Origin of the sequence: Clostridium tertium (assembly GCF_902652255.1) — a bacterium.
In the GTDB taxonomy this organism is placed as follows: domain Bacteria; phylum Bacillota; class Clostridia; order Clostridiales; family Clostridiaceae; genus Clostridium; species Clostridium tertium_A.
The window spans coordinates 1-174,684 of record NZ_CACRTO010000048.1 but is presented as its reverse complement, the minus strand read 5'-3'; the positions used below and the strand labels follow the sequence as shown (position 1 = coordinate 174,684).

Sequence of the window (174,684 nt, the reverse complement as noted above, 5' to 3'; positions counted from 1 at the left end):
TGAGCCAGGATCAAACTCTCAATAAAAAGTTTAATCTTTTGCTCAAATTACTTTGAGTCTTAATTTTAAGACTTAAAAGAATTGCTGGTTTATTTTACTTAACTTTATTCTGTTCAATTTTCAAAGACCATTCTCTTCGTCGCCCTCAAGCGACTTCATTATCTTATCATTTGTTGTTTTCTTTGTCAATAACTTTTTTCAAGTTATTTTCAAAGTTTTTTGCCGCGTATCTCAGCGACGAGATTTATCTTATCACTTAAAATAACTATAGTTTTTTCTTAGTATATTGATTAGTGAGATTTATTTTTATTTTTCTCTTATTTTCTATATTTATCTTCCTAATTCTAATATTGATACACCTGGATAAGATTACGTTATTTTATATAATTTCATGCGAATTCATATAAAAAAATCACAATTAATTTCATCATTTAAGATATAAATTAATTGTGATTTTAAAAACTATTATTATTCTTCTGTTATATCTGAATCATCTACAACAGCTATTTCATCTTCGATATCATTATCTATAGATTCAACTACATCAACATTTTCATTATCATCTAAAGTTAATTGTTCTTCTTTATCTTCATTACTTCCTGATATTTTTGCAATTGCAACAATTTTTTCTTCTTCAGATGTTCTCATTAAAGTAACACCCATAGCAGATCTGCTTGTAACTGATATACCTGAAACATTTATTCTGATAGCAACACCACTTGTATTTATAAGCATAAGTTCATCTTCTACTTTACATACAGTAGCTCCTACTACCTTTCCTGTTTTTTCAGATAATTTATAAGTTATTAATCCAGTTCCGCCTCTTCTTTGTACCTTGTATTCAGTAATTGGAGTTCTCTTACCGAATCCATTTTCACTTATAACTAGAAGATCTTCATCTTCAACTGCTATATCCATACAAACTGCTATATCATTCTCTCTTAGATTTATTGATCTAACACCTGAAGCAGTTCTTCCCATAGGTCTAACATCACCCTCGTTAAATCTAATAGCATTACCATCTTGAGTTACTATAATAATATTAGCATCTCCACGAGTAACTTTAACCTTTAAGAGTTCATCTCCATCTCTTAAGTTAATAGCTATTAATCCATTCTTTCTAAGGTTCTTAAATTCTGATAATGGAGTTTTCTTAACTATACCTTGTTTTGTTGCCATAAATAAGAATCCTTCATTTACATCATCTCTTATTGTTAGAACAGTCTCAATTCTCTCATCCTGTTCAATAGCTATTAAGTTTATTATATTTGTTCCCTTTGCTGTTCTTCCTGCATCAGGTATTTCATAAGCTCTTAATTTATATACTCTACCCTTATTAGTAAAGAACAGTACATCTGAGTGAGTAGAAGTAATATTTACATGTTCTACAAAGTCATCTTCCTTAGTAGACATTGCCTGTATTCCTCTTCCCCCTCTTCTTTGAGCTGAGTAAGTATCTGCTGATATTCTCTTAATATATCCTGAATGAGTTAATGTAACTACTACTTCCTCTTCTTGGATAAGATCCTCTATATCAATTTCATTCATTACTTTTTCTATAGAAGTTCTTCTATCATCACCATATTTTCTTTTTATTTCAAGAAGCTCATCTTTAATTACTGATAATAATTTTTCTTCACTTGCTAAAATTGAATTTAAGTATTCTATTTGTTTCATAAGTTCAGCGTACTCTTCCTCAATCTTATCTCTTTCAAGACCTGTTAATCTTCTAAGTCTCATTTCAAGTATAGCTTGAGCCTGCTTATCACTTAATCCGAATCTATCCATTAAAGTGTTTTTAGCTATTTCAGATGTCTTCGAAGATCTTATTATGCTTATAACCTCATCAATATTATCAAGAGCAATTCTTAATCCTTCTAGAATATGTGCTCTCGCTTCTGCCTTATTAAGTTCAAATATAGTTCTTCTAGTTACTACTTCCTTTTGGAATTCAATATAATGACCTAAAACTTGCTTTATATTTAAAATTTTAGGCTCATTATTAACTAGAGCTAGCATAATTACTCCGAAAGTATCTTGCATCTTTGTATGCTTATATAATAGATTTAGAATTACATTTGGATTGGCATCCTTCTTTAACTCTATTACAATTCTCATACCCTCTCTATCAGATTCATCCCTTAAGTCAGATATTCCAACTATTTTCTTATCCTTAACTAAATCTGCAATATTTTCAATAAGTTTAGCCTTATTTACTTGATATGGTATCTCTGTAACAACTATTCTATGTCTATTATTTTCTTCTTCTATTTCAGCCTTTGCTCTAACTATTACTCTACCTTTTCCAGTTTCATAAGCAGCTCTTATCCCTGCTTTGCCCATAATAGTAGCCCCTGTTGGGAAATCAGGTCCCTTAATCAATGTCATTAACTCTAAAATAGTTGCTTCTGGATTATCTATAAGCATTATAGTTCCATCTATTACTTCTCCTAAATTATGGGGAGGAATGTTAGTTGCCATACCAACTGCTATACCTGATGATCCATTAACTAAAAGATTAGGATATCTTGATGGTAACACAACTGGTTCCTTTTCTTCTCCATCAAAGTTTGGAATAAAGTCAACAGTATTTTTATTTATATCTCTTAACATTTCAACTGCAATTTTATTCATCTTCGCTTCTGTATATCTCATAGCAGCTGCACTATCTCCATCTACAGATCCAAAGTTACCATGACCATCTACAAGCATATATCTCATAGAAAAATCTTGTGCCATTCTTACAAGTGCATCATAAACTGATGAGTCACCATGTGGATGGTACTTACCTAAAACTTCCCCAACTATTCTCGCACATTTTCTATAACCTTTGTCTGGAGCTAATCCAAGATCATTCATAGAATGTAGTATTCTTCTATGTACTGGCTTTAGCCCATCTCTAACATCTGGAAGTGCACGACCAACTATAACACTCATAGCATAGTCGATATAGCACCTCTTCATTTCTTTATTAATATCTATTTCTACAACTTTTCCCTCATTTAAGCTCATGTACCTCACCTCGCTTTAGTACTAAATATCTAAGTTACTTACCTTCTTAGCATTTTTGTGTATAAACTCTCTTCTAGGTTCAACTTTATCACCCATTAAGATAGTGAATATTTCATCTGCCGCTATAGCATCTTCTATTGTAGCCTTAAGAAGTATTCTCTTTTCTGGATCCATAGTAGTATCCCATAATTGAGTTGCATTCATTTCCCCTAGCCCTTTATATCTTTGAATATTTGTAGTATTATCTTTTCCGCCTATTTCTTCTAATATAGAATCTAACTCTTTATCAGAATATGCATAATACTCCTTCTTATTCTTTTTAACTTGGTAAAGAGGAGGCTGAGCTATATAAACGTGTCCGCCATCTAAAAGTCCCCTCATATATCTAAAGAAGAATGTTAATAAAAGAGTTCTAATATGAGCTCCATCAACATCGGCATCTGTCATAATTATAATTCTATTATATCTTAACTTGCTTTCATCAAAATCATCACCTATTCCTGCTCCAAAGGCAGTAACCATAGATTTTATTGAATCTGCAGTTAATATTCTGTCTAATCTTTGTTTTTCAACATTTAATATTTTACCTCTTAAAGGTAATATAGCTTGGAATCTTCTATTTCTTCCTTGCTTAGCTGATCCACCCGCTGAATCTCCCTCAACTATATAAATTTCACACTCTAACGGATCTTTAGATGAACAATCTGCTAATTTACCAGGTAATGAAGATCTCTCTAATACAGATTTTCTAGTCAATTCCCTAGCTTTTCTAGCCGCATCTCTAGCTCTTGCAGCCATAAGTGCCTTTTCTATAATTATCTTAGCTACATTAGGATTCTCTTCTAAGAATATTGAAACTCCCTCACCAACAATTGAATCTACAATGCTTCTAACTTCCGAATTTCCTAATTTAGTTTTAGTTTGCCCTTCAAATTGTGGCTCTGAAACCTTAACTGAAACAACCGCAGTTAATCCTTCTCTAATATCATCACCAGATAAATTTTTATCACTTTCTTTTATGTGGTTAAATCTTTTACCATAATCATTAATAACTCTTGTAAGAGCAGTTTTAAATCCAGATAAGTGAGTACCACCTTCAATAGTATCTATATTATTAGCAAAAGAATATAGATTTTCAGTATATCCATCATTGTACTGAAGAGATATTTCAGCTATTACGCCTTCTCTTTCCCCTTCAACATAAATAGGTTCTTGATGAAGAACTTCTTTATTTCTATTTAAGTATGCTACAAACTCTTTAATACCACCTTCGTAGTGATATACTTCTTGTTTGCTCTCTTCTCTATTATCTGTTAAAACAATTCTAATTCCTTTATTTAAAAAGGCTAATTCTCTAAGTCTATTAGCTAGGATTTCAAAATCATACTCTATTTCTTCGAATATTTCTGTATCTGGCTTAAAAGATACTTTTGTACCATGCTCATCAGTAGTACCTATCTTTACTAAATCTGACTTAACTACACCTCTAGAATATTTTTGTTGCCAAACGTCCCCTTCTCTAGAAACTGTAACTTCACACCATTCTGATAAAGCATTTACAACTGAAGCACCTACACCATGTAATCCACCAGATACTTTGTATCCACCACCGCCGAATTTACCTCCAGCATGAAGAACTGTCATAATTACTTCAACAGCTGATTTACCCATTTTAGGGTGAATTCCAGTTGGCATACCTCTACCATTATCTACTACAGTTATAGAGTTATCTTCATTTATGTCAACTAATATTTCATCACAAAAACCAGCTAAAGCCTCATCTATACTATTATCAACTATTTCATATACAAGGTGGTGTAACCCCCTAGAACTCGTGCTACCAATATACATACCTGGTCTTTTTCTTACTGCTTCAAGACCTTCCAAAACCTGTATTTGACTTTCGTCATAATTTTGCTTATTGTTTTCCAATAAAATCTCCTCCTTTAACGAACTTTTATTATAATTAATTGAGATTAAAAATTGGAATTATGGATTATAATCAATATTTGTTCTTTTAGTTAACGTTGAAGATGATATAGGTGATAAGTAAATTTTACTCATTTTATTCACTTCAGCTATAACAAAAGATTTCGGTTTCTCTTTAGAGATCCTCTCTACAAACCCATCTTCCTCTGCCATTCTTAAAAAGGCACTAGTATCTGAACTATACATTGTAGTTTGCAAATCAAAAATTCCAATTACATCTTTAACTGGAACAACCACATTTTCTCCTAAATGCAAAAACATAAGAACTTCCTCCCTTAACTTAGGATATCTCCATTCTTAACCTTAAAAACTCTAGAACTTTCATCTAAATAATTGGTTAAGTCTTCTATTCCTGTACATGTTATTATTGTTTGAATTTCTCCAATTGTACTTAAAATATATCTTTTTCTATTAAAATCTAATTCAGATAAAACATCATCTAGTAGCAAAACTGGATATTCAGATGTTAATTCTTTTATTATCTTTAGTGACGAAAATTTAATTGTAAGTACAGCACTTCTTTGTTGTCCTTGTGACCCAAAGCTTTTAGTATCTATATCATTAATTAAGACTGTAAAGTCATCCCTATGTGGCCCAATACTCGTAGATCCTTTATCGATATCCTTACTTCTATTTTTTGATAATAAATCATAAAAATTATTCTCTATATTCTCAAAATCCTTAACTGTACTTATATACTTAAACTCTACATCTTCCTTTCCAGAAGATATATCTCTATGTATATTTTTCCCATAATAATTTAACTTATTTATATATTTTAATCTTTCTCTAATTATATCTGATCCGAATTTAGCTAACTGAATGTCATATATATCTAATATATCTTTATCCAGCTTCTTATTTTTTAAAAGTACATTCCGCTCATTTAATATTTTATTGTATTGGACAAGGTTATAATAATATTTAGAATTTAACTGACACAATTCCATATCTATAAACCTTCTCCTAACCCCAGGAGAATCTTTTATAATCCTTAAGTCTTCCGGCGAAAACATAACAACATTAAAGTTTCCAAATAATTCACCTATTTTAGATACTTTTATCTTATTAATCCTTATTGCTTTTCTTCCATCTTTTAAAATATTAATGTCTATATTTTTATCAAGCCTATCTTTTCCTACTAACACACTAATATATGCATTTTCAGAATCCCAATTAATTAACTCTTTATCCTTAGATGTTCTATGAGACTTAGCAAATGCACAGTAATAAATAGCTTCAAGTATATTTGTTTTACCTTGAGCATTATCCCCCATAAATACATTTACGTTCTTCCCCAGTGTTATATTTAAAGATTTATAGTTTCTATAATTTAACATTTGAATTTTTTTAATAAACATTCTTTACACCCATTTAATTATAACATATTAGAGGAATAAAAGTAATTATTAGGTTTTTATCATTAAATAACTTTATATTTTTCACCATTAAATTCTACTATGTCACCTTGTCTAATTTTTTTTCCTCTTTGAGTGCATATTTCTCCATTCACTTTAACCATCTCATCTAAAATATACATCTTAGCTTCTGATCCTAATGAAGCAGCACCACACCATTTTAAAAAAGAATCTAATTTTATAAATTCTGTACTAATTTCAACTTCATTCATTTCCAATTTTGTGTATAAAAATTCAAATTTTATACACCCCTCCTTTTATCTTAATAATCTTACAGGTAATACAAGATACTTAGAGTTATCTGTATTTTTACACTTTATTACACATGGACTTACCCCTGAAGTCATTTCTAGTTTAACTTCATCATCCTCTATATTCTTTAAAACATCTAGAAGATATTTAGAGTTAAATGCAATTTGTATTTCTCCACCTTGCAGATTTATATTAACTTCTTCTCTAACCTTTCCCAATTGAGAATTGGAAGTTATAATCATGTTCTCTTCTTGTATATCTAATTTTATTAAATTACTGTTGCTATCTTTAGCCATTAAAGATGCTCTTTCAATACAGTTTTGTAATTCTTGTTTCTTAACATCTAATAAAATTTTATATTCTTGAGGTAGCAGAGATGAGTAATTAACAAATTTTCCATCTAATAATCTAGAAATTATTTTTGTACTGCTTAAATTAAATAAAATATGATTATCAGTGAAAGTTATTTTAACTATATCTGATACATCTTCAAGTATTCTTGATACTTCATTTAATGTTTTTCCAGGAATAACAACTTCTATATCATTTTCATTATCTAGAAATTCTGTTCTTATTGCTAATCTATATCCATCTAAGGCAACTAAATTTAATTTTTTATCTTTTACTTCAAAAAGGATACCTTGAAGTATAGGTCTTGTTTCATCTTGCGCGATTGCAAAAGATGTTCCTCTTATCATGCTCTTTAATATATTTTGTGGTACTTCTACTGAAAGACTTTCATTTATCATAGGTAATTCTGGATAATCTTCACCATTCATATAAACTAGATTGAATACAGATTTTTGGCAAGTTATTTGAATAATATCATTTTCTAAAGTTTCTATTATAATTTCAGAATTAGGAAGTTTTCTAATTATTTCACCAAATATTCTTGAGTCTATAACGATTGATCCCTCTTCTTTAATATCTGCATCAACTATAGTTTCTATAGAAACATCCATATCAGAACCAATCAACTTCAATTGATTATTCTTTGCACTTATATAAATACCTTCTAAAATAGGCATAGTTGTTTTACCTGTTATTGCTTTACTAGATATAGAAATTCCTTCTTGTAGTTTTTGTTTTTCACATATAAATTTCATATAAAAACCTCCTTAACTTATAAACAAAACTATATTGATTTTAAGATTAAATATATATAGATAATATAATTATATTTAATAATAGTAGTAGTAGGGGCTGTTGAAATGTTGATAAGTGCCTCTACCCCTTGAAAATACTAATTTATTTACAAAAAAATATTGTGGATAAGTAAAGCAAAAAATCAGTGTCTTATCCACAGTATTAACAATTAATATTGTTTTTAGTAGTTATCAACAATTAATTTTATAAACTTATGTACAGCTGTTGATTAATTTTGAGTTAGCTTCTTTGTTATATCATTTACCGTGTGTTGTAGGCTTTCATCAGTATTTAGAGAATCAGATATCTTTTCATAAGCATGGATTACAGTAGTATGATCTCTTCCTCCAAACTCTTCTCCTATTTTAGGTAAAGACATATCTGTTAGTTTTCTACTTAAATACATAGCAATTTGTCTAGGATATGCTACATTCCTAGTTCTTCTTTGAGATTTCAAATCTTCAATTCTCAAATTGAAATATGCAGCAACAACATCCTGTATAACATCGATAGTTACATTTTTATTTTGCTTATTAGATATAATATCCTTAAGAGCTTCTCCAGCTAATTCAACTGTAATAGGTCTATTTGTAAGAGATGAATAAGCTACTATTCTTATTAAGGCACCTTCAAGTTCCCTTATATTAGATTTAATTTTTGTAGCTATGTAGACCATAACTTCATTCGCAACATTAAGCTTTTCTACATCAGCCTTCTTTTTAAGAATCGCCATTCTAGTTTCAAAGTCAGGTGCCTGAATATCAGCTATTAAACCCCATTCGAATCTAGATCTAAGTCTATCTTCTAATGTAGGAATTTCTTTTGGTGGTCTATCAGATGAAAGAATAATTTGCTTATTAGCATCATGTAGTTCATTAAAGGTATGGAAAAACTCTTCTTGAGTTCTTTCTTTACCAGCAATAAATTGAATATCATCTATTAGTAGAATGTCTACATTTCTATACTTCTTTCTAAATTCATCATTCTTATCATCCCTAATGGCATTAATTAACTCATTAGTAAACTTCTCAGAAGATACGTATACTACTTTAGCATTTGAATTGTTTTGAAGGGCATAATGCCCAATAGCATGCATTAAGTGAGTTTTTCCAAGACCTACGCCACCATAGATAAATAGAGGGTTATATGCTTTTGCAGGAGCCTCAGCAACAGCTAAAGAAGCTGCATGAGCAAATCTATTACTATTACCAATGACAAAAGAATCAAAAGTGTACTTAGGATTTAATGTGCTAGACATCTCATCATTTACTGTAACATTTGATTTATCATCTGTTTTTTGTTTTTTATCTTCCTTTTCATCAACTTCCTGAATATCAGATGCTACTATGAATTCTACATTATAATGCTTAGAACAAGCAGCCTCTATAGAATTTACAACTAAATCCTTATATCTCTTTTCTAAAATATCTTGAGTAAAGGAATTTGGAACACTGATTCTTATTATATTGGAAGATATAGAAATTGGTTCGCAACTTTTAATCCAAGTATTAAAACTAACTTCACTCATTTCACCTTTAATTATATTCAATGTTTTTTCCCATAATGATAGAAGATCACTACTCATTTTATATCCTCCATAAAAATTTTTTTTAATTTTAAAATTATAATTAATAACATAATATAAACATACTTATCAACATAGATTTTTATATGTTGATAAATATAATATAAATATTCACATGTTAATAAATATGTTAATAAAAAAAGAGATAAATAGTTATCCACAATATAAGTATGTACATATTTTCACATTATTAACATGGTATAATAGCATTATTTTAGCTAAAAATAGAATTAAAAGATAAGATTTTAAGAAAAATAGAACAAGTTATTCACAATTTAATCCACAGCTGTGGATAAGTATGATTGAAAATAAAATTATTCACATTCAATATTAATAATAACATATGTTAAATGAACTATTCAAGAAGTTATCCACAAATAATGTTATAATATTTTATATATTTATCAACAGATTTTGAAAATTATAGTGTATTGACATAGATTAGCGATATATATATAATAATAAGGTAAATCTTAAAATGGGATTATAGTTTTTACTATAGAAATTACAATATTAAAGGGGGTGTAGTGAAATGTTCATGACATACCAACCAAAAAAGAGACAAAGAAAAAAAGAACATGGATTCAGAAAAAGAATGAAAACTTCATCAGGAAGAACTGTTCTTAAGAGAAGAAGACAAAAAGGTAGAAAAAGATTAACAGCATAAGGGCCGCAAATAGTGGCCTTTTTTCTGCAATAGCAGGAAAAAAGGAGTATAAAGTTTCTAATGATGTACAGGTTGAAGAAAAACAATGAATTTAAACTAGTTTATAGAAGAGGGAAATCTTTAGCTAATAATCTTTTAGTTTTATATGTATTCAATAATAATAGAAATAAAACTAAAGATGGAGATACTTATAATAAGGTAGGAATTTCTGTTAGTAAAAAGGTTGGAAACAGCGTTGTTCGTAGTAGGAGTAAACGATTGATAACTGAAAGCTATAGACTAAATGAAGAACAGCTAAAAAAAGGTTATGACTTTGTTTTTGTAGCTCGAAGTGCTATTAAAGAAAAAAGCTTCTTTGAAGTTGAAGAAGCAATGAAAAAACTTTTTTCAAAGGCAGGCTTGTATAGGCAATGAAGAAAATTATGTTAAAATCTATACATTTATATAGAAAATATATTTCACCGATGAGACCACCTACATGTATATATGTTCCATCATGTTCACAGTATGCTATTGAAGCAATTACTAAATATGGTGCTATAAAAGGTGGTTTTTTATCAATAAAGAGAATTTTAAGATGTCATCCTTTTGCAAAGGGTGGATATGATCCAGTGAAATAAGGAGGTTGCGCGCTAAAATGATGAAGTTTTTACAACCGATAACAAATTTTTTAACGGTTATATTTGAAGGAATGCATAATATCATCATTAATGTATTCAATATGGAACCAAGTGGAGTTTCATATATATTAACTATCGCTTTATTTACTTTAATAATTAGATTATTAATATTACCTTTAAATATAAAAGCTAATAGATCTAATGTAAGAATGCAAGAAATTCAACCAGAATTAAATGCTATTCAGAAGAAGTATGCTAATGATCCTCAAAAGATGCAAGCGGAATATTCAAAATGCATGAAAGAAAACAATGTAAGTATGTTTGGTGGATGTTTACCAACGCTATTACCTTTACCAATATTATTTGCTTTGTATTATGTATTTTTAACTATTAATATTAACCAAGTTACAGATCCATCATTCTTATGGATACCAAATGTATTTGAAAAAGATCCATGGTTTATATTACCTGTTCTAGCATTCCTAAGCACATATATTCCAAGTTTACTTTTAAGTAAGTCAATGCCTAAGAATGAAAATGGTCAACAAATGAACATGGGTACTATGAATCTTATGATGGCAGGTATGATGGGGGTTATGGCTATTAACTTCAACGCTATCTTAGTAATCTATTGGATAATAGGTGGAGTTATACAATTAGCTCAAACATATTTCTTGAATTACTTACCAGCTAAGAAAAAATTAGCTGCAAAGGCAGAAGAAGATAGTTTAAAGGCTGTTCTAAACGCTAAGAAAGCAACACCAAAGACTAAGAGAAAGAATTAATTATTATTTAGTATTATACTAGGTGGTGAATAGGGTATGAAAACATTAGAAATGTCTGGGAAGAATGTAAGCGAAGCATTAGAGAACGCATTAAGACAATTAAAGCTTACTGAGGATAAGGTTGAGTACGAAGTTCTAGAGGAAGGTTCTAAAGGCTTCTTAAATCTAATAGGTACAAAACCTGCTAAAATTCTAGTAAAAGTAAAAAGAGATTATAAAGAAGATGTTAGATTATTTATAAGAAATATTCTTGATTGTATGAATGTACAGGCTGAAATTAGAATTAAAGAAGAAAATGATGTGGTTTATATTAATTTAACTGGACCAAAGATGGGAATTATAATTGGATATAGGGGGGAAACCTTAGATTCATTACAATACCTTGCATCTTTAGTAGTTAATAAGGAGCATGATATACCTTATAAGAAAGTAGTTTTAGATACTGAAAACTACAGAAAAAAGAGGGAAGAGACTTTAATTAGAGTTGCTGAAAAAACTGCATATAAAGTTAGAAAAACTAGAAGACCTTATAAGTTGGAACCGATGAACCCATATGAAAGAAGAATTATTCATTATGCTTTACAGGATAATGAATATGTATATACTTTTAGTGAGGGAGAAGAACCTCATAGAAGAATAGTTGTAGATATTAAAGAATAGGTGAGAAGGCCTCAAGGCTTTCTTACCTTTTATTTTTTATTTACTTAATATATAAATTATACTATATGTTAAATTAATTTTATTTGTAAATCCTGGTCTATTTAATGAGATTTATATATAGTATATTTATTTTGACTTAATATAAATAGTTTTGTAAAATGAATAATAGTTAAAAATGGATATACTATAACTATAGATTTATTTTTTAAAAGATAAGGAGGGCTGAATTTGAAAGAGTTTGATACAATTTGCGCTATATCTACTGCTATTGGCGAAGGCGGAATTGCAATTATAAGAGTATCTGGGGATAATGCTTTGAATATTGTATCTAAAATATTTAGAGCAAAGAGCGGAAAAGATATAAAAGATATGAAAACTTACACTATGAAATATGGCCATATAGTAGATATTAATAGTGATGATATTATAGATGAAGTTATTATTAGTTATATGAAGGGGCCTAAGAGTTTCACAGCAGAAGATGTTGTAGAAATTAATTGCCATGGAGGGGTTACTTCTACTAATAAAGTATTAGAAGCTACCATAAGAGCTGGTGCAAGATTAGCTGAACCAGGTGAGTTTACTAAGAGAGCCTTTTTAAATGGTAGAATAGATTTATCACAGGCAGAAGCTGTTATGGATTTAATAACAGCTAAAACTGAACTTGCTATGAAATCAGCTTTAATGCAAAGTGGTGGGTCATTATCTCAGAGAATTAATAAGCTTAGAGAGTATCTACTAAATGTTTTAGCATTAATAGAATACGCTGTAGACTTTACTGAAGATGATGAAGAGGTAGATCCTAGTATTCCAATAAGAGTTAGAGAAAGCTTAGAAAAGTCTGTTGAAGACATTAATAAGTTACTTAAAGGGGCCGATGAAGGAAAGATTATTAGAGATGGATTAAGTCTAGCTATAGTAGGTAAGCCTAATGTAGGAAAATCATCTTTACTAAATGTATTATTAAAAGAAAAAAGAGCTATAGTAACAGATATAGCTGGTACAACAAGAGATGTTATAGAGGAATATATTAATTTAGATGGAATACCTGTAAAAATTATTGATACAGCTGGAATTAGAGAAACGGAAGATGTTGTTGAAAAAATAGGTGTTGAAAGATCTAGAGAAAAAATTAATGAAGCAGATTTAGTTTTATTAGTATTAGATTCATCCAGAGATATAGATAAAGAAGATAAAGAGATTATTGAAGCAATCAAAGATAAAAGATCTATAGTACTACTTAATAAGATTGATTTAGATAATAAAATAGACAATTCAATTTTAGAAGATTTCAAAAATATAATAAAAATTTCTGCCAAAGAAGATATTGGTATAGATGGTTTGAAAAATGAGATTAAGAATATGTTCTTTAATGGTACAATAGATAGTGAAAGTTTAATTGTGTCTAATTCTAGGCATAAGCAAGCTTTAATAAGAGCTTTTGAAAATTGTAGTGAAGCTCTTGTTAGAGTTAAAAATAATGAATTTTTAGATTTGATTTCAATATATGTTACAGCAGCATTAAAGGCCTTAGGTGAAATTACTGGATCAGAATTAGAAGAAGATTTAGTTAATAAAATATTTAGGGAATTTTGCTGCGGAAAATAGGAGAAGGATAAATATGAAATATAATGCGGGAGAATACGATGTAGTAGTAGTTGGTGCTGGTCATGCTGGATGTGAAGCAGCATTAGCTACTGCAAGGATGGGATTAAAAACATTAATATGTACTACTAACCTAGATTCTGTTGCTATGATGCCATGTAATCCTAATATAGGAGGAACTGCAAAGGGACACTTAGTAAGAGAAGTAGATGCTCTAGGTGGAGAAATGGGAGTTAATATAGATAATACTTTCATTCAATCTAGAATGCTAAATACTTCTAAAGGACCAGCAGTACATTCTCTTAGAGCACAAGCTGACAAGAAAAGATATCAATATAGAATGAAGAGTGTTTTAGAGAATCAAGAGAACTTAAGTCTAAGACAATTGGAAGTTGTTGAATTGGATGTTGTTGATGGCGAAGTAAAAGGTGTACTTACTAAGAATGGTGGATACTTTAGCTGTAAGGCTGTTATATTAACGACAGGAACTTACTTAAGAGCTAGAATAATAATTGGGGATGTTACATATAATAGTGGCCCAAATGGTTTATCTGCAGCTAATGAGTTATCTCAATCATTAATAGACTTAGGAATAGATTTAAGAAGATTTAAGACTGGAACTCCAGCAAGAATTAATAGAAGAACAGTAGATTTCTCTAAGATGTCAGAGCAACCAGGAGATGAAAAAATAGTACCATTCTCATTTATGAGTGGAGATATTACTAGAGATCAAGTATCATGTTGGTTAACTTATACAAGTGAAGAAACTCATAATATTATTAGAGATAACATTGATAGATCACCAATGTATAATGGATTAATTGAGGGGGTAGGACCTAGATATTGTCCATCTATTGAAGATAAGGTTATGAGATTCCCTGATAGGGATAGGCATCAATTGTTTATAGAACCTGAAGGTGAAGATACTGAGGAAATGTACGTTGGAGGTATGTCATCATCACTACCAGAAGAGGTGCAAATTCAAATGTTAAGATCTGTACCAGGTCTAGAAAATGTTGAAATAATGAGAACTGCATATGCTATAGAATATGATTCAATTGACCCAACGCAACTTAAACCTACATTAGAATTCAAAAAATTTAATGGATTATATGGAGCTGGACAATTAAATGGTAGTTCAGGATATGAAGAAGCTGCGGGACAAGGTATAGTAGCTGGAATAAATGCAGCATTAAAAATTAAGAATCAAGAACCTATGGTATTGACAAGATCAGATGGATATATTGGAGTTTTAATAGATGACTTAGTAACTAAAGGTACTAATGAACCATATAGAATGATGACTTCAAGAGCAGAATATAGATTATTATTAAGACAAGATAATGCTGACTTTAGATTAACAGAGTTAGGATATAGAATAGGTCTTGTTACAGAAGAGAGATATAATAAATTTATAACAAGAAAAAATAATGTTGAAAATGAAACAAATAGATTAAAGGAATTACAAATTACAAATAAAAAGGAAGTAAATGATTTATTAATTTCAAAAGGATCTACCGAACTAAAAAAGCCAATTAGTTTTTATGAATTAATAAAAAGACCAGAATTAGATTATTTTAGCTTAAATGAATTAGATATAGAGAGACCGGACTATGATGAAGATATTGGAGAGCAAATAAACATAATTGCTAAGTATGAAGGATATATTAATAGTCAATTAGAGCAAGTTAATCAGTTTAGGAAGTTTGAAAAGAAGTTACTACCAGATGATATAAATTATTCGGATGTAAAAGGATTAAGAACTGAAGCTATACAAAAGCTAACAAGTATAAGACCAATAAGTATAGGTCAAGCTTCAAGAATTTCTGGAGTATCACCTGCTGATATATCAGTATTATTGATATATTTAGAACATCAATATAAGAAATAAAACTTATGGAGGAAATATGATATATTTTCAATTAATGAAAGAAGCTTGTGAAGAGGTTGGACTAGAATTAAAAGAAGAGCAATATAATAAATTTATTGATTATATGAAGCTTTTACAAGAGTGGAATGAAAAAATAAATTTAACAGCAATTACTGAGGATGAAGATATAATTAAGAAGCATTTTATTGACTGCATTAAGATATTTAAATCTGATGCAGTAAGAGATGCTAAAAAGATTATAGATGTTGGAACAGGAGCAGGATTTCCTGGGTTACCTATAGCTATTATGAATCCAGATGTAAAAGTTGTATTATTAGATTCATTAAATAAGAGAATAAATTTTTTAAATACTGTAGCTAGTAAGTTAGGGCTGAAAAATGTTGAAACAATTCATTCAAGAGCCGAAGATGGAGCAAGAAATGTTGAATTAAGAGAAAAATTTGATGTAGCTACTTCAAGAGCAGTTGCTAATATGGCTGTTTTATCAGAATTCTGTATGCCATATGTTAAACTTAATGGATATTTTGTTGCGCTTAAAGGACCTTCTATAGATGAAGAATTAAGAGAAGGCCAAAAGGCTATTACAACTCTAGGAGGAAATTTAGAAAGAGTACTTGAAGTTACAATAGAAGAAACTGATTTAAAACATAATATTGTCGAAGTTAAAAAAATTAGTAAGTGCCCTAAGACTTATCCTAGAAAAGCTGGTACTATTACAAAAAAACCTATTAGATAATTCTACAATATAAAACAAAATAGTAATTTATATACCATTAATATTAAAGATAATATATATAAATGTAAAAAAATAACAATTTATAATAGAAATTGTCTTACAAAAATAGGAAATAAAAGAAGGAAATAATAAAGAAAAATAGAATTTTTAATTATTGAGTTAATGGTAATTAATATTATAAGGGATGGTTGGGTGCATATGAATAGAGAAATCACTAGTATAAATGTAGATAGAATATTTCCAAATACTTATCAACCGAGAAGATTCTTTAATGAAGAAGCTTTAGAAGAATTATCTCAATCAATAAAGCAACATGGAATTATTCAACCTATAACAGTTAGAAAAAGAGGAGACAATTTTGAATTAGTTGCAGGAGAAAGAAGATGGAGAGCAGCTAGAATAGCTGAATTAGAGGCAGTACCTTGTAATATAATTGAAATTACAGATACTGAATCTGCTGAAATTGCATTGCTAGAAAATCTTCAAAGAGAAGATCTTAACTTTATTGAAGAAGCTGAAGCGTACTATAATTTAATAAATGATCATAGATTTACTCAAGATGAATTAGCAAAGAGGATGGGAAAAAAGCAATCCACAATTGCTAATAAACTTAGACTTTTAAAATTGTCTTCAAAAGTTAGAGAATTATGTTTAGAAAATAAATTAACAGAAAGACATGCTAGAGCATTATTATCACTTCCAAATGAAGAACTTCAATTAAAAGTGATAGAAAAAATTATAAAAAACTCACTTAATGTAAAATCAACTGAGGAACTAGTAAATAAAGAGTTATTAACAATAGCAGGAGAAGAGTTAAATAATAAAGATAAGAAAAGAGTAAAAAGTGTATTTCCAGCTAAATTATATGTAAATACAATTAAACAAGTTTTTGATAAATTTAATATTCCTGCTGAGTACAAGTTTAAAGATGAAGAAGAATTTATTCAGATAACAGTTTCTATTCCAAAAAAATAGGTAAATTTTGTAGTTATTAATATAGATATAAGTGAAGAATTTATTATATTATGCGCAAAAATATAATTAGCGTTTTAAATAGTATAATATTTCTTCACTTTTTTATTATGTTAATCTTTTAATATTATTTAAAAGTATATATAATATTATTATGGGAAGGGGGGTGAAGCTCTAAATAGAGCTTTTAGATGAAAAAAGTTTGTATATTCAATCAAAAGGGCGGAGTCGGAAAAACTACAACAAATATTAATTTAAGCGCATATTTAGCCATGGAGGGTTACAAAGTATTAACTATAGATATAGATCCTCAAGGTAATACTACTAGTGGATTAGGTTTGGATAAGAGGAACTTAGAAATGTCTATGTATGATGTAATAACTTCAGATGCATCTTTAAAAGATATTATTATAAAAAGTGAACTTATTCAAAATCTTTACATAGCGCCTTCTACTATGGAACTAGCGGGAGCGGAAGTAGAGATTATTGGTAAGGAAAATCGTGAAGTAATATTATCAAATAAATTAAAAGAAATTGAAAATGATTATGATTTTATTTTTATAGATTGTCCACCATCTTTAGGTGTACTTACAATTAATGCACTTACTTCTGTGCAATCAGTTTTAATTCCAATACAATGTGAATTCTATGCACTTGAAGGCGTGGGACAATTAATTAATACAGTAAAGTTAGTTAAGCAATCTTTAAATAAGGATCTTGAAATTGAAGGTATTGTTATGACAATGTATGATTATAGAACTAATCTTAGTAATGAAGTTTATGAAGAAGTGAAGAATTTCTTTGATGATAAGGTCTATAAAACTACTATTTCTAGAAATATTAGGTTAGCTGAAGCACCTAGCTTTGGATTACCAATAATGCTATACGATGAAAAATGTAAGGGAGCCGAAGCGTATAAAGCATTAACTAAAGAATTTTTGAAGAGGCAATAAGTAGGTGAGTGATATGAATAAAAAGTCAGCATTGGGAAAAGGGTTAGGAGCATTAATTCCTAACGAAGTAAAAGATAATAATAGTAATAAGCCTTCTCTTATTTCTTTAAATTTAATTAAAAGTAATGATGAACAACCAAGAAAGGCTTTTGATGATGAAAAAATAGCTGAACTAGCGCAGTCTATTAAAGAGCATGGGATAATTCAACCAATTATTTTAAACAAAAAAAATGAGTACTATGTAATAGTAGCTGGTGAAAGAAGATGGAGAGCTGCTAAATTATTAGGATTAAAAGAAGTACCAGCAGTAGTTATGGATTTAACGGATAAGGATATTTTAGAAATATCTTTAATCGAAAATATTCAAAGACAGGATCTGAATCCTATTGAAGAAGCACTTGCTTATAAAAAATTATTAACTGATTTTAATTTAACTCAAGAAGAGTTAAGTAAAAGAATAGGTAAATCAAGAGTAGCAATAAGTAATATTATTAGATTAATTGGATTAAGTGATACAGTTAAGCAATATCTGATAGATGAAGTAATTTCAGAAGGACATGGAAGAGTTCTTTTGGCTATAGACGATGATAATTTACAATGTGAAATTGCGCAAAAGGTTATTGATGAGAAGTTGTCTGTCAGAGAGTTGGAAAAATTAATTAAACATATTAATAATAATAAGGAATCTAAAAAGGTTCAAAGAGAAGTAAATCCTTACTATAAAGACGTAACCGACAGATTGCAAAATTATTTTGGAACAAAAGTTAATATAAGTAATAAAAACAATAAAGGTAAAATTGAGATAGAGTATTATTCAGAAGAAGATTTGCAAAGGATACTAGAAATAATTAATTTATAAATGTTTCACGTGAAACAATAATAGTAGAGTCTAATGATAATGTTTCACGTGAAACATTATAGTGTTATTTCTCATCTTATTAGGAAGGAGCACTTAAAATGGAAAATATAATTAAAATAATTAATGAAAACTCAGCATTTATTATAATTGGTTTGTTAGCAATATTATTATTACTATTAATAATGGTAATTTCATTAATGGGATCAACAAGAAAACTTGAAAAAAAATATAGAAGATTAATGAGAGGAGTTAACACCAAAAACCTAGAAGAGTTAATTACTTCAAAAATAGACGAGATAGATAAAGCAATGGCAAAGTCAGAAGAAGCTTTAAATAAATGTGAAGTTATAAAAGAAGAAATAAAAGGTTGTGTAAATAAGGTAGCAATTATGAGATACAAAGCATTTCCTGATGTGGGAAGTGATTTAAGCTTCTCAGTAGCTATATTAGATTCTTATAATGATGGAGTATTAATTACAGGTATATACTCTAGACAAGATAGCACAACATATGCAAAACCTGTTGATAAAGGAATTTCTAGATATGAATTATCAGAAGAAGAATCATATGTATTAAATGAAGCGATAAATAAAAAATAGCAAAAAGAGTTACTACAAATGAACTACTATTGTTCATCTTGCAGTAACTCTTTTTTCATCGCTGTAATCATATGGTTTTTAGTATATAATTCTAAAAAATGATTAATTCCTTTAAATATAGTATCAGATATAGTAAATACAGTATAAAGTCTAGTATTTTGTAGAGTTAGAAAATCATATTTACCAGAAATATTTACTATTCCAGTAATACTTAGATCACCAACTGAAGGTAAATTTTTATTAATAGCTGATCCTGGAAAGAGTGGTGAATTACTAATAAATATCTTACCAATATCTATAGTTTTACCCAAACAGGAGTCAATTGCCACAATATAAGGATTAATAAAATTAGAATTAATTTTATTAATAATATTCTCTAGATTCATAGAATGAACTGGACTTTCTAATGAACCGTAAAAAAATATATTTTTCTTCTTAAATAATGAAGAAATATGTTTTAACCTATATCCAACTAAGGGACCTAAAGAATCACCAGTGCATCTATCCGTTCCGATACATAGAAAAATAATAGTTCTATTATCAGCAATTATATTTAAAAGAGATTCATATAAATATTTTCCAATTTCAATATAAGAAGAATCAAATGATGAATCATATTCTTGTTTTTTAATTTCCATAAAACAACCTCCCTTATGTAATTATTGACAATAAGGGAGGTTAGTATTCATTTTAATATTTTATTTATAGAATCAACAGTATAATTTATTTCTTCAACTGTATTAAAATAACTGATACTTAATCTAACTGTTCCATCAGGAAAACTACCTATAGACTTATGAGTTAATGGGGCACAGTGCAAGCCAGATCTATTCTTAATTCCATATGTATAATCAAGTTCATAAGATAGTTCAGCAGTGTCTAATTTAGTAGAGTTAAAAGAGACACATGAAGTATAGTTACCATTTTTAAAATCTTCATATAATCGTATATTACTAATGTTGCGTAGTTTTGATATTAATAAATTTCTTAAGTAAGAGTTTTTTTCGTAAATTGTATTAATACCTTCATTATTTATAAATTTAATTCCTTCACTTAAACCTACTATGCCTGGCATATTTAATGTTCCAGACTCAAATTTATCTGGAAGAAAGTCAGGTTGGATAAGTGAATATGACATACTTCCAGTACCACCTAAAATATAAGGGTTACAGATACTATTAAGCTCGTCAGTAATTAAAAATCCGCCTATACCTTGAGGACCAAAAAGACTTTTATGGCCAGTAAATGCTAAAGCACTTAGGTTAAATTTATTAAAATCAATATCTAATACACCTGCGCTTTGAGCACTATCTAAAATGAAAAAGATATTATTTTCTAAACAAAGCTTTCCTATTTTTTCGATAGGTTGGATTGATCCTAATACATTTGAAGCATGAGACAAAATAATAAATTTAGTATTAGATTTAATTGATTTTTTTATATCTTCCACATTAACAAAACCAAATTCATTAGAGTTTACAATAGATAACTCAATCAAATTATTATTCTCTAAGTTAAATAGGGGCCTTAGAACTGAGTTATGTTCAATAGAGGATGTAATAACATGATCTCCTTTTTTTATACAGCCATTAATAAGTAAATTCAATGAAGAAGTTATATTATTAGTAAAAATAACATTACTTATGTTACTGAAATTAAAAAAGCTAGCTAGTATTTCTCTAGCCTCAAGTAAAAGTCTATTAGATGTCATACCATTATCATGATTTGATCTACCTGGATTACCACCTACATTAACTAAAAAATTATATATAGAATCAGAAACAACTTTAGGTTTTGGAAAAGTTGTACTAGCATTATCTAAATAAATATTCAAACTATCAACTCCTTAGAAAATATTATATATAATTTTATATAATAATAAAATTATAGAATAACTTATCTTCATTTACAAAGATAAATATAATATAATTAAATATAAATAAATTATAAAGGAGATATTATGAAATATTATATAGTTGTTTTTAAAAATACATTAGATGCAATGAATGCAGAAAAAAAATTAAAAGAATTAAATTTTATATTTAGGATGATGCCAACTCCAACATCAATAACTCATAGCTGTGGCATATGTGTTAGAATAGAAGAAAAAGAGTATGTTGATAATATTATTGCTAATAATATTATTAGTTATAAAAATATATATCAAAAAGAAAACAATAATTTTACAGAATTAAGCTAGGAGTGTTAATATGACAAGTATTTTGACATTTATTAGTACAGGATTTGATGAAAATGGGAAGATTGCAGTAAGCTTTAATTGGGAACAAGCATTAAGTAGTGCTGTTAATGTAGTTGAGATTGTATTGAGGAAAGGTATTAGCTTAATATTATTAATAATAGCGATGTTCCTAATAATAAAAATAGTCGATAAAGTAATTGATAAATTTGTGGAAAACCAAATTAATAGTAAAATAAGCTTTTCGATGGATACACAAAAAGCATTAACAATAGGGGCTATATTAAAAAGTTCATTAAAATACATAGTTTACTTTTCAGGAGCTGCTATTATAATAGGGAGTACCTTTAAAGTATCAGCGGCTGTATTAAGTGCAGTGGGATTTGTAGTAGGTATAGGAGCTCAAAGTTTAGTTAAGGATATAATAAATGGATTTTTTATAATATTTGAAGATCAATATGGAGTAGGTGATTATGTAACTATAGGAGCTTTCAGTGGTATTGTGGAAAATATTGGAATAAGATCAACTGTATTGAAAGATTTTAGTGGTGATATCCATAATATACCAAATGGTTCTGTGTTAGAAGTAACAAATCATTCTAGAAGTGATATGAGATTTATAGTAGATGTAGAAATAGCTTATGAAGAGGATATAGATAATACTATAAATATAATATCAGATACATGTAGAAGGTTTCAGAAAAAAAATGAAGATGATATAAGAGAGAATATAGAAGTATTGGGAGTAATGTCTTTAAATGCCTCTGGTGTAACTATTAGAGTAGTAGGTAAATCTAAACCGCTTTCACAATGGAAGATGGAGAGGGATTTAAGAAAAGAAATAAAGAAGTCATTAGATGAGGCTGGAATTGAAATTCCTTATCCAAAGACTCAGTTAGTAAATAATAATTAATACTTTAGGAGGATAGTTTGATGGTAGAAAACTTCGATTTAGGTACAATAGTAGAAATGAAGAAACAACATCCATGTGGGAGTAAAGATTTTGAAGTAATTAGACTAGGAGCAGATATTAAAATTAAATGTGTAGGTTGCGGTAGAATAATCATGCTTCCGAGAAGTAAATTCCAAAAAGAAGCTAAAAAAATAATTAAAGAATAATATAGTTAATTTTTTGTCTTGCAAAAAAAATTAAAAAATGATAAAATAATTAATTGTAATCCCTGCTGTGCAAAGCACAGCCAAAGGCCGAGGGGAGGAGGTGAAAATGATGAGAAAGTACGAAACTATATTTATACTACACCCATCATTAGACGAGGAAGCTTGTAAAGCTGCAATCGAAAAGTTTAAGGGTGTAATAGAAAACGGTGGAGGAACTGTAGAAAATGTTGACGTTTGGGGTAGAAGAAAGCTTGCTTACGAAATCGCAAAAGTTAACGAAGGATTCTATACATTAATCAACTTCAATGCTGATTCAGAATTACCTAAGGAATTAGACAGAATATTCAGAATTACTGATGGTGTTATAAGACATATCATAGTAAAACAAGAAGCGTAAGAGGTGATATTGTTATGAATAAGGTAATACTTATTGGAAGACTTACAAGGGATCCAGAGCTTAATTTTGCAGCTGGAAGTGGTACTGCTGTAACAAGATTTTCTTTAGCAGTAACAAGACCTTTTAAAAAGGATGAAACTGATTTTATCAACTGTGTAGCTTTTGGTAAAACAGGTGAAACGATAGCACAATATCTTACAAAGGGCAGACAGCTAGCTATTACTGGAAGCATTAGAACAGGTAGTTATGATGCTAAAGATGGAACAAAGAGATATACAACTGATGTAGTTGTTGAATCTTTTGAATTCATTGGTTCAGGTAATGGAAGTGGTGCTGGAAGAGACCAAGGTTTCAATGATAACTTTGGAGCTTCAAACAATTCTGATTATTCAAATCCATCAAATGGTTTTGGTGGAATGAATTTCGAGGAAGACATGACTCCTGTAGATGATGGAGATATGCCTTTCTAAAAGTCTAAAAGAAGGAGGGAATTAGCATGAAAGACATGAAGAGATCTGGAAAAATGAGAAGATCTAGAAAGAAAGTATGTGCTTTTTGTGTGGAAAAAGCTGAAGCTATAGATTATAAAGATATAACTAAGCTAAGAAAGTTCGTTACAGAAAGAGGTAAGATATTACCAAGAAGAATTTCTGGAACTTGCGCTAAGCACCAAAGAGAATTAACAACTGCTATTAAGAGATCAAGAAACATAGCATTATTACCATTTACAACTGAGTAATATGATTAACCCCTGTTTTATCAGGGGTTTTTTGTTATACTTATATATATAAAAATTTATTTACAAAATATGTAATACTAATTAGAAGTTGTTGCATTAAATCATAATTATAATTAAAATATATATACAAGGGTAATAATATAGGGGTGAGTATGGTGAAGAGAGATGATTTGAATATTATGGCTAATATTAAGATGATAGAAAAGCTAAAAGCAAATCTACTATGTATAATAGGGGAATTCTATCATTTATTAACAAAGGGAAGTAATGTAGCTCAAGATGCAATACTAAATTGTATATCAGGAGCTGTAATTATTTTATATGTATTGGCTCAAAAATTAGGGTATTCATGTAAAGATGTAGATGATGACATCAAGAATAAACTTCAAGTGGGAATAGCTGAAGGTCACGAATATGAAAATGATGGAAGGAGTTTAAGTAAACTTCAATTACATTTAAAGGAGCGCCATTAATCTTATGGAATGGAAGGATTTAATAGAAAAAAGGCTTAAAGTTATTAGACCTATAATTATACCAGTTTTATTTGCGGGAGCTTGTATAGGCTTTTATTATATAAAAAGTGCTATTTTAGGGAGTATACTATTATGTATTTTTCTTTTATTTAGTGTAAGTGAACACTTATTAAATAGAGAAGAAGAACAAGAAGAAAGTATAGAAGGAGAAATAAAACCAATAAAAGTAGATATTAATGAAAATATTAATAATAATATTTTCAATCTAATTTTTCCTGTAGCAATAATAAAGGAAACAGGAGAAATATTTTGGAGCAATAAGGAGTTTGGAAAATTTCTGCCTGATGAAGATCCTAATGGATTAAATATTGTAAGTATAGCAAGAGGTTTAAATATATCTAGATTACTAGCATGTGATAGAGATTTGCATCAAAAAATAAAAATAGTAGATTCACTATATAGAGTATATGCTAGTAAGATAGAAGGATATGAGTTAAATGAAGATTTATATATAGTCTATTTTAATGATATAAGTAATTTTAAAAATATAGATAATACTAAAGAAAGTATTATGTTAATAGAAGTAGATAACTTATCAGAGGTACTAGAAAATACATTGGAAATTGATAGACCTATGCTGGTTGCAGAAGTAGAAAAAAATATTAATTCATATGCTCAAAAACTTAAGGCTATGATAACTAAATATGATAGTAATAAGTATGTTTTATCTGTTCAGGATAAATATATAGACGAAGAAATAAATAATAAATTTTCAATATTAAAAGAGATATCAGAAATTGATAGAGGAAATAAATTTGAAGTAACTTTAAGTATAGGAATAGGAAGAGGAGGAACTTGCCCCTTAGAAAATAATATTTTTGCAACAACTGCAAAAGAATTAGCTTTAGGTAGAGGTGGGGATCAGGTTGCTATAAAGAATAATGATAAAATTAAGTTTTTTGGAGGAAATACTAGAGAAATTGAAAAGAGAACTAGAGTTAGAGCAAGAGTAATTTCTCATTCCTTAAAGGAACTAATTTATGAAAGTAGTAATGTGCTTATAATAGGACATAAGAACCCTGATATGGACTGTTTTGGATCATCAATAGGTATAGCATCAGTTGTTAAACAATTAGGAAAGCCTTGCAATATTATTCTTGGAAAAGATATATCTGCAATAGAGTATTTCTTAGGAAAACTTAAAGAGGATTCTGGGTATGATAATTTATTTATATCTGTTGAAGAAGCATATGAGCAAATAGCTGAAAAGACATTACTTATTATAGTAGATGTACACAACTCTAGTTATATACTAGATAGAGGTATAGTAGATAAGGTTCAAAGAAAAATTATAATAGATCACCATAGAAGAAGTCCTGATACGGTTGAAGGAGCAATACTAAGTTACATAGAGGTATATGCATCTTCTACTTCTGAAATGGTAACAGAGGTAATTCAATATATGGTTCAGAAGCCTAACTTAACAAGGCTTGAAGCAGAAGGATTATTAGCCGGTATCTTTATGGATACAAAAGGATTTTCATTTAAAGCAGGAGTAAGAACTTTTGATGCAGCATCATTTTTAAGGGCATCAGGAGCTGACACGATTGAAGTAAAGAAAATGTTTATGGATAATCTAGAAGATTATTTAATAATAGCAGAAACTATAAAAACTGCAGAGGTTGAAGATAAACTAGCTATAGCTGTAGCTCCTGATGGCTTAAAGAAGCCATTTATGGCAGCGAGGGCAGCTGACGAGTTACTAAATATCTCAGATATAAATGTATGCTTTGTTTTAGTTAACATAAATGGAGACATAGTGATTAGTGGAAGATCTATTGGAGAAATAAATGTTCAAGTAATTCTAGAAGAATTAGGTGGAGGAGGCCATATGAATATGGCTGGAGCACAGTTAAGTAATACTACAATAGATGAGGCGAAAAATAAACTAAAAGAATCAATAGAAAAACATTTAAAGGTTGGTGAATAACATGAAGGTAATATTATTACAAGATGTTAAAAAATTAGGTAAAAAAGGCGATGTTATAGAGGCATCAGATGGATATGCAAGAAATTATTTATTTCCTAGGAAATTAGCTGAAGAAGCAAATAATTCAAATATGCATATATTAAATGCTAAAAAGGAAAATGAAAGAAAGAAAAAGCTAGCAGAAATAGAAGCAGCTCAAAAATTAGCTTCTGAATTAAAAGGTAAAGAAGTTAAGATAGAAGCTAAAGGTAATAATGGAAGATTATTTGGAGCTATAACTAGTAAAGATGTAGCAGAATTAATTAATAAAGAATATAAGTTATCAATAGATAAAAAGAAAATTGTTATGGATACAATTAAGGTTGCAGGTAGTTATGATATAGAAATTAAAATATATCCAGAAGTATCTACTAAGATGAAGGTAACCATTGTAGAGCAATCATAAGGAGGACTAAGTTTGAAGGCTTACGATGAAACAAATATAGAGAGTTTATTAGATAGTGATCTATCTTTAGACGCACAAGCAAATGTAATAAATCAGATATTAAATAATGTATTAGATGAAGGTGCCGTTAGAGCTAGGATAGTAAGATTTAAACTACAAAAGTATATAAACTCTATTAACATATGCGAAAGATTATATGCATTAAATGTAATCGCATCAGACGGGAAGGGACTAAAGGCAGTACCTAAGGAAGATGAAATAAGGGATGTACTAGAAGATACAATTTATTATATATCAGAAAATATTGCTAGAAAATATGTTCAAAATAAAGTAGAAACTCAAGTGGAAAAGGCCCTTCAAGAAAGACAAGATAAGTTTATGGATGACATAAAGCTATCAATAATAAAGAAGCAAAAAGGACCAGAAAGCACTAAAACAACAGTGAAACTTGAGAGATTAGAAGCATTAGATGCTAAGAAGATTAATAAAAATGTTATGAGTCTTTTAAGACCAGAAAATTTTGAGGAGATAGTAGGTCAAGAAAGAGCTATTAAATCATTAATATCTAAGATGTCTTCACCATATCCGCAACATATAATTTTATATGGACCACCAGGGGTTGGTAAAACTTCTGCAGCTAGATTAGCTTTAGAAGAGGCAAGAAAGTTAAAATTTACACCTTTTGATGAGGATTCTAAATTTGTTGAAGTTGATGGAACTACATTAAGATGGGATCCAAGAGAAATAACAAATCCTCTTCTAGGTTCAGTTCACGATCCTATATATCAAGGAAGTAAGAAAGACTTAGCAGAAATAGGTGTTCCAGAGCCTAAAACGGGGCTAGTTACAGAAGCTCATGGAGGAGTATTATTTATAGATGAAATTGGAGAACTAGATGAAATACTTCAAAATAAGCTACTAAAGGTTTTAGAAGATAAGAGAGTAGAATACTCATCATCATATTACGATCCAGATGATGAAAATACTCCTAAATATATAAAATATCTTTTTGAAAAGGGAGCGCCTGCTGACTTTGTATTAATAGGAGCAACTACAAGAGAACCAGGTAAGATCAATCCAGCTCTTAGATCAAGATGCACAGAAGTATATTTTGAACCACTTTCTTCTCAAGATATTATAGGCATAATAGAAAATGCTGCGAAAAAACTTAAAGTTGAAATAGAAGATGGAGTTTCAGAACTTATAAGTAGATATACTTTCGAAGGTAGAAAAGCAGTGAATATATTAGCTGATGCCTATGGATATGCTTTATATAATTCAAAGGAAGATAAGGGTGCTAAGATTACTCTTAAAGATGTTGAAGAAGTTATATCAATAGGAAGATACGTACCATATGAAATAATTGAAGAAACAAATACCTTTGAAGTGGGTCATACTTATGGATTAGGTGTAAGTGGATTTATGGGATCTACATTAGAAATAGAAACTGTAGTATTTGAATCTAAAAAGCCTGGTATGGGTGTAGTTAAGTTTAATGAAACAGCTGGATCTATGGCTAAGGATTCTGTTTTCAATGCAGCATCAGTTATTAGAAGAATGACAGATAAGGATATTAAGGACTACGATATACATGTAAATATTGTTGGGGGTGGAAGAATAGATGGTCCATCAGCTGGGGCAGCTATTACTATTTCTATAATAAGTGCATTGTTAGAAAAGCCTATTAGACAGGATGTTGCTATAACTGGAGAAATATCATTAAGAGGAAGTGTTAAGCCAGTTGGAGGGATATTTGAAAAGATTTATGGTGCTAGAAGAAAAGGAATTAAACTTGTACTTGTACCAAAAGCAAATGAAAAAGAAATTCCTTCAGAACTTCAAGACATTGAAGTTAAGGCTATTAGTGATATAGAAGAATTAATGGATATAGTTTTTGAAAAATAATATTTTTTAATAAATGCTGATAATTAGCATATTTAGATTTATCTTAATAAGTTAGGTCAAATAATATGGTTCTTATCAGCCTTTTATTTTTAAGTAAATTAATTAAAGATTATGAGTTATATAAATTAATAATTAGTAGAAGAATTTAGATAAAGACTATACATAAATAATATATTTACTAATTTATTTTATATAATATAAAATTTTGATATAATAGTTATATTAATAAGGAGGAGGTTACATATGGATGCACCGATAATGAGAAGTTTACCTCAAAGTTTAGAAGCAGAGCAATCTGTAATTGGGGCTATGATAATAGATAAAAGTGCTATTTCTAAGGCTTTAGAAAAATTAAATGAAGAAGATTTTTATAGAGATGGTCATAAGGCCATTTTTAAAGCCATTAGGGAGATGTTTTCTAAGGATATGGCTGTTGACCTTGTAACCTTATTAGAGTATTTAAAATCAACAGATAACTTAGATAAAGCAGGTGGAGTTACTTACATATCAGAAGTGAGTTCTTCAGTTATAACTACTGCTAACTTAGAGGCATATATAAAGATAGTAGAGGATAAATCTACTTTAAGAAAGCTTATTAAGTCAGCAACACAAATTATTGAAGAGAGTTATAATAAGCAAGATAGAGTTGAAGATGTTATTGATATAGCACAAAAGAAAATATTCGATTTAGCTGAAAAACAAGGATCTAATGAATATGAATCGCTAGCAAATGTACTAGAAAGAGGATTTCTAGAAATAGAAAGATTATTTAATAATAAGGGATCTATCACAGGAGTTGGTTCTGGAATAAGAGATTTAGATGCTAAAACATCTGGATTTCAAAAAGGTGATATGGTACTTATAGCAGCGAGACCATCTATGGGAAAAACTACTTTCTCATTAAATATTGCAGAAAATGCTGCATTAAGAGAAGGAAAAAGTGTAGTTATATTTTCCCTGGAAATGTCTAAGGAGCAATTAGCATATAAGTTGCTTTGCTCAGAAGCTAATGTAGATATGTTAAAGCTTAGAACAGGTAACTTAGATGATGATGACTGGGAAAGAATTGCAAGAGCTACAGGACCTCTTTCTAAGGCTAAGATTTACATAGATGATACAGCTGGATTAAGCGTTATGGAAATGAGATCAAAGTGTAGAAAGATAAAGATGGAGCATGGTATAGATATGATTCTTATTGACTATCTTCAACTTATGAGTGGTAGCTCAGGAAGTGAAAGTAGACAACAAGAAGTTTCTGAAATATCAAGATCTATTAAGGCACTTGCTAAAGAGATGGAATGCCCTGTTATAGCATTATCACAGCTTTCACGTGCACCTGAACAGAGAGCAGACCATAGACCAATGTTATCAGACTTAAGAGAATCAGGATCTATTGAGCAGGATGCTGACGTTGTTATGTTCTTATATAGAGATGAATATTATAATAAGGAAACTGAAGAAAAAAATATAGGTGAATGTATTATTGCAAAGCAAAGAAATGGTCCTGTTGGAACAGTTAAGATGGCTTGGATAGGAGCACACAGTAAATTTGCAAATTTAGAACTTGTATATAAAGAGTAATAAATGAGCTGTCTTAATGACAGCTCATTTACTAATTAAGAATGAAGAATTAGTTTTTAGGAACTTTTATGTAGACTAGGTTAGCATGTACAGAATTTTGAGTCTTATCTAAGTCTACATTTTTTAAATAAAAAATCCTTTTAAACTTATATAATGAGTTTTCTTTGTTTTTTAAGGAGAGGTTTAGAATTAAGAAGTTATTTACATACTTTATCAATATTTCTTCTTTGGTAAGATCTTGAAGAAATATATAAATATCATAAAATTTATTTTTATCGATAATATTTATAATTGGATTTATGTTTTCATTAAGCTTATTAAAGTCTAATAAATTTTCTTTCATTATATATCCCTCCTTAATATATAGTGTGCAATTTAAAACTTAAGATATCCTATGAGTAAAGTGGGGAAATATTTAAATTATAAAAGAATAAGAAAAATATTTATAAAAAATCTTAATAAGGAAGTGTTAATAATGAATAAAAAGGTAGGATTTATAGGTTGTGGTAATATGGGAAAAGCTATACTTGGAGGTATTATTAATTCAAATGAAATTTCGATAGAAAATATATTTGTATCTACAAGAAGCAATGAATCTAAATTAAAATTAGAAGAGGAATTTAAAGTTAAAACATCATTAGATAATAATGAAGTTGCAGCTTTTTCGGATATATTATTTTTAGCTGTAAAGCCGAATATATTTAAAGATGTATTAGGTCAAATAAAAAATAGTATAAAAAAAGATACATTAGTTGTTTCTATAGCAGCGGGAATAACAGTAAAAGATATAGAAGATGTATTAGGAGAAGGTTATAAAGTAGTAAGAACTATGCCAAACACTCCAGCCTTAGTCGGAGAAGCAATGTCTGCAGTTTGTTTTAATAAAAATTTAAATGATGAAGATATAAAAGATATTTGTGATATATTTAATATGTTTGGAAAGTGTGAAATATTAGAGGAAAAATACTTCCATGGTTTTATAGCACTTTGTGGATCATCTCCAGCATATGTATTTATGTTTATCGAAGCTATGGCAGATGCGGCTGTAAAGCTAGGAATACCAAGAAATAAGGCATATAAGATGGCTGAACAAGCTGTTTTAGGTTCAGCTAAACTTGCTTTAGAGACAGGGAAGCATCCTGGAGAATTAAAGGATATGGTTTGCTCACCATCAGGAACTACAATAGAGGCTGTTATAGAATTAGAAAATAGTGGCTTTAGAAGTAGCGTAATAAAAGCATTAGAAAAATGCGCTGAAAAATCACAAAATATGTAAATAAAAATTTGGCTGCCTTAATGGCAGCCAAATTTAATATAAAAATATTTAATAAATTTTAGAAAGTCCGCTTTTTATTGCAGCATCTTTAACAGCATTAGCAACAGCTGTTTGAACATTTAAATCAAAGGCTTTAGGTATGATAAAATCATAGTCTAAGTCCGTAGCCTTTACTGAGTTAGCAATAGCATTTGCAGCAGCAATTTTCATTTCTTCATTTATATCTTTTGCTCTGACATCTAAAGCTCCTCTAAATATACCTGGGAAGGCTAAAACATTATTTACTTGATTAGGGAAGTCAGAACGTCCTGTTCCAATAACCTTAACACCTGCCTCTTTAGCAACATCAGGAAATATTTCAGGGGTTGGATTTGCCATTGCAAATATTATTGCATCCTTATTCATAGTTCCGGCCATTTCTTTTGAAACTAAGTTAGGAGCAGAAACACCTATAAAGATATCAGCATTTACTAATGCAGATTTCAAATCACCTTTAATATTATCTTTATTAGTTACTTCTGAAAGCTCTTTCATAGATGGATTTAAATTATCCATATCTCTATTTATAATTCCACTCTTATCGCACATAAGTATATTCTTTGCTCCGAAGGAAATTAATAGCTTACAGATTGCTGTTCCAGCTGAACCAGCACCGTTAATAACTATTTTCGTATTCTCAATTTTTTTATCTACAAGTTTTAATGCATTAATTAATCCAGCTAAAACTACTATAGCAGTTCCATGTTGATCATCATGAAAAACAGGAATATCTAATCTTTCTTTAAGTTTCTTTTCTATTTCAAAACATCTAGGTGCAGAAATATCTTCTAGGTTAATACCGCCTAATGATGGAGATATTCTAACAACAGTTTCAACTATTTCATCTACATTTTGAGTATTTAAAACTAATGGAAAAGCATCAACATCTGCAAATTCTTTAAATAATATGGATTTACCTTCCATAACTGGTAGTGAAGCTAATGGACCTATATCACCTAATCCTAAAACAGCTGTACCATCAGAAATTACAGCAACTGTATTCCATTTTCTTGTATAAGTATAAGCAGCATCAGGATTTTTATATATTTCCCTACATGGTTCAGCAACTCCAGGGGTATATGCTAAGGTTAAATCTTTTTCATTAGAGATTTTACAATTAGACTTAATTTGAAATTTACCTTTCAATTCTTTATGGTACTTTAAAGATTCTTCATAAATATTCATAGAACTACTCCTTTTAATAAATACTAGTATATTAATTATACGAATTATATATATATAATGCAAAAAAATATTCGCAAATTAGTTGAAACTTTTTTTTGGCTTTGTTAATATTAATTGTATTAATTTTTTTAAGAGAACTATACATGTTCTTTAACAAGGAGGCAAATTATGTCAGCATTTGTTGTTTTAGGAGCTCAGTGGGGCGATGAAGGGAAAGGGAAAATGACTGATTATCTTGCAGAAGAAGCACAGGTAATAGTTAGATTCCAAGGAGGTAATAACGCAGGTCATACTGTTGAAGTTGGAGAAAAGCAATATAAGCTTCATTTAATACCATCAGGGATATTATATGATAATAAGCTGAATATTATAGGTAATGGAGTTGTTGTTGATCCTAAAGCCTTATTTACAGAAATAGATTACTTAGAAGGTGAAGGCGTTAAGGTCACACCAGAAAAGCTTATTGTAAGTGATAGAGCACATGTTATTATGCCATACCATAAAGTATTAGATAATTTAAAGGAACAAGCAAGAGGAAAAAATGATATTGGAACAACTGGTAAGGGAATTGGACCATGTTATACTGATAAATTTGAGAGATCTGGAATTAGAATTTGTGATTTAATAGATGAGGAAACTTTTAAAGAAAAATTAAAAGAAAATATTGAAGCTAAAAATAAATATATAGTTAATGTTTTAAATGGAGAAGCATTAAGCTATGAAAATATTCTTACTGAATACTTAGAATTAGCTAATAGATTAAGACCATACGTACAAGATACATCAGTTAAGCTTTATGATGAAATTAAAGCAGATAAAACTGTTTTATTTGAAGGAGCTCAAGGTATGTTACTTGATATAGATTATGGAACTTATCCATATGTAACTTCTTCAAATACTACTGCATGCGGAGTGGCTAGTGGCTCAGGAATAGGACCAACTATGGTTACTAATGCTGTTGGAATAGCTAAGGCTTATACAACAAGAGTTGGTAAGGGGCCATTCCCAACTGAATTAGATAATGAAATTGGTGAGTGGATAAGAGAAAAAGGTCACGAGTATGGAGTAACTACAGGTAGATCTAGAAGATGTGGATGGCTTGATGCTGTTATTTTAAAAACAACAGTAAGAGTTTCAGGATTAACATCATTATGTGTTACTAAGATAGATACATTAGCTGGACTTGAGAAGTTAAAGATTTGCGTAGGATATAAATATGACGATAAGGTTATAGATTATTTCCCAGCAAGTTTAAAAGATTTAGCAAAATGTGAACCAATATATGAAGAGTTTGAAGGTTGGGGAGAAGAAGTAGCTGAAGCTAGAAGTTATGATGAACTACCTTTAAATGCTAAGAAATATTTAGAAAGAATTGAAGAGTTAACAGGAACTAAGATTTCTATAGTAGGTGTTGGTCCAAGAAGAGATCAAACTATTAGAGTTACAAAAGAACTATAAGGGTAATATATTAAGCCCCTTAGATTTAATTAATTATTAAGTCTAAGGTGGTTTTTTTTATTTTATTTCAATATATTTTACCAATTATTGATAAAAAAGAGCGATATGCATATATATTTTAATGATAATTAAAATCAAGTGATAACACTTATTGGACGTATTTCCATAAAAGTGGTAAAGTATACATAATAATTACTATATAGTAAATAAAAATATTTTACAAAATTTAATAAAATTTAGTGTGAAGGGGTGACAGTTATGACAATAGTAAGAAAATTTATCGATGATAAGAAGAGGGAGCAAAAGAAGCACAGAAATAAAGAGTTAACTTTAGCAATGGCTTTAGGAGCTACTGTTGGAGTCTTAACTGGAATTACTGTGAACTCTAAATCTGACAAAATAAATAAAACATTTAAGAAGATAAAAAGTAAGAATACTGAATATATAAACAAAGGAAAAAATAAATTACAAGATTTACTTAATGAAAAGAAAGTAGAAATAAAAAGCATTAAATCAGATTTAAAAAATGATTTTAATAATGCAAAGGATAAGGCAGAAGATATTAAAGAAATATTAGATGATAAAATAGATAAGAGTAAAGACGAGCTTAAGAGTATATCTAAAGAAACTGTAAAACAGGTAAAAAAAGAGATTAATAAAAACTAGGAGGTGCAATTAATGGGATTTTTAAGATGGTTAGGCGGAATAGTAGTTGTAGTTTGGCTATTAGGTTTATTATTTAAAATAGGTGGAGGCTTAATAAACATATTATTAATCGTCGCAGCAATAGTTTTTATAGCCGACTTTATAACTAGTAGGAAAAATAATATAAAATAAAATTTATTAAAATATAGCTGTGTTAGATTCATTATAATTCAATCTAACACAGCTTTTTATATTATAAATATAACTATTATATAGGATGTTTATATAAAAATAGGAAATATTTTTATATAAATTTATAAAAAAAGTAAATTATTATGATAATATTAATATATATATTATAGAAAAAAATTAGGGGTGATAAAGTGGAAACAAGAAATTATAATAGGTTATCAGTTTCAGAAATACTATCAAGATCTTTTAATATTTTAAAGGATAATATACTAGAAATATTAAAAGTAATAGGAATATTTATTGTTCCAGCAACAGTAGTTACAGTGGGTGTTATTTTTGGAATATTACTAACTAGCTTTTTTAGATTTGCATTAATGTCTTCATATATGGATATAGAAGATGTTTTTGCCATGATGAGTTTTGGCAGCTTCTTTTTAGTTATTATTATAGGAATAATATCTTCATTGGTAATAGCTTATGCTAATGCAGTGATTACTAAGATTATTGATGATGCTAATAAAGGAAATCAAGTAAGTTGGAGATCAGCAAATAGTTATGTTTGGGAAAGAAAATGGAAGGTTGTAGGCCTTAATGTTTTGGTTTGGCTAATATTTTTCTTCTCTATAGTATTATTTGTTATTTTGGGAGTTTTATTATCAGCATTAACTTTAGGAATAGGATTTATAATTTTTATTCCTGCAATAATAGCTATATCTGTTATGATTGCTCCATTATGGGGTGCATTTAATTCAATGCTCATAGTTAATGATATAAATATTACTGATTCTATAAGAGAAACATTTTCATTATTTAGAAAGGGATATTTCTGGTCTACAGTTGGTCATTTTGCTGCTATTTCAGGTATAACTATAGGAATTGGAATATTATTAAGTCTATTCTCAGCGGTACCATTCTTAGGAATATTTATTGTTGGTGTTGGTCAAATTCTTATACAAATATATATAATAGCATATATAACTATTTATATTTTAGATAGGACCAAGCCTATAGATAGCTATAATAATTATAGTAATTTCAACAGTAATTATAATTATGATGGAGCAAATAATAATTATGATGGATTAAATAATAATTATATTGATTTAGATAATAGAAAAGTAGATAGTAATAGCAACATTGAAGAAAATAATAACTCTATACAAGAGAGTAATGATGAGAATAATAAGGATGACGATAGTGGGTTCATTGATCCTATAAACTAGCCTTTTAGGAAGAATCAATGCAAGAGTTTAATATTTAACTAGAGATACTATATTAGAACTCTGTAGAGATACAGAGTTCTAATCTTTAATATAGGAGGAGATACTATGGGGAAGCGTTTTACTAAAGAATACGAATTACATTATTATGATGTTGATAAGAATTTAAGGGGAAACATGTCAACAATAATAAACATTCTATCTGATATAGGAACTAAACAATCAGAAGAATTGGGATCAGGTATGAAGGATCTTTTGGATCAAAATATGACTTGGGTATTCTATAATTATCATGTTAAAATTTTTAGAAGTCCTGTGTATGGAGAGAAACTATATGTAACAACAGAACCTGCAGGATTTAAAAAATATTATGCTTTAAGAAACTATGAAATAAAAGATAGTAATGGCAATATAATTGTTAGTGCTAATGCAATTTTTCTATTGATTAATTTAGAAAAAAGAAGAATGATTAGAATACCTGAAGAACAATATGAGATCTATGGAGTTAATGGTGACTTAAAGGGAGATTTTAAGATTCCGAAGTTAGAAAGATTAGAGGAATTTAAATATGAAGAAAGCTTCAAGGTTAGATATACAGATATTGATTCAAATAATCATGTGAATAATACTAAATATGTTGATTGGGCTATTGAAACTCTACCTGAAGATATAGTTAACAATTATGTATTAGAAGAAGTAAAGGTAACTTTTGAAAAGGAATGTAAATATGGACAAGAAGTGAGAGTATTAACAGATGTAAGACAAGAAGAGGGTGGAGCATTAGTTACTGTTCATAAGATAGAAACTAGTGATAATAAGGAACTTACGAGGTTAATTGGATGCTGGAGGAAGTGTTAACTTAACACAATTTTAATTAGATAAAGTAAAGGGGTCTACCTTAGGGTAGACCCTTTATTAATTACAAAAAAATAATAACAGTGCAGAAGATAATTTATTATAGATTATAAATAAATATATAAGTGAACTAATTATGATTTTGCTATATTATTAGCAGCAAAATATCCAGAACTCCAAGCCCATTGTAGGTTAAATCCACCGCAATCACCATCTACATCTAATATTTCTCCAGAGAAATATAGATCTTTAATTAATTTAGACTCAAGAGTATCTGGTTTTACTTCTTTGGTATTAATTCCTCCAATGGTTACTTGAGCTTGATTAAATCCATTAGTATCTACACAAGTAAACTTCCAAGCTTTTAATATATTAATTAGATTTTTCTTTTCTTCCCAAGTTAATTCATAACAAGGCATATGCAGGTTAGATATATTTGAAGCCTTTAAAATAGTTGGGATAAGCTTTTTATTAACGACTCCTATTAACGAATCAATAACAGGTCTATGAGATAAAATACCAAAGTGACATTCTATAAAGTTTTCGATTTCTTTAAAATCCTCATTAGGCATCATATCAACGATAATTTCTACTTTTTTATTTTTTAATAAAGCCTTAGAAGCATGGCCGGAAAGTTGTAAAATAGGAGGCCCTGAAATTCCGTATTCAGTAAATAGAATCTCTCCAAATTCTTTTCTTATAGGTTCATCATTTACTAATAAAGTAGCAAAACCATCGAATTTAACTCCAGATATAGACTTTAAATAAGGGCTATTTAATTTTAATTGTACTATGCCCGGTACAGTATTTATTATTGAATGACCTAAAGATTTTGCAAGGTTATATCCAGAACCATCTGAACCTGTTTTTACAGCAGATTTTCCACCACAAGATAAAAGTAATTTATTACATGTGAATAACTTTTTTTCTTCATTATTTGTGGATAATTTAAATTTTTTGTCCTTGTGGATAGTTTTCACTTTACATTCTGTGTATAAAGGAATACCTCTATCTTCTAGAGATAGTCTTAGGATATCAACTACTGAAGAAGATTGAAGTGACTTAGGATATAATTTCCCGTTTTTTAATTCAACAATAGGTAAACCTAATGATAGAAAAAAGTTTTTAGTATCTTCCACGGAAAGAGAAGATAAAGCTTTAGTAAAGAAACCAGAATTTTCACTGTGATAATTAAAGAAAGGAAATGAAATAGTGTTATTTGAAATATTACATCTACCATTACCAGTAGTAAGAATTTTTTTGCCTACTCTATCATTACCTTCAATAATTGCTACATCTAATCCAAGATCCTTTGCAGTAATTGCAGCAAATAATCCGGATGCACCACCACCAACTATAATTAAATCATGATGAATCATAAATAAATCTCCTTATAAAGATAAACTTGCGTTTATTATTGTGATATAATAGATTATAATATATTTCAACTAAATAATTAAGGATTTTAATTTAGTATAAATTGATTATTTTACTAGGTTTTCTAAGGATAATAGCAATGTAATTTAAAAATAAAAAAAAAGTTATTAAAAAGTGTTGACACTATATTAAAATTTATGTATTATAGTTAATGTGCTCGCGGGAACAAACCTGTGAGAAAATAAATATGGCTCCTTGGTCAAGCGGTTAAGACACCACCCTTTCACGGTGGTAACAGGGGTTCGATTCCCCTAGGAGTCACCAAGTACGGAAGCATAGCTCAGCTGGGAGAGCATCTGCCTTACAAGCAGAGGGTCACAGGTTCGATCCCTGTTGTTTCCACCATATTGGCTCAGTAGCTCAGTTGGTTAGAGTGCCGGCCTGTCACGCCGGAGGTCGAGGGTTCGAGCCCCTTCTGAGTCGCCACTTTAAATTTTAAAAAACAAATATGGCTCCTTGGTCAAGCGGTTAAGACACCACCCTTTCACGGTGGTAACAGGGGTTCGATTCCCCTAGGAGTCACCAAGTATGGAAGCATAGCTCAGCTGGGAGAGCATCTGCCTTACAAGCAGAGGGTCACAGGTTCGATCCCTGTTGTTTCCACCATATTGGCTCAGTAGCTCAGTTGGTTAGAGTGCCGGCCTGTCACGCCGGAGGTCGAGGGTTCGAGCCCCTTCTGAGTCGCCATTTTAAAATTTAAACTTTACATTGTGCTGGCATGGCTCAACGGTAGAGCAGCTGACTTGTAATCAGCAGGTTGTAGGTTCGATTCCTATTGCCAGCTCCAAAATTTCATGGCTCCTTGGTCAAGCGGTTAAGACACCACCCTTTCACGGTGGTAACAGGGGTTCGATTCCCCTAGGAGTCACCAAATATGGAAGCATAGCTCAGCTGGGAGAGCATCTGCCTTACAAGCAGAGGGTCACAGGTTCGATCCCTGTTGTTTCCACCAATATTGGCTCAGTAGCTCAGTTGGTTAGAGTGCCGGCCTGTCACGCCGGAGGTCGAGGGTTCGAGCCCCTTCTGAGTCGCCATTTAAATTTATTAATTTACTTTACGCTGGCATGGCTCAACGGTAGAGCAGCTGACTTGTAATCAGCAGGTTGTAGGTTCGATTCCTATTGCCAGCTCCAAAAAAGCTTTAGATTATTCTAAAGCTTTTTTTTATTATATATTTTAATATAAAAATATAAACTCAAGCTAAAAAACTTGAGTTTATATAAGTAACATATAAAATCCTACATTTTATCTTCTTCTTAAATTTGATTGTATTCTAATATCTTCATTATAGAATTTATATAATTTGAAATTTCCTATTAATCTAGAAGCTATTCTTTCTGTATAAGTAACACTTATTTCATTTAAGCTAAGATTTGTAGAAATAATCATTTTTCTTTTCTTAAGCAATTTTTTATTTAAGAAGTTAAAGAATTCAGTTGCAGTAAATTCAGTAATTTGCTCAGTACCTAAGTCATCAATAACTAGTAAATCGCAATTTAAGAGTAAATCTTCTAATACAGAGTTATTTTCTAATTTAATCTCTCTTAAATTTTTCATTAACTCATCAACAGTTCTGTAAACTACTAAATATCCTGAATCTAATAAGCTTTTAGAAACACAGCAACTTAAAAAAGTTTTACCTGTTCCAGAATTACCATAAAACAATAAATTATCATCTGAATTTTTGAAGTTAGGAAGATATTCTTGAGTTAAGTATTTAAGTATATTCTCCATATTCTTTCTTGGGGAGAATTTATCTTGCTCATTTAATTTGTGAGTAGAAAATAATGAAATATTAAAATTATCGAAGTTGTTATTTAGTAATGATGATTTTAAGTCAGAATCTTTATAATAAAGGTTAACTAATTTCTGTTTATAACATGAGCATCTATTTATTCCGATATAGCCCTCATCTTTACATTTAGAACATCTATAGTGAAGATTTAGATAATCTTGGTTATAACCATTTTCAACTAAGGCTTCACATTTTTTAAATCTTAATTCCGTAATTTCATCTCTGTACTTATTTAATGTAGACTCATCCATACCTCTTAAAATATCTAGGGATAATTTAAGAGATTTTTTCTGAATTGAATTATCTAGTTCTAATATTTCAGGATGAAGTCTTTCTATTTCTTTTCTTCTATTTTCTAAATTAGTTTTTTCATCGTTTCTTATTTTTTCATAAATTAATGATAGTTCTTTTTCATATCCTTTAATCATCATTATCCCATCCTAATAATTTCTTTTCTAAGGCATCATAATCATAGTCACGACCTTTAAAGTTATCGAACCTTAGTTTTGGTTTACTATTTGTCTTTTGGTTATTATAGTTTTTCTTTGCAGATGAATTTTTAAATGAAGCTTCTTTCTTTTCTATATCTTGCATAGTTCTTAAATTGTCTTTGTTCCAACTTGATAAAATTCCATCTATATACTTAAAGTCAGCTCTGTTTAGTCTTTGGAAGCAAATATCACAGGCTTTCTTTATTATGTCTAAGGAATAATTATAAGTTGAAGTCCATTTTTCAAGCATATCTTCTTGAGGCTTCATAATATCTGTATTTCGAATTCCTAGGAATTTTAATATTTCTCTATAAGTAACCCATTTGTCTTCATTTTTCCTTATATAACTTTGAGCTGCTTCAATAGTAGTAATATTCATCTCTTTCCAAGCTAATGCGACCTTTTCTATATATCTAAAATTATTTTTTCCTTTAGATAAGCAGAATTCAATTAATAATAGTATTAACTCAGGTGAGAATTTATAATCTTTTTTCCAACTAATATATATTTCAACTTCGCTAGGGGATAGTGGTCTTCCGAGAAGTTGGCTAATATCTTTAAGCATACCACTATTGGATGAATCAGTTAATTCTTCAACTAAGTCAAATTTTTCTATCTTTGTAGTATCATCATTAGTTAAGTCTACAAACTCTATATGAAAATTACCCATTTTATCTATTGGGACTAGTTTAACTATCCCTTCTTCTTGCCAGTAATTTATTGCATTAATAATATCTGATTCTAACAGGTCTAAAGAAGTAGCTAATACTTGAGCGTTAACTCCAAATTCACTTGCAAAATTATATTTAAGCATTAATAAATAGACCTTAATAAATTCGCCTCTAGCCTTTGGCATGTATTTTTCTAAGAAAATATTGCTAACAGGAGTAAAATCAAGAGGCTTAGATTTAAACATAAAAGTACTCATAAATACATTTACCTTTCTAAAAGTAATATTACAATAAGTTAATTATAGCAAAGTGGAAGGTGAGCCTCAACATAACTAGATAAATATAAAAAGGAATATTATTTGTATTTTTGGTAAAACTAATAAATGGATTGCTTAACTAAGAAAAAAAGGAGATATTATGAATATAAAGGAAGACTCGGAAAGGCATTTTAAATTTTTAAAATTTATAGCCTTAAGTTTAATAACAATAATCATTACTTTAAACTACAACTCTTTAAAAGTTAATGCTATGGTTAATGATAATACAGATGTAAAGTCTAATAATATAATCTTTTTAGAAAATAAAGCTGATGATAATATATTAGATAATTTAGTAGTTGCATTAACAGGGAAGGTTTTTGGATATGAAGTGATTTTAAATGATGATAGAATTGGATATACCTTTATTGAAAATAATTTAAATGATATAAAAGAATCAATTTTAAATGAGTATATAAACGAAAAGGGTATAAAAAGAGATAGTATTATATCTTATGAAGTAAATATGAATTTAGAGTTAAAGAGGAATAGATTTGATGTAGAATTACTTCAAACTAATGATGAAGTGGTAAAATTTTTATATGATATAGCTAAAAAAGACAAAGATATAATTAATATTACTGTAAAGTATATTAAAGAAGATGTTTTAGAGATTAAACCAAGTACTTTAATAATCCCAAGTGACAACTTATACTTAGGAGAGAGTAAGGTAGAAGAAGGTACTAATGGATTAAATAAAATAACAAAAGAAGTTACTGCAGATATAGATAAAGAGATACAAAGTAAAATAATAAAACAATCAGTATTAAAAGAAGAAGTTAGTAAGAGAATTTATAGAGGTACTAGAAACCCTTATGAATACGGGGTGGCCTTTTTATCTCATCCTACAAGAGGAGGATATATGACTTCAGGTTATGGAGAGAGATGGAACTCATTCCATAAGGGAATTGATATTGCAGGAGACATAGGAGATGATGTTATTGCTGCCATGGATGGTGAAGTAATATATTCACAATATAACGACGGAGGATATGGAAATTTAATAATAGTTAAGCATGAAGATGATATGGAAACATATTATGGTCATTTAAGCGAAAGCTATGTAGAAGTTGGAGACAAAATTAAAAAAGGTGATATTATTGCTGCTGTTGGAAACACTGGATTTAGTACTGGTCCCCATTTACACTTTGAACTTAGAGTAAGTGATGAACCTGTAGATCCAACAAGTTATATAGTTCAATAAAAAATTAGGTAAATATTATATTCATACTTAAGGTTACACTAAGTAAATAAAATATAATATTTACCTATTTATTTTATAATAGATTTAATATTAATGACTCCATCACCTTGATGATTTTTAGGAATATCTATAGGTTCGCAGGAAACTTTTAATAGTGATGATACATCTTTAGGTGTTAAACTTTCATTATCTGAATATATTAAAGCACATACTCCAGCTACAAAGGCTGCTGCTAAGGATGTACCTGTAAAAGAACTATAAGAAGTATCTAATTTTGAAGGATATAATTTATTTCCATCTTTCTCTGATATATAATTTGTATCACTATTCAAAGAAACTATATTTACACAAGCGGCACAAAAGTTAGGTTTTGTGCTTTTTTTTGTTGGTCCGACTGATGAATATAAATATGATTTTACATTTGCTGTTGAATCATAACCTGAAACTGTAATGCAGTTATTGTTAAGGGCTATGCCTGTTATGGATCCATCTAGATTAATATTACTTCCACTAGGTATAATGCAAGTAATATTTTTATTATTTATTAATGTAACCATATTATTGAATATATTTTGTATAAAAGAATTATACTTTAATAGCTCGAAGGGCATGCAAAGGACTTTTACATTGCCTTTTTCTCCTTCATTTAAAATTAGTTTCATAGCATACAATATGTCTGAAATATATCCTTTTCCACTTTGATCAAAGGCTTTATACGAATATATTTTACTTTCTGGTGCTATTCCTGTGTAAAGTCCATTAGATTTATTGCCATTAGCAGCTATTATTCCAGCTATTGAAGTACCATGTCCATTATCATCATAAGGATATTTATAATAATTAACTAAATCTATAAAAGAAGCTATTCTATTATAGGGACTTATTAAATCATGATGAGGGTAAACACCAGAATCTATTATAGCAACTCCTATTCCTCTTCCTTTATTCTTTATATTTTTGTTATTTAGTTTAGCTTTATTTGCAGTAGTGACACTTATACCGCATAAAAATAAGTACTCATCGAAACATATATACTCAATTTCTGGATATTCTAAGAGTCTATTAATGCCTTTTGAATTCAAGAGTGCTGATATTAATAGACAAGGTTCTATGTGATTAATTACTTTTCCTTTATAAGAAGATATTTTTTTTATTATACTATCTTGAAATCTTTTATATTTTATAAGAATCCTATAATTATTATAAGGATTCGCTTTAATACATTCTTTCAGATTTTGTTCAAGTTTTTTATTAAAAGAAAACATACTATACTCCTAAAATTGATTACAGTATATAGTATATTAATGGGTGTTCTTTTGTTAATATAATAAAATGTTATAAATAAAATAGTAAGAATACTTTATTTATAAAAATAAAAAAGCCTTCAACATTGAAGGCTTTTCTATTACATATTTATAAATCCATTACTAATTTTAGAATCTGAATATCCTAGTGTAATTCCTAAGCTAATAAAATCTTCAAGTAGAGTTATGTAATGATCTTCAGAAGGTGAAATTATTAAATCATTTAGATCTATAAATAAATTTAAAAATTGGTCACTTAAACAATAATCATTTGGTTTTATTGGAACTTCAATAACATTATCATAACCTTTATCAATACCAATAGAGATTATATTGGAAAAACAATCTATATATCTTAAAAAGGTACTATCCTTATCAAAATTAATATCTTCATCAATCCAATATTTGTAGCATTTTGTGTTAGCAGCTAGATGACTTAGTTTTGTGTGTAATTCCAGATGTTTTCTAGCTGAAATTTTGTACTCACTTAAACTTTCATCGATTATTATCTTACTGTTTCTTTCTCTTTGAGCTTCAAAAAAAGCTTTAATGTTCATAAATATCCCCCTGTTTTTAAGGATTTACTATATTATATTTTACAAAAATATTTTGAAATTGAAAAGTGAGGGAAAACGAATACAGAAAATAATTTTAAAAATATTTTAAAAAATAATCTTAGATACACTATAGTAACTAAGATTATACATAAATAAAGTTAATTTATTATATTTACAAGTATAAGTTCTTCTTTAAAGGATAGCTCTTAATTAGTGTTTCTCTTTTATTATTTGAGAATTTCCATAATTCAATTCTATCTACTTTTAAAGTTTCGCATTTTTCTTTTAAATTTATTTCTCCATCTAACTTTTTAGAATCCTTTGGGATAAAATTAAGGTTGGCAAGAGAAATATGCATTTGGTTTTCCTCAGTTTCTTCAGGTACATTAAAACCATATAGTTTTAATGTATCACTCATTAGTCTATTTAATCTTTTGATATATCCAACGTCTTCTATTTTCATGTTCAATGTTTTTTGAGCTTCAGATACTGAAAGATGAGGAGATAATTGAACCTTAAAATTCTTATAAGGCTTAACTATTTTATCCACTACAACATCTAGTTTATCTATATTAGGATTTTCTATGACTTCTAATGGTATATAAGGCGTTGGAGAATTTCTATTTGCTCTAAATTTTTTAGATAAATTCCTTTGAATAGGAGTTAAATGCTTATATGATTCATCATCAAATAATGCAACTAAGTAATACTTCATAGTTTTGGCCTCTCATATCAATATTAATATACGAAATTTACTCATATATAAACTTTTTATAAATTATAACATATTACAGAAAATTAAGAAAGATTATATAATGAAAACTTTTCTTACAAGATGCAGTAAAAAAGCCTTATTGGAAGAAAAAACTCTATTTAAATAAATATATTTTATGTTATAATGATTATTGTAAGTTTTTTAGAATGTTACACAACAATGGATAATAGTTGAAATAAAAGGAAATATTAATATATATAAATAGTGATAAGGGTGAAACGGATGGAAAAGTTAGTTATAAATGGAGGAAAAGCATTAAAAGGTTCTGTCGATATTAATGGTGCAAAGAACTCAGCGGTTGCTATATTGCCAGCGGCTATAATGGCTAGTGAAGGAAAGTGCATTATTGACAATGTGCCAGATATTGAAGATGTTCATTGTCTTGAAAGAATCTTGGCTAGTCTTGGATGTTCAGTTAATAAAATAGATAACAATACTTTAGAAATAGACGCAAGTGATGTTACAAGAGTTGAGGCTTGTACTGATGATGTTAGGAGAATGAGAGCTTCTTATTATTTTATAGGAGCTTTATTATCAAGATTTAAAAAAGCTAGAGTAGAACTTCCAGGGGGATGCCCTATAGGGGTTAGACCTATAGATCAACATATAAAAGGATTTGAAGCATTAGGTGCAAAAGTAACAATAGAGCATGGTGCTGTTACTGTTGAAGCAGAAAATCTTCATGGAGCAAATATATTCTTTGATGTAGTTACAGTTGGAGCTACTATAAATGTAATGATAGCAGCTACTTTAGCTGAAGGAACTACTATATTAGAAAATGTAGCAAAGGAACCTCATGTTGTAGATGTTGCTAACTTCTTAAACTCTATGGGTGCAGATATTAAAGGTGCAGGAACAGATGTTATAAGAGTAAGAGGTGTTGAAAAGCTTAAAGGTTGTAATTATAGTGTTATTCCAGATCAAATTGAAGCTGGAACTTTCATGATTGCAGCTGCAGCAACTAAAGGTGATGTTACTATAAAAAATGTAATACCTAAGCACTTAGAATCTATAGCAGCTAAACTAATTGAAATGGGAGCTATAGTGGAAGAGGGAGACGATAGCGTTAGAGTATATGTTGAGGGAGATTTAAAAGGAGTTAATGTTAAAACAGCTCCATATCCTGGATTCCCAACAGATGTTCAACAACCTATGTCAGCTCTACTAAGTACAGTACCAGGAAAGAGTTTAATAGCAGAAAGTATCTGGGAAAACAGACATAAACATATAGATGAGTTAAAGAAGATGGGCGCAACAATAAAGGTTCAAGGAAGAACAGCAATAATAGAAGGTAGTGAAAAACTAGTTGGAGCCAAAGTTATTGCAACTGATTTAAGAGCTGGAGCAGCAATGGTTATCGCAGGTCTAGTTGCAGATGGAGTTACTGAAATATCAGAAATTGAGCATATAGACAGAGGATATCCTCATATTGAAAATAAGTTCTCTAGCTTAGGAGCAGATATTACAAGAGTAGTAGAAGAGTAGTATCTGATGGGGGATAATAAGATGAAGTTTTGTCCATTATACAGTGGAAGTAGTGGAAATAGTATTTTTATTGCTTCTGATAATGCAAAAGTACTAATAGACGCAGGTCTACCAGGTAAAAAGATAGATGAAGCGCTGAAGAATATTGGGGAAGACCCAAGTAAAATAGATGGAATATTTGTTACTCATGAACATTCAGACCATATAAAAGGAATAGGAGTATTATCTCGTAAATATGATATTCCTATTTTTACTAATGCTGATACTTGGTCTGCAATGGAAGGTAGCATAGGTAAAATAAAGGAACATAATATTAAAATTATGGATAGAAGGTCTACTATTTCTATTAAAGATATAGATGTAATTTCTTTTAATATTCCTCATGATGCAGTAGCACCAGTTGGATATACTATTCATAGTAATGGCAAGAAGGCTAGTGTAACTACTGATTTTGGAATATATACTGAAGAGATAAGAGACAATATTAAGGATTCAGAAGTTATATTGCTTGAAAGCAATCATGATATTAATATGTTGAAATTTGGACCTTATCCATATGCTTTAAAAAGAAGAATATTAAGTGAAGTAGGTCATTTATCAAATGAAGATTGTGGTAAGGCTGTAGTAGACTTAATTAGATATAAGCAAAATAAAAAAATAATCCTGGGTCATTTAAGCGGTACTAATAATCATCCAGATTTAGCTTTAGAAACTGTTATCGGAGTTCTAAGGGAACATAACATACAGCAAAATGTAGATATTGATTTAACTATGGCAAATAGGCATAGCCCAAGTGAAGTTATAGTATTATAATCAATTATATAAATTTATATACCACGTAAAAAGGAGAATGAACATGAGCTTATATAAACAATGGACAGATATGGTAGTTGAATATGTAAAAGCAAGAGGAGAAGAGGCTTTTTGGGATGAATATATGAAGATAGAAACAGCTCTATATAAAGAGATCCTAGGAAAGCATACTGAAAAGTTAACTTGTACAATTAAGGATTTAGCTAGCAATCAAAATACTACTGAAGAGTTTATAATGGGATTTATTGATGGAATTAATGATAGTTTAAAAAATCCTTTAGATTTAGAAGCATTAACAGCTGATGAAGAAATTACATTAGAAGTTGATTTAGAAAAGCTTTATTTCAATATGTTAGATGCTAAGGCTGAATACTTATATACTTTATCTCAATGGGATGGAATTTTCTCACCAGAAAAGAGAAAAGAAATTCAAAAGAAATATAGAGAATCTATAATAGTAAGAAATGAAAATAAAATTGGTAGAAACGATCCTTGCACATGTGGAAGCGGTAAAAAGTACAAAAAGTGTTGTGGAAAGTAAATAGAAAATAATAAAGGTGGAATGTAAGACAGTATAATTTATATAAGATTACATTCCACTTATTTACTTTATATAGATAATTAATGAAATATAAGTTCAATATAGAATAATAATTAAAATAAGATATCATAAAATTGTTAGAAATATCAATATATATAAATCATAATAAATCTGGGGGAGATAAATTATGGATCAAAATTTAAAATGGGTTAATGAACAAAGAATTCTTAGAACTATTGAAGCATTAGAAAGTAATAATATGAATGGATATCTAGTAGAAACTAGGGAAGATATTATAAATAAGATTTGTGAGCTAGTCAATGAAGGTGATACAGTTGCTTGTGGAGGATCTATGTCTTTATTTGAATGTGGAGTAATAGATCATTTAAGAAGTGGTAGATATAACTTCTTAGATAGGTATAAAGAAGGGTTAAGTAAAGAGGAAATAAAAAATGTTTTTAGAGAAAGCTTTTTTGCAGATGCTTACTTTGCAAGTAGTAATGCAATAACAGAGGATGGACACCTATATAATGTTGATGGAAATGGGAATAGAGTAGCAGCTATGCTATACGGGCCTGATAAAGTAATTATAATAGCTGGAGTAAACAAAATAGTAAAAAATATTGATGAAGCTGTAAATAGAAATAGACAAGTATCTGGACCAGCAAATGCAAAGAGGCTAAATAAACTAACACCTTGTACAAAGGTGGGGTATTGTATGGATTGCAGAACAAGTGATAGGATTTGTAGAGAGTTTACTATTATATCAAGTCAAGGTGATAAGGATAGAATGCATGTTATCTTTGTTAATGAAGAATTAGGATATTAATAAAATGTTTTTGTATCAAAAATTATAATATCAAATAATTATATTATATAGGAATTAATATAATAGGAGAGTATAATGTTTGATATATTGCCATTTTTGATGAATAATTTGCTGGGGAATAATACTAATGTTAATGGATTAAATAATAATTTAAATAATGCTCCTAATAATGATTTATTTAATACATTAAACAAATTAAATAATCCTACTAATAGAAATATAAATCCAAATAATAATATGAATAATTATCAATATAATACTTATTCAGATGAAAATAATATTTATGGAGTTTTTAGTAGTAGCTTTAGTGGAAGCTTTAGTAGTAACTTTAATGGTAGCTTTCAAGGGACTCCAAATATAAATAGCAATAATGTTATTGGTGGTACAATTGGTGGCTTTGGAGAAGCTTTTGCTAGTATTTTCAATCAAGTTTTTAATACCTTAGCATCAAATGAAGACCTAGTTAATAATATAGTAGACACTGTTTTAAATAATGAAGTTATTAGTACTATTATTGAGGCAGAGGAAAGTCAAGAAAAGAGTGAAGTATTAAATCTAGAATTTAAAGATTATGGTGATAGATATTTAATTGAGGGAGCCATTGAAGGGGTAGAAAAAAAAGATATAGATATTGATTATGATAATGAGCATATAAGTATTAAGGTAAAAAGAGATGCCCTAGAAGATAGATGTAGGACTATAAATATATTAGAAGAAAAAAATTATGTAGAGAAGAATTTTTTTGTTCCAAATGTAGATCTAGCTAGAATACAAGCTGTTTATAATTCAGATGTATTAAGAATCTACTTGAAAAAGAAACCGGAAGTAGATAAGGGTACTACCATTATAGATGTAGATAGCTATATAAATTAATAATAAAAAATAGTGAAAGAAGTAATTTGTTCCAAATTACTTCTTGTGATATAGGGTTAAAATTTATATTAAGTATTCTTTTAGTAGTAGCTAGAAGATTAAATATAATACAAAAATATTAAACTGATGAGGAGAAATTATGAATATTACAATAATATCTGTTGGGAAGCTAAAAGAAAAATATTTAAAACAAGCAATAGATGAATATTCAAAAAGATTAAGTAGATATTGTAAATTAGAGATAATTGAACTTCAGGATGAAAAGACACCTGATAATGCTTCTGAAAAAGAAGAGCTGCAAATTAAAGATAAAGAAGGAGAAAGCATATTATCTAAAATAAAAGATAATATGTATGTAATTGCTATGGACTTGAAGGGTGAAAATCTAACTTCAGAAAAATTTGCAGCATACATAGAAAATTGTGGAGTTATGGGAAACTCCAATATAGCCTTTATTATAGGTGGAAGTTTAGGTCTTTCTGAAAAAGTATTAAAAAGGGCAAATTATAAGCTCTGCTTTTCAAAAATGACATTCCCACATCAATTATTTAGAGTTATGCTTTTAGAACAAATCTATAGAGGCTTTAGAATAATGAAAGGTGAACCGTATCATAAATAAATGAGGTTTTTACTGAAATTGTAAATAGGTAAATTTTATTATAAGAATTAAGACTCTTACTTATATTCATATATAGGTGGGAGTTTTTATTTAAGTAAAGTAATTATATATAAGTAGGGGTATATAGGAATATCTACTTATATGAGAAATTTAATTGACATATAGTCTAATTATACTATAATAATTAATTGTAAACAGTCTAATTAGACTATTATTAATTACGTTAGTTTTAGATAAATAAAAGAAAGGATGAAAAAAGTGATTAAATCAGTTTTAATGTTAGGTCAGTCCAATATGGCAGGAAGAGGTTTTATTAATGAAGTTCCTCCAATTTATAATGAAAGAATACAAATGTTACGTAATGGTAGATGGCAAATGATGACTGAACCTATTAATTATGATAGACCTGTTTCTGGAATAAGTTTAGCAGGTTCATTTGCAGAAACATGGTGCTGTAAGAATCAAAATGATGTTATTGGATTGATTCCTTGTGCTGAAGGTGGAAGTTCAATAGATGAATGGGCTACAGATAAGGTACTTTTTAGACATGCGATAAATGAAGCTAAATTCGCTATGGAAATCAGTGAATTAATAGGAGTATTATGGCATCAAGGAGAAAGTGATAGTCATAATGGAAATTACAAAGTATATTATGAAAAATTACTTTTAATAATTCAAGCTCTTAGAAAAGAATTAAATATCCCAAATATTCCAGTTATCATTGGAGGATTACCAGATTTTTTAGGAAAAGAAGGGTTTGGAAAAAGTTGTACTGAATATAATCTTATTAATAAAGAATTAGAAAGATTTGCTTTAGAACAGGATAATTGCTATTTTGTTACTGCATCTGGTTTAACATCTAATCCTGATGGTATTCATATTAATGCAATTTCTCAAAGAAAATTTGGATTAAGATATTTTGAAGCTTTTTCTAATAAAAAGCATGTATTAGAGCCATTAATGAATGAAAGTGATTTAGAAAATTCAATTTGTTCAAGAGTACCTACTAAGACAGAAAAAATATATATAAAAAGTATGGATTTTGCATTAGGGAAACTAACATATGATGAATTTTTAGCACAAGTTACACTAATTAATAATGACTAAATATAGATAAAAAAGTAGTATACTATAAAGTAAAAATATAAAGGAGATAATATTTTGATACCATTATTAATTTTAGGTTTAATAAAACAAAATCCAGGTTCTTATGGATATGAATTATTATCATTAATGGAAGAGAGACATTACAAATATATAGTTAATTTTACTAAGGGGTCTTTTTATTATAATCTTCAAAAATTAGAGGAAAAAAAATATATTAAAAGAGTTGATAGGTTAGATAATGTTAGAGAAACTCAAAATTATATTATAACCGAACTAGGGAATAAAGAATTTGAAAAGTTAATGTTTAAGTATGGTTCTAAAACTGAGTATATAAATTTACCTTTTTATGGGGCAATGTTATTTTTTGATGAATATAAAAAAGAGAACTTAGAAAAAATAATAGAAATTCAAATAGAGCAAACTAAGGAAAAAATTTTTTTACTAGAAGAGTCTATTAAAAATGATAATAGTGTTCAGATGTATTTTAAAAAGATGATGGAAAATTCACTTTCTCATCATTTAGTGAATCTTAAATGGTTTGAAGAGTTAATAAAAATTTTATAAAAGGTTTTTTGTTAAAAGGTGCTAAGAAAGTAAAACTGCTTAATATATAAATATATATTATAGTTAAGAAACTTCTACATGTAATTAGATTACATATAGAAGTTTTTATATTTTAAGGAGGGTTAATGATGAAGAAAATTTATAAGAAAAATCAATTACTAGAAGTTAATAATATACCATCGGAAGTAATTGAAAGTATTAGAGAAACAATTGGAGTACTAAATGAAAATTATGGAGAAAATAGAGATATAGAAGCTGACTTAGGTGGATATGTACTTATAGCAGAAAATATCGTAGATATCGAAATACTGAAACAAGATAAGTTACAAGGGTTAATACCAGAATATACTGATATAATTGAGTGTAGTGAAGGAGTTAATTGGACTTCTTCACTATTTTTACTTTCTAGTGATTTTTCAATTGTAGTAGTAACAACAGAAGAACTTTCTAAGTTTCTAATAGAATAAGACAGGGAGGTTCAATAACATGAGTAAGAAGAGTGAAGAAAAGATAATAAAGGAAACTAAATATTGCAAGATAAGAAACCAAGTAAAAGTTGGAGCAGGAGAGTATACATACTCAATAGAGAAAATCTACATCAAAGAACTAAAGCGAGATGAAGTAAGGTTCTGTGTATACAAAGCAACTAGAAGAGGTGATGAAACATACATTCCAAGAAGTCTTGATGTAACAGAGCTAGAGCTAATAGAACTGATAAAAGAGTCAATAAGAGAGAAAGTATTTTCAGAAGAATTCATTGAAATGTTAAAACAAGAAATAAGTAAAATCTAAAAGTCTTAATTGCTATAAGAATAGTGATTAAGACTTTTTGCATTTAAATAAAAGTATAGAAAGAGGGAGTATAAATGTTTAATAAAGATAATGTATTCATTGCAGTTAATGAAGAAGTTTCTTCAATAATTCAGCAATATATAATAAGAGAAATTAAGAAGGTATTAGATAAATACAAGAGTATAGTAACAGAAGAAATAAGTAGTGTAGAAAAATTAATAAACAGCATAAGCAATGAAGAATTAATGGAAGAATTCCTAAATGATTGGAGTATGTCATTAAAAATAGCAAAAGAAATTGGAGAAAATGAAGTTGATGACAGGATAATTTCTATGTATCAAAATCTAAAATGTAATGGATTAGAAGAATTATCAATAGGTCATGTTATTAATTGGTGTAATGAGTTAGATGAACAAGGTTATGTAATGATTGATGATTATAGCATAATTTATAAAAGTTCAGCTAATCTAAAAGATATTGCAATAGAATTATTAGATGATATGCTTGATGATGCAATTCATGTTGATGCCTTAATAGATAAGGACTCACTAGTTGAATATTGGATAGAGCAAACAAGTAAAGAAGAGGTAATAGATGACTTAATTAGAGGAAATAATATTGAAGAACTATTAGGGCTTGTTCCAGAAACCATATATGAAGATGAATATAATAAATATTTATATTCTGAAATAGATTTTTAAGAGGTTATATCTTAGTTAATAAGGTATAACCTTTTTACTTTTTAGATAAAGATGAAAAACTAATAATAAGGAGAGAACTAAAGATGTTCAAGAAAGACAATAGATATGTAACAAGAGAGGTAAATGAAGAAGTAGATATAAGGTTGCAACTAATGATATGGTCTATGCTTGATAAGCTAAAAGATGAAGGAAATGTTGAACTGGATTACTTACAAATTTTCAAGATAAGAAAAGATGGTAATAAGATTGTAATAAATCAAAGTCAAGAAGTTCCTGAATATTCATACACATATGAAATAGAGCTAGAAGATATTCAGATAGATGATGAGATTAAGTTATATGTAATAGATAACGGAGTTGAAGGAAGTATTATATTATTTCCTTGGGAATATTAATGATAATGAGGAGAAAGTCATGGATATAGTAACAGTAATAAAGGTGCTTGGAACAGTATTAACAGTTGTAGCAACTTCAATAGAAGCAACAACTAAGAAGTAGTATTAAATAAGGTATCATCACAATTAATAAGAATAATAAATTAATTGTGATGATATTATAACAATAAGCTAATTTTTTTTATAACAATAATAAACTACTAGAAAATATCGTTGTAATAGTAGTGTCGATGTAACGATAGTGACGATATTTTCAGTGAGAATAAGATTGAGGAGAAAGAATAGAAGAAGTCCAAGTAAAGATGTAATTTATCTTGAACGTAGGGTAAATAGAAAAACTGTAACTACAATCAATCTAAGTACATCTAAAAAGCAACGTTAACACATCAGAAAACAGATATTTTAGAAAATGTGAATAAATGTAGCCATAGGAATGAAAAACTGCGAAGAGAGGATAAATTGAATGTTTTCTAAATAAGATGGTAAGCAATAAAGATAAATCAGTAAATAATAGCTTCATAACTATACAAGCGAGGATAACAAGGCATGAAAGACTATGAGATGGTGAAGTCATAGGAAATCCTAGGCTCAATAATTCCACTTGAAATCAAGGATAAGTCATAACATATAATATGTACAGGAAAAATCTAAATTCACTCAAAAATAAAAAGAATTGAAATGATAAAACATAAAAATAATGGAACTTGGAACTAGGGAATAGGAACTAAGGACTTGGGACTTGGAAAGAGTAACGGGGGGATAGGGGGGCTAAAGCCTTATAAAAAAATAAGAATTGAAATAGATTAATAAAAGTCTATTTCAATAAAAAATAAAATAAATAATAAGAGGTAAATATAATAAGAATAAGTAAATACAATAATAAAATAATTAAGAATAATTATAAATAAAAATAAATGATTAATAAATTTCAATAATAATAAGTAATAAATAAAAGATTATAACAATTAAAGTTACTGAATAATAAAGAAGATATAATAACTATATCAATTAATACTAATAGAATTAAGAAAATCCAATAAATAATAGATAATAATAGAAGGCGTTATAAATGTAATATAAAAGAAAGCATATAGAATAACCAAGATGTTATAAGTAATAATAAACAATAAGAATAAAAATAAAAAAGAGTAGATAAGTTATTTTCAATAAGTTGATAAGAACTAAATATAATAAGAAGTTATAATAACTATAATAATTGACATCAATAGAATTAAGAAAATCTAATAAAGTTACAATAGATAATAAAATCATAACAATAGATAGAGATAAAAATCTAATCTACAAATAAAGAGAAATACATCAGAAAGCAACAATAACATACTAGAAAACAGAGATTTCAGAAAGTGAGAATAAATAATAGCACTCAAAATAAAAACAACAAAGAAAGACTAAATCAACTGTTTTAATTGATGTAGTGAAATATATATTATAAATCTGATTGAAGAGTTAATGTTTCTAATAAAAGAAGCATTAACTCTTTTTATATTTTAGGAGGAGTAGATATGAATAAGTCAGATTATAATGGAGTATACGAAGAGTTAGTCGAATTACTAGGATTAGAAAATACATTAAAAATACATAAATATTTCAGAGGTCAACAAGTAAACTTTCCAATGAGATTATATTCTAAAGAGTATATAGAAGAATATCTTATAAAAAATTATAATGGTAAGAACTTGAAAGAATTATCTAAGAAGCTAGATTACACAACTAATTGGTTGAGGAAGATGTTAAATAAGATTGAATTTAGTTAAAGTAGTATTGGATTGATAGAGGTTGTAAGTAGGTCTAATTTAGGTTGAATAGCAGTAAAGAAAATCAATAAGTTGGACGTAAGGACATATTAAATTTCTAAATAGAGGTAAAAAGAGTTACATAAAAAGAGAATGTAAGTAAGAAAAGAGTGAAAGCTCTATGCGACCATACGTCCAAGAGCAATGAAATCAATAATTGAAGAAAAAGGTAATAAGTCCTAAATAGAACCAGAATCAACACCAAGATGTATAATTCCCGTAAATCCCGCAAACCCATAAAAAAATAATAGGTCTATAATAAATAGAAAAGAGAACTAAAAATAAATAAGTTTTTATAACAATAATAAAATCTTACGGGATTACGGGAAAAACGGGGAAGCAAGATGAATCCAATAATAAGAGCGTAATAAATGATTGGGGGAAAGGGGGCAAAGTAGTAGGGCTAAATAAAATTAAAAAATAAAAATTTATTTTTTATAAATAAAACTTTTTATCTACTTATCTACCTTTACCCCTTACTATCAAAGAATAATTGTAATAGAAAATATCGTCATAACCGTAGTACCGATAGTGTCGATATTTTCAGTAGAAATAAGTTAATGATTATAGGAGAATAAAAATGAATATAGATAAAGTAAATAAGATAGAACAGGTTGCTATATACTGTAGAGTAAGTACAATAGAACAAGCAGAAGAAGGATATAGTATAGATGAACAAGAAAGACTTCTAAGAGATTGGTGTAATAGGATGAATTACTCAGTTTATAAGGTATATTCAGATAGAGGAATAAGTGGTAAAGAGGTAAAAAATAGACCAGCACTAAAGGAACTTCTAAAGGATGCAGAGGAAAGAAAGTTTCAGATGGTGATTTCTTGGAAGATTAATAGGATAAGTAGAAAGCTTTCAGATGTTCTAAGGATAGTAGATATACTGGAGCAGAATAATATAGCTTTCAATTCTTATTCAGAGCAATTCGACAATAGTACACCAGCAGGAAAAATGCAATTCCAGATGATGGCATTGATAGGAGAGTTTGAGAGAGGAACAATAGCTCAAAATGTAAAGATGGGGATGTGTGCAAAAGCAAAATCAGGAGAATGGTGTGGAGGTAGAGTTTTAGGGTATGACCTAGTTCCTGTTGAGAATCAAGAAGGAGCTAAAAGAAGAAAGAATAGACTAACAATAAATGAGAAAGAAGCAGAAGCAGTTAGGTTTATTTTCAATGAATATGTTAATGGGAAGGGATATAAAGCTATTACTAATCAACTGAATAAGCTATGTTATAAGACTAAGAAAGGGAATGATTTTTCAGTAGGTTCAATACGAGAAATTCTAACTAACCCAGTATACATAGGAAAAGTTAGATACAATGTAAGACAGAACTGGTCAGAAAAGAGAAGAAGAAATATAAATGCTAATCCAATAATAACAGATGGAATACATGAAGCAATAATTGATGAAAAGCTATGGGATAAGGTACAATCAATCATGGAAAGTAAGAAAGGTAAGCCTTCAAGAATATATGATGGTGAGTATCCACTAACAGGAATACTAAAGTGTCCTAAGTGTGGGGCTGGTATGGTGATTTCAAGAACTACTAATAAGTTAGCTGATGGAACTAAGAAGAGAATAGCTTACTACTGTTGTGGAGCATGGAAGAATAAAGGTACAAGCGTATGTAATTCTAATACAATAAGAGTTGATAAAGCTAATGAGTATGTATTCAATAGGATTTCAGAATTACTTTCTAATGAGAAAATGGTTAAATCTATAGTAAATAACATTAATAAAGAAAGACATAAAAAGATAAGTCCAGCTAAGAAAGAGCTAGAAAGAATAGATAAGGAGCTTGAAAGGATAGATAGGAAGAAAACTAAGCTTTTTGAAGCATATGAAGAAGAGATAATATCTAAGGAAGAGTTCAAGGAGAGAAAAGATGAGCTAAACAAGAGAGCTAAAAGTCTTCAAGAGGAAAAAGAACCATTGCTAGTTACACTTTCAGATGACATAAGTGAAGAAATACCGTATGAATTCATAAAGAGTATATTAGAGAATTTCAGTAAAGTTCTAACAGAAAGTGCAACAAGAGAACAACAGAAGAAGTTACTTCATATGATAATATCAGAAATAACTATAAATGAAACAAGAGAAATAGATTCAATAAAACTAAAAATAAATGATAGCTTGGTTGACTATATAAGTAAAGAAGAAGGAGTGTCTATAAAGGATACTCCTTCTTCTTTTATGCTAAGAAATGTTGGAATGAGTGTATTGAATTTGGATATTACTATATAATAAATAAAGAAAAGTATTTATATAGTATATCTGTGATTTTCACAAATGCTACGTCAAAGGGGGGATTTTAGTTAGATGAGTTAATTAGAACATTTAGAGTGTTAATATTATATTAGTTAGTAAAAATATAAATAAACTTAAGATTTCGTAAGGATTTTTTTAAATTGATGTAAATTATATCTTCTATAATGAAGTTGAGATAAACAAAAAGGAGTAGAGGATATGAAAAGAGTATTTAAATCAATTTTAGGTTTTATAATAATAGTGTTATTATTTTTGTATGCAGTGGATATTACAAGCTATAATCATGGACAAGAAATCAATAGTAATATAAATAATATTTTAGTTTTAGTAAATAGAAAAAATGGATTAGATAAAAATTATATACCAAAGGATTTAAGCATACCCGAAATACCATTTTCTTATGGGGTAACAGATGAAGAAATGCATGTAGCAGGTGTTATGAAAGAACCACTGGAAGAGTTAATAAATGCAGCTAAAAAAGAAGGAATAACTTTAATGGGTAATTCGGGATACAGGTCTTATAGTTCTCAGAAGATTTTATATAACAATAGAGTAAGAACAGAAGGTAAAAAAAGTGCAGATGCATATGTAGCTAAACCAGGATTTAGTGAGCATCAAACTGGGTTATGTATAGATATTACAAATGAAGGTAGGTACTTTGTAGAAGGAACAGTAGAGGCTGAATGGCTTGAAAAAAACTGTAGTAAATTTGGATTTATTATAAGATATCCTAAGTATAAAAAAGATATCACCGGAATAGAATATGAGCCATGGCATATTAGATATGTGGGAAAAGATGTGGCACAATATATTTATGAGAACAAAATTACATTGGAAGAATACTTAGAATGTAAAGTGAGGAGATAATATGAAGTATAATAATATTCTTGTAGTAGATGATGAAAAAGAAATAAGAGATTTATTAGAAATAAACCTTAGAAGTGAAGGATATATTGTATTTAAAGCTAGTTGTGGAAAAGAAGCTTTAGAAATATTAAATAGAGAAGAGATTGATTTAGTAGTATTAGATATTATGATGCCAGATATGGATGGATTGGAAGTTTGTAAGAAGTTAAGAGAAAATAGTAATATTCCTATTTTAATGTTAAGTGCAAAGAGTGAGGATATGGATAAGATACAAGGAATAATGACTGGAGCAGATGATTATATATGTAAGCCTTTTAAGAGTTTAGAATTAATAGTTAGAATAAGAGCATTAATTAGGAGGTCGTACTTTTTAAATTCTAAAATAGAAATTTCTGATGATATTATTAATATTAATAATATGATTATAGATAAGAGAAAGCATAAAGTTGCGGTCAATGAAAAAGAAGTAGTACTTACTGCTAAGGAATTTGAAATTTTATATTTATTAGCTACTAATAGAGGAAGGGTTTTTAGTGCAGAGGAAATTTTTGAAAAAGTTTGGAAAGAGAAGTATTATCAATCCAATAACACAGTTATGGTGCATATGAGCAGATTAAGAGAAAAATTAGAACAAAACTCATATGGAGATAAAATAATACATACGGTATGGGGAGTTGGATATAAAATTGAAAAATAATATAATTATTCATTGTTGGATAAGACCAATAGGTGATATGGGAATATCAGCATTAGTAACATATATAATAGCAAGTTTAATTAGAGAAATAATAATTTTATTATATAGATACACAAATATTAAACTTATCATCGCTATATACAATATATGGAATGCATTGCAATATGAGGATATTGGGAGATATTTGTATATAATTGTAGGATTACCTTTATTTTTATTAATAAATTATGGTATAACCTATAAAAGAAATAAAGATTTAGCTACAATTATAGAAGAAACACAAATAATGGCAAAGGGAAATTTAGATAGGTTAATAGATATTAAATCATATGGATATATTAAAAGTTTAGTAGATAATATAAATAATATGTCAATGCAACTAAAAAAAATGATGATAGAGGAAAGAAGAGCTCAGAAAACCAAAAATGATTTAATAACTAATGTTTCTCATGATTTAAGAACTCCATTAACATCAATAATAGGCTATCTAGAATTTATTGATTCGGATAAATATAAAGATGAATTAGAACTTAGATATTATGTTGATATAGCATATAAAAAATCTAAAGATTTAAGTTTCCTTATAAATGATTTATTTGAAATAACCAAAATGCAAAATAGCAATATTGTTTTAGAAAAATCACAAATAAATTTGGTAGACTTATTAGGAGAATTAGTAGTTTATTTTAAATATGAGTTTGAAAAAGCAAATATGAAGGAAAGAATTAATTTTTCAGAGGATAAGTTAATAATTTATGGGGATGCAAGAAAATTGGTTAGGGCATTTGAAAATCTATTATCTAATTCAATTAAATATGGAAAGGATGGATATTACATTGATATTATAACAAAAGTTGAAGATTCAATGGCTGTTGTACAAATTATAAATTATGGGGAAGCTATACCTGAAATAGATTTACCTTATATATTTGATAGATTTTATAGAGTTGAAAAATCTAGGAATAGGGAAATGGGAGGGACAGGATTAGGGTTAGCAATAACAAAAAGTATTATTGAGTTGCACTGTGGCTTTATTTCAGCAAGTAGTGATGAAAATAAAACTATTTTTGAGATAAGATTACCACTAAGCTATAATGAAATCTAACAATAATCTTTTTTATTAAGCATTATAATAAAGCATGAAAAACCTCACTTACCATTGATACGGAGAACCGTACCACAAGTAAGTGAGGAAGTACTATTAAGCTAGTGTTTTCAATGGTTAACAATGTTTTTGCTTGTGAAAATACCGTATCAGAAGTAAGATCGAATTAAAAAAAGAGTATCTTAGAGAGGTTCACCAAAGTTCTAGAAGAAAGTGAAACTAGAGAGCGATAGAATAAGCTTTTACATAGTATAATATCAGAAATAATTATAAATGAATTTGAATAGGTTAGTTATGAAATATGAGATATCAAGCGGAGCGGTAGTATTTACGCGTAAAGAAAATAATATTTATTTTGCGATTGTAAAATCTTTAGAAGGATATTATGGATTTCCAAAAGGGCATATTGAAGCAAATGAAACTGAAGAAGAGGCTGCATTAAGGGAGATATATGAAGAAATAGGTGTAAGAGCACATATTATTAAAGGATTTAGAACAATAGATGAATATCTAATTCCAAATAAGAAAGATGTTATTAAAAGAATAATATATTTTGTTGCAGAGTATGATAAGCAAAAGCTATGTTATCAAGAAGATGAATTAGAAGGCGCTTATTTAATGAAATATGAAGAAACAATGAATGTACTTCAATTTGATAGTTCAAAAAGAATATTAAAGGAAGCAAAGACGTTTATTAAATAAGTTATAATTTATAGTGGTGATATTAAGACTTTTAAATAGAAAAAATTATATAGGTTTATTTTTTATAAAAATTTGATATAATATAAGTGAGATTCTAAATTTTTGATTTAGTAAATCGAGCTAATGCAAGGCTAAATAAGAAAAACTTAGTGCGACAACACTAAGCAATCCTTAGAACATTTATTTTGTTTTAGGGCTATTGGAAATATAATTGGTTATATAAACAAAATGATGCTAATCTTTGCGGGATGGAGCATCTTTTTGTTTGCTTTTAATTTCAATATCAAGACCAATAAATTTTACTGAAATCTTTAAATAATGAACAAAAAGATTATGTTTTAAAACTAATCTAATTATATAAATAACAACAAAGTTCTTTATAATTAATTCTAGCATATCCAATACCACCCCCTAACTATGATGAAGTATCACCAAATAGTCCAAGGGGGATAAAACATTCAAAACCCCCGTAGCCATCCACTACGGAATTTATAAATAATACTTTAGAATTATACCATATTTATGTAGAATATATACACAAGAATAAAATGGAAAAACCTCATTTATAGTAGTTACTGAGAAGCATATCTGCGGAGAACCAAAATTATTAGGAAATATAATTAAAAATATAATGTATTAAGTCTTAAAAGAGCAGCTGAATTTAATTCAGTTGTTTTTATTTGAATAATTCAGATGGTTTTGTATAAATATGGTGAAATAAATTTCATTGTTAGGTGATATTGAATATGTGATTCAATAAGATTAAAATTAAAGAATAGTTAAATATAACTACAAAACCTAATAAATTAATAGAGACGGTAGAAGACGAAAAAGCCTAAAAAATATTAGAGATTTTTAAAACAAGCAATTTAAGGGGAGTCAAATAAATAAAGAGAAATATAACATTAAGTATAAATCTATATTTTATTTAATATAGATACTAAGAATAATATTTATGAGAAGGTTTTTTAATGGAAAGGTATAAAAGATAAATAAGTGAAATCGTTGACAGAGTGTTTAGATTGTTTTATAATGTGAATATAAAAATTGGATGGTTATTGTTAAAAGACAAGCTAGACCTATTTGTATGAGTTTATAAGGATTGTATTTTGTTCAATTGCTTATATCTCTACAGATGGGTCTTTTATTTTTTTAATAAATAATTCTAATTTGTAAATCTAAGGAGGAACATTCTATGGGATTTAGTAAAGATTTTTTATGGGGCGGTGCTACAGCTGCTAACCAATTTGAAGGTGGATGGAATTTAGATGGGAAAGGTGTAAGTACAAGTGATATGCTGACAGCAGGAACTCACACTACTTCACGTAAAATTACTAGAGAAACTATTGATGGATTAAATTATCCAAGTCATGAAGGTATTGATTTTTATCACAGATATAAAGAGGATATTAAGTTATTTGCAGAAATGGGATTTAAGGTATTTAGAATGTCTATAGCATGGACACGTATATTCCCTAATGGTGATGATAAAGAGCCCAATGAAGCAGGATTAAAGTTTTATGATGACGTTTTTGATGAATTAAAAAAATATAATATAGAGCCATTAGTTACTATTTCACATTATGAGATGCCTTTTAATTTAACTAAAAAATATAATGGATGGGCTTCAAGAGAGGTAATAGATATTTTTGTTAACTACTGTAACGTAATATTTAACAGATATAAGGATAAAGTTAAATACTGGCTTACATTTAATGAAATTAATTGCGGTACAAAGCCAGTAGGAGGATATCTTAGTCTTGGTATTTTAAATGAAGGCACAGAAGATTTATTACACCAAAATGATAACAAGCAGATTCGTTTTCAAGCACTTCACCATCAATTTGTAGCAAGTGCAAAAGCAATAAAGCTTGGTCATGGTATTAATAAGGATTTTAAAATAGGCTGTATGATTGCTTATATGACAAAATATCCTTATACATGTAATCCGAATGATATATTACTTACACAGAAGATGGATCAAGTGGCAAATGATCTTTGTGGAGATGTACATGTTAGAGGTGAATATCCTTTCTTTGCTAAGAGATATTTTGAAGAAAATAATATTGTTTTAGATATAACTGAAGAAGATAAGAAGATTTTAAAAGAAGGAACAGTAGATTATTATACATTCAGTTATTATATGAGTAACTGTGAATCATCAGAGGGTGGAAAAGACAAAGTTTCAGGAAATTTAGTTAGTGGAATTAAAAACCCATATCTTAAAGCAAGTGATTGGGGATGGCAGATTGATCCTAAAGGATTAAGATATGTTTTAAATAAGTTGTATGGAAGGTACAATATACCACTTATGGTAGTTGAAAATGGTCTTGGTGCTTTTGATAAAGTTGAGGAAGACGGCTCAATTAATGATGATTATCGTATTGAATATTTAAAGGATCATATAATTCAAATGAAGGAAGCTGTTAAAGATGGAGTAGACTTAATTGGATATACTCCTTGGGGATGCATTGATCTTGTAAGTGCAAGTACTGGTGAAATGGAAAAGAGATATGGCTTCATTTATGTAGATAAGGATAATGCTGGAGAAGGTACATTAGACAGAAAGAAGAAAAAATCATTTGAATGGTATAAAAATGTAATAAAAACTAATGGAGAAGAACTATAACTTACTTAATATTAATTCTATTATATTTTAAAATCTGATTTAAAAATGAAGAATAAATTATTTAATGCAAAACAAAATCGAGTTTTGGAAGCTTTTGATTAAAGTATATAAATTAAAAAAAAGTATTGACAAGTTATCATAAAAAAAGTATGATGAAATTGAAAATAAACGGTTACATTAACTTGGGATTGTTACTGATTCGATCAGGCTATACCTTAATTAAGTAGAAGGAATATTATATTTATTTCTTTTAATTAATTAAGGTTTTTATTTTTTAATATAGTCAAGTATAGAATAGAGTATGAGGTGATATGCATTGAAGATAGATAAAATTTTTAACAACAATGCAGTTATGGTTAAAGAAGACAATGGAAGAGATTCTGTTATCATTGGATGTGGACTTGCATTTAGAAAAAAAGTTGGCGATGAAGTAGATGAATCATTAATAGAAAAAACTTTTATTTTAAAGGAAAAGGATACTTTAGAAAAGTTTAAAATGATTTTAGAACACATACCTACAGAACAAATATCATTGTGCTATGATATTGTGGAATATGCTAAGAACATGTTAAACTGTGAACTTAATGATTATATTTATGTAACGTTAACTGATCATATAAGTTATACATTAAAATTATTTGATGAAGGAATAGAAAGACCAAATATATTGATTTGGGAAATAAAAAAGTTTTATCCTAAAGAATATAATATTGGATTAAAGGCTTTAGAGTTTATTGAAAGTGAGTTTGGTAAAAAGATTAATGAAGAAGAAGCCGGAAATATTGCACTTCACTTGATAACAGCGCAGATTAATGGAAAAAGCGATAAAACTGACATTGCTTATAGTATGACCAAAAAGATTCAGGATATACTAAATATTGTAAAATATACATTTGATATTGAATTAGATGAACAATCTTTAAACTATGAAAGGTTTATTACTCATTTAAGATTTTTCTTTAAAAGACTTAATAATAAAACACAGTATAGAAATGAAAATGAAGACTTTCTTTTACAACAAGTAAAGGAAAAATATAAAGATGCTTATAAATGTATGCTTAAGATACAAAAATATTTAAATATAGAGTTAAGTTATGAAGAACAGCTTTATTTGACACTTCATATTAAGCGTATTGTTAATAGATAATATAGAAATAATTAAATATTTAGGATTGTTACTGTTGAATCAGGCAAGACCATAGGTTTAAAAATACAAAAGTAATTTTAGTATTATTAAACTTTAGGTCTTGCTTTTTTATATATAAGATTATGATTAATTTAAAAGGAGCGATTGCTTATGAAATACGAAAATCTTGCAAAAGAAATAATTAAAAATGTTGGAGGTAAAGAAAACGTTAGCAGTTTAACTCATTGTATAACTAGATTACGTTTTAAGTTAAAAGATGAAAAAAAGGCCAACACAGATGTATTGAAAAATATGGATGGTGTAGTTACAGTTGTTCAAAGTAGTGGACAGTATCAAGTAGTTATAGGAAATCATGTTCCAGATGTTTATGCAGATGTAGTTGCCGTTGCAGGACTTTCTGAAGGTTCAGGAAATAATTCTTCAGAAAAGATGAAGACTTTCGATAAATTAATTGATATTATATCAGGAGTTTTTCAACCAGTACTTGGAGTATTAGCTGCAACTGGTATGATTAAAGGATTTTTATCAATGTTTGTTGCTTTGGGATGGTTAAGTACTGAAAGTGGTGCTTACACTATACTACAATCAATTGGAGACAGCTTATTTTATTTCTTTCCAATGTTCTTAGGATTTACAACAGCTAAGAAGTTTAATGTAAATCAATTTGTAGCTATGGCAATAGGTGCATCTCTTGTTCATCCTACAATAACAGGCATTGCAGGTAAGACAATTGAATTCTTTGGTATTCCAGTTATAATGCCTTCAGGTGGTTATGCTTCAACTGTTATTCCAGTTATAATTTCAATTGTATTTGCATCTTATGTTGAAAAGTTATTTAAGAAAATTGTTCCAGATATTGTTAAAACTTTTATTGTTCCAATGTTAACTTTAGTAGTAGTAGTTCCTGTTACTTTTTTAGCTATAGGACCAGTAGCATCATATGCTAGTGAAATATTAGGAAATATAACATTAGCAATTTATAATTTAAACTCAACTATAGCAGGTTTATTTATCGGTGGATTCTATCAAATATTTATTATGTTTGGTTTACATTGGGGATTAACTCCAATAGCAATGAACAATTTCGCAGTTTTAGGATACGACCCAATTGTAGCTACTTCAGTTGCAATATGTTTTGCACAAACAGGTGTAGTTTTAGCAATAGCATTAAAAGCAAAAAATAAGAAATTAAAATCATTATGTGTTCCATCAATCATTTCAGGAATCTTTGGTGTTACTGAACCAGCAATTTATGGTATTACATTACCAAGAAAAAAACCATTTATAGTAAGCTGTATAATAGGTGCAGTTACAGGAGGTATCATTGGTTTCTTTGAATCTAAAAAATATACGCCAGGTGGTTTAGGAATATTTGTTTTACCGAATTTTATAGGACCAAATGGACTTGACAAGGGATTCTATGGAGTTGTTATAGCAATGGCAGCAGGTTTAATTTTAGGATTTTTAGTAATGTTATTTGTAAAATTAGATCCAAAGGATATGGAAGATGATAATTCTAATACAGATGGTTCACAAAATGGTGAAAATATATTAGTTAAACAAGAAGTTATTTCAAGCCCATTAAAAGGAGAATTAACAGAGCTAAAAAATGTTGAAGATGAAGCTTTTGCTTGTGGTGCATTAGGTAAAGGTATAGCGATAATGCCAACAGAGGGGAAAGTTGTAGCTCCAGCAGATGGAATACTTACAACACTATTCCCAACAGGACACGCTATGGGAATTACAACTAATAATGGAGCAGAAATATTAATACATATTGGTATGGATACTGTAAAATTAGAAGGAAAACATTTCACATTAAAAGCTAAACAAGGAGACATAATTAAAAAAGGACAGACTTTAGTAGAGTTTGATATTAAAGCAATTGAAAAAGAAGGATATTCTTTAATCACACCAGTAATCATAACAAACTCAGATAATTATTTAGATGTTGTAGAAATCGATAAAAAACAAATAGATTTTAAAGAAGATTTATTAACAGTAGTAATATAATTTAGTTTATAAAAATTATTGATTGTAGATATTACTCATAATATCTGACATGAAATAAAACTTCAGTTATTAGTGAGAATATAGATGTAATTACAATATATTAGTATTAACACAGGCATTTTCTAATCATAACACCTTAAAGTTACAGTATGAAGATTGTAACTTTAAGGTGTTATTTTTTTATTTGAGAAAATTAAAGTATTATTAAAAAGTGAAATAAGTTTATGTTGAAATGCCATATTGGAAAGGATTCATAAATGGATGTCCACAATGGTGAGGTGAAGATGGTAGACGGATTGAAGCTTCATTAGAACCAAGCGGACTGCAACTATATGCGGAACTGCCGCAAGAAGAATGGAGTGAGTGGTTAATACTTTTAAAAGATAAATTGACTGCTGTATTAGGTTATTCTGTTGGTGAACCGGAAGATGGATATGATTTCAAGTATTGAGACTAAGACAAATTCCAGGTTTCATGATAGATAAAAACCTTACTTAATACAGATACGGAGAACCGCATAATAAGTTAAATGTGGCTTTTTATAAAACTTACTATATTCAAATAATGTATAATAGATATTGAGAATAATTTAGAATGAGGGTTTGATGAGTATGTACACTATAATGATAATTGATGATAATGAGAAGCTGCAAAATGAGATTGGAAATTTGCTAGTTAGCAATGGATATTCCATTAATAAGCCAAAGGCTTTTGATAAGATACCTCAAGTAGTAAAAGAAAATAATCCTGATTTAATTTTATTAGATATAAATTTACCGAATTATGATGGGTTTCAAATATGTACAGAGATACGTAGTTTCTCAAAGATACCTATAATTTTTATAACAAGTAGAAATACAAATATAGATGAACTTATGGGAATTACTTTAGGTGGAGATGATTTTATAACCAAACCATATAATACTCAAATTTTATTGGCAAGAATAAGTTCTCTTTTAAAAAGAGCTTATCCAGGCAAAGGAAGTAGTGATGTAATTGAGCATAATGGAGTTAAGATAAATATTTTATCAAGCACAGCAGAGTGTAATGGAAGATCTATTGAGCTTACTAAAAATGAGTTTAAGATATTACATTATCTATTAATCAATAAAGGAAAGATAGTTTCTAGAGTAGATATTATGGAATATCTTTGGGATAATTCAATATTTGTAAATGATAATACTCTTACAGTTAATATAGGTAGGATAAGAAGCAAGATTGAGGAAATCGGAGTAAAGGATTATATAAAAACTAAAAGAGGGCAGGGTTATTTGGTATGAGTTTAGGTGATTTCTTAAAAAGTAGAATTTTGGTTATATTTTTAAACTCAATTAGCTTAATAACTTTATTAATTTTTCTTTTTAGTGTTGGAAATACCTTAGATACTTTAAAGGTTATATCAGCTACATGGATTATAGTGCTTGGAGTTTATCTATTTTTTCAATATAAAAATAGAAAAGATTTTTACAATAATATTTTAAAGAGTATAGATAACTTAGATAAAAAATACTTAATAAGTGAGGTTATCGATAAGCCAAGGTATTTAGAGGCAGAACCTTATTATCACTTATTAAAAAAGGCTAGCAAGTCAATGAGAGAAGAGATAAATTCTATTAAAAATAGCAGGCGAGAATATAAGGAATACATAGAACAGTGGATACATGAAGTTAAAACACCAATAGCCTCTATTAAGCTTATAGAAGAAAATAATAAGACAATTACATCAAGAAGTGTTTTACAGGAACTTGAAAGTTTAGATAGATATGTGGAACAAGCTTTATTCTATGCTAGAAGTGAAGAGGTAGAAAAAGATTATTTAATAAAGGAAATGTCATTAGAAGAATGTATAAATAAAATCATAATAAAAAATAAGCAAATATTTATTTTTAATAATATAGATGTTGAAATAGAAAATGTAGATAAGAATGTATATTGTGATAGTAAATGGCTTGAGTTTATAATTAATCAAATTGTTATTAATGCTATAAAATATAGAAATTTAGAAAATCCAAGAGTAAGAATATATACTTATAACGTTAAAAATGGAGTTCAGCTTATAATTGAGGACAATGGAGTTGGAATACCTGAAGAAGAGATAAATAGAGTCTTTGAAAAGGGATTTACAGGTAGCAAAGGCAGGATACATAATAAATCTACAGGAATAGGTTTATATTTATGTAAAAAGTTATGTAATAAGTTAGGATTACTAATAAATATAGAGTCTAAGGAAAGCTTATATACAAAGGTTATAATCACATTTCCAAAAGGGAGTTTTGTGGTGAGATAAGTAGAAACATATAAGGTGACAACATTGTAACATTAAAGTAATATTAAATCGAATTAGATAGGGTATAAATGATGTACAATCCTATTGAGGTGAGATAAATGGAAAATATATTAAGCTTAAAAAACGTTGAAAAATATTATGGAAATAAGGGGAACGTAGTCAAAGCTGTAGATGATATTAGTTTTGATGTATATAAAGGTGAATTTGTGGGTGTTATGGGGCCCTCTGGTTCAGGTAAGACAACTCTTTTAAATCTTATAGCAACAATTGATGATGTTAGTTCTGGGAATGTTTTTTTAGATGGAAAAGATTTAACGGAAATAAATCAAAAGAATATAGCGAAATTTAGAAGAGAAAATTTAGGGTTTATTTTTCAAGATTTTAACCTTTTAGACACATTGACTATTCATGAAAACATAGCCTTAGCTCTTACTATAAATAAAACTAAAAAAAGTGAAATAGATAATAAGGTTTTAAGCGTTGCAAGAGAACTAGGAATAGAAGATTTGCTTTCAAAATATCCTTATGAGGTATCAGGAGGACAAAAGCAAAGAACTGCTTGTGCAAGAGCATTAGTAACTAATCCTAAGTTAATATTAGCTGATGAACCAACAGGAGCACTTGATTCAAAATCAGCTCAAATGTTAATAGAAATGATATCAAATTTAAATAAAGATTTAGATGCAACAATATTAATGGTGACTCATGATTCTTTTACAGCTAGTTATTGTGATAGGATACTATTTATTAAGGATGGGAAGATATTCACAGAATTATTGAAAGGTGAAAATACAAGAAGACAATTTTTTAATAAGATATTAGATGTAGTAGCATTATTAGGTGGTGATGTTAGAGATGTACGCTAAGCTAGCTATAGGTAATGCAAAAAAGTCTATTAAAGATTATCTAATTTATTTTATAACTATAACAATATGTGTAAGCTTATTTTATGCCATTACATCACTTTCTAGTTCCAGTTATGAACTAATTACTGAGGATTCTTATAACTTTAAAGCCTTAAAGTTAATATTACAATATTCAACTTATATAATTACAGCTATTCTTATTATACTTATATCTTACGTAAACAAATATATGATAAGAAGGCGCCAAAGGGAGTTTGCAACATATGTATTACTTGGAGCAGAACAAAAAAGTGTAGCACTTATGTTTTTTGTTGAAACACTTGTAATTGGAGTTTTAGCTATAATAGCAGGAATATTTGTAGGAACTTTATTTTCTCAAGCAATTACAGCCATAGTTTTAATAAGTGCAAAACAAGAAGTAACATTTAGTATGAAGTTATATATGGATACATTAGGAGTTACATTTACATTTTTTATATCTATGTTTTGCATAATAGGATTATATAATTTTATGGTTTTAAAAAAAATAAAGCTTATAGATATGTTAAATGCGCATAAACAAGTTGAGTTTCAGTTTAAAAGAAGTGGCAAAGCATATAGTGTAATATTTGCATTATCAATAATTTTATATGCTATTTGTGGTAGTTGTACTATTAAAATATTAAATTCAAAAATTGATTACAGTATTGAGTCACTGATATATATAGGGGTATCATTAATTACTTTTATAATTGCAACTTATGCATTATTTTATTCTATTTCCTATATAATGGTACACATAAAGGACAAGTGGATTAATTTTAAATATGAAGGGACAAATTTATTTTTAATAGGATCAATAGTATCTAAAATAAAGACAGCACCAATACTAATGGCTACAATATCAATGACTTTTTTAGGGGCTATGATAAGTTTTATAATAACACTTGTAATGGCTCAATGGGCCCTTGGATATTTAGATATGAGAGTTCCTTATGATATAGATATAAGAAATAATTATAATTCAAGATTTTTAGAAGAAGCTAATATAAGTAACATTAAAGAGCTGCCTAAATTAGATTATAGTGAGGTTATAGATTACTTAAATGATAAGGGCTATGATATAAAGAACTACTGCCAGGTAGAAAAATATATCATAAAAGCTGATGATAAGAGTACACAAGAGCTAGCAATAAAATTAAGTGATTTTAATAAATTAAGAGCAATGCTAGGATATAAAGAAATAGAACTTGAAGATAATGAATTTACTACACAATGGTATAGTGCTTCTACAGATGAAAGAATAAATGAGTATGTAGATAAAAATTCTCAAATTGTTATTGAGGAAGAAACATATAATATTAGTGAAAATTCATCCTATAAAGAATCCATCGGAGAAGGATTTTACTACAATACAGAAAATATTATAATTTTACCAGATAAAGTACTTGAGAAACTTGATTTTGTAGAAACTAATTTTGTAGCTAATATTAAAAATAAAATGAGTTATGAAGATGCTGGTGATTTTAAAATTAACTATGTAAATGATTGGTTTAGAAATAATAATTCTGAATTCGTTAAAAAATATAGTGCTGAGCGAGATATAACATATAGGGTAATTGATACGAGAATTAATTCATTAGAAACTAATAATATTTTAGTTACAACTTTAGCTATGAGGATTCTGGGAATATATTTAGGCGTAGTACTTCTTATGATAAGCTTAACTATACTATCACTTAGCCAACTTTCTGACTCTATTGAGCATGAAGATAGATTTAATGTGCTTAAAAAGTTAGGGGTTGAAGGTAAGGAGATAAATAAGATTATATTAAAGCAGGTTTCATTGTATTTTATAATTCCTATAGGTATAGCCATAGTTGGTGTTTCAATATTTATATACAACTTTTATATATATTATAAGGATGTAATTACTGTTTTCGTTGGTGATACTACATTTATTTTAAGTGTGATTTTTGGAGTTGCCTTGATGATTAGTGTTTATATATGTTATTTTATAGGAACATATTATTCTTTTAAAAGGAATGTTAACAATTAAATTAGGCAACTAATTAAAAAGTATATTAAAATTTATAGATTTGAATTTAGATTATAGAGTAGATGCAGTTTAAGCAATGTAATTTTACTTATATACAATGTTGTTATTACAAAATATTGTAATAATTTTAATTATTTTAAATAAATAATTAAAAAAGGTTGCAATTTGATAAATATTATGTTATTATAAATGAGTAGCAAAGTTGCTAACAAAAAAAGTTTCATTTAGGTAAATAGTTTCTCGTAAATTAGAGATTATTGTATCAATTTAGAATCTTTAATTTTAGGAGGAAGTTATGTCAGATAAAACAATAACATGCAGAGATTGCGGAAGCGAATTCGTATTTACAGTAGGAGAACAAGAATTCTACAAAGAAAAAGGATTCGAAAATGAGCCAACAAGATGTGTATCTTGTAGAAGAGCTAAAAAAGAACAAAATAGAAGATAATTTTAGATTGTTGAAGGTTGTAGTTTAAACTACAACCTTTTTTGACGTTTTCTTTAAAATAAATAATATGTTAAATGTTGAATGTTAAAAGTTGAAGTTTACCGATTAAAGTAAGGCTACATAAGAAAAGGAAAAAAATATAAAAATAGAAGAAATCTAAGTCGTATTATATGAGGATTAACATTAGATGGAATTAAGTTCAACTTAAGATTACAATTAATATTAAAAAATCTTCCTGACAACCTTTACTTAAATATAACATCAATAATTATATTTACCTAAATTACTAGATATTGTATAATAAAAAGTGTAAGATAAATGTAAAATAAGTAAGTATGTATATAAATAAGGGGGTATGATTATGAGATTAAAAAGAATAATGGCATTTACTTTATCAGCTTTGCTGATGCTGTTGAATATGACTAATATAGTAATGGCTACTGAACAGTCTAGTACGATTAAGGTAGGTATAGGAGAAAAAATTGTAATTTTGGAGCAACCGAGTTCTACACCAACTATGAAAATAGCTGATGAAAATATAGCGAGTATTAGTTATAAGGCAGATACTGATGGTAAATGGAAAGTTATAGTTGAGGGAAAAAACATAGGTATTACAACTGTGTCTCTTGAAATATGGGGGGAAGCAACTAGAACTTATACAATTGAAGTAATAGAGGGATCAACAATTCCACCTAGAGATAATAATACACAAAGAATTAATGCTAATAAATTGCTGTGGACTCCAGTATCTGATAAGGATCAATTAGGTGGGGCAGATGATTTTAGCGGTATAATATTTAATGAGTTTAAAAACTTTAATGAGACTGGAGGACCAGTTGCAGCTAAGAAAATTGATAAGGTTGGTATTATTACTTTTGAAGCTGGCACAAGCCCTGCTATAAATCAGTTTAGTGATATTATAATCCCAGAATTTAATGTAGGAGTAATGTCCCAAGAAAGTGTACTTGGAAAGAAAACGGTAATTACTAATGGTGATGCTGTAGTAGGGACAGGCGTAGATACAAACAATTTAGATATGGGACATGGAGCAGTTTACAAAAAGCAGCAACAAATAGATAGCTTTTTAAAAGAAGCAAAGGCGGATCTTGTAAAATTAAACGAAGATTTATGGAATAGGAAGAATACAGCAGAAATAGTAGATGCTAATAATGTAATTACATTGAATTGTGTCAAGGGAATTAATATTTTTGAGATCGATTTTTCTTCTTTAACAGGTAAAAGTATTAATTTTGATTATCCTAAGGGTGCAGAAGATTGCACAATTGTTATTAAGGTAAAAGGGAATACTATAAAGTATAATGATACTTTTATTAAAAATATTCAATTTTATGATAAAAATACAGATAGTCTTGCAAATCGTGTTATATGGACATTCGATCCAGCAATAAAGAATATTGAAATAAAAAGTACTAGACTATGTGGCTCATTACTTGCTCCAAATGCGGATATTACATTTAGTGCAGATGGATACAGTGCTATTAATGGTACTATTATAGCAAATGGGTTGGATGGTTCAGGTACTAGTTCAGAATTACACTGGGTTGGACCTTTCAAAGGTAAATTAGGAAGTTCACCTATTAATAATACAGGGAGATTTGAGTTTAATAAAAAGGATGACCATGGAGATGCAGTTAAGGGTGCAGAATTTGCACTATATCAAGGAAATGAAGAAAAAATAAATTCAACTTCTGATGAAAATGGATTAGTATCATTTACTGATATAGAAGCAGGATTATATACTTTAAAAGAGAAGGCAGCTCCAAATGGATATGATATTTCTGAAGCAGAAGTAGAAGTAATAGTATCAAATGAAGGAACAGTTACTTTCAAAAAAAATGATGCAGTAAAAACACAGGCAGATATAGAGGCACTATTTATTAATAAAGTGAGTACAGTAAACTTTAGCTTCGCTAAGGTGGAAGCTGGAACAAGTACAGCTATTCCAAATGTGGAATTTAACTTAAAGAGCAGTGATAATAAAATAGTTAAAGGGAAATCTGGTGTAGATGGAATTGTAAGTTTTGAAAATATAGAATTAGGAAATTATACTCTAGAAGAAATAACACCAAGTGGCTATGAAAAAGCAGGACCTTGGAAAGTAAATGTTACAAAAGATGGTGCAAGTATAGATGGTAAACCACTTGAGAAAATTGAAAATACAAGGGTTGTTGAAAAAACAGGGTCATTTAAGTTTAATAAGAAAGACAATCATGGAAACTTACTTAAAGGTGCGGAGTTTACATTGTATCAAGGAAGTAAAGTGTATAATACAACTTCTACAGATAAGGGATCAGTAGCTTTCAACAATATAAAAGAAGGAACTTATAAATTAAAAGAAACAAAAGCCCCTGAAGGATATGAAGTATCTACTTCAGAAGTAGAAGTAACAGTAACAAATGATGGAACAGTTACTTTTGAAGAGAGTGGAGTTGATAAGACAGAAGAAAATTTAGATACATTGTTCATAAATAATGTAAGTACTACAAACTTTAGTTTTAATAAAGTAATATCAGGGACAAGCACAGCTATTCCAAATGTAGAATTTAACTTAAAGAGCAGTGATAATAAAATAGTTAAAGGGAAATCTAGTGTAGATGGAATTGTAAGTTTTGAAAATATAGAATTAGGAAATTATACTCTAGAAGAAATAACACCAAGTGGTTACGAAGAAGCAGGACCTTGGATGGTAAATGTTACAAAAGATGGTGCAAGTATAGATGGCAAGCCACTTAAGAAGATTGAAAATAAGAAGATCGTTGAAAAAACAGGAGCTTTCCAATTTAATAAGAAAGATAATCATGGATTGACAGTTAAAGGAGCAATTTTTGGATTATACCAAAATGGAGAAGAAAAATATACTTCAACTTCTACTGGGAAAATAACTATTGCGAATACTTTCAAGTTATTTAAAGCTACTATAACAGGAGAAAATAAAACAAGTGATGGAATAGTATCTTTTAATGGAATAAAGCAAGGAACCTACACATTGAAAGAAACAAATGCACCAGAAGGATTTGATATATCTACTTCAGAAGTAGAAGTAACAGTAGATAAGGATGGAGTAGTTATATTTCAGATAGATGGTAAGGAGATAACTTTAGCAGACTTAAGTGAAATCTTTGTAAACAATGTTAGCAAAGTAGACTTTAACTTCAATAAAGTTATATCTGGAACGGACATAGGTATTGAAGGTGTAGAATTTAAATTGCTACAAGGAGATAAATTAATTGATACAGAAAGATCTAATGCAAATGGTGTTGTAACATTCAAGGGTATTGAATTAGGAACGTATACTTTGGTAGAAACAAGACCATTTGGATACAAGGAGTTAAAACCAGTAGAAATAAAAGTTACTGAAAAGGGAGCATTCGTTGTTAATGAAAATTCAACAACAGAGCTTATAAAAATTGAGAATGTTGAAGTTATAGGAAACTTCCAATTTAATAAGTTAGATAATCATGAAAAAGTTGTTAAAGAAGCTAGATTTGCTTTATTCCAAGATGGAGTAGAAAAGTATAATTCAACTTCTACAGATAATGGATTAGTATCTTTCAATAATATAAAAGAAGGAAGTTACACATTAAAAGAAACTGATGCGCCAAATGGATATGAAATATCTAATACAGAATTAGAAGTAACAGTAGATAAAGATGGGAAGGTTACATTTAAATTAGATGGACAATATAAAGAATTAGCAGAGTTAGATTCACTTTACGTAAATAATATTATTGAAACAAAAGTAGACTTTGGTTTTAATAAGGTAGAGAATGGAACAAATGCAGCTATTTCAAATGTAGAATTTAAATTAGTGCAAGGTAATGAGGAAATCGCTAAAGCTATATCTGATGAGAATGGTATTGTAAGTTTTGAAAATATTGAATTAGGAACTTACACTTTAGTAGAGACTACTCCAAGTGGTTATAAAGAAGCAGGACCTTGGACAATAAATGTTACAAAAGAAGGTGCATCATTTATTGATGGAGCTACTCTTACTAAAATTGAAAATGAGAAGATTGATGAAAATGTTGATGAAAAATTAGGATCCTTCCAATTTAACAAGAAGGACAACCACGGTAACTTAGTTAAAGGAGCTGAATTTGAACTATATAAAGACGGTAAAAAATATACTACAATTTCTAAAGATACAGGAGTAGTAGCTTTTAATGATATAGAACAAGGAACTTATACATTAAAAGAGACAAAAGCACCAAATGGTTATGAAATTTCTAAGATAGAGGTAGAAGTAATAGTAGACAGTGATGGGAAAATTACTTTTAAGAAAAATGGTGTAGTTAAAACAGAGAAAGAGTTAGATTTATTATATGTAAATAAATTAATTTTAGGTGATATTAGCTTTACAAAATATATTAATGATAAGAAGAGTACTCTTACAGGTGCAGAGTTTGAGTTATTAATGAATGGTGAGAGATATGGATCAACAGTATTCTCAGATGCAAATGGTTTAGTAATATTCTTGAATGTTAAGCCAGGTGAATATAAGATTAGAGAAGTAAGTTCACATAGTAAATATTTTAAGACTTCTGATAAAGTCATAGATGTTACAGTTGATGATAACGGAATAAGCTCTCTTACTGGAGAAGCAAAGGTTGAAGCAGAAACTCTATTTATTAATAAGGTGGAAAACTCAATTCAGTTTATTAAATATAGCGATGAAAACTCTGTTTTAAGTAATGCAACCTTTGAACTTCTTAAGGGGACAGAGGTTATAGCAATTTCTATTTCTGATAAAAATGGAGTTGTAAGATTTGAAAATATACTTCCAGGAGAATATATAGTACGTGAAAAATCAGCACCAAAGGGCTATATAAAATCAGATGCTACTAGAAAGTTAGTAGTTAAAGATAACGGAGAAATTTCAATAATAGCTTCAGAGATAAAAGAATGGGAAGAAGCATTTAAGAATAAACCTTATAAGTCAGAAGAAGGGTCTATAGGGGACAATAATACTGATAATAATAATACTAATAATACTGAAGATAATACAACAGTTCCACAAACTTCTGATGAAACAAATGTTATATTCCCAGTATTAGCAGCTTTCCTTAGCTTAGCAGGTATATTCTTAATTAGAAAAATAAAGTAGAAAAATAGAGAAGATAATATATCACAATATAAAGTAAATAATGAGTAATAAAAAAGCTAAAGGAGCTGTTTGAAAAACAGCTCCTTTAGTTATATCTAATAACAAAAACATCTCTTATTTGATGTTAAAAATTGAACAAACTTTTCTTCATGATCTGTAAAATTATAGTTTTTTCTAAAGGCTATATAGTAATTATATGGAATTTCTAAGCCTTCAATAGTAATTTTTCTTAAGGTACCTGTCCTAAGTTCGTGAGTAACTACTGATTCTGGAAGGAAGGAGTATCCTCTACCAGAAGCCACTGATGATTTTATAGACTCAAGGGAGTTTAAAGAAATTAATATATTTAAGTCATCTAATGAAACTAATTTGCTTTGAAGAGATTTTTCTAGTAAAGCAAGGATTCCTGAACCTTCTTCCCTTAAAACTAAAGGTAATTTAGTAAGCTCCTCTATAGAAATAGAACTTTTAGTAATATTTCTACCTCCAACTAAGATTAGTTTATCAGGCATTATAGGAGTTGTACTAATATTATCAGGAACATCCATATCTTGAATAATAGCAATATTAGTAGCATGGTTTATAAGGTTTTTTATAACATTTGATGAATTATCTATTTCCATTGATATATCTATATTGAAGTGTATTTCTTTAAAGGTATAAATGCTACAAGGTAATATATGTTCACCAATGCTTTTACATGAAGAAATAAATAGTTTAGACTTTTTATTTCTTAGATTTTTTAAATTACGCTCAAGGTTGTCCTGTAATGAAAGCATACTTTCAGCATATTCAAATACCACCTTACCTTCTTCAGTTAAGGTAACGCCCTTATTACTTCTGCTTAAAAGGTTTTCACCGATATCATTTTCTAAGCTTTGCAATTGCATACTAAGTCCAGGTTGAGTTAAATGTAGCTGTTTAGCAGCTTTAGAGATACTATTACACTTTACAGTTATATAAAAAGCACGTAAGTAAGTTAGATTCATTTATTCACTTCCTCTAAATTTCATAGTTCTTATATTCTATATTAACCATATAATATATGTCAAATTTTGAAGATATATAAAACTTGCGTTGAAGATGTATAAAATATACTTTTTTAGTGTGTATAACATTTGCTTATTGTAGATAAGGAATACTTATTACACATAATGAGTTATTATATGTTATCCTAAAGAAGGATAAAAATTTAACAATCTATACTGATTAGTCAAATTAATTGTTTAATATAGATAGGAGAGTAATCGTATGAGTAAAAAAGTAGTTATCGTTGGAGGGGTTGCTGGGGGAGCATCAACTGCAGCTAGATTAAGAAGATTAGATGAGAATGCTGAAATAATAATGTTTGAAAGAGGTCCACACGTTTCATTTTCAAATTGTTGTTTACCATATCATCTAAGTGGTAAAGTTGAAGATCATGAAGATTTAGTTTTAATGAAACCAGAAAAATTCTTTAGCCAATATAGAATAGATGCAAGAGTATTTAGTGAAGTAGTTAGAATTGATAGGGAAAAGAAAGAAGTTACAGTAAGAAATGTTGTTAATGGAAAAGAGTATGTTGAAAGCTATGATAAGCTAGTACTTTCACCAGGAGCTAAAGCAATAGTTCCACCTATAAAAGGTATTGATGAGGTAAATTTATTTACAGTAAGAAATGTAGTAGATATAGCTAAACTAAATGTATTTATTAAAGAAAATAGAAGTAAAAACATTACTGTAATCGGTGGAGGATTTATAGGAGTTGAAGTTGCTGAAAATTTAAAAGAAGCAGGATATAACGTTACTTTAGTTGAAGCAATGGATCAAATAATGAAGCCATTTGACTATGATATGGTACAAGTTTTACATAAAGCTATGTATGACAATGGAGTTAACCTTATAGTTGGGGATAAGGTAAGTTCATTTGAAAAAGATACAGTAGTTTTAGAATCAGGAAAGAAGATAATATCAGATGCAGTAGTTATGGCAATTGGAGTTATTCCAGAGACAGACTTAGCTAGAGAAGCTGGATTAGAAATAGGACAAACAGGTGCTATAAAAGTAAACACTAATTATATGACTAATGATAAAGATATATATGCTGTGGGAGATGCAATAGAAGTTCATCATGCATTAACAAATAGCATAACTAAGCTTCCACTTGCAGGACCAGCTCAAAAGCAAGCAAGAGCAGTTGCAGATCACATTAATGGATTACCAGTTAGAAATACTGGATTTATTGGTTCATCATGTATCCAAGTGTTCGATTATAATGGAGCATCTACTGGTTTAACAGAAGGTCAAATTAAAGCTCTTAACTTAAATATTAATTATGAAGTTGTTAGGGTAATACCTCAGGATAAAGTAGGATTAATGCCAGGAAGTGAACCACTTCATTTTAAATTGATATTTGAAGTACCAACAGGAAGAGTATTAGGAGCACAAGCAATAGGTAGAGGAAATGCAGATAAGAGAGTTGATGTAATTGCTACATTAATTAAGTTTAATGGTACAGTTTATGATTTAGCAGATTTAGAACTTTGCTATGCACCACCATTTGGAACTGCAAAAGATGTTGTTAACCATGCAGCATTAGTTGCAACTAATCTTCTTCAAGGAACATTTAAACAAGTTTATGTACATGAAGTAAGAGATTTAGTAGAAAGTGGAGCTTATATCATAGATGTAAGAGAAGAAGATGAGTATGAATTAAGTCATATCAAGGGAGCAAAGAATGTTCCATTAAGTCAATTAAGAGATAGAGTTAATGAAATACCTAAGAATGTACCAGTATATTTACATTGTAGAAGTGCACAAAGAAGTTATAATGCAGCACTAGCTCTAGGACATTTAGGTTTTGATAATATATATAACATTTCAGGTGGATTTATGGGAATTAGTTTCTATGAATACTATAATGATATGATAAGCGGAAGAGAAAAGGTAGTTACAGATTACAACTTTGATTAATAAAAAATACTTTGGGACAAGTTTAATTTTTGATGAGGCTGTTTGTAAAGCAGCCTCTGAATAAAAATAGGGGTTTATAAACTTTAATATAAATTTAAGTAACATAGGAGGATATCATGAAAAAAGGACAAATATTTATAGGATTTGGAATTATTGCTACAATTACTGCATTTATTATGACTAAGTATGCGGATCAAAGTAAGTTAGCATTATTTCTAATTACAGGATTAATGTTAGGTTATGTATTACAAAGATCTAGATTTGGATTTGCTGGTGGAGTTAGAAAGATAGCTATGACTGGTGATGGAAAGCTAAGCAAAGCGTTATTATTCTTATTTGCTATAAGTGTAATTGGAGCAGCTGGAATTCATTATGCAGGAGCACAAGCTGGAGCTGAAGCTGCTTTTAGAGCTGCTAAAGATGTTGCTACTATCCCTGGTACAGGAAGTGTATCTGCAATTTCATTAGGATTTATAATTGGTGGAATATTATTTGGAATTGGTATGGTACTAGGCGGAGGATGTGCTTCAGGTACATTATCAGATACTGGTGAAGGATCAGTAAGAGGTTTAATAGTTCTTTTCTTCTTCTGTATAGGAGGAATGCTTGGTACTTGGAATTTACCTTCATTAAAGAAAACATTCTTATATAAGAATTCATTAACTGTTTATTTACCAGATACTTTTGGATATGTTGGTGCAGTATTAGTATCATTATTACTACTTTTAGGATTATATTTTATAGTTAAGATATATGAAAATAAGAGAAAAAAGGCTGGAACTTTTAAGCTAGAAGAATATTCTGAATGGGAAAAGGCAATTGAAGAAGATAATGAATATAAAGTTTTAAGCAATAAAACATATCATAAGCTTTTTGTTGAAAGATGGTCTTTCTTTACAGGAGCTGCATTAATAGCAATATTATTTATATTTATAATTAATACAACTAATTCAAGTTGGGGTGCATCAGGTCCATATACTCATTGGGGAGTATGGTTATTTAGTAAACTAGGTATAGACTTTGGAGCAATAGAAGCATTTAAAGGAAGTGTTGGGGTAGTTAGTAAAGGAATATTAAATGATCCAGTTTCAGTAAGAAATATAGGTATTATTTTAGGAGCTGCTATCTGTATGTTATTAGCTGGAAGATGGAAGCTAACTGTGAACTTTAAAGCTAAGGATGTTGTATTCTATGGGTTAGGTGGTATATTAATGGGATATGGAGCAAAGCTTGCAGGTGGATGTAATGTTGGAGCTTTATTCTCAGGTATAGCAAATCTTTCACTATCTGGTTGGGTATTTTTAGTAACACTTGTTGTTGGTGGTCTATTAGGAGTTAAATTAGTTAAGAAATTTAATATACCTGCATAGATAGCAATAACATGATAATATAATAGGGGAAATATTTTATAAGCCTATGCAGGTAATTCTGCATAGGTTTTGTTGCTAAAGAAAAATAGAAAGGAAAAAAAGTATGAAAAAATATCTTAATAGATTAGATGTATTTTCTATTGTTGTAGGTGGTATTATCGGTTGGGGATCATTTATGCTACCAGGAACTAAATTTTTAAAGGAAGCTGGAGTAATAAATACAGCCATAGGACTTATACTAGGAGCATTATGTATTATTGTAATTGAAAGAAACTATGAAGTTATGATGGCAAATCAAAATGAAGAGGGGGGAGAGTTTGCCTTTACATATAATAATTTAGGCAAAAAGCATGGGTTTATTGTTGGATGGTTCCTTACATTAGCTTACTTTACAATGATTCCTCTAAATGCTACTGCATTTCCATTAGTTATAAAGAAGTTAGTAGGTGGAGTTTTAGAATTTGGATATCTGTATAATGTTGCAGGATATAATGTGTATATAGGTGAAATACTTGCAGCTAGCATTATTATTTTGATCTTTGCCTATTTTAATATAAGAGGATTAAAGGAGTCTACTAGGATACAGAATATTATAATAGCAATACTAATATCGATGGTGATTTTAGTTTTTATAGGAATGATATTTAAGGGAGAAAGAGAAGCTTTTGTTCAAACTTATATTGCAGAATACTCATTTGATATAAAGGCAATAGCTATGGTATTTGCTATAACACCTTTTGCTTTTATTGGATTTGATGCTATTCCTCAGTTAAGTAATGAATATAAATTTTCAACTAAAAAGGCATCAATAGTTGCTGTAACGGGGCTTATTATAGGAACGTTAATATACAATATATTAAATATAATAACAGCTTTAGCTTATACACCTGAACAAGCAGTGGCACTTGAGTGGGCAACAGGTAGTGCTGTATTAAGCACATTAGGAAAAGTAGCATTCTTTATGCTTATAATGGCATTATGTGGTGCAGTATGGAGTGGAATTAACGGATTTATGATTTGTAGCTCAAAGCTACTAGGCTCTGTAGCTAGATATAAGATGTTGCCAGATAAAATGGGGAAGGTAAATAAAAGTGGAGTATATAAAAATGCAATACTATTTTTAACATCTATAAGTTTAATAGCACCTTGGTTTGGTAGGGAAGTTATAATATGGATTGTAGATATGTCGTCTCTTGGGGCAGCAGTAGCATATCTTTATGTTTCATATATTTCTTACAGAAAGGTTAAGAATAAGAGTGGCAAGGTATTCTCTGTTTTAGGAGTACTTATTAGCATACTATTTATTTTATTATTATTACTACCTATGTCTCCAGCAGGGTTAGGAAAAGAATCAATGATTTCATTATTAATATGGAGTGTTATGGGGATTATCTTTTATTTTAATATTAAGTAGATTAGAAAAAGATATTTATTATTATGAGAGGCTTTAACATAAATAGGGACAACCGTACTGAAGATAGTACGGTTTTTTTAATACTAATGAATATATTTAGAGATACAGTGCTATAATTAAGATAATAAAATAGAAGGATAAATAAGGAGAGTAGCATTGTCAGTTGATAAATTAGAAGTTTTAGAAAAGTATTTTGGATATAAGAGCTTTAGAAGAGGGCAAGAAGAGATAATAGATGAAATAATTAATGGTAGAGATGTTCTTGCAATTATGCCAACAGGAGGGGGAAAGTCTATTTGTTATCAGATTCCATCCTTAATTTTAGATGGAGTAACAATAGTAATTTCACCACTTATATCACTTATGAAAGATCAAGTTGATACCTTAAATTCTACTGGAATTAACTCTGCATTTTTAAATAGTTCATTATCTATGTATGAGTTTAATGAAATAATGAATGGTATTGAGAATAATAAATATAGGATAATTTATGTTGCACCTGAAAGACTTCTTTCAAATGAGTTTATTACAGCAATTACTAAGATTAAGATATCACAAATAGCAATTGATGAGGCTCACTGTGTATCTCAGTGGGGACATGACTTTAGGGTAAGTTATAAAGGAATTGCAATATTTATTGATAAGCTTATAGAAAGACCAATTATCACAGCTTTTACTGCAACAGCATCAGAAGAAGTAAGAAGTGATATTGTAAATTTATTAAAGCTTAATTCGCCTAAGGTATTTGTAACGGGTTTTGATAGAGAAAACTTAAGGATTAATATAGTTAAAGGTATAGAGAAAAAGAAGTTTTTAGTTAACTATATAAAAAATAATATTAATGACTCTGGAATAATATATGCAGCAACAAGGAAAGAAGTAGAAAGTATATATGATTTATTAAAGAAAAATAAGATTAATGTAGGAAAATATCATGCAGGCCTTTCTAATGATGAGAGAATTAAAAATCAAGAGAAGTTTATAAATGATGAAATTACTGTTATAGTTGCAACTAATGCTTTTGGAATGGGTATTGATAAACCTAATATAAGATATGTCCTTCATTATAATATGCCTAAAAATGTAGAAGGATATTATCAAGAGATAGGTAGAGCTGGGAGAGATGGTGAAGCCAGTGAATGTATTATGCTTTTTTCACCAGCAGATGTTATTACTCAAAAATACTTAATAGAAGTTAGTACTGAAGATCCAATAAGAAAGAATAATCAATATAAGAAGCTTCAACAAATGACAAGCTTAGTTTATATAAATAGTTGTTATAGAAAATACATTTTAAATTACTTTGGAGATTCTTATGAAGGGGAATGTAATAATTGTAGTAATTGCTTAAGTAAAGGTGAGGTTAAGGATAAAACTATAGATGCTCAAAAGGTTATGTCTTGTATTTATAAGATGAAGAGAAGCTTTGGAGTAGGCATGATTGTAGATGTCCTTAGGGGGTCTAAAAATAAGAAACTTTTAAACTTTGGTTTTGATGAAATAAGCACTTATGGGATTATGAAAGAATATTCAAGTGATGGATTAAAAGAATTTATAAATATATTAATTGCTCATGGCTACTTAGATGTAAATGAGGAATTTTCAACTGTAGCTTTAAATAATATATCTTTTAAAGTTATAAAAGGTGAGGTTGAAGTTTTACTTAAGGAAGTTAATATTGAAAGCAATAAAGTAGAGAATAATGACTTATTTGATAAATTAAAATACTTAAGACGTGAAATAGCTGAAGAAGAAAAGAAGGCTCCATATATGATATTTGGTGATGGTACTTTAAGAGAGATGAGTATAAAGTATCCTATAAATAAGGATGAAATCCTTCAAGTATCAGGAGTTGGAGAGGTTAAGTATGAGAGATATGGTGAAAGGTTTATAGAAATCGTTAGAGACTATGTAGTTACAAATAATATTAAGAAGGAAGTAGCAATAGAGGAAGTACAATTAGAAGAAATAGAAGGTGATTACTTTGAAGTGAATAGTGATAATGAGCTTTTAGAAAGACTTATAAAAATAAGAGAAGAATTAGCTAAAAAGCTTAACCTACCTGTATCAATGGTTTTAAGTAAGAGTACATTAAAAGAAATAAGTGGAAGATATCCTGATAATTTAGATAAACTTAAAGATATAGGCGGAATTGGGCCAAAGAAGATTGAAGGCTATGGTCAGCCAATAGTTGAAGAAGTTAATAATTATATTATTGAAAAGGGTATTGAACCTACTTGGAAAGAAAAGAAGAGGAAAAAGCTTATTATAGATGGAGAAACTAGATCGTCTTCTGAAATAGCTTTAGATAGACTTAATATGGGGGAGGAGATAGAGGATATATCAGAGGATATGGAAATATCAATTTCAACTATATTAGGATATGTTACAGATTATATAAAAGCAACAGGAGATTATAGTATTAAGATAGACCTAGATAAGTACTATGATAAAGAAAATGAAGATATAATATTAAACTCTATTAATAAAAATGGAATAGATAAAATTCAAGTTATTAAAAAGAGTTTGCCAGACTATATTAAATATGAAGCTATTAGAGCTGTAATACTAAAAAACAAGTTTATGAATGAGAATATATCTTAATGAATAATTAATGAAAGAATAGAGAGAATAGATAAGTATCTATTCTCTCTATAATTAAAATATATACTAATTTTTATAAATTATTCTAAGTCCTTTCCATCACTAGCAATGACTTTTTTATACCATTCAAAAGAATCTTTTTTAATTCTTTTTTGTGTTCCGTTTCCTAAATCATCACGATCAACGTAAACAAATCCATAGCGTTTGCTCATTTCTGCGCTAGATGAACTTACAATATCAATTGGTCCCCATGCACAATATGCGAAGATCTCAACTCCATCTTTTAAACATTCATTGATTTGCTCAATATGTTTTCTATAGAAGTCAATTCTATATGGATCATGGATTTTTCCATCTTCTTCTACGGTGTCAAGTGCTCCAAATCCGTTTTCACCGATCATTAAAGGCACTTGATAGCGATCCCAATATTGAGATAAACAGTTGTAAAATCCTAATGGATCCATACGCCATTCCCATGGTGTAGGTTCTAGATTTGGATTTTGTAGCGCATCAGTTGGATTCATAGTGCATTTTTCAGCATCAAGAATTCTAGAGTAGTAATAACTGATTGCTAAAAACTCCATCTTGTTTTCTCTTAATAAATCTAAATCCCCATCTTCCATTTTAATATCAATATTGTTTTCTTTAAAATAACGAAGAGCATATCCAGGGTATTCACCACGTAATTGCACATCTGAGAAGAAGTATTGCATACGGTTACGTTTCATTGTGAATACAACATCTGCTGGTTTACAAGATGCTGGATAGAATGTGCAGTCTGCTAACATTGTACCTATTTTTGCTTCAGGATCAACTTCTTGAGACAATTGTTTGATTTTAGCACAAGCTACAAATTGATTGTGTACTGCTTGATACATTAATTCTTCCATATTTTCTGCTTGATCTTCATAAATTCCTAGTGATCCGAACTGTACAGTAGGTACTAAATTTACTTGGTTACAAACTATCCAATATTTTACTCTGCCTTTAAAACGATCTAATAATACTTTGGCATAGCGTACAAAGAAATCAATTACTTTACGATTTGCGAATCCGCCATATTCAGTTACTAAATGAAGAGGAATATCGTAATGTGACATAGTGATAATTGGTTCCATTCCATCTTTAATGATTTCATCAATTAGACGATCATAAAACTTTAAGCCTTCTTCATTTGGTTCTAATTCATCTCCTTTTGGGAAAATTCTTGACCATGAAATACTTGTACGGAATGTTTGAAAGCCCATTTCTTGAAGTAATGCTAAGTCTTCTTTATACGTATGATAGAAATTAATTCCATAACGTTTTGGGAAATAACTTTCTTTATCAGCAATTAATTTTTTAATTCCTTCTAGTGTTCCGCCACCTTCTTTAGTTATTTTTGCACGGTTGATGTTCTTATCATATGCATGAATATCTGATGTAGATAATCCTCTTCCGTCTTTATCAAATTCTCCTTCGCTTTGACATGCAGCTGATGCGCCACCCCAAAGCATGTGATTTGGAAATCCTGTTGTTCTTTTCATATAATTTACTCCTTTTTATACTAAATCTTCTCCATTTGATTTGATTAATTTTTGATACCAGTAGAAAGAATCTTTACGAATTCTTTTACATTCCTTTGGATCATCATCTGTTCTATCTACATAAATAAATCCATAACGCTTTTTCACACCGTTGCTTGTAGATAATAAGTCAATAGCAGACCAAGGACAGTAAGCTAATACTTCTACACCATAATCAATGGCTCTTTTCATTGCTTTTACATGATCTCTTAGGTAATTGATACGATAGTCATCGTGAATTTTTCCATCTTCAGTTAATGTATCAAATGCACCTAATCCATTCTCGGTTATCATAAGTGGTTTATTGTAACGTGTGTAGATATCACGGAAAATATATTCTAATCCAGTTGAATCTATTGCCCAATCCCAATCTGTTGTATCTAGTTCAGGGTTTTTACACATTTGGTAGAATCCTGGATGTGTTTCAAATCCATCAATGGCTCCTTTTTTACCTGACCAGTTTACTCCTGACCAACGGATTGCTTCATCTTCTGGACATGCTTTAGCACACTCACTTGCATAGTAGTTTAATGCTAAGAAATCAGAATATCCTTCTTTAATTAATTCCATATCACCATCTTCAATTACAGGCGCTAATCCATGTTGCTCTAAATAAATTTGAGCGGATTTTGTATAGAATCCTTTGAAATAAATATCTAAATAATATGCATTTCTTAAATCATGTGCATTTTGTGCTGCCATTACATCTTCTGGTTTACTTGTTAGTGGATAAACTGGTGCATATCCAAGAGCAGCTCCTACTAATCCTCCAGGAACTAGCTCGTGTACTAATTTACAAGCAATAGCATGTGCTAAGTTCATATGATGGTTAATTTGATAACGTAATTGATTATTATCTCTCATACTTTCTGGAATAAAACATTTTTGTGTCCAGTATTGAACGATTATGCTTTGTTCGTTTATTGTTGTCCAATATTTTACTTTATCTTTAAATTCATTAATTATATATCTAGCATAGTATTCAAAATCTTTTACAACTTCTCTACTAATCCATCCATTATATTTTTCAACTAATGCCCAAGGTAAGTCGTAATGATATAATGTAATAATTGGTTCAATACCATTTTTGATTAGCTCGTCGATTAAATCACGGTAGAATTGAATTCCTTTTTCATTTACTTCTCCCACACCATCTGGGAATACACGAGACCATGATATTGAGAAACGGTAAGTATTAAATCCCATTTCTTTCATTAAAGCAACGTCTTCTTTATAGTGATGATAATGATCACTTGAAATATCAGCTGTTGCAAAGCCTCTTTTCTTGTAGTTCTCTTTGTTGATAATGTCTTGTTGTGAAGCTTTTTTTCCATCTTCATAAGCTGCACCTTCTACTTGATAGGCACTTGTTGCTGCTCCCCATAGGAAATTTTCAGGAAATTGTTTGCTTGTCATAAATTTAATCCTCCTCTTTCTTTTTAATTATTTAATAAATTAAACTGCCATTCGAGGAAAATACGTTCATAGAATGTTATGTTTAAATTTATATCTATATTATGAGACATATTTGAATATTCTCTCAACTCATGTTTTGCACTTTATGGTGAAAGTAATTAGATTTACGGATTAATATTTTATTTGATTCAGCATAGAAATTAGATATTAAAGAGGGGAAAGAAGAGTAGCTCAAACTTTCACTAGAAAATAAAGAAAGTGCACAAACATTTCTGCTTATGCACTTTATAATTAGTGTGTTAATTAATGAGCTATTTATTTTTTATTATATCCAAGATATCAATTAGTTCACTTGCGATACGTACTTCACTATTGATAGTCATTAGTGTATCTTGTGCATGAGTAAATAATAAACTGTATGAATATGATATCCCTCTACTTTCATTTTGAATGACATTTGTTTGGGATACATGAGCTAAACGAATATTTTCTTTTGCTTTCGCAAGTTCTTCTCTAGCTTTATCAAATTCAAATTTCTTAGCATGTGCAAGTGATTTTTCTGCATTTAAACGAGCATCTCCAGCATGCAAAATAATTTGCATTGCAACAGAAACTAGTTCATTTTCTTCAAATTCTTCTACTATTTTAGACATAATTTAACCCTACCTTCAATTTTTTTGCTTATTTTAATTTAGTTTTCTTGTAATTCACCATCTTCAATCATACATTGCTTTTCATATACCTTAAAGAATGGGAACCAAATCATTAAGTATACAATGAATAATACAACAGCCCAAAGAATTCCTCTCATATCTTGTGTAATCATAACTGTTGAAATAGGCACTGGTACCTGTCCAACTTGATTTAATGTTGCTGGTATATTTAACCAACCAACTCTCATAATAAAATATACAATTGCTGGTCCAACGATTGCATTAATCCACATAGGTAACATTAATATTGGATTAAATACAACTGGAGCTCCAAACATAATTGGTTCATTTATATTGAAAATAGAAGGCCCAATGAAAATTCTTCCTAATGTTTTTAAACGAGATGATTTTGAGAATGTCATAAGTACATTCAGGCCAAGAGTTGCTCCCATACCACCCATTGTAATTAGTGCAGCTGTGAATACGGTTTCAGTAGTAGCAATATTTGTTGGTGCAAGGCCATTTGCAACTGCTTCAATATTTGCTTGTATACCAGCTAAGTATATTGGTGTTGAAACGGCTCCAAATAACCAAGAAGATACACCCATTGTATATAAGAATGCAGGAATAAAACAAAGTAAGATTAATCCATACCAAGTTTGTGCAAAACTTTGTAATGGGGAGAATACCCATAATACCATTTCAAAAATATCCATTCCTAAATCTTTTGTAAGGATCATTCCAATTCCTAATGTAATTAAAGTAGGAATAATGTAGTTTATCCATCCTGTTACAAAGTCAGGAATTTTTGTTGAGTTTTCTAACACATGTAATTTAGAATAAAGATTAAAAATTATGGCTGTAAATAATCCAGCAAAAATACCAACTGCAATACCAGTTGCTCCTAATCTTCCGCCAGTAATAATCATATTTCCAGCTTCATCATATGTAGGCATAACGAACATGATCAGTACTGCAATGGCAACCAATCCACAATTTGTAGTATAGAATGGTTTTCCTAGTTTCTCCATAACTTGTTGTGCTACCATAAATGCAATAATTAATGAAATTAGTCCAAAACTATAGTCTGCAATCATCCCCAAATCTGGTAATTGAGGTATATAAGATCTAAATACATTATAAAAATAAATTACTGAACCTGTTAAGATAAATGGTATTACCTTTTGCATAGAAGATGAAACTGCAGCAATCCAAGGTTTACTACAAATTTTATTCATACTTGGAGCAAAGGAATTTGAAAGCCAATCCATAAACTTTTTCATAATAAATTTTCCTCTCTATAATAATTAATTCTTTTATTATTTTATCAAATGATGTATAATATATTTGATAAGATTTATATCTTTTCAAAGCTAGGGGTGGTATCTTAGCTTTTTTTTTTGATTTTTAAGTAATTATCCGTTAATTGTTGATAGTGCTAAATCTAATAATGCGTCTCCATTTAAAGTTGCATATATTGTTTGTGGAATTATAACAACTGGGACATTATAAGGTCTTGCCATTTCTTCAAAACTAGCTTTTTCATTTTCATAGTGTGGGCCTACCATTAAAATATCAATTGAATCCATGTAGCTTGCTATATCTGAAGCGCTTCTTGCTTCAATATTTACAGAAAGATTTCTTTTTTTTGCGACACCTCTTGTACGTTGAGCAAGAAATCCACTTGACATTCCAGCTCCACAACATAATAAAATTTTCAATTCTTTCATATTAACACTCCCTTTTAAACATTTGTGTCTTTCGACAGTTTCATTATGCATCTTTTTTTTTTAGTGTGCAATTTATGTTTTGCACCGCTCAGTGTAATTCTTAAAGTGAAAAAATAACAGTTTATTATATAATTATAGTAGAATGATTTATTTATTTATATTTTATATAATTATAGTAGAATGATTTATTACCGAAGATTAAAAAGGAGACAACCTATGAAACCGAATCAAATAAAATTAGTATCTTATTTATTAAAACAAAATAATCCCGTTACCTCAACAGTATTGGCTAAGCAACTGCAAATTAGTGTTCGAACAATAAAAAACTATGTTAATGAAATTAATTTACAGGGTAAAACTAAGGTAATCTTATCTACTAATTCTGGATATCAAGTCAATCGAGAACTTGCAAAACAGCTACTGATGAGTGAAAAGAGTGATATTCCTCAAAATTATTTAGATCGCTCATTTTATATTATTAAAAAACTATTAATTGAACATATACCATATTTAGATTTATATGAATTATGTGAAACATTGTATATATCTTACTCAACACTAAAGCTTGACATTACAAAAATGAATCAAGCTTATTCTAATTTTCATATTAGTTTTGTTTGTAAAAATGATCAGCTTAGAATATTGGGTGAAGAAAAACATAAACGTAAATTAATTAGTCATTTTTTATTTGAGGAAGCAAATCATAAATTTATAGATTTAACAGTTTTAAAAAGTTGTTTTCAAGAAGATGGAGTTGATGAACTAAATCAAATTATCCATTCTATATTTAAAAAATATAACTACTATATAAATGACTTTTCATTATCAAATATAATTTTACATTTAATGATATTAATTGATCGTGTTTTATATGGGAATTCTATCCAGTCAAATAACAACATTACAATTGAGGATGAGATAGAAAGAGCTCTTGTGAATGATATCAGTGAGAGCTTAGAAAGTACTTTTAATCTATGTTTAAATGAAAACGAAAAATTCGAAATATATATGCTTTTCAAAACAAATGCAAATCAATCTTTATCTAAAAATATGAGTGATTTAAAAAAAATTGTAGGGGATGATATTTTAAATATCACTCATAAAATTATTACTTCTGTTAATGAAGTGTACTTGCTTGATTTATTAAATGATACATTCTTAATCCCTTTTGCTTTGCATTTGAAAAATCTTTTTGAAAGAAGCAAAAATAATAGTTTTACCAAAAATCCTATGGTAGAAAATATTAGGAAACAATGTCCGACTATTTATGATATTGGTATTTATATATCAATTCGACTAAAAGAATTAAATAAAATGGAAATTCCTGAAGATGAGATTGCTTTTATTGCTTTACATATAGGGGCAGAAATCGAACGAAAAAAAGTCAATGATGAGAAAATTCGCTGTGTTATCTTATGTCCAGAATATATGGGAATGCAGACAAAGTTATATAATGAAATATTAATTAATTTTAGTAATCATTTAAATATAGTTGCAGTAGTTTCATTTCCATACCAACTTGAAGCCTTAAAATTTGATTTATTAATTACTACAATTAAGGTCGATGAAAACCCTAATTATAAAATTTTTACTATTTCCCCTTTTGCAATTCAGATTAATAAAAAAGAGATGTACAATGTTCTTGATGAAATACAACAAAATGCGAAAAATTGCATATTGAGAAAAAACTTTCATTATTTCTTTAATAAAGATTTGTTTTTTTTAGATCCTGTTGAATCATCAAAAGAGGACTTAATAAAAAATATTTCAAAATTGATGCAAGAACAAGGTTGTGTTAACGATGATTTTTCACAGAAAGTTTTGGAACGAGAAAAAGCAAGTTCAACTGCATTTGGTAACATCGCAATACCTCATAGTGTACATATGAATGCAATTAAAACTACAATAGCTGTTGTTATTAGTAAAAATGGATTTCGATGGGGAGAAAGCCATGTGAATATAGTATTAATGATTGCTATTAACAAAATCGACAAAAAAATATTCAGAGAATTATATGAAGCTTTAATAGCTCTATTTACAGATAATTCAATTGGAAATATAGTAAAGAATTGCAATTGTTTTAATGATTTTGAGTCTATAATATATTCATCAACAGAAGCAAATAAAAAATAGTAGTTAATTAAAGTTAAAGGAGCTGTCGTACAATGAAAAATTAAGAATTAATTTCTCATTATTAATTCTTAATTTGGGCTGTTTGTGCGACAGCCCCATATATGTTGTATTAAAAGTTAGGATATTATTTATTTAACATATCTAATATCTCATCTTCTGGAGTTGAAGAATCGCAACGAACTTCTACTTCATTATTTTTTCTAACAATAAAACCAGGTACAGTTACTATATTATATTTTGATCTAAATGCTCTAACATTGGCATCTGAAAAATCTTCGCTATCTACGTAATAAATAGTTGTATTGATTTTATCAGTTAATCCACTTAATTTCTTAGCAAATTTACGACAAAACGGACAAGTTCCTCTACCTATATAAACTACAGATAAATCTTCAGTAGACAGTAACTTATCTGCTTCTGAAGAAAGTATCTTTTTAAATTTCTGTATATCTTCTATATAACTGTTTTTTTCAAACATATTATTACCTCCTACCCTTTTACAATATTATACCAAAACTAAATTATTACATCAAATTAATTGGATATTTAGAATCATAAACAAAAAAGGAACTATCTTAAAGACAGCTCCATATCTGTTATAGCTTAAATTAAATCATCTAATCCATTTACTGTAGTTTGTTCATTCTCATTGATAGGAATAACTATACATTTTTGCCCATCAATCATTTGAGATTTTATTTGAGGTATTTTTTCAGGCTTTACTTGAAGTATAACATCATATTCAGAATTAGCCTTATCGTCTGCCAGAATTTCATTATTAGTTTCATTTGTAACAGTTTCTACTGTTTCTTCTAAATCATTATCTTTAGGATCTTCCAAGTTAGCATCTATAGATTGATCCAAATTAGATTCAATGGAATCTGCTAAAGCAGAGTCATCATTGTTATCTGATAAAGGAGTAGATTCCTTATCTATAGCGACTTCTTGCTTAACCTTCTCAAGTCTATTTTGTAAAATCTCAACTTGCTTTTCAAGTCTTTCTTCTCTTTTTCTTTGCTCATTTGCCTTAAGTACTTTTGTATCAATTAAGTTTTCTGCTAAAGGAAGGTCATCACCAAAACATTCAACATAAGACTTTTCTATCTTAGAAGTAAGCTCTTCTGGGATTCCACTTTCTATTAAAAGGTTTTGGATATCCTTATTTGTTAATGTTATAGGTTCTGAATCTGGGTCATCGTATATTGCATTATATTCATCAATAATATTATTTAAATTATCTTGTACTTCCATAAATATTTTATCTGCTTTTTGTTCATCAGCACCGAAGGAATCCTTAATAATTGATTGGAAGGTATCCTTTTGAATAGCAGCAGTTTGTCTTGAGTAGCAGCCTAAAGCATTTTCCATTAATTCTGGATGAGTATCCTTAGCATTCTTTGTGTAATACATAATGGAGTTAACATCTGAACTACGATTGATAAATGCAGGGAATATAAAGCCATTAGTTGGATTCTCAACTACCCAATCTCTTATACGTGCTTTTATTTTATTTTCTTCTTCAAAGTATCTAAGACCAGGATCTGAAAGTGAAACAGGGCAAATTGCACATAATACATATTCATATACTTCTTCAGATTCATCTAGCTTTAGGTTATCTTTTGTCTTTGTGATAACATCATAAGCATCATGAAAAATAAGTATTAAATAGTTACTAGTATAATCATAGCTTTCAATAATAGATTGATAAAAATCCTCTAATAGAGAGTCATCCTTAAGTTGACTGTTTTTTAATTGCATAAGAGAAACTTGCTTTTCATTTATAAGGTCATCATTAAATGGAAAGTTAAGTTCTAAAATATTATTTCCTATAGTACCAGAAAGAACTTTCTTAGCAATTTCTAAGTACTTAAAGTATTCATCTTCATCTAAATTTAAAAATGTTTCTCTAAATTTTAAGATAACATGTTTTTCTCCATTAACATAACAACCACACATTTTAGTGAAAGTGCAGTGATCTTTCTTCAAACGCTTTTTTAGTTCAAGTATATCTTTTTTTCTCATATATAAACCTCTTAATATAATATTTCATTTAAGCTAAATCAAGGATTTAGAGTAACAGAGGAAGGTCCCACTCAAATACATTCTCATGAGGTAAGGGACACTAGCTAAATCAAAGATTTAGAGTCTTAGGGGAAACTCCTTCTCACATACGTTCGAATGAGTAAGTTCGACTAGCTAAATCGCAGATTTAGAGTCTTACTTAAGTATAGTATTTTTTTATGATTAATTAAAGGGATATAAGAGCAACTTAATTTTATTAATTAAAATAATTTATTTTTAATCTAATTTTAATCTTTCTTATATTTTAGATTAATTTTCTAAAAGTATTATATAACCATAGTAGATGAGGAAATCAAAATAAAAGCTATGGAGGTAATTATAATGGAAAGAAATGAAATTATTGAAGTTTTAATGGGAAAGGTTAATGTTACTAAAGAAGAGGCTACAGAAGCATTAGAAAATTGTAATTGGGATCTTCTAGATGCTGTTATTTATTTAGAAAGAAGAGGAAAAGTGGAAAATAATGAAACTACAACTATAATTGAAGTAGCAGCAGAGAATCAAAAGGAAGAAAAGAAAAAAGAATACAAAAATAAAGACGAAAAATGCGGTGGTATTGGAGAAATGGTTGGAAGAATATTTAAGTTTGTAGGTAAAGTTTTAAGAAAAGGAAATGAAAATCACTTTGAAATTAAAAAAGAAAATGAAAAACCTATTAGAATATCTTTAACAATATCAGCAATTTTATTAATATTCTTATTTATACCTAGTTTAATATTATTAATAGTAGGTTTATTCTGTGGATATAAATACTCAATTTCTGGTCCTAACATTAATTATGATGGAGTAAATGATATTTTTGATAAGGTATCAGAATCAGCAGATACTATTAAAAAAGATTTTAAAGAAGGATATGAGAATAATTAACAGTTAACAATTGGTAATTAGCAATTAAGGAGATAATTTGTTCCAAATTATTTAAATAGAATTACTAAACATTTTAAAGAGTTCTTATGAATATATTGAAAGCCCCTGTTAAAAAACAGAGGTTTTTTCTTTATGGTTGGTATTAGTGATTACCTTTAGAATATGAATTCTTTTTAATGATATCTTCTTTTTTTATTATAAAGATAGAAAGATAGATGGTATAATTTAATAATTAAGGGTAGGGATATAAATGGAATTTTTGTGTCATGAATATGGAGGATTATCTATGGAGAGATTTAGGCTTGTAGATAAATTAAAAGATAAAGCAAATATTAGCTATGAAGAAGCTAAGACTATTTTAGAGGAAAATAATTGGGATATTTTAGACTCTATGATTTATTTAGAGGAGATAGGAAGAGTTAAAAAGCCTTCTGTAAGTGTATTTTATACTAACGATTATAAAGAGTCTTATGAAGAGAGAACTGAAATGGTTAATATTACTGATAATAAAAAAGGGGAAAAGTCTAGAGGTAAAAATAATTTTGAAGGGATCTTTGAAGCTGTATGTAAATATATAGATAGTTGCAATAATATTTTGATTGAGATAATAAGAAAGAATACAGTAATTTTAAGGATACCACTAACAGTAGTTATTCTACTTTTATTATTTACATTTTGGATAACGATACCTGTAATAATAGTAGGATTATTCTTTGATATAGAATTTTATATATCAGCTAAAAAAGTAAATGCAGATAAGATTAATAAGGTACTTAGCGATATATCAAAAAGTATAAGAGATTTAAAAGAAAAAATTAAGAAGAGGTTTAATAATGGTTAAGATTTTAATAGTTGAAGATGAAGAGAAAATTGCAAGATTTCTAGAACTTGAGTTAATACATGAAGGTTATGAAATATTAAAAGCTAATAATGGTAGGATGGGGCTTGAAATTGCAGAGAAGGGGGAAGTGGATTTAGTTATCCTTGATGTAATGCTTCCTGAAATTAATGGACTTGAAGTACTAAGAAGAATTAGAAAAGTTTCAGATATTCCTATTATAATGCTTACTGCTAGAGATGCTGTTATGGATAAAGTATCAGGTCTTGATGCAGGTGCTGATGATTACGTTACAAAGCCTTTTGCTATTGAGGAATTATTAGCAAGAATAAGAACAGCTCTTAAAAAGAGAGTAGTTACTGAGAAAAAGGACATAGATGTACTAAGTTGTGGGTTATTATCATTAGATAAAAAGAGGCATAAGGTAGTGTACAATGATACAGAAATTGAGTTAACTAATAGAGAGTTCACTTTATTGCAAATATTAATGGAAAATAAAAACATTGTATTGACTAGAGATGTGCTTATTGAAAAAGTATGTGGTTACGATTATTTTGGAGAAACAAATGTAATAGATGTTTATATAAGATATTTAAGAACTAAAATAGATGATACCTTTAAGACAAAGATTATTACTACTGTTCGTGGTGTGGGATATGTAATAAAAGATGAGTAAGAAAAATAAATCAAAAAATGTTACATCTATTGCAATAAAAATTAACTCCGTATTCGTAAGAAATTTATTTTTTAAATTTCTTGTAATTGATATAATTCTAATTCTTGTTTTAATTATACTTTGGAGTATTGAAAGAGAAGTGAATTATTATGGAGAGTTTATTCAAAGTGCTCAAAGATCAATACAGCTATTTCCTATTGAAGAAGCCAGTTATACAGTTAATTGGAGTGACGGTAAAACATTACTTATAGAATTTAGCTCATTTTTAGTTAATTTAAAAAAAATAATAATTCCTGTTGGAGTAGTAGAAGGAATATTCTTATTACAAGAAATAATATTTGGTACTGCAAAAACTAGACATATTTTAAAGCCTATTGATGAGATAGCAGAAACAACTAATAGGCTTAGTAATATGGAATTTGATGAAGAAAAGTTTCAAAACCTAGAAGATGCTATATCTAAAATAAGTCCTGTAGCATCTAATGAAAGAGTTCACATTGGAGATAGTGAACTTCAGGGGTTAGAGAATGCCATTAATAAACTTTTAGATAGGATGAGAGATTCTTATATGCAACAAGCAAGGTTTGTTTCAGATGCATCTCATGAGCTTAGGACACCAATTTCAGTAATACAAGGTTATGCAAATATGCTAGATAGATGGGGAAAAGATGATGCTAGTGTATTAGAAGAGTCTATATCAGCAATAAAAAGTGAATCTGAAAATATGAAGAACTTAGTAGAGCAGTTATTATTCTTAGCTAGAGGTATTAATGGAAAAACTCAACTTACAATAATAGAGTTTTCACTTGATGATATGATGAATGAAGTTTTAGAGGAATCTAAAATGATAGATAATAATCATGGGTATAGATATATTAAATCCGAAGATATAAAAGTATATGGAGACATAGGCTTGCTAAAACAAACTGCAAGAATATTAGTTGAAAATGCAGCTAAATATACTGCAGAAGGTGAAGAGATAATATTGAGGGCAGGAAGAAATAATGAAGGTGTGCCTTTCTTTTCTATTCAAGATAACGGCATAGGTATGGATGAATCAGATATACCACACATTTTTGAACGTTTCTTTAGAGCTGATACAGCTAGGGTTAGAAAAAATGGGGGGACAGGATTAGGTTTATCAATAGCTAAGTGGATTATTGATAATCATAAGGGATATTTTAGTGTCTTAAGTAGAAAAGAAATAGGAACGAGAATAACAGTATTTTTACCACAGAATAAGTAAGTTATATTTCTAGGGAAATATAACTAGATATTTAATTGTAGAAGACAGTAGGATTGAAAATCTTGTTGTCTTCTACATTTTTTATTATTTAAATAATAAACTAAAAATTTATTGATATATAAATTGTTTAGAAAAGCATATCATTTTAAATAAAAATAATGATTTTGCAATTTTGAAAATAAATACTTGCATAATTCAAAAATGTATTTTATAATTTTAACACAATTAGAAAAAATATGAAGTAACAATTTAATAAATATTGGGGGCAAATAAATGAGAAGATATCCAAGTTGTATGGCAACACAACATCCAGATAATTCACAAAAGTATATAACAATACAACAAGAACCAGAAGAAGCAGTAAGAGATTTAAACTTGCAAGAAAAAGGTGGGCTAGGAATCGAAGAAGTGATGGTTGATTTTGAAGGAAAGCTTACACCATACCATCAAACTTCACAAATAACATTGGGATTAATTAATGAGGGATTTACTCCAGGTGAGGATGTATTTGTAACACCGAGAATTCCAAATGCTATAAAGGAACCTGTATTTAGACAGTTAATGAGTATAATGTCATTGGTCGAAACTAATATGTTAGCTTATCAACAAACAGGTAAACAAGCTATTATTGAAACTATTATTCCGATGATTGAGTCAGGAGAGGAATTAATAAGAATTCAAGAAAGAGTTAATTCAATAATTGATCTTGGAAACAAAAACTATGACATAAAATTCCCTTTAAATAGCATTAAGCTAATTCCACTAATGGAAGGAATACCTTCTTTAGTAAATATAGATAAGATTATTGATAAATATTATAAGCACCTTTGTAGCAAAGATTATAAATTAAGGGATCTAAGAGTAATGATTGCTAGATCAGATTCAGCTATGTCCTATGGTGTAGTATCATCAGTTTTAGCTGTTAGGATGGCTATTAGTAAGATTCATAAATGGGGACAAGAGAATGATGTTGAGATAGCTCCTATTTTAGGGTGTGGATCACTACCATTTAGAGGGCACTTATCAGCGAATAATATAGAAAATACATTCAAGACATATGCAGGAATAAAGACATTTACTATTCAATCAGGGTTAAAGTATGACCATGGAACAGAGGAAACTAGAGAAGTGGTAAATAAACTTAAGAGCCATGATTATATGGAAAACTTTAAGATACTTTCTGAGGAAGAAATGGATCTTATGAGTGAGTATATAGGAGTATTCTCTAAGCATTATATAGATATATTCACTAGAGTAATTCAAGATATAGATGGTATTTCTAAGTTTATACCAAAGAATAGGGATAGATTAGCAAGTTCAAAGTCAGGATTACAATATGTAAGAGAAGCTATTGATGTAACAGAAGTAGTAGAACTAGTTAAGGATCCAAAACTTAAGGAAGAACTTTTAAGCCTAAATACAGATGTTAATTGTTCAGTACCACGTGCAATAACATTTACGGCATCAATGTACACAGCAGGAATTACTCCAGAATTCTTAGGAGTTGGAAGAGGATTAAGGGAAATTAAAGAAAAGTATGGACAAGAAGGTATAGATAAATTATTAGAATTCTATCCAAGTTTAATAGATGATTTAACATTTGCAGCTAGATATACAAATACAAAAATATCTAAGGGAATTGTTAATGAGGAGAGCAGAGCAACTTACAAAGAAGATTTCAGCTTAGCTTGTGATATATTAGGGATTCTAGCTAAAGATTATCCAGAAGAAGAATTCTATCATACTCTATTAAAATCTGTAAGACCAATTTTACTTCACTTAATGGGCAAGGAAGAAGAAATGTTCGATGATGTTGAAGAAGAAATGAAGATATTAAAAGAATGGATTGTTAAGCTAGGAAAGTTAAGAGGTAGCTTAGGTTAATAAATAAATGGGAGGCATCTAAATATTAGAGCCTCCTTTTTTATTTATATTATTATCGTAATTTTTAGAAAAATATTGCAATGTTAAAAGTTTGATTATACAATTATATATAACCGGTTACACATATAAAATATAGGATTAAATAAAATACTATGAAGAAGAAAATAAAAGTTGTTTACAAATCTTAGATTAACTTAGGAGGTTATTATGTTAAGTAATGAAGAAATTAAAAAAAGGCTTTTACCGCCAAAGGGAAGGGTAAAGGTAGTGTTAGATGCAGATGCTTATAATGAAGTTGACGATCAATTTGAGATTACTTGGGCATTTACTCATTCTGAGAAATTAGATATCCAAGCGATTTATGCTGCCCCATTTAATAATGAAAGATGTGATGGTCCTGAAGATGGGATGCTAAGAAGTTATAAAGAAGTACATACTATAATGGATATGGCAGGGATACCAAATAAATATCCTGTATATAAGGGTAGTACAGGTTTTTTAACAGAAGAGAATACACCTATTAACTCTGATGCTGTAGATGACTTAATAAGAAGAGCTAATAGTATGGATGGGGAGCTTCTTTACGTAATAGCAACTGGTGCCATTACAAATGTTGCTTCAGCTTTAATTAAAGATCCAAGTATTGCAGAGAAAATAGTAGTAATTTGGCTTGGAGGACAGCCTTTATATTGGTCTACTGCTTTTGAATTTAATTTAAGTCAAGATAAAATTGCTTCAAGACATGTATTAGATTGTGGAGTACCTTTAGTTTTAATACCAACTATGTCAGTAGCTTCTAGGCTGTCAACTACTAGCTTTGAATTAGATCATTATCTTAAGGATACCAGTAAAAGTGGAGAATACTTAAGAAAATGTGTCTCTGATTTTATGGAGGAAATATTAAAAAAGGGTGATGGTGGATTAAAGAAACTTACTAATGAAAGTGGAAAGCCATATTTAAGAAATTTAAGTGATTATGATGAATCTGAATATGAAGTAATAATATCCCCAAAAGCTAAAAGTAAAATAATATGGGACATAGCTGTAATAGCATTTTTAGTTAATCCATTGTGGACAAAAAGTCAATTAGTAAGTTCTCCTATATTAAAAGATGATGATACATGGGAATTAACAGAAAATCGTCATCCTATAAGAGTAGTAATGTATTTAGATAGAGATGCTATATTAGGTGATATGTTTTATAGAATAAGTAAATTACCAAAATAAAATGCAATATTGAATGATGATAACATAAGGGCTAAATTAGAACTATAAAAAATTATATGGTAAAATATGAATATGGAAGTTTTGTAAGCAAGGAGGGGGTTTTGTGGAAAAACTTTTAACAGTAATGAATTTTTCTCATGTATATGAAAAGGAGAAGTTCTTTTTAGATGAGGAATATAGATGGATTGACTGTACTAAAGTTAGAGGAACTAATGGATATTGCGATAAGACTGCATTTCATATTTTACAGGATAAGACTAAGTCCTTAAGCCCAGAGGGTATTCATTTTATAGATTCAGGAAACTATCATTATGTAAGTGAATTATGGATAAATAAAATAGAAGAAGATTTTACACTTGTAGTTTTCGATCATCATTCAGATATGACAAGACCTAGTTTTGGGAATATACTATCTTGTGGTTCTTGGATAATGGACGAGGTTGATAAAAATAAATATATAAAAAGGGTAGTAATAATTGGCTTAAGTGAAGAGCAAAAAGAAACTATTCCAAGCAAATATCTAGATAAGGTAGTATGTATTTCAGATAATGATTTCATACAACTCAATAAAGAGGATATATATAGATTTATAGATGATAAATATCCAGTTTATATTTCAATAGATAAAGATGTTTTAAGTGAAGATGTTGTTAAGACATCTTGGGATCAAGGAAAAATGAACTTTGATCTTCTAAAGAGAATTTTACATAGTATTATTTTAAAATTTGATATTATAGGTATCGATGTATGTGGAGAAACTGAACCTAATAATATAGAAAGTATAAGAAATAATGATAAGATCAATACATCACTATTAAACTTTTTATTGTATGAGAATTAGAAGCATCAATTTATACTCATCTGTGTTATAGTGAGTTTTCAGATATTATCAAAGCAATTGAAAATTATGATATAAATTATAGACAAGAATTATAAAAAAGATAAAATTGAAAGATTATTTTATTAAAAAAGGAAGTTCGAATATGAACTTCCTTTTCTATGTTTAGTTGTATAAATTAAAATAAATATTATATATTCTAATTCTATTTTTCTATTATTTTGCCATATATGATCTAATCATCCAAAGGGCCTTTTCATATTCTGATATAAATCCAGCCATTAAATCAACTGTACCTTGGTCTTTAGCTTCTTCTGCTAAAGATAAGATTAATCTTGATTGATTAAGCATACTTGAAAAATCCCCTTCTAAGATATTTATTGATTCTTCTGCAGATAAGCCTTTACTATCTAATTCTTTTAAAGAAGCAAGATTTAAGTATTCCTTCATTGAAGCTGCTGGTCTATGACCTAAAATAAGAATTCTTTCAGCAACTTCATCTAATGACTTAGCCATTGCTTCATAATATCCTTCAAATACGCTGTGTAATTGGAAGAAAGCTTTACCTTCGATATTCCAATGCAAGTTGTGAATTTTAACATATAATAAGTTAAGATTTGCAAGGTAGTCATTAAGTGATTTTACTACACCTTCAATTTTATTATTTTCTAAGCCTATATAATTATTATTCATAAATATTACCTCCTACAATTTATATTAATTTCAAATTTGTAATGATTACAATATTATAATAATACTAAATTTAGGAAATGTCAATACTATTTCCAAAATTTAATATATAAAAAAACATAGTTCACATTTTAGTTAGTTGTGAACTATGTTTTATATTACTTTCATAAAACTATCTTTAATTTATCTTTTTACATTTTTTACAGATGCCTTTAAAATAAAAAGATTGCTCATGGATATCAAAGTCCTTTAAAGAATCTATATTTAGGCTATCTAAATCAATTTTTATATCGTAAAGAGTATGGCAAGACTCACATTTAAAGTGTCCATGTTTCTTCACATCCAATATTTGATATCTAAGTTCATTTTCATCAATTATAATAGCTTCTACAATTCTCTTTTCAATAAAAAGATTTAAAGTATTATATACAGTTGTTTTTGATAATGTCGGAATTTCATCTATTAAAACAGAATATATTTCATTTACGCTTGGATGTTCTTTACTATTATATAAATATTCAAAGATTCTCTTTCTTTGATAGGATGGACTAATTCCATGATCTCTTAGATATTTTTCAATATTATCAATGAGTAACATAAGTATCCCTCCTGTGTAATTATTATTAATTATATAAGTTTAGCATAGTTTAAAAAAGTAATCTATAAAAAAATAATTAATGCTATATTATATTAAAATAATTTTAAAAATACTTAAGTTCTGTCAGAAGATTGTAAGAAGTTATATGTAAAATACAAAGTATAGTAAATAAAATTTTTGAGGTGGAGTTATATGAGTATTTTAAAAACAGAGAGTTTAGTGAAGATATATGGGGAAGAGGCTAATGAAGTTAGGGCATTAGATAATGTCAGTATAGAAATTAATGAAGGTGAATTTGTTGCCATAATAGGTACATCAGGAAGTGGAAAATCAACATTATTAAATATGTTAGGTGGATTAGATAAGCCAACTAGTGGAGAAACAATTATAGGTGATAAAAATATAAGTAAAATGAAAGATGAAGAGCTTACTATATTTAGAAGAAGAAATATAGGCTTTATATTTCAAAATTATAATTTAGTTCCTATTTTAAATGTTTATGAAAATATAGTTTTACCTATAGAGTTAGATGGAGTAAAGATAGATAAAGAATATGTAGATTCAATTATTAATACTTTAGGATTAAAAGAAAAATTAACTAATATGCCCAATAACCTTTCTGGAGGACAACAGCAAAGGGTAGCAATAGCAAGAGCACTAGCTACTAAGCCTGCTATTATATTAGCAGATGAACCTACAGGAAACCTTGATAGTAAGACAAGTATGGATGTAATAGGATTATTAAAGATAACTAGCAAGAAGTTCAATCAAACTATGGTTATGATTACACATAATGAGGAAATAGCTCAACTAGCAGATAGAATTATAAGAATTGAAGACGGTAAGGTTGCAGTTAGAGGTGATGAGTAATGAAATTTGAAAATAACAACAAGGAAGTTATTAAAAAGATAACTAAAGGATCGCTAAAGAAAAATAAGATAAGAAATGTATTCGCCATTATAGCAATAGTACTTACAACTTTTATGATATCTTCTGTATTTAGTATAGGAATAAGCTTTGCTAAAAACTATAAAACAATGAATTTAAGGTTACAAGGCACTACATCAACTGTTGCATTAGCTAATCCTACAGATAAACAAATAGATAAAATAAAGTCATTAGACTTATTAGATAGCATGGGTTATGAAGTTAATGTTGGGAAAGTAGCTCTTGATAGTTTAACAAATAATAGAACAAGTATAAGTGTTAAATATAGTGATAAAGAAAATTTTGAAAAACAGTTAACTCCATGTATAAGTGATATTAAAGGAAACTATCCAGAAAAAGAAAATGAAATAATGGCATCCAAGAAAGCTTTAGAGTTCTTAGGAAAAAGTGATGCTAAAATAGGAGATAAAATTGAAGCTCCAGTAAATATAAATGGAGAAATAACAAATAAGGAATTTATATTAAGTGGATATTATACTACTTATGGAGTAGTGCAAGATATAGGATATTTATTAGTTTCAGAAAAGTTTGTAGAGGAGAACAACTTAACTTTAGAGAATAACGGAACACTTCTTATGACTTTAAAGCAAGATTTAAAAGGTGTGGCAGAAAGCAAGTTAGAAGAGGAAGTTTCTCTTAATGAAAACCAAAAGTTTGTATATAGCTATGACCCTACAGAAGAATTTTCCAATACAGCATTAATTACAGTAGTATTAATAGTAATTATAGCTTTATTTATAGTTCTTAGTGGATATCTTCTTATTTACAACATCCTATATATAGCAGTAACTAAAGATATTAATTTTTATGGATTACTTAAAACTATAGGAGCATCACCAAGACAAATTAAAAAGATAGTAAAAGGTCAAGCTTTTAGATTATCTATAATTGGAATACCGTTAGGATTAACATTAGGTGCAATAGTTTCATTCGTAATTGTACCATTAGCAATGGGGACATTATTCGCAGGAGCTCAAGCAAGTGCAATGCCTGTAGATGTTTCTTTTAATCCAATAATATTTATAGGTTCAGCACTATTTTCATTATTAACAGTTAGTTTAAGTTGTAGAAAACCAGCTAAAATTGCAGGAAGTATTTCACCAACAGAAGCTTTACGTTACACAGGAAGTAAGCCTAAAAAGCAAAAGAAAGACAGAAAGTCTACTAATGGTGGAAAGCTATATAAAATGGCGTGGTACAATGTTTTTAGAGAGAAGAAGAGAGCTATAATAGTATTTCTATCATTATTTATGGGGATTATAACCTTCTTAAGTGTAAATACATTTTTAAGTAGCTTAAGTGTAGATAATTATATTAATAGATATGTAAAAAATGATTTTGAAATACAAAATGTAGAGGCTCAAGCGGATAAAATAGATGATGATATGATAGATAAAATCAAATCTATGAAGGGTGTAAATTCAATAAACTTAAGCAAGTCAAGTACCCTACAATTAGAAATGAGCGAAGATATACTTATGCCATCATTAAAGGAAAGTTATAAGAGGTTTGGATTATCAGATGAGGAATTAAACCAATTTTTAAATCTAGTTAAGGAAGATCCAAGCGTATTATCATCCTCTGTTATGGGAATAGATGATGATCTTATAGAAAGGGTTAATAAGGACTTAAAAGAAAAAATAGATATAGAAGCATTTAAAAGAGGAGAATTTGTTATAGCTGATGCATGGAGCTATGGAGATGATTATAAGAATATAAAGGGTAACTTAACTATAAAAAATTCTAATAATGATTCATCAAAAATCTTTGATGTTAAAATAATAAAGGATAATTCATCATTATTACCATCAGGATTAGCAACACCTTTAGGAATACCAACAATATATATTAGTAATTCTGTTTTAGAAGAATTAGATAGCAATGCAGAAAATTATTTATTATATGTAGATGTTGATGATAAATATGAAGAACAAATTGAATCTGAATTAAAGACTATTAGTGAAAGTCGTGGATTATGGTTTGAATCTAAGAGCGATAAGACAGAAGAGTTTAATAGTTCACAAATGGTAATGAATATACTTGGTAGTGGTATATCAATGATATTAATATTAATAGGCGTAATTAACTTTATAAATGTAATGATAACAGGAGTAAATGTTAGATTGAAAGAGCTTGCTATAATGGAAAGTATAGGTATGACTAAGAAGCAAATCAAGAAGATGTTAACATTTGAAGGGCTATATTATGCAGGACTTACTACTACATTTATATTAACAATAGGAATTGCTATTATTTATGGAATATCAGTACTTACTAAGCAAATAGCAGATTACGCAGTGTTTGTATTCCCAACAGTACCACTAATACTACTAATCATATTTATATTTGCGGTATGTTTAATTACTCCAAGTATTGTATTTAAAGAATCATCAAAAAGAAGTATAACTGAAAGAATTAGAGAAATAGAAAAGTAAATAAGATATATGAACAAAGCTTCCAATAATATAAGCTTATCTACGTCGCTTGCTCCAAGTCGATTTGATTATATTATATGGAGGCTTTGTATTTTATTATTATTTTAATTAAGCAAAGACTAAAGGAAAAAACAAGACTTTGTCTAGTTTAGAAATTAATTATCTTTTCATTAATAAATAAAAAGATTAATTATGGAACTTATCTTTTTGATATAATTAATTTATTAAGTGGACGAGGTGAGCATTATGGCAAGAATATTAATAGTTGAAGATGATAAGATACTTAATAAAGGAGTAGCATTTGCTTTAAAAAAAGAGGGGTATGAGGTAGTATCTGCATATTCCAAGAATGAAGGGAAGCAGATAATATTAAAGGATAAGATAGATTTTTTGCTTTTAGATATTAACTTACCTGACGGTAATGGATTAGACCTTTGCAGAGAAGTTAGAGATAGAGCTAATATTCCAATAGTGTTTTTTACAGCTAATGATACAGAAGAGGATATGGTTAAGGGATTTGAAACTGGGTGTGATGATTATATAGCAAAGCCTTTCTCTGTAGAACTATTAAGACATAAGATTAATGCAATTCTCAAGAGAAATAAAATGGTTAATAAAAATTTATTTGAGTATAATGGGTTAAGAATAGATTTTGATAGAATGTCAGTAGATATTTTAGGGAACGAAGTTAGTTTAACTGCAACAGAATATAAGCTTTTAGAATTGCTTGCAATAAATAAAGGCAAAGTTGTTACGAAAGAAATTCTTTTAGAGAAGCTATGGGATAATAACGGAAATTTCGTTGATGAAAATACATTAAGCGTGAATATTAGAAGGCTTAGAAAGAAAATAGAGGAGGATTCTAAAAATCCTAAATATATAATAACTGTGTTTGGTATAGGATATACTTTGGGGGAGTAGTTTATGAAACTTAATTTTAATAAAGTAAATGTAGCTTTCAAGGTTATTACAATAATATTAACTATATTTATAAATTTTTATGTTTATATTATGGAAGTAAACAAGAGGGTATCTATAGCTTTAATAATATTTTCCACAATTATAATCTCAGGGATGTTTATTTATGAGAAATTATATAAAAGTTATATGGAAGAAGTTTTTATAAGGCTATCAGATATGCTTTCAACTATTATAGATATGAGGGATGAAGAAGTGTTTTCTACTATGGAAGATACTTTATTATCTAAATTACAGCATCAAACTATTAAATTAACTAATATATTAAAAGATAAAAATAAGCAAATAGAAAAAGATAAGAATGAAATTAAGTCATTAATTTCAGATATAGCACATCAACTAAAAACTCCATTAACTAACTTAAAGATGTATGGTGAATTTCTACAGGATGAAGATTTAAGTGAAGAAGAAAGAAAAGAATTTAATGATATTATTATGATATCATTAGATCGGTTAAGCTTTTTAATTGAGAGTATGATAAAAATGTCTAGATTAGAAAGTGGAGTGATTCAACTAAAGCCTCAGAGAAATGATTTAAATGATACTGTAATACTTGCAATAAGTGAGGTACAGAAGAAGGCTAAAATGAAAAGTATAGAAATTCAATTAGAAGAAGTAGATAAGATTTCAATAATTCATGATAAGAACTGGGTTAGAGAGGCTTTCTTTAATATATTAGAAAATGCAGTTAAGTACACTAGTGAAAATGGAGTAATTAAGGTGAAAATTCAAGGTTATGAAATGTTTACTAGAGTAGATATAAAAGATAATGGAGTTGGCATAAAAGAAGAAGAGTTACCTAAGATATTTGCTAGATTTTATAGAGGTGAAAATTCTAGAGATATAGAGGGGATAGGAATAGGACTATATCTAACAAGAGAAATAATATCAAATCAAGGTGGATATATTAAAGTGAAATCTAGTAGTAAGGGATCAACATTTTCAGTATTCCTACCCAATAATTAAATAGTATGTAAATTATAATAAGATTTTATATAACTACAAGATGTAAATTATTTATTGAAAAGAGGTGTTATTATTAATATTAATGAGAATAAAAATAAGCTGGATAAGGCTGATATTAGTTTAGATATAATTATGGGAAAATTAAAAGAATTAGGCTCCGAATCAATTAAAAATGTATTAATTAAGCATGGAATACAAGAGCCCTTCTTTGGAACTAAGATAGGTGATCTTAAAAAGTTAGTTAAGTATGTTAAGAAAAATGATGAGTTAGCAAAGGAATTATATAATACAGGGAATTATGATGCTATGTATTTAGCAGGATTATCAATAAATCCTAAAAGTATGAGTAAAGATGAATTAGAAGGATGGTTAGATAAGGCATATTGTATAGCTATTGCTACATCAATAGTTTCTAATATAACTGCAGAAAGTGATTTTGCATTAGAACTTGCAAGAAAGTGGATACAGCAAGATAACGAGATTATTGAGTGCTGTGGATGGAGTACAATATCAAATTATATATCAATTACTGATGATGAGTTAATTGATATAGAGGAAATAAAAGAACTTTTAAATATAGTTGAAGCAAATATTCATAATAGCAAAAATAGAGTTAGATATAATATGAATTCTTTTGTAATAAGTGTAGGTTCATACATAAAAGAATTAAATGATATAGCTCTAGAAGTTGCTAGGAATATAGGTAAGGTTCAAGTTGAGCTAGGAACTAAAGGGTGTAAAGTTCCAGTAGCAGAGGATTATATAGAAAAAGTAATGTCTATGAATAGAGTTGGGAAGAAGAGAAAAACTTGTATTTGTTAATTAAATATAGATAATTTGATAAAATTTTATATCTAATTTCCGATTATCCGCATAAACACTATACTTTCAAGCATTTTGAGGTATAGAAAAACACTCATTTTACCACGATTTAACCATCATTGAATGAGCCTTGATATGACAATATAAATTAGACAACAAGACACCTCAAAAGGTGTCTTTCTACTGAAAAGCAGTCAATCCTAAGACTAACTGCTTTGTGTGTATGGATATGAAATTATTAAACTGGAATTTTCAGAATGACTGTGCTATATCAAAAACTTTTCTTAATCCTTCAGATATAATACCAGAAAAAATATACTGCAAATAATTCAAATCATGGTCATGTTTTGGAAAAGTAAAGATACGCAAATTAGATTTATTTTTCTTCTTGAAATCATTGCGAATTTTATCAATATCAGAGATAGAAATATTTGCGTCATCTTCACCTTGAAAAATATAAATTGGCATTGTAAGCGAGCATATTATGGGCGATATATCAGGCAAGGCGAAATGTTCTTTACACCACTTTGAGGTTATTTGAACAGAATAATTATTTTTTAACCATTCATCATCGTTATCTTCTATAGCTTGAAACACTTGATTTCTGTAATCTTCCATTTGTAATGAAAAATCGTTCTGCGTAAGTTTACCGTCCTTATCTATGTCTAAATCTTCAAATTCAATATCTTGAAAAAGAATAGGACGAACATTTAGTTTGTCATTAATAAAATCTGATTTTTCTATAAATCCTTTTTCTCTACAATCGAAATACTTACACATATTAACCATTGAACTGCCACCACTTAATTGCCAATAAAGAGTATCCTTCATATTTTCATAAGAGAACCCTAAAAGTAGTAATCCTTCAATATCATTACATTGTGCAGCTGCAAATGGAGCAAGAGTAGCCCCCTCACTAATACCCATTAGCAATATTTTAGAGTTTTTAAACTGCGGTAATGTCTTAATATAATTTTTCACAGCTATAATATCTTGAATAGATGTTGACGGGCAATAAGTTGCGTATTCCTTAATGTTGATAGATACAAAATCTGGAGGAACATCTGATATACTGCACCCCCTTGTATTCCAACGACAAAAAGCAATATTACGCTTGCAAAATTCATCAACAAACAAATCAAAATAATTAAAATGTTTCCCTGCGATTTCTCTATGGTTTTCATAAGTGTTAGCACCTGTACCATGACAAAAAATAATAACAGTTTCACTATTTACAGGATAATCTATTTTAACATCAAGATTGTAGTTATCATGTGTTCGTACTTGAACTATTCTAGATTGTTTCATATATTCACACTCCTACAAATTCAAATTTGTTAATTTCTTCACATCCATATTATAACAGTTACATATATCCGCTACAATAAAAATCAACATATCCTTGTCATTTTTCTAATCTTTAAAAATGCAGACTTTCCCTTTCTTCCTCTTGATTATCTAACATAGAAAAGAAAAAGCCTTGTCAAGAGCTTGCCACCATTGGTGGTGCTTCGCACTCTTGATCGGGCTTTTTATTTGGTGTATCTTCCATGCAAGAGGAGAAATTAAATTCCTCTGTTCCATTTATCTTTTAAATATTCTTAAAAGCCCATTTCATCAAAATCTAATTCCGGCGAAGTGTTTGGAATGTTGTTTCTTCTGTATATGTAACACCGCCCTACGTATACATGTCATAGTACCTAGAAACTGTGATAAATAAAGGAAAAAATAGAGTTTATACCCCGAAAAAAATCGGGAAGTACGAAAGGAGAAATGTATTATCGCAACACACGAAAATTTATCCGTTAAGATTGATTACATCAGCAGTGTATTTGAAACAGCAACCGCCGAAAATGTTATCACGCACATTTTAGATTTACCGACCGACATTTTTAATGTCTATCCTGCAACGGTCAAGTTTAAGACGTATCAGATACGCTGGGAGATTGGAGATATTTATGTGTCGGGTGACGCAAGAAAGACAGAGGACAACCCCTTGCCACATATCACACCACATACGCTATGCCGTACGTTCTGCACAAGGCTGGCAAGCAAGAACATGAAAGCAAAAGATTTACAGTATATCATGGGACATTCAAATATCAGTATCACAATGAACTGGTATGCTCATGCGTCCATAGATACCGCAAAATCAGAGGTTCAGCATATAATCGTATAAGAAGTATTTACAACGATTTCAACCACGATTGATAGGGAAAATATAAGAAGATAGACCTAAATATGTGAGGTTTACCACGAAAGCAAAATGCCCGAATAGCCTGTAAAATGGGGTTGTTCTGACATTTAAGAAGATTTAAAAAGATAGTCAAAAAGACATATATAATTTAATTATAATTTTTAAGGGTAATTATTGTATGAAAGTACAATAATTGCTCCTATTTATTTTTCGGGAAATATATAAAATATGTATATTAAGCACTAAAATCTGTACATTATGCAAAGTATATTGTGGGGAGAAAATAAGGGATATATAATGAAGTCAACCTAGGGACAAATAGAAATTGAAAATATGATAATTAGTAAATTCAAGATGAGAGAGGGTTATTATAATGGAAAAGAAAAGAACAAAATTACAAAGAATTATAGATTTTACTTCAATGGCTATAGTAGCAGCTGTTATTACAACTACTATTTTAAGTTATAGTAAGTTACCGGAAAATGTTCCTATATATTTTGGATTAAATGGTAATCTTGAATCCTTTGTTACAAGTAAATATGCAATATTTGTTTATATTGGAATAGGAATTGTAATGTTTTTAACAACTTCAGCTTTATCATTGTATCCAAGGGTTATAGTTGAGAAGCTTAAAATGACAAAAGTTAAAATTACAAATGAAAATAGAGAAAGACAATATGGCTTAGCTAAAACATTTATAAAGGTTTTAGGGTTAGAAATAATTATGTTATTTGGATATATTCAATATTCTGTTACAGAAGCAACTATAAATAATGTAAGTACAATAGGGGCATCATATTTAATAGGTTTAGCTATAATAATCATTTCTATTATAGGATATTCAATAAGAAGTTCTCAACTAAAATAATAAAAGCTTTGTGAAAACATTGTCATAAATCTGAGTAGATTATATAATATTCATGAACAATAAGGATTTATGGAGATGGGTAATGATTAAAGTTGCAATTTGTGATGATGATAAAAATATAGTAAATGATATAAAAAGGTATATTGAAAGTTATAATGGAGCTTCATTTGAGATAAGCTTATTTAATAGTGGAGAAGATCTTATAGAGAATAAAGATAAGTTTAATGTAATATTCCTTGATATTGATATGGATGGAATAGATGGAATAAAAGCAGCAAAGAAAATAAGAGAGTATGATAAGGCTGTTAAGATAATTTATGTTACAAGTTATACTGATTATTTAAATATAGCATTTAGTGTACATGCATTTGGATATTTAAATAAACCAATTAGCGAAGAACAAATACATAGTCAGATATCTGAAGCAATAAGTTATTTTAAGGAAGAAGAGGTGCAGGAAAAGTTAGAATTTGTAACTACCGATGGAATAGTAAGGTTAGCACCTAAAGAAATATATTATTTTGAGTATATTGATAGAAAGGTAGTTATAAAAACTAAGGATTATAGTTATTCTTTAAAAGGTAGAATAACTGCAATAGCAAAAGATATGGCAAAATATGATTTTGTTATGCCTCATCAAAGTTTTACAGTGAATTTATTTCATGTAAAGTCTATAAAAGGCTACGACATTTTTATGATGGATGGAAGCCTTATTCCACTATCACAAAAAAAATCAACTGAATTTAGAGATAAATTTAATATGTACTTAGAAAAACGTATTTTAAGTTAAAGGAAAGGAGGTTTTATTTTTGTATATCTTTCCTGAGACTATATTAATAGGTATAAGCTATTTGCTTTCATTTTTATCTAGTTATATAGTATTTGATTTTATGAGTAAGATAGATAGAAATAAATTTTATAAAAGAAAAGTTTATATAGTAGCTTATGTTATTTTTACATTAGCACTTATAATATCTTACAGTATTATAAAAAGCCAAGTAATCAATATATTATTAAGTTTAGTATTAACAGTTATTGTAGGACATTTTCTATATAATGATAAAAAAATTTATATTTTATACTATAGTTTGTTTATTGTTATATTAACTATATTTCAAGTTGTTATAAGTTATATATTTAATTTTATATATGTTATAGGATTAATTAATTTTTATGATATAAATGCCTTATCACTAGCAACATCAATAGTAATGCAGTTTGGTAGTTTAATAGCATCAAGACTATTTATAAATTGGTACAAGCAAAAGAGTATAACTAATTTTACAAAAGTACAGTTTTTTAACTTTTTAATTTTACCAATAGTAAGCATATTCTATATTATTACTCTAATGATGTATATGGAGACCTTTGTTTCTACCTCAGATAACTTATTATTAGTCTTTAATATAGCTTCAATTATATTTTTAAATATATTTATTACAAATATTTTTCAAGAGATATCTAAAAATAATGAAATGAAAAATAAAATTAGCCTTTATGAAAATCAGGCTAATATGGAGTATGAGTACTACAATTCACTTGAAGCAAAGTACAAGGATTCTAGAAAAGTTATTCATGATATAAAAAATCATATACAAACTATTGAAAACTTATATAAAGGTAATGAGTTTGAGAAAGCTGAATTATATAAAGACGATTTATATAAAGACGATTTATATAAGATGTTTAATAGATTGGAACAAAAGTATTATACCTATAATAAAGTTTTAAATATTATTCTAAACGACAAATGTGAAAAAGCTAAAAAATATGGAATTACTATTGATTGTAAAGTAGGAGATGTAAACTTAGAAAAGATAAGAGATATTGATGTAACGACTATATTTTCAAATCTTTTAGATAATGCAATCGATGAGGTAAAGGAATTTAAACAAGATAAAGAGATATTTGTTAAGGTAGATAAATTCAATGAATTTATAGTTATAAATGTAACTAACAAGTTAAAATCTAAGGTTGTAAAGGTTGATTCTGAGTTAAAAACAACAAAGAAGAATCATGAAGGCTTAGGATTACAGAATGTGAAAATGGCAATAGAAAAATATGAGGGAACATTAAGAATTGACTTTGATGATAACCATTTTAAAGTTAATATAGTTATTCCAACTAACTAAAATCCAGGAGGATGTATGAAGAATATTATTAGAGTTTTATTAACAGCAATTTGTGGATTATTTTTAATAGGCTGTGGACCAAAAACTTTAAGTGAAGATTATAATGAGGATGTATTAAGAGAAGCTTCTCAAGTAATAATAGATCAGCTTAATAATGAAGAATATAATGAAATAGTTGATAATGCTGGAGATACAATTAAAAATGATGAAAACTCAGAAGTTATAAAAAAAGCATATGATAGCATAAAAGAATCAGCAGGTGAATTTGATTCAATAGATAAAATGTCCTTCCAAGAAAAGAATGGATATGCTGTTGTTGTATCAATAGCAAAGTTTGAAAAAAGAAATGTTCAATTCATTTTTTCTTTTGATAAAGAAATAAAGCTAGTAGAAATATTTATGAAGTAAAATATTATGATTTATTTGTCCCAATAAAAGTAGTAGAATAAGTGATAATAAATAAAAGGGGGACGAAAAATGATAGTGGATATTACTCAAGTAACTAGAATAGGTAAAGAATATAGGGATGGTTCTGCACCTTTAAAGGTTGAGAAAGTAACTAGAAAGAGTAAAAGCGGGAGTTCATACAGTACTATTAATTTTTCTTGTGATGTTCATAATATGGGAACTCATATAGATGTAATGTCAGCAGAGGCATATGTAAGTGAAGATAGACTAGTAGCTGAAGGAATAAAATTTGATGTGTCTCATATTACTGATAGAGAAGTTACATTAGAAGACTTAGATTTATCTATAGTTAAGGAAGGCGTTTATGTTTTCTTCCAAACTAACTGGGATAAGTATTTAGAAGATGATGAAAAATATAATAATCATCCTGATATATCTTTTAGTGTTATAGAATATTTAGCTAGTAAAAATGTTAATATGATAGGTATAGATGCTTTAGGATTAGCTAAGGGAAGAATGCATGGAGAGATAGATAGGTTTTTAGGTAAAGAAGGTAAATACTCTATAGAAAATCTAACTAACCTAGATAGGATACCGGAGTCTAACTTTAAGGTATATTGCTTACCAATTAAAGTTGAAGGTATAGATGCATGGCCAGCTAGGGTATTAGTAGAGTTCTAATTAATACTTAATTAAATAGGGGCTTATACAAAATTGGTATATAAAAATAATTGACAATATAGTAGTTTATAGAATATATTAAAGAAGATAGATTTCAAGAAAAGTGAGGGAAGTTTGTGAGTGTTTAGTATCAAATAGTTAATTGAATATTAATTCCTAAAAATCGGGTTTTTGTAACCTTTATTTGTTGTGGGATTAATTAAACTATATTGATACAAGTCCGCGAACGAAATTACAAGGGGTATACTATACCTTTTTATGATTGAATTTTAGCTGTGGAAGTATCCACAGCTTTTTTGTTTTTATGAGTCTATATTATGAAATCTATCTAGGTTTCGTGACTTGTATGTATCTGATACAAGAAAGGAATATTAAAATGGATAAAACAACATTAGAAAAATTAAATTATTTTGAGTTAAAAGAAATAGTAAAAGGATATTGTATAAGTGGATTAGGAAAAGCATTAATTGATAAGCTTGAACCAAGTAGTAACTTAAAGGTTGTAAGCAAAAGATTAGATGAAACATCAGAAGGAAGAAGACTTCTTGAAGCATCTTATCATATACCTTTGGCAGGAATATTTAATATAACTCCTCATATAGAAAAGATAGAAAAAGGTGCATCTTTAGATCCAGAGGATTTAACTATGATGAGTGACTTTTTAAGAGGATGCAGAAAAATTAAGTTGTTTGTTAAGGATAAGGAAGGATATGCTCCAACCTTATGTAGTTATGGAGAAAGTATAACAGATTTAAGTTATATAGAAGAGGAGATTAATAGATGCATAAGGGGATCTGTAGTAGATTCTAATGCTAGCAAAGAACTTAAAAAAATAAGAAGGCGTATAGATGAATGTGAAGAGAAGATAAGAGAGAGGTTAGATAAGTTTTTAAAGAATAGTGAAAATAAAAAATATATTCAAGAGACATTTATAAGTAAGAGGAATGGAAGATATACTATTCCTATAAAGTCAGCCTACAAAAAGTACGTTCAAGGAACTGTTATTGAGGCTTCTTCAAAAGGGTCAACAGTATTTATGGAACCAGATGTAATATCTAGATATACTGCAGATTTATCTACTTTAAAAATTGAAGAAAGCATAGAGGAATATAAGATATTAGCTATGCTTACCGAAATGATTAATGAAAGAATAAGAGACTTAAAAATTAATATAGAAGTAATAGCTGAATATGATATGATTTGGGCTAAAGCAAAATATAGCAATGAAATTTCAGGTATAAAACCAAAATTAAATGATCATGGATATATAAAAATAGTAGATGGGAAATATCCTTTAATTAAGAATACTGTACCTCTTAACTTTGAAATTGGAGATAATTATAGAGCATTAATAATAACAGGACCAAATGCAGGCGGTAAGACAGTAGTATTGAAAACTGTAGGGATTTTAACTCTTGCAGTACAATCAGGATTTCATATAGCAGCAAAGGAAGGAACTGAGATTTCAGTATTTAATAATGTTTTTGTTGATATAGGAGATAACCAAAGTATTGAAAATGCTTTAAGTACATTTTCTTCTCATGTAAAGAATTTGGCCGAGATTATTAAGCAAAGCACAAAATCTACTTTATTACTATTTGATGAAATAGGAAGTGGAACGGAACCTAATGAAGGAGCAGCACTTGCCATAGCTATTTTAGAAGAGTTATATCATAAAGGGTGCATTACAATAGCAACTACTCATTATGGAGAGATAAAGAATTTCTCTGAGGAGCATCCTGATTTTCAAAATGCAGCTATGGAATTTAAAAAGGACACTCTTGAACCATTATATAAACTTCATATTGGTAAAAGTGGGGATAGTAATGCCTTATATATATCAAAGAAGATGGGGATTTCAGATTCTATAATAGAGAGAACTAGAAAATATATAGAAAACAAAGAGTATAATTATGAAATGATTAAAGCCAATAAAGTAAGTAAAAAGAAAGAAGAAATACAGGCTTTAGATTCAAGATATAGTTATTCTGTTGGTGATAGAGTAATTCTTTTAGACAAAAATGAAAGTGCTATAGTGTATAAAGAAGTAGATGAACTAAATAATTTAGTAGTTCTTTATAAAAATGATTTTATTGAAGTAAATTATAAAAGAGTAAAGTTAGATGTAAGCGCAAGTGAATTATACCCAGAAGGATATGATTTAAATCAGCTGTTTACAAGCTATAAGGAAAGAAAATTAGAGCATGATATAAGTCGTGGCTCTAAAAAGGCATTAAGGAAAATAAGAAAGAATTCAATATAAAATAATTTATATTTGGCTTGGAAATCTTAAAAAATAAAAAGAGTATCTTTAAATTTTGAAGATACTCTTTTTGATTTACTTATATAGAAAAAGACTTTTAAAAGAAATAATTAAGCAACTTTTTCTATTAATTTATTATGGTGTTTAATGTTTTTATGTGATTTTACAGATTGTATTGTAGAAGCTAAAGCTATTGATATTAAACATAAAGCTCCAATAATTATAAATGTAGGTTTAAATCCTCCAACTAGTGATGATATTAGTGACCCTGAAATTGCTCCTAAACCAAATCCTTGATATATAATTCCATAATTTTTAGTTTGATTTTTAGTACCAAAGAAATCTCCTACAATAGCGGGGAATACTGTAATATTTCCTCCAAAGCAAAATGCAATTGAAGCAACACAAGTAAAGAAGATCGCAAAATTTAATTGTATAAAGCTTAATATGAATACTGATATAGCTGTAACTGAAAGTGATAAAATTACCACCTTTAATCTACCAAGCTTATCTGATAAAGTACCTAATAGAATTCTACCAGCTGTATTAAATATTGCTACCATGGCCACTGCATTTGCTGCTACCTCAGGGGTAAGTCCAACAAGTTGAATGCCAATATCGTTAACTATTCCTATTAAATATAGGCCACTCATAGATGCAGAAAAGAATATTAGAAATAAAGTATAAGCTTCCTTTGTTTTAAGCATTTCCTTAACTGAAAATTCATTTGCATCTTTAATATTTTTAGAATAATCACTTATTAATGGAGCATCCTTTAAAAATTGAGCACCTATTAAGATTAAAGCCATAGCTATTAATCCCCAGTATAAAAATGCTTGTGAAACTCCTTTATTACTAATTAAACTACCGTTTATATATTTGAAAATTAAACTTCCTGTACCATAAGCTCCTACTGAAATGCCTGAAATTAGGCCTTTTTTATCAGGAAACCATTTAATACAATTTGAAAGTGTAGTAATATATGCAATACCATCTGCTGCTCCAACTATTACCCCTGCTGTAATGTAAAGCATAGGTAATGAAGAAGTTACTGATGTTAATATTAAACCAAGTCCTAATACTAAACCTGCAATTGAAGTAAGTTTTTTTATTCCTAGTTTGTCTTGAAGTTTACCAGCAGCTAATGTAGATATAGCTAAGGCAAAACTAGTTATTGAAAAGGTTATGGAAACCTTATTCAATTCGAAACCAAATTTATTTACTAAGGGTTGGTTAAATAAACTCCAAGTATAAATAGTTCCTAATCCTAGTTGAGCTACTACTGTTCCTAAGACTATTAACCAACGATTTTTTGATATTTTTTTCATTTCATTCACCTCTAATTATATTTTGTAAATATAGCATTTTCATATGTTTTTATATTGACAAAATTTTTATGGATTAATTATAAATGGGTAAAATATAAAATTAGTATTTTATGAATGGAATACAAATAAGATTATATAAAATGCACTTTTTATGCGGATGAGTTACCTGAATAATTTTAAATTACCCCTACTTACAGGAACTTAATTATCAATATCTTTAAGTTTTAAATTATAAGTATTATTGAACCAAGGCATTATTTCTCTTATTTATTAACATTTACAATATAATTGCTTCCTTTGTTTCAATAGTTATAATTTCATGTCCAATATCATAATATTCTTTTCCAATGCTAATATAAGCTAATATATTTTTAGTATCCATTATAGATACAGCATCAGCTTTAATATCTTCTTTTATAATAGTGAATATTTTATTATTTATAAAGTAAATCCAAAAAATAGTATCTTTAATAATTTAAGCATACTCCTTTGATATTATTTAGTAAACCCAAATGAAAAAATATCTCATTTGACAATATCACTAATTAGTGATATATTTTATTCATGGATAAGATAAAAGATTTACTTGATGAAAATAAATTAACTTTATCTACTTTAGTTGTTTTTACAAGGGCAGAAAATGCAATTCATAAACGTGAATATGAAACAATTAAGGAAAGTGGATTAACTATATCTCAATTTGGAGTTTTAGAAGCTCTATATAATAAAGGTGACTTAAGAATATGTGAGTTAATAGAAAAAATATTAACGACATCAGGCAATATAACAGTAGTTATAAAAAACTTAGAAAAGGATGGATTTATAAAAAGAAATATAGACCCTGAAGATAAGAGATCTTGTATAATATCAATAACTGATAAGGGAATAGAAACAATAGAGGGTATTTTACCAAATCACATTAATAATATTAAAAATATTTTTGATGTTTTAACTGATGAAGAAAAAATTACTTTGAAAAATATATTAAAAAAATTTAAGAATATCTAAAAAACAAAAATTTTTTTAGACAAATATCACTAATTAGTGATATTTTTAACTATCAATAATTAAAAAAGAGAGGAATGTTTATAATGAAACAATATAGATCAATAGAAAATATATTTAGAGGTCCAATGCCTCATATGGTTGGAGATGGATTTAAGGTAGCACAATACTTGCCAGCTGGAGTAAGTAGTCTGGCTAGATTATCACCATTTTTCCTTTTAGATTATCATGCACCTCATTACTATGAACCATCACAAGTTAGACGTGGAGTTGGAGCTCATCCCCATAGAGGTTTTGAAACTGTGACAATTGCTTATGATGGAAAGGTTGAGCATCATGATAACAAAGGAAATCATGGAATTATAGGACCTGGAGATGTTCAGTGGATGACAGCTGCATCAGGTATTATGCATAAAGAGTATCATGAAGCTGAATTTAGCAAAAATGGTGGAACTCTTCACATGATTCAGCTTTGGGTTAACCTACCATCAGATAAGAAGATGAGCGAACCTAAATATCAACCTTTATTAAAAGAACAAATGGGAGCTTTAAAATTAGAAGATAACCAAGGTGAAGTAAGCATTATTGCTGGAGAAGTTAAGGGTGTTAAAGGACCAGCTAGCACATTTACTAAAATAAATCTTTATAATGTAAACCTAAAAAATAAAGGGAAAATGATATTAGATGAACCTAGTAACTTTAATACTGGAATAATGGTATTAAAGGGAGATGTTAAGGTAAATGGAGAAAAGTTAGCTAAGGAAAGAGACTTTGTTATATTTAATAATGAAGAAGGAAATATTCTAGTTGAATCAGTTACTGAGGATTCATTATTTATTGTATTAAGTGGTGAACCTATAGATGAACCGATTGAATCATATGGTCCATTTGTAATGAATACTAGAGAAGAGTTATATCAAGCTTATGAAGACCTTAGAAATGATAAATTTGGTACAACAGAATTTTGATATAGATATTAATTAATAACTAATGAAGCTAGTCTTAAGCAATTCATTATCTAAATTTATAATCAATAGTACCCTTTCTAGTATTAAAGAATATTATGCTACTAGAAAGGACGTGATAAAAATGAATTATGAGAGATCTGATGACAACATGAACGTACAGAATTTAATGGATGAATGCAAAAATTTAATGGGCTTTCATATTATCGTAGTTATGAAAGATGGAAGTTCAGTAGACGGAATTATTGATAACGTTGATTCAAACGGAATCAATATGTTAGCTGGTGAGGATATGATAAGTGATGAAGATGAATATATGCAAAGTATGCATAGGCAATTTGGTAATCCTAAAATGAGAAGGCATAGAAGATTTAGACGTAAGGGTTTTCCATTCCATGGCATTAGAAGAGTATTTCCAATAGTATTTCCATTTTTCCCATTTTACCCATTTTAACAATATATAAAAGATTCAGATGTAGTATTAGAAATAATTAATATAAATTCAATGGAATATTAGGGAGAAAAATAATAGTAAGGAGATATTTACATCACCAACTCATAGAATTCATGCTTTTTATGAAGTGGGAAATTATATTTCACTTACATAAAAATAAATTGTTTAAAATATAGGATTTTAGCCAGTTGCAACTGTTAGTTGACAAAAAGAAATGGCTAGTTGGTAGATAAAATTGCCCCACTTTTATATAATTTGTATAGGAGGTGGGGCAAATGAATTTATCAGGGAAATTACAATTGTTAAGAAAGAAAAATGGTTTATCTCAAGAAGAATTAGCAGACAGATTAGGGATATCTAGGCAGGCAATTTCTAAATGGGAATCTGGACAATCAACACCTGATTTAAATAAGCTTATACTATTATCAGAAATTTATAATGTTACAATTGATAGTTTAGTTAAGGATAGTGATGAGTATGATATATTACAAAGCTCATCAGAAAATAGTAGTTATGAAAATGAAGATGTAAAAAATATAAATAATAGTGAGAATAAAAATACTCAAATAGTAATTAATTTGCATTCAAGTAGGATAGAGTATGAATATAAAAGTAAAAGAACTTTATTTGGATTACCTTTAGTTCATATAAATCTTGGAAGAGGAATTAAGAAAGCAAAGGGAATAGTTGCTATAGGTAATATATCTTACGGAATAATATCTGCAGGATTTTTATCTTTTGGGATTTTTAGTTTTGGTTTACTATCAGTAGGATTTTTAAGTTTTGCTGTTATCGCTATAGGATTACTTCTTGGAGTAGGGGCTATTGCAATTGGAACTTTTTCAATAGGAGCTATATCCATAGGTATCTTCTCATCTGGGGCATTAGCTATTGGTAAGTATGCTGTAGGAGGTGGAGCGATAGCTTCAGATATAGCAGTAGGTGATTATGCAAAAGCAAATATAGCTATAGGAAATAAAGTAGAGGGATTGAAGACTTTATCACTAGATTCATCTAAGGAAGAAATTAAAAGAGTAATTAAAGAAGAATATCCTAATATAAAAAATTGGATTGTTGATTTAGTAAGTTATTTTTCTAATAATTTTAATTAATAAAAGTATATAGAAATTATAAAGAAAAAAATAAAAGATATTTTTAAAAAGGCAGAGTAATTAATACCCTGCCATTATTTTATATAGTCATAAAAATTTATATTAATCCAAATCCTTGCCTGTAAAGCCCAATGGTAAAAGCTCTTCTAATGTATATTCTTTAAACTCATCTTTATTTTTAGCTAAATAGATTTTGAAGGTTTTCGGATCACAGAACTCAGCAATTACTTGTCTGCATACTCCACAAGGAGCACAATAATCTGTTTCTTCTGCATCTGCCTTATTTCCTACTATTGCAATTGCAAGAAATTCTTTTTGACCTTCTGATACAGCCTTGAAAAATGCAGTTCTTTCAGCACAGTTTGTTGGGGTGAAAGCAGCGTTTTCTACATTACAACCTAAATATATCTTACCGTTTGTACCAAGTAATGCCGCACCAACATTAAAGTTAGAGTAAGGAGTATAAGCAAATTTTTGAGCTTCATAAGCTTTTTCAACTAATAGTTTTGCATTAATCATAAATTTCACCTGACACTTTCTTTAATAATTATTAAAAATATAATTCACTTTAAAAGTATACACAATAAGTGGATTTTTATTATAACACTATTAAAATGCTGTTACAAGGAATCTTTTTAAAGGAAATTCTTTATTCTAAAGTAAAATGAGTAATTTCTAATTACTCAATATGAAATTTGGACTCCAAATTAAATCGCTATCTATTTCATAGCCAAATTTGCCAATCTCTATATTAGGTTTATTTTTCCCATGAAAATCTGTTCCACATGTAATAAGCAACTTATTATTTATAGCTTTATTATAGAAAAAATCTATTGTATCTTTTGAGTGATATGAACTAAAGACTTCAATACCATCAATTCCTTCTTTTATTAAATCGTCAATAACATTCAAATCATTTTTTAGATTATTTCCCGGGTGAGCTATTATTGATATACCACCATTATCTTTTATCATTTTAATAGCATCTGATAAACTAATATATTTTATGTGAACATAAGCAGGTTTCCCTTGTGAAAAGTAATCCCAGTAAAAATTAACATAAGGCATATCACTTCTTGTTCCACCTTTTCTATAAGGAGATAATATCTCTGAATCCTTATTTCTTTCATCGGCTAATAGGACTTCTGCTATTAATTCACCGGGTATTATTCCATTTGGAGCTTTATTTAATACATCTTCATCTTCTAAATATAAATTAGTTACTTCTTTAATTTTTTGTAATCTCTTTATACCAGCTTCTTGCTCTTGTCTTATTATATTTTCTTCTAAATCAGCAAAGCAATTTTTAGTAAAATCAAAATTGTACCCTAAAAGATGCAAATTTAATCCATTATGTTGACAGTCAATTTCTATTCCTGGTATATATGAAATATTTTTATCTTTAGTATATTCCAAGGCAATAGGATTAGCTTTTACAGAGTTATGGTCCGTAATTGAGATAACATCTAAATTATTTTTAATAGCTTTATCTATTATTGCTTCAGCACTAAATTCTCCGTCATCACTGAAATATGAATGCATATGCAGATCAATTTTTTTCATAATATATCTCCCTTACCGTATTATTTGTAAGTTTAGTATATCATCTTTATTTATGATAATAATTTCAATAGATGAAAGTTTATTTTTTATTTTAAAATAAATTTTAAAAAACTTGTTGACATTAACGCAGCGTAAAGCCTTATTATTAAATTGTAAGGAGGAATGAAGATGGAATATACAATTAAAAAGCTAGCTGAAATGGCAGGTGTAAGTACTAGAACCCTTAGATATTATGATGAGATTGGTTTATTGAAACCTTGCAGAGTTAATTCTTCAGGATATAGAATCTATGGAGAAAAAGAAATAGATTTATTACAGCAAATTTTACTCTATAGATCTATGGATATTAAGCTTGAAGATATTCAAGATATAATTACTAATCCTAATTTCAACATTTGCCAATCATTAATTGAACATCGTGAAAGCCTCATTTCTAGGAGAAATCAACTTGATCAATTGATTTTAACTGTAGAAAAGACTATTGAATATAAGAAAGGGGAAATAAGTATGTCTAATAAGGAAAAGTTTGAAGGTTTCAAAAAAGAAAAATTAAGAGAAAACGAAGAAAAGTATGGAAAAGAAATTAGAGATAAATATGGTAAAGAGACTGTAGAAGCATCTAATAAAAAATTCATGAATTTAAGTGAGGAAGATTTTAACGAAATGCAAAGGCTAGAATCTGAAATGTTCGATAATCTATTAAAGGTATCTGACAGTGGTGATTTAGATTCAGAAGAAGCTAAAAAAGTTTATGGAAATCATAAGAAATGGCTTTGCTTCTCATGGCCTAGTTACTCTAAGGAAGCTCATGCTGGTTTAGCAGAAATGTATGTAGCAGATGAAAGATTTGCAAAGTATTATAATGATAAAGCTGGTAAGTTAGTAGTAGAAACATTAAGAGATATAATTGTTAAATATGCAAAATAGAAATATGTAGATAAAAAAGATGAAATTCAGCAAAATTGAATTTCATCTTTTTTGTTTATTTTGAAGAATATATATTCTTTTCTACATCTATAAATACTTCAGCAAGAACTCCATAAGTATAATTCTATTATTTAGGATTAATATTATCTTTAATTAATTTCATAAAAATATCTGGAGTTACTATTCTAACTTTAGGATTCTTATTTAATTCATTAACTACATCTTGAAGAATATTCATATCATTACTCCATACATGAAGATAAACAAAAGTATATGCATCTTCTTTAGTAATATCTATAAAATTAACATTAGTTCTAGAATTTATATTGTCAATTAGTTGATTTGCATCCTCTAATCCACCCCAGAGTAAATCACGACATGAGACTACTGGTTTATTATTAGACCAAACTATTTCTCCATTATAATTATTATTTTTCTTATAATCTAAATAAAAAAGTCCATCTATATTGGAATTCTCAGTATATTTATCCCATAAGTTAGTTTTATAAAATGCATCATCATCAATAATCAATACATATTTTTGATCTACTTTTTTCATATATTCATTCAATCTTTTTGTATAGGTATTTAATTTGTTTTCTGGATACATACTGGGATAGATATATCCATTACCAGAGGGAGAAACTATATAGTAATCTGAATACTTCTCTGAGCTTGCACTTTCATAATATTTATTGAAAACAGTAGGTGCTAAATAATAAAGAGAAGGGCTTAGTGACCAACCTAAATCAAAGTTACCTCTATTTTTAGATCCATACCATTTTTCTGAGCCATAATTACTTCCAATTAACCATTGTTGATTATCTCCATCAGACATAATAAAAGTTACATAGTGGACATTGTTTTCAGTATGGACTTCATTACGAGATTTTTGAGTTTGTACAATAGTAGGGAATGAACTTAATACAGATAGATTATAAGACCAATCAGCTGCTATAATATCTACTCCATATTTAGAGGCGATACTTACGTTGTTATACTCATCTGGCCCCCAACCTAAGCAACGAGCTGTTTTATCCATGGATTTAAATATTTTCTTCCTTAATGAAAAGTCTTTTATATCTTCTTCATAAAAAATAAGAGATTTTGACATTATTGCATAATCTCTTAAGGCCATAGATTTTTCAGGAGATAATTGTATTACTGTGGTGTGATTTAAACCAGAATTCCATAGATTTTTATATGCCCAATACTTATCTGTAGTTCTACAATCTTTAACTAAGTTATTTATACCAAGCTCTTTAAGCTTTGTTTCTAAAGATTCTTCTATAGGTAATGAGTTATTTAATGATGAAAGGGAAAAAGCATTATTAATAGATGAGGGATTTGTATTGCTGTACAGTATGTACCCATTTAATGATGATTTGAACATATCTAATAGAAGCCATGGATCTGATATATTCTCATAAGAAATATTATAATTAGTATTTAAATCTTCAAGCCATATTTTATAATCTGGCTCATCATTACTTAGAATATAAATTTGTTCATCAGATTTGGTGGAGATAATACCTTGAAGAGCAGTAACCATTGTCTGCTCTTCTTTACTCATATAATTATCAGAAATAACATAAAGGTGTTTAGGTATATTAGAATTTTTAATATAACAATCATTAGAATTTAAATTTCCATAAGATATTGAAGTGGTAGATTTAGAAGTAACTTTATTATAAAAGTCATTTAAAAAGTTAAAGTGATTCCCACTATAAAAATCTTTAGCATCTTTTTCTTTAATTCCAGATAGCAATACTTGACGTTTAATAATATCATTTAAGCTTACTTCTTTATAATTTTTCATAATATCGTACATTATCATAAAGGTAGTTGTTCTACCTATACCTTCTTTACAATGAAAGTGGTACCAAGTGTTTTCAGGTGTATTCTTAACGATATCGATAAAGTAATCAACCATTTCATCATTTGGTGTAGATCCATCTGTTACAGGGATACGTAGATATCCAATATCTTTTGAAGCTGCAAGAGTAGACTCATTTTGAACATACTCTGGTACTATAGTTACTTTCGTATTATAGAAAGTTAATGGAGTATTTATTTTAATAGATTCTAATAGTTTATTTTCAGTAGATATTACTTTAGGTAAGGTTAATCCCTTATTAGCATTATTCTTAGCATTTTCCCAGCTTACACCTATTCCATTTATAAATCCATGAGATTCTTGTCTTAAATCTACGTCTATTAAATCAAAATTATTAGGTATAGAGCTTTTTATTAAAGAAAGGCCAGATTCAGAAAATTGCGCACTCCCAGAGATATTTAATTTATCTAAGCCAGTTAAATTAATATCTTTATCCTTTGATAGAGATTTAATATCAGTAGTCATACGAAAGTGATGGGGTAGAGTATTATTATTAGGAGCATTCTCTTTTAGATTTACATCAGATAATGCCATGGGGGAATTAAATATACATAATGATATACAAAAAGTAACTAAAGAAATACGTAGGATAACATTAAAAAATTTTTTCATAAAACTACCTCACATTATTAATATTAATTTATATCTAATAGGATTAGATATATGGACATAGTTTATTCAAATTAAGTAACATATTATAAAAATAATTCAAACATAATATAAATTAGAATTATAGTTTAAATATAACTACAATTTTTTTAATTAATGAAAAAATATATGGATTTTAAGGAATATAATTTAAGTGATGGGTAATTAAAAAATAAATTATATAAAGTGTATAGCAATATATAATGGGAATTTATACACTTTACTAGAGAGAGGGGAAAAATATGAAGTTAATAGTAAATGCTGATGATTTTGGTTATAGCAGAGGGGCAAACTATGGTATAGTGGATGCTTTTAAGAATGGTGTAATAAGAAGCACATCAATAATGGCAGGAATGCCGGGATATGAGCATGCAGTAGAACTATTAAAGGGTTGTAATGGTTTAGGCTGTGGAGTTCATTTAACTTTATCTGCATATAAGCCAGTATTAAATACTCATAAGACAATAGTGGATGAAAATGGATATTTCTATAAAAAAATAACACCTGAAGTAGCTAAAAATATTGATATAGAAGAAGTTTATAATGAGTTTTGTGCACAAATTGAAAAGGTAAAAGCTAGTGGTATAGATATAACTCATTTAGACTCCCATCATCATGTTCATACTTTTGAAGCATTAAGGCCTGTTATGGAAAGAATTATTAAGACGTATCCTTATCCAATAAGGGGAGGGCTTGAATATAAATTAGATTATGAAAAAGTTCTTCCTTATGAAGGAATATTTTACGAAGAAACAGTAAGTATAGATGCATTTAGGAATCTTAAAGATAAACTTGATAAATATGATGTATTAGAAACTATGTCACATCCTGCATACTTAGATAGTTTTATTATGGAAAACAGTTCATATAACATAAAGAGAATAGAGGAACTAAAAATACTTACATCCATAGAATTAAAGAGTTTCCTTAAAGAAAATAATATAGAATTATGTAATTATAGAGATATATTTAAGAATTAAGAATAGATTCACTTAGTATTGCAACACTATTTATAAATTAGTGTTGCAATACTTTTTTTATTTCTAAAAATTAACTACTAAAAAATGAAAATAATTTTAATAAAAATACTTGCGATAAAATTATTTTCATGGTAATATGTAAATGTATTCAGAAGAAAATAATTTTTACAAGGAATAAGAAGTGAAAATAATTTTAATTTAAGTGAGGGAGGAATTATTTTGTTTAAGCAGCTACAAAAAATAGGTAAGTCCTTTATGTTACCAATAGCGATTTTACCAGCAGCAGGTTTATTACTAGGTATTGGAGGTGCATTATCAAATCCTAATACAGTTCAAGCTTATCCATTCTTAGATGTTGCATGGTTACAAGGCATATTCTCAATTATGTCATCAGCAGGAAATGTTGTTTTTGCTAATTTAGCACTTATTATGTGTATAGGTCTTTCAGTAGGTTTAGCCAAGAAGGATAAGGGTACTGCAGGACTTGCAGGTGCAGTTTCATTCTTAGTTATGAATGCAGCAATTAGTGGAATGATAACAGCTTTTAATCCAGCAGTTGAATCAATAGATACAGGTGTTGTAGGAGCTATAGTAATTGGTTTAACAGTATCATTCTTACATAATAAATATGGAAACATTCAATTACCAGCAGTTTTAGGATTCTTCGGTGGATCAAGATTTGTACCAATAGTATCATCTTTTGCAGCTATATTTATCGGAGGAGTATTCTTCTTAATATGGCCAACATTCCAAGGATGGTTAGTTTCAGCAGGTAATGCAATAGCAGGTTTAGGACCAATAGGAACATTCCTTTATGGATTCTTATTAAGATTAACAGGTGCAGTAGGATTACACCACATGATTTACCCATTATTCTGGTATACAGAATTAGGTGGAGTTGCAACTGTAGCAGGACAAACTATTACTGGCGCACAAAATATATTCTTTGCTCAATTAGCTGATCCAAATCACACTGGATTATTTACAGAAGGAACAAGATTCTTCGCTGGACGTTTTGCAACTATGATGTTTGGTTTACCAGCAGCATGTTTAGCTATGTATCACTGTGTTCCTAAAGAAAGAAGGAAACTAGTTGGTGGATTATTCTTAGGAGCAGCAATAACTTCATTTGTTACTGGTATTACAGAACCAATTGAATTTATGTTCTTATTCGTAGCACCATGGTTATACGTAGTTCATGCAGTATTTGATGGATTATCATTCTTCATTGCAGATATATTAAATATATCAATTGGTAATACATTCTCAGGTGGATTAATAGACTTTACATTATTTGGAGTTCTTCAAGGAAATGATAAAACTAACTGGATACTTGTATTAGTAGTTGGAGCAGTTTGGTTTGCACTATACTACTTCACATTTAGATTCTTAATAACTAAGTTTAACGTTATGACTCCTGGTAGAGAAGTTGAGGGGGAAGATGTTAAAGTTGTTACTAAAGATAGCTTAAATGAAGTTGCTGAAGAAATTTTAGCAGCACTTGGTGGAGCTGAAAACTTAGATGATGTTGACGCTTGTATCACAAGACTTAGAGTAGCAGTTAAAGATGTAAGCAAAGTAGATAAGGCTAAGATTAAATCTTTAGGAGCTACAGCTGTATTAGAAGTTAAGGGAGGAATACAAGCGATATTTGGAGCTAAGGCAGATCCATTAAAGCAAAAAATAAATGAAATTATAGGGAGAGATTAATAAGAGTGAAAGAGATAAATAGAGGATTAATTGTATCATGTCAAGCACTAGAAAACGAACCACTTCATAGCTCTTATATAATGAGTAGAATGGCAGTAGCAGCCAAAGAAGGCGGTGCTATAGGAATAAGAGCAAATAGTACTGAGGACATAATTGCCATAAAAAAGGAAGTAGATTTACCTATAATAGGTATAATAAAAATAGATTATGAAAATATGAAGCCATATATAACTCCTACTATGAAGGAAGTAGATGCCTTAGTAGAAGCAGGAGTAGATATAATTGCACTAGATGCAACTATAGATCAAGATGAAGAGTTCTTAAAGAGTATATTTAAGAAATATCCAAATCAAGCTTTTATGGCTGATATATCTACTGTAGAAGAAGGATTAAGGGCTGGAGAGCTTGGGTTCCATTATGTAGGTACTACTTTAGTTGGTTATACGGATCATTCTAAAGGTACTAATAACTTTGAAGTTTTAGAAGCTTTAATAAAGGATTGTAAAGCAAAAGTTATTGCAGAAGGAAACTTTGACACACCAGAAAAAGCAAAACTTTCTTTAGAAAAGGGAGCATATGCAGTTGTAGTTGGTGGAGCAATAACAAGACCACAATTAATAACTAAAAAGTTTAATGATGAAGTGTTAAAAGCATTATAGTAAAATAAGCTGCCGTAAGGGCAGCTTTTTTTACAATGAATAATTAATAATGAACAATTAACAATAAAGGATGTAATTCCTACGGAATTACTAAAATCGATTTAAATTCAAAACTCCTCAAGGAGTTTTTTCCTTAATTCTACATTGGCATAAGCTCTTTTATTTATTTTAGATTAATGATATTCTAAATATAAATAAAAAATTATTTGCAGTTGTTTGGAGGGGTAAAGTGGATATCTTATGTGAGATACAGAAAATATATAATAGTTTTTCAGATAAAGAAAAAGATATAGCTAATTACATAATGCAGTATGGGGATAAAATTAAGAATATAAACATTACTGATTTAGCGAAGGAAATAGGGACATCAGGAGCAACTATAACTAGATTTGCCAAGAAAATAGGCTGTGAAAGTTTTGTGGATATGAAAATTAAGCTTGGTTCTAATAAGGTGGAAAAATTAGATGATGATGAAGATGAAATATTCTCTTATGCTTATCAATATTATAATGAAGTTATTGAAAGAACTAAGATGTTAATAGATAAAGATGCTATATTTAAGGCGGTAAGTGAGATAAAGAAGGCTAGAAATATATATATTCATGGAGTAGGTAGTTCAGGGCTAACATGTAAGGAAATGATGCATAGGCTCTTAAGAATGGGCTTTAATGTTCATTGTATTTCAGATTCACATATGATGATAATTAATAGTTCAATAGTAAGGAAGGATGATTTAGTAATTGGGATATCTATTTCTGGAGAAACTGAGGAAGTGGTGCATTCTCTTAGAAAGGCAAAGGAAAATGGAGCAAGTATAATTTCTATTACTGGTTTTGAGGGAAGCAGCATAAGTAAGTATTCAGATATAGAGTTTGTAGTATATAATCCGAAATTTGTAGATAGAAGTAAATTTATAAATAGTCAGTTCTCAGCTATGTATCTTCTAGATTTAATATCTATGGTACTTCTAAAAGATGAAGAGCTAAGCAAGAAGATGCAGATAACTATTAATGCTATAATAAATAATTAAGGTTAGAGTAAACAGTGTAGGATGCTATTTAAGTACAAAGCTTAAGGACATCCTACTCTTTTTTATTTAGGAAAATTAATTAAGAATAATTAGCAATATGATTAAGGGGATTATATTCATATAAGGTAAAATTTAATAAAACCTCGAAAATAATATAATGAGAGAGATAATCATTTTAAATAAGGTTTAAATGCCTAAAAAAGCTATTTTACATAAATTACAAATTGAAAAGTGGTGGTATAATTTAGTTATAAATATGCTTATGTAACGTGCTTAAATAGATATTAAAATTATATTATGAGGTGAAGAAATGGAAAAATTAAATAAATTTATAAGTTACTCAAAGGGTACTTTTAATAATGACAATCAAATAAAAGAAGAGAAGGCTGCAACTGGTGAAGTGAGAACACCTGAAGCTAAGCATATAGCTGAAGTATGCAATGATAAAATTCAAAATCTACCAAAGGACTTTAATGGTTACTTTATGATAGATGAAACTTATTATAATCATGGAGATAAGGTAACAGAATTACATCATTTATTTTTATATACATTAAACGAAAATAATCAAGTTGTTTTAACTTCTTATGATTTACCAAAAGAAATAGAATATAAGGACTTTGTAAATAATAATGATAAGTTAACTTTTGACTATAATAAGTTAGAGAAGAACAGCAAATTTAATCCAATAGTGTTTAAGGAAGAAGATGGAGGATTTATTGCAGAAAGTGAAGCTGAGTTCGCACCAGAAGTTATATTTACTGCAAAGCAAAAGAACTTAGATGGTAAGATGTATGTAACAGAAATATTCAGAAAGAACGGAGAAATAGTTTCTGGATCTGAAGAACCAATAGTATACGATAGAGTTAAATAGTTAAGGAAGATGAATTTATCTAACTATGACTCAATAGGATAATGATTTTTTAAGAAAGCTCTTTTAGAGTTTTCTTTTTTTATTCTAGACTATACATTCTATATCTGCACATTATTTTCTAGATTATGCTTATATACTGATATTAGGCTACACAAAATTTTTATGTTTTGAATAAAATAATATAGAAGTATTTTAAGGAGCATGTTATGGATATTATTTATATGCTTCCATTTTTTTTGAATACAGATGGAAGTGATTTTATCTTTGATTTAAAAATGTCTGATGACTTTTTTAAGAGCTTAGAAAAATGTGACCACAAATTAATTTTAATTTATAACCAAGGATGTTTTAGTAATGAAGAATTAGGATACTACTTATCTAAATTTAATATCAAACATAAGATTATTGGCAATGGTATAAATGATGGTATCACTTTCTCAAGATACTCCATGATTAATTATATAGAAGAAAATCATAGTGATACTAAATATGTAGCTGAAGTACATTTAGACATGATATTTACTCCTAATTGGGAGAAACCTTTAATTGGCTTTTTAGAAAGGACTAAGGAGCCTATAGTATCCCCTAGAATAGTTTACTATCTAGACAATGAGTATAAAGTAACAGGAGAAAAGGAAAGTGTTAATTTCCCTGAAGTATTGGATGATAAAATAAAATTTATGGAATCGCTTTGTGATAATAAGGTTGATTATGGCTTTGTTCATCCAGCTATTCATAGATTTAAGGCATTAAAGAAAATCAATGCATATGATGTAAGATTTTTAACAGGTAAACAAGGATATGAAGATGATAGCATAGTATTAGGATATAACTACTATATGGGTACTAAAGAAAATTGGGTACCAAAGATTTATTATAAGTCTTGCGTTTATCATAAAACTATTGGGCAAAGAAGCAAGGTGGAAGACTTTAATAGAGATTTTGAAAAGAATTTACTAGGACTCAGAAGTCAATATGGAGCCTATGGACAAAAAGAGTTATCAAGAATTTATTCTAATAATGACAGTTTTAAAATTAACTTTGAAGAAATGATTTTGGATAGAGAAGTATTAATGAAAGATGTAAAGATATATTCAGAAGATGTAAATAACAGTTATAAAAGTTTAGATAATTACGAATCTAGATATATATTAAGAACTGATGATATTATGTACAAAACTATTTTTGATATACCTAAGGAATGGTGGAGTAGGTTTTATGAATATGGATGGGCAGCTAACTTTGTAAAAAAAGAGGATACAGTTCTAGATGCGGGTTGTGGAATTATTCATCCATTTAAATATTATTTAGCTGATGTATGTAAAGAAGTTCATGGAGTAGATGCAGATGAAAGAATAATTAATGAGGATGAGCTATTATTAGAACATAAAAGTTACTTTGGAGATTCAAGTGAATCCATGGCTATAGAATATTTAGATAAGATAACTTTCAGAAATGAAAATTTATCTTCGTTAAGCTATGAAGATGAAACCTTTGATAAGATATTTTGTATATCTGTTCTTCACTTATTAAGTGAGGTTTCCTTATTATTAGTTCTAATGGAGCTGAGAAGAGTTCTTAAAAATAAGGGGCTAATAGTTATTACTGTAGACATACCAACAATAGATATAGAGAGATTAATAGAATTAATATATGAAGCTGGTTTAGTAATAAAAGGTAACTTAGATTTAACAAGATACAATAATAGCATTTATTCTGATTTATTTGATGGATTATATTGTTTTAGAATATTAGTTACAAAGTAAATTTTGTAATAATATATAGTTGTGAAAATTGTTGTTTTTGCAACTATTTCTTTTTTAGCATATAATATAGATATATATTATTATAAGAAGAGGAGGGTTATATGGTAGAATTAATGATTGCTTGCGGATTGATTTTACTAATCTGCATATCGTCCAGTAAGATATTATATAAGTTTGGGGTTCCAATGTTATTAATATTTATAGTGCTGGGGATGATATTTGGATCGGACGGACTAGTAGGAATATATTTTGACAACTATGACTTAACTAGTATGATATGTTCTTTAGCGTTAGTATTTATTATGTTTTATGGTGGTTTCGGTACTAATTGGAACATTGCTAAGAGGTCTGCAGTACCATCAATATTAATGTCCAGTTTTGGAGTTATTATAACTGCTGGGCTTACAGGACTATTTTGTTACTTAGTACTAGGTACTAGTTTGCTAGAAGGACTTTTAATAGGAGCTGTTGTTGGATCAACAGATGCAGCTTCAGTGTTTTCAATTTTACGTTCTCAAAAGCTTAATTTAAAAGGAACATTAGCACCATTATTAGAAATAGAAAGTGGAAGTAATGACCCAATAGCATATATGCTTACAATTATTATATTAACTTTAATGTCCAATGGGGGAATATCATTAATTATTCCAATGTTAATAAAGCAAATAATATTTGGAGTTTTAGTGGGAAGTATATTAGCAGTGGTATCAGTTTATATTATGAGAAAAGCTAACTTTGAAGTAGAGAGCTTTTATACTATATTTGCAACTGCTATAGCAATTTTATCATTTGCCATCAGTGAATATTTTGGTGGTAATGGATTCTTAAGTGTTTATATGGCTGGTATTATTATGGGAAATAGTAAAATACCGCATAAAAAGAGCTTAGTTCACTTCTTTGATGGAGTGTCTTGGATAATGCAAATAGGATTATTCTTTATTTTGGGACTTTTATCATTCCCATCTAAATTGCCTCAAGTCTTAGGGGTATCTATAGCTATATCATTATTTATGATGTTTATTGCAAGACCAATAGCTACTTTTGTAATTTTAAGTAAGTTTAATTATTCAAATAAAGAAAAAGTATTTATATCATGGGTTGGACTTAGAGGTGCAGCATCTATTGCCTTTGCAATTTATTCTGTAACATATGGAGTTAGTATAGCAAATGATTTATTTCATATAATATTCTTTATAGCTTTATTCTCAGTAGGAATACAAGGTACATTAATCCCTGCAGTTGCAAGAAAGTTAAATTTAGTAGATGATAATTCACCTGTATTAAGAACTTTTAATGACTATAAAGAAGATAAAAGCACTAAAATATTAGAATTGAATATAGATGAGGATAATAAGTGGGTTAACAAAAGTATTATGGATTCTGATATACCTGATGAAGTTTTAGTAGTAATGATAAAACGTGAGGATGAGGTTATAGTACCAAAAGGATCAACTATAATTAAGAAAGGTGATACGTTGGTTTTAGCAGCTAATAATTTTGATAGCTTATTAATTAGCCGATAAATTGGAGAAAATTTATGGGAAGAAAAGAAAAGGTATTAGCAGAAAAAATAGTAAATGAAGAATATATAGATAAGAGGTTAGTTGGATATTATTCAACTCCAAGTTTTATATGTGAATATATTAAAGATAGATTAATTGAAATAAATAGTAATGGTAGGATGGTATTGGATCCTTGCTGTGGTAGGGAAGAAATGCTTATACCTTTCTTGAAAGAGAATATTAAATCTTATGGAATAGATATAATAAAATATAAAAATGATTATAACTGTAATTTTCAAAATATAGATTTTATAAGGTTTTTTTATAATAAAATTAATGAAGTTAGTAAGTTTGATGGATTAGATTATGACTATTATGTTTTAAATCCTCCATATAACTGTCATGAAGTACAGTATATAAGAGAAAATAGAGATAAGTTAAAGTCTATTTTTAATGATGTTGGGATTCATAATATGTATGGAATGTTTATTTCAGCTGTTATTGATTTAGCTAAAGAAGGAGCTGTTATAGGCATAATAACTCAAGATTCATTTTTAACATCTAAGAGCTATGCTGCACTTAGAGAAAAGATATTAAGGACTTGCTCTATTCATGAAATAACTATGTGTCCTACTAGTCTTTTTATAAATCAGGGAGCAGATGTTAGAACCAGTATAATAATTTTACAAAAAGGTGTTAATTTCCAAGGAAATATTATAGCTAATAATAGAAGTGTTAATATTTTAGAGCTTAAGGATAATTTAACTAAAAGTAATAAGATGTTTAAGTTAGAAGATATTATTTTAGATGATGAAAATGATAATAAAGAATTTATAATCAATTGCCCTAAGGATGTAAAAGAATTATTTAAGCTTTCTAGATTAGGAAGTAAATTTAATTGTATAACTGGTATATCTACTGGTAATGATAAGAAATTCTTATCTAAGGAAAAAACTGAGCCTTTCACTATGCCTTTTTATAAAAATCCAGGAAAAGATAGATTCTTTACTGATAAATTTGTATATATTAATAAGGATTTTTTAGAGATATCTAAGGCTTCTCCTAATTTTATAGTTAGGAATAAGGAGTTGCTATATAAAGAGGGAATTATTTGCTCATCTATGGGAGTTGAATTTACTGCCTCAAGAATGCCTGAAGGTAGCACCTTTGGAGTAAATACATGTATAGTTTGTGAAGATGATAATTTATTCTGGTTATTGGCCTATTTGAATTCTAGCTTAGTAACTTATTTTGTTAGAGGTGTATTACTTAGAACAAATATGATAACATCAGGATATGTCTCTAGAATACCACAATTAAATTTTAATAAGGATGAAAAGAATAGTTTAGCTAAGCTAGGGGAAAAGGCCTATCAATACGCTATTGAAAAGAAGGATATTAGTGATATATTAACTACTATTGATAAGATTGTAAATAATGTAGCTAAGATATCAGATGAAAGTGTAAAATATATAATGGAATTTAAAGCGGAGCTAGTTAAAAGAACTTAAGAATTTATAAAATAAAAATTGCTGTATCAAAATTATATATAATTCTGATACAGCTAATTTTTTATTCTCTAATCATCTAATAAATCAAATTCATCTTTAGTAGCCCCACAAACAGGGCAAACCCAATCATCAGGTAAGTCCTCAAAAGGAGTATCGGGATCTATTCCATTATCAGGATCACCGTATTCTGGATCATAAACATAAGTACAAGGAACACAAACGTATTGCTGCATAATAAAGCCTCCTATTTTTCTTATACACTTAAAATGTATTGGGTATATAATAAAAATATGATAAATTATAATAAATAAGTATTTTGCACATAAATTATGAAAGTGAAAGAAGGTGGAGAACTTGGGAAGAAAAACTAGTAAGAATAATGATTTACTTAGTAGTGTTAGAAAAGATACCTCTCCAAAGATATATTCATTATTAGTGGATTTAGTTAATGATGATAGAGAAGACTTAGCAGAGATAGTACTTAAGATAGATTATTTATTAGAATATACTAGCGTATGTATTCGTCAAAAAGACTTTGATGAAGCTAAGGAAACTATAAAGAGAGTAGAAGCTAGAATGGATATTTTAGAAAAAGAAGGCACTGATATGGAATACCTTAAATATTTATATGATGGGATAAAAAAGAAGTGTAAATAAAAAAAGCTGCCTTTGGCAGCTTTTTAACTATCTTCTTTTCTTATTTCTATTTGCGACTTCTATATTAACTTTTCTCTTATTTAACTTAAGTCCCATACATTTATCGATAACTTTATCTTTAACGTCTGGAGCTATATTCACAAATGAGAAGTTTTCTAATATATCAATATCTCCTATTGATGAAGGTTTAATTCTTGCAGTATCTTTAATGAAATTAACTAAAGATTTAGGATTAATTCCATCTCTTCTACCTACAGATAAGAATAGACGTACATCTTCAGACTTTGGAGCTTCTAATACATCAGAAGAATAACTTTCCATAAGTTCACTGTTGAATTTGCTCTTAATTAATGCTGCAATTATTTCAACAGAATCAAATTTTTCTGTTAGCTCTTTAGCTACAGGAAGAAATTTATCGTAATCTGAATCATTAATAGTATTAGTTACATCCTTTAATATAGATTCTGATTTGCTGCTAAATATATCATTAACTGTAGGAATAGGTCTTCTGGTTATATCTCCCTTAGTTACTGATTTTATTTGCTTAAGCATTGAATATTCTTTTGGAGAAACTAAAGAATAAGCAGTTCCTTCTCTATTAGCTCTACCAGTTCTTCCTATTCTATGAACATAGCTTTCTACATCTTGAGGTAAATCGTAGTTAATTACATGAGTAATTCCTTCTACATCTATTCCTCTTGCAGCTACATCTGTTGCAACTAAGAAGTTTAGAGCGCCTTCTTTAAATTTCTTTAAAGTTCTTAATCTATGAGCTTGTGACATGTCTCCGTGCATTCCCTCAACTATGTAACCTCTTGATTGCATTCCTTCAACTAATTCATCAACGCCCTTTTTAGTTCTGCAAAATATAATTGCAGAAGCAGGAGTATCATAATCTAAAACTCTACAAAGTGCTTCAAATCTAGTTTTATGAGATACCTCATAGAAACTTTGACTTATTTTTGATACAGTCATTGAAGTTTTCTTTATAGCAATATGTTTTGCATCAGCTTTCATATATCTCTTAGCAAGTTTCTTTATTTGCTCTGGCATTGTTGCAGAGAATAAAAGTGTTTGTCTTTCACTTGGAAGTTGTTTTATTATATCCTCTAAATCATCAATGAAACCCATATTTAACATTTCATCAGCTTCATCTAAAACTAAAAATTTAATTTTATCTAATTTTAAAGTTCCTCTTTTAATATGGTCTAAAACTCTACCAGGAGTTCCAACAACAATGTTAACATTTCTTTTTAAAGCTCTAATTTGATTGTTTATTGGGTCTCCACCATATACAGGTAAGATATTTAACTCATCATATTTAGATAATCTTTTAAGTTCATCATTAACTTGAATAGCCAATTCTCTAGTTGGCGCTAATATTATCGCATTAAGTCCATCTCTTTTTGATATATTATTAATTATTCCACATCCAAAAGCAGCAGTTTTTCCAGTACCAGTTTGAGCTTGCCCTATAAGGTCATATCCTTGTATAGCGACAGGTATAGCTTCAACCTGGATTTGTGATGGCTTATCAAACCCTAAATCAGTAATTGATTTTAATAAGGTATCCTTAAGCCCTAAGTTACTAAATTTTATTTCGTTCATTCAAAATCCTCTTTCTATTTCCTAAAAATAATTTATAATTAACATAAATATTATTATATATTTTTTTACTCTAACTAACTTAGTATACACTATAATTGAAAAATATGCTCGTATTATTTATTAGTAAATTAAGTTATTTTAATATATTTTTAAAAAAATTAATAAGTAAACCTTTTAGGAGAAGTAAATTATGAGTAAATTAATGGAGAATTTATACTATTGCGAATTAAATACTGAAATTATTGGGGAAATAATAATAGTAAAAAGTGAGAATGGATTAAGAAAAATTGAAATAATTGAAGGTTCCTTCGAAAAGTTTAAAAATTATTGTGAATCAAATGAAATTAATCTAATTGAAAGTCTAGAAGAGTGTAGAGATGTAGTAAATCAAATTAATGAATACTTTAATGGCGAAAGAAAGACATTTGATATAAAAATAGATGTATCGGGAACGGAATTTAGACAAATGGTTTGGAAAGAATTAATGAAAATACCTTATGGAGAATCAAGAAGCTATAGTGATATAGCAAAAGCCATAGGTAAAGATAAAGCAGTAAGAGCTATAGGTCAGGCAAATAAATCTAATCCAATTCCAATAATAATACCTTGCCATAGAGTTATAGGTAAGAATAAAAAGTTAATTGGATATGCAGGAAATCATACTGACATTCAAGAGAAGCTTCTTAATTTTGAAAAAAGTAACAAGGAATATATAAATATATAGGCGCTGTCGCACAATGAAAAATTAAGAATGAGTAATGAAAAGTTAGTTTGGGCTGTTTGTGTCACAGCCCAATATAAGATTAGTAATATTTCCTTAGGATAATATATCAATTTTCAACATCAATTAAATTACTAATATATTCTGTCTTGCCAGTTAATACATCATCATAAAAAGATTGTTTATTATCAATAAAATCAATACATTCATTAAGTTCTTTAATTCTGTTTAATAAGGATTCCTTTGATTTGTCAAGCATCTCTTTTCTTTCTGGAATTGTAGAAGGTCCTTCTATACAGTAATTCATATATAACTTCATATCTTTAATAGTCATTCCACATTTTCTTAGACATTGTAGTCCTTTTATCCATGCGATATTTTTTTCATTAAATTTACGATAATTATTTTTATCCCTTTGGACATTAGGTACTAGACCTTCTTTGCAATAAAATTTTAATGTTTCATAAGATATTCCAACGAGTTCACATGCCTCTTTAGTTGTATACATGAAATTACCTCCTAATTTAAAAAATAAAAAACTCTTGCTAGGTAGTAACTACCTACTGTTAACATTATTATAAGATTAAAAATAATAAAAATAAAGGAGAAATTAAAATGGAATATCTAAGATTAAATAATGGTGTGAAAATGCCAGCGGTTGGATTTGGAGTTTTTCAAATCACAGATAAAGAGGAATGTGTTAGAGTTGTATTAGATGCTATTGATGTAGGTTACCGTTTAATTGATACAGCACAAGCTTATGGTAACGAAGAAGCTGTTGGAGAGGCTATCATTAAGTCATCAGTGCCTAGGGAAGAGCTATTTATAACAACTAAAGTATGGATTAGTAATAGTGGCTATGAAAAAGCCAAAGCATCTATTGAATCTTCTTTAAAGAAAATGAAATTAGATTATTTGGATTTAGTATTAATTCATCAACCAGTAAATGATTACTATGGAACTTATAGAGCTATGCAAGATTTATATAAAGAAGGAAAAATCAAAGCAATAGGAGTATCAAATTTTTATCCAGATCGTTTAGTTGATTTAGCTTTATTTAATGAGGTAAAACCAGCAGTAAATCAGATTGAGATTAATCCATTTCACCAACAATTAGATGCACAGACATTTAATCAAAAATATAATGTGCAACTACAAGCATGGGCTCCTTTTGCTGAGGGGAAAAATGGAATGTTTGAAAATCAGGATTTAAAAACGATAGGAGATAAATATAATAAATCAGTTGCGCAAGTTATTTTAAGATGGTTACTTCAAAGAGGGATTGTTCCATTAGCTAAAACAGTTAATAAGGAAAGAATGATACAGAATATGGATATTTTTAATTTTGAGTTAAATGAAGATGATATGAAAAAAATAGCTTCTTTAGATAAAAAAGAAAGTTCTTTCTTCAATCATCAAGAGGCATCATCAGTAGAAATGTTAGCAAATCTTGCTAGATAGGGGGAGATATTATGAAAAAGACATTATACTTAATGAGACATGGACAAACACTTTTTAATTTTAGAAGAAAAGTTCAAGGGTGGTGTGATTCTCCATTAACTAAGGTGGGAATTGAACAAGCTATCATTGCAGGTGAATATTTTAAAAGAAATAACATAACTTTTGATCATGCATATTCATCTACATCTGAAAGAGCTTGTGATACATTAGAATATGTTTCGAAGATTCCATATAAAAGAGTAAAGGGACTTAAAGAATGGAATTTTGGAACCTTTGAAGGGGAAAGCGAAGACTTAAATCCACCATTACCCTACAGAGATTTTTTTGTTAAGTATGGTGGTGAAGATGAATTTGAATTGAGAAACAGAGTAGTAGAAACCCTTAGTTCAATTATGAAAAATGAAGATCACCATACAGTTTTAGCTGTATCTCATGGAGCTGCTTGTCGTCAATTTATGAGGCATTGGGAACATAATAGTGATATTAACCAAGAAGAAAGGCTAAATAATTGTTGCATACTAAAATTTGAATTTGAGAATGAAGAGTTTAAGTTGCTAGAAATAATAAACCATGATTTTAGCAGGTTATAGTAAAAAATATAAATTAAGAAAAGTCGGCAATCAATGCCGACTTTTCTTTTACAGTTTTATTATGAATTTATTTTAAGCTTTAGGAAGTTGATTCTTAATAACTTCATAAACCTTCTTAGGTAATGCATCTTGTTCTTCTTTACTTAAGTTAGCTGTTTCAATTGCTGGATGTATATAAAGATTAACAGTCGCTGGTTTTAGAGTCCATTTTCTCTTATTAGTTTCCATAATTCTATAAGACCCATCCATAGTAACTGGAACTATAGGGCATTTTGACTTAGTTGCAAGCTTAAAGCTTCCAGCTTTAAATTCCCCCATATCATTTCCTTTACTTCTAGTCCCTTCTGGGAAGATAACTAGGGAATGACCAGCTTTAAGGATATTAATACCATTAACAATAGCCTCTCCAGCTTTTCTAATATTACTTCTATCCATAAATACACAGTACATGTATTCCATCCAAGTTCTTACCCCTGGTATTTTTTTTACTTCAATTTTAGAAACAAAGCCTTTTAATCCAGGTATTTGGCTCATGTAAATTGGAATATCAAAATTTCCTTGATGATTTCCTATATATAATACATTTTTATCTTTAGGTATATTTTCTACACCGTGAACATTTACCTTAACTCCAGCTACTTTTAAAAGGGTTCTAGCCCATGTTGTAGTAACTTTATAAACTAAGGCATCTCTTTTTTCAACTTCACCTTTTTTATCTAACATTTTAGTTCTAATTAATGCAGGTATGGTTAAAATTATAGTTCCAAAGAAGACAATATACCAAACAATAGATCTAAGCATGTAATCAAATCCTTTCAATAAATAAAAATAATTCCACAATTAAGTATATAACAAAGTAATAACTTATAAAAGTTTTTATTTACTCACAATGTTGACATGAGTATAATGTTATTATACAATTTTAATGGTATATGTCTCCATAGTTCAATGGATAGAACAGTCCCCTCCTAAGGGACAGATACAGGTTCGATCCCTGTTGGGGATACCAGTAAAGGCTCACAAACCAAGTTGATTCTAGGTTTGTGAGCTTTTCACTTATAGTTTTAATTATATCATTTATATATGTTTAAAATTTTAAATATAAAAGGTTATAAGTCGGTGAAAGTAGTGCTAAAAATAAATGAGGTCGAAATTATATTGCTAAGACTAAGTTAGGAACTATTATCTTGACAAAAGCTTTTTATTATAAGAAAATATCAAGAGAAATTATATGTAAGTAAAGAGCAGATGGGCGGCTTGACTACCCATTTGCTCTTTTTTATTTCGTAAAAAATCAAATAATAGACATAGGAGGAAATCATGAGAAAAATATTTAAAGATAAAGCTTTTATAACTACTATGCTTACACTAGCATTACCAATTACTCTTCAAAGCTTTATAACATCATCATTAAACTTAGTAGATAACTTAATGATTGGAAGATTAGGAGAGGAAGCCATTGCTGCAGTTGGATTAGCAAATCAATACTTCTTTATTTTTACTCTATGCCTTTCAGGTATAAATGCTGGAGCAAGTGTATTTATGTCTCAATATTGGGGAAGAAAAGATGTTAAGAGTATAAAGAAGGTATTAGGATTAGACTTAAGTATAGGATTTATAGCATCTATAATATTTGGTGGAGCTGCACTTATTTTAGCTGAACAAATAATGGGATTATTATCTAGAGATATAATGGTAATAGAACTTGGAAGTCAATACTTAAGAATAATAGCAATTACTTTTATATTTACTAACTTTACTCAAGGTTTTTCATCAGCATTAAGAAGTTCAGAACAGCCTAAGGTTCCAATGTATGCAAGTTTAATAGGAGTAGTTTGTAATGCATTTTTAAACTGGGTATTTATATTTGGTAACTTAGGGGCAAAACCAATGGGAGTAGCGGGAGCTGCTTTAGCAACTTCAATAGCTCGTACTTTAGAATTAGCATATATAGTATATATGGTTTATATGAAGAATAATGTGATAGCTTCAAAGATTAAGGAACTATTTGACTTTGATTTAAACTTCATAAAGGTTTACTTTAAGACTTCTACAGCAGTTATAGCAAATGAATTATTATGGTCATTAGGAATGACTGCATTTTCTATTGCATATGCTCAAATAGGGACAAGTGCAGTAGCTACTATGCAAATCGCCACAACGTTAAATAACATGTTCATGGTACTTTGTATAGGACTAGCTTCAGCAGCTGCCATTATGGTAGGAAATAAAATTGGAGCTGGTGAAGAAGAGGTAGCAGTAGATTATTCTCATAAAATAGGAAAGGTTTCACCTGTTTTAGGTTTAATCATAGGTATAGCAGTGTGGATATTAGCACCTGTTATAGTAATGCCTTTTAATGTAGAAGCTGAGACTTTTAAGGCAACTGTAACTGTGTTAAGAATAATGGCTTTAATATGTCCTATTAGATCTTATAATGTAGTTATGATAGTAGGAATATTTAGAGGCGGTGGAGATACTCTTTACTCTACATTAGTACAACTAGGAACAGTTTGGTTCTATGCAGTACCTATGGCTTTCATTGGAGCAACAGTATTATCATTGCCAGTAACATCAGTATATTTCTTAATCTGCTCAGAGGAGTTTATAAAAATAATCTTTGAAAGAAGTAGATTAAAATCAGGAAAATGGATAAAAAACGTAGTAGAAGAATGTCAAACAGCTTAAAAATTAATATCAACTAATTTAAAATTTTATTAAAATTAATTTTTTGAATTTTTTATATGATATAATAGAAAAATAAAATTATTAAAAAATTAGGATGGTGAATTAATTTGGAGAGTTATACGTGGCAGATAATATTATTAGTAATATTATTAGTTATGTCAGGATTTTTCTCTATGTCAGAAACAGCCTTAATGGCACTAAGTAAAATTAGAATAAGACATATGGTAGATGAGGGAGTTAAGGGAGCTAAGTTAGTTGAGAAGTTAACTGAAGATCCAAGTAGATTATTAGGAGCAATATTAATAGGTAATAACATAGTTAATATAGGTGCATCTGCACTTGCAACATCAATTGCAGTTAAAACTATTGGAGAGAGTGGAGTTGGGTTAGTTACTGTTATTATGACTATTTTAGTTTTAATATTTGGTGAGATTACTCCTAAGTCAATAGCTAAGCAGAACTCAGAAAAAGTTGCATTAAGAGTAAGTAAGATTATAAATATAGTAGTTAAGATTTTTAGACCATTTATATTTATATTTACTGCTATATCTAGTTTGTTTATTAGGCTTTTAGGAGGGGACCCTAAGGCTACAGAACCATTTATTACAGAAGAAGAATTAAAGACAATGGTTGGTGTTAGTGAAGAGGAAGGCGTACTTGAAGATGTTGAAAAAGAAATGATATTTAATGTTTTTGAGTTTGCAGATGCCCAAGTTAAGGATGTAATGGTACAGAGAGTAGATGTAGTTGCAGTTGACATGAATGCTACCTATGATGAAGTAATAGATATAATAAAGACTGAGCAATTTTCAAGAATACCAGTTTATAATCAAACTATAGATGATGTTATTGGTATTTTAAATGTAAAAGACTTGATAATAGCTTTTGAAAGTAAGGAAAACTTTAAGGTTTCAGATTATATGAGAGAGCCTTATTATACTTATGAGTTTAAGAGGATTACTGAGTTATTTAATGAAATGAAGAATACAAGAAACCATATGGCAGTAGTATTAGATGAATATGGCGGAAATGTTGGTATAGTTACTATTGAAGACTTAATAGAAGAAGTAGTTGGTGAAATTGAAGATGAATATGATGATGAAGTTGACGATGAAATCATAGTAGTTAAAGAAGATGAATATATTGTAGATGGAAGCGCAAGGCTTGATCATATCGGTGAGTTAATAGGAGTCACTATGGAATCAGAAGAATTTGATTCAGTAGGTGGATTAGTTATTGGTGAGCTTGGAAGATTCCCAGAACAAGATGAGGAAGTAAAGATAAATAATATTAAGTTTATAGTAGAAGAAATAGATAAGAATAGAATTAAAAAGGTTAGAATATTTACTTAGTTACTTATATAATAATTTAAATTAAAGATTAGCAATACTATAGATTGCTAATCTTTAATTTTAATATGTAATAAAATCACTTTAAAAAACAAGTGATTTATACAATAATATAATAAGAGGTATTGTAATGGATTTTATGGAGATTGCATTAGAAGAAGCAAATAAAGCTTTTAATAAGGGGGAAGTACCTGTTGGAGCTGTTATAGTTAAAGATGGGGAAGTAATAGCTAGGAAACATAATTTAAAAGAAGGTTTAAATTTAACTATTGCTCATGCAGAGATATTAGCTATTGAAGAGGCATCGAAAAAACTTAATAACTGGAGATTATCAGGATGTGAAATGTATGTTACATTAGAACCTTGTCCCATGTGTGCAGCTGCAATAGCTCAAAGTAGGATATCGAAATTATATATAGGAACCTTTAATAAGGACATGGGGGCCTGTGGATCTACTGTAAACTTATTAGATTATGATATTTTTAATTGGAAAGTTGATGTAAAATGGTGTTATAATGAGGAATGCAGTAATTTATTAACAAAATTTTTTAAAATTAAAAGAGATATAAGGAGGGATTAGATGAATCCAGTAGCATTTGATGTATTTGGTTTAGAAATAAGATGGTATGGAGTAATAATTTCAATGGGAGTTATTGCAGCTATGCTGTTAATATATATGTTAGCTAAAAAGAAAGATCTAAATTATGATACTATAATAGATGCGTTTTTAGTTACATTTCCAATATCAATAATAGGGGCAAGATTATACTATGTAGCCTTTGAATTTGAAAACTTTAATTCATTTATGGATATGATAAATATTAGAAATGGTGGAATGGCCATTCATGGTGGAGTAATAGCAGCATTAATATCAGGATATATATTTGCTAAATATAAAAAGATTAATTTCTTAAAGTATGTTGATGTAATAATGCCAGGTGTTATTTTAGCACAAGCTATAGGTAGATGGGGAAACTTTATGAACCAAGAGGCTCATGGTGGACCTGTAACTCAAGAATTTATAAGTAAATTCCCTGAGTTTATACAACAAGGTATGTTGATTAGAGGTACTTATTATCATCCAACTTTCTTATATGAATCCATATGGAACTTATTAGTTTGTATTATATTAGTTTATATCCTTCTAAAAAAGAAGGAAGGAAAAGATGGAGTTATCCTTGGTGGATATATGATTCTTTATTCCATAGGAAGATTCTTCATTGAAGGTTTAAGAACTGATAGCTTAATGTTTATGGGATTAAGAACTGCTCAAATAGTAAGTCTATTAGGAATAGTATTTGGTATAGGACTTATTATTTGGGTCAATAGAATGAATAAAAAACAAGCATAATATTTAATAAGATGGATGTATGGGACACTATTGTTTGAGTAAAAATCAAATAATAGTGTTCCTTTTTTGATACCAAAAATTAAAATGTAAAATACTAAAAAATAGTTTTAGGATGAATGAATATGAGAAAGAAAGTGTTATTAAAAATATTGTAAAAAAAATCATTAATTGACAAGTAAATTTGTAAATATTAGAATATAAATTGTAATATTATGCTATAAATGTTAAATGGAAAAGTGAAATCAAATGAAAAAAATAGGGGGAAAGATATGAAAAACAAAAAAATAATAAGTGTTTTAATAACAATAATGTTATTAGGAATTACTTTAATGGGATGTAGTAGTAAAAGTATCGAAAAGGATTTTATCGAAAATATTATTGATGAAGAATATAGTGTTTCAGCTTTTGAGAATAATGAAGAAGTAATAAAAGCTAACTTAACAGGAAACTTAAGTAGAGAATCTGTAGACAGTATAGTAAAAGAAATTTATTCTAAATCAAAACAAGATAAGATAAAAGAAAAAGAAGTTATATTAAATGTATATAAAGAGGGAGAAAATAAAGATTTTGTAGAAGCTATTGATGAGAATATGGCTTTTAATGTAGATATATATTTGGAAAAGGGAACATATACAATAAAATCTGTAAATGAAGTTAAAAATGTTGAGGCTGGAGATGAAATAGGTAATTATTCTAATAATAAATTAATATCAGCAAAAGATAGTAATCTTGAAATTGAAATTGATATGAATTTAGAAGAATTAAGCAAAGAAGAAGTAATGAAGAGAATGAAGACATATGTAAAGTTATTCTTAGATACGAATAGTGATAAAGATATAAAAAGTATAAAATTAACAACAAATAGTGAAAATAACAAAGGATATTTATATAATACTCAGATAGAAGAAATTTTAGTTGCGGTAGAAAAAGAATTGAAAATCTTAGAATAGGAGGTAAGTTGAATATGAGAAATATTAATAAATTATTTATGACTATAATAGTAATAGCTATAATAATGATAATACCTAACAATGTAATGATAGCAAGTGCAGATACGACGCTTTCATATAAAGATGTAGATGGAGTGAAATGTGTAAATATTGTAGAGTTAGCAAGACTAAAAGGTGGACAAGTATCAGAAGCAACTCATGAAGTTTATGGAAAAGGCTATAAAATTACTTTTGATGGTAAATTAGTTACTGTTTATGAAGAAGCACCATATATATTTATTGACGGCAAAATAACTGTATTAAAAACAGAAGTTATTAGTGCAGATGGGTTAGAATATAATTTTCCTGTAATGCAAACACCTGCAAAAGAGGGGGACGGGTTCTTAATACCAATGTTCGTAGTGGAAAAAAGTTTAGGTATTAAAGGTAGTGAAGAAGGTATCGTTGTAGAAACACCTAAAGAAGATGAAAAAGAAGATACTAATACAGGTAACGACAACTCTAATAGTGGTTCAAATAACTCTGGTAACAGTGGTTCTTCTAATAATGGTGGAAACAATGGGAATAGTGGGAACAACGGAAATGGTGGAAACACAACACCAACACCTAAACCAGACCCAACTCCAACTCCAGACCCAAAACCAGAAGAACCTAAGCCAGAACAACCATCTGGTATGTCATTTAGTACATTTGCAGGAAAATTATCTGGAATGGGGTTTGATGGTTCAGGTAACTACTATGAAAATGGTACTTACATGGGAACAGTTTCAGCCGATGGTGGGGGAGCATACTTTGCATTAGAGCAAAACTCTGCTTCATTTAATAGTGTAATAAAAAATTGTTTCAATATGCTATTACCAACGAAAGGTGGTCAATTATATAGTATGGTTTCAAGTCCATTTAGCGACCAAACATTAAAGATGGATGGTAGAACAGTTACTATTAAAAACTTTGGAAATGGAATATCAGTTAATATTACTAATTAAATAAGCAATCAAAAAAGACTAAGAATTATCTTAGTCTTTTTTTAATATCTTATTATTTTAAAATTTCAATTTTACCGGAAAAAGAATTGAATTTTTAAGTATAATCTAATTCTTTAATTAGTAAATTCATCTCACCATAAATAACATCATCTTTATATTGAGATGATGTTGATAATATCTTGAGCAATTGGACTTATAGTTAATGGAATAGTTTCATTAACAAAGACTTTTAAGTATATGCGAGAAAGTTTTTTTTGATGATAAATATAGATATAAGGAAGCAAAAAGCATATTATACAGAATATACAATACAATGGGCTATACTAGTATTTACAGGGCGTAGAGCTAGATTAAGTCTTCTTTTTTATTATACAGTAAATACTTAATTGACAGGTAAGCTACCCTATGTTAGAATGGGAGAGTAAAAAAGTAAAGTAGAGTAGTATATATCTTGAGTGCTAGTGAAGGCATAAAATGCTTAAACTATTGGTATTACTAGTCTGATATGGAGAGATGTCCGAGTGGTCGAAGGAGCACGCCTGGAAAGCGTGTATAGGGGAAACTCTATCAGGGGTTCAAATCCCCTTCTCTCCGCCATGGCCGTGCTAGATGGGGAGTTAGCGGTGCCCTATAACCTGCAATCCGCTATAGCAGGATTGAATTCCCGGTCTAGGCTTTAGTCTGTAGAGCCTGCCTATGCAAGTGGTGTTGATGGTAAGGTCCCATACGACGTAAGTGCATGAACCTCGTCAGGTCCGGAAGGAAGCAGCGATAAGTGATTACTGCGTGTGATATGGATAAATCTTACCAGAGCTAACTACATAGTAACGTCTATAGACTACTGTCGAAGCTGGGTGCACGGTTTTATTTTTAGGCCTTTCTAGCAAGAAGGGTTTTTTTAATGTTTATATGTAATTAATAAAATAATTATTTATAGGTTACTCTTCAATAGGATTAACATACAATAGGACAAAGAAAGCGAGGGCATTCCTTATAGGAATACCCTCGTTTTCTATTTTCTTATTAAATTAATAAAATCAAAATTTAAATTATCTTTTTCATTTATTAAAATTTCAGATTTATAATCAACAGTCCAATTATCTAGATCTATTTCAGGGAATTTTGTATCTCCACTAAAATCTTTATAAACTCTAGTTAAGTATAGCTTATTTGTATTAGGTAAAAGAGATTTATATATTTCGCCTCCACCTATAATAAAAGCTTCTTCAGTAGAGTTTTCAAATCTATCAATAATAGAATTTATATCATTAACTATTTCTACTTCAGATGAATCAACTTTAAAATTTTTATCTCTTGTAATTACAATATGATGTCTGTTAGGTAAAACCTTAGGTAAAGATTCAAAAGTCTTTCTACCCATTATAATGGTGTTACCTGATGTAATAGCTTTAAATCTTTTTAGATCTTCAGATATATGCCATAAAAGCTTATTATCTCCACCTATTACATCATTAGCAGCTTTTGCAACTATAATAGATAACATTATACACTTACCTCCATTTTGATAGGATCATGGTGCTTATAATCTATTAGCTTAACATCATCAGCTGTGAAATCATAGAAGTTCGTTATTTCTGGATTTATCCAAAGCTTTGGTGCATCAAAATCTTCATTTTCTCTACTTAATTGAAGTTTCATTCCGTCAACTTGATTTTCATAAATATGTGCATTATTAATCACATGAGTAAATAATCCAGGTTTAAGATTAGTTACTTGTGCTATTAAATGGACTAATACAGCATATTGACTGGTATTAAATGGAACCCCGAGAGGCACGTCCCCACTGCGCTGGATTAACATGCAATTTAAGTAACCATCTGTTACATCCCATAGAGTTTGATAACAACATGGTTGTAATGTCATTTCTGGTAGGTCTTCTATATTCCACATAGACATAATCATTCTTCTGTCTTGAGGATTGTTTTTTAAGGACTCAATAAGCTTATCTACTTGATTAAACTTTGCTATTTGATATCCATAAGCCTTACCTATTGTATTATTTTCGTCTACCCATTCATCCCAGATATGGACATTTTGCTCTTGAAGCTTAGTAACATCATTTGATTGATCCCTATATATCCATAGCATTTCCTTTATGGCAGTTTTAAATGCAACTTTTTTAGTAGTTAGTATAGGAAATTCCTTTTGTAAATTAAATTGCATAATTTGATGAGGTAGCTTGTATGTAGGCATCCCAGTTCTATTGTTATCATAATAACCATTGTCTAAGATGTCTTTAACTATAGATAAGTATTTCTTATCGTATAAACTCAAATTATATCCCTCCTTAATATCATTTAAATTTATTGTACTATAAAATAATAATAAAGATAAACAAAATAAGTATAAATGATAGAATTAAGATAAGTTTAAATTTTGGAATTATTGGTATTTCAAAGGGGAGAGAGGATGATGATGATAAGAGAAATAAGAAGCGGCTATGATGATAGTTTTTAGAAACTAGGGCTTAACGCATTAAAAAGTGATGAGAATTATATGGTATATTTTATAAAAAAATATATATAAATAAATACTTGTAAATATTTGAGAAATAATATAATATGTAGATAGATTATTTTGGAAAGAAAGGAGAAATAGAGCTATGAGATTTCCTGTAAGAAAGATTAAATATGAAGTTTTATCTAGTAGTGCACTGTCAAAAACATGCGTATTTTTTGAAAATTGGATTACTATGCCCTTTTTTAGGGGAAATTTGAGAAAATCTATTTCTTAAATTGCAATATAGTAACTCCAATTAGACCTAGATTAATTATCTTAGGTCTTTTATTATGCAAAAAAATAATTACTAAAATTGGAGTTGATTCAAATGAATAAAATAAAAAAGAATATTAAAAATGATTATTTATATAGATTCCTTTCATCTTTTGATATAACATCTGCTATCTGGGTATTATATCTAGGATATAAAGGTATGAATTTAGCACAAATAGGATTGCTTGAAGGAATATTTCATATTACTGGATTTATTTCAGAAATACCAACTGGAGCTTTAGCAGATTTATTTGGTAGACGAAGAATCATGATAATTGGAAGGATAACATCATTAATATCAGCAATTATAATGCTGTTTTCAAATTCATTTATTGGTTTTGCTATTGGATTTATATTATCAGCTTGGGGATATAATCTAAACTCAGGATCTGAAGAAGCATTAATATACGATACTTTGAAAACATTAAATAAGGAAGATGAGTATTTAAAAATTAATGGTAGGTTAAATCTAATAATAGAAATTTCACAAGGATTAGCAGTATTTATAGGTGGACTTCTTTCGCAAATTGATTTTTCAATTAGCTATATTACTGCAATAGTTATAGGTATATTTTCATTAACTGTTTCATTCAATTTTACAGAAATTGATATAAGAGAAGAGCATGAAGAGAGAGTTACCTTAATAAATCATTTCAAAACATCTATAAATATATTAAAAAGCAATAGAAAGCTTTTAAATATATTAATGTACTTCCCATTAATATATACATTCTCAGCAATAATATATTTTTATGGGCAACAATTCTTAAGTGATGTAGGTTATTCTAGAGTTAATATTTCAATAATATTTTTATTTAATGGAATACTTTCATCTTTAGGAGCTATCCTAAGTGATAAGATATATAAGAAATTTAAGACAATTGGTTGGATTTCTATATCCATGACAATTAGTTTGCTAATAATATTTATGGGGTATTCAAGTAAAGAAACATCAATATTGATTTTTGTATCTATAGGATTCTTAACATCTATACTTCAACCTATTAGTAGTAAATTAATAAATTCTAGTGTTGAATCAAAACAAAGGGCAACTATAATTTCAGTTGAAAGTATGTTTTACTCTTTGATGATGATTATATTATTCCCTTTGTGCGGATATATAGGAGATACTATTTCCTTGGAAATATCTTTTAAGTTAATTGGGGTGATAGGAATATTAATTACTATTATTGAACTATTAGCTATAAAGAAAAAAGCAAGGTAAATAAACTCTTTAGAGAAGGTTGTTGCAAAAAACAGCCCAATTTTAAATTATGCATTTTTAATTCTGAAACAGATCTTTATTTAATGTTATAATGTTTTTCATCTATAATTTTTTATTTAAAAGTCTTTGTGCTTTTTTAATTTTATTCTTTAGTCTATAATATAAATAAATGATAAAAATAAGGAATGATATTATGGGATATACAGCTTTATATAGAGAATGGAGACCGCAAAATTTTTATGATATTGTTGGTCAAGAACATATAACTACAACTGTTAAAAATCAAATATTAAATGATAGAATAGCACATGCTTATCTTTTCTGTGGTACTAGAGGAACTGGTAAAACTACAACAGCTAAAGTATTTGCTAAGGCTTTAAACTGTCTTGACTTACATGATGGAGAGCCTTGTAATAAGTGTGAGATGTGTAAGAAGATAGATGAAGGATTAGCAATAGATGTTACAGAATTAGATGCTGCTTCTAACAATGGTGTTGATAAGATTAGAGATATAATAGATGATGTTAAGTATCCACCTCAAGAAGGTAGATATAAAGTCTATATTATGGACGAAGTTCATATGTTATCTACTGGTGCAGTAAATGCTTTCTTAAAAACACTAGAAGAGCCTCCAAAGAACGTAATATTTATTTTGGCAACAACAGATCAACAAAAGTTACCTATTACTATTCTTTCAAGATGTCAAAGATTCGATTTTAAAAGAATAAATAATAATGAAATTATAGGTAGGCTTAGAAAAATAGTAGATGATCAAAATGCAATAGCAGATGACAAAAGTTTAAGCCTTATTGCAAGAGTTTCTGATGGAGCTATGAGAGATGCCTTAAGTATATTAGATCAAGCTATTTCAATGGGTAATGGTACAGTAGAATATGATACTCTTATAAATATGCTTGGACTTGTAACTAATGATCATTTATTTACTTTAACAAATGCAGTTAGCCAAAGAAATGTAGAAAAATCTATAGGTATAATAGATGAAGTTGTTTATGCAGGAAAAGATATATATCTTTTTATTAAAGACCTTATAAGCCACTATAGAAATATTCTTATGGCTAAGGTTACTAATAACCCTGAAGAAGTATTAGATATGTCTGAAGAAAACATAATTTTAATTAAGGAACAGGGTAGTAAGCTAAGAGCAGAAGAAGTTATGAGATATATAAGAATTCTTCAAGAAGCAGAAGGAAATGCAAAGATAAGTAAGCAAGCAAGATTATATTTAGAATTAGCCATAGTAAAAATGTGCAAGATAGAATATGATACTTCTAATGAAGTTATTTTAAGTAGATTAAATAAGCTAGAGGAAGCGCTAAAGAATGGAAGTATAAAGGTTCAAGCAGAAATTGCACCAGATGGAAAAGTTAAAAAAGATTCAGCTGTTAAGGAAATAAAGAAGGAAGTAAGAAGAGAAGTTTCACATAATATTTCTGGAAATGATTCTTCAAAGGTATCATTAAATGATATTCAAAAATCTTGGAAGGATATACTAGAAAGAATTAAAGGTAGAAGAGCAATGATTGTTTATGCATCTTTAATTACTGGAAAACCTGTAGATTGTAAAAAAGGAATTTTAACTATAGAATATGAAGAACAATATAAGTTTAACAAAGATAGATTAGAAAAACCTGAATACAAAGCATTACTTCAAGAAATCCTTGCTGAGATATTCAGAGAGGATATTAAAATAGTATTCACAGTAGAAGAAGAAAATAGTGATGAAAAATCAACTGCAGATATGTTATTAGAAACTTTAGGTTCTGATATGGTAGACATATTGGATGAGTAAACCACATAAAAAAACGCTTAAATAAGAATAATAAAAAAGAAATTAAAAATGTTATAAATATAGTAAAATCAAAGAAAATACTATATAATTAAAAATAGATTTTTATAATAAGGAGGATGTTTTTATGGCAAGAGGAGGATTCCCAGGCGGATTTGGGGGAGGAAACATGAATAACCTAATGAAGCAAGCTCAAAAACTTCAAAGGGAAATGGAGCAAATGCAAAAGGACCTAGAAACAAAAGAGTATGAGGTTTCAGTAGGTGGCGGAGCTGTAGTTGTAAAAGCAAATGGAAAGAAAGAAGTTGTTTCTATTAATATAAAGCCTGAAGTAGTAGATGCAGATGATGTTGAAATGCTAGAGGATTTAGTTCTTAGCGCAGTTAATGAAGCATTAAGAAAGTCTGACGAAGAAAGTGCAGAAAAAATGGGTAAATTAACTGGCGGTATGAATATACCTGGATTATTCTAGTTTCATTAGATAAGTGAAATTACAAACAGGATATTATATTATTCTGCTATTAAGTTTAATATAGTTCCATAAAAAGGGCTGTCGCACAAACAGCCCAAATTAAGGATTTAAAATTTAAAATGAAGAATTATTGATGTAATTCGTACAGAATTACTAAAATTAATTTCTTTTCAAAACTCCTTCGGGAGTTTTTTCATTAAATTTTTATTATTCATTCTTAATTTTTCATTGTGCGATATTACATTTTATATATTTAATTTACAGAAAGGGTGATTATATGGATTTTTATCCAGTAGCTATAGAAAAGCTTATTGAAGAGTTTGCAAAGTTACCTAGTATTGGACAGAAGACTGCTCAAAGACTTGCGTTACATGTTTTAAATCTTCCGGCTGATGAAGTTAGGGAATTTGCAGATGCTTTAGTTAAAGCAAGGGGAACAATAAAGTATTGTTCAATATGTGGGAATTTTACTGACTCAGATCCATGTGCAATATGTGCTAATCCTAGTAGAGAAAAGGATATTATTTGCGTTGTAGAGCAACCAAAGGACATAATGACTATGGAAAAGGTTAAGGAATATAATGGTACATACCATGTGCTTCATGGAAACTTATCTCCTATGCAAGGAAGAGGTCCACAAGATATAAGAATTAGAGAGTTAGTTGCAAGGATGAGTGCTGATGTGAAAGAAGTTATTATTGCAACAAATCCTAATATCGAAGGTGAAGCAACAGCTATGTATATTTCAAGAATTTTAAAGCCTTTAGACATTAAAGTAACTAGAATAGCATCAGGAATACCTGTTGGTGGAGACTTAGAATATGCTGACGAAGTAACTTTATCTAAGGCCCTTGAAGGGAGAAAAGAAATATAGGTAAAAGGTGAATATATGAGCAAAATATTGAAATTTTTATTTAGCAGAATGGTAATTGTAGGACTACTAATACTTATTCAGATAGGTATACTAACTTTCACTATTTGGAAGTTATCAGAATCTTTTCTTTACTTATATGTGTTATTTACAGCTCTTAGCGTAATAGTTGTGATATATATAATGAGTAAAAAAGATAATCCATCTTTTAAGTTAGCATGGGCAATACCTGTATTGCTAGTACCTGTTTTTGGAGGATTATTCTATTTAATTTTTGGATTGAGAAGAACAACAAAGAGATTCAGAAGAAGAATAAATAAGATTCATACGGAAGGGTTTAAATATTTAGAACAAGATCCTCAGGTGTTTAAGGAAATTGAAGACGAGGATAAATCAATTTCTAATCAAGTAAAATATTTAAATAAGTATGCAGTAGCTCCAATATACAAAAATACCTATACTAAATACTTGTCACCTGGAGAAGAATTTTTTGAAGAACTAAAAAGAGAACTTAGAAAAGCTAAGAAGTATATATTTATGGAATACTTCATAATTCGAGAAGGAAAGATGTGGGATAGCATCCTGGAAATCCTTGAAGAAAAGGTGAAGGAAGGCGTAGATGTAAGGCTTATATACGATGATATGGGATGTCTTAGGACATTACCTTATAAGTATTATGAAAAACTAAGGAAAATGGGCATTAAGTGTTTAGTATTTAATCCTTTTGTACCATTTTTATCAGTTATTATGAACCATAGAGACCATAGAAAAATAACTATAATAGATGGACATACAGCCTTCACAGGTGGGATAAATTTAGCGGATGAATATATAAATGAAATTGTTAGATTTGGACACTGGAAAGATGCATCTATTGTTTTAAAAGGCGAAGCAGTTTGGAATCTTACTGTGATGTTTTTAGAGGCGTGGGAATTTAACTGTGGAGAAAAAGAAGATTATAATAAATATAAACCATATGTTAATTATGAAGGAACTTTTGAAGATGATGGATATGTTCAACCTTATGGAGATAGTCCTTTAGATGATGAAACTGTAGGTGAATATGTTTATTTAAATATTATAAATAAGGCTAAGGATTATATTTATATAAATACACCTTATTTAATAGTAGACAATGAATTAGTAACTGCCTTAACATTAGCTGCTAAAAGTGGAGTTGAGGTAATAATAGTTACTCCTCATATCGAAGATAAGTGGTATGTTCACTTAGTTACTAGAGCTTACTATGCTCAGTTAATTGAAGTGGGTATAAAGATATATGAATATACACCAGGCTTTATACATTCAAAGACCTTTGTATCAGATGATAAGATAGGCGTAGTTGGTTCTATTAATATGGATTATAGAAGCCTTTATTTGCATTTTGAATGTGGAGTATTTTTATATAAAACTAAGTCAGTAATGGAAATAAAGAAAGACTTTTTAGATACATTAGATAAATGTCAATTAATGACCTTAGAAGATTGTTATAATGAAAAATGGTACAAGAAATTATTGGCAGCAGTAATTAGAGTTTTTGCACCTTTATTATAGTTATCATAAGTATTTTTGAAATAACCTTTAATTAATATGAAAACTAAGTTAAAAGTTGTTATCCTTTGAATATTTATCCTTAAAGTGGATAGTACTTAAATATATAATATTTAGGAGGATAGGAATGAATAAGAATATAATTTTAGAGTTATTAATTAAAAGTACAGATAAAAATAAAAAAGAGTATAGTGAAGAGGATATAGCCTTACTAAATAATATAAAAGAGACTATATCAGAGATGGAAGTAGCTAGGGCATTATTTGATTCTGTAAGTGATCCAAAGTTAGTTGAGCTAGCTATTTATACTGAAGATGCAGCGAAAACAAGATATGATTATTTAATAAGTGTTGCAAAAAGACGTGAGTTAAGAAAGATAGAATAATATGTTATACTAAAGAATAATATAAATTAGGGGGGATTATTGTGGATATTAATTTAATATTATATGGGTTAATAGGTTTAGTGTTACTTTATTTAGTGATTAAGCTTTTAAAATGGCCATTAAAAATATTGATAAATGGTGTAATTGGAATAGTACTTTTATACTTAGCTAATGTTCTTGGTTCATACTTTGGATTTACAGTAGCGATAAATTGGATAACTGCATTAATAGCAGGATTTTTAGGAGTACCAGGAGTGATTTTCTTAGTTATATTTCAGCTATTTTTATAGAATGGGAAATAGCTGTTTATATAAAGATTATAGTTAATAAATAGATTTTAAAGTTATTTTATAAAAAACTCCTATTGGAGTTTTTTCTTTTGCTTAAGATTTAAACATTAAATTTGATTCAGATAAATAGAAAAAGCTGTTGTATAATGAATATTCATTTTCAACAGCATTAGTCTATATAGATGGGAGTTAGAAGTTTTTATACCAACAAGTGAAAAGCTTCTTATACAAATACAATATGAAAAAGATGAAAATTAGTTACTACTAATTTATCCAAATATGGTAAAATGTTTTTATTAAAAGAATATTATTTAAAAACGAAAGAAGGAGAAATGTGTTATGCCAGCTGGTAATGGAGTTAATTGCAAATATTGCCCTTATTATGGGAAAAGCTGTAATGGAGATGATAAAAGTTGTTTATGCTATAAGTGTCCAAGACATCTTGGACAATGCATGTGTGTTAAATATTGTAGAGAGACAGAGTCTATTCTCGTTTTCGATGAGGATTATAAGTAAGGAGGATTTAAAATGAAGGAAAAAGGAAAAAAGTTTATACAAGAGTTTAAAGAATTTGCTATGAAAGGTAATGTACTAGATTTAGCAATTGGGGTAGTTATGGGGGGAGCTTTCAATAAGATAGTTTCTTCATTAGTAGAAAATATAATAATGCCTATAGTAGGATTTTTAATAGGTGGGGTGAAATTCGAGGAGTTAACTTATACCTTTAGTTCAGGGTTAGGTAAAGCTGAGATAAAATATGGGATATTCATTCAAAGTGTAGTAGATTTTATTATTATAGCTTTTTCTATATTTGTATTTATTAAGGTTGTAGCTAAGTTAAACAGAAAGAAAGATGAAGACGTAACTGAAGAAGTGCCTGCTGAAGTTGAGTTAACTGCTGAGCAAGTACTATTAACAGAAATAAGAGATATATTAAGAGATAGTAAAAAAGAAGATAAAGTTGAAGTTTAGTTAACATAAAACTGTTAAAATAGTGCTTTTTAGATGGAAAATAGTGTATTAATAGTAGAATTATTGTTGAATTTTGAATATTCTTTCAAAACTTTTAACAAAGTGGTTGTTAATGATATGAAAAAGTAGTAAAATTAACAATAAAATAAGCAATTAATAAGCAATAAAAAATATTAAATGGGGGAGAAACACTATGCATAAAAAGCTATTTATTCCAGGACCAGTTGAAGTAAGACCTGATGTCTTAGAACAACTTGCAAGACCTATGATAGGTCATAGAAGCAAAGAAGCTTCAGCGCTTCAAAGAAGAATAAGCGATAATTTAAGAAAAGTCTTCTTTACTAAAAGCGAAATATTATTATCTACTACTTCAGGTAGTGGACTTATGGAAGGAGCCATAAGATCTTGTACAGCAAAAAGAGCAGCTGTATTTTCCGTTGGGGCATTCGGAAAGAGATGGTATGAAATGGCTATATCCAATAACGTTCCTGCAGATATATTTGAAGTAGAATTAGGACAAGCTATAACACCAGAAATGGTTGATAAAGAATTAGCAACTGGCAAATATGACTTAGTTGCAGTAACTCATAATGAAACATCTACAGGAGTAATGAATCCTGTTAAAGAAATAGGTGAAGTAGTTAAGAAGTATCCAGAAGTAGTATTTATAGTTGATACAGTAAGTTCAGCAGCAGGTACTAAGATTGAAGTAGACAATTGGGGAATTGATGTATGTATAACTTCATCACAAAAGGCACTAGGATTGCCTCCAGGACTTGCAATATGTACTTTTTCTAATAAGGCTAAAGAAAGAGCTGAAAAAGTTCCAAATAGAGGATTCTATTTAGACTTATTATCTTTATATAACTTTATTCAAAAGAAGGACTATCAATATCCTTCAACACCATCTATTCCACATATGTATGCATTAGACTATCAACTAGATTATATTCTTAATAAAGAAGGTTTAGAAAATAGATTTGCAAGACATATTGAAATGGCTGAAGTTGTAAGAGCATGGGGTAGAAAGTATTTTGAATTATTACCAGAAGATAAATATTTATCAAACACTGTAACAACAATTAAGAATACTAGAGATATAGATGTTGCTGCATTAAATAAAGAATTAGGAGAAAGAGGTTTCCAAATTTCTAACGGATACGGTAGCTTAAAAGGAAAGACATTTAGAATTGCTCATATGGCTGACTGTCAAATAGAAGATATTCAAGAGCTATTAAGCAACATTAATGACATTTTAGGTTTAGAATAGTATATCTTAAATTTAAGTATTACTATCACAGGGAGTTTGGACAATGATATATAAATAAGAGTTTAGATTAAGGTCTAAGCTCTTATTATATTAACAAAATAATGATTTAAAAAAATAGGGGGCAAAAAAATGTATAGAATATTAGCAAGTGATGGCTTACAAGAAAAAGCTATTAAAAATTTGGTTGACTTAGGTTTTGAAGTCGAAAACAAGCATTACGATAAAGAAGTTTTAGGGGAAGTACTTAAGGATTTCGATGCACTTGTAGTTAGATCAGCAACTAAGCTTACAAAGGAAGTTGTAGAAGCTACTAAAGGCGGAAAGTTAAAATTAGTTGTTAGAGCTGGGGTTGGTATAGATAATATCGATGTAGCAGCTGCAAGTGAAGCTGGAATTGAAGTAAGAAATACTCCAAATGCAAGTTCAGACTCAGTTGCTGAATTAGCTTTAGCTCACATGTTTGCCGTTGCAAGATTTGTTGGTACTTCTAACTATACTATGAGAAATGGTGAATGGAATAAGAAGAAATACGAAGGTATTGAAATTGGCGGAAAGACTCTTGGAATTATAGGAATGGGTAGAATCGGAAGATCTTTAGCCAATAAGGCTACAGCTTTAGGAATGACTGTAGTTTATAATGATATGTTTGGTAAGCAAGATGATTTAGCTTATGAATTCTTAGAGCTTGATGAGTTATTAAAAGTATCTGACTTTATTTCTTTACATGTACCATATAATAAAGAAGCAGGTTCTTTAATAGGAAAAGAACAATTAAACATAATGAAGGATGGGGCATATATTATTAACTGTGCAAGAGGTAAAGTAGTAGATGAAGAAGCTTTACTTGAAGCTTTAAACAGCGGTAAGATTGCAGGCGCAGGGATAGATGTATTCGAAATTGAACCTAATACAAATGAAGCTTTAGTAAATCATCCAAGAGTAAGTTGCACACCTCATATTGGTGCATCAACAATTGAAGCTCAAGATAGAATTGGTGATGAAGTAGTTTCAGTAATAAAAAATTTTTTTAAGTAAGCTAGAGATAAACAGGAGGAATTTAGATGGCGACAATTAGACCTTTTAAAGGTATAAGACCGATTGAGGAATTAGCTTCAAAAATTGCAGCACTTCCTTATGACGTTATGAATAGTGAAGAAGCAAGAGAAATGGTAGAGGGTAATCCATATTCATTTCTTCATATAGATAAAGCTGAAATAGATCTAGATCCTTCTATAGATGTGCATGATAAAAAGGTATATGAGAAAGCTAGAGAAAATCTTGATAAAATGATTGAAGAAAAGCAACTTATTCAAGACGAAAAACCATGTTTATATATTTATAGACAAATAATGAATGGCAGAGCTCAAACTGGATTAGTATTTTGTGCATCAATAGATGATTATATAAATAATACAATAAAGAAGCATGAGTTTACTAGAGCTGATAAAGAACAAGATAGAATAAACCATGTAGATTATTGTGATGCTAATACAGGTCCAATTTTCTTAACTTATAGAGAAGATGAAGTAACTTCAGAAGTTATTAAAGAATGGTCTAAAGAAGGAACTAAGAGAAAACCTGTATATGATTTTGTTTCAGAAGATGGAATAGGACATCAAGTATGGGTAATAGATAATGAAATAATAGTAAAAGAAATCGTAGAATTATTTGGAGAAATAGAAAACCTATATATTGCAGATGGTCATCATAGATCAGCTTCAGCAGTTAAGGTTGGACTTATGAGAAGAGAAGAAAATCCAAATTATACAGGTGATGAGGAATTCAATTATTTCTTAGCAGTTGCATTCCCAGATAATGATCTTATGGTTATGGATTATAATAGAGTAGTTAAGGACTTAAATGGACTTACTGAAGAAGAGTTCTTAAATAAAGTAAGCGAAAAGTTTGTGATAACAGAAAAAGATGAACAAGTAAAACCTGTTAATAAGCATACTTTTGGTATGTATTTAGAAAATAAGTGGTATCTACTTGAAGCTAAAGAAGGAAGCTATAATGCTGAAGATCCAATAGATAGCTTAGATGTTGCTATATTACAAAATAATGTCTTAACACCGATTTTAGGTATTGAAGATGTTAGAACATCAGATAGAATAGATTTTATAGGTGGAATTAGAGGTATAAAAGAACTTGAAAGAAGAGTTCACAAAGATATGAAAATTGCATTTTCAATGTATGCAACAGAAGTTAGCGATATAATGAATGTTGCTGATACAAATCAAGTTATGCCACCAAAGTCTACTTGGTTTGAACCAAAGCTTAGAAGTGGATTATTTATTCATAAGCTTAAATAAAAGAATTATTAGAAACTCAGTTTAACTGAGTTTCTTTTTTTATTTATAAGAAATTTATGAATAAGTGAATTAAATTTACCTTTTATGGAATAATTAAGATGTATATTATTTATTGAAACATATATATTTTTTGAAAGGATGTGTTTAAAAATGTCAGTAAATAATGCAATGACAGTAGATTTTTTATGTTCAGCTTATGGCGGAGAAAGTATGGCTCATATGAGATATACCATATGGGCAAATGCTGCTGAAAAAGAGAAGTTTCCTAATATAGCTAGACTATTTAGGGGTATAGCTTACGCTGAGTGGTGTCATGCTAATAATCATTTTAATGCTTTAAATAAACCTATTGAAGATAAGACTGTAACTGCAGGAGCGGTATTTGGTCATACTAATACAGTTGAAAATCTTCAAGGTGCTATCGATGGTGAATTACATGAAGTTGATCAAATGTATCCAGTGTACTTAGAAGCAGCTAAGTTTCAAGATGAGAAGGATGCACAAAGAACATTCCATTATGCTTTAGAAGCAGAGAAAATACATGCTAAATTATTTAAAGAAGCTCAAGATAAGGCTAAAAAGGGTGAGGATATAGGTAGCGAAACTATTTATATTTGTCCGATATGCGGCTTTACTGAAATAGGGGATCAAGTAGAGAAATGTCCTATTTGTGGTGTTAGTAAGGATAAATTTAAGGGTTTTTAGTTAAAAAAACCTATCAATTATATAAGGAAAAAAAGAATCTCTAAAAATAATAAAATACATATTATCTTACAGTATTTTGGATCTTGGTAGTTCGTATGTAAGATAATATGTATTTTTTATTATAATCTTTGTATTATATTTTTAAGTAATATTGTTGAATTTCTAACAGCTATAGGAATGAATTTTTCATAATCCATATGAGCTCCGTTATTAGCATTATCAGAAATAGATCTAATAACTACAAAAGGAATATTGTTTAAGTAACAAACTTGAGCAATACTTGCTCCTTCCATTTCACAAGCCATAGCATTAAATTCTTTTTCAAACCATTGGATTTTTTCAACACTTGATATAAATTGATCTCCAGAAATTATTCTACCTGAGAAAGTATTAATTTCTTTTATTTCTTCACAAGCATCTAAAGAAGTTTTAACTAAAGTTTCATCACATTTAAAATCAAAAGTATCTAATCTTGGAATTTGACCATGAGGATCTCCGAAAACTGTTGTATCCATATCATGTTGAACTAAGTTAGTAGCAACTACCACATCTCCTGGATATATATCTTTACCGATTCCACCTGCAACTCCAACATTAATTATAGAAGTTACATTAAATTCAGAGATTAAAATTTGAGAGCAAACAGCTGCATTAACTTTACCAATTCCGCAGACTACAGCTATAATGTCCTTGTTATCTAATGTACCTTTGTAAAAAGTCATATTTGCTTTTTTAGTTTCTTCATTTATAGTCATATCTTTTAGAAGAAGATCTAATTCTTCTTGCATAGCACTTACAATACCTAAAATCATAAATTTTCCTCCTTAAAGTTTATGTATGTAAAACATAATCTTTTAATATATTACCATATTATCTAACTCATTTAAACATAATATAAGTTTATGTTGTTTACTGAATTTACAAATTTTAAAAGAAAAATATTGTTGTTTAAAGTATTATAATAGTCTAAAATAAGATATATTATATTTATATATTTTAAAGGTAGATAAAAAGGAGAGAAACATAAATGATACAACATCCATTATCTAGAACAGAATTACTTATAGGGAATGATGGACTAGGAAAGCTAAAGAATGCTAAAGTTATGGTTTTTGGTGTTGGTGGTGTAGGAAGTTTCGCTGTAGAAGCTTTAACTAGAGCTGGAGTTGGAACTCTAATATTAGTAGATGATGATACAGTATGTCTAACTAATTTAAATAGACAAATACATGCAACATATCAAACTGTAAGTAAAGTAAAAGTAGAGGTAATGAAGGAAAGAATACTTTCTATTAATAAGAAGTGTAATGTAATTACTCATCAAATATTTGTAACACCTGAGAACTTAAGCGACTTAATCCCTGATGATGTTGATTTCGTAATTGATGCTATAGATACAGTTTCTGCAAAGATTGCATTAGCGCAGTATTGTTATGAAAAAGGAATTAATATAATTGCTTCAATGGGTACAGGAAATAAAGTGGATCCTACTCAATTTAAGGTTGCAGATATATATGACACTAAGGTATGTCCACTAGCTAAAGTTATGAGATATGAACTTAGAAAAAGAGGAGTAAAGAAGCTTAAGGTAGTTTACTCAGAAGAAAAACCAAGAAAACCTAAGGAAGAAGATGTGGTAACTTGTAAAACTGGCTGTATTTGTACAGGTGGAACTAAGAAGTGTGCATCTAAAAGACAGATACCAGGAAGTATATCTTTCGTACCTCCAGTAGCTGGAATGATACTAGGTGGAGTAGTAGTTAAGTCTATCCTAGGAATTGAAGAATAAAACAATCGTTTTAAAATGCGAAGCATTTTAATATGAAAAAATGGAGATAATGAAAGAATGAAAAAATGAAGGAAGAGGTTTTGCTATGCAAAACCTCCTTTGTTTTAAAGATTACCTTAAAAAAATCTGTAAAGATTTTTTATATGCATTCTTTCATTTTTTAATTTTTTCATTCTTTCATTAATAAAATGCTTCGCATTTTATTACTATAGTTTAATATGGCAATATCCATTAGGATTCTTCTTTAAATATTTTTGATGATATTCCTCAGCTTTATAATAATTTGTTAGTGGAAGAACTTCTGTAACAATTTTCTTTTCGTATTTTTTTTGATTTTCATCTTTACTACTAATTATAGTAGGTATGTCATTTTCATCTAAATAGTATATTCCAGTCCTATATTGACTACCCAAATCTGGACCTTGTCTATTCAAAGTTGTTGGATCTACTATAGACCAGTATTCTTTAAGTAATGTTTCTAAAGTAACCTTGCTTTCATCATATTCAACTGCACATACTTCAGCAAAGTAAGTATTTTTATAGCAGACATCTTCATAAGTTGGATTTTCAGTTCTTCCATTAGCATATCCAACTTCAGTATTTGTAACGCCTGAGATTCTAGATAAGAATTCCTCTACTCCCCAGAAGCAACCTCCGGCAAAGACAATCTTTTTCATTTTTATCACTCCTTTTATTGGTAATAATTTATATATATTATACATCTAAAAATATCATTATTAAAATTATTATTTATATTAAGTGGTTATATTATAATAAAGAGTATAAATATTTTGAAAAATCTAAAATATTTAACAAAATAACTATTTTTTTATTGATATCATTAAAATAACTATGTTTTAATATTATTAGAAGAATAACATATTTTATAATTACATTAAAAAAATAGATTATAAAATAATGTTGTGTAAGTAAGGTGTTTATCTGTATAATAATAGTTATGTAATGATAATTTACTTAGGAGATTTGATATGAGCGAAAGTAAAGTAATATTTATTAATCAATCAAAGGGAAATATTAATGATTATATTATTAAAGATAAAGACAGTATTTTATTAGGAAGATTTACTATTGCTGAATTAGATAAAGAAAGTAAAAAGTGCAATGTTAAATTAAAATTTTTTAAAGATGATAAGCATAATTTACTAAGAGAAGCAGTAATAAGTATATTAAGAGCTATTTTTAAGGATAACAATACATATAAGGTTAATATTTTAGTAGATGAAAATATAAATTATAAGGTATTCTTAGATTTAGGATTTACCTTAGAAGGTATATTATCTGAGAACTTATTTTCAAATGGAATTTTTCTAGATGAACTTAGCTTTGGGATTAATAGAAACGACTTTAACAATATACAAAGGAATTATATTGTGAGACTCAAAGGGAAAAATATTACTTTAAGGAATCTTGCACCTGATGATGCGGAAAGTTTATTAGAGTATTATATAAGAAACGAAGATCACCTAAGAAATTATGAGCCGAGTAGAGATAATAGTTTTTATACAGTTGAAGCACAAAGAGAAGTTCTTTTAGAAAGTTATAAAGGCTTAATGACTGGTAAGTGTGTAGACTTTGGGATATATAGTGATGAGATTCTTATAGGTAAGGTAAAAATATCTAATATAGTATATGGTGTATTTAAAAGCGGAATAGTAGGTTACTCAATGGATAAGGATTATCAAGGCAAAGGCTATATGAAGGAAGCTTTAAAATTGGTATTAAAATATGCTAAGGATGAACTTGAATTGCATAGATTAGAGGCTTCTGTTTTAGTTGATAATGAAAGATCTAAAAATGTATTAATTGGTTGTGGATTTAAAGAAGTTGGCTTAAATGAAAAATATTTATTTATTAATGGGGCATGGAGAGATCACTTAACGTTTTATAGGATATTAGAAGATTTCTAATATTTCGTGGACTAATATTATTTTAAGAAAAGGTAGGAGTAATATGTATAAGATTACATTGAACAGCAATGCTAGCGTTATAAAATCTTTTAATAATAACATTTTGCTTGTTAGAGAAGAGGGACAAGAAAAGATTCTTTTCCAAAAAGGCATTGGATTTGGGAAAAAACCAGGTGACATTATAAATAAGGGCACAATAGTAGAAAAAGTATTTATCATTGAAGATAAGGATAATCAAAGAAATTTCAATGAAATATTAGATAGAGTTGATACAAAGTTAATTGCTATAGTTGAAGAAGTTATTGCTGAAATATCAGATGAGCTAGGAGAAGAGCTTAATGAAAACATTCATATAGGATTGGTAGATCATTTATTCTATGCTATAAAAAGATTAGAAGATAATGAAGAAATACAAAATCCATTTTTAGTAGAAATAGAAACGCTTTATAGTAGAGAGTTTGCAATGGCTTGCAGATTAGCTAACAGAATTAGAGTGGAGCTAGGAGTTGAAATCCCAGAAGGTGAAAAGGGATTTATTGCACTTCATATACATTCAGCTAGAAATAATGGTAAACTTTCAAATACTATAAAGTATAGCTTTTTAAGTAATTCTATCATTGAGCATGTTGAAGATAGACTTAATATTGAAATAGATAGAAAATCTTTAGATTATGCTAGGTTTTTAACTCATATAAGATTTGCTATTGAGAGAATTATTACAAATAGTCCAATAAAGAATGATTTAGTAGATGTAATTAAGAAAAAATATAGACTATCCTATAAAATCGCTGAAGAAACAAGAAAGATTATATGTAAGACTTTAAATATAAAAGAGATATCAGAAGATGAAGTAGCTTATCTAGCTATGCATATTGAAAGGTTTAGAGTTTCACTTGAAAAATAATATAAAAAAATAAGAATCAGTCATTTAAGACTGATTCTTATTTTTTCTGATGTATTTATTACACTTCAAAATTTACTACTGTAGTTTCTCCAGCTACTACATTGCCAGATTCAACAGCTGATATTGATTTAGCTGCATCAACATTTGTTATTAGAACTGGAGTTGCAAGAGATAATCCTTTGCTTAAGATTAACTCTTTATTTATTTTGATTAATGGAGTACCAGCCTTAACTTTTGTTCCTTGTTCAACTAATTGCTCAAAACCTTCTCCATCTAGAGAAACTGTTTCTAAACCAATATGAACTAAAATTTCTAAGCCATTTTCTAATGTCATAGCAAAAGCGTGCTTAGTCTTAAATATTAAAGTAACCTCTCCATCAGCAGGAGCAACTATAGTTTCTCCTTCAGCCATAATAGCCATTCCATCACCTGCAAGCTTTTCAGCAAAAACTGGATCTGGAACCTCAGATAATGGCATTGCCTTACCTGAAACTGGTGCAACTAAAGTATTAGCTTTAGCAACTACAACTTCTTCTTTATTTTCTTCTGAATTAAATAGGTTTTTAAAAAACTTAAACATAGTACTTCCTGAATAGTCAGGAATCCACATCCTTTCTATTTCATATTTTAATCTAGTGTATACAAATAGTATTTACTAGTATATATAGATAGTATTTATTTAAAATTAAAAATAAATACACTGATATAACTTAATAATTATATGAAAACAAAAGGCATAAGTCCTGTATTATAACTGTGGACTCATGCCTGATTTAACAGTAACACGTCTTATAGTATGATTATATCTGTAATTATTTATAATTGTCAATAAAATATATGAAAAAACAATACAGTTTATGCTAATAAATATGCATATTTTTGAATGTAATTATTAAAGAAATTATAGTACGAATTAAAACATAATAAATTCGAGGCATTTAGAAGTTTAAAATAAAAAAATAAAAAAATTTAAAAAAACTATTGAAAACAATAACATATGGTGATACAATGACATTGTAAGTTAAATATGTGTACAAGTTTAGGCGTGTTATCAATTAGTTGAGCATGAGCCGAAAAGGAATTATTATATTATAATATCCTTTTCGGCTCTTTATATTTTACCGGAATTATTTATCTAAGAGTTTAGATTTGTACATAAAAAAACAAGGAGGAATTATTATTATGATGAAGTATCTTCAAAGACTAGGAAAATCATTAATGCTTCCAGTTGCAGCTTTACCAGTTGCAAGTATTCTAATGGGTATAGGTTACTGGATTGACCCATCAGGTTGGGGAGCAAATAATGTAGCAGCAGCTTTCTTATTAAAAGCTGGTGGAGCGTTAATAGATAATATGGCAATACTATTTGCTATCGGGGTAGCAGTAGGTATGTCAGATGACAACGATGGAACAGCAGGACTTGCAGGTCTAGTTTCATGGCTTATGATTACAACATTATTAAGCCCAGCAGTTGTTGCTATGTTTAAGGGAATTGATGTTGCGGAAGTTCCAGCAGCATTCAGTAAAATCCAAACTCAATTCGTTGGTATAGTTGCAGGTTTAATAGGTGCAACTTGTTACAACAAATTTAAGGGAACAAAGTTACCAGATGCTTTAGGATTCTTTAGTGGTAAGAGATCAGTTGCAATTATGACATCTTTAGCATCATTAGTTGCAGCACTTGTATTATTCTTTGTATGGCCAGTAGTTTATAATGCGCTAGTATCATTTGGTAAAGCAATTATAGCTACAGATGCTATTGGAGCAGGTATATATGCATTCTTTAACAGATTATTAATACCTACAGGATTACATCATGCACTTAACTCAGTATTCTGGTTCGACGTTGCAGGAATTAACGATATAGCTAACTTCTGGGGTGGTACAGGAGTTCAAGGTCAAACAGGTATGTACATGACAGGATTCTTCCCAGTTATGATGTTCGGTTTACCAGCTGGAGCTTTAGCTATGTATCATACAGCTAAAGAAAATAAGAAAAAAGCTGTATATGGATTATTATTAGCAGCTGCATTATCTTCATTCTTTACAGGAGTTACAGAACCATTAGAATTCGCATTCATGTTCTTAGCACCAGGACTATATGTATTACACGCAGGTTTAACAGGTATATCTGCAATAGTTTGTACATTGTTGCCAGTAAGAGCTGGATTTAACTTCAGTGCTGGTTTCGTTGATTGGTTCTTAAGCTTTAAAGCACCAATGGCAGAAAACCCACTATTAATAATACCAATAGGTTTAGTATTTGCATTAATCTATTATGTAACATTTAGATTTGCTATCACTAAATTCAACTTAAAGACTCCAGGTAGAGAAGATGATGACGATGAAGAATTCAGCGACAATTCTGCAATCTCTGGAGATATGGGAGAATTAGCTAAGGCTTATATTGAAGCTTTAGGTGGAAGAGACAATATAGTATCAGTTGATAACTGTGTAACTAGATTAAGATTAGGTGTTAAAGATAACGCTATAATCGTAGATAAGAAATTAACAGCTTTAGGTGCTAGAGGGGTTATAAGACCAGGAAAAGGCAACATCCAAGTTATAGTTGGAACAAACGTACAATTCGTTGCTGATGCTGTAAAAGCTGAATTAAAGAAGTAATTCAATATAAGTAATTAAGGAGGGGAAGTCGTGAGGCTTCCCCCTTAATTAATAATAAAAATAAATAATAGAAGATAATTTGATCCAAATTACTACAAATAATTTATGATAAAACTCTTGTAAGAGTTTTATTCAGACTGCTGACAAAGTGTCAGCAGTCTTTAATTTTATACATATATGTAATATAATAATAAATATTTTAATTTATTACATAGGAGTTTACTAATGATAAACGAAAGAAAAGAATCACAAAATCAA

Annotated in this window: 161 protein-coding genes, 13 tRNA genes, 1 other RNA gene and 2 pseudogenes; 135 read left to right on the top strand and 42 right to left on the bottom strand. The window is 28.8% G+C overall.

All coding sequences use genetic code 11. The features are described 5' to 3' along the window. Window positions 1-468: 468 nt before the first annotated feature. The 7 genes from gyrA to dnaA all read right to left on the bottom strand — a co-directional run bounded on the left by gyrA (window position 469) and on the right by dnaA (window position 9,402). Complete coding sequence (gene gyrA, locus GPX08_RS16105; protein WP_156627823.1) at window positions 469-3,012, bottom strand: DNA gyrase subunit A; 2,544 nt, start codon at window positions 3,010-3,012, stop codon at window positions 469-471. Window positions 3,013-3,033: 21 nt separating this feature from the next. Further along, window positions 3,034-4,944, bottom strand: a complete 1,911-nt coding sequence (gyrB, locus tag GPX08_RS16100) for a DNA topoisomerase (ATP-hydrolyzing) subunit B (protein ID WP_156627822.1) — start codon at window positions 4,942-4,944, stop codon at window positions 3,034-3,036. Window positions 4,945-5,001: 57 nt separating this feature from the next. Then, window positions 5,002-5,262, bottom strand: coding sequence for a DUF370 domain-containing protein (locus GPX08_RS16095; protein WP_016207957.1), 261 nt, complete (start codon window positions 5,260-5,262; stop codon window positions 5,002-5,004). A 14-nt stretch (window positions 5,263-5,276) separates the two neighbouring features. Then, window positions 5,277-6,362 carry a DNA replication/repair protein RecF gene (recF, locus tag GPX08_RS16090; RefSeq protein ID WP_156627821.1) on the bottom strand — a complete coding sequence of 362 codons (1,086 nt, stop codon included), beginning with the start codon at window positions 6,360-6,362 and terminating at the stop codon, window positions 5,277-5,279. A 62-nt stretch (window positions 6,363-6,424) separates the two neighbouring features. Then, window positions 6,425-6,631, bottom strand: a complete 207-nt coding sequence (gene yaaA / locus GPX08_RS16085; protein WP_156627820.1) for a S4 domain-containing protein YaaA — start codon at window positions 6,629-6,631, stop codon at window positions 6,425-6,427. 45 nt (window positions 6,632-6,676) lie between these two features. Continuing rightward, window positions 6,677-7,777: a DNA polymerase III subunit beta gene (locus GPX08_RS16080; RefSeq protein WP_156627819.1), complete on the bottom strand. Its 1,101-nt coding sequence runs from the start codon at window positions 7,775-7,777 to the stop codon at window positions 6,677-6,679. A gap of 269 nt (window positions 7,778-8,046) precedes the next feature. Then, window positions 8,047-9,402 carry a chromosomal replication initiator protein DnaA gene (gene dnaA / locus GPX08_RS16075; protein WP_156627818.1) on the bottom strand — a complete coding sequence of 452 codons (1,356 nt, stop codon included), beginning with the start codon at window positions 9,400-9,402 and terminating at the stop codon, window positions 8,047-8,049. Between the two features lie 532 nt (window positions 9,403-9,934). On the opposite strand from dnaA, the gene rpmH reads away from it, so the two are divergent. The 12 genes from rpmH (at window position 9,935) to GPX08_RS16015 (ending at window position 19,749) form a co-directional block, all read left to right on the top strand. Next, window positions 9,935-10,069 (top strand): 50S ribosomal protein L34, encoded by a 135-nt coding sequence (rpmH, locus tag GPX08_RS16070; protein ID WP_156627817.1) that lies wholly within the window; start codon window positions 9,935-9,937, stop codon window positions 10,067-10,069. A gap of 60 nt (window positions 10,070-10,129) precedes the next feature. Continuing rightward, complete coding sequence (gene rnpA, locus GPX08_RS16065) at window positions 10,130-10,483, top strand: ribonuclease P protein component (protein ID WP_156627816.1); 354 nt, start codon at window positions 10,130-10,132, stop codon at window positions 10,481-10,483. Further along, the gene (gene yidD, locus GPX08_RS16060; RefSeq protein WP_156627815.1) at window positions 10,480-10,689 is read left to right on the top strand and encodes a membrane protein insertion efficiency factor YidD; all 210 of its coding nucleotides are present in this window, start codon (window positions 10,480-10,482) and stop codon (window positions 10,687-10,689) included. The genes rnpA and yidD overlap by 4 nt, the downstream gene beginning before the upstream one ends. Before the next feature lie 17 nt (window positions 10,690-10,706). Beyond that, the gene (gene yidC / locus GPX08_RS16055; RefSeq protein ID WP_156627814.1) at window positions 10,707-11,474 is read left to right on the top strand and encodes a membrane protein insertase YidC; all 768 of its coding nucleotides are present in this window, start codon (window positions 10,707-10,709) and stop codon (window positions 11,472-11,474) included. A gap of 36 nt (window positions 11,475-11,510) precedes the next feature. Beyond that, complete coding sequence (locus GPX08_RS16050) at window positions 11,511-12,134, top strand: KH domain-containing protein (protein ID WP_156627813.1); 624 nt, start codon at window positions 11,511-11,513, stop codon at window positions 12,132-12,134. A 228-nt stretch (window positions 12,135-12,362) separates the two neighbouring features. Next, window positions 12,363-13,742 (top strand): tRNA uridine-5-carboxymethylaminomethyl(34) synthesis GTPase MnmE, encoded by a 1,380-nt coding sequence (gene mnmE / locus GPX08_RS16045; protein ID WP_156627812.1) that lies wholly within the window; start codon window positions 12,363-12,365, stop codon window positions 13,740-13,742. Window positions 13,743-13,755: 13 nt separating this feature from the next. Beyond that, on the top strand, window positions 13,756-15,630 hold the full coding sequence (gene mnmG, locus GPX08_RS16040; protein ID WP_156627811.1) for a tRNA uridine-5-carboxymethylaminomethyl(34) synthesis enzyme MnmG: 1,875 nt from the start codon (window positions 13,756-13,758) through the stop codon (window positions 15,628-15,630). Window positions 15,631-15,646: 16 nt separating this feature from the next. After that, a complete protein-coding gene (gene rsmG, locus GPX08_RS16035) occupies window positions 15,647-16,366 on the top strand; it encodes a 16S rRNA (guanine(527)-N(7))-methyltransferase RsmG (protein ID WP_156627810.1) in 720 nt (239 codons plus the stop codon). Window positions 16,367-16,564: 198 nt separating this feature from the next. Further along, complete coding sequence (noc, locus tag GPX08_RS16030; RefSeq protein ID WP_156627809.1) at window positions 16,565-17,341, top strand: nucleoid occlusion protein; 777 nt, start codon at window positions 16,565-16,567, stop codon at window positions 17,339-17,341. A 188-nt stretch (window positions 17,342-17,529) separates the two neighbouring features. Continuing rightward, the gene (locus tag GPX08_RS16025; RefSeq protein ID WP_156627808.1) at window positions 17,530-18,291 is read left to right on the top strand and encodes an AAA family ATPase; all 762 of its coding nucleotides are present in this window, start codon (window positions 17,530-17,532) and stop codon (window positions 18,289-18,291) included. 13 nt (window positions 18,292-18,304) lie between these two features. Continuing rightward, window positions 18,305-19,150, top strand: coding sequence for a ParB/RepB/Spo0J family partition protein (locus GPX08_RS16020; RefSeq protein WP_156627807.1), 846 nt, complete (start codon window positions 18,305-18,307; stop codon window positions 19,148-19,150). A 98-nt stretch (window positions 19,151-19,248) separates the two neighbouring features. Then, window positions 19,249-19,749, top strand: coding sequence for a DUF4446 family protein (locus GPX08_RS16015; RefSeq protein WP_156627806.1), 501 nt, complete (start codon window positions 19,249-19,251; stop codon window positions 19,747-19,749). 26 nt (window positions 19,750-19,775) lie between these two features. Here the strand turns inward: GPX08_RS16015 and yyaC are convergent, their stop codons facing one another. Then, window positions 19,776-20,387, bottom strand: a complete 612-nt coding sequence (yyaC, locus tag GPX08_RS16010) for a spore protease YyaC (RefSeq protein ID WP_156627805.1) — start codon at window positions 20,385-20,387, stop codon at window positions 19,776-19,778. A gap of 47 nt (window positions 20,388-20,434) precedes the next feature. After that, complete coding sequence (locus GPX08_RS16005) at window positions 20,435-21,583, bottom strand: aminotransferase class V-fold PLP-dependent enzyme (protein WP_156627804.1); 1,149 nt, start codon at window positions 21,581-21,583, stop codon at window positions 20,435-20,437. A 126-nt stretch (window positions 21,584-21,709) separates the two neighbouring features. Between GPX08_RS16005 and GPX08_RS16000 the strand changes: the two genes are divergently transcribed. The 11 genes from GPX08_RS16000 (at window position 21,710) to GPX08_RS15950 (ending at window position 30,595) form a co-directional block, all read left to right on the top strand. Further along, entirely contained in the window at window positions 21,710-21,949 is a 240-nt protein-coding gene (locus tag GPX08_RS16000) for a DUF3343 domain-containing protein (protein WP_156627803.1), read from the top strand. A 10-nt stretch (window positions 21,950-21,959) separates the two neighbouring features. Then, window positions 21,960-22,859 (top strand): mechanosensitive ion channel, encoded by a 900-nt coding sequence (locus GPX08_RS15995; protein WP_156627802.1) that lies wholly within the window; start codon window positions 21,960-21,962, stop codon window positions 22,857-22,859. Window positions 22,860-22,879: 20 nt separating this feature from the next. Beyond that, window positions 22,880-23,065: a DUF951 family protein gene (locus GPX08_RS15990; RefSeq protein WP_156627801.1), complete on the top strand. Its 186-nt coding sequence runs from the start codon at window positions 22,880-22,882 to the stop codon at window positions 23,063-23,065. Window positions 23,066-23,174: 109 nt separating this feature from the next. Further along, window positions 23,175-23,462, top strand: a complete 288-nt coding sequence (locus tag GPX08_RS15985; protein WP_156627800.1) for a 30S ribosomal protein S6 — start codon at window positions 23,175-23,177, stop codon at window positions 23,460-23,462. Window positions 23,463-23,476: 14 nt separating this feature from the next. Next, complete coding sequence (gene ssb / locus GPX08_RS15980; RefSeq protein ID WP_156627799.1) at window positions 23,477-23,932, top strand: single-stranded DNA-binding protein; 456 nt, start codon at window positions 23,477-23,479, stop codon at window positions 23,930-23,932. A 26-nt stretch (window positions 23,933-23,958) separates the two neighbouring features. Then, a complete protein-coding gene (gene rpsR / locus GPX08_RS15975) occupies window positions 23,959-24,201 on the top strand; it encodes a 30S ribosomal protein S18 (RefSeq protein WP_156627798.1) in 243 nt (80 codons plus the stop codon). Window positions 24,202-24,356: 155 nt separating this feature from the next. Further along, entirely contained in the window at window positions 24,357-24,674 is a 318-nt protein-coding gene (locus GPX08_RS15970) for a hypothetical protein (protein WP_156627833.1), read from the top strand. A gap of 4 nt (window positions 24,675-24,678) precedes the next feature. After that, on the top strand, window positions 24,679-26,664 hold the full coding sequence (locus GPX08_RS15965) for a DHH family phosphoesterase (RefSeq protein WP_156627797.1): 1,986 nt from the start codon (window positions 24,679-24,681) through the stop codon (window positions 26,662-26,664). 1 nt (window position 26,665) lies between these two features. Further along, a complete protein-coding gene (locus GPX08_RS15960) occupies window positions 26,666-27,109 on the top strand; it encodes a 50S ribosomal protein L9 (protein ID WP_156627796.1) in 444 nt (147 codons plus the stop codon). A 12-nt stretch (window positions 27,110-27,121) separates the two neighbouring features. After that, window positions 27,122-29,014, top strand: a complete 1,893-nt coding sequence (gene lonC, locus GPX08_RS15955; RefSeq protein ID WP_156627795.1) for an ATP-dependent protease, Lon family — start codon at window positions 27,122-27,124, stop codon at window positions 29,012-29,014. A 243-nt stretch (window positions 29,015-29,257) separates the two neighbouring features. After that, window positions 29,258-30,595, top strand: a complete 1,338-nt coding sequence (locus tag GPX08_RS15950) for a replicative DNA helicase (protein ID WP_156627794.1) — start codon at window positions 29,258-29,260, stop codon at window positions 30,593-30,595. A 49-nt stretch (window positions 30,596-30,644) separates the two neighbouring features. On the opposite strand, the gene GPX08_RS15945 is transcribed toward GPX08_RS15950, so the two are convergent. After that, window positions 30,645-30,938, bottom strand: a complete 294-nt coding sequence (locus GPX08_RS15945; protein WP_156627793.1) for a hypothetical protein — start codon at window positions 30,936-30,938, stop codon at window positions 30,645-30,647. A 132-nt stretch (window positions 30,939-31,070) separates the two neighbouring features. Here GPX08_RS15945 and proC point away from each other — a divergent pair, with 132 nt between their 5' ends. Then, the gene (gene proC, locus GPX08_RS15940; protein ID WP_156627792.1) at window positions 31,071-31,871 is read left to right on the top strand and encodes a pyrroline-5-carboxylate reductase; all 801 of its coding nucleotides are present in this window, start codon (window positions 31,071-31,073) and stop codon (window positions 31,869-31,871) included. A 48-nt stretch (window positions 31,872-31,919) separates the two neighbouring features. Here proC and GPX08_RS15935 read toward each other — a convergent pair whose 3' ends face one another. Further along, window positions 31,920-33,095, bottom strand: a complete 1,176-nt coding sequence (locus tag GPX08_RS15935; protein ID WP_156627791.1) for an NAD-dependent malic enzyme — start codon at window positions 33,093-33,095, stop codon at window positions 31,920-31,922. Window positions 33,096-33,263: 168 nt separating this feature from the next. Here GPX08_RS15935 and GPX08_RS15930 point away from each other — a divergent pair, with 168 nt between their 5' ends. The 5 genes and pseudogenes from GPX08_RS15930 to GPX08_RS15910 all read left to right on the top strand — a co-directional run bounded on the left by GPX08_RS15930 (window position 33,264) and on the right by GPX08_RS15910 (window position 37,468). Then, on the top strand, window positions 33,264-34,553 hold the full coding sequence (locus GPX08_RS15930; RefSeq protein WP_156627790.1) for an adenylosuccinate synthase: 1,290 nt from the start codon (window positions 33,264-33,266) through the stop codon (window positions 34,551-34,553). Window positions 34,554-34,811: 258 nt separating this feature from the next. Next, on the top strand, window positions 34,812-35,219 hold the full coding sequence (locus tag GPX08_RS15925; RefSeq protein WP_156627789.1) for a hypothetical protein: 408 nt from the start codon (window positions 34,812-34,814) through the stop codon (window positions 35,217-35,219). 12 nt (window positions 35,220-35,231) lie between these two features. Further along, complete coding sequence (locus GPX08_RS15920; protein ID WP_156627788.1) at window positions 35,232-35,390, top strand: lmo0937 family membrane protein; 159 nt, start codon at window positions 35,232-35,234, stop codon at window positions 35,388-35,390. A 191-nt stretch (window positions 35,391-35,581) separates the two neighbouring features. Continuing rightward, window positions 35,582-36,409: pseudogene (locus GPX08_RS15915) on the top strand (hypothetical protein); the annotation flags it as partial. A gap of 309 nt (window positions 36,410-36,718) precedes the next feature. Then, window positions 36,719-37,468: an acyl-[acyl-carrier-protein] thioesterase gene (locus tag GPX08_RS15910; protein ID WP_156627787.1), complete on the top strand. Its 750-nt coding sequence runs from the start codon at window positions 36,719-36,721 to the stop codon at window positions 37,466-37,468. A gap of 131 nt (window positions 37,469-37,599) precedes the next feature. Here the strand turns inward: GPX08_RS15910 and GPX08_RS15905 are convergent, their stop codons facing one another. Next, entirely contained in the window at window positions 37,600-38,844 is a 1,245-nt protein-coding gene (locus tag GPX08_RS15905; RefSeq protein ID WP_156627786.1) for an aminoacetone oxidase family FAD-binding enzyme, read from the bottom strand. Window positions 38,845-39,091: 247 nt separating this feature from the next. On the opposite strand from GPX08_RS15905, the gene GPX08_RS15900 reads away from it, so the two are divergent. The 11 genes from GPX08_RS15900 (at window position 39,092) to GPX08_RS15850 (ending at window position 40,035) form a co-directional block, all read left to right on the top strand. Next, window positions 39,092-39,166: transfer RNA gene (locus tag GPX08_RS15900), tRNA-Glu, on the top strand. 5 nt (window positions 39,167-39,171) lie between these two features. Beyond that, window positions 39,172-39,247, top strand: a tRNA-Val gene (locus GPX08_RS15895). Between the two features lie 4 nt (window positions 39,248-39,251). Continuing rightward, window positions 39,252-39,328 (top strand) — tRNA-Asp (locus GPX08_RS15890). 24 nt (window positions 39,329-39,352) lie between these two features. Next, window positions 39,353-39,427 (top strand) — tRNA-Glu (locus GPX08_RS15885). A gap of 5 nt (window positions 39,428-39,432) precedes the next feature. Then, window positions 39,433-39,508: transfer RNA gene (locus tag GPX08_RS15880), tRNA-Val, on the top strand. A gap of 4 nt (window positions 39,509-39,512) precedes the next feature. Further along, window positions 39,513-39,589 (top strand) — tRNA-Asp (locus GPX08_RS15875). A 25-nt stretch (window positions 39,590-39,614) separates the two neighbouring features. Beyond that, window positions 39,615-39,689 (top strand) — tRNA-Thr (locus GPX08_RS15870). A gap of 9 nt (window positions 39,690-39,698) precedes the next feature. After that, window positions 39,699-39,773 (top strand) — tRNA-Glu (locus GPX08_RS15865). A gap of 5 nt (window positions 39,774-39,778) precedes the next feature. Continuing rightward, window positions 39,779-39,854 (top strand) — tRNA-Val (locus GPX08_RS15860). Between the two features lie 5 nt (window positions 39,855-39,859). Beyond that, window positions 39,860-39,936, top strand: a tRNA-Asp gene (locus GPX08_RS15855). A gap of 24 nt (window positions 39,937-39,960) precedes the next feature. Next, a tRNA-Thr gene (locus GPX08_RS15850) sits at window positions 39,961-40,035 on the top strand. 112 nt (window positions 40,036-40,147) lie between these two features. Here the strand turns inward: GPX08_RS15850 and GPX08_RS15845 are convergent. Continuing rightward, window positions 40,148-41,125 (bottom strand): DNA replication protein DnaC, encoded by a 978-nt coding sequence (locus GPX08_RS15845; protein ID WP_156627832.1) that lies wholly within the window; start codon window positions 41,123-41,125, stop codon window positions 40,148-40,150. Then, the gene (locus GPX08_RS15840; protein WP_156627785.1) at window positions 41,118-42,116 is read right to left on the bottom strand and encodes a DnaD domain protein; all 999 of its coding nucleotides are present in this window, start codon (window positions 42,114-42,116) and stop codon (window positions 41,118-41,120) included. Before GPX08_RS15840 ends, GPX08_RS15845 begins: the two co-directional genes overlap by 8 nt. A gap of 160 nt (window positions 42,117-42,276) precedes the next feature. Between GPX08_RS15840 and GPX08_RS15835 the strand changes: the two genes are divergently transcribed. Continuing rightward, complete coding sequence (locus tag GPX08_RS15835; protein WP_156627784.1) at window positions 42,277-43,380, top strand: peptidoglycan DD-metalloendopeptidase family protein; 1,104 nt, start codon at window positions 42,277-42,279, stop codon at window positions 43,378-43,380. Window positions 43,381-43,448: 68 nt separating this feature from the next. Here the strand turns inward: GPX08_RS15835 and GPX08_RS15830 are convergent, their stop codons facing one another. The 3 genes from GPX08_RS15830 to GPX08_RS15820 form a co-directional block, all read right to left on the bottom strand. Continuing rightward, complete coding sequence (locus GPX08_RS15830; RefSeq protein ID WP_156627783.1) at window positions 43,449-44,645, bottom strand: S8 family serine peptidase; 1,197 nt, start codon at window positions 44,643-44,645, stop codon at window positions 43,449-43,451. A 140-nt stretch (window positions 44,646-44,785) separates the two neighbouring features. Continuing rightward, window positions 44,786-45,241 (bottom strand): dUTPase, encoded by a 456-nt coding sequence (locus tag GPX08_RS15825; RefSeq protein ID WP_156627782.1) that lies wholly within the window; start codon window positions 45,239-45,241, stop codon window positions 44,786-44,788. Window positions 45,242-45,413: 172 nt separating this feature from the next. Continuing rightward, window positions 45,414-45,956 (bottom strand): hypothetical protein, encoded by a 543-nt coding sequence (locus tag GPX08_RS15820; protein WP_156627781.1) that lies wholly within the window; start codon window positions 45,954-45,956, stop codon window positions 45,414-45,416. Window positions 45,957-46,238: 282 nt separating this feature from the next. Here GPX08_RS15820 and GPX08_RS15815 point away from each other — a divergent pair, with 282 nt between their 5' ends. The 28 genes from GPX08_RS15815 (at window position 46,239) to GPX08_RS15680 (ending at window position 78,754) form a co-directional block, all read left to right on the top strand. Continuing rightward, window positions 46,239-47,501: a UDP-N-acetylglucosamine 1-carboxyvinyltransferase gene (locus tag GPX08_RS15815; protein ID WP_156627780.1), complete on the top strand. Its 1,263-nt coding sequence runs from the start codon at window positions 46,239-46,241 to the stop codon at window positions 47,499-47,501. A 21-nt stretch (window positions 47,502-47,522) separates the two neighbouring features. Beyond that, a complete protein-coding gene (locus GPX08_RS15810; RefSeq protein WP_156627779.1) occupies window positions 47,523-48,314 on the top strand; it encodes an MBL fold metallo-hydrolase in 792 nt (263 codons plus the stop codon). 43 nt (window positions 48,315-48,357) lie between these two features. Next, window positions 48,358-48,855 carry a hypothetical protein gene (locus GPX08_RS15805; protein WP_156627778.1) on the top strand — a complete coding sequence of 166 codons (498 nt, stop codon included), beginning with the start codon at window positions 48,358-48,360 and terminating at the stop codon, window positions 48,853-48,855. Window positions 48,856-49,042: 187 nt separating this feature from the next. Continuing rightward, a complete protein-coding gene (locus GPX08_RS15800) occupies window positions 49,043-49,684 on the top strand; it encodes a lactate utilization protein (protein ID WP_156627777.1) in 642 nt (213 codons plus the stop codon). Between the two features lie 75 nt (window positions 49,685-49,759). Then, window positions 49,760-50,557: an Hsp20 family protein gene (locus tag GPX08_RS15795; protein ID WP_156627776.1), complete on the top strand. Its 798-nt coding sequence runs from the start codon at window positions 49,760-49,762 to the stop codon at window positions 50,555-50,557. 139 nt (window positions 50,558-50,696) lie between these two features. Further along, window positions 50,697-51,176, top strand: coding sequence for a 23S rRNA (pseudouridine(1915)-N(3))-methyltransferase RlmH (gene rlmH / locus GPX08_RS15790; protein WP_156627775.1), 480 nt, complete (start codon window positions 50,697-50,699; stop codon window positions 51,174-51,176). A gap of 258 nt (window positions 51,177-51,434) precedes the next feature. Further along, window positions 51,435-52,283: a sialate O-acetylesterase gene (locus GPX08_RS15785; RefSeq protein ID WP_045144199.1), complete on the top strand. Its 849-nt coding sequence runs from the start codon at window positions 51,435-51,437 to the stop codon at window positions 52,281-52,283. Between the two features lie 54 nt (window positions 52,284-52,337). Further along, window positions 52,338-52,847, top strand: coding sequence for a PadR family transcriptional regulator (locus tag GPX08_RS15780; RefSeq protein WP_045144198.1), 510 nt, complete (start codon window positions 52,338-52,340; stop codon window positions 52,845-52,847). A 128-nt stretch (window positions 52,848-52,975) separates the two neighbouring features. Continuing rightward, on the top strand, window positions 52,976-53,314 hold the full coding sequence (locus GPX08_RS15775; protein WP_118429711.1) for a hypothetical protein: 339 nt from the start codon (window positions 52,976-52,978) through the stop codon (window positions 53,312-53,314). A 19-nt stretch (window positions 53,315-53,333) separates the two neighbouring features. Further along, window positions 53,334-53,639 (top strand): hypothetical protein, encoded by a 306-nt coding sequence (locus GPX08_RS15770; RefSeq protein WP_118429712.1) that lies wholly within the window; start codon window positions 53,334-53,336, stop codon window positions 53,637-53,639. Window positions 53,640-53,713: 74 nt separating this feature from the next. Beyond that, entirely contained in the window at window positions 53,714-54,340 is a 627-nt protein-coding gene (locus GPX08_RS15765; protein WP_156627774.1) for a hypothetical protein, read from the top strand. 83 nt (window positions 54,341-54,423) lie between these two features. Then, a complete protein-coding gene (locus tag GPX08_RS15760; protein WP_142419201.1) occupies window positions 54,424-54,735 on the top strand; it encodes a hypothetical protein in 312 nt (103 codons plus the stop codon). Continuing rightward, a complete protein-coding gene (locus GPX08_RS15755) occupies window positions 54,698-54,838 on the top strand; it encodes a hypothetical protein (RefSeq protein ID WP_156334272.1) in 141 nt (46 codons plus the stop codon). Before GPX08_RS15760 ends, GPX08_RS15755 begins: the two co-directional genes overlap by 38 nt. A gap of 1,420 nt (window positions 54,839-56,258) precedes the next feature. Then, window positions 56,259-56,510: a Mor transcription activator family protein gene (locus tag GPX08_RS15750; protein WP_032116765.1), complete on the top strand. Its 252-nt coding sequence runs from the start codon at window positions 56,259-56,261 to the stop codon at window positions 56,508-56,510. 619 nt (window positions 56,511-57,129) lie between these two features. Then, the gene (locus tag GPX08_RS15745; protein ID WP_156627773.1) at window positions 57,130-58,806 is read left to right on the top strand and encodes a recombinase family protein; all 1,677 of its coding nucleotides are present in this window, start codon (window positions 57,130-57,132) and stop codon (window positions 58,804-58,806) included. Window positions 58,807-59,028: 222 nt separating this feature from the next. Further along, a complete protein-coding gene (locus tag GPX08_RS15740) occupies window positions 59,029-59,697 on the top strand; it encodes a D-alanyl-D-alanine carboxypeptidase family protein (RefSeq protein WP_156627772.1) in 669 nt (222 codons plus the stop codon). Window position 59,698: 1 nt separating this feature from the next. Next, window positions 59,699-60,394 carry a response regulator gene (locus GPX08_RS15735; protein ID WP_156627771.1) on the top strand — a complete coding sequence of 232 codons (696 nt, stop codon included), beginning with the start codon at window positions 59,699-59,701 and terminating at the stop codon, window positions 60,392-60,394. Window positions 60,395-60,431: 37 nt separating this feature from the next. Continuing rightward, on the top strand, window positions 60,432-61,499 hold the full coding sequence (locus GPX08_RS15730; protein WP_156627831.1) for a two-component sensor histidine kinase: 1,068 nt from the start codon (window positions 60,432-60,434) through the stop codon (window positions 61,497-61,499). A gap of 273 nt (window positions 61,500-61,772) precedes the next feature. Beyond that, entirely contained in the window at window positions 61,773-62,201 is a 429-nt protein-coding gene (locus GPX08_RS15725) for an NUDIX domain-containing protein (protein ID WP_156627770.1), read from the top strand. Between the two features lie 1,195 nt (window positions 62,202-63,396). Beyond that, window positions 63,397-64,830 carry a 6-phospho-beta-glucosidase gene (locus GPX08_RS15720; RefSeq protein ID WP_156627769.1) on the top strand — a complete coding sequence of 478 codons (1,434 nt, stop codon included), beginning with the start codon at window positions 63,397-63,399 and terminating at the stop codon, window positions 64,828-64,830. 316 nt (window positions 64,831-65,146) lie between these two features. Continuing rightward, on the top strand, window positions 65,147-65,977 hold the full coding sequence (locus tag GPX08_RS15715) for a PRD domain-containing protein (protein ID WP_156627768.1): 831 nt from the start codon (window positions 65,147-65,149) through the stop codon (window positions 65,975-65,977). A 150-nt stretch (window positions 65,978-66,127) separates the two neighbouring features. Continuing rightward, the gene (locus GPX08_RS15710; RefSeq protein WP_156627767.1) at window positions 66,128-67,990 is read left to right on the top strand and encodes a PTS beta-glucoside transporter subunit IIABC; all 1,863 of its coding nucleotides are present in this window, start codon (window positions 66,128-66,130) and stop codon (window positions 67,988-67,990) included. Between the two features lie 611 nt (window positions 67,991-68,601). Continuing rightward, window positions 68,602-69,270 carry a response regulator gene (locus tag GPX08_RS15705; protein WP_156627830.1) on the top strand — a complete coding sequence of 223 codons (669 nt, stop codon included), beginning with the start codon at window positions 68,602-68,604 and terminating at the stop codon, window positions 69,268-69,270. Beyond that, window positions 69,267-70,277, top strand: a complete 1,011-nt coding sequence (locus GPX08_RS15700) for a sensor histidine kinase (protein WP_156627766.1) — start codon at window positions 69,267-69,269, stop codon at window positions 70,275-70,277. Before GPX08_RS15705 ends, GPX08_RS15700 begins: the two co-directional genes overlap by 4 nt. Window positions 70,278-70,375: 98 nt before the next feature. Beyond that, window positions 70,376-71,143: an ATP-binding cassette domain-containing protein gene (locus GPX08_RS15695; protein WP_156627765.1), complete on the top strand. Its 768-nt coding sequence runs from the start codon at window positions 70,376-70,378 to the stop codon at window positions 71,141-71,143. Then, window positions 71,133-73,181: an FtsX-like permease family protein gene (locus GPX08_RS15690; protein WP_156627764.1), complete on the top strand. Its 2,049-nt coding sequence runs from the start codon at window positions 71,133-71,135 to the stop codon at window positions 73,179-73,181. The genes GPX08_RS15695 and GPX08_RS15690 overlap by 11 nt, the downstream gene beginning before the upstream one ends. 295 nt (window positions 73,182-73,476) lie before the next feature. Next, window positions 73,477-73,629, top strand: a complete 153-nt coding sequence (locus GPX08_RS15685; RefSeq protein WP_156627763.1) for a cytochrome C551 — start codon at window positions 73,477-73,479, stop codon at window positions 73,627-73,629. 361 nt (window positions 73,630-73,990) lie between these two features. Continuing rightward, window positions 73,991-78,754, top strand: coding sequence for a hypothetical protein (locus tag GPX08_RS15680; protein ID WP_156627762.1), 4,764 nt, complete (start codon window positions 73,991-73,993; stop codon window positions 78,752-78,754). A gap of 95 nt (window positions 78,755-78,849) precedes the next feature. Here the strand turns inward: GPX08_RS15680 and GPX08_RS15675 are convergent, their stop codons facing one another. Further along, on the bottom strand, window positions 78,850-79,743 hold the full coding sequence (locus GPX08_RS15675) for a LysR family transcriptional regulator (RefSeq protein WP_156627761.1): 894 nt from the start codon (window positions 79,741-79,743) through the stop codon (window positions 78,850-78,852). Between the two features lie 262 nt (window positions 79,744-80,005). Here GPX08_RS15675 and GPX08_RS15670 point away from each other — a divergent pair, with 262 nt between their 5' ends. From GPX08_RS15670 to recQ, 4 genes are all read left to right on the top strand, one after another. After that, complete coding sequence (locus tag GPX08_RS15670; RefSeq protein WP_156627760.1) at window positions 80,006-81,706, top strand: pyridine nucleotide-disulfide oxidoreductase; 1,701 nt, start codon at window positions 80,006-80,008, stop codon at window positions 81,704-81,706. 116 nt (window positions 81,707-81,822) lie between these two features. After that, window positions 81,823-83,076 (top strand): YeeE/YedE family protein, encoded by a 1,254-nt coding sequence (locus GPX08_RS15665; RefSeq protein WP_156627759.1) that lies wholly within the window; start codon window positions 81,823-81,825, stop codon window positions 83,074-83,076. 103 nt (window positions 83,077-83,179) lie between these two features. After that, the gene (locus tag GPX08_RS15660; protein WP_156627758.1) at window positions 83,180-84,490 is read left to right on the top strand and encodes an amino acid permease; all 1,311 of its coding nucleotides are present in this window, start codon (window positions 83,180-83,182) and stop codon (window positions 84,488-84,490) included. Window positions 84,491-84,646: 156 nt separating this feature from the next. Further along, the gene (gene recQ / locus GPX08_RS15655) at window positions 84,647-87,094 is read left to right on the top strand and encodes a DNA helicase RecQ (RefSeq protein ID WP_156627757.1); all 2,448 of its coding nucleotides are present in this window, start codon (window positions 84,647-84,649) and stop codon (window positions 87,092-87,094) included. An 80-nt stretch (window positions 87,095-87,174) separates the two neighbouring features. On the opposite strand, the gene GPX08_RS15650 is transcribed toward recQ, so the two are convergent. The 5 genes from GPX08_RS15650 to GPX08_RS15630 form a co-directional block, all read right to left on the bottom strand. Beyond that, window positions 87,175-88,620 (bottom strand): family 1 glycosylhydrolase, encoded by a 1,446-nt coding sequence (locus GPX08_RS15650; protein WP_156627756.1) that lies wholly within the window; start codon window positions 88,618-88,620, stop codon window positions 87,175-87,177. 15 nt (window positions 88,621-88,635) lie between these two features. Beyond that, entirely contained in the window at window positions 88,636-90,075 is a 1,440-nt protein-coding gene (locus tag GPX08_RS15645; RefSeq protein ID WP_156627755.1) for a family 1 glycosylhydrolase, read from the bottom strand. Between the two features lie 311 nt (window positions 90,076-90,386). Then, window positions 90,387-90,728: a PTS lactose/cellobiose transporter subunit IIA gene (locus GPX08_RS15640; RefSeq protein WP_156627754.1), complete on the bottom strand. Its 342-nt coding sequence runs from the start codon at window positions 90,726-90,728 to the stop codon at window positions 90,387-90,389. Between the two features lie 38 nt (window positions 90,729-90,766). Beyond that, window positions 90,767-92,011 carry a PTS sugar transporter subunit IIC gene (locus GPX08_RS15635; protein ID WP_156627753.1) on the bottom strand — a complete coding sequence of 415 codons (1,245 nt, stop codon included), beginning with the start codon at window positions 92,009-92,011 and terminating at the stop codon, window positions 90,767-90,769. A gap of 132 nt (window positions 92,012-92,143) precedes the next feature. Next, on the bottom strand, window positions 92,144-92,458 hold the full coding sequence (locus GPX08_RS15630; RefSeq protein ID WP_156627752.1) for a PTS sugar transporter subunit IIB: 315 nt from the start codon (window positions 92,456-92,458) through the stop codon (window positions 92,144-92,146). A gap of 180 nt (window positions 92,459-92,638) precedes the next feature. Here GPX08_RS15630 and GPX08_RS15625 point away from each other — a divergent pair, with 180 nt between their 5' ends. After that, window positions 92,639-94,591: a PRD domain-containing protein gene (locus GPX08_RS15625; protein ID WP_156627751.1), complete on the top strand. Its 1,953-nt coding sequence runs from the start codon at window positions 92,639-92,641 to the stop codon at window positions 94,589-94,591. Between the two features lie 124 nt (window positions 94,592-94,715). Here the strand turns inward: GPX08_RS15625 and GPX08_RS15620 are convergent, their stop codons facing one another. Continuing rightward, complete coding sequence (locus GPX08_RS15620; protein ID WP_156627750.1) at window positions 94,716-95,069, bottom strand: thiol reductase thioredoxin; 354 nt, start codon at window positions 95,067-95,069, stop codon at window positions 94,716-94,718. A 125-nt stretch (window positions 95,070-95,194) separates the two neighbouring features. Beyond that, window positions 95,195-96,613: a DUF4317 family protein gene (locus GPX08_RS15615; RefSeq protein WP_156627749.1), complete on the bottom strand. Its 1,419-nt coding sequence runs from the start codon at window positions 96,611-96,613 to the stop codon at window positions 95,195-95,197. Between the two features lie 381 nt (window positions 96,614-96,994). Between GPX08_RS15615 and GPX08_RS15610 the strand changes: the two genes are divergently transcribed. The 7 genes from GPX08_RS15610 (at window position 96,995) to GPX08_RS15580 (ending at window position 104,252) form a co-directional block, all read left to right on the top strand. Continuing rightward, window positions 96,995-97,540 carry a DUF4342 domain-containing protein gene (locus tag GPX08_RS15610; protein ID WP_156627748.1) on the top strand — a complete coding sequence of 182 codons (546 nt, stop codon included), beginning with the start codon at window positions 96,995-96,997 and terminating at the stop codon, window positions 97,538-97,540. A 286-nt stretch (window positions 97,541-97,826) separates the two neighbouring features. Then, window positions 97,827-98,381 (top strand): ubiquitin, encoded by a 555-nt coding sequence (locus tag GPX08_RS15605; RefSeq protein ID WP_156627829.1) that lies wholly within the window; start codon window positions 97,827-97,829, stop codon window positions 98,379-98,381. Next, window positions 98,374-99,054: a response regulator gene (locus tag GPX08_RS15600; RefSeq protein ID WP_156627747.1), complete on the top strand. Its 681-nt coding sequence runs from the start codon at window positions 98,374-98,376 to the stop codon at window positions 99,052-99,054. Before GPX08_RS15605 ends, GPX08_RS15600 begins: the two co-directional genes overlap by 8 nt. Further along, complete coding sequence (locus GPX08_RS15595; protein WP_156627746.1) at window positions 99,047-100,300, top strand: sensor histidine kinase; 1,254 nt, start codon at window positions 99,047-99,049, stop codon at window positions 100,298-100,300. The genes GPX08_RS15600 and GPX08_RS15595 overlap by 8 nt, the downstream gene beginning before the upstream one ends. 273 nt (window positions 100,301-100,573) lie before the next feature. Continuing rightward, on the top strand, window positions 100,574-102,184 hold the full coding sequence (locus GPX08_RS15590; RefSeq protein ID WP_156627745.1) for a phosphoenolpyruvate carboxylase: 1,611 nt from the start codon (window positions 100,574-100,576) through the stop codon (window positions 102,182-102,184). Between the two features lie 204 nt (window positions 102,185-102,388). After that, a complete protein-coding gene (locus GPX08_RS15585; RefSeq protein WP_156627744.1) occupies window positions 102,389-103,411 on the top strand; it encodes a nucleoside hydrolase in 1,023 nt (340 codons plus the stop codon). A 124-nt stretch (window positions 103,412-103,535) separates the two neighbouring features. Continuing rightward, the gene (locus GPX08_RS15580; RefSeq protein WP_156627828.1) at window positions 103,536-104,252 is read left to right on the top strand and encodes an arginase; all 717 of its coding nucleotides are present in this window, start codon (window positions 103,536-103,538) and stop codon (window positions 104,250-104,252) included. A gap of 213 nt (window positions 104,253-104,465) precedes the next feature. Here GPX08_RS15580 and GPX08_RS15575 read toward each other — a convergent pair whose 3' ends face one another. Further along, complete coding sequence (locus GPX08_RS15575; protein ID WP_156627743.1) at window positions 104,466-104,942, bottom strand: DNA starvation/stationary phase protection protein; 477 nt, start codon at window positions 104,940-104,942, stop codon at window positions 104,466-104,468. 175 nt (window positions 104,943-105,117) lie between these two features. Then, window positions 105,118-105,537 carry a transcriptional repressor gene (locus tag GPX08_RS15570; protein WP_156627742.1) on the bottom strand — a complete coding sequence of 140 codons (420 nt, stop codon included), beginning with the start codon at window positions 105,535-105,537 and terminating at the stop codon, window positions 105,118-105,120. Between the two features lie 192 nt (window positions 105,538-105,729). Here GPX08_RS15570 and GPX08_RS15565 point away from each other — a divergent pair, with 192 nt between their 5' ends. From GPX08_RS15565 to GPX08_RS15545, 5 genes are all read left to right on the top strand, one after another. Then, window positions 105,730-106,407: an ATP-binding cassette domain-containing protein gene (locus GPX08_RS15565; protein ID WP_156627741.1), complete on the top strand. Its 678-nt coding sequence runs from the start codon at window positions 105,730-105,732 to the stop codon at window positions 106,405-106,407. Beyond that, complete coding sequence (locus GPX08_RS15560; RefSeq protein ID WP_156627740.1) at window positions 106,407-108,920, top strand: FtsX-like permease family protein; 2,514 nt, start codon at window positions 106,407-106,409, stop codon at window positions 108,918-108,920. Before GPX08_RS15565 ends, GPX08_RS15560 begins: the two co-directional genes overlap by 1 nt. Before the next feature lie 246 nt (window positions 108,921-109,166). Beyond that, window positions 109,167-109,841, top strand: coding sequence for a response regulator (locus GPX08_RS15555; RefSeq protein WP_156627739.1), 675 nt, complete (start codon window positions 109,167-109,169; stop codon window positions 109,839-109,841). Between the two features lie 3 nt (window positions 109,842-109,844). Next, on the top strand, window positions 109,845-110,864 hold the full coding sequence (locus tag GPX08_RS15550) for a sensor histidine kinase (protein WP_156627738.1): 1,020 nt from the start codon (window positions 109,845-109,847) through the stop codon (window positions 110,862-110,864). 114 nt (window positions 110,865-110,978) lie between these two features. Then, entirely contained in the window at window positions 110,979-111,686 is a 708-nt protein-coding gene (locus GPX08_RS15545; protein WP_156627827.1) for a DNA alkylation repair protein, read from the top strand. A gap of 252 nt (window positions 111,687-111,938) precedes the next feature. Here GPX08_RS15545 and GPX08_RS15540 read toward each other — a convergent pair whose 3' ends face one another. Next, window positions 111,939-112,994, bottom strand: a complete 1,056-nt coding sequence (locus GPX08_RS15540; RefSeq protein WP_156627737.1) for a hypothetical protein — start codon at window positions 112,992-112,994, stop codon at window positions 111,939-111,941. Window positions 112,995-113,544: 550 nt separating this feature from the next. Between GPX08_RS15540 and GPX08_RS15535 the strand changes: the two genes are divergently transcribed. The 7 genes from GPX08_RS15535 to GPX08_RS15505 all read left to right on the top strand — a co-directional run bounded on the left by GPX08_RS15535 (window position 113,545) and on the right by GPX08_RS15505 (window position 120,235). Further along, on the top strand, window positions 113,545-113,865 hold the full coding sequence (locus GPX08_RS15535) for a tyrosine-type recombinase/integrase (RefSeq protein WP_156627826.1): 321 nt from the start codon (window positions 113,545-113,547) through the stop codon (window positions 113,863-113,865). A 391-nt stretch (window positions 113,866-114,256) separates the two neighbouring features. Further along, complete coding sequence (locus GPX08_RS15530; protein ID WP_156627736.1) at window positions 114,257-114,751, top strand: hypothetical protein; 495 nt, start codon at window positions 114,257-114,259, stop codon at window positions 114,749-114,751. An 82-nt stretch (window positions 114,752-114,833) separates the two neighbouring features. Continuing rightward, window positions 114,834-115,541, top strand: a complete 708-nt coding sequence (locus tag GPX08_RS15525) for a response regulator (protein ID WP_156627735.1) — start codon at window positions 114,834-114,836, stop codon at window positions 115,539-115,541. 100 nt (window positions 115,542-115,641) lie between these two features. Further along, window positions 115,642-116,883: a GHKL domain-containing protein gene (locus GPX08_RS15520; RefSeq protein WP_156627825.1), complete on the top strand. Its 1,242-nt coding sequence runs from the start codon at window positions 115,642-115,644 to the stop codon at window positions 116,881-116,883. 15 nt (window positions 116,884-116,898) lie between these two features. Next, window positions 116,899-117,291: a DUF3887 domain-containing protein gene (locus tag GPX08_RS15515; RefSeq protein WP_156627734.1), complete on the top strand. Its 393-nt coding sequence runs from the start codon at window positions 116,899-116,901 to the stop codon at window positions 117,289-117,291. A gap of 69 nt (window positions 117,292-117,360) precedes the next feature. Beyond that, window positions 117,361-117,972: a hypothetical protein gene (locus GPX08_RS15510; protein ID WP_156627733.1), complete on the top strand. Its 612-nt coding sequence runs from the start codon at window positions 117,361-117,363 to the stop codon at window positions 117,970-117,972. A 376-nt stretch (window positions 117,973-118,348) separates the two neighbouring features. Next, a complete protein-coding gene (locus GPX08_RS15505; protein WP_156627732.1) occupies window positions 118,349-120,235 on the top strand; it encodes an endonuclease MutS2 in 1,887 nt (628 codons plus the stop codon). A 110-nt stretch (window positions 120,236-120,345) separates the two neighbouring features. Here GPX08_RS15505 and GPX08_RS15500 read toward each other — a convergent pair whose 3' ends face one another. Together GPX08_RS15500 and GPX08_RS15495 are read right to left on the bottom strand one after the other, a co-directional pair. Further along, entirely contained in the window at window positions 120,346-121,563 is a 1,218-nt protein-coding gene (locus tag GPX08_RS15500; RefSeq protein WP_156627731.1) for an MFS transporter, read from the bottom strand. Window positions 121,564-121,764: 201 nt separating this feature from the next. Next, window positions 121,765-121,830: pseudogene (locus GPX08_RS15495) on the bottom strand (LytTR family transcriptional regulator); the annotation flags it as partial. Between the two features lie 297 nt (window positions 121,831-122,127). On the opposite strand from GPX08_RS15495, the gene GPX08_RS15490 reads away from it, so the two are divergent. The 4 genes from GPX08_RS15490 to GPX08_RS15475 all read left to right on the top strand — a co-directional run bounded on the left by GPX08_RS15490 (window position 122,128) and on the right by GPX08_RS15475 (window position 125,099). After that, window positions 122,128-122,571: a MarR family transcriptional regulator gene (locus GPX08_RS15490; protein WP_156627730.1), complete on the top strand. Its 444-nt coding sequence runs from the start codon at window positions 122,128-122,130 to the stop codon at window positions 122,569-122,571. Between the two features lie 83 nt (window positions 122,572-122,654). Next, complete coding sequence (locus GPX08_RS15485; RefSeq protein ID WP_156627729.1) at window positions 122,655-123,536, top strand: pirin family protein; 882 nt, start codon at window positions 122,655-122,657, stop codon at window positions 123,534-123,536. Window positions 123,537-123,558: 22 nt separating this feature from the next. Beyond that, entirely contained in the window at window positions 123,559-123,987 is a 429-nt protein-coding gene (locus GPX08_RS15480; RefSeq protein ID WP_156627728.1) for a hypothetical protein, read from the top strand. A gap of 275 nt (window positions 123,988-124,262) precedes the next feature. Next, entirely contained in the window at window positions 124,263-125,099 is an 837-nt protein-coding gene (locus GPX08_RS15475) for a helix-turn-helix domain-containing protein (RefSeq protein WP_156627727.1), read from the top strand. Window positions 125,100-125,201: 102 nt separating this feature from the next. Here GPX08_RS15475 and cdd read toward each other — a convergent pair whose 3' ends face one another. Together cdd and GPX08_RS15465 are read right to left on the bottom strand one after the other, a co-directional pair. Continuing rightward, entirely contained in the window at window positions 125,202-125,618 is a 417-nt protein-coding gene (gene cdd / locus GPX08_RS15470; RefSeq protein ID WP_156627726.1) for a cytidine deaminase, read from the bottom strand. Window positions 125,619-125,774: 156 nt separating this feature from the next. Then, the gene (locus GPX08_RS15465) at window positions 125,775-126,662 is read right to left on the bottom strand and encodes a PHP domain-containing protein (protein WP_156627725.1); all 888 of its coding nucleotides are present in this window, start codon (window positions 126,660-126,662) and stop codon (window positions 125,775-125,777) included. A gap of 168 nt (window positions 126,663-126,830) precedes the next feature. Between GPX08_RS15465 and GPX08_RS15460 the strand changes: the two genes are divergently transcribed. After that, window positions 126,831-127,589 (top strand): MerR family transcriptional regulator, encoded by a 759-nt coding sequence (locus tag GPX08_RS15460; protein WP_156627724.1) that lies wholly within the window; start codon window positions 126,831-126,833, stop codon window positions 127,587-127,589. 127 nt (window positions 127,590-127,716) lie between these two features. Here the strand turns inward: GPX08_RS15460 and GPX08_RS15455 are convergent, their stop codons facing one another. Continuing rightward, complete coding sequence (locus tag GPX08_RS15455) at window positions 127,717-130,098, bottom strand: hypothetical protein (RefSeq protein WP_156627723.1); 2,382 nt, start codon at window positions 130,096-130,098, stop codon at window positions 127,717-127,719. Window positions 130,099-130,376: 278 nt separating this feature from the next. On the opposite strand from GPX08_RS15455, the gene chbG reads away from it, so the two are divergent. The 8 genes from chbG (at window position 130,377) to GPX08_RS15415 (ending at window position 140,166) form a co-directional block, all read left to right on the top strand. Further along, window positions 130,377-131,114 carry a chitin disaccharide deacetylase gene (chbG, locus tag GPX08_RS15450; RefSeq protein WP_156627722.1) on the top strand — a complete coding sequence of 246 codons (738 nt, stop codon included), beginning with the start codon at window positions 130,377-130,379 and terminating at the stop codon, window positions 131,112-131,114. A gap of 219 nt (window positions 131,115-131,333) precedes the next feature. Next, window positions 131,334-132,824, top strand: coding sequence for a PTS glucose transporter subunit IIB (locus GPX08_RS15445; RefSeq protein WP_156627721.1), 1,491 nt, complete (start codon window positions 131,334-131,336; stop codon window positions 132,822-132,824). Between the two features lie 5 nt (window positions 132,825-132,829). Beyond that, the gene (locus GPX08_RS15440; protein WP_156627720.1) at window positions 132,830-133,483 is read left to right on the top strand and encodes a putative N-acetylmannosamine-6-phosphate 2-epimerase; all 654 of its coding nucleotides are present in this window, start codon (window positions 132,830-132,832) and stop codon (window positions 133,481-133,483) included. 229 nt (window positions 133,484-133,712) lie between these two features. Further along, window positions 133,713-134,513 (top strand): SIS domain-containing protein, encoded by an 801-nt coding sequence (locus GPX08_RS15435; protein WP_156627719.1) that lies wholly within the window; start codon window positions 133,713-133,715, stop codon window positions 134,511-134,513. A gap of 310 nt (window positions 134,514-134,823) precedes the next feature. Next, the gene (locus GPX08_RS15430; RefSeq protein ID WP_156627718.1) at window positions 134,824-135,387 is read left to right on the top strand and encodes a hypothetical protein; all 564 of its coding nucleotides are present in this window, start codon (window positions 134,824-134,826) and stop codon (window positions 135,385-135,387) included. Between the two features lie 206 nt (window positions 135,388-135,593). Beyond that, window positions 135,594-137,153: a methyltransferase domain-containing protein gene (locus GPX08_RS15425; RefSeq protein ID WP_156627717.1), complete on the top strand. Its 1,560-nt coding sequence runs from the start codon at window positions 135,594-135,596 to the stop codon at window positions 137,151-137,153. Window positions 137,154-137,254: 101 nt separating this feature from the next. Beyond that, window positions 137,255-138,676, top strand: a complete 1,422-nt coding sequence (locus tag GPX08_RS15420) for a potassium/proton antiporter (protein WP_156627716.1) — start codon at window positions 137,255-137,257, stop codon at window positions 138,674-138,676. A 14-nt stretch (window positions 138,677-138,690) separates the two neighbouring features. After that, window positions 138,691-140,166, top strand: a complete 1,476-nt coding sequence (locus tag GPX08_RS15415) for an N-6 DNA methylase (RefSeq protein WP_156627715.1) — start codon at window positions 138,691-138,693, stop codon at window positions 140,164-140,166. 68 nt (window positions 140,167-140,234) lie between these two features. On the opposite strand, the gene GPX08_RS15410 is transcribed toward GPX08_RS15415, so the two are convergent. Then, complete coding sequence (locus GPX08_RS15410; protein WP_156627714.1) at window positions 140,235-140,399, bottom strand: rubredoxin; 165 nt, start codon at window positions 140,397-140,399, stop codon at window positions 140,235-140,237. Between the two features lie 121 nt (window positions 140,400-140,520). On the opposite strand from GPX08_RS15410, the gene GPX08_RS15405 reads away from it, so the two are divergent. After that, window positions 140,521-140,823 carry a hypothetical protein gene (locus GPX08_RS15405; RefSeq protein WP_156627713.1) on the top strand — a complete coding sequence of 101 codons (303 nt, stop codon included), beginning with the start codon at window positions 140,521-140,523 and terminating at the stop codon, window positions 140,821-140,823. A 27-nt stretch (window positions 140,824-140,850) separates the two neighbouring features. Here GPX08_RS15405 and GPX08_RS15400 read toward each other — a convergent pair whose 3' ends face one another. Then, entirely contained in the window at window positions 140,851-142,431 is a 1,581-nt protein-coding gene (locus GPX08_RS15400; protein ID WP_156627712.1) for a DEAD/DEAH box helicase, read from the bottom strand. A gap of 202 nt (window positions 142,432-142,633) precedes the next feature. Here GPX08_RS15400 and GPX08_RS15395 point away from each other — a divergent pair, with 202 nt between their 5' ends. Beyond that, window positions 142,634-143,155 (top strand): methylated-DNA--[protein]-cysteine S-methyltransferase, encoded by a 522-nt coding sequence (locus GPX08_RS15395; protein WP_156627824.1) that lies wholly within the window; start codon window positions 142,634-142,636, stop codon window positions 143,153-143,155. A 106-nt stretch (window positions 143,156-143,261) separates the two neighbouring features. Here GPX08_RS15395 and GPX08_RS15390 read toward each other — a convergent pair whose 3' ends face one another. Beyond that, a complete protein-coding gene (locus tag GPX08_RS15390; protein ID WP_156627711.1) occupies window positions 143,262-143,660 on the bottom strand; it encodes a MerR family transcriptional regulator in 399 nt (132 codons plus the stop codon). A gap of 107 nt (window positions 143,661-143,767) precedes the next feature. On the opposite strand from GPX08_RS15390, the gene GPX08_RS15385 reads away from it, so the two are divergent. Beyond that, a complete protein-coding gene (locus tag GPX08_RS15385) occupies window positions 143,768-144,613 on the top strand; it encodes an aldo/keto reductase (protein ID WP_156627710.1) in 846 nt (281 codons plus the stop codon). 11 nt (window positions 144,614-144,624) lie between these two features. Continuing rightward, window positions 144,625-145,203 carry a histidine phosphatase family protein gene (locus tag GPX08_RS15380; RefSeq protein WP_156627709.1) on the top strand — a complete coding sequence of 193 codons (579 nt, stop codon included), beginning with the start codon at window positions 144,625-144,627 and terminating at the stop codon, window positions 145,201-145,203. 72 nt (window positions 145,204-145,275) lie between these two features. Here the strand turns inward: GPX08_RS15380 and GPX08_RS15375 are convergent, their stop codons facing one another. Then, window positions 145,276-146,004, bottom strand: coding sequence for a 1-acylglycerol-3-phosphate O-acyltransferase (locus GPX08_RS15375; protein ID WP_156627708.1), 729 nt, complete (start codon window positions 146,002-146,004; stop codon window positions 145,276-145,278). A 133-nt stretch (window positions 146,005-146,137) separates the two neighbouring features. Between GPX08_RS15375 and GPX08_RS15370 the strand changes: the two genes are divergently transcribed. The 9 genes from GPX08_RS15370 to ffs all read left to right on the top strand — a co-directional run bounded on the left by GPX08_RS15370 (window position 146,138) and on the right by ffs (window position 153,389). Further along, window positions 146,138-146,212, top strand: a tRNA-Arg gene (locus tag GPX08_RS15370). 311 nt (window positions 146,213-146,523) lie between these two features. Beyond that, complete coding sequence (locus tag GPX08_RS15365; RefSeq protein WP_156627707.1) at window positions 146,524-147,891, top strand: MATE family efflux transporter; 1,368 nt, start codon at window positions 146,524-146,526, stop codon at window positions 147,889-147,891. 107 nt (window positions 147,892-147,998) lie between these two features. Then, window positions 147,999-149,243, top strand: coding sequence for a DUF21 domain-containing protein (locus GPX08_RS15360; protein ID WP_156627706.1), 1,245 nt, complete (start codon window positions 147,999-148,001; stop codon window positions 149,241-149,243). Between the two features lie 127 nt (window positions 149,244-149,370). Continuing rightward, window positions 149,371-149,820 carry a tRNA-specific adenosine deaminase gene (locus GPX08_RS15355; RefSeq protein WP_156627705.1) on the top strand — a complete coding sequence of 150 codons (450 nt, stop codon included), beginning with the start codon at window positions 149,371-149,373 and terminating at the stop codon, window positions 149,818-149,820. Beyond that, window positions 149,821-150,591: a prolipoprotein diacylglyceryl transferase gene (locus GPX08_RS15350; protein WP_156627704.1), complete on the top strand. Its 771-nt coding sequence runs from the start codon at window positions 149,821-149,823 to the stop codon at window positions 150,589-150,591. 269 nt (window positions 150,592-150,860) lie between these two features. Further along, entirely contained in the window at window positions 150,861-151,541 is a 681-nt protein-coding gene (locus GPX08_RS15345; protein ID WP_156627703.1) for a hypothetical protein, read from the top strand. A gap of 14 nt (window positions 151,542-151,555) precedes the next feature. Next, entirely contained in the window at window positions 151,556-152,527 is a 972-nt protein-coding gene (locus GPX08_RS15340; protein ID WP_156627702.1) for a hypothetical protein, read from the top strand. Window positions 152,528-153,034: 507 nt separating this feature from the next. After that, window positions 153,035-153,124: transfer RNA gene (locus GPX08_RS15335), tRNA-Ser, on the top strand. Between the two features lie 3 nt (window positions 153,125-153,127). Beyond that, an RNA gene (gene ffs / locus GPX08_RS15330) (signal recognition particle sRNA large type) lies at window positions 153,128-153,389 on the top strand. 150 nt (window positions 153,390-153,539) lie between these two features. Here ffs and GPX08_RS15325 read toward each other — a convergent pair. Both GPX08_RS15325 and GPX08_RS15320 read right to left on the bottom strand, forming a co-directional pair. Beyond that, the gene (locus tag GPX08_RS15325) at window positions 153,540-154,031 is read right to left on the bottom strand and encodes a dihydrofolate reductase (RefSeq protein WP_156627701.1); all 492 of its coding nucleotides are present in this window, start codon (window positions 154,029-154,031) and stop codon (window positions 153,540-153,542) included. Beyond that, window positions 154,031-154,822, bottom strand: a complete 792-nt coding sequence (locus tag GPX08_RS15320; protein WP_156627700.1) for a thymidylate synthase — start codon at window positions 154,820-154,822, stop codon at window positions 154,031-154,033. The genes GPX08_RS15325 and GPX08_RS15320 overlap by 1 nt, the downstream gene beginning before the upstream one ends. A 553-nt stretch (window positions 154,823-155,375) precedes the next feature. Here GPX08_RS15320 and GPX08_RS15315 point away from each other — a divergent pair. The 12 genes from GPX08_RS15315 (at window position 155,376) to GPX08_RS15260 (ending at window position 167,180) form a co-directional block, all read left to right on the top strand. After that, window positions 155,376-156,545: an MFS transporter gene (locus GPX08_RS15315; RefSeq protein WP_156627699.1), complete on the top strand. Its 1,170-nt coding sequence runs from the start codon at window positions 155,376-155,378 to the stop codon at window positions 156,543-156,545. A gap of 193 nt (window positions 156,546-156,738) precedes the next feature. Further along, entirely contained in the window at window positions 156,739-158,355 is a 1,617-nt protein-coding gene (gene dnaX / locus GPX08_RS15310; protein WP_156627698.1) for a DNA polymerase III subunit gamma/tau, read from the top strand. 124 nt (window positions 158,356-158,479) lie between these two features. Further along, on the top strand, window positions 158,480-158,824 hold the full coding sequence (locus tag GPX08_RS15305) for a YbaB/EbfC family nucleoid-associated protein (protein WP_156627697.1): 345 nt from the start codon (window positions 158,480-158,482) through the stop codon (window positions 158,822-158,824). 277 nt (window positions 158,825-159,101) lie between these two features. Beyond that, window positions 159,102-159,698 (top strand): recombination protein RecR, encoded by a 597-nt coding sequence (gene recR / locus GPX08_RS15300; RefSeq protein WP_156627696.1) that lies wholly within the window; start codon window positions 159,102-159,104, stop codon window positions 159,696-159,698. Between the two features lie 15 nt (window positions 159,699-159,713). Continuing rightward, a complete protein-coding gene (gene cls / locus GPX08_RS15295; RefSeq protein WP_156627695.1) occupies window positions 159,714-161,249 on the top strand; it encodes a cardiolipin synthase in 1,536 nt (511 codons plus the stop codon). A 124-nt stretch (window positions 161,250-161,373) separates the two neighbouring features. Further along, complete coding sequence (locus tag GPX08_RS15290) at window positions 161,374-161,631, top strand: DUF2508 family protein (protein ID WP_156627694.1); 258 nt, start codon at window positions 161,374-161,376, stop codon at window positions 161,629-161,631. A gap of 41 nt (window positions 161,632-161,672) precedes the next feature. Continuing rightward, entirely contained in the window at window positions 161,673-161,921 is a 249-nt protein-coding gene (gene bofA, locus GPX08_RS15285; protein ID WP_156627693.1) for a pro-sigmaK processing inhibitor BofA, read from the top strand. A 528-nt stretch (window positions 161,922-162,449) separates the two neighbouring features. Further along, window positions 162,450-162,893 carry a large-conductance mechanosensitive channel protein MscL gene (gene mscL, locus GPX08_RS15280; protein WP_156627692.1) on the top strand — a complete coding sequence of 148 codons (444 nt, stop codon included), beginning with the start codon at window positions 162,450-162,452 and terminating at the stop codon, window positions 162,891-162,893. A 193-nt stretch (window positions 162,894-163,086) separates the two neighbouring features. Then, window positions 163,087-164,163 carry an aminotransferase class V-fold PLP-dependent enzyme gene (locus tag GPX08_RS15275; RefSeq protein ID WP_156627691.1) on the top strand — a complete coding sequence of 359 codons (1,077 nt, stop codon included), beginning with the start codon at window positions 163,087-163,089 and terminating at the stop codon, window positions 164,161-164,163. Window positions 164,164-164,292: 129 nt separating this feature from the next. Beyond that, window positions 164,293-165,198, top strand: coding sequence for a 3-phosphoglycerate dehydrogenase (locus GPX08_RS15270; RefSeq protein WP_156627690.1), 906 nt, complete (start codon window positions 164,293-164,295; stop codon window positions 165,196-165,198). Window positions 165,199-165,224: 26 nt separating this feature from the next. Next, the gene (locus tag GPX08_RS15265) at window positions 165,225-166,475 is read left to right on the top strand and encodes a DUF1015 family protein (RefSeq protein WP_156627689.1); all 1,251 of its coding nucleotides are present in this window, start codon (window positions 165,225-165,227) and stop codon (window positions 166,473-166,475) included. A gap of 150 nt (window positions 166,476-166,625) precedes the next feature. Next, entirely contained in the window at window positions 166,626-167,180 is a 555-nt protein-coding gene (locus GPX08_RS15260; protein WP_156627688.1) for a Rubrerythrin-2, read from the top strand. A 119-nt stretch (window positions 167,181-167,299) separates the two neighbouring features. Here GPX08_RS15260 and GPX08_RS15255 read toward each other — a convergent pair whose 3' ends face one another. Beyond that, window positions 167,300-167,992: a 5'-methylthioadenosine/adenosylhomocysteine nucleosidase gene (locus GPX08_RS15255; RefSeq protein ID WP_156627687.1), complete on the bottom strand. Its 693-nt coding sequence runs from the start codon at window positions 167,990-167,992 to the stop codon at window positions 167,300-167,302. A gap of 215 nt (window positions 167,993-168,207) precedes the next feature. Between GPX08_RS15255 and GPX08_RS15250 the strand changes: the two genes are divergently transcribed. Next, entirely contained in the window at window positions 168,208-168,969 is a 762-nt protein-coding gene (locus tag GPX08_RS15250) for a tRNA threonylcarbamoyladenosine dehydratase (protein ID WP_156627686.1), read from the top strand. Window positions 168,970-169,175: 206 nt separating this feature from the next. Here GPX08_RS15250 and msrA read toward each other — a convergent pair whose 3' ends face one another. Further along, complete coding sequence (msrA, locus tag GPX08_RS15245; protein WP_156627685.1) at window positions 169,176-169,646, bottom strand: peptide-methionine (S)-S-oxide reductase MsrA; 471 nt, start codon at window positions 169,644-169,646, stop codon at window positions 169,176-169,178. Window positions 169,647-169,958: 312 nt separating this feature from the next. Between msrA and GPX08_RS15240 the strand changes: the two genes are divergently transcribed. Both GPX08_RS15240 and GPX08_RS15235 read left to right on the top strand, forming a co-directional pair. Continuing rightward, window positions 169,959-170,897, top strand: coding sequence for a GNAT family N-acetyltransferase (locus GPX08_RS15240; protein WP_156627684.1), 939 nt, complete (start codon window positions 169,959-169,961; stop codon window positions 170,895-170,897). A 43-nt stretch (window positions 170,898-170,940) separates the two neighbouring features. Then, window positions 170,941-171,801: a PRD domain-containing protein gene (locus GPX08_RS15235; protein WP_156627683.1), complete on the top strand. Its 861-nt coding sequence runs from the start codon at window positions 170,941-170,943 to the stop codon at window positions 171,799-171,801. Between the two features lie 58 nt (window positions 171,802-171,859). On the opposite strand, the gene GPX08_RS15230 is transcribed toward GPX08_RS15235, so the two are convergent. After that, a complete protein-coding gene (locus GPX08_RS15230) occupies window positions 171,860-172,381 on the bottom strand; it encodes a PTS glucose transporter subunit IIA (protein WP_156627682.1) in 522 nt (173 codons plus the stop codon). A gap of 602 nt (window positions 172,382-172,983) precedes the next feature. Here GPX08_RS15230 and GPX08_RS15225 point away from each other — a divergent pair. Further along, the gene (locus tag GPX08_RS15225) at window positions 172,984-174,426 is read left to right on the top strand and encodes a PTS glucose transporter subunit IIBC (protein ID WP_156627681.1); all 1,443 of its coding nucleotides are present in this window, start codon (window positions 172,984-172,986) and stop codon (window positions 174,424-174,426) included. Window positions 174,427-174,684 lie beyond the last annotated feature (258 nt).

Coding starts and splice junctions, on each gene's coding strand:
- gyrA (WP_156627823.1), bottom strand. CDS start 3,012: ATGAGCTTAAATGAGGGAAAAGTTGTAGAAATAGATATTAATAAAGAA.
- GPX08_RS16095 (WP_016207957.1), bottom strand. CDS start 5,262: ATGTTTTTGCATTTAGGAGAAAATGTGGTTGTTCCAGTTAAAGATGTA.
- recF (WP_156627821.1), bottom strand. CDS start 6,362: ATGTTTATTAAAAAAATTCAAATGTTAAATTATAGAAACTATAAATCT.
- yaaA (WP_156627820.1), bottom strand. CDS start 6,631: ATGAATGAAGTTGAAATTAGTACAGAATTTATAAAATTAGATTCTTTT.
- GPX08_RS16080 (WP_156627819.1), bottom strand. CDS start 7,777: ATGAAATTTATATGTGAAAAACAAAAACTACAAGAAGGAATTTCTATA.
- dnaA (WP_156627818.1), bottom strand. CDS start 9,402: ATGAGTAGTGATCTTCTATCATTATGGGAAAAAACATTGAATATAATT.
- rpmH (WP_156627817.1), top strand. CDS start 9,935: ATGTTCATGACATACCAACCAAAAAAGAGACAAAGAAAAAAAGAACAT.
- rnpA (WP_156627816.1), top strand. CDS start 10,130: ATGATGTACAGGTTGAAGAAAAACAATGAATTTAAACTAGTTTATAGA.
- yidD (WP_156627815.1), top strand. CDS start 10,480: ATGAAGAAAATTATGTTAAAATCTATACATTTATATAGAAAATATATT.
- yidC (WP_156627814.1), top strand. CDS start 10,707: ATGATGAAGTTTTTACAACCGATAACAAATTTTTTAACGGTTATATTT.
- GPX08_RS16050 (WP_156627813.1), top strand. CDS start 11,511: ATGAAAACATTAGAAATGTCTGGGAAGAATGTAAGCGAAGCATTAGAG.
- mnmG (WP_156627811.1), top strand. CDS start 13,756: ATGAAATATAATGCGGGAGAATACGATGTAGTAGTAGTTGGTGCTGGT.
- rsmG (WP_156627810.1), top strand. CDS start 15,647: ATGATATATTTTCAATTAATGAAAGAAGCTTGTGAAGAGGTTGGACTA.
- noc (WP_156627809.1), top strand. CDS start 16,565: ATGAATAGAGAAATCACTAGTATAAATGTAGATAGAATATTTCCAAAT.
- GPX08_RS16025 (WP_156627808.1), top strand. CDS start 17,530: ATGAAAAAAGTTTGTATATTCAATCAAAAGGGCGGAGTCGGAAAAACT.
- GPX08_RS16020 (WP_156627807.1), top strand. CDS start 18,305: ATGAATAAAAAGTCAGCATTGGGAAAAGGGTTAGGAGCATTAATTCCT.
- GPX08_RS16015 (WP_156627806.1), top strand. CDS start 19,249: ATGGAAAATATAATTAAAATAATTAATGAAAACTCAGCATTTATTATA.
- yyaC (WP_156627805.1), bottom strand. CDS start 20,387: ATGGAAATTAAAAAACAAGAATATGATTCATCATTTGATTCTTCTTAT.
- GPX08_RS16000 (WP_156627803.1), top strand. CDS start 21,710: ATGAAATATTATATAGTTGTTTTTAAAAATACATTAGATGCAATGAAT.
- GPX08_RS15995 (WP_156627802.1), top strand. CDS start 21,960: ATGACAAGTATTTTGACATTTATTAGTACAGGATTTGATGAAAATGGG.
- GPX08_RS15990 (WP_156627801.1), top strand. CDS start 22,880: ATGGTAGAAAACTTCGATTTAGGTACAATAGTAGAAATGAAGAAACAA.
- GPX08_RS15985 (WP_156627800.1), top strand. CDS start 23,175: ATGAGAAAGTACGAAACTATATTTATACTACACCCATCATTAGACGAG.
- ssb (WP_156627799.1), top strand. CDS start 23,477: ATGAATAAGGTAATACTTATTGGAAGACTTACAAGGGATCCAGAGCTT.
- rpsR (WP_156627798.1), top strand. CDS start 23,959: ATGAAAGACATGAAGAGATCTGGAAAAATGAGAAGATCTAGAAAGAAA.
- GPX08_RS15965 (WP_156627797.1), top strand. CDS start 24,679: ATGGAATGGAAGGATTTAATAGAAAAAAGGCTTAAAGTTATTAGACCT.
- GPX08_RS15960 (WP_156627796.1), top strand. CDS start 26,666: ATGAAGGTAATATTATTACAAGATGTTAAAAAATTAGGTAAAAAAGGC.
- GPX08_RS15950 (WP_156627794.1), top strand. CDS start 29,258: ATGGATGCACCGATAATGAGAAGTTTACCTCAAAGTTTAGAAGCAGAG.
- GPX08_RS15945 (WP_156627793.1), bottom strand. CDS start 30,938: ATGAAAGAAAATTTATTAGACTTTAATAAGCTTAATGAAAACATAAAT.
- proC (WP_156627792.1), top strand. CDS start 31,071: ATGAATAAAAAGGTAGGATTTATAGGTTGTGGTAATATGGGAAAAGCT.
- GPX08_RS15935 (WP_156627791.1), bottom strand. CDS start 33,095: ATGAATATTTATGAAGAATCTTTAAAGTACCATAAAGAATTGAAAGGT.
- GPX08_RS15930 (WP_156627790.1), top strand. CDS start 33,264: ATGTCAGCATTTGTTGTTTTAGGAGCTCAGTGGGGCGATGAAGGGAAA.
- GPX08_RS15925 (WP_156627789.1), top strand. CDS start 34,812: ATGACAATAGTAAGAAAATTTATCGATGATAAGAAGAGGGAGCAAAAG.
- GPX08_RS15920 (WP_156627788.1), top strand. CDS start 35,232: ATGGGATTTTTAAGATGGTTAGGCGGAATAGTAGTTGTAGTTTGGCTA.
- GPX08_RS15910 (WP_156627787.1), top strand. CDS start 36,719: ATGGGGAAGCGTTTTACTAAAGAATACGAATTACATTATTATGATGTT.
- GPX08_RS15905 (WP_156627786.1), bottom strand. CDS start 38,844: ATGATTCATCATGATTTAATTATAGTTGGTGGTGGTGCATCCGGATTA.
- GPX08_RS15845 (WP_156627832.1), bottom strand. CDS start 41,125: ATGATTAAAGGATATGAAAAAGAACTATCATTAATTTATGAAAAAATA.
- GPX08_RS15840 (WP_156627785.1), bottom strand. CDS start 42,116: ATGAGTACTTTTATGTTTAAATCTAAGCCTCTTGATTTTACTCCTGTT.
- GPX08_RS15835 (WP_156627784.1), top strand. CDS start 42,277: ATGAATATAAAGGAAGACTCGGAAAGGCATTTTAAATTTTTAAAATTT.
- GPX08_RS15830 (WP_156627783.1), bottom strand. CDS start 44,645: ATGTTTTCTTTTAATAAAAAACTTGAACAAAATCTGAAAGAATGTATT.
- GPX08_RS15825 (WP_156627782.1), bottom strand. CDS start 45,241: ATGAACATTAAAGCTTTTTTTGAAGCTCAAAGAGAAAGAAACAGTAAG.
- GPX08_RS15820 (WP_156627781.1), bottom strand. CDS start 45,956: ATGAAGTATTACTTAGTTGCATTATTTGATGATGAATCATATAAGCAT.
- GPX08_RS15815 (WP_156627780.1), top strand. CDS start 46,239: ATGGAAAAGTTAGTTATAAATGGAGGAAAAGCATTAAAAGGTTCTGTC.
- GPX08_RS15810 (WP_156627779.1), top strand. CDS start 47,523: ATGAAGTTTTGTCCATTATACAGTGGAAGTAGTGGAAATAGTATTTTT.
- GPX08_RS15805 (WP_156627778.1), top strand. CDS start 48,358: ATGAGCTTATATAAACAATGGACAGATATGGTAGTTGAATATGTAAAA.
- GPX08_RS15800 (WP_156627777.1), top strand. CDS start 49,043: ATGGATCAAAATTTAAAATGGGTTAATGAACAAAGAATTCTTAGAACT.
- GPX08_RS15795 (WP_156627776.1), top strand. CDS start 49,760: ATGTTTGATATATTGCCATTTTTGATGAATAATTTGCTGGGGAATAAT.
- rlmH (WP_156627775.1), top strand. CDS start 50,697: ATGAATATTACAATAATATCTGTTGGGAAGCTAAAAGAAAAATATTTA.
- GPX08_RS15775 (WP_118429711.1), top strand. CDS start 52,976: ATGAAGAAAATTTATAAGAAAAATCAATTACTAGAAGTTAATAATATA.
- GPX08_RS15770 (WP_118429712.1), top strand. CDS start 53,334: ATGAGTAAGAAGAGTGAAGAAAAGATAATAAAGGAAACTAAATATTGC.
- GPX08_RS15765 (WP_156627774.1), top strand. CDS start 53,714: ATGTTTAATAAAGATAATGTATTCATTGCAGTTAATGAAGAAGTTTCT.
- GPX08_RS15760 (WP_142419201.1), top strand. CDS start 54,424: ATGTTCAAGAAAGACAATAGATATGTAACAAGAGAGGTAAATGAAGAA.
- GPX08_RS15750 (WP_032116765.1), top strand. CDS start 56,259: ATGAATAAGTCAGATTATAATGGAGTATACGAAGAGTTAGTCGAATTA.
- GPX08_RS15745 (WP_156627773.1), top strand. CDS start 57,130: ATGAATATAGATAAAGTAAATAAGATAGAACAGGTTGCTATATACTGT.
- GPX08_RS15740 (WP_156627772.1), top strand. CDS start 59,029: ATGAAAAGAGTATTTAAATCAATTTTAGGTTTTATAATAATAGTGTTA.
- GPX08_RS15735 (WP_156627771.1), top strand. CDS start 59,699: ATGAAGTATAATAATATTCTTGTAGTAGATGATGAAAAAGAAATAAGA.
- GPX08_RS15730 (WP_156627831.1), top strand. CDS start 60,432: ATGGGAATATCAGCATTAGTAACATATATAATAGCAAGTTTAATTAGA.
- GPX08_RS15725 (WP_156627770.1), top strand. CDS start 61,773: ATGAATTTGAATAGGTTAGTTATGAAATATGAGATATCAAGCGGAGCG.
- GPX08_RS15720 (WP_156627769.1), top strand. CDS start 63,397: ATGGGATTTAGTAAAGATTTTTTATGGGGCGGTGCTACAGCTGCTAAC.
- GPX08_RS15710 (WP_156627767.1), top strand. CDS start 66,128: ATGAAATACGAAAATCTTGCAAAAGAAATAATTAAAAATGTTGGAGGT.
- GPX08_RS15705 (WP_156627830.1), top strand. CDS start 68,602: ATGTACACTATAATGATAATTGATGATAATGAGAAGCTGCAAAATGAG.
- GPX08_RS15700 (WP_156627766.1), top strand. CDS start 69,267: ATGAGTTTAGGTGATTTCTTAAAAAGTAGAATTTTGGTTATATTTTTA.
- GPX08_RS15695 (WP_156627765.1), top strand. CDS start 70,376: ATGGAAAATATATTAAGCTTAAAAAACGTTGAAAAATATTATGGAAAT.
- GPX08_RS15690 (WP_156627764.1), top strand. CDS start 71,133: ATGTACGCTAAGCTAGCTATAGGTAATGCAAAAAAGTCTATTAAAGAT.
- GPX08_RS15685 (WP_156627763.1), top strand. CDS start 73,477: ATGTCAGATAAAACAATAACATGCAGAGATTGCGGAAGCGAATTCGTA.
- GPX08_RS15680 (WP_156627762.1), top strand. CDS start 73,991: ATGAGATTAAAAAGAATAATGGCATTTACTTTATCAGCTTTGCTGATG.
- GPX08_RS15675 (WP_156627761.1), bottom strand. CDS start 79,743: ATGAATCTAACTTACTTACGTGCTTTTTATATAACTGTAAAGTGTAAT.
- GPX08_RS15670 (WP_156627760.1), top strand. CDS start 80,006: ATGAGTAAAAAAGTAGTTATCGTTGGAGGGGTTGCTGGGGGAGCATCA.
- GPX08_RS15665 (WP_156627759.1), top strand. CDS start 81,823: ATGAAAAAAGGACAAATATTTATAGGATTTGGAATTATTGCTACAATT.
- GPX08_RS15660 (WP_156627758.1), top strand. CDS start 83,180: ATGAAAAAATATCTTAATAGATTAGATGTATTTTCTATTGTTGTAGGT.
- GPX08_RS15650 (WP_156627756.1), bottom strand. CDS start 88,620: ATGAAAAGAACAACAGGATTTCCAAATCACATGCTTTGGGGTGGCGCA.
- GPX08_RS15645 (WP_156627755.1), bottom strand. CDS start 90,075: ATGACAAGCAAACAATTTCCTGAAAATTTCCTATGGGGAGCAGCAACA.
- GPX08_RS15640 (WP_156627754.1), bottom strand. CDS start 90,728: ATGTCTAAAATAGTAGAAGAATTTGAAGAAAATGAACTAGTTTCTGTT.
- GPX08_RS15635 (WP_156627753.1), bottom strand. CDS start 92,011: ATGAAAAAGTTTATGGATTGGCTTTCAAATTCCTTTGCTCCAAGTATG.
- GPX08_RS15630 (WP_156627752.1), bottom strand. CDS start 92,458: ATGAAAGAATTGAAAATTTTATTATGTTGTGGAGCTGGAATGTCAAGT.
- GPX08_RS15625 (WP_156627751.1), top strand. CDS start 92,639: ATGATTTATTACCGAAGATTAAAAAGGAGACAACCTATGAAACCGAAT.
- GPX08_RS15620 (WP_156627750.1), bottom strand. CDS start 95,069: ATGTTTGAAAAAAACAGTTATATAGAAGATATACAGAAATTTAAAAAG.
- GPX08_RS15615 (WP_156627749.1), bottom strand. CDS start 96,613: ATGAGAAAAAAAGATATACTTGAACTAAAAAAGCGTTTGAAGAAAGAT.
- GPX08_RS15610 (WP_156627748.1), top strand. CDS start 96,995: ATGGAAAGAAATGAAATTATTGAAGTTTTAATGGGAAAGGTTAATGTT.
- GPX08_RS15605 (WP_156627829.1), top strand. CDS start 97,827: ATGGAGAGATTTAGGCTTGTAGATAAATTAAAAGATAAAGCAAATATT.
- GPX08_RS15600 (WP_156627747.1), top strand. CDS start 98,374: ATGGTTAAGATTTTAATAGTTGAAGATGAAGAGAAAATTGCAAGATTT.
- GPX08_RS15595 (WP_156627746.1), top strand. CDS start 99,047: ATGAGTAAGAAAAATAAATCAAAAAATGTTACATCTATTGCAATAAAA.
- GPX08_RS15590 (WP_156627745.1), top strand. CDS start 100,574: ATGAGAAGATATCCAAGTTGTATGGCAACACAACATCCAGATAATTCA.
- GPX08_RS15580 (WP_156627828.1), top strand. CDS start 103,536: ATGAATTTTTCTCATGTATATGAAAAGGAGAAGTTCTTTTTAGATGAG.
- GPX08_RS15575 (WP_156627743.1), bottom strand. CDS start 104,942: ATGAATAATAATTATATAGGCTTAGAAAATAATAAAATTGAAGGTGTA.
- GPX08_RS15570 (WP_156627742.1), bottom strand. CDS start 105,537: ATGTTACTCATTGATAATATTGAAAAATATCTAAGAGATCATGGAATT.
- GPX08_RS15565 (WP_156627741.1), top strand. CDS start 105,730: ATGAGTATTTTAAAAACAGAGAGTTTAGTGAAGATATATGGGGAAGAG.
- GPX08_RS15560 (WP_156627740.1), top strand. CDS start 106,407: ATGAAATTTGAAAATAACAACAAGGAAGTTATTAAAAAGATAACTAAA.
- GPX08_RS15555 (WP_156627739.1), top strand. CDS start 109,167: ATGGCAAGAATATTAATAGTTGAAGATGATAAGATACTTAATAAAGGA.
- GPX08_RS15550 (WP_156627738.1), top strand. CDS start 109,845: ATGAAACTTAATTTTAATAAAGTAAATGTAGCTTTCAAGGTTATTACA.
- GPX08_RS15540 (WP_156627737.1), bottom strand. CDS start 112,994: ATGAAACAATCTAGAATAGTTCAAGTACGAACACATGATAACTACAAT.
- GPX08_RS15530 (WP_156627736.1), top strand. CDS start 114,257: ATGGAAAAGAAAAGAACAAAATTACAAAGAATTATAGATTTTACTTCA.
- GPX08_RS15525 (WP_156627735.1), top strand. CDS start 114,834: ATGATTAAAGTTGCAATTTGTGATGATGATAAAAATATAGTAAATGAT.
- GPX08_RS15520 (WP_156627825.1), top strand. CDS start 115,642: ATGAGTAAGATAGATAGAAATAAATTTTATAAAAGAAAAGTTTATATA.
- GPX08_RS15515 (WP_156627734.1), top strand. CDS start 116,899: ATGAAGAATATTATTAGAGTTTTATTAACAGCAATTTGTGGATTATTT.
- GPX08_RS15510 (WP_156627733.1), top strand. CDS start 117,361: ATGATAGTGGATATTACTCAAGTAACTAGAATAGGTAAAGAATATAGG.
- GPX08_RS15505 (WP_156627732.1), top strand. CDS start 118,349: ATGGATAAAACAACATTAGAAAAATTAAATTATTTTGAGTTAAAAGAA.
- GPX08_RS15500 (WP_156627731.1), bottom strand. CDS start 121,563: ATGAAAAAAATATCAAAAAATCGTTGGTTAATAGTCTTAGGAACAGTA.
- GPX08_RS15490 (WP_156627730.1), top strand. CDS start 122,128: ATGGATAAGATAAAAGATTTACTTGATGAAAATAAATTAACTTTATCT.
- GPX08_RS15485 (WP_156627729.1), top strand. CDS start 122,655: ATGAAACAATATAGATCAATAGAAAATATATTTAGAGGTCCAATGCCT.
- GPX08_RS15480 (WP_156627728.1), top strand. CDS start 123,559: ATGAAGCTAGTCTTAAGCAATTCATTATCTAAATTTATAATCAATAGT.
- GPX08_RS15475 (WP_156627727.1), top strand. CDS start 124,263: ATGAATTTATCAGGGAAATTACAATTGTTAAGAAAGAAAAATGGTTTA.
- cdd (WP_156627726.1), bottom strand. CDS start 125,618: ATGATTAATGCAAAACTATTAGTTGAAAAAGCTTATGAAGCTCAAAAA.
- GPX08_RS15465 (WP_156627725.1), bottom strand. CDS start 126,662: ATGAAAAAAATTGATCTGCATATGCATTCATATTTCAGTGATGACGGA.
- GPX08_RS15460 (WP_156627724.1), top strand. CDS start 126,831: ATGGAATATACAATTAAAAAGCTAGCTGAAATGGCAGGTGTAAGTACT.
- GPX08_RS15455 (WP_156627723.1), bottom strand. CDS start 130,098: ATGAAAAAATTTTTTAATGTTATCCTACGTATTTCTTTAGTTACTTTT.
- chbG (WP_156627722.1), top strand. CDS start 130,377: ATGAAGTTAATAGTAAATGCTGATGATTTTGGTTATAGCAGAGGGGCA.
- GPX08_RS15430 (WP_156627718.1), top strand. CDS start 134,824: ATGGAAAAATTAAATAAATTTATAAGTTACTCAAAGGGTACTTTTAAT.
- GPX08_RS15425 (WP_156627717.1), top strand. CDS start 135,594: ATGGATATTATTTATATGCTTCCATTTTTTTTGAATACAGATGGAAGT.
- GPX08_RS15420 (WP_156627716.1), top strand. CDS start 137,255: ATGGTAGAATTAATGATTGCTTGCGGATTGATTTTACTAATCTGCATA.
- GPX08_RS15415 (WP_156627715.1), top strand. CDS start 138,691: ATGGGAAGAAAAGAAAAGGTATTAGCAGAAAAAATAGTAAATGAAGAA.
- GPX08_RS15410 (WP_156627714.1), bottom strand. CDS start 140,399: ATGCAGCAATACGTTTGTGTTCCTTGTACTTATGTTTATGATCCAGAA.
- GPX08_RS15400 (WP_156627712.1), bottom strand. CDS start 142,431: ATGAACGAAATAAAATTTAGTAACTTAGGGCTTAAGGATACCTTATTA.
- GPX08_RS15395 (WP_156627824.1), top strand. CDS start 142,634: ATGGAGAATTTATACTATTGCGAATTAAATACTGAAATTATTGGGGAA.
- GPX08_RS15390 (WP_156627711.1), bottom strand. CDS start 143,660: ATGTATACAACTAAAGAGGCATGTGAACTCGTTGGAATATCTTATGAA.
- GPX08_RS15385 (WP_156627710.1), top strand. CDS start 143,768: ATGGAATATCTAAGATTAAATAATGGTGTGAAAATGCCAGCGGTTGGA.
- GPX08_RS15380 (WP_156627709.1), top strand. CDS start 144,625: ATGAAAAAGACATTATACTTAATGAGACATGGACAAACACTTTTTAAT.
- GPX08_RS15375 (WP_156627708.1), bottom strand. CDS start 146,004: ATGCTTAGATCTATTGTTTGGTATATTGTCTTCTTTGGAACTATAATT.
- GPX08_RS15365 (WP_156627707.1), top strand. CDS start 146,524: ATGAGAAAAATATTTAAAGATAAAGCTTTTATAACTACTATGCTTACA.
- GPX08_RS15355 (WP_156627705.1), top strand. CDS start 149,371: ATGGATTTTATGGAGATTGCATTAGAAGAAGCAAATAAAGCTTTTAAT.
- GPX08_RS15350 (WP_156627704.1), top strand. CDS start 149,821: ATGAATCCAGTAGCATTTGATGTATTTGGTTTAGAAATAAGATGGTAT.
- GPX08_RS15345 (WP_156627703.1), top strand. CDS start 150,861: ATGAAAAACAAAAAAATAATAAGTGTTTTAATAACAATAATGTTATTA.
- GPX08_RS15340 (WP_156627702.1), top strand. CDS start 151,556: ATGAGAAATATTAATAAATTATTTATGACTATAATAGTAATAGCTATA.
- GPX08_RS15325 (WP_156627701.1), bottom strand. CDS start 154,031: ATGTTATCTATTATAGTTGCAAAAGCTGCTAATGATGTAATAGGTGGA.
- GPX08_RS15315 (WP_156627699.1), top strand. CDS start 155,376: ATGAATAAAATAAAAAAGAATATTAAAAATGATTATTTATATAGATTC.
- dnaX (WP_156627698.1), top strand. CDS start 156,739: ATGGGATATACAGCTTTATATAGAGAATGGAGACCGCAAAATTTTTAT.
- GPX08_RS15305 (WP_156627697.1), top strand. CDS start 158,480: ATGGCAAGAGGAGGATTCCCAGGCGGATTTGGGGGAGGAAACATGAAT.
- recR (WP_156627696.1), top strand. CDS start 159,102: ATGGATTTTTATCCAGTAGCTATAGAAAAGCTTATTGAAGAGTTTGCA.
- cls (WP_156627695.1), top strand. CDS start 159,714: ATGAGCAAAATATTGAAATTTTTATTTAGCAGAATGGTAATTGTAGGA.
- GPX08_RS15290 (WP_156627694.1), top strand. CDS start 161,374: ATGAATAAGAATATAATTTTAGAGTTATTAATTAAAAGTACAGATAAA.
- mscL (WP_156627692.1), top strand. CDS start 162,450: ATGAAGGAAAAAGGAAAAAAGTTTATACAAGAGTTTAAAGAATTTGCT.
- GPX08_RS15275 (WP_156627691.1), top strand. CDS start 163,087: ATGCATAAAAAGCTATTTATTCCAGGACCAGTTGAAGTAAGACCTGAT.
- GPX08_RS15270 (WP_156627690.1), top strand. CDS start 164,293: ATGTATAGAATATTAGCAAGTGATGGCTTACAAGAAAAAGCTATTAAA.
- GPX08_RS15265 (WP_156627689.1), top strand. CDS start 165,225: ATGGCGACAATTAGACCTTTTAAAGGTATAAGACCGATTGAGGAATTA.
- GPX08_RS15260 (WP_156627688.1), top strand. CDS start 166,626: ATGTCAGTAAATAATGCAATGACAGTAGATTTTTTATGTTCAGCTTAT.
- GPX08_RS15255 (WP_156627687.1), bottom strand. CDS start 167,992: ATGATTTTAGGTATTGTAAGTGCTATGCAAGAAGAATTAGATCTTCTT.
- GPX08_RS15250 (WP_156627686.1), top strand. CDS start 168,208: ATGATACAACATCCATTATCTAGAACAGAATTACTTATAGGGAATGAT.
- msrA (WP_156627685.1), bottom strand. CDS start 169,646: ATGAAAAAGATTGTCTTTGCCGGAGGTTGCTTCTGGGGAGTAGAGGAA.
- GPX08_RS15240 (WP_156627684.1), top strand. CDS start 169,959: ATGAGCGAAAGTAAAGTAATATTTATTAATCAATCAAAGGGAAATATT.
- GPX08_RS15235 (WP_156627683.1), top strand. CDS start 170,941: ATGTATAAGATTACATTGAACAGCAATGCTAGCGTTATAAAATCTTTT.
- GPX08_RS15230 (WP_156627682.1), bottom strand. CDS start 172,381: ATGTTTAAGTTTTTTAAAAACCTATTTAATTCAGAAGAAAATAAAGAA.
- GPX08_RS15225 (WP_156627681.1), top strand. CDS start 172,984: ATGATGAAGTATCTTCAAAGACTAGGAAAATCATTAATGCTTCCAGTT.